The organism is Nocardia sp. NPDC005366 (assembly GCF_040606855.1).
In the GTDB taxonomy this organism is placed as follows: Bacteria; Actinomycetota; Actinomycetes; order Mycobacteriales; family Mycobacteriaceae; genus Nocardia.
In genome coordinates, this window is sequence record NZ_JBEXFQ010000010.1 from 57,672 (window position 1) to 232,359 (window position 174,688).

A 174,688-nucleotide genomic window follows, 5' to 3' on the forward strand; every position below is an offset into this window, starting at 1 on the left:
TGGTACTGGTCGGCGGTGATGCCGAGCGAGGCATGTTTGTGGCCGATGCGCGACAGCAGGGCCACCGGATGCGGCAGTTCGGGATCGACCAGGTAGGTGGCGAAATGCGCGATGGAGGCGGCCAGCGCCCGCGGCTGGGAACCTTCGGCCTGATTGCCGCGATTGAAGAGATCGCGGATCAACTCGGGGTGGTTGTGGAACAGGGTGCGATAGAACACCGTGGTGATCTCATCGATATGCGCTCCCACCAGCGGAAGGGTGGCGCGCACGATATCGGCGTGGTTCGCCTCGAGCTCGGGTTCGCTGCGGATCGCGGCGTTCATCGGAGTTCCTCTCTCTCCTCGGAATCGCGCACCGGGGAGGTGGCGATCAATCGCAGCAATCCGGCCGTTGGCGCGGTGACGAGATCGGCGACGGTGTACTTGTCGAGTTCGCGGTAGAACGCCTCCTCGGCGTCGGCCAGCGCCCGCCGCAACCGGCAACCGCTCACCAGCGGGCACGGATGCGCACCTTCACAGGCCACTACCTCGCGTCCGCCCTCCAGATCCCGGATGAGCCTGCCCACCGAGACCGCACGACCCGCCGGGGTGATGAACAGACCACCCGTACGCCCGCGTTGTGCCTCGACCAGGCCGAGATCGACCAGCCGGGACACCGCCTTCGCCACGTGATGTTCGGAGACGTCGACCTGCCGGGCGATCGTCCTGGTCGTCACACGCCCATCCGCCGCCTCGCTCACCGCCAACCGCATGATGGCCCGAAGGCCGATATCGGTAAACCGGGAGAGCTGCATAGACCAGACGCTACCGATAGCCACAGGGAATCGACGCATCGTATGCGGGTGGGCTAAATTACTCCGCGGCGTGCGGCTTTTTACGCTGCGGCGATGCGGATTCGCCGATATCCGATGCGATCCGCGCCACATTCGATGCAGCCGCCTCCGGAACACGGGTAATTGTGACCCGTAACACATTACGTGCGGCTTGCGACCGCGGCGAAAGATCCGGCGAGTGCGGGACTACGACCGCGGAGCGTATCGGGCGGCGAGGTGTCGGGCGGCGCGTTCTCCGGTGGCGACGCAGGCGGGTACGCCTACTCCGTGCAGGTAGGCGCCCGCGATCGCGAGATCATCGAATTCGGCGGTGGCCGATTCGATTTCTGCCACACGATCGAGGTGGCCGGGGGCGTATTGGGCCAGGCCACCCGGCCAGCGCTGGACGACGGCTTCGAGTGGGTCGATAGGGATGCCGGTGACGGTGGCCAGATCCTCGGAGGCGGCGGCTATCAGTTCGTCATCGGTCCAGGACAACGGCGCGTCGTCCCCGAATTTGGCGAAGGAGGCGCGGACCAGGGCGGTCTCGCGCGCGGCCAGATGCGGCCATTTGCGACTGGAGAGGGTGAATGCCTTGGCGCGCAGCGGTTCTCCCGTCGCCACGAGGATGCCGGAATTGTCGGGCAGCGCGGTATTCCTCGGCAGGGAGAGCGCGACGACGACCGAGGAGGACACTTCGATACCGGCGGCAGCCGCGGCGGCGGCGGGCGCGACGGTGCGCAGCAACCGGGCGGCGACGGGCGCGGGAGTGGCCAGCACGACGGCGTCCACCGCGCCGATCGGATCCACCACCCAGCCGCGCGTCGACCTGGCCAGCCTCGTCGCCGCGGTCGCGGTCAGCGAGCGGGCGCCGGAGCGCTCCGAAAGCGCTTGCAGCAGTACGCGGTATCCGTCACGAATACCGCCGAAGACGGGGGTGTCGGAGGGCGGCGGCAGGGCGGCGGCCACCGCGTGGGTCAGGCTGGTAGCGCCCGCGTCCAGTGCGGCGGCCAGGGTCGGCAGCGCCGCACGCACGCCGATGGACCGGGAACTGCCCGCGTAGACGCCGCCGAGCAGCGGATCGACGCTGCGTTCGGCCACCTGCGCGCCGAAACGGCTCGCGACCAGGCTGTACACGTCCATATCGGCGTCGGGGTACCAGGCGAGCGGGCGTCGCGGCTCGTCGGCGATCATCGCCACGGTCTCGTCGTCGACCAGACCGCGCATCGACTCGGCGGTCGACGGAATCCCCATCAGCGTGCCCTGCGGCATCGGATGCGCGACGCCGCCCGACCAGACCAGCGGCGTGCGTCCGGCCGGAAACACCAGTTGCTGTTCCAATCCGAGTTCCCGCAGCAGGGCTGGCATCTCGGGACGCCGCCCGACGAATGCCTCCGCCCCCAGATCAACGGGATGCTTCGCCAATTCACCGGTGTGCAGAATTCCGCCGAGCCGCTGCCTGCGTTCGATCACAACGATATCGGCGCCGTCGCCGAGTATCGTGCGCAGCCGATACGCCGCCATCAATCCGCTGACCCCGCCACCAATCACCGCGATCCTCATACGACGACCGTATCCCCCGACCCGATCTCCCGGCACGACCGGTCGCCGCAGCCGTCGCGGGCAGGGAGAACCCTCGTCGGTACGCACCACCCGGGCGGCGCGCCGTCCGGTCACCCGCGCGGCGAAGAGGGAACTCTCAGAGTTCGTGCACGAGTTGCACCAGCGCGGTGAGCACCCCCGGGTCGGTATCGGGCAGGACACCGTGGCCGAGATTGAAGATATGACCAGCCGCGCCGAGCGTGATCGCCTCGTCGGCTTCCGCCGCGATCCGCCTGGCCTCGGTTTCGACGGCGGCCGAACCGGCGAAGAGCACCGCGGGATCGAGGTTGCCCTGCAACGCCTTTCCCGGACCGACGCGACGCACGGCCTCGGTGAGCGGCACCCGCCAGTCGACGCCGACGACATCGGCGCCCGCCTCGCCCATGGCCCCGAGCAGTTCGCCGGTACCTACGCCGAAGTGGATCCTCGGCACGCCCGCGTCCGCGATCTCGGCGAAGACCCGCTCGGAATGCGGGAGCACGAAGGTGCGGTAATCGGCCAGCGAGAGGGCGCCCGCCCACGAGTCGAACAGTTGCACCGCGTCGACGCCCGCCGCGAGCTGTGCCTGCAGGAAGGCGATGGTGATGTCGGTGAGCGCGCCGAGCAGGGCATGCCAGGTCTGCGGGTCGGCGTACATCATCGCCTTGGTGCGCTCGTGATTCTTACTCGGCCCGCCCTCGACCAGGTACGACGCCAGGGTGAACGGCGCGCCCGCGAAGCCGATCAGCGGGGTGTCGCCCAACGCGTCGGTGAGCAGCCGCACCCCGTCGGTGACCGCCCCCACCTCCTCGGGGCGCAGGCGCGGCAATGCCCGCACATCCGCGACGGAACGAACCGGCGAGGCCACCACCGGTCCGACGCCGGGCACGATATCGAGGTCGATACCAGCGGCCTTGAGCGGAACGACGATATCGGAGAACAGAATCGCCGCGTCCACGCCGTGCCTGCGGATCGGCTGCATGGTGATCTCACACACCAGTTCCGGATCGAAGCACGACTCGAGCATGCCGACGCCCTTGCGCAATTCGCGATATTCGGGCAGCGACCGACCGGCTTGCCGCATGAACCAGACCGGCCGCCTGCTCGGCTCGCCACCGGTGGCGGCGGCCAGGAACGGGGCATCGGTCAACCGGCGGCGGGTATGAGTGCTCATCACCGCTCATCGTAGGCGGCGGCGCCGGACCCTCGGGCGCGAGCCCACCTCCGCGCGCACGGCCCGCGAGGGGTGCTGGAAGGACCGCGAGCTCCGGCGTGCGGCGCGCCTCCGACCCCGCCGGGTGCACAAGGTCTACCGTCGCTTTCGTGACACCGCTCGACATCCGCGACGGCGCCGCACCGACCGAGGGATCCGATGGCGAACCAGCTCCGTTTCGCGCTGCGGTCGAGGCGATGGGCTCCGCAACCGTGCACCCCCGGATCGAGCTTGCGCCCATCCGGCCCCCACAACGCCTTGCTCCGTACTCCTATGCCGTCGGCGCCGAGGTCAAACATCTCGAAACCCCCGTGGTTCCGATCGATTCCGAAGGCGACGCCTTCGGCCGACTGATCCTGTTACACGATCCCGACGGCGACGACGCCTGGCACGGGGTGTTCCGGCTGGTCGCCTATATCCAGGCCGATATCGACGCCTCGCTGGCCACCGACCCGCTGCTACCCGAGGTGGCGTGGAGTTGGCTGGTCGACGCGCTGGAGTCGCGGCCGGAGTTGTTCACCGCCCTCGGCGGCACCGTCACCTCGACCAGTTCGGTGCGCTACGGCGATATCGCCGGCCCGCCCCGCGCGCACCAATTGGAGCTACGAGCCTCCTGGACCGCGGTGACAACGGATATGCGTCCGCACGTCGAAGCCTTCTGCGAGGTGCTCGCCTATTCGGCGGGTTTGCCACCGGCCGGTATCACACATCTGCGGCCAGAGTCGTATACCAGCAACGACCTCAGTTGACAGCAACGTAAAGTTCAGGTCTATGCCGGTAGCAGATAAGCCCGAAAATGGGCACATCGTGGGAGACAGTACAGCAGAACCACTGCTCGCCCCCGCCGATGGAGTGCCACCGGTCCTGGTCACCGCCGCCGAGGTCGCCGATGCCGCCGCGCGGATCACCGCTGGTAGCGGGCCGCTGGCGGTGGACGCCGAACGCGCGTCCGGTTTCCGCTACTCGGCCCGCGCGTATCTGATCCAGTTACGCCGGGCAGGTGCAGGCACCTTCCTGGTCGACCCGATTCCGGTGACCGACGCGCTCGGCCCGCTGGCCGCGGCGATCAACGATCTGGAGTGGGTGCTGCATTCGGCGGACCAGGATCTGCCCGGCCTGGCCGAACTCGGGCTGCGCCCGGCGCGGCTGTTCGATACCGAACTCGGCGGCAGGCTCGCCGGGTTCGAACGAGTCGGATTGGCGGCGATGGTCGAACGTCTACTCGGGCGCGCGCTCCGCAAAGGCCACGGCGCGGCCGACTGGTCGACCCGGCCGCTACCCGACGAGTGGCTGAACTACGCCGCGCTCGATGTCGAACTCTTGCTCGAATTACGCGACGAAGTCGCCGCCGCCCTGGATGAACAGGGCAAATCCGATTGGGCCGCGCAGGAATTCGAGTATGTCAGGACCGCCGAGCCGTCCGCGCCGAAACCGGATCGCTGGCGACGCACCTCCGGCATCCACACGCTGCGCCGCGCCAGGCAGCTGGCCGTCGTGCGCGAGTTATGGACAGCGCGCGACACGCTCGCGCGGGCAAGGGATGTGGCGCCCGCCCGGATCCTGCCGGACGCGGCGATCGTGTCCGCCGCCACCACCGATCCTCGGACCATCGCGCAGTTGCGGGCGCTGCCGGTATTCGGCGGCCCACGTCAGCGCCGGTATTCGCGCGATTGGCTGGCCGCCGTCGACCGGGCCCGCGCCCTGCCCGACAGTGACCTGCCACCGCTCACCCAACCGTTCGACGGACCGCCCCCGGTGAACCGCTGGGAACGGCGCGACCCGACCGCGGCGGCCCGGCTTGCCCGCGCCCGCGCGGCGATGGGTGAACTGTCCACCACGCACGCGATTCCGGTGGAGAATCTTCTCTCCCCCGACCTCGTCCGGCGACTGTGCTGGGACGGACTGCCGGATTACGACAAGGTCGGCGACCCGGAGGAACTGTCGGCCACGATCGACGGATTCCTCAAATCGGGCGGCGCGAGACCGTGGCAGCGGGAACTGGCAGTACCGGTTCTGACCGAGGCGCTGACGCCACGGGAGCAGTGACGGCGGATCCGGGCGACCGACGACAAGGGCCACGACGACCTCGGGGCGCAGCCGTCCGGTCGGCGAATCTCAGCCGAGGGCCCCTCCCGGTTCCGCGGATGTCCGCACGTGCACCGAGCGCGCGTCCAGCCAGCCCGCGATGCGGCGGGAGATATCCGGCGCGGTGAGGCCGAGTTCGGCGTGCACATCACCGCGCGAGGCATGGTCGAGGAATTCCTGTGGCACACCGAGATCGCGGGTGGCGACATCGAGTCCGGCGGCACGCAGCCGCGCCGAGACTGTCGACCCGATACCGCCGTGCAGACCACCGTCTTCCAGGGTGACCACCAGGTGATAGTTCTCGGCGAGTTTGACGATGGTGTCGGAAACCGGCAGCACCCAGCGCGGATCGATGACGGTGACCGAAATACCCTGGGGTTCCAGTAGTTCCGCGACCTTCATGGCGGTGACGGCGAACGGGCCTACCGCGACGAGCAGGACGTCGCCGCGCCTGGTCCGCGCGGTGCCGCCGTCGGAGGCCGCCAGGCGCAGCACATCCACGCCGTCGAGTCGTTCGACCGCCGAGATGTCCTCGCCCACACTTCCCTTCGGGAAGCGGATAACGGTGGGGCCGTCGTTGACGGCGAGCGCTTCGCTCAATTCCTCGCGCAGGGTGGCCGCGTCGCGCGGGGCGGCGACCTTGATGCCGGGAACGATGCCGAGCAGCGAGAGATCCCACATGCCGTTGTGGCTGGCGCCGTCGGGTCCGGTGATGCCGGCGCGGTCGAGGACGACGGTCACCGGCTGCTTCAACAGCGCCACATCCATCAGCAGTTGATCGAAGGCGCGGTTGAGGAACGTGGAATAGATCGCGACCACCGGGTGCATCCCGCCGAGGGCGAGTCCGGCGGCCGAAGCCATCGCATGCTGTTCGGCGATGCCGACGTCGAACATCCGGTCCGGGAAACGTTCGCCGAACGGCGCGAGTCCGGTCGGCCCCGGCATGGCGGCGGTGATCGCGACGATATCGTCGCGACGCTCGGCGTGAGCGATGAGTTCCTCGGAGAAGACCGACGTCCAGCCGAGCGCTTTCTTCCCGGCCAGCGGGCGGCCGGTGAGCGGGTCGATCGGATCGCAGGCGTGCATCTGGTCGGCCACGTGATTCTCGGCGTGCTCGTAGCCGCGGCCCTTCTGGGTGACCGCGTGCACGACGACCGGGCCGCCGAAATCCTTGGCCCGGCGCAGCGCGGCCTCCAGCGCGACGATGTCGTGCCCGTCGACGGGTCCGACGTATTTGAGTCCGAGATCGCTGAACAGCTCCTGCGGGCTCACCGCGTCCTTGATACCCGCCTTCACCGCGTGCACCATCGAGTACGCCGATTCCCCGACGCGCGGAATGCTCTTCAGGATGCGCTTGCCCGCGTCGAGCGCGTGCTCGTAGGCGGGCTGGGTGCGCAGGGCGGTCAACCGGTCGGCGAGGCCGCCGATGGTCGGCGCGTAGGAACGGCCGTTGTCGTTGACCACGACGACGACGGGGCGGTCGGGCGCGGCGGCGATATTGTTCAGCGCCTCCCAGCACATTCCACCGGTCAGCGCGCCGTCGCCGACGACGGCGACCACGTGCCGATCCTGCCCGCTCAGCGCGAACGCCTTGGCCAGCCCGTCGGCGTAGGACAGCGAGGCCGACGCGTGGGAGGACTCCACCCAGTCGTGCGCGCTCTCGGCGCGGCTCGGGTAGCCCGACAGACCGCCCTGCTGACGCAGCGAGTCGAATCGGTCCTTGCGGCCGGTGAGGATCTTGTGCACGTAGGCCTGGTGCCCGGTGTCGAATATCAGCGGGTCGGCAGGCGAATCGAAGATCCGGTGCAGGGCGATGGTCAGCTCGACAACGCCGAGGTTGGGGCCGAGATGCCCACCTGAGGCGGCGACCTTCAGCACCAGGAACTCGCGGATCTCCTCCGCCAGCTCGCGCAGCTGCGGCACGGTCAGCCCACGTAGATCCTCGGGCGTATCGACCCGGGAAAGCACTCCCACCTGAACTCGCTCCCTCCGGATAATGCGTCTGATCCGATCAGTCTACGGAGCCGAAACAGTGCTCCCGCTCGACGTCGGCCTGCCACCAGGCGACTCGGCCGCCGAATGTGAGGCTGCACACGACGTGCCGACCGTGACGGCCGCCCGAACACACGTGCCGGGGCGACCGCGGCACCAACGTTACCCGCCCTACAGTGGTCGTGTGGCCGAGCCCGAGCAAGAGCTTCCGCACGCCGATGCCGCGGGTGTGCTCGCGCGCCTCGCCGCCGACCTCTCCGTGATGCGCCGCGGCGAACTATCCGGCGAATTGCCCGACTTTATTTCGGAACTCGCTGCGGCACAACCTGATTCGTTCGCGTCGCCACCGCCGACGGCCGGGTGTACGCCGCGGGCGATGCGGAGACCGGCTCCGTCGACCTGATGAGGAGAACCCCTGATGAGGAGAACCCTGAAGAGGAGAACGCAGTGAGCAAGAAGAAGTCCGGATCCCGCGCCACGGGCACGGTGACGACCTTCGGGCGGGGCAGTGTGCGCGCCACCCCCGACCTAATGCGGGTCACCGTCTCCATCGAGTCGCGGGCGGACAAGGTCGCCCTCGCCTACGGGCAGGCAGGCGAACACGTCGGCGCTGTCACCGAATCACTGCGCGCCCACGGGGTTTCCGACGCCGATATCGCCACCGGCGGATTGTCGGTACGGACCGAGACGGTGTGGACCGAAGGCGCGGGTAATCGGATCACCGGCTACGTCGCCACCACCGACCTCACCGTGATCCTGCGCGAGATCGGCGCGGACGCCGATCCCGGTCCCGCCGCCGTCATCGCCGACTGCGTGGAGGCGGGCGGGGACGACGTCCGCCTCGGCGGCCTCACCCTCACCGTCGCCGACCAGGCGGGACTCCTCGCCCAAGCCCGCGACGCCGCATGGGACGACGCCCTCGCCAAAGCCGCGCAATTCGCCACCCGCGCCGCCCGCTCCCTCGGCCCCGTCCTCGAGATCACCGAGAACACCGCCTCGGCGGCCCCGTACGCGCCCCGCCTCGCCGCCGTGTCGGCTCCCGCGGGCGGCGTGCCCCTCCCGGTCGAACTCGGCGAAAGCGAGATCTCGGCGAACGTGCGCGCCACCTGGCGACTGGACTGACCGACCCGGCTCGGCCGCCACTCCGGACGCCCCGTCATTCGCGCACCGCGCTCGGGGCCGAAGGGGCGTGCGGACGGGCCGCGACGATATCGCGCAACAGTGCGGTCAGCGCCTCCCGGTCGGCGGCCGACAGCCCGGCGAACCACAGGTGTTCGCGGGCCGCCTGCAATTCGAACGCCGCACGGACCGACTCCTCCCCCTTGGTCGTGAGGGCGACGGTGATGGCCCTGCCGTCGGTGTCGGACGGTCGGCGCTCGACGAACCCCGTCCGCTCCAGGGTGTTGACCGCGTTGGTGACGGCCGAGCGGCTCATCACCGACAATTCCGCCAAACGCGCGGGCATGGTCGGCCCGAGCAGCCACAGTTTGAACATCAGCCGGAAGCCGGGCAGGGTCAGTCCGCGCGGCCGGTGGATGGCCGCCTCGAGATCGTTGATCATCAGGTAGGCGGCGTGCAGCAGGTTGTAGGCGAGCGAGAACGTCGCCACATCGGCTCCGGGAACTCGTCGCGGGAGGATCCGCCGCGCCATCTCCTCGTATTTCTCCATTTCGCGCCCCCGGTCGTCCGCGTTTCATATTGTTATGGCCATAACTATCGACTGTTGGAGCAGAAGTGCGGATCATCATCGCAGGCGCGGGAATCGGTGGCCTCACGGCCGCGCTGAGCCTGCACGCGGCCGGGATCACCGATGTCGGCATCGACGAGGCAGTTCCCGAACTGCTGCCGCTGGGGGTCGGTATCAACCTGCTCCCCCATGCCGTGCGGGAACTGACCGAACTCGGGCTGGCCGACCGGATCGCCGAGATCGGCGTCCCGATCGAGGAACTCGTCTACGCCAATCCGCTCGGCCAGGTCATCTCCTCGGAGGAACGCGGTAGGGCCGCCGGGTATCGGTGGCCGCAATACGCGGTGCACCGGGGCGCACTCCAGATGCTGCTGCTCGACGCGGTCCGCGAGCGGCTCGGCTCCGGCGCGGTCCGCTGCGGATGTCCCGTCACCGGCCTCGAACACGACGCCGATCTGCTCATCGGCGCGGACGGCATCCGGTCCACGGTGCGCGGCGCGCTCTACCCCGAGGAGGGGCCGCCGATCTGGAACGGGCTGACCCTGTGGCGCGGCACCACCCTGGCCGAACCCTTCCTGACCGGCCGCAGCATGGTGATGTCGGGCGACGGGTCGCGCAAATTCGTCGCCTATCCGATCTCGGAACCCGACCGCGACGGACGGGTGCTGACCAACTGGATCGCTGAACGCCCCACCGAAGGGGCCGCCGCGACCGGCGACTGGAACCGTTCCGCCGATCCCGAGACGGTCGCCGCCGACTTCGCCGATTGGAAACTCGGCTGGCTCGACGCCCCAGCGCTGATCGCCGCCGCCGAATCGGTCTTCGAATACCCCATGGTCGATCGCGATCCCCTGCCCCGCTGGACGCACGGGCGGGTCACCCTGCTCGGCGACGCGGCCCACCCGATGTACCCGATCGGCTCGAACGGGGCGTCCCAGGCGATCATCGACGCCAGGGTGCTCGCCCACGCGCTGGCCACCAGGCGCGATCCCTCGTTCTACGAGGGGCAACGCCGCGAGGCCACGGCCGCGATCGTCCGGGCCAACCGCGGCCTCGGCCCGGAGCGTGTGCTCAGTCTCGCCCACGAGCGCGCCCCGCACGGGTTCGACGATATCGACGCGATCCTGCCGCCCGAGGAACTCGCGGAAATCTCGCTGCGCTACCAGCGACTCGCCGGATTCGACCCGGCCTCGCTCAACGAGCGGCCGTCCTGGACGGTGCGGGCCACACCCGCCCTCGAACGCCTGGCGACCTTCCACGTCACCCTCGACCCGATCCTGCCGATCGGCCGCACGCCCTGGGGCGAGCGCAGGGTCATCGGTATCACCGGCGGTTCGTTCGACGGCCCCCGGCTGTCCGGAACCGTGCTGCCCGGTGGCGCGGACTGGCAGATCGTCCACGACGACGGCACCGCCACCATCGACACCCGCTACACCCTGCGCACCGACGACGGCGCGCTGCTCTACCTCCAGACCCGAGGCCACCGGCACGGGCCCGCCGAGGTCATGCGACGCCTGGCCGACGGCGAGGAGGTCGACCCCGATTCCTACTACTTCCGGCTCATGCTGACCTTCGAGACCGCCCACCCCGACTACGCCTGGCTCGGCCGTACGGTGGCGGTCGCCACCGGCCGCCGCGAGGCATCGGCCGTCGTCTACGACGCCTACACCCTGTCCTGAGGAGAGTCAGCATGCCCCGCCGCGCCCTGCCCGTTTCGGTCGTTCACGGCCAGCCGATCGACATGCGCGACGGCACGATCCTGCGTGCCGACCTCTACCGGCCCGATGACGACGCGACCCATCGGACGGTCCTGATGCGCTCGCCCTACGGGGAGCGCACCGCCCGCATGATGCCGACCATGCCGTTGCTCGAGGCGGGCCTCGCGGTGGTGTTCCAGCATTGCCGTGGCCGCGGCGACAGCGATGGAACCTTCGCGCCCTGGGTGCACGAGGGGCCCGACGGCGTCGATACCGTCGAATGGATCACCGCGCAGTCCTGGTCGAACGGCGAAGTCGTGGCCACCGGCGTGTCGTATATCGCGGGCTGCGCTCTCCAACTCGCCGCCCAGCGGCCCGCCGCGCTGAAGGCGGTCGTCGCGACGATGACCCCGCACGATTTCTACGAAGGTCTCACCTACGTGGGAGGCGCGCTCGCGCTCGGCTCGGCCCATCATTGGAGCACCCTGCAGGGCCTGCTCAGCCTGATGCAGACGGCCGCGCTCGGCGATACGACCGCCTATGAACGGCTCGGCGCGCAATTCGCGTTGCTCGGAGCCCCGCCCTCGGAGCAGGGACCACTGCGCGAGGATCCGGTATCGCGGGAGTTCCCGTTCTGGACCGAGTGGGTGGACCACCCGGAGCGGGACGCGTACTGGGAGGAACTCGCGTCCTCGTTGCGGCACGACCGGATCGAGGCGCCCGTCCTGCACACCGCGGGCTGGTTCGACGTCTTCCTCGCGGGCACGCTGGAGAACCACCGACGCCTCGGCGGACCACTGGTGATCGGCCCGTGGACCCATCTCTCCCAGGACGCCGCCGCCGGTGAACTCGTCTTCGGAACGCCGGCGAGCGGGCAGATAGCGGGCCTGGAGGGCAGACAGATCGCCCATCTCGCCGGCCTCCCCGACTCCGGGCCGCCCGTGCGGATCTTCGTGATGGGCGCGAACGTGTGGCGCGACGAGCAGACCTGGCCGCCCGCCCGCGCGGTGGCGACACGGTTCCATCTGCACCCCGGCGGCCTGCTGTCACCCGACGCACCGACCGCCGACGCCGCGCCGACCCGGTTCCCGCACGATCCGGCCGCCCCCGTCCCTACCCACGGCGGCGGGCTGCTGCTGCCCGACCCACTGAATATCGGCCCCCGCGACCAGCGCGTCAACGCCGGGCACCCGGGGATCGTCCGGTTCACCACGCCGCCGCTGGACGCCGATCTGGAGGTCACCGGTCCGGTCACCGCGACCCTGCACGGCACGACCACCGCGCCGGGCGCCGACTGGACGGTCAAACTCGTCGACGTCTGGCCCGACGGGCGGGAGATGAACGTGGTGGACAGCGTCCGGCGGTCGACGTCGGACACTGTTCTGCACGAGATCGATCTCGTCGCCACCAGTCAGGTGTTCCAGGCGGGCCATCGCCTCCGTGTCGAGATCGCGGGCTCGAACTACCCCCGCTTCGATCTGCACCCGGCATTGCGGGAGGGCGAGCAGACCCTGTTCCACGATGCCGCCCGGCCGTCGTTCATCACCCTGCCGGTGATGCCGTAGGGGGTTCTCATGCCTCCAGCAGCGCGACGCATTCCACGTGATGGGTGCCGGGGAAGGCGTCGAACGCGCGCAACCGGGTCAGCCGGTATCCGGCGGCCAGGTACAGACCGAGATCTCGAGCGAAAGACGCCGGATCACAACCGATGTGGACGATGCGGGCGGGACCGACTTCGCTCAACGCCGCGATGACCTCCTTGCCCGCACCCGCGCGCGGCGGGTCGAGGACGACCACCTCGGGAACCTGCCCGCTCACATGGTCGGTGATCCAGCGCTCCACCCGGCCCGCCCGCAGATCCAGCCACGGCAGATCACGCAGGGCCGCCTGGCCGTCGGCGACCGAGGAACGCGACGATTCCACCGCCAGCACCGTCCCTTCGGGCCCGACCTGCTCTGCCAAACGCGCCGCGAAAACCCCGACGCCGCTGTACAGATCCCAGGCCACCTCCCCGTGGCGCAGCCCGGACCATTCCGCGATCAGATCCGAATAGCATTGCGCCGCACCGTAATGCGCCTGCCAGAAACCCGTGGCCGACAGTTCCCAGCGCCGCCCTGCCACATATTCGACCGCCCGGCCGCTCCCCCCGACCACCCACTCGTCACGGGGCGCGTGGGTGGCCGCCCGTCGCGCTGTCGCGCCGCGCCGTTGCTCCGAACCCGCGCGATCCGAGGCGGCGCGGCCCGCCGACACCGCGCCGTATTCGCCTGTCCGCCTGTCACTCTCGTGCCGCAGGTCATCCTCTGGCCCGGCCGCGGCGCGCCGCCCGCCCGCTCGGCGGACTCCTCGCTCGAAATCGCCCCTCGCGGACCGTCCACCCGGCCCGGTGCGCCTGCGGTCGTCGCGACGCCCCGCACCCGCTCGCCCGCTCTCGGCGACGACGGCGGGCGCGAGTTCGACGATATGACGCACCCCGTCCCCGTCCACCGCGACCACCAGGTCAGCGTCCGGTGTCCACAGCCGATCGGCGATCGCGTCCATCGCGCCCGCGACCGGTTGCGGGCAGCGCAGATCCGTGATGATCCTGCTTCCGCGATGCGCGTGCACCCCGGCCCTGCCCTGGTCGTCCACCGCCAGCCGGACCCTGGTACGCCAGCCGCCGGTCTCCTCTGGCGAGGACCCCGCGACAGGTTCCACCACCACGTCGCGCTCGATCCCCGTGATCCGGCGCAACTGCTCGGCGACCACCGACGCCTTCAACGCGCGTTGCGCCGCCGGGGTCGCGTAGGAGAAATCGCAGCATCCCGCGCCACCCGGCCCCGAAACCGGGCAGGTCGCGGGAATCCGATCGGGTGATGGCTCCAGGATCTCGATGGCATCTGCCCGGCAGAACGAGCCGCCGCGATCCTCGGTGACCCGCACCCGCGCCAATTCGCCGGGCAGGCCGTGCCGGACGAAGACGACGCGGCCGTCGTGCCTGCCGACACAGAAGCCGCCGTGTCCCGGCGGACCGAGCCTGACCTCGAATATCTCGCCACGCCGATCACTCATCGCCACCCACTCGTCTCGTCCGGTACGTGCCCGAATCGGTGACAACGCGCGCTCACACCCGGTCCTCGTAGCCGCGCCGCACCGCGCCCGGCGCGTTGATATCGCCCGCCTCCTGCGCCGCCCGCGTCGAGGAACTCAGCTGCCACGGCACACTGGTCACCATCACACCCGGCTCGAACAACAACTTGCCCTTGAGCCGCAGCGCGCTCTGGTTGTGCAGCACCTGCTCCCACCAGTGGCCGACCACGTATTCCGGGATGAAGACCGTCACCACGTCACGCGGCGCGTCCTTGCGCACCCGTTTGACGTAATCCAGTACCGGCTTGGTGATTTCGCGATACGGCGATTCGATCACCTTGAGCGGCACCGTGATATCGCTCTTCTCCCATTCGCGCACCAGCATGCGGGTATCGGCCTCGTCGACGTTCACCGTGATCGCCTCGAGGGTATCTGGCCTGGTAGCGCGGGCGTAGGCAAGGGCACGGCGCGTGGGCAGATGCAGTTTGGATACCAGCACGATGGAATGCGAACGGCTCGGCAGCACGCCGTCCCAGTCGTGTTCGTCGAGTTCGCGCGATACCGAGTCGTAGTGCTTCCGAATCATCTTCATCACCACGAAGATGGCAACCATGGTCAGGATCGCGATCCAGGCGCCCGCGAAGAATTTCGTGATCAGCACGATGACGAGCACCGCACCGGTGGCGGTCAGCCCCACCGCGTTGATCACCCGAGAACGTCGCATCCTGTTGCGATGCGACGGATCGGTCTCGGTGCGCAACAACCGGGTCCAGTGCCGCAGCATGCCGGTCTGGCTCAGCACGAAGGACACGAAAACCCCGACGATGTAGAGCTGGATCAGCTTGGTGACCTCGGCCCCGAAGAAGACGACGAAGGCGATGGCCGCACCGGAGAGGAACAGGATGCCGTTGCTGAAGGCCAGTCGATCGCCGCGAGTATGCAGTTGCCGGGGCAGGTAACGGTCCTGCGCCAGGATCGAACCGAGTACGGGGAAGCCGTTGAAGGCGGTATTCGCGGCGAGAACGAGGATCAGCGCGGTCACCGTGGTGATGAAGTAGAAGCCGATCGGGAATCCGTGGAAGACGGTCTCGGCGAGCTGGGCGATCAATGTCTTCTGGTGGTAGCCCGCGGGCGCGCCGACCAGATGCTCGGTGTCGTGCGCGTAGACGATGCCGATCTTCTGCGCCAGGATGATGATGCCCATCAGCAGCACGGTCGCGATCGTGCCGAGCATCAACAGCGTGGTGGCGGCGTTGCGGGACTTGGGTTTCCGGAACGCGGGCACACCGTTGCTGATCGCTTCGACACCGGTGAGCGCGGCACAGCCGGAGGAGAAGGACCGCGCGATCAGGAAGACGAAGGCGAGGCCGTACAGATGTTCGTCGTCGGCGTTCAACGAGAAACCCGACGATTCCGCGCGCAGATCGTCACCGAGCACGAAGATCCGGAACAGGCCCCAGCCCAGCATGACGAACATGCCCGCGATGAACGCGTAGGTCGGAATCGCGAACGCGGTGCCCGATTCCCGTACGCCACGCAGATTGATCGCGGAGAGCACCGCGATGGCCACCACGGCGAACAGCACCTTGTGGGTGGCGACGAACGGTATCGCCGACCCGATATTGGAGGCGGCCGAGGATATCGACACCGCGACGGTGAGCACGTAGTCGACGAGCAGCGCGCTGCCGACGGTGAGTCCGGCAGTCGGCCCGAGATTGGTGGTGGCGACCTCGTAGTCACCACCGCCGGACGGGTACGCGTGCACATTCTGGCGGTAGCTCGCGACCACGACGGCCATGACGAAGGCGACGGCCAAGCCGACCCACGGGGCGTACATGTAGGCGGAGATACCGGCTACGGAGAGTACGAGAAAGATCTCCTCCGGCGCGTACGCCACCGACGACATCGCGTCGGAGGCGAACACCGGAAGCGCGATTCGCTTCGGCAGCAGGGTATGGCCCAGCGAATCACTTCGAAAGGGCCTGCCCAGCAGCATTCGCTTGGCTGCCGTCGTCAACTTGGACACTGGAGCGAGCATAGATCCCCTCGGGGAGGATCGCTTGCGCGGTGTGGCAGCGGCGTGCCCCCGCCTGGTCCGGCGACGGGGGAAGTGGGCCGCGGCGAGCCCCGCCGGGTACGGTTCTGCGCAGAAGACAGCAGACCGAACGCCCAGGGGTCCAGGAACGAGGTTACGCCGTGTACGTAGTGATCATGGGGTGCGGACGCGTCGGCTCGTCGCTGGCCCGCGCCCTGGTCAGGATCGGGCACGACGTCACGGTTATCGATCGCGATCCCAGCGCCTTCCTGCGCCTCGGCGAGGAATTCCCCGGCGAACAGCTGGTCGGAGTCGGGTTCGACCGGGATGTGCTGACCCGCGCGGGAATAGAACGGGCCGACGCCTTCGCCGCGGTCTCCTCCGGCGACAACTCCAACATCATCTCCGCACGGGTCGCCCGCGAGAATTTCGGCGTAGAGCGCGTGGTCGCGCGGATCTACGACGCCAAACGCGCCGCCGTGTACGAACGCCTCGGCATTCCCACCATCGCCACCGTCCCGTGGACCACCGACCGGTTCCTGCGCTCGCTCATCGGCGATACCAGTACAACCACCTGGCGCGACCCCACGGGCACGGTCGCGGTGACCCAGCTGAATCTGCACGAGGAGTGGTACGGGCGCACCGTGCGCGATCTGGAGCAGACGATCGGGGCGCGGGTGGCGTTCATCATCCGCTTCGGTCAGGGCCTGCTGCCCGACAACAAAACCATCGTCCAGGCCGACGACGTCGTCTATGTGGCCGCGACCTCCGGACGCGTCGGCGAATCCGTCGCGCTGGCAGGTCAGCCCCCCGCGAGCGAGGACTGATCATGAAGGTTGCCATCGCCGGAGCCGGAGCCGTCGGCCGATCGATCGCCCGCGAACTACTGCGCGGCGGGCATCAGGTGATGTTGCTCGAACGTCAGCTCGACCATATCGACCACACCGCCATCCCCGACGCCGTCTGGGTCCACGCGGACGCCTGCGAGCTGGCGCTGCTCGAGGAGGCCGGTCTGGAGACCTACGAGGTGGTCATCGCCGCCACCGGCGACGACAAGGCGAATCTGGTGCACAGCCTGCTCGCCAAGACCGAATTCGGGATGCGCAGGGTCGTCGCGCGGGTGAACGATCCGCGCAACGAATGGCTTTTCGATAGTTCCTGGGGTGTCGACGTCGCCGTGTCGACCCCGCGACTGCTGGCCTCCCTCGTCGAGGAGGCCGTCTCGGTCGGCGATCTGGTGCGACTGATGACCCTGCGCCAGGGTCAGGCCAATCTGGTGGAGATCACCCTGCCCGCCGACACCGCGCTGGCGGGCAAACCCGTCCGCGCCCTCACCCTGCCGCGCGACACCGCCCTCGTGACGATCCTGCGCGGCGGCCGGGTGATCGTCCCGCAGCCCGACGACCCGTTCGAAGGCGACGACGAGCTGCTGTTCGTGACCTCCGCGGAGGCCGAGGACGATCTACGGGTGGCGCTGGCGCCCCACGGCATCAAACCCTGACTCCCCGACAGGACCGAGGCCGCGGTCGGCTCGCCCTCACGACGCGATCTGGAGTTCGCGGCGCAATTTGTTCAGCGCGCGATGCTGCATCACCCGGACCACGCCCGGGCTGGTGCCGATGGCCTCGGCGGTCTGGGCCGCGCTCCAGCCGAGCACGATGCGCATCACCAGTACCTCGCGGTGCGCGGGCGCCAGGATCTTCATCAGTTCCCGTGTGGCGGCGCGCCGCTCGGAGGCCAGCGCCCACTCTTCCGGTCCCGCCGCGACCGAAGGCTCGTCGGGGAGATCGGCCACGGGGTAGGTCGGGTGCATCTGCGAACGGCGGAACGCGTCGGCCACCTTGTTGGCCGCGATGCCGTAGACGAAGGCGAGGAACGATTTGCCCTGATCCCGGTAGCGCGGGATCGCGTTGACGGTGGCGATCAGGATTTCCTGCACCACATCGTCGGCGGTGACGTGCAGGTGAGCCGTATTGCCGAGACGCGCGCCGCAGTAGCGGCGCACCAGCGGATGCACGATCCGCACGATGTCGGAGACGGCGCGCTTGTCGCCCGCCGCGGCGGGGCCGATCAACTTCTCCAATTCGGCGGACACCCGCCTGCTCTCCGACAGCGCCGGATTGGAATGGGCGTGGGTCTTCGATGCCGCGATCTTGTGCTCGGTAGCCAACTGTCCGAGTCCTTTCCAGCCGTCGTTGCGTTTTTCGTGTCGACAACGATCGTCTGATGAACTCGGGCCACCGACCAGGTACCCCAGGGTGGGTAAGAACCCACCTCGGCGGTGAGCGCTACCCACCCTCGTGCTGCTGGGCGGGGGGTAGGTTGGGAGCGGACGGCACCGAAACCGCGCCGTACCGACTCAGACCGCGGCGGCCTTGCGCGTCGGCATATGTCCTGCCCGGCGCACCGACCATACGGTGACGGCCAAGGCCACGGCGGTCAGCGGCCACCCCATCGCGATGCGTGCGAAGGCCAGCCACCCGGTGTGGTCGGTCTCGTAGAGCGAGGACTGCACCAGGTAGCGCGCGCCGAAAACGAGCACCCAGGCAACGGTCGCGATGTCGTAGAGGCGGACGAGACGACTGTCCGCGCGCCAATCGGCACCGTGCCCGTTCAGATAGCCCCAGATCACGCCGACCAGCGGTCTGCGCGCCGCGATCGAGACCAGGAAGACGCCCGCGTACACCAGGCTGGTGTAGATGCCGAAGAGGAAGAACCCCTTGGCCTCTCCCATCCGGTAGGCGATGAACGCGCAGACGCCGACGCCGATGAATCCGGAGATCGCGGGCTGGATCGGATCGCGCCGTACCAGCCGCCACACCAGGATCGCCGCGGCGACGCCGAGGGCCGACCACACGGCCGCGGTGAGTCCGGCCAGGGTGTTCACCGGGACGAAGACCAGCACCGGCAGCGTGGAATAGATCAGGCCGCCCAGACCGCCGAGTTGTTCGAGCAGGGTTTTCTCGGCCGCCGCCTCACGTTCGTCCTCGGAGGCCCGGTCCTGCGACGCCCGGTCCTGCGATATCGCGGAGCCGCCGAGCCGGGCAGGGGGAAACGCACGGAAGGTGCCGGTGGGCTCGCGCAGTCCGGTCTCGGTCGGCGCGCCCGTATCGGCGCCGTTGTCGTTGCTCGATGGCATACGTGTCAGCTGTTCCCGCGCAATTCGTAGTAGGGGTTGTAGATCACCTTGTGGCCGTCGCGATCACCGACACGACCGCGGACCAGGATTCGCCTGCCCGGTTCGATACCGGGGATGCGGCGACGGCCGATCCACACGAGGGTGATGGCATCGGTGCCATCGAAGAATTCTGCTTGCACACTAGCGCCGACGGATTTGGGACACGCTTCGACACTGCGTAATCGGCCGAGCATGGTGGCTTCGTCCCCGCGACGGCACTCGGAGGCGCGACGCGCTCCCGAGGCCTCGGCGGTCTCGGCCAACTCCTTGGCGTCCAGCTGATCGATATCCTCGGTCAGTCTGCGGCCCAGTCGGCGAAAATATCCTGAGGCAGCGGATGGCATTGCACGCTCTCCTGCTAGAGCAGATGGCGTGGGTCACACACCATCGTTCTTTTCAATGGACGACCGGCGATCGGCCGTACACCGCCACTGTAGATGCAGCGGGACGCCCCCGCTACGCTCGGCCCGGTGTTCGACTCCCCACACTCGGCGGTGAATGATCGACGATCCATGGCGTTGAAATCCCCCGAAACCATCCGGCTGAAACCTCCCCGTCCCGCACGGGTTGCCGTGGCATTGCCGGGTACCGGATCCGATGCCGACTTCGCGCGGCGCGCCTTCGGCCCCGCCGCGGCGGCGTCGGGGCTGGAATTGATCGCGGTGGAACCGGATCCGCGCGGGTTGATCGCGGGATATCGCGCCGCTCTCGACGCGGCGGCCGAACGCGGTCAGGTACTCGCGACAGGAATCTCACTCGGCGCCGCGATCGCCGTGGAATGGGCCGCCGAGAATCCGGAAAAAGTGATGGGCGTCATCGCCGCGCTGCCCGCGTGGACCGGACCCGATATCGCCGAATGTCCTGCGGCACAGAGCGCCGCCTACACCGCGGAGCGACTCGGCTCCGACGGCCTGGAGCCGGTGGTCGAGCGGATGCGAACGAGTAGCCCGGCGTGGCTGGCCGACGCGCTGACCCAGTCGTGGCGGGCCCAGTGGCCGCTGCTGCCGCACGCGCTGCGCGAGGCAGCGAGCTACCGGTGGCCCGATGTGGAACAGCTCGCCACGGTGACCGTCCCCGTCGCGCTGGTAGCCGCGATCGATGATCCCGTGCACCCGCTCGCCGTCGCCGAGCAGTGGGCCTCGGCGATCCCCCGCGCGGCGTTGTACCGGATCACCCTCGACGAATTGGGGGCCGACCCGGCGATCCTGGGCCGGATCGGCTTCGCGGCTTTCGGCTGAGCTTTCCAGGGCGGCCTCGCCACCCGCTGTGGACGCGAAATCCCGTCCGGCCGCACGCCGGACGGGATTTCCCGATATCGCTCAGTTCAGGCCGAGCTGCTGCATCGCTGACCCGTCCGCACCACGGCGCGGTTCCTGGGGCATCCGCGGCGGGATGACGCTGCCCGCGCTCTGCTGCGCCGCCTGGGCCTGTGCGGCCAATTGCTGCTGCTGGGCATCGACCTGGGCCTGATGCGCCGCGGTCAACTGCTCGGCCAGCTGCGGCGGGAGTACCACCGGCAGCGGATCGCGCACCGGCAGCGGATCGGTGCCGCGCCGGACGACGGTCTCGCGCAGAATCGCCCGTGCCGCGGCGACAAGCGGGGTACCCGCGTCGGCCGCGCCGGACGGGCCGGCCGCGACGAGTCGCACCATCCAGCGGTAACCGTCGACACCGATGAAACGCAGATCCGCGCCCTCGGTGATGGCGAGCAGCTCACGGCCCCACGGCCCGGATTCGACCGCGACGCGGGCCCCGTCCTTGCGCAGGGATTCGGCGAGGTCGGCGGCGACGGTGCGCCACTGCCCCGCCGATTTGGGCGCCGCGTAGGCGGCGACGGTGAGCCTGCCGTGGTCGGTGGCCAGATGCACCGCCTGCGGGGTGCCGTCGGGGGTCATCTCCACTTGCAATTGCCCGCCCGGCGGCACCGGAATGATTACCGATCCGAGGTCGAGGCGCTGATCGGCGACCGAGGTGAGCAGTTCGGCCACCTCGTCGTAGTCGTACGGGCCCGCCTTCTTCGCGTCCTCCGGGTCGATCACCGGGATGTCCGCGGTGTCGGCATCGTCGTCGAAGGCGGCCTCGTCGTAGTCGTCCGCGTAATCGCCGTCGGCGTAATCGCCGTCCGCGTATTCCGCGTAATCGCCGTCGTACGCGCCGGATTCGTCGTAGCGGTCGTCGTCGTAGTCGTGCGACCGCGTCTTTCTCTTACCGAACATCGCGGATCAGCCCTCCTCGGCGGTGTCGGCCAGACTCGCGTGACCACCGCTGGAGCCGTACCCGTCCGCGCCGCGCGTCGTGTCGTCGAGGCGGTCGACCTCGAGGAAATCCACCAGTTCCACCCGCTGTACGAGCAGTTGCGCGATCCGGTCGCCCCTGCGCAATTCGATGGGCGTGCGCGGATCGTGATTGATCAGGCACACCTTGATCTCACCGCGATACCCCGCGTCGACGGTGCCCGGCGTATTCACCACCGACAGACCCGTCTTGGCCGCCAGCCCGGACCGCGGATGGATCAGCCCGACGGTGCCGACGGGGAGCGCGACGGCGACCCCGGTGCCGACGAGCACCCGCTCCCCCGGCTCCAGGATGACATCTTCCGTGGTGCACAGATCGACACCCGCGTCGCCGTGATGGGCGCGCGCGGGCATCGGGATGCCGGGATCCAGCCGCAGCAGGGGTATGGGTGAAAGTGCGCTCACGGTTGACGAGCCTACGCGTACGGCCGCGACCCCCGTGACTTAGTGTTGAGTCGTGTCGGACCAGCCCAACCACTCTGTGACGGACAACGAAAAGCAGACCCAACAGCCGCGGCAGACCTACCGTGAGCGCCTGTGGGTACCGCTGTGGTGGTGGCCGGTGGCCTTCGCCATCACCGGTCTGCTTGCCGCCGAAATCCACATGGGCGCGCCGGGCGTGCGCGCGTGGCTGCCCTACGTCCTGCTGCTCCCGGTGCCGGTGTGGGTGCTGCTGTGGCTGAGCCGCCATCGTGTCGAGGTGATGGCTGATGTCGCAGGAACGCCCGAATTGCATGCCGACCGAGCTCACCTACCGGTGAACTTCGTATCCCGCGCGGCAGTCGTCGCGCCGACGGCCAAGAGCGCGGCCCTCGGTCGGCAGCTCGACCCGGCCGCGTATGTCCAGCACCGCCCCTGGATCGGGACGATGGTGCTCCTCGTTCTCGACGACCCGGACGACCCGACACCCTACTGGCTGATCAGTACCCGTCGTCCGGAAGAGATTCTTGCCGCGCTCGGGCTGCCGAGCGCGGGCTGACAGAAGGCGTACGGCCGAATCGGGTTCGGAACCCGGCCGTCGCGGTATTCGTCGATCTCCGTGGAGATCAGGCCGCGCAATCCATGCAGATCAGCTGTCCGCCTGCCTCACTGGCCAGTCTGCTCCGGTGATGAACCAGGAAACAGCTGGAACAGGTGAACTCGTCGGCCTGCTTCGGGATGACCCGAACGCTCAGCACTTCCTCGGACAGGTCCGCGCCGGGAAGCTCGAACGACTCCGCGGTATCGGATTCGTCGATATCCACGACGGCGGACTGTGCCTCGTTACGACGAGCCTTCAGCTCCTCCAGCGAATCTTCCGACACATCGTCGGTTTCTGTGCGCCTCGGTGCGTCATAGTCGGTTGCCATGTCGTCTTCCCCTCGTCCTTGCTCCGTATATCCCGGACCGGCTCGCGCCACGCCCGATTCCTTCGAGGAATCGAGGTGCCCCGCACCGCCCCGCCGGTGGCGCACATCACACGTGCACCGATCACCTATCAGGTGGGATCACGTGAATCCACTCCGGATAGCGCTCGGTAAACGCAGGACATGCCCTACTTGTTCCCGCGACCGACCACCGAATTCGCCGCTGGTGATTCGATCTGGGCCGCCAGACAATAGCGGACCACGCGGCAAAAGTCGCAATCAAAACACAGACGAGTCGAAACTGACGGGTAATCGTCACCCGATGTCGAACTCACCGAGACCTCGCGCGCCGAAGCCGAGACCTTTTCGTAGAGTGTGCACGTGGTTTCACTGATCACCGAAGGCAGCACGACGGATCCGCAGGGGCGACCCCACATCCGTCGGCGCCCTCGGCCCTGGCTCATCATGCTCGGCGTCATGGCGCTGATCTGCACCGTTGTGTGGTTCAAGGCCTTGACGACCGAGGACACCGATACGGCCGCCATGGCCTGCAACTCACCGAGCCCCGCCACCGATCCCGGTGCGTCGCCACCGGTGGAGCTCGGACAGCGCGTCGGCGCCTCGAGATTGCAGGATCTGGAACCCGCTCCGCTGTCCGAAAGCAGGGTCAGGGTGCTGAACGCGAACAACCAGCGTGGACAGGCCGCCCACATCGCCTCCCAGCTCGGCGACCTCGGCTTCGCGAGTGCGCCGGGGACTCAATACGGCAACGATTCGATATACGTCAATGGTGACCTGGAATGCGCGGGTCAGATCCGGTTCGGTGTGAGCGGTCGCACAGCCGCGGCGTCGGTGCAACTGGTCGCGCCGTGCGCGGAGCTGATCGAGGACAAGCGCACCGATGATTCGGTCGATCTGGTGCTCGGTTCCCTGTTCCGGGAGATCCGGCCGAACAGCGACGCCGAGGAGGTATTGCGTTCGCTGAAGAATCCGGCTCCTGGGGGCGGATCCATCGATATCGACCTCTTGGACGCCGCCCGCACGGCGCGCTGCTGAGATCCGACATCGAACGCCGGAACCCCAGCGGGGTTCCGGCGTTCGCCGTCCGTCAGCGGTCCGGGATCGGCTCGGTCGCGCCGACACGCTCGAGCAGAGCCCCGAGTTCACCGGCGATACCGGGGGCGGCGGCGACCACCAGGTCGCCGTCGGTTCCGGGGGCGTCGGCGGGCGGCAGGCTCAGCATCGCGCCCGCCTCGGCGGCGATCAGCGCGCCCGCTCCCCAGTCCCAGGCATTGAGGCCGTGCTCGAAATAGGCGTCGACGCGGCCCGCCGCGACATGGCACAGATCGAGGGCGGCGGCGCCGAATCGGCGGATGTCGCGCACCTGCGGCAGTACTTCGGCGATCAGCGCCGCCTGCCTGGTCCGCCGATACTGGCCGTAGGCGAAACCGGTGGCGACCAACGACATCGATACCGAATCGACCGAGGCGCACCGCAGATGTTCGACGACGCCGTCGGCGTCGACGCTGATCGCGCCGAGACCGAACCCGGCGCTGTAGGTCACCGCGCGCTCGACATCGACCACCGCGCCCGCGATCGAGCGTCCACCGCGCATCGCCGCCACCGACACCGCGTAGCCGGGGATGCCGTAGAGGAAGTTGACGGTGCCGTCGATCGGGTCGAGTACCCAGTGCACCGCGTCATCGGTACCGACGAGACTCCCCCCGCCCTCCTCCCCGAGGATCGGATCGCCCGGCCGCTGATCGGCGAGGCGGGCCCGGATCAGCTCCTCGGCCTCGGTGTCGACCACGGTGACCGGATCTGTCGGGTGGGCCTTGGTCCGGACGGAATCATCGGATCGAGCGCCCATGGAGGGGCCTGCCCCGAATACCTCGGGGCGGCGGGCACGCACGTGGGCGGCGGCGGATTCGGCGAGATCGACGGCGATTCGGCGGAGTTCGGCCACCTCCTCCGGTGGCAGATCGATGGATGCGGCAGCGATTGACGAGGTGGATTCGGGCACGCTCCCATCGCATCACACATCCTCCGGCGTGCGCAGCACCGAACTCGCATTACTCTTGTCGTGCACGACACAGCGCCGTCGTCGGGCATCCGACGCATCCCGTCTCGCGGGCGTGTGGGAGCCGATGCGACGGCGCCGTCATCACACCGGCCAGCAGGGCGCTCGGACGGACGCAGGTCCGCACCACGCACACGGAACGAGGGGTTAGCCATGTCCGCTCGGGGGCACGCATTCGGAATCGATATCGGTGGCAGCGGCGTCAAGGGCGCCGCGGTCGATCTTGCCACCGGCGAACTGGTCCACGAGCGGATCAAGATTCCGACACCGCACCCGTCCACACCGCAGGCTGTCGCCGACGCGGTGGCGAAACTCGTCAGAGAGGCCGCGTGGGACGGTCCGGTCGGCATCACGCTGCCCTCGGTCGTCCTCGACGGTGTGGCGCGCACCGCGGCCAATATCGACAAGGCCTGGATCGGCACCGACGCCAGGGCGCTGTTCTCCGATGCACTCGACGGCCGCCCTGTCACCGTCCTCAACGACGCGGACGCGGCCGGACTCGCCGAGGACAGGTATGGCGCGGCAAAGAATTTCGCCGGCTTGGTCCTGCTGCTGACCTTCGGGACGGGGATCGGCTCGGCGCTGATCTACCACGGCACGCTGGTTCCCAACACCGAACTCGGTCATCTCGAGATCGGCGGAATGGAGATCGAACATCGCGCCGCCGCCTCGATCAAGGACAGGGACGAGCTCACCTATCCGCAGTGGGCGGCGCAGGTCAGCACCGTGCTGGTCGGACTGGAGAATCTGTTCTGGCCCAAGATCATCGTCGCGGGCGGCGGCATCAGCAGGGACGCGGATCAGTGGATCCCATTGCTCACCAACCGAACTCCGGTACTGCCCGCGCATCTGCGGAACACCGCGGGGATCGTCGGCGCGGCGATGGCGATCGAGGCCGGTCTCGTCACGTGAGCGGGCGAAACGGCGTCACGATCCGCGCGGAGCGCCCGACACCGCGACACACCGGGGACACACCAGGGCCCATAAGCACCGGATACGCGGGCCGCGCGGCACCGCTATACGCAAGGCGGCCATGAGTACGCTGGTTGGATCGTTACAATGGAACATGCCCGGCGGTGAGCCGGAGAAACCCGACCGGCCCTCCGCCGGTGAAACCCGACAGACCGCTCCGCCGGATCACCACTCTGGCGTGACGCCGCACGAGACCGTCACGAAAGGGCGTACGTGGTAGCCACGACCCGTCAGACCGCCGAATCGGCCGACGCCGACTCCGCAGATGTAACCGAAGCACGGCCGGTCCGCAAGGCTGCCGCCAAGAAGGCCCCCGCGAAGAAGGCCGCCGCCAAGAAGGCCGCCCCGGCGAAGAAGGCCGCCGCCAAGAAGGCCCCTGCCAAGAAGGCGGCTACCAAGAAGGCCGGTCCCGACGGCGCGCCGGCATCCGGCGAGGCGATCGAAGACGAGTCGATCGAGGAACTCGAGGATCTGGAAGATCTCGAGGTCTCCGAAGACGACCTCACCGAGGTGATCGTCGAGGACACCGCCGAGGCAGCCGACGAAGAGACCGAGGCCGACGAGCCCACCGCCGCCGACAAGGCGTCCGGCGATTTCGTCTGGGACGAAGAGGAATCCGAAGCGCTGCGTCAGGCGCGCAAGGATGCCGAACTGACCGCTTCGGCCGACTCGGTGCGCGCCTACCTCAAGCAGATCGGCAAGGTCGCCCTGCTGAACGCCGAGGAGGAGGTCGAACTCGCCAAGCGGATCGAGGCCGGTCTCTACGCGGCGGAGAAGGTCAGGGAATGGGCCGAGGCGGGCGAGAAGCTGCCCGTCGCGACACGCCGTGACTTCAACTGGATCGTGCGCGACGGCAATCGCGCCAAGAACCACCTGCTGGAAGCCAACCTGCGTCTGGTCGTCTCGCTGGCCAAGCGCTACACCGGCCGCGGCATGGCGTTCCTCGATCTGATCCAGGAGGGCAACCTGGGTCTGATCCGCGCCGTCGAGAAGTTCGACTACACCAAGGGCTACAAGTTCTCCACGTACGCCACCTGGTGGATCCGCCAGGCCATCACCCGCGCCATGGCCGACCAGGCCCGCACCATCCGTATTCCGGTGCACATGGTCGAGGTCATCAACAAGCTCGGTCGCATCCAGCGCGAGCTGCTCCAGGATCTGGGCCGCGAGCCCACCCCGGAAGAGCTGGCCAAGGAAATGGACATCACGCCGGAGAAGGTGCTGGAGATCCAGCAGTACGCGCGTGAACCCATCTCCCTCGACCAGACCATCGGCGACGAGGGCGACAGCCAGCTCGGCGATTTCATCGAGGATTCCGAAGCCGTCGTCGCGGTGGACGCGGTGAGCTTCACGCTGTTGCAGGACCAGTTGCAGTCGGTGCTGGAGACGCTGTCCGAACGCGAGGCGGGCGTGGTCCGGCTGCGTTTCGGTCTCACCGACGGTCAGCCGCGCACCCTGGACGAGATCGGCCAGGTGTACGGGGTGACCCGCGAACGCATCCGGCAGATCGAGTCCAAGACCATGAGCAAGCTGCGCCACCCGAGCCGCTCGCAGGTCCTGCGCGACTACCTGGACTGATATCGGCGAGATTTCGCGGGGCCCGCATTCGTGCGCTGTTCGATGTTTCGGCGTCGCTCGGCGAATGCGGGCGGGGTGGTCTCCGGCCGCCCCGCCCCTCGGACCTGACGGCCGCGATCGGCACTGCCGCGCCGATCCCCCTGGTCCGCTCAACTGTCGCTCGCACGGTTTCCACGGCCGGTGTCAGTGGCACGTAACACGCTCCGGAGGTACGGCTTTCGTGATCGCCCGAAACTAGCGGCGGACCCGAGCGCCGATGTAGCCGAATGTTATCCCGATCAAACCGGATAGTGACCGATGCCACTATCCGAGGCACCCGTTTCGTAACTCGGCAGCTTACGCCTTGCCGTATTGTCTGAGCCGCCACATTTCAGGTTCGCCGGGCGACGTCGACCGGCAGTAGGGTTCGCGGTGCTGCATATTTACCACTTCAGCTACGGCTGGTTGACGCCCATACTGTCCTACATCATGTCCTTCACCGGGTCGCTACTCGGACTACAGTGCGCCGCCCGCGCGCGGTCGGGCGAGAAGCGGTTGCTGTGGCTGGCGCTGGCCGCCGTGGCCATCGGGGGCACCGGTATCTGGGTCATGCATTTCATTGCGATGCTGGGCTTTTCGATTCAGGGCTCAGCGATCCGTTTCGATGTGCCGCTGACGCTGTTCAGCGCGGGCACCTCGATCGTGGTGGTCGGCATCGGGCTCCTGCTCGTCGTCACGCCACATCCCAGACTGTCGGCCCTGCTGGCCGGTGGCGCTATCACCGGCTTCGGCGTCGCCGGGATGCACTACACCGGCATGTACGCGATGAAATCGAACGCGACCATCACCTACAACACACCCCTCGTCGTGCTCTCGCTGGTGATCGCCGTCGTGGCGGCCACGGCAGCGCTGTGGTTCACCGTGAACGTCCGAGGTCTGCTCGCCGCCGCGGGCGCGGCGTTGATCATGGGGGTGGCGGTCTGCGGTATGCACTACACCGGCATGGCGGCGATGCAGGCCCACGGTGGTGAGCATCGCGGTACCCCCGAGGGAACCGATCCCCTGCAACTGCTGGCCCCGCTGATCGTCGGCATCAGTATCGTCACCATGCTGCTGCTCATCAGTGTCAGCCTCACCGCGATCGATCACGATCTCGACCTCCCGCCGCTGCGGCCCGTCACCGTGCGGCCCGCCGGCGACGACGTCGCTCCTCCGCCGGTGAAATTCGCTCCCGCGCAACCGCATACGGATGATCCGTGGGGGATGGCCCGGTCCGATGCCGCGCCGCTGACCGACGACGCGGGAACGCCCTACTGGCCGACCACCCGCCCGACTCCGTCGCGTAAACGCTGAGCCCCCACAGTGTTCGGTTCGACCGAGGTGGATTCCCGCTGGTCGAGCGCCATCATCGTGGCGGGGCCGGGAAGATCAGTGCCCGAGGTGTCCTTGAGGTCGACTCCCGACCGGCCGAGCCGACGTGCGCCGGATACCAGACCCGCCACCACCTTCGCGGCCCTGACGTAGTCGAGGCCTTCGGGCGGGTGGATATTGGAGACGCAATTGCGATCGGCGTCGGTGCGCCCGGGGCGCGGCAGATGGGTGAGGTAGATGCCGAGACTGTCGGCCACCGACAGGCCGGGACGTTCCCCGATCAGCACCACCGCGGTGCTCACCCCCATGGCCTCGGCGATGTGATCGCCGAGTGCGACCCTGGCCTGAGTGGCGATCACCGGCGCGGCGATCGAATAGTGCTGTGCCAGTTCGGCGACCAGGGCGCCGAGCATGGACGGTCCGTGATCGGTCAGTGCGCGGGGTGAGAGTCCGTCCGCGAGAACGAAGCCGATATCGGCTCCGCTGCGGGGGATCTCGGCCAGCGATCCGGGGGCGGGCAGTCGCCCGAGATCCGGTCTGCGCAGATAGTCCGCGCGGTGCCCGGCCCTGCTGGGCACCTCGATCGTCTCCCCCAGCCCGAGTTCGTCGACGCGGCGGCGCAGATCCGCGACATCGAGCGCGGTGTGCACGGCGTCGCGCGCCGCGGCATGGGCCGCACGCAATTCCAGCACCCGTGCCGTCGGCAGCGCGTCGCCGCTGCGGCCGAGTCCGATCCGCGCCTGTGTCGTCCGACGCAGCTCACGCCAGAAACCGTATTCGGCGAGATCTTCCGGCGCGGTGACCGTCGAATCGGGCGCGATATCCGAGGACGAGCCCATCACGCACCCGCCAAAGCGCGCAGCGGCGAGGCATGTGGTCGCACCGGCAGGATTCGGCCGGTGGAGTCGAGCATGCCCAATCCCGCCAGCCAGGACTCGAATTCGGGGGCGGGCCGCAACCCGAGCACGCGCCGGGCATAGAGCGCGTCGTGGAAACTCAGACTCTGGTAGCCGAGCATGACGTCGTCGGCTCCGGGCACGGCGATGACGAAGGCGACGCCCGCAGCCCCGAGCAACGTGAGCAGGGTGTCCATATCGTCCTGGTCGGCTTCGGCGTGATTGGTGTAGCAGACGTCGACACCCATCGGCAGGCCGAGCAGTTTGCCGCAGAAATGATCCTCGAGTCCGGCACGGATGATCTGCTTACCGTCGTAGAGGTATTCGGGTCCGATGAATCCGACGACGGTATTCACCAGCAGCGGGTCCAGCTCACGGCATACCGCGTAGGCGCGGGCCTCCAGCGTCTGCTGGTCGACCGGCCGACCGCCGGTGCCGAGATGCGCGCCCGCCGAGAGCGCCGAACCCTGTCCCGTCTCCAGATACATCACGTTCTCGCCGACGGTACCGCGCCGCAGCGACCGACCCGCCTCGTTCCCCTCGCGCAGCAGCGAAAGATCCACGCCGAATCCGGAATTCGCGCCCTCGGTGCCCGCGACGGACTGGAATACCAGATCCACCGGCGCGCCCGACTCGATCAACCCGATCGTGGTGGTGACGTGGGACAGCACGCAGGATTGGGTCGGGATGTCGAAGCGAACGCGCACCTCGTCGAGAAGTCGCAGCAGATCCGCGGTGGCGCGCGGCGAGTCGGTGGCCGGATTGATGCCTATCACCGCGTCACCGCAGCCGAGTAGCAGCCCGTCCAGCACCGCGGCGGCGATTCCACGCGGATCGTCGGTGGGGTGGTTCGGTTGCAGTCGGGTGCCCAATCTGCCCGGCAGCCCGATGGTGCTGCGGAAGGCCGCGCTCACCTCGGCCGCGCGTGCCACGGCGATCAGATCCTGATTACGCATGATCTTGCTGACCGCCGCGACCATCTCCGGTGTCAGGCCAGGCGCGATCGCGCGCAGCGTCCGCGCCGGGCTCACCCCGTGCTCGCCGGCCGCGACGGCGAGCAGCCAGTCGCGCAATCCGCCCACGGTGAGATGCGAGATCGGCTGGAACGCGACCCGATCGTGGGTATCGATGATGAGCCGGGTGATTTCGTCGGATTCGTAGGGCACCACCGGATCACGGAGGAATTCGGTCAGCGACACCTCAGCCAGCGCCCACTGGGCGGCGGCGCGTTCGGCGTCGGACCCGGCCGCGCACCCCGCGAGTTCGTCGCCGCTGCGCAGCGGGGTCGCCTTGGCCAGCAATTCCACCAGTCCGTCGAATGTGAAGGTGACACCGCCCAGGCGCTGGGTGTAGCGAGTCATCGGGCAACCTTCCCGGCGGGCCGCCTCATTCCAAATCCTCCTCGGCGCGCGCCAGCACCGCGAACTCCTCGTCCGGGGACGACGCGACCAGCCGGTGCCTGCTGTAGAGGGCGAAGTACAGCATGAAGGCGCAGAACGCGGCGAGCGTCCAGCCCGCCGCGACCGGTCCGCCTTCCGCGATACCGAAATTCCAGCCGGAGAAGTCACCGGAGATCACGTAGCTGATGCCGAGGCCTGCCAGCAGCAGCCAGCCCGCCGAACCCGAGCGCAGCGTGCGCTTGGCGAGATAGTCGTCCTCGGTCGTCGGGGGTGTCGCTGTCGCGTCGTCGATCGTCATGGTGATGCGCACTCCTGGCGGAATTGGGCAATGGACCAATTGTTGGGAGGCAATATTGCCCGGAGGTGAAACTCGGTTACGGTCGAAGGCCGGTTTCGGTGACGCGTCGCACGTGGTTCGAGCCGATGCCGCACGGCACACTCGTCACCGTGGGTACATCTGTGGCGCCGCGAATCCGTTCGCCCTGGACGGACACCGTCGACCTGGGCGCGCAAGTGCGTGCGGCGTCGACCGCGCTCCGCTCGCCACGCGCGATGCGGCGCGTCCTGCCCGCCGTGCGCGCTCACCTGGGGTCCGCGCCGGCCAGCACTGCCTACGCCTTCACCCTCTTCGTCACCTGGTGGACGCTGCGCGGGGTCGGCGCGGCGGTGGAGCGCAGGCTGATCCTGTCCGCGTCGACGAATCTGCACAACATGCGGCAGAACCCGGTTCAGGTGCTGGTCGCGTCGGCCTTCTGGACCGAGGGCGGGTTCCCGTGGATCACCATCGCCGGATTCCTGACCGTGATGGCCGCGGCCGAGCGCTGGCTCGGCACCGCCCGCTGGATCATGCTGTTCGCCACCGGCCATATCGGGGCGACGGTGCTCACCGTGACCGGTATCAGCCAGGCCATCGATCGCGGCATCATTCCGGTTCGGGTCGCGATGGCCGCCGACGTCGGCACCAGTTACGGATTCACCGCCGTGCTGGCCGCGATGGCATTCCGCTTCCTCGGCCCGGTGCGGTGGATGTGGGCGGTTGCCATCGTCGTGGCGGTGGTCGTGGCACTGTGGGTCGACCCCACCTTCACCGATTACGGCCATCTCTGCGCGGCGGTGATCGGACTTCTCGTCGGCGGGCTGGCCTCGGCATTCTGGCGGCGGGTCGAGCGGATGCGGGCGCCCGGCGAGGGGGAATCCGGCGGCGCCGAGACCTCGGGCGAGGAGGCGAACTGATTCGGTCGAGGGCGGATCAGACGCTGTGCGCGGATCCGGGACGTCGCTGAAACAGATCGATGATCGGTTCGACGACCCTGGCCGCGATCGGCCCGAGCACCGCCATCAGCAGCACGTAGGCGGAGGCGAGCGCCGCCAGCTCGCCCTCCACCGCTCCCGTCGCCACCGCCAGACCCGCGATGACGATGGAGAATTCGCCGCGCGCCACCAGTGCGGCGCCGGTGCGCGCCCGGCCCATCGATCCGACGCCCTGTCGGCGCGCCGCCCACCAGCCGGTGGCGACCTTGGTCAGCACGGTGACCGCCGCGAGAACGATCGCCCAGCCGAGCACGGGCGGGATCGCCCGCGGATCGGTGCCGAGGCCGAACGCGACGAAGAAGATGGCGGCGAAGAGATCGCGCAGCGGCTCCAGGAGTTTCACGGCTTCGTGCGCGGTGGAGCCGGAGATCGCGATGCCGAACAGGAACGCGCCCACCGCCGCCGAGACATTCAGCGCCGAGGCCGCGCCCGCGACCAGTAGTGCGGCGCCGAGGAGTTTGAGCAGGAACACCTCGTTATCGGAACTGTCGACGATCGCCGACACGTAATGCCCGTATCGCAACGCCGCCACCAGCACCACCGTGACGGTCACCAGCGCCAGCCCGACTGCTTCCATTCCGGCGAGCAGGCTCAGTCCGGCCAGCACCGTGGTGAGGATCGGCAGGTAGATCGCCATGGCGAGATCCTCGAACACCAGGATGGACAAGATCACCGGAGTCTCGCGGTTACCGAGCCGGCCGAGATCGTTCAGTACTTTCGCGATGATGCCCGACGACGAGATGTAGGTGACCCCGGCCATCGTGATCGCGCCGTCGAACCCCCAGCCGAGCAGCAGCGCCACCACCGCGCCCGGAGTCGCGTTGGCGACGATATCGATCAGGCCCGCCGCCCAGGAGCGCCGCAGCCCCGTCACGAGTTCGGCGGCGGTGTATTCCAGCCCGAGGAGGAGCAACAGCAGCACGACGCCGATTTCGCTTGCCAGATGGCCGAATTCATTGGCCGCGCCGAGTTCGACGAAACCACCCTGGCCGAAGGCGAGACCGCCGAGCAGGTAGAGCGGAATGGGTGACATTCCGAAGCGGCCAGCGACGCGGCCGAGCATCCCGAGGACGAACAGAACCGCCCCGAGCTCGAGTAACGCGAGCGCGGTGGCGGTCACGGCTCACCCGTGCGACAGGATCTTCCCGGCGGCGTCGAGGCCGTCGGGAGTTCCGACAACCACGAGCACATCGTCGGCGGTGAAGGTGAAATCGGGACCGGGCGAGGGATACAGCTGGCCCGAGCGCATCACCGCGACGATGGACGCCTTGGTGCGGGTGCGCATTCCGGTCTCCCCGAGGGTGCGCCCCTCGTACGGCGAGTCGGCGCCGATCGGTATCTGGCGGGTGGTGATGCCGGGCATATCCCGGTGATCCTCGTTGAGTTTGGCCACCAGTTGCGGCGCGCCGAGCAGATTGGCCAGGACGGCGGCTTCGTCGGTGCTGAGGGGGATCTGCGCGGCGCAGGCGTCGGGATCGTCGAGTTTGGAGACGATCAGATCTATGCCGCCGTCGCGGTGGTCGACCACACCGATGCGGCGGCCGGAGCGCGCCTGGAAATCCTTGCGTACCCCGATACCGGGCAGTGCGGTGACATCGACGTTCACCTCTCCACCCTAACTCTCACTATGCCCCTTGTGCCGCAGGCCCCTCCGGGTGCGTGGCAGCGGCGCTACCAGCCCCTCTGGATCGGCTGCCAGTCATCATTTCGGTGCGCGCCGACGCGTCGACAGTGACTGTCTCGGTGCGCAATCCGGTGACAACACCGGCGCGGACCGAACCGCCGCCGCGACCGCGCACACTCACCCGGCTGTGCGTCGGCCACGGATCGTCGGAGCAGCGATTCGACAGACTCACGGGGCCACCGCTCGAGCATTCCGGCCCGACCATTCCGGCCCGGCGGCTCAGCCCGGTTCGCCGTCGTTCGCGGCGGTCAGCGGCGCGAACGTGCCGTCCGGGTCCGGCCGGAATTCGACCACCTCGGTGACGGCTTGCACCGGCAGCGGGCCGTAGAGGTGCGGAAACAGCATCGATTCCGGATCGGTGGGCACCCCCGGCTCCCATTCGATCGGCGCACCGACGCGAGACGGTTCGATGCGCAACAGGACCAGGTCATCGCGTCCGGCGAAGAGCCGGTTGGCCGGTAGATGCGCCTGCGCAGGCGCCGAGAGGTGGATGAAACCGATCTCGTCGAACGACGATGGCCGATACTCGCCGGTCGGGCGGGCGGCGAGCCACTCGTCGCGAGTACAAATGTGAACGAGCGTGTGAGTGTCGTAGATCACGGGTAATCTCCCGGTAGACAACTGAATCGGCCGGATCGAGGCGTGAACGAGGCTGTGTGGTCGGAGTTGGCATGAGATGTTCGCCCGTAGCGAAATCGCAGGTCATGTTAGCGAAAACACATTGAATCATTCGCGGGAACAAAGCCCCCGTCCCGAACGTCTGACAGAGTAGTCATACCACTGCTGGGAAGTAGCGGTAGCGAGCCCCGCGGAGTGACCACGGGGCCCCACACCAGGTGAACGGACTGTAGTGCCGGGAGCCAGGACGGAGGAGTCATGCCAGGAACCCTGACAAGCACCCCACTGACCGCGGTCGATCGTTGCGACCGTTGCGGTGCGGCGGCACGCGTGCGCGCCACGCTGCCCGCCGGTGGAGAGTTGCTCTTCTGCCAGCACCACGCGAACGAACACATGGATCGATTGCGTGAGCTCGAGGCCGTGATCGATACGGAGTCTGCTCCCGCTCTCTGAACCAGTGGTATTCGCGTCCCGACACAACAGCATCGAAAAACAGAACATCGTATTCCCTGACAGCGGGCGACAATGTCGCCCGCTGTCGGTTTCTCCGGGCCGAGAGCGAGCGGCTATGACGGTCGATCACTTCGCGTCCAGCTCGGCGAAGATCCCGTCGAGTAAGCGGTCGAGGCCGTATTCGAACGCGTCGTCCGGATCGGCGGGGGCCTGATAGTGCTCGCCGACGGCGGCCCCCACCCGTGTGGACAGCGGGTATTCGGCCGCCGGCATGAGTCGATCCAGCAGCGGGCCGTGTTCCTCCCACCACCGCGCGTCGCTCAGCACAGCCGCGCTGCGTGACGCGGCGAGCGCCATCCTGGCGTTACCGGTCGCGAACTCCGACAGCACCGCGATCACCCGATCCATATCGAGATCCGACAGCCCGATGCCCTCGATCGCGGCCAACTGTCGCTCGTATCTGCGCATCCGGCCGGGACCGAGCACCAGTCGCCACGGCGAGACCTCGAGCAGCCAGGGGTGCGCGAGGAGTTCGGCGCGCACCTGCCGGGCGATCGCCCCCATCCGGCGTCGCGCCGGGGCGGCGGCCGGGATGGCGGCGTCCTGGTCGGCGACGGCGTCGACCATGAGCACGGCCAACGCGTCCTTGCTCGGCACGTAGGTGTAGAGGCTCATCGGCCGCAATCCCAGTTCGGCGGCGACGGCGCGGATGGAAACCCTGTCGTATCCGTCCCGGTCCGCGAGCGCGACGGCCGCCGCCACCACGGCGTCGACGCCGACCTTCTGCTTGGGCCCACGCCCGCCCGCGCGGGCAGGCACCGTATGTCGCCACAGCAGGCGCATCAGCTGTTCGGCTTCTCGCGCGTCTGTGCCTTCGGCCACGGAACCCCTCGGAATCAATTCGGTACGGTGTACGTTGTCACGATATTCCGTACACTATACGACGATCGAGGTTCAGCCCTGCGCAGCACACAGGCCACCTATCTGCCCGACCGCCACATGTTCGCCCTGTGGACGTGGACCGGCCACGCCACCGGTCGCCCGCCCGCGAGTGTCGAAGGCCGCCAAACCCTCGCGCTCGCGGTTCCGACCGGCCCGCACGGGGCGATCGAAATCTCCGACGTCGAATGCGCGCTGGTCGACCCGGCCGAACTCGCAGCGTCGGGGACTTCCGGGATCGTCGCACTCGACGAGCCGGGACGGTCCCTGCTCGCCTGGCGGCAGGTGGTCGAAGGGGACGAGCGGATCACCCGCCTGCCGATCGCGGCGCACGCGGTCCCCGACGCGACGAACACCTCCATCGTCACCGCCGAACGCGCGCTGCGGATCGTGCGCGAAAGCCGCGCGGTGGAGGCGGAATTGGCGACGACGCTGCGAGCCGAGCTACGGCCCTACCAGGTGCGGGGCGTGGGATGGCTACGGGAGACGACAGAGGCCTTCGGCGGCGCGGTGCTCGCCGACGAAATGGGCCTGGGTAAAACCGTGCAGACCATCGGATTCCTGCTCGGACGCGCCGAGCGGGGACCGCAGATCGTGATCTGCCCGACCTCGCTCGTGGGCAACTGGGCCCACGAGATCACCCGTTTCGCACCCGATCTGCGACCGGCGATCTGGCGTGGCGGGGTATCGGGGGCCCATACCGGGGGCACGGTGGTTATCGCGGGATATCCGACCCTGCGCCTGCACGGTCACCTGCTCACCGATCAGCACTGGGCCACCGCGGTTTTCGACGAGGCACAGGCACTGAAGAATCCGCGCACCCAGGTGTCCAAGGCCGCCAGGGCGCTCACCGCGATGTCGAAGGTCGCGCTGACGGGGACGCCGGTGGAGAACCACCTCGAAGAACTGTGGGCCTTGCTGAACCTGGTCACACCGCGACTGTTCGCCCACCGCACCCAATTCCGCCGCCGGTTCGTCCGGCCGATCGGCGAAGGTTCGGCCACCGCCGCGGCCCGCCTGCGCGACACCATCGAGCCGGTGCTGTTGGCACGCAAGAAATCCGAAGTCGCCGCCTCGCTTCCCGCGAAGATCCACAGCGATCTGCTCTGCGACCTCACCCCCGAGCAGGAGAAGCTCTACGACCGGCTACTCGATCGCGCCATCGAGGACGGCTTCGGCTCCGGCGCACGACGCCAGAGCCGGGTATTGGCCGCGCTGACCGCGCTCAAACAGGTCTGCAATCACCCCGGACTCGTCACCGACGACCTCGGGGAACTGTCCGGGAGGTCGGGAAAACTCGATCTGTGCGCCGATATCGTGGCCACCAACCTCGAAACCGGCTCCCCCACGCTCGTGTTCACCCAGTACCGGCAGACCGGAGAACTGCTGGTACGTCATCTGTACGAGCAGTTCGGCATCACCGCGCCGTTCTTCCACGGCGGACTGGACCAGGCGGCGCGCGCGGCGATCGTCACCGATTTCCAGGCACCCGAGGGACCGCCCGTCCTGGTCCTGAGCCTGCGCGCGGCCGGCACCGGCCTCACCCTCACCCGGGCGGCCGACGTCATCCACTTCGACCGCTGGTGGAATCCGGCGGTGGAAGCGCAGGCCTCGGATCGCGCGCACCGCATCGGGCAGACGCGCACCGTCACCATCACCACCCTGACCTGCGCCACGACGGTGGAGGAGCACATCGCGGGGATGCACGATCGCAAATCCGCGCTCACCGATCTCTCCGATTCCGCCGGTATCGCCGCTCTGGCCCGCCTCGATGACGGCCAACTCGTGGAAATCCTGCGCCGTAAGAGGGAGAACTGATGGCGGACAACGAATTCGGTTACACCGCGTGGGGCATGGATTGGGTCAGGCTGGCCGAGCCACTGCGCCAGAGCCGCCCTGATCCGCTGCTGCCGCGTGCCCGCAGCATCGCCCGCAACGGCGGTGTCCGGACCGGCATCGAGGGACGCGTCGTCCGCGCCGGGATACACCGCGGCGATCAGGCCTCGGTGACGCATCTGGAGGTCGCGCCGCTCTCGCGCGCGGCGATCACGGCGCTCGCCGCCGCCATTCCCGAGCCGACCGTCCTCACCGACGAGACGCACCGGGCACTGACCGCCGCGGGAATCTCCCCCGCCCCCGTGCTGGCCGCGACGGATTGTTCCTGTTCGGCGCGTACCCCACGGTGCGTCCACGTCCTGTCGGCGATCTACGACATGGCCCGCCGCGTCGACGAGAATCCCCGCCTCACCCTCGAAATCCAGGGGTACTTCGACGCGGCGACCGGCGCGCGATCCCCCGCCCGCGTCGAAGTCCCGCGCTGGACGGCTCTCAACGCCCTCGATCCGGCGGACTATTTCGACCTCGCCTGACTTCGGGTGGAATCATTACCAGCAGGCGCGTCGGCGCCCGCTGAAACGGGTCACGGCTGAGGCTCGTCACGCGTTCGTGCCGCCGTCGACGGTGAGGAACGCGCCGGTGATACTCCGCCCGGATTCACCCGCCAGGAAGGCGACGGCCGCCGCGATATCGTCGGTCGTACCGAAGCGGCCGAGGGCGCTCAGCCCCACCTGATGCTCGGCGTGCTCGCCGTCGGCGGGATTCATTTCGGTGTCGGTGGACCCCGGCTGCACCAGATTGACGGTGATACCACGCGAACCCAGCTCGCGGGCAAGGGCTTTGGTGAATCCGTTGAGGGCGGATTTGCGCCCGCGTCACCGCTGTCGGCACGAATGGCGACGGCGCGGCGGCCGAGCGATTCGATATCGGCGACGACGGATGCCACCCGCCCCTCGGCTTCGCGGTAGGTCACCGCCACGTCGGCGCCCTCCGCGGCGAGCCTGCGCGCGATGGCCGCGCCTATTCCCCGGCTGCCACCTGTCACCAGCGCCACCTTGCCCATCAGTTCGGGCATCTCGAACTCCCTAATTTTGTGTCGATCAGTACATAAATACCTAAGCCCCCGACCGCGGCACCGTCAAGGGGTATCTTTAACGATCGACACAGAAAGGAGTGGCATGGCGGCACGCGGACGCCCCAGGGCTTTCGATCGATCCGCAGCGCTGCGCCGCGCCATGGAAGTGTTCTGGGAGCACGGCTACGAGGGCTCATCGATGAGCGATCTGACGACCGCCATGGGGATCAATTCACCGAGCCTGTACGCCGCGTTCGGCGATAAAGAGGCACTGTTCCGCGCGGCCGTCGAGTTGTACGGACAGACCCACGGCGGCGACGCTGAAATCGCCCTGCGCGAGCAGCCGACCGCCCGCGCGAGTATCGAGGCCATGTTGCGCGACAGCGCGCTGGCATACACCGCCGAGGGCACACCGCACGGCTGCATGGTGGTACTCGCCGGGTCCACCTACACCGCCCGCAGCGCCCCCATCCGCGACTTCCTCGTAGACAAGCGCCGGGGTAGAAGCGGGGATATCCGCCGACGACTCGACCGCGGCGTCGCCGACGGCGACCTGCCAGCGGACACCGATACCGCCGCCCTCGCGACCTTCTACACGACCGTGCTGTACGGGCTGTCCATCCAGGCCCGCGACGGCGCTACCCTCGCCGAACTGACGCAGTCCATCGATACCGCGATGACGGCGTGGCCCACCGAATAGGCGAGGCCTACTTCCGGCGCAGCGCCGCGATCCGCTCGCCGAGCTGATCCGCGGTGGCCAGCGCGGTCGGCGGGCCGCCGCATTCCCGGCGCAGCTCACCGTGGATGACACCGTGCGGCTTGCCGGTTCGGTGATGGTGCATGGCGACGAGACTGTTCAACTCCCTGCGCAATTCACCCAGTTTGCCGGCGGTGGCGACCCGTTCCGCCGCGACGGCGACCTGACCGGATGGTTCGGGCGCGCGCATCTCGCCTCGGTCGGCGATCTGCTTGGTCTGGCGTTCGCGCAGCAGTGCGCGCATCTGGTCGGCGTCGAGCAGGCCGGGGATGCCGAGATAGTCGGCCTCTTCGTCACTGCCGGAGAAGGTCGCGGTGCCGAAGGACGATCCGTCGTAGATCACCTGATCCAGTTCGGCGTCGGCGGCCAGTGCGACGAAGGATTTCTCCTCCTCGCCCGGCTCGTCCTTCTGCTTGTTCGCCTCGATCAGCAGTTCGTCGTCGAGCCCGTCCTTCTCGCGGTGCGGTTTGCCGATGATGTGGTCGCGCTGCAATTCCAATTGCGCGGCCAGATCCAGCAGCACCGGCACCGAGGGCACGAAGACGCTCGCGGTCTCGCCCGGCCTGCGGGCGCGCACGAAACGCCCGATGGCCTGCGCGAAATACAGCGGGGTCGAGGCGCTGGTGGCGTAGACGCCGACCGCGAGGCGGGGCACGTCGACGCCCTCGGACACCATCCGCACCGCGACCATCCACGGCTGGGTGTTCTTGCTGAATTCGGCGATCCGGTTCGAGGAGGTCGGGTCGTCGGAGAGCACGACAGCGGGCCGCTCACCCGAAATATGTTCCAGCAGTTCGGCGTAGTCGCGGGCGCGCTCCTGGTCGGTCGCGATGACGAGGCCGCCCGCGTCAGGCATGCCCGAACCGCGCAACTGCCGCAGTCTCGTGTCCGCGGCGCGAAGGACCGCGGAGATCCAGTCGCCCGCCGGGTCGAGCGCGGTACGCCAGGCCCTTGCGGTCTGTTCGGCATTGAGCGGCTCGCCGAGGCGGGCGCTGTGCTCCTCGCCCGCGCTGTCGCGCCAATGCGCCTCCCCGGAGTAGGCGAGGAAGACCACGGGCCGCACGACGCCATCGGCCAGCGCCTCGGCGTAGCCGTAGGTGTGATCGGCGCGCGATTGCGGCAGACCGCCCTCACCCGGCTCGTAGGTGACGAAAGGGATCTGACTGTCGTCGCTGCGGAAAGGGGTTCCGGTCAGCGCGAGCCGCCTGGTCGCGTCGCCGAATGCCTCCGCGGTCGCGTCACCCCATGTCTTCGCGTCACCCGCGTGGTGGATCTCGTCGAGGATGACCAGCGTCCTGCGGTTCTCGGTGCGGACCCGATGCCGCGTCGGATGCGAGGCGACCTGGGCGTAGGTGACGACGACACCGTGGTAATCACCCGAGGTGCCGCCGGTGGCGTTGGAGAAGCGCGAGTCCAGCGCGATGCCGTTGCGGGCCGCGGCCTCGGCCCACTGGTGTTTGAGGTGTTCGGTCGGCGCGACGACGGTGATCTGATCGACCGTGCGGTCGGCGAGCAGTTCGGCGGCCACGCGCAGCGCGAACGTCGTCTTACCCGCGCCCGGGGTCGCCACCGCGAGAAAATCACGGGGTTTGGTCGCGAGATATTTCGTCAGCGCGCGCCGCTGCCAGGCACGCAGCGTGCCGAACCCGGCCACCGACGATCCCGAATCACCCGACGTCGCCTCATCTCCTGCCGCAACGCCACCCGACCCAGTCACGCAGACGACCCTACTTGCCGCGAGCGGCGTGTCGCCAAACCGACGCGACGGGCGCGACGGGCATCACACCCGGTCACGGTCCGCGACACCCTGTTCACGTGCCCACTACCGACACGACAGCGCGACAATCCGGTGCGTCGAGCACTCTTGCGACATGCTGTAGACACCATGACCGAGGAAAGTCCCCTACCGGATACCGCACCGTGGGACGGCGAAGAGCCGATCCACGGTGGTGGCGGTGGCACGCCGCCACCGTGGACGGACGCCGTGCGACGATGGGGCCGACGCGCGGGCAGGCATATCTGGCGGCTGGCCGCGCGGGTCGCGGTCAAGGCCTGGGACGACTCGATCTTCGCCAAATCGGCGGCGGCGGCGTTCTGGCAGACCTTGTCGTTGGCGCCGCTGCTGCTCGGCGTGCTCGGCAGCCTCGGCTATGTCGGCGGCTGGTTCGGTCCCGATACCGTGCAGATCGTTCAGTCCAAGATCATCACCTTCAGCCGGGATCTGTTCAGCCCGTCGGTGGTGTCCGATCTCATCGAACCCACGGTCGCCGATGTCCTCGGACGCGGGCGCGGCGCGGTCGTCTCGGTGGGCTTCGTGCTGTCGCTGTGGGCCGGTTCCTCGGCCATGGCGACCTTCGTCGACTCGATCGTGGAAGCCCACGATCAGCAGGACGCCCGACATCCGGTGTGGCAGCGCATCTTCGCGTTGCTGCTGTACGTATTGTTCCTGGTCGCGGCGGTTTTCATCCTGCCGCTCGTCGCGCTCGGACCCGCCATCATCGGCTGGATCCTGCCCAACTCCTGGCGTGAGCCGGGATTGCGACTGGTGGACTCCTTCTACTATCCCGGCGTCGGCCTGCTACTCATCATCGGCCTCACCACGCTGTACAAACTGGCACTGCATCGCTCGCTGCCGTGGCACCGGCTCTTCGGCGGAGCGCTGGTGGCAGGCGTGTTCTTCATGGCGGCCAGCGAGGGACTGCGGCGCTACCTGTCCTGGGTCACCAAAACCGGCGTCAGTTACGGCGCGCTCGCGACCCCGATCGCGTTCCTGCTGTTCACGTACTTCCTGGCGTTCGCGGTGATACTGGGCGCGGAATTCAACGCGGCCGTCCAGGAGTTCTGGCCCGCGCGCGCGACGCGCCTCGAGCAGATGAAGGAGTGGCTGTCCAACCAGGTGCGCGGCGACAGCGCCGACGACACCGAATCGGACGATTCGGCGGGGGAGAACAGCGGCGGCCAGGAGACAGGTGTCGACAACAAAGGCGGCGAGGAGACAGACACGGGGAAAGCCCGTCCGACTACACGGGAGAAGTCGACGGGCGAACCCGTGGCCTTCGAGAAGACCACGCAGCGGGGCTCCGCGGATCGGGAACCTCCGGCGACGCCGTCACCGCTACGCAGTTCGACGTAGTCGGCCGTGGTTCCCGGTCGGTCAGTCGCCCTTCTTCAGCCCGTCGTAGACCTTCTTGCATTCCGGGCAGACCGGCGAACCGGGCTTGGCCGAGCGCGTCACCGGAAAGACCTCGCCGCACAATGCCACCACGTGCGTTCCCATGACGGCACTCTCGGCGATCTTGTTCTTCTTCACGTAGTGGAAGAATTTCGGGGTGTCGTCGCCCGTCGTCTCGTCGGTGGTCGTATCCGGGCGAACCAGGGTTTCGGTACTCACGGATTCCATGATGCCGCATTACCCGTATCGACGCCTGCGCGGCTATCGATCATCCGCTGACCGGGGTGTGTGCGGTGGGTCCGACAGCGTGGAAGACTCGACGGTATGCAGCAACACGGCGACACCTCCGACGCCGACGACATCGGCCGCGGTGATCGCCCGGACGTCGACGAGCCCGATCGACGAAACCGTTCGCGAGGCTACTTCCCCGGTAGTGATGACGACCATCCCGTCCTCATCACCGAGGCCGCGCCCTCGCTGGAGGATCAGCACCGCGCCCGGGTCCGCCGCTACACCATCATCATGGCCTTCCGCATCCCCTGCCTTGTGCTCGCCGCCGTCGCCTACAGCCTGTGGGGCAATGCCCTGATCTCGCTGCTGATCATCGGCGTCTCGATTCCGCTGCCGTGGATCGCTGTCCTCATCGCCAACGATCGCCCGCCGCGGCGCAAGAACGAACCGAGCCGGTGGGACGGCCGCCGCGAACAGATCGCCCTCGAAGCCCGCAAGCACAATTCCATCGACGGCTGAGCTCCGTCAACGGCTGAGCTCCATCGACGGCTGAACTCCAGCGACGTGCGCGCGCTCAGGCCACGTGCGCGCGGGGCCTGCGAATACGGATAGACATCAGTGCCGCCGTGCCGCACAGCGCGCCCGCCACATACCAGGCGAGGTCGTAGCTGCCATGCAGGTCGCGGATGACACCCGCGCCGGTGGCCGCGATCGCGGACCCGACCTGATGCGAGGCGAAAACCCAGCCGAAGGCGACCGGACCGTCGTCACCGAACAGTTCCCGGCAGAGCATGACGGTGGGCGGCACGGTCGCGATCCAGTCCAGCCCGTAGAAGATGATGAACACCCACATACTCGGCTCGGTACCCGGCGCGAACAGCGAGGGCAGAATCAGCAGCGACAGACCGCGCAGCGTGTAGTAGGCCAGCAGCAGATAGCGCGGATCCACCCGGTCGGTCAACCAACCGGAGAAGATGGTGCCCGCGACGTCGAAGATGCCGACGACCGCGAGAAGTCCGGCCGCCGTGGTCGAGGGCATGCCGTGATCGTGCGCCGCGCTCACGAAATGGGTGCCGACCAGGCCATTGGTCGATGCGCCGCATACCGCGAATCCACCCGCGAGCAGCCAGAATCCGGGGGTGCGCGCCACCAGCGCCAATACGGTGACGGCCCGGCCCGCCCCACCGACAGGGACGGTGCGCACGCCGACCGCGCTCCCCGGTTCCGCGCCGTAGGCGGTGACGCCGACATCGCTGGGGTAATCGCGAATGAACAGCACGACCAGCGGCACCACGGCCAATGCCGCACCGGCCACGATGAGTGAGGGCAACCGCCAGCCGTGGTCGCGCGCCAGCGCCGAGACCAGGGGCAGGAAGATCAACTGGCCTGTCGCGCCCGCGGCGGTCAGCACCCCGGTGACCAGCCCGCGCTGACGCACGAACCAGCGTCCGGTGATGGTCGCGACGAACGGCATCGACATCGAGCCGACCCCGACGCCGACCAACAGCCCCCAGGCGAGCACCAACTGCCACGCCTGGGTCATGAACACGGTGAGTCCGCTGCCCGCCGCGACGAGCAGCAGCGCGCACGCCACTACCCTGCGGATGCCGAAACGCTCCATCAGCGCCGCGGCGAACGGCGAAATCAGTCCGTACAGCGGCAGATTCAGCGAGACGGCGGCGCCGATGGTGCCGTGCGACCAGCCGAATTCCTCGTGCAGCGGGTCCATCAGCACGCCGGGTACGGAGCGGAAGGCAGCCGCGCCGAGCAGCGCGACGAAACCGACAGCCGCGACCGCCCAGGCGGGATGCCATCCGGGTCGAGCGGGACGAATCTCGATGTCGGACACCTGTTCCGGCGCCTCGCGCGGAGTGTGCAGTTCGGTCACCTGCTGAGCGTGCCCGATGCGCGGTACGCGGACGAGTGGCCTGAATGCCACAATGCGTCAAGATCTAGCCAAACCGTTTGTCGAGTGAGTTCGGAGGACACCATGACCGCGACCATCGACCCGCCCGCACCGCACCGCGTCGCCGTCCTGGCGCTGGAGCCGGTGGTCGGCTTCGATATGACCATCCCGTCGATGGTGCTCGGCGCCGCCATCGGCGCGGACGGGGCAGCGCGATACCAGGTGGATATCTGCGGGCTGACTCCCTCCGGCATCCGGTCCACCGCGGGGTACACCATCGTCGCCGACCACGGCCAGGAACTGCTCGCCACCGCCGACACAGTGATCGTGCCCGGCACGCGCGCACCGGGACCGCGCGTCGATGGCATCGCGTCGCGGGACTTGGCCGCCGCCCTCGCGACGATCCGACCGCAGACCCGGATCATGTCCATCTGCACCGGCGCGTTCGTTCTCGGCGCCGCGGGGCTGCTCGACGGCAGGCGCGCGACGACGCATTGGGCGTTCGCCGACACCTTCCGCGCGCTCTACCCCGCGGTCCACCTCGACGAGAACCTGCTGTTCGTCGAGGACGGAAATATCTGTACCGCGGCGGGTCTCGCCGCCGGTATCGACGTCTGCCTGCATATCATCCGGTCCGATCACGGCAGCGAGATCGCCAACCGGGCGGCGCGTTACTGCGTGGTGCCGCCGTGGCGCGAGGGCGGTCAGTCGCAGTTCATCGAACGCCAGGTCCCCGAGCCCGGTTCCGACGGCACCGCGCCGACCCGCGCGTGGGCGCTGCGGCATCTCGATCGAGAACTCGACCTGAACACCCTGGCCGCGCACGCGCGCATGAGCGTGCGGACCTTCACCCGGCGGTTCAAGGCGGAGACGGGACTCGCGCCGGGTTCCTGGCTGCTACGTCAGCGACTGCGGCACGCGCGACGGCTGCTCGAGACCACGGATCTGCCGGTGGACGCGGTGGCGCGCGCCTCTGGAATGGGGACGGCGGCATCGCTGCGCCACCACATGCGCGCCGAACTCGGCGTCGCGCCGCTGGCCTACCGCAAGACATTCCGCACGGGGTAGGGCAGCACGGGATAGGGCGGCACTGGATAGGGGCAGCGCGGGATAGGGGCAGCGCGGGATAGGGGCAGCGCGGGATAGGGGCAGCGGTATTCGCTCGACAGCCGGGACGCTCGACACCTACTGTGTCCGGGGGCCAACAGTGGGTGTGTCCCACAGCACACAGGAGACACGATGATTCGGTGGGTTTGGGCGTTCCTCGACCGTCCCGCACAGCGTTTCGACGACTGCGTGAAATTCTGGTCGACGGTGACGGGAACCGCCCCCTCCGAACGCCGCGGCGCCGACAGCGAATTCCTCACGCTGCTGCCCGATCCCGCGCATTTCGCGGCGGCCTCGGTCAAGATGCAGTCGGTGACCGGCCTCGGAGGCGTCCATCTCGACCTCGATGTCGACGATATCGCCGCCACGGTCCGCATCGCCCTCGATCTCGGCGCCGATCTCGTCGCGAACCACCCCGACTACGCCGTACTGCGCTCGCCGTCGGGGCAGATCTTCTGTCTCACCCCGAGTGGCCGCGCCGCGGGCAGGCCCGCGCCCGCCTTCCGCGCCCCGGACGGCACTCTCAGCCGCGTCGACCAGATCTGCCTGGATATCGGCCCCGCCGATTACGACCGTGAAACCACATTCTGGCAGTCCCTCACCGCCTGGGAGCATCGCACGGGTCGGCTGCCCGAATTCGCCCGCCTGCGCGCGAAAGAGCCGCTGCCCATTCAGATCCTGCTGCAGCGTCTGGGCGAAAGCCGCCCGACCAGCGCGCATATCGATCTGTCCTGCTCCGATATCGAGGCCACGGTGGCCTGGCACGAATCCGTCGGCGCGACGATCGTGGAGCGTCACTCACACTGGATCGTCCTGAACGATCCCGCCGACGCGCCGTACTGCGTCACCGCCCGCGACCCGAACGGCATCTGAGACGCATCGGCGCGTATCGGCTGTGACACGGCGGACAGGTGCCCGAGGCCCGGTCTGTCGCGGTGGCAGAGTACCGGTGTGTCTTCGCAACGAACCACCACCGGATCCCTGCTCACCGCGCTGTGCCCGGACCTGCGCACCGCGCTGACCCGAGTCGGCTACGACGCCGACACCCTGCTCGAGGCCCTGGGGCCGGACGTGCACTCGGCACTCGGGCGGCAGGAACCGGTTCCGGTGCGGCGGGCCGCTCGAGCGGCGGGTGAGCTCGGCAGCCTGATCAGGCTGCTGCTCCTTGGTGACGCACTCGCCGAACGCGAGGTCGCCGCCGCCCTCGCGCCGCTCGATCTCGACCGCGCCGTCGCGGCGGGACTGCTGGAACGCGACGGCGACCGCCTGCGTGCCGCGCTGGATCTGCGACCGCTCGACCTGGGCGAGGGCAACCGGTGGATCCTGTCCGATCTGGACGATTCGATGCGCAGGCGCACGCTCACCGAGGAGCACGTCCTCGGCGTCGGCCACGCCTCGCTGTCGCTGTTGCGCGCCACCCCCACCCGGCCCGTCGGTTCGGTGCTGGATCTGGGCACCGGGTGCGGCGTGCAGGCGGTGCACGCCGCGTCCTACGCGCGCTCGGTCACCGCCACCGACGTGAATCCACGGGCGCTGTGGCTGGCCGAGGCCACCGCCGCACTCAACGAGCTGGATATCGACCTGGTGGAGGGCTCGTGGTTCGAACCGGTCGAGGGACGACGTTTCGACCAGGTGGTGGCGAATCCGCCGTTCGTGGTCGGTCCGGCGCGGATCGAGCACACCTACCGCGACTCCGGGCTGGCCATGGACGGCGCGAGCGAACTGGTGATCTCGCAGGCCGCGGATCTGCTCGCCCCCGGCGGTACCGCCGCGATGCTCGCCGCGTGGGTGCACGCGGACGGGCAGGACTGGCGACAGCGGGTCTCATTGTGGCTGCCCGACCACGGCGTGGATGCCTGGGTCGTCCAGCGTGACGTCGCCGATCCCGCCCTCTACGTCGGCACCTGGCTACGTGACGCCGGACTCGATCCGCGCGATCCGGCGGCGCAGGCGCGCGCCGAAGAGTGGCTCGACGCGTTCGCCACGGCACGGGTCGAGGGGATCGGCTTCGGATTCGTCTACCTGCGTGCCGTCGACGGCCCCACCGAACTGCTGGCCGAGGATCTCACGCACGGATTCGACGATCCGCTCGGCGAGGAGGCCTGCGGTTACTTCGAGCGCTCGGCCTGGTTGCGCGCGGTCGCGAGCGATAACGATCTGGCCTGGTCGTCACGTTTCTCGGTGGACAGGGCCACGGCGCTGGAACGCGTCTATCTGCCCAGCGACGAGGGGTGGCGACAGCAGGTGGCGCGGCTGCACCGCGGGGACGGTCCGCGCTGGCAGCACGAGGTGGACGAGTCGACCATCTCACTGGTCGCGGGAATGCGACCGGATGGTCTGTCGTTGGACGAGTTGATCGAACTACTGGCCCTGGCCAACGGCTCCGATGAGGTGAGCGCCGAATTCGCCGCCGACGCGCTGTCCGTAGTCGCGGGACTTGTTCGACACGGATTGATTCGTCCCGTGTAGCAGGGGTGCCGTGGCGCACGAAGGTCGTGCGCACGAGGGATACGAGCACACCGCGAGCACGGACGGCACCGGGACACAGCGTGTTCCGGACCGTGGGGGTTCTCAGGAACTTCTCAGCAGAAGGCCGTGAAACCCCCAGTTCAGAGCGGTTTATCACAGCCTCGAGCGGGAACTTTCTCTGAGTCGGGTCCGTTATTCGGAGTGAGACACCACCGACAGGAGGCAAGTCATGACAAGCCCCGCCACCACTCGTGTGCGACCCAGCGATTCGGACCTCGACGCCCAGAGCCCTGCCGCCGACCTTGTACGCGTATACCTCAATGGTATAGGTCGCACCGCACTGCTTACGGCCGCCGACGAGGTCGAGCTGGCCAAGCGCATCGAGGCGGGCCTGTACGCGCAGAATCTGCTGGAGACCGGCAAACGGCTGTCGGCCACCCGCAAGCGCGATCTGGCCATCATCGTGCGTGAAGGCCAGGCCGCCCGCGCGCATCTGCTCGAAGCCAACCTGCGCCTCGTCGTCTCCCTCGCCAAGCGGTACACCGGTCGCGGCATGCCGCTGCTCGACCTCATCCAGGAAGGCAACCTCGGACTGATCCGCGCGATGGAGAAGTTCGACTACGCCAAGGGCTTCAAGTTCTCCACCTATGCCACCTGGTGGATCCGCCAGGCCATCACTCGTGGCATGGCCGATCAGAGTCGCACCATCCGCCTGCCCGTCCATCTGGTGGAGCAGGTGAACAAACTGGCCAGAATCAAGCGTGAGCTGCACCAGCAACTCGGTCGCGAGGCCACCGACGAGGAATTGGCCAACGAATCGGGCATTCCGGTCGAAAAGATTTCCGATCTGCTCGACCACAGCCGCGATCCGGTAAGCCTGGATATGCCCGTCGGCAACGACGAAGAGGCCCCGCTCGGCGATTTCATCGAGGATTCCGAGGCCACCTCGGCCGAATCCGCTGTCATCGCGGGTCTGCTGCATCACGACGTACGCAGCGTGCTCGCCACCCTGGACGAGCGCGAACAGCAGGTCATCCGGTTGCGCTTCGGCCTGGACGACGGCCAGCCGCGCACCCTCGACCAGATCGGCAAACTGTTCGGGCTCTCGCGCGAACGAGTTCGTCAGATCGAGCGCGAGGTCATGTCCAAGCTGCGCAAGGGCGAGCGGGCCGACCGCCTGCGGGCCTACGCCAGTTGATCGCCGGGGACACCGAACGATTTCGAAGGGTCCCCTGACGACTCGGTGATCGGCAACGGTCACCGTCGAGCGCCGACCGGCGCCGCGCGTCCCGCCCCCTCCGGGCTCGCGCGAACCGGTCGGCGAACTCTGTCACTCCAGCGATGTCCACCCCCGCGCCATGCGGGAAGTGCGCCGGGGTCCGATCAGCTCTGATCAACCTCGACGTCGTACTTCACCGTATCGTTCTCGACACTGGTGACCGTGACCGTCAGACCGAGCTGATCCCCGCCCGCGGACAGGGTGCAGCGCATGGTGGTGCCGACGGTGCCCTTCAGATCTCCAGGGCAATCGATCCCGTCCGGCTCCTGGCCCACCTGCTCGGTCAACGTCTGCTTGACCGACTTCTCCAATTCGGCTTCGCCGATCTTGGGATCGGAACCGATGGAGACCGAACACGCCGCGAGCGCGCACGCGAGCAGGGGCAGCGCGATCGAACCGAGCTTCTTCATGGTGAACGCCTCTCTTGGGGGAACATCGATGGTCCCCCAAGATCGGAAAACCGTCACGGGGTGTTAACTACGCCCGCCCGGTTCGGCGTGTCAGGCGAGTCGACGTGGACCACTGTCGAATCGGCTCGGCTCCGGGCCTATTCGGACACGGGCGTACAGGATCGCGGCAGAGGTCGGGGATGCCAGCACCGGCTCGCAGGACAGTTCGCGGAGTTCGGGCAGATCGTCGAACAGTGCCGAAATACGCTGGGCGAGTTCGACGAGGGCCGCCTTGTCGACGCGTGGACTCGCGGGAGTACCCGAGAGCAGGGCTGCCGCGCGGGGCGCGTCGATGAGGGCGATCGATTCGTCCTCGGTGAGCGGCAGGGCGCGGTAGGCGCGGTCGCCGAGCAGTTCGATGATCATGCCGGACAAACCGAATTCGATCACCGAGCCGAAGGACGGATCGTCCTGGACCCGCAGAACGCAGCCGACGCCGGTCGGAGCCATCTGCTGGATGTGCAGCACCGGATCGCCGCAGATCTCGACCAGATCGCGGTAGGCCTGGCGCACGGCTTCGGGACGCCACAGATCCAATCGGACCCCGCTGAGATCGGGACGGCGCCGCCACACTTCGCCGGTGGCCTTGGCCGCGACCGGATATCCGAGTTCATCGGCGGCCTCGACCGCCTCCTCCGCGCTGCGTACCTCGCGGAATGCGACGACCTCGATGCCGTAGCACTCGAGTAGTCGCACCGCTTCCAGATCGGTCAGCCAGCGCCCGCCTCCCTCCTGCATCCAGCCGGTGACCAGCGCTCGGGCGCGTTCGGTATCCATCCCCTCCGGCCGCACGACCGCCGACACCGGTTTGGTGCGCCACTCGGCGTATCGACGGACCCGGGCCAGGGCCCGCGCGGCACGTTCGGGATCCGGATACGACGGGATGGAGCCGCGCACGACGCTGCCGCCCGGCCCGCGCACCGCCAAGAGATTCGGTATCCCCTGCTCGGCCACGAATGTGGTGAGAATGGGTTTACTCGCCTCGGGCATTCGAGCGGCGGCGGCACGTATCGCGTCGGCGAATCCGGCCATCGGCGTCGGCACCGGGGGTGCGAAAACCACGAGGACGGAATCGATCTCGTCGTCGGCCAGCGCGGCGACCGCGGCGTCGAGGTAGGACCCCGGCGTCGCCTGCGGACCGAGATTCACCGGCTCGCCGACCTCGAGTCCGTAGCCGCGCGCCGCGTCGACGGCAAGCCAGCTCAGCGCGGTGCTGTTGCTGATCACCGCGAGCCTGCCGCCCGCGGGCAATGGCTGATAGCCGAGAAGCGCGGCGCAGTCGAAGAGTTCGGAGATCGAATCGACCTGCACGATTCCCGCCTGCGCGAACAGATCCCGCACGATCGAGCGATCCATATCGCCGGCCGGCTGAGCGCGTGCGGCGAGGCGGCCACTGCTCACCGCCACAATCGGTTTGGTACGGGCGACCCGGCGCGCGATTCGCGAGAATTTGCGCGGATTGCCGAAACTCTCCAGGTAGAGCAGGATCACGTCGGTATCGGGCGCGGTGTCCCAGTACTGGAGCAGGTCGTTGCCGGAGACATCGGCGCGGTTACCCGCCGAGACGAAGGTCGACAGACCGAGGTTGCGCGCCGCGGCCTCGCCAAGAATGGCCGCGCCGAGCGGGCCCGACTGGCAGAAGAATCCGATGCGCCCGCGCGCGGGCAGGATCGTGGCGAGGGTAGCGTTCAACGACACCGCCGGATCGGTATTGGCGATACCGAGCGCGCTCGGACCTACGACCCGCATGCCGTGCCCGCGCGCCGCGGCCACCAGATCGCGTTCGGCGGCGAACCCCTCGGGCCCGGTCTCGCCGAACCCCGCGGTCAGCACCACCAGACCTTTGACGCCCTTGGCCATACAGTCGTCGAGTACCGAACCGATGGCGGCGGCGGGCACGGCGACCAGGGCCAGATCCACCTCGTCCGGGATATCGCGCACCGTCGGGTACGCGCGCACCCCGCGGACCGACCGCCGGTTGGGGTTCACCGGATACACCGGCCCCTGGAACCCGCCCGAGAGCAGATTGCCCAGCACCACCCCGCCGACGCGGCCCGGTGCGGGCGTCGCGCCGATGACCGCTACCGAACCCGGCGCGAGCAGATTGCCCACGCTGCGCGCCTCGGAGGCGCGCTCACGCGCATCCCGCACGGAAACAAGGGCTTCGGTGGGATCGATGGCGAATTCCAGGTGCAGCACCGAACCGTCGCGGCTGCGTTCCACCTGGTAGCCGGCCTCCCGGAAGACCGTCACCATGGTGGTGTTCTCCGCGAGCACCTCCGCGACGAAGGTCTCGATCTTGTTCTCGGCGGCAGAACCGGCCAGGTGCTCGAGCAGGATCGAACCCAGACCGCGCCCCTGATGTTCGTCGGCCACCACGAACGCGACCTCGGCGGCGCGCGGCCCGGGCCGGTCCAGCAATTCGTAGCGGCCCACCGCGATGATCTGCTCGCCGAGTTCGATGACCAGTCCGACCCGATCGTGGTAGTCGACATGGGTGGTCCGGTACAGATCCTTCACCGAAATCCGGGGATAGGGGCCGAAGTAACGCAGGTAGCGGGTGCGATCGGAGAGCGCGGCGTGGAATTCCTGGAGCGGATCCGCGTCGTCAGGGACGATCGGGCGCAACCGCACCACCCGGCCGTCGGAGGCGAGCACGTCGGCGAACCAGTGCACCGGCGGCGGTGGCGGCACCGCCGGGGTGTCCGGGGAATCCGGGACGGGTACCGAATCAGTCACGTGGGTCCTCCGGATCCAAACCGAGCAGCCCGAAGCTCGCTCTGCGCGTGGCCAGTACAGCCGTGTCGATGGCGCGCTGGGCGCGGTCGAACCGCGCGTCGCCGGTCTCGCCTGTGCCGCCGGGCCCGTCCCACGGCCGAAAGGCGATGTCGCCGCCGTCTCCCATGGTCCGCGGCGGGTCGAGGGCGGGCGCCTCGGTGCGAATCATATCGATCCAGTCCTGCGGCACCGCGGTTTCCGGGGCGATGTCACGATCCAGCGCGGCGGCCAGCAAGTGGGTCCATGCCCGCGGCACCACCCGGAACAGCCCGTATCCGCCGCCGCCGACCGCGAGCCAGCGCCCCTCGGCGTAACGGTCGGCCAGATCTCGCATGGCCAGGAATGCCGCGCGCTGACCGTCCACGGTCAGTTCGAGATCGGCGAGAGGATCCTCACGGTGGGTGTCGACTCCGCACTGGCTCACCACGATCTGCGGCCGGAAGGCGGCGAGCGCACCGGGTACGACGGCGTGGAATCCCCGTAACCACTGCGCGTCCCGGGTGCCTGGCAGCACCGCCAGATTGATCGCGGTGCCCTCGGCCGCGCCCATCCCGGTTTCCTCCGGCCAGCCGGTATTCGGCCACAGCGTCGCCGGATGCTGGTGGATCGACACGGTCAGCACCCGGGGATCGCCGTAGAACGCCCGCTGCACCCCGTCACCGTGATGGACGTCCACATCCAGGTAGGCGATGCGGTCGAAACCGTGATCGAGCAGCCAGGAGATCGCCACCGCCGCGTCGTTGTAGACGCAGAACCCCGATGCCGAATTCGCCATGGCGTGATGCATGCCACCGCCGATGCTGACCGCGCGCCGAGTGCGCCCCTCGGCGATCTCGCGGGCGGCGGCCAGGGTGCCTCCAACGATCACCGAGGCCGCGCTGTGCATCTGCGGAAAAATCGGATTATCCGGCGAACCGAGCCCGAACGGCGGCGCCTGCGGTTCGCCGAGCGGCTGCACGGCGTGCTTGACGGCCTCGATGTACTCGGCGGTGTGGACCCGCAATAGCTCGTTCATCCCCGCTGGTTCCGGCCCCAGCGGCTCGATTCCTTCCAGCAATCCGAGACTTTCGGCGAGCGCCATGGTGAACTTCAAGCGCGCCGGTTTCATCGGGTGCTGCGGAGTCCACGCGTACTCCAGGAAACGGTCTGTCCAGACCACTGTTCCTCGACCGGATGTCGCTGGGGGCGGTGCAGGCGCGGTCCGGAGCGGTATCGAGTGTTCACCGCGGGGTGTAGTGGCCATGATCGCAACGGTACGCGGGAAGCTGGCGACCCCGCGCGACGTTCCTATGCAGTAGAAATAGATCTATCACGTACACGCCCGGCATGCGGTGCCCCGACGGAATTCCCACGGCGGGCGCGTAGCGCGGTCGTCGTCGACGATGCGTGGCGACCGCGCGACGCACGATGATCGCGCGAGCGTAAGTGCTGTAGCGCGTAGGTAGAATTCGTGCCAACGAAGGGGTAACAGGTGAAGGATCTGGTCGACACTACGGAGATGTACCTCCGTACCATCTACGACCTCGAAGAGGAGGGCGTGGTGCCCCTGCGCGCCCGCATAGCCGAACGCCTCGAACAGAGTGGTCCGACGGTGAGCCAGACTGTCGCGCGAATGGAGCGCGACGGTTTGCTGCTGGTCGCCGGTGACCGTCACCTGGAGTTGACCGACAAGGGCCGCGGCATGGCTGTCGCGGTGATGCGTAAACACCGCTTGGCGGAACGACTGCTCGTCGACATCATCGGGCTGGATTGGCAGAACGTGCACGCCGAGGCCTGCCGCTGGGAACACGTCATGAGCGAGGACGTCGAGCGGCGCCTCGTCGAGGTGCTCAACCACCCCACCACCTCCCCCTACGGCAACCCCATCCCGGGCTTGGACGAACTCGGAATCGCCGCCTCCTCCGACTCTCAAGAGCGCCTGATGCGCCTGTCCGAGCTGCCGCAAGGCCCCGTGCACGCCGTGGTCGTACGCAGGCTCGCCGAACATATCCAGACCGACCCCGAGGTCATCGGTCGGCTGCGCGAGGCGGGCGTGGTGCCGGACGCGCGCGTCACGGTCGAGAACAGGCCTGGTTCGGTGGTCATCACCGTGCCGGGTCACAATGGGTTCGAATTGTCCGACGAAATGGCTCATGCCATCCAGGTGAAGCTGGTCTGAGAGTGAAACTTCTGGTCACGGGTGGTGCCGGCTACGTCGGTGGTGTCTGCGCGCAGGTCCTGCTGGAAGACGGTCACGAGGTCGTCGTCGTCGACGATCTGAGCACCGGTAACGCCGATGGCGTTCCCGTAGGCGCGCGATTGGTCGTCGGCGATATCGCCGATGCCGCGCCCGCACTGCTACGGGCTGAAACCTTCGATGGCGTCCTACATTTCGCGGCGCAGTCGCTGGTCGGCGAATCCGTGCAGCAACCGGAGAAGTACTGGCACGGCAACGTGGTGAAGACGCTGGAACTGCTGGAGGCGATGAGGCACGCGGGCACGCCCCGGCTCGTGTTCTCCTCCACCGCCGCCGTCTACGGCGAACCCGAACAGGTGCCCATCACCGAGGACGCGCCGCCGCGACCCACCAACCCGTACGGCGCGTCGAAACTCGCCATCGACCACGCCATCACCTCCTATGCGGTCGCGCACGGTCTCGCCGCGACCAGCCTGCGCTACTTCAACGTCGCGGGCGCCTATGGCGGCCTCGGCGAGAACCGAGTCGTGGAAACCCATCTCATCCCGCTGGTACTCCAGGTCGCCCTCGGTCACCGCAAGGCCATCTCGGTCTTCGGCACCGACTGGCCGACCGAGGACGGAACCGCGGTCCGCGACTACATCCACATCCGCGACCTCGCCCAGGCCCACCTGCTGGCACTGGCGACCGCCGAGCCCGGCCTGCATCGGATCTACAACCTCGGCAGCGGCACCGGGTTCTCGGTGCGCGAGGTGATCTCGGCGTGCGAACGGGTCACCGGCCTGCCCATCACCGCCCAGGACGCACCGCGCCGCCCCGGCGACCCGGCCGTGCTCATCGCCTCTAGCGCCCGCGCCGTCGCGGAACTGGGTTGGAAACCCGTGCACAACGACCTCGACGAGATCGTCGCTGACGCGTGGACCTTCCTACAGTCCCTCGGCTCCCGCGCGCACAGCGCGCGCTAGTTCAGCGGTGCGCCAGCCTGCCGAATACGACACTCGCACCGGCGAAGCCGAGCGCCCCGAGCACCAGGCACCACGCGACCGCTGGGATGACGTCACCTCCTGTCCCCGACGCGTCGAGCAGGCTGCGCACGGTGTCGATGACGGGGGTGGCGGGTTGATAGTCGGCGAAGCCGCGTAACCAGCCCGGCATCGTGGCGGTCTGGACGAAAGCACTGCTGATATACGGAATGAACATGATGGCGTAGGTCAGCCCGCCCGCCGCCTCCGGATTCTTGGCAACCAGCCCGAGCGCGACGGCGATCCACGAGATCGCCGTCACGAACAGCGTGATCACCGCGACCGCCGCCAGCCATTCCCACGGGGCCGCGCGCGGCCGGTAGCCGAGCGCGACCGCGACGCCCACCGCGATCGCGATGGCCGCCAGATTGCGCAGCACACCTTCGGCCACATGTCCGGCCAGCACCGCCTGGCGGAACATGGGCAGCGTGCGGAACCGGTCGACACTGCCCCGAGTCATATCGGCCGACACCGCGGTGGCGGTGATCGAGGATCCGAAACCGGTGCACAGCAACATGATTCCCGGCACCACATAGTCGAGATACGGTCCGCCCACGTCGATGGCGCCGCCGAAGACGTAGGTGAACAGCAGCATGACGAGGACCGGCATCAGCAAGGAGATGATCAGGGTGTCGCGGCTGCGCAGGGTGTGGCGGGCGCAGCGGCGCAGCATGACACAGGTGTCGGCGACGATATGGGCGGTCACCGGGCTCGCCCCTCGACGATGTCGGCGGTGTGGGCGCAGGCGCCCTCGGTGATGAGCGTCGTCGCGAACGCGGCGGCGGCGGCCTTGCGTTCGGGTGTCAGCAGTGACGCCACGGCGTGCGCGAGCCGAGGGGGGTTCAGTCGCGTGAACGGCAGATGCGCACCGACCCCGAGACGTTCGACCTGCCCGCCCCACATCGGCTGTTCGAACGATACCGAGCACACGAGCGTCGGCAATCCGGCCCGCAGACTCTCGAACAGCGTCCCGATCCCTCCGTGATGGACCGCGGCGGCGCATCGGGGGAAAACCACGTCGTGGGCGAACGGGCCGACCACCTTGACGTCGCGGCCCGCCTGCGCGTCGGCCAAGTCCAGATCACTCCAGCCCGCGCTCACCAGCGCCCGCACACCGAGCCGCGCCGACACCTCGCGAACCATCGCCAGCACCGCGGCGGTATCCCGGATCGGCATACTGCCGAATCCGAAGAACACCGGCGGTGCGCCTTCGTCGATCCAGGACAGGATGGTTCGGTGGTCGCCCGACAGATCGCCGACCGCTTCGCGCGCCGCGTGGTCGAGGGTCATGAATCCGGTGAACGGCCTGCGCGCACCCCACAGTTCGGGCAGGCCGGGCACCAGCGCCGGATCGTAGATCTGTACTTCGGGAACGTCGGCGCGGGCCAGCACCGCGGCGGTGCCGGCCCGTGACTTCGGCAGTCCCAACGTCGCGCGCAGGGCGTTGAGATACCGCATGAACACGATCCGGCGCACATTCTCGGCGAGCAGCCAGGTGGCTCGATTGACCGGCGCGGGCGGATTCCACTGCGGCGGCAGCGAACCGGGAAACGGGTACGCCGCGTTGTCACGGCACGGGAAGTAATGCAGACTCGCCAGCGGAATATCCAGCGCTTCGGCGACCGAACTCGCTCTGTCCTCGGTGACCGTCGTGGCGACGATCAGATCGGCTCCCGCGCAGACATCGATGACCTCGCGATTCATCTGCTCGGCGTATCCGGCCATCTGTCGCGCGACCAAATGCATCAGTCGCAGTGTGTTCCCCGCCGCGAGGGCCCGCTGTCCCTCGTCGGAGCTGTAGAGCTGCTGGATATCCGGTCCGCAGGCGCGCACCGCCAAACCCGTCGCGGCGACGAAATCGACCAGATTGGGCGGGGCGCCCAACAGTACGTCATGTCCGCGGCGCCGCAGCTCGAGCCCCAATGCCACAACCGGTTGCACGTCACCCCTGGTTCCGGTGAGCGGAATCGAAATTCTCACGGCGCCTTTCTCGATCCTGTCGTTCGCCACGGCACTGTCGCGCGACACTGCTGCCTGCGCCGAGGTCATGGCGTCGATCCCTGGCGCAATGCGCCCTCGCCGGACATCGGGTGTCAGTACAGTGCCTCATTGTGCACATAGCGATGTTCATGGACTACCACCCGGACACACTCGGTGGAGTCCAGACCGCCGTCGCCTCGCTGTGCCGCGGACTCGAACACGCCGGCCACCGTGTCACTCTCGTCGTCGCGCCGATGCCCGGCGCGCAGGATGGAGCACGGCAGGATCGGGCGCAGCGGGAAATCGTCGAGTTGTATCCCTTCGGCGGTATCGCGGTGAACGGTTTCGCGATGGTTGTCCCCACCGCGCGTAACGCCGCACTGATCGACGCGGTATTCGCCGCGCGCGGGCCGGTCGATCTGGTGCACACCCACACCACCTACGGCGTCGCCATCGCCGGGATGAAAGCGGCACGGCGACACCGGCTCCCGTTGGTGCACACCGCGCAGAGCCGAGACGACGCGTTCATCGAGCACACCTCCCCCGCGCCGTACGCCGCGGCGCTCGCGCTGCGCGCCCTGCACGGCCGATTCGTCCCGCACAACCATCACATGCCCCATCGCGCCGAAAGCCGGGCCGCGCGCCACGCGTGGTGGACCGTCGCGGGGCAGGCCCAAGCGGCGGACCGGGTGATCGCGCCGACCCGACATTTCGCGGACGCGTTGCTCGCGCACGGCCTGACGAAGCCGCTGCGAGTGGTGTCCAATGGCGTCGATGACGCACTCCTCGACGGTCCGCGCGCCACCGCACCTCCCACCCGGCAGGCGAACGACCCGCTGCGGCTGGTCTGGTGCGGCAGGCTCTCCCCGGAGAAGCGTCTGCTCGAAGCCATCGATGCCGTCCGGCGCGTCGAACGGTGCACCCTGGATATCTACGGTGCGGGCGGTCTGCGTGCCGACGCCGCCGCCGCGATCGCCGAATACGGGCTGGCGGACCGGATCACCCTGCACGGCAGCATCACCCAGGCCGAGTGGATCGCGGCCGCGAGCGCTGCCGACGCACTGCTGTTCACCTCGTGCGGTTTCGACACCCAGGGGATGGTGCTGTTGGAGGCGGTGGCAGTCGGTTTGCCGATCGTCTACTGCGATCCCGATCTCGCCGAATCGGTGCCGCAGGGTGGCGGCCGGCGCGCCGCGGATCCGTCGGCCGCCGCGATAGCGGAAATCCTCGCCGAGCTGGCATCCGATCCCGTGGCACTCGCGCGAATGCGCGAAGCGCTCAGCGGTCGCGACGAATCCGTGCGGCAGTCGCACCAGATCGGCGGCGTGCTCGCGGTCTACCGCGACGCCGTGGCGACGTCGGCCGCCCCGCCGCAACAGGTCATGCCGCGCACCTTGGCGGAGGTTCCGACCGCGCCGGGACCGCTGCCGCTGGTCGGCCACAGTCTGCGAGCGTTGCGCGACGCCCCGGTATTCGTGACATCGCTGTCCGAACTCGGCCCGATCGTGCGCATCTATTTCGGGAGCAAGACCGGATATCTGCTCACCACCCCGGATCTGGTCCGCGAGATCGGCCTCGGCGACGCGGAATTCAACCGCGACGATCTGCGCGAGGCGATCGAGGACGTCGCGGGCGGTTCGGTGAATGTGCTGCGCGGCGAGGAGCACAAACTGCGCAGGCGGATGATCGCGCCCGCGTTGCGCCAGAGTCGCCTCGCCGAGTACACCGCATCGGCGGCCGAGATCGCCGCAGTGTGGTCGGCGGGACTGCCCGCGGGCGTGCGGGTGAATCTGATGGACGAAGCCCACGGACTCATCCTCGACACGGTCTCCTCGACGCTGTTCACGGCCGATTTCAGCGACGAAGCCCGTCGCGCGATTCGCGACAATGTGCCGTGGCTGCTCAGTCAGGTCATCCTGCGCACGGCGCTGCCGCCGCAACTGCGCAGGCTGCGCGTGGTCGCCAATCTGCGCTGGCGAAGAAAGGCGCGCCACCTCCGCGGCGTCATCGGCGGCGTCATCGCCGAATACCGCCGTCGCGACGAGGATTTCAACGATGTGGTCTCCGCGCTGATTCGGCACACCGACGCCGAGACCGGCGCGAAACTGTCTGATGAGCACATCATCGACGAGGCGATTCTGATGCTCGCGGGCGGCGTCGGCTCCATGGCGTCGCTGGCGGGCTGGCTGTGGCACGAAGTCATGCTGCGACCCGCCATCGCCGAGCGACTCTATGCCGAACTCGACGCGGTCGTCGGATCCGGCCCGGTCCGCCCGGGGCATCTGCCCGCGCTGCCCTACCTCAAACAGGTGGTGGCGGAAACGCTTCGGTTCTGGGGCCCGTGGATCAGCGCGGGTAACGCGCACGGCGATGTCACCGTCGGCGGGCTCACCATCCCGAACGGCACGGCGGTCATGTTCAGCCCCTACATGATTCAGCACGATCGGCGCTACTTCCCCGCCCCCGAGACCTTCGATCCGGATCGCTGGTCGCCGGAACGAGCGGGCGAGATCGACAAGAAGGCCAGTCTTTCCTTCGGTGTGGGCCGTCGCCGCTGCCTCGGCGACCATTTCGCGACGCTCGAGATCGCCCTCGCCTCCGCGGCGCTGCTCGCCCGCTGGCGTCCGACGCCCGATCCCGGCTATGTGGTGCGCGCGTCCAACCGCGACTTCGTGCTGTCGCCGTCGGCTCTGCCGGTCACTCTGCATCCGCGTTAGCCGTCCCCGTACACCGCGCCGCGCCGATCGAGCCACGACGACATACGCCCGCACCATGCGGTCAACGCACCGTTGGGCCGAGTTCGATGCCGAGACGGGACGCGGTCGCGTACCCACTGCGTGCCAAGCGACGCAGGGATTCGGGACGCATACCGGCCCGCAACGACGTTTCCAGCAGCAGCGCCATCGGGTGGAACGGGTCGGCCAGCAGCGCCGCGTCCAGGGCGATGCCGGCGAACGGCCCGTCGCCGCGGATATAGGCGCTGTAGCCGAGGAGAGCGGCGGCTTCGGCGCGATCGGGACCGGACAGAGCGCGCACCAGGGTGAGCCAGAGACTTTCCGCCGCACCGGCGTGGTCGCCGACGGCGAGGGCGAACATCGTGTCACGTACCGCGCGATCCCGCAGCGCCGCAACGAGTTCCGCGATCTCGACGGCCGTGGGAACAGCGCCGGACTCGACGTCGGCGATCTGCCACAGCACATACTCGAGCGCGTTGCGGCGATAGCCGTCGAGATCTCCGTGGTCGACGGCCCCGGTGAAGCGCTCGCGTGCCGTGGCGAGCGCGCCGGGCAGGAGCGCGGCGACCTCGGCGCCGAGCTCTTCGTCGGCCGCGACGAGTGCGGTGAGTTCGGAGCGCGACCCGTGGATCGGCCGCCCGTCGAGTACGTGAGCCAGCGTCACCTCCGAGGCCGCCGGATCCGGGACCCGGCCATGGTGATCCCGATCGAACAGGCTCCACCAGCGCCGATCCGCCTCGATCGCCCGCACCGCCCAGGCCCCGCCGATGTCGATCCCGCGCCGGGTCAGCCGCTTGTCGATGGCGGTGATCAACGTGGCGATCTCGGCGTCGGACGGTGTGCCCATGCCGTCCCGCGCTGGTTCGGCCAGCCGATCGTCGACGACGACCGCCAGCACCTCCCGCGCCTGCTCCACCGCGCAGATCTGCGCGATACAGGCCGTGACCATCGCGGCCTTCCCGCGCCGCCCGTCGTCCGGATCGAGATCGAATCGCGCCACCGCCTCGATCATGGGACTCGCCGCGTCCGACACCCCCGACCGCAGCACCGCGACCACCAGCGATCGCTGCGGGGCGAAACCAACCAGCGCGGGTATCGCCGCGATCAGCCCTCCCGGATCGTCGACGCGCAACGACCGCGCGTGGTCGCTGTCCCGATACCGCGGCGTGGATTCACCGCAGACGCCCGACGAACGAATCTCCGTGCTCGCACTGTCGTCGAAAGCGTCTTCGGCATTCGGTATTCGGCTGATCCGCGCCCCGGAGGTCGGGGCGTGGACGGCCGGCCGCGCGGTGGGCCGCCCCGCCACCTGCCTGGCGACATCGCGGCAGGCGCGCGGCGATGTCACGGGGACGAGGTGGGGCGGCGCGGCGGAGTCGGCGGCGGGATCGTGGGGTTCTGTCGATGTGGTCACGGGCCGAGCCTGCACCGTCGCCCTCGGGGAGACCGCGCGTCGACCTGGGCTTTCACATCTCTGGGGATAACACCCCGGCTGGGGATAACTCCGGTGATTCGCCCTCTACCTCGGCGTTCGGTGTCGGCGGTACGCGCCGGTCGACCCGCCGCGCAGGCCTTGTTGCGGTGGATCGCCGCCTGTCACCCGGCGCTAGGCCGCGCGCACCTTCTCCACGGCGCTGGAGAATATTTCCTCCAGCGCCGCCGCATCGGGTTCCGCATCGCTGAATGTCATGTACGTCACGGTGATTCGCACATCCTCTACCTGCGCGGTGCGGGTCTGCATGGACTGCGTCAGTCCCGCGCGACCGGTGTCGGGTAGCACGGTGCGCCGCAGGGCCAGCGCGTCGTCGGCGTCGACACGCGGCCGATCCTGGAGTTCGGTCCGCACCGTTGTCGTCGTTCCCGACCCTGTCACCCGCATCTCCCCACAGCGCGCCAGTTGTTCGCGCAGCGCGGACAGCGGCTGTGTGGTGCGAGTCAACTCCACCGTCAAGGTGGCGCGGTTCTCGTTGTCGGTGCCGACCGTGACCGCCGTCTCATCCGGCCCGAAACCCTGCTGCGGCGGGGCGCACTCTCGAGGCCGCACCGTGGCGCCACGCGGGACTCCCGTCAGATCACCCGCCGCCTGCGCCGCCGCCTCCGGCGGTAGCACCACCGCGGGATATCGCGCGGGGAACTGCGACGGGTCGGGCAGCAGCGTCCCGAGTCCCGCGCTGACATATCTCGTGACCGCGGTCTGCTTCACGGCGACGGGCTGTCCGGGTACTTGCGAGCCACAGCCGGTCAGTAGCGAGGCGAGGACCGCGATCACGCCGGATACGGCGAGGGTGACCCCCTTGGTCGAAACCGGCCCTGTCACACGCCACACTGTGCCAAACTCGCCGAGGTCGTCCACGATGCCACGCCGACGTCGGTCCCCGAGGCTTGCGTGGTGCGAATTGCACAGCGCGGGAATGCTGACGACTATCCCGCTGTTGGCTGGGTATATGGGTCGGTGTAGCACCGTGCGCGGTGCTTGTCACCGCCATGGGGGACAATGGAGAAGGTTTCCCCCGCGCGCGGCGCACATCGGGTGCCGGGGCACTGAGGTCCCGGACCGCATCCGGCTCGCAGGTGCGGACCGCGCAGGAAGGAGTACGCGATGGACTACGAGTCGCGAATGTACGAACTGGAGTTTCCCGCTCCGCAGCTGTCATCCGCCGATGGCGCGGGTCCGGTCCTTGTGCACGGACTGGAAGGTTTCACCGACGCCGGTCACGCGGTCCGGTTGGCCACCACGCACCTGCGCGAAAGCCTCGAAAGCGAACTGGTCGCCTCGTTCGCCGTGGACGAGTTGCTCGACTACCGCTCGCGGCGCCCACTCATGACATTCAAGACCGATCACTTCTCCGACTACGCCGAGCCGGAGCTCAATCTCTGGGCGCTCCGCGATACCGCGGGAACCCCGTTCCTGCTGCTCGCCGGGATCGAACCGGACCTGCGCTGGGAGAAATTCACCACGGCGGTGCGATTGCTGGCCGAACAGCTCGGCGTACGCCGCAGCATCGGACTCAGCGCGATCCCGATGGCCATCCCGCATACCCGTCCGCTCGGCGTCACCGCGCATTCGTCGGATCGTGATCTGATCGCCGACCACCAGCGTTGGCCGGGCGAGCTGCAGGTGCCGGGCAGCGCGTCGTCGTTGCTGGAGTACCGCATGGCCCAGCACGGGCACGAATCGGTCGGGTTCTCGGTGCATGTGCCGCACTACCTGGCGCAGACCGCCTATCCCGAGGCCGCGCAAACACTGCTCGAAAATGTCGCCGACAACGCCGGATTGGAGATTCCGCTGGCCGCGTTGGGGGAATCCGCCGCCCGGGTACGCGAGCAGGTGAACGAGCACATCGCGGGCAACTCCGAGGTCGAAACCGTTGTCCACGCGCTGGAACGCCAGTACGACAGCTTCGTCACCGCCCAGGAGCAGCAGTCCAGCCTGCTGGCCAGCGACGGCGAACTGCCGAGCGGTGACGAACTCGGCGCCGAGTTCGAGCGTTTCCTCGCCGAACAGGGCGGCTGGGACGGCGATGCGGCCCAGCAGGGCTGATCGCGCGACGAACAGGTAACTCCCAGCTCGGATCACCATCGGCGAGCACGTAGGGTGGTCGGAGTGGATCTGACCGAACTGCTCGAGATACCGGGGACCGACGCCGACGCACTGTACGAAACCTTCGGCGCGTGGGCCGCCGAACGGGGCACCCCCCTATATCCCGCGCAGGACGAGGCGCTGCTCGAGCTCGCGTCCGGATCCAATGTCATTCTGGCGACCCCGACCGGGTCCGGAAAATCACTCGTCGCCGTGGGGGCCCACCTGTTCGCCCTCACCCGTGGGCAGCGCACCTACTACACCGCCCCGATCAAAGCCCTGGTCAGCGAGAAATTCTTCGCCCTGTGCGAGGTATTCGGCGCGGACCGGGTGGGGATGGTGACCGGTGACGCCGCGGTCAACGCGGACGCCCCCATCATCTGCGCCACCGCCGAGATCCTGGCGAATATGGCGCTGCGCGAGGGCTCGGCCGCCGATGTCGGCCAGGTCGTGATGGACGAATTCCACTTCTACGCCGATCCGGATCGCGGTTGGGCCTGGCAGGTTCCGCTGTTGGAGCTGCCGCGCGCGCAATTCCTGTTGATGTCGGCCACATTGGGCGAGGTCGACTTCTTCGCCTCCGACCTCGAGCGGCGCACCGGCAATCCGACGGCGATCGTCGCGGGTACCGAACGTCCTGTGCCACTGAGCTATTCCTACGCGCGCACGCCCATCACCGAAACGCTGGAGGAACTGGTCACCACCCACCAGGCTCCCGTCTACGTCGTGCATTTCACCCAGGCCGCCGCACTGGAGAGGGCGCAGGCGCTGACCAGCGTCAACTTCGCCAGCCGCGCCGAGAAGGACGCCATCGCCGCGGCCATCGGCGAATTCCGCTTCGCGGCGGGTTTCGGCAAAACCCTGTCCCGGCTGATCCGCCACGGCATCGGCGTACACCACGCGGGGATGCTGCCCAAATACCGGCGGCTGGTGGAGCGGCTGGCCCAGGAGGGGCTGCTGAAGGTGGTCTGCGGCACCGATACCCTCGGCGTCGGCATCAACGTGCCGATCCGCACGGTGCTGCTCACCGGACTCACCAAATACGACGGCGTGCGCACCCGCAGGCTCAAGGCCCGCGAATTCCACCAGATCGCCGGACGCGCGGGCCGGGCGGGCTTCGACACCATGGGCACCGTGGTGGTGCAGGCGCCAGAACACGAGGTGGAGAACACCCGCCTGCTCGCCAAGGCGGGCGACGATCCGAAGAAACAGCGCAAGGTGCAGCGCCGCAAACCGCCCGAGGGTTTCGTCTCCTGGAGCGAGGAGACCTTCGACCGTCTCGTCACCGCCCAGCCCGAGCCGATGGTGTCCAGATTCTCGGTGACCAACGCGCTGCTGCTCAACGTGATCGCCCGTCCCGGAAACTGTTTCGACGCGATGCGCCATCTGCTCGAGGACAATCACGAACCGCGACCGGCCCAGCGCCGGCATATCCTGCGCGCTATCCGTCTCTATCGGGCCCTGCGCGATGCCGGTGTGGTGCAACAACTTCCGGAACCGGACGCACAGGGCAGACGGGCGCGGCTCACGGTGGACCTACAGCGCGATTTCGCTCTCGACCAGCCGCTGTCACCCTTCGCCCTCGCGGCTTTCGATCTGCTCGACAAAGAGGCGACGGGCTATACCCTCGATGTGGTGTCGCTCATCGAATCCACCCTGGAGGATCCGCGCCAGTTGCTGATGGCCCAGCAGCACAAGGCGCGCGGCGCGGCGATCCAGGAGATGAAGGCCGACGGCATCGAATACGACGAGCGGATGGAACTGCTCGAAGAGGTCACCTGGCCCAAGCCGCTGGCCGAACTGATCGAACCCGCCTTCGAGACCTACCGCGGCGGACATCCGTGGGTGTCGGAATTCGCGCCGTCACCGAAATCGGTGGTGCGCGACATGATCGAACGCTCGATGACCTTCGCCGAGTTGATCTCGTTCTACGAATTGGCACGCTCGGAGGGCATCGTCCTGCGCTACCTGGCCGACGCCTACCGCGCGCTGCGCCGGACCGTCCCCGAATCGGCGCGCACCGAGGAGTTGGAGGACATCACCGAATGGCTCGGTGAGCTCATCCGGCAGGTGGATTCGAGTCTGCTCGACGAATGGGAGCAACTCACCAATCCCGGTGCGGAGACCGACACCGATCAGGTGGCCTTCGGCGCGGAGACCATTCGCCCGATCACCGCCAACGAGCGCGCCTTCCGGGTGATGGTCCGCAATGCCATGTTCCGCCGCGTCGAACTGGCTGCCCTGCGGCACTGGGACGCTCTCGACGATCTCGGTGCGGGCCCCGACTGGGAGGCCGCGCTGGCGCCCTATTTCGCCGAATACGAACGTATCGGCATCGGCCCCGACGCGCGCGGACCACAGCTGTTCCAGATCGAACGAAGACCCGGTTTCTGGCAGGTGCGCCAGGTACTCGACGACCCGGCGGGCGATCACGGGTGGTCGGTCGACGCCACCGTCGATCTGACCGAATCCGACGCGGCGGGCGAGGTCGTCTTCGACGAGATCACCGTCACCGCGGGCTGAGACCAGCCGACCCGTCGATTCCCGCCATCCTCGCTGGTCAGCAGCGTTCTGCCGTTGCGGGCCGCGCGGTGGCCCACCCTGTCGCGAATCGTGGTTTCGACTGATTCGTTTCTGGGTACCGGCCGCTGATACTCTCTCCCCCGCTGCCGACGCGAAAGATCAACTATGCCCGAATCGCCTTACCTTGTCATCGACCCTGGAAGAGTTCGCGAGAATTATCGCGCACTTTCCGCGGTCATGCCCGCGGCACGCATCCGCTACGCAGTCAAAGCAAGTCCGGTGGACGAGCTCATCACCCTGCTCGCCGCCGAAGGCGCCGAATTCGATGTCGCCAGTATCGGCGAAATCGTCCAGTGCCTGGATCTGGGCGTCGAGCCCGCCACCCTCTGCTACGGCAACCCCATCAAGAAGGCCGCCGACATCGCGCGCGCCTACGCCCTCGGCGTGCGTCGCTACGCCTTCGACACCGAGGACGATCTGCTGCGCGTCGCCGAATACGCGCCGGGCTCCGAGGTCGAATGCCGTTTCCTGTCCTGCGCGCCGCCCTCGCGCACCCCGTTCGGCACCAAATTCGGCTGCGCGCCCGCCGAGGCTCTCCGGCTGCTCGTGCGCGCCCGTGACCTCGGACTCGTCGTCGCCGGACCGTACTTCCACGTGGGATCGCAGCAACTGGACCCCGAAGCCTGGCGGATCGGTATCGCGCAGGCCGCCGAGATCGTCGACGCGCTGGCAGCCAAGGATATCGTCGTCCGAACCGTCAATATCGGTGGCGGCCTTCCGATCTCCTACGCCGACGCCGCGCCCGACCTCGGCGCGATCACGTCGGTGATCGATGCCGCCGCGGCCGAATTCCTGCCCACGACAACCGCGCTCGTGGTCGAACCCGGCCGCGCGCTGGTCGCGGACGCGGGCACCATCCACGCCGAGGTCGTCGGCGTGCGTATCGCGCCCGACGGACGGCGCTGGGTGTATCTGGACATCGGCCGCTACAACGGCATGGCCGAGACGGAGAACGAATACATCGCCTACCGATTCGTCACCGACCGCGACGGCGATCCCGTCGACGAGGCGGTGGTCGCCGGCCCGACCTGTGATGGCGACGATGTACTGTATCAACGCACGCGCGTCCTTCTACCGACCACGTTGCGAGCCGGTGATCCCATCAGGATCCTCCACACCGGCGCCTATACCGCGAGCTACTCGTCGGTGTCCTTCAATGGTTTTCCGCCCTTGACCGTTCATGTCTCGGGCGCTGAGCGAGAGTGAGTTTGCCCATGACGGCGGAATTCACCGGCTGGCACGTGCTGGCCGAGTTCGGTGGTGTCGATGCGACCCTGTGCAACGACCTCGAACGACTCGAATCGGCGTTGCGTGAATCTCTGATCGCGGCGGGCGTCACCATCTGCGATGTCGTGCACAAAAAGTTCGATCCGCAGGGGGTGACCGTCCTCGCGCTGTTGTCGGAGTCCCACGCCTCGATTCACACCTATCCGGAGTCCGGCGACATCTTCGTCGACGTCTTCACCTGCGGCAGCATCGGCGCGGGCGCGACGAAGGCGGTCGACGGGCTGCGAGACAAGTTGTCTCCCAAAGCTGTTCGCATGCAGGTCATCCAGCGCGGACACGGTGCGGAGAAGATCCAGGAACCGGTGGGCGCGGGGCTGACCCGTACCTGGGATCTGCGCGACGTCATCGTCGACACCCGTACCCCGTTCCAGCACATGGTGATCGCGCGGACCGAACAGGGCATCAGCCTGTTCTCCGACGACGACCGCCAGTCCACCGAATTCTCCCAGCTGACCTACCACGAGGCGATGATGGTCCCCGCCTTCGTGCTGGCCGAGAAGCTCGATCGGGTGCTGATCATCGGTTCGGGCGAGGGCGTGGCCAGTCAGATGTCGGTCGCGGCGGGCGCCGTCCACGTCGACCACGTCGATATCGATCAGCTCGAGGTCGAGCTCTGCGCCGAATATCTGCCCTACGGCTACACCAGCGGCGAGTTGGCCGACGCCGTCAAGGGCGAGGGCCCGATCACGGTGCATTACGCCGACGGCTGGGATTTCCTCGCGAATGCCCAGCGCTCGGGCACCCGCTACGACGTCATCGTGATCGATCTGCCCGACGAGCGGGTCGAGGACGCGCAGCACAATCGCCTCTACGAATCGGAATTCCTGTCCCGATGTCGAGCGCTGCTCGCCCCGGGCGGCGTGCTCAGCGCCCAGGCCGGGTGCGCGACCATGTGGCGCAACGAGACTCTCAAGCGATCCTGGCAGCGCTTCCACGAACAGTTCGGCACCGTGGTGCTCTACACCAGCGACGAACACGAATGGTCTTTCCTGTTCGGTCTCAACGAGCAGGTCGGCGATCCGGTGCCGGGTATGACCGATCGCCTGGTCACCCTGCCCTATCGGCCGGAGACCATCGATGCGCGGGCCCTGATCCGCGGCGCGATCGAGCCGTACGCCCTGCGCGCGCAGCGATAGCAGGAAATCGACGACAACGCCTCGGCGCCAAAGGTTTTCCCACCTCCGGCGCCGAAGCGTTTCGTATCGTGCCGGTCCGCAGGAGGCGGCGGCGCTCGCCGAGCGCGTCGACAGTTCACGAGCACTTCTCGCAGACGCTCGGCCTCGGCGCGGCTCATCCCCCGGCCGACCGCGCGATCAGGAGTCGCGGGCTCGCCACTGCTCGACATTCATGCCGCCGACACCCCAGTCGGTGAGGGCGACCTCATCGATCACCACGTAGGTGCTCTCGGGCGCTTTGCCGAGCACCTCGTGGAGCAGATCGGTGACACCCCTGATGAGCTGGGATTTCTGCTCGCGGGTTACGCCCTCGTCGGTGACTTTGATATTGACGTACGGCATTACGCTGCCCTTCCCGAGATGAACCCGCCGTCGACGGGGAGGATGTGACCGGTCGTGAATTCGGCGTCGGCCAGATACAGCACGGCGGCCGTGGTTTCGGAGACTTCGCCGATGCGGTCGAGCAAGGCGAGCCGCCCGGAGGCGGTCATATCGGCGTCGCCGAAGATCGGTGTCCGGATGAAACCAGGGGCGACGGCATTGACCCGGATGCCCTCGGCGGCGAGTTCCGCCGCGAGACTCGTGGTGAGCGCGTGGACGCCGCCCTTGGCGATGAGCGCCGCCGAAGCGGTGATCCCGGCGAGTGCGTGGTTGATCAGGACGGTGCCGATATTGACGATGCTGCCGCCCCCGCCTTGACGCAATAGCTGCCGCACCACCTCCTGGGTGGTGAAGTAGGTGCCCTTCAGGTTGCCCCCGATATAGCTGTCGAGATCCGCCGCTGTGACCTCGACGAACGGTTTCGTGCCGAATATGCCGGCGTTGTTGACCAGTACGTCGACCCGGCCGAATCGCTCGACCGCCGTGCGAACCAGCTCGGATCCCGTTGCGGGCGAGCCGATGTCACCCAGGACCGAGGCGACCCGGTCCGGCGCGCCGAGTTCGGCGGCCACCGCCTCGAGCTTGTCCGGATCGCGCCCGTTGAGCACCACGGCGTCGCCGCGCTCGACGAACGCCCTCGCGATATCGCGCCCGATCCCGCTGGAGGATCCGGTCACGATAACCGTCTTCACTGACATGCGAACTCCTTCTCTTCATTTTGATACGACCGGTCGTCTTTGAATGGACACAACTCGGCCACGCGGGCACCGCAGTCACGGATCAGGGCAGGAAATAGTCGTCCAGTAGTCGACGCAGACATTTGCGCAGCGGTTCGATCGAATGGTCGATCTTCATGCGTATCACCGCACCCTCCCACGCCTCGATGAGCAGATCGGCCAACTCCACGGCGGCGATATCGTCGCGAATCAAGCCCTGCCCCTGCGCATCTCGCAGCGCATCGGCGACACCGTCGCGCCAGGCCGTGAACGCGCTCGACAGCGACTCGCGCAGCGTCTCACTGCCCTCGAGTTCGCCGCCGAGATTGGCTATCAAGCAGCCGCCGGTGAATTCCGACGCCACGAAATCGCCCATCAGGCGCCCGAAGAAGGCGCGCAGTCCCACGATCGGATCGGAGGCCGGGCCGAGGGCGTCGGCCAGGTTCCGCTGGATACAGCGCGAATGATGGTCGATGACCGCCCGGCCGAAACTCTCCTTGCTGTCGAAATAGTTGTAGAAGGAGCCTTTCGGCACGCCGACCGCGTCCAGCACCTGCTTGATTCCGGTGCCGTGATATCCGTTGGCCAGGAATCCGGCCGCACCCTCCTCCACCAGCATCTGCCTGGTGTCGTCACTGCGTCGCGGTCTGGCCATACCGCAAATATACGACCGGTCGTCTACTAATGTCAATCGCAGTCGGATACGGACCCTACGACGCGGTGCGCCACTGCCAGCACCGGGTGATGAACGCCGCGAGGTGGGTGGCGGCGAATTCGGTCGCCACCCAGTCCTTAGCCGCCACCTCGGCGGTCCAGACGTAGGCCAATGCCGGTCCGCTCGCACAACGAATGCGGCGCAATTCGTATTCGTCGTCCTCGAAGGCGTCGAGAACTTCCCACTCCCTGGCATCGAGCCCGGACAAGATCACCCCGCGCGCCACCCCGGCCGGGTCGGGTACGAGTCCGGGGTACACCCGCCCCGGCAGTGCGGCCACCCGCCAGCCGGGGATCTCGGCGGGTACGGATTCGGGACTGCGCCCGATCAATTCGTTCAGCACCTCGGGGAATTGCAGTGTCCCGTACACGAACAGCGCATCATCGGACCCAGTCGGGCGCGCGGGCCGCGAGACCTCGACCGCCTCGCCCGCGCGGGCCGCCGCCGCACCCGCTTCCTGCCTGTTCCATTTGATCAGCAACCAGCCGCACCATCCGACCACCGCCGCACCGACCGCCATCGCCAGGAATTCGCCGTCGAGCACATGCCCGATCACCCCGATTCCCCCGAAGACGACGCCGAGCCACGCGGTGCGCTTGGGATGTCGCCGGATCAGATCGCGCACCGAGGTGATCGAATGCCGCACTTCCTCGGGGTGTTCGCAGCACCAGATGACGAAGTAGATCGGCCAGGCGATCGGGAACAAAAGGATCAGAATGATGCGCGCGAACATGTCCTGTGCCTCCGTGCCACCGCTCAGCAGTCGGTCCGGTGACACGGCCCCCGGACGCCCTCACCCAGTGTCCTCCACTCGAGCGAACGATGCGAGGTCAATCGACTATCGGTTTGCTGATCACTTGCCCACGATATTCCGGCCGCGATGATCGTCCGCCTCACCGTCAGCCGACCGGGACGATGTTCACATTATGGTGGAACACGTTATCCGGATCGTACGCGGCTTTGATCGCGGCGAGGCGATCGAGTTTGGTCCCGTATATCGCGCGCAATTTCGCGTCGTCGAAATCGGTGAGCCCGTTGACGTATCCGCCCGCGAGTCCGCTGTGCGGCTGCAGCGCCGCCCAGAACGCGCGCACCCAATCCCGTTCCGCGGCAAGCCCGGCCGGATCGGGACTGCCGCCGACGATGAACAATTGATAGTGCGGCGTGCGGGGGCCGCCGTACGCGGTGGCATCGTCGGCGATCTCGCTGAACGCCCCGTCGAGGCGATAGACCAGCGCCAGCGACATCGGGGATCGCTTGCGCGGGATGTGAGCGACGAAGGTTTCGATCACCTCGTCGGTGAATTCCGCTATGCGCGTGCCCTTTTCGTACGAGCTGATCCCGAAGGCGTTGGCCTCGTCCATCAATTGTTGCAAGGCGAGGTAGGGAATCGGGGTCACCATGTCGAAGACCGGTGTCAGCCGCGCCCGGAACAGCTCGACGATCCCGGCGTGCTCGTCGGCGTCGCCGAAGCCGACGACGATGACCGCGCATCCCGGTCGCAGCCGTACCGATTCCGGAACGAAGGGTTCCGGCGGCGCGTTGAGCGCGCCGAAGATGACCGACACGTCCCGAGGCAGGCCTGGCACGATGTCGCGGGCGGCCCGCAGTACTTCGGCGAGCTGATCCAGCCCGCAGAACAGCAGCGCGAACTCCACCACGGGCCCCGCTGGATCCAGTGCGAAGTCGAATTCGGTGACGACGCCGAAATTGCCGCCGCCCCCGCGCAGCGCCCACCACAACTCGGGATGTTCGTCGGCGGCGGCCCGCACGGTCCGCCCGTCCGCGAGCACGACCTGCGCGGCCACCAGGTGATCGATGCTCAGCCCGGACCGGCCCGTCAACCAGCCCATCCCGCCCCCGAGGGTGAGACCGCCGACGCCGGTGTGACTGATCAGCCCGGCCGGAACGGCCAGACCGTACTCCTGGGTCGCGCGATCCAGTTCGGAGAGCAGGGCACCGCCCCCGACTCGGGCGCGACGATTATCCGGATCGACCCGAACGGTATTCAGCTCGCGCAGATCGATCATGAGCGCACCGTCGGCGATCGCGGTGCCCGCCGGATTGTGCGCCCCGCCGCGCACCGTCACATCGACGCCGGCCGCACAGGCGAAAGCGATGGCCGCGGCGACATCGTCGGGATCTGTGCACCGGGCGATCGCCAGCGGCCTGCGGTCGATCGCACCGTTCGCCACCCTGCGCGCGTCGTCGTATCCGCCATCTCCGGGTGCTATGAGCGCACCGTCCAGCCGCGCCCGCAGCGGCTCCAGGTCGATCGAGGTCCGGGCCATGAGGCTTCCTTCCACGAATGAGTCGTCCCCCACTGATCGCGCCGTCCCGAGCATCGCTGCTCAGTATCGTCGCCCGAACCCGATCACCGGCTCCGAATCGCTGGAGGAAATCCCGCGAAGCGAAGGCGCTCGCCTGCTGAATACCCTGGTCAGTAGGTCGTGCCAGGCCGATCAGTGCGGCCGATTGGCCCGGACGATGGCGGCCAGATACTCGTAGTCCTCGGTGCGGGCGGTGGAGGCGCGGTAGACCAGTCCGATGGTCCGTCCCGGAGCGGGTGCGGCGAAATGCGCGGTGTCGAGGCTGGCGCGCGCGGTTTCGGCGGCGACGGCCATCCTCGGGATCAGCGTCACGCCCAGCCCGCCCGCGACGCATTGCACGACGGTCGACAGCGACGCGGCCCTGGTGTCACCGACTGCCCCTGGATGCGCGTCGACCGACCGGCACAGATCGAGGGCCTGGTCGCGTAGGCAGTGCCCTTCGTCGAGAAGTAACAGCGGGAGCGCGTCCAGCACGGCGGGGCTGATGTCGGCGCGCCCGGCCAGATCGTGGCCCGTCGGCGTCACCAGCACGAATTCCTCGTCGTACAGTGGTATTTCGACCAATCCGGGGGCTTGGGTCGGCAGCGCGAGCAGAGCGACGTCGAGCACTCCGGTGCGCAGGCCGTCCAGCAGACGCGCGGTCTGGTCCTCGATCACCTGCGGGTGCAGGGCGGGTAATCGTTTGCGCAGCTCGGGGAGCAGCGAAGGAAGAACGTACGGCGCGACGGTGGGGATGATGCCCATCCGCAGCGTGCCGCCGAGCCCGTCGCCCGCGGCCGACGCGACGAATCGATCGGCCGCCTCCAGTGTCGCCGTCGCCTTGGGCAGCAAGCGCATTCCGGCCGCGGTCACCAATACCCGCCGCGTGCTGCGCTCGATGAGTTGCAGCCCGAGACCGTTTTCGAGCGCGGCCAGTGCCTGCGATAACGTGGGCTGGCTCACGCTGAGCCGGGCAGCCGCGGTACCGAAATGGCGGTACTCCGCGATCGCCACGAACGCACGCAGCTGCGACAGTGTTGGCTGATAAGTATGATCAGTCACGCCTATCAGTGTAGTGCGAATGATCACCTTTACCTTTCACTGGGCTTTAGGCAAGATCACGTATAGATACTTCGCACGCCCCACCCCCACATGGACGAGGAGATAAGCAATGGCCCTGCTGACCATCGGCGACCAATTCCCGGCGTACAACCTCACCGCGGTTATCGGCGGTGACCTGTCCAAGGTCGACGCTCAGCAGCCCGACGACTACTTCACCCAGATCACCAGCGACGACCACGCGGGCAAGTGGCGGATCGTCTTCTTCTGGCCGAAGGACTTCACCTTCGTGTGCCCGACCGAGATCGCCGCGTTCGGCAAGCTGAACGACGAGTTCGCCGACCGCGACGCGCAGGTGCTCGGCGCCTCGGTGGACAACGAGTTCGTGCACTTCCAGTGGCGGGCCCAGCACGAGGATCTGAAAACCCTGCCCTTCCCGATCCTTTCGGACCTCAAGCGGGAACTGACCACCGCCACCGGCGTGCTCAACGCCGACGGCGTCGCCGACCGCGCCACCTTCATCGTCGACCCGAACAACGAGATCCAGTTCGTCTCGGTCACCGCGGGTTCGGTGGGTCGCAATGTCGACGAGGTGCTGCGCGTGCTGGACGCCCTGCAGTCCGATGAGCTGTGCGCCTGCAACTGGAAGAAGGGCGACCCGACCATCAACGCTGGCGAGCTGCTCGCCGCGAGCGTCTGAGTCGGACTCGTCCAGAATCCGCGAAATATCCAGCAAGTGAACGAAATCCGCCAGTTGCCCGCGTACGCGGGAATGATCCGAGGACACGTCGAATGAGCATCGAGAACCTGAAGAACTCCCTTCCCGAGTACGCCAAGGACCTCAAGCTCAACCTGTCATCGATCGCACGCACCACCGTGTTGAACGAGCAGCAGCTGTGGGGCGCCCTGCTCGCCTCGGCCGCCGCGACCCGGTCGGCCACGACACTGCGTGAGATCGCCGAGGAGGCTGCCGACACCCTGTCGGCGCAGGCCTACGACGCCGCGCTCGGCGCCGCCTCGATCATGGGCATGAACAATGTGTTCTACCGCGGCAAGGCTTTCCTGGACGGACGTTACGACGATCTGCGCGCCGGTCTGCGGATGAACATCATCGGCAATCCCGGCGTCGAAAAGGCCGATTTCGAGCTGTGGTCGTTCGCGGTCTCCTCGATCAACGGCTGCGCCCACTGCCTGGAAGCGCACGAGAAGACCCTGCGCGACGCCGGTGTGTCGCGCGAGGTGATCTTCGAGTCGCTGCGGGTGGCGGCGATCGTCGCCGGAGTCGGTCAGGCGGTGCAGTCCACCGAGACTCTCGCCGCCGCGCAGGTCTGACGGCCGGGTTTCCCGAATTCAGGCCCCGTCCCTTGCGGACGGGGCCTGAATTGCGCGCGACCCGCCCCGGCAATGCGGATTACATCGCCCGGTCTGGATTGCCCGGCATTCCGGACGAATACCTCTGGCAACCGTTCAGCTATCGAATAGATCACGGTGTCACCCCGGAGTGATCGACCGCGCACTGTGCCGTCGACCAGCGGCTTCGACGGCGGACATGGGCCGTTCCCCTTCCCGGGAGCCTACGCTCGGCCGGTAGGCTCACCGCTATGGGCACACAGGGTGAACCGGAGGCCATGGGGACGCGGCTCGAGGTAGTGCGCGTGTTCACGGATGCGGTCGGGCGACTCGGGAACGAACTGGGGATTGCCAGGGCGGGCGATGTCGTCGGCACCGACCCGCAGGAGTTGGCGGCGCGTGCCGGATACAGCGAAACCGTCGTGGTCGCCGATCCGGTCGACGAGGTCGCACGGGTGCGGATCTATACCCCGACGGTCGAACTTCCTTTCGCCGGGCACCCGTCGGTGGGCACCGCGTGGTGGTTCGCCGAGCAGGGCGTTCCGGTGCGAGTGCTGGATGTCCTGGCCGGACCCGTGTCGGTGGAATCGACCGACGGACTCACCTGGATCAAGGCCCGCGGCGAATGGGCCCCTGATTTCACGTTCCATCAACTCGAGAGCGTCGAGGAACTCCTCGCCCTGCGCCCGGACGATTTCACCGGCGGTCCGCACTATCTGTGGACCTGGACCGACGAGAACCGGGCCGCGCTGCGCGCGCGCATGTTCGCCCCGACCATGGGCATCGCCGAGGACGAGGCGACCGGCGCCGCCGCCGTGGCCCTCACCGCGCTGCTGCGGAAGGGACTGAACATCACGCAGGGCCGAGGCAGCCAGATCTTCACCCGGTGGGACTCCGATGGCTGGGTTCATCTCGGCGGCAGGGTGACGGCCGACTCGGTCATCGATCTGTAACCGGGGCCCTCACCCCTGCACCACCGCGACCAGCATGTACGCCGTCCCGAGATCCATCACCAGGTGCGGCACCGCCGCGGAGGGCAGCGCGGTATCCCCCGCGCCGAGGGGGTGGCCGAAATGACTACGTCCGGTGCCGTACGCGACGAGTACCGCCACCGCGTCCGCGCAGAAGAGCGCCGCGAGCACGAGCACCGGGATCGGCGCGGGCCCGGGGTGACCGGAGCCCGAATGCCCCGACATGGCGTACAGCATTGCCGCCGCGGCGATGACGTGATAGGCGAGAGCGAGTATCCGGTGTGTCGCGAGGCCGGGGCCGTCACTGCGCCATTGCGGGATACGGCTCACGAGCAGCACCGCGAAAACCACCGTGACGGCGGTCAATACCCCGTGGAGCGCGTGTGGATCCGCACCGAGCGGGAAGATGAGCATGGTGAGCATCACCAGGCACATGATCAGATGCGCGGCGTCGGATTCATGATGGGCGACACCGATCGCCCGGTGTACCGGAAGGTTGTGTCGCCCAAGGCCGTCCGTGTTGTCGGCAGGGTCCCACACCGGCGGTGGCGCCCCCGAACGCCCTCCGACGTAGGCCCCTGGCGACGCGGTGACACGCATGACCACCATCGCGGCGGCGACCAGGAAGGCCGCCACCACCGACCACCGCAACGCGGCGTACTCCTGCACGAACTGCGCCACACCCCACCACCTCTCGTCGCGGCGGTCGTGGGCGCTATTCGGTCGGCCGTGTGCCGAACCCGGACCGGCGAGCCCGCCGATCCGCCACCAGCCGCGACCCCGGCGGTGTCACCGCCGCCGCGACCAGCACGGCGGCCAGGAGATACGCCAGCACGACGGCGACCGATCCGACCAGCACTCGAACACCGGGACCGCGCCCGTTCACACCGATCACGACCATCCCCCTTCGTCGGCTCACCACGCAGCATAGCCATCCCACGGCATCGAGCGAGCCGAAACCGTTTCCAGCACTGATATTTCGGCCCGCGGCACGATATCCAGGAAACTCACCGGACCCGGAAGACGGGACCGCGTGGACGGAACGGCAGGGTGGCGCCCGCGGGCACGAGAAAAGCGTGTTCGCGGCGAATGCGCAGCGCGTCGCACTGCCCGTCGGTGATGACGAGAATCGGACCGTCGGCCGGGAAGTCCTCGGCACGTTCGAGCATTCGGATGCCCGGTTGCAGCACCGTCCCGCCACGGCCGCGCACCCGTACCCCGCGGGCGATCTCCTCGACCGGTAGATAGCCCGCGTCGTAGGCCGCGGCGTCGCAGTAGACGACGCGGGCCCGGGGCACCTCTCGGGCCATGGCGTAGGAGGCGATGGCGCCCAACGCCTTTCCGAGCAGCGTGACATCCATCGATCCGGACGTGTCCAGGACGACCCCGAAGGTCGGCAGTCGCACGTTCTCCTCCGGACGCACCCACGCCGGACGCGGGATATCGGGCGTCGACGCCTGCCGCCGTGACGCCCTGGCATAGCTGCGGCGTTTATCCAGCGTGGGAACGTGTTCGTCGAACCAGCGCGCGAGGTGGGCGTCCCAGGGCAGCGGCGGCTGATCCAGTGCCCTGATCGCCTGTTCCAGTGCGGCGGGCACGGTGCCGCGCCCGCTGTTGTGGTGATAGGCCAGGCCGGTGACCAGCGCGTCGCGGTAGTAATCGTCCAGGTCCACGTAGCGCCCCGGCCGCCCGGGACGCGGCAGGGGTTCGCCGAGTACGTCGCCGCGCCCGCGCCCGCGCAGGGTCGCGAGTTTGCGCAGCCGGCGCAGGTCCGTCGCGATCCGGTCGTAGACCTCCTCGGCCGAACACCCTTTCAGGTCCGGGTCGTACAGCAGCCCCTCCGGCATCTGCCCGACGTCCATCTCCACCAGCCAGCCGTTGACCACGTAGTCGCAGGCGATATTGAACAGGTACGGGTCGCGCGCGCCGGTGCGCTCGCCGTGCCGCAGCGCGGCATGCAGCATTTCGTGCGCGAGGACGAATCGCCACTGCTCATCCGGCAGACCGGCCAGCGGATTGATATAGATCTCCCCCGCCTCGGCGTTCACCGCGGCGATCGAGATATCCCAGCCGCGCGCGAGGTCGAGGTCGGCGACCACGGTCATCCCAGCGGCCAGCGCGCCCAACAGCGGATAGGACGAGACGAACCAGCCGAGCGCGGCCTCCCACGGCTTCTTCGGCCGCATTCCGTGCTCGGTGTGATCACCACCCGCGGCGGCCAGCGCGTCGCGGGCCGCCGCGGCGAGTCCGGCGGCGAAGTGGCCGGGATAGTCGGCGCGTTTCGCGCTGTCGGCATCGCCGAGGAGGAAGTCCGGCGGATCCGTGCGCCGGTAGGTGACGGGCACCGAGGTCTCCCGCCAGCGCGCACCGGTGTCGTGTTCATCGGAAATGTCTGGAGCGAGCGGGAATTCGAGAGGTCGGCGCCCGATCTTCATGGTCGTCAGATACTGGTCGACGACCGCACAGCAGGCCGCCCGATAGGCCGGATGCGGTTCCGGCCGGTCGTGATCCCAACTGGTCTCTTCGACGATATTGCCCGGCAGCGTAGTGCTCGGATCCAGATGGCCGAATCCGGCGTGCAGCAGGCAGTGCGCGAAAACCCACGTCCATTCCGCCGCCTCGGCCCTGCGCTTCGGGTGGTAATAGATCGCGCCGCCGCTGACGTAGGCCCAGATGTCCCGCGGCGCCCCGGGGTCGAGCCGGTTCAGCTGATGCGGCAGATGACGCAACGCCGGGTGCGAACGCGTCGCTTTCCAGCCGTCCTCGATCGCCTGCGACCACGGATCGAGCTTCCCGTTTCTCCGCACGTGCCGCCCCTATCGGCGGGCGGCCAGGCGCGGCAGATCCCGGCTGACCTCGATGAGGAACCAGGTGGGCAGCACCGGCGTGCCGTTGTCGTCCGAGGCGATCACCAATTGCGCGCATTCGACCGAGATCTCGGCGAGTTCGATGAGCATGGCCTTGGCCCGGATCACGAATCGGCCCACCGACGGTGAGATATGTTCGCGCGCACCGGGCAACTCCTTGACCAGCCGGGCGCGGAAGGTCTCCGACAGGAAGTACAGCAGGTCGCGATCGCCGGGTTCGCGCGGCCAGCTCACCTCACCCTTCAGCACGGCCTCGAGGTCGTAGGCGTGCCGGAGGGTTTTGACGTAGGCGCGGAAGGCGGACGCGTGCGCGGCCGTCAGCGTGCCCGCGGTCAGCACGTGCAACACCGTGTCGTCGATGTCGTCACCGCAGGAGTGCAGGGCGTCGGAGAGCATATGCCAGCCGCGCGGCGTGGAGAAGGGGGCCTCGGTCTTCGGCGGCGGCGACCACAGATGGTCGGGGCGCTGGGTCAGGTAGCGCACGATCCAGGGGTGGATATCGTTGAGCGCGGCCCATTTCAGCCAATCATCGACGTCCGCGCGCAGGTGCAGGTGCACCATGCGGTTGACCAGCGCCGAGGCCATCGGGCGGGCCAGCGCGTTATCCGTCGCGCGATTGCCCGCGCCGATCACCACCGAACCGGCGGGCAGTTCATAGGTGCCGATCCTGCGGTCGAGGATCAGCGAGTAGAACGACTTCTGCACCTCCGGCGCCGCCGCGTTCAACTCATCGAGGAACAGGCAGTAGGGTTCCGGCCGCGCGATCAATTCCGGCGGTGCGAAACGACTGCGGTCGCCGACGATCTGCGGCACCCCGATCAGATCCTCCGGTGCGAGCTGGGTGCCGAGCAGGGTGACGCATTCGAGGCCGAGCGATTCGGCGAAACCGCGTACCAGTGAGCTCTTACCGATTCCCGGTGCGCCCCAGAGGAATACCGGCCGCACGACGGCGACGTGCAGCAGCAGTTCCGGCAGCTGATCCGGGGTGACCGCGACGGTCGCCTCCATACCTTTGCCTCCCCCTTCCGACGCGACGAGTATCGAAGGTACCGGCGTCCGTCACGGCACGGCCATTCATTTTTCGCTCTCGACGAGCGACCTCGCGTGGCCGACGCGCGCACACCGGCCGGGGCACGGGCAGAAATCCCCACGGCGCGAGGTCACCGATCGCGCAGGATCCGCTTCAGCACCTTGCCGCTCGGATTGCGGGGCAGTTCATCGACGAAAACGACATCGCGCGGCACCTTGAAGCGGGCCAGCCGGTCCTTCACGTAATCGCGCACTTCGTCCTCGGTCAGCGCATATCCCTCGCGCACCACGACCACGACGCGCAGACGCTGCCCGTACCGATCGTCATCGACGCCGAAGGCGCTGACCTCCGCCACCGCGGGATGGGCGGCCAACAGCTCCTCGACCTCGCCGGGAAAGACATTCTCACCGCCGGAGACGATCATGTCGTCATCGCGTCCATCGATGAAAAGTCTTCCCGCACTGTCGAAATGACCGACGTCACCGGTGGACATCAGACCGCGGACGCGGGCCTTGTCACCGCCGCCGGTATATCCATCGAATTGATAGCCGTTGCCGACGAAAATGCGTCCGGTCCGGCCGGCGGGCAGCTCGCGATCGTCGTCGCCGAGGATTCTCACCGTCGCGCCGGGCACGACCGCGCCGACACAGCCCGGCTCGGCCGCGAGATCGGCCGGGGTGGCGATGGTCGCGTACGCCACTTCGGTGGAGCCGTACACGTTGTAGACCACCGGCCCGAACGCCTCTGTCACCTTGACGCACAGGTCGGCGCCCAGCTGCGAACCAGCCACGAAGATGACGCGCAGCCGCCGGAGATCCTGTGCCGCGAACGCCGACGGGCCGAGGTCGACCAGTCTGCGCAGCATCACCGGAACCGCGATGAGCGCGGTGGCCCTGTTTCGGCACAGGCTGTCCAGCACCGCCCGCGGATCGAATCGACGGCGGATCACCAGGGTGGAACCGAAGCCGAGCGCCAGCATCGCGTGCGCGAAACCGAGGGTATGGAACAGCGGCGCGGGGCATTCGGTGACTTCCCTCGCGCGCAGCGGCACCCGTGCCAGGATCGCGCCGAGGGGCGCCAGCGACGTCGGCTCCCTGCGTCGCGCGCCTTTCGGCGTTCCGGTAGTGCCGCTGGTGAGCAGGATGATCGTGGCATCGGTGGCGGGTCTGCGCGGCGGGTTCCCCGGACCCGCCGCGATCAGATTGTCGATGGTGTCGACGCCGGGAGTATCGACCCAGGCCCGATACCTGCCACGGACGGGCGCGTACCCGGCCAGCAGGTCGGTGTATTCGTCGTCGAAGACCAGCAGATCGGTCCCTTCGCGCGCCAGCACCTCGCGCAGCTGCGGTCCCGCGAAATCCGTATTCAACAGGATGATCCGAGCGCCGCATTTGGCGGCGGCGAATACCGCGTAGTGGAAACCCCGGTGATTGCGCGCCAGGACCGCCACCCCCTCACCGTCGCGCAATCCACGTGCCCGCCAGGCATTCGCGAGCGCGGTGGTGCGCTCGTCGAGTTCACGGAAGGTGACGGGGCCGCGCTCATCCAGGATCGCGACACGATCGCGGTACCTCAGCGCCGCTACGGTGGCGAGGCCGCCGAGCAAGCCCGAGCGCAGCACCGCGACACCCATCCGGGCGAGCCGATCGGGGCGCTCGGGGGTGACCAGCCCCGCACGGACCGCGAGTGCGGCGTAATGGGTTTCGTCGGCGGCGCGGCGCAACGCCCCGATCGCCGCGGCTCCGATGGTGTCGGTCAGTCGCATGTTCTCCGCCTCGCTGTCGATCTCCATGCTCTCACTGCCCGTGTTCGGCTCGCCCCCACAGCCCGCGCCGCGCCATCATGAGCTATGCCGAGGCACGCCGATCACCGACCGCCGACCGCCTTGTGCATCGCTGTCGATGATCTGACCGGTCCCGATATCGCCGCGCTACTCTCCGAGCACGTCGAGGAGATGCGGGCGAACTCCCCCGCGAACAGCATGCACGCCCTCGACCTCGCGGCCCTGCGCGATGCCGCGATCACGTTCTGGAGTGTGTGGGACGGGCCGACGCTCCTCGGATGCGGCGCACTCAAAGAACTCGGCCCCGCGCACGGGGAGATCAAATCCATGCGCACCGCGTCGGGCAATGCCGGACGCGGTATCGCGACCGCACTACTCGCCCACATCATCGAGGTCGCCCGCGCCCGTGGCTACCGCAGACTGAGCCTGGAAACCGGCGCGTCCGATTTCTACGAGCCCGCCGTCCGCCTCTACCGGCGACACGGTTTCGCGATATGCCCACCGTTCGGCGACTACACCGACGACCCACACAGCGTCTTCATGACGATCTCTCTCGAAAACGTGAGCGGCTAGCCGAGCGCCCGCGTGAAACCTTCGACCAGTTCGGCGATCTGGTCGTCGGTCATCACGAACGACGGCGAGATCTGCAATGCGCCCTGACCCGCCGCGCGACTGGAGATACCGTGGGCGCGAAGGGTCTTCACGAAGGGCAGTGCCTCGGCCGGATCCGCGAGCTGCACCGCGGCCACCGCCCCGATTCCGCTGCGCACCTCGGCGACCCGGGGATGTCCGGCCAGCGGCGCGAGCTTCTCGTGCAGTGTGGCCTCGATCCGCGTCGCCTCCGCGAGGAGGTTCTCCCGTTCCATGATGGCGAGAGTGGCAAGCGCCGCGGCAGCCGCGCCCGCGTGGCCGCCGTAGGTGTATCCGTGACGCCACCAGACACCGCCCGCGAAGAAGGGCTCGGCGATACGCGGGGCGATGAAGACCGCGCCCATCGGCATGTAGCCCGAGGTCAGCCCCTTGGCGGTGGTCATGATGTCGGGTTCGAGCCCGAATCGGGTCGAGGCGAACCACGATCCGCCGATCCGGCCGAACCCGGTCACCACTTCGTCGGCGACGAAGAGGATGTCGTGGTCGCGGCAGATGCGGCGCACCTCGGCCAGATACCCGTCCGGCGGCAGATACACTCCGCCCGCGCCGATGATCGGTTCGCAGAAGAATGCCGCGATCCGTCCGGGCCCGATCTCCTCGATCAATGCCAGCAGCGCCTTGGCGTCGTCCCAGGCGACGGTGCGCGCGTCGGCCATCAGTTCGCCGTAACCTTCACGGTTACCGGGAATGCCGGCGAGGGCCGTCCCCGCGACATGCATGCCGTGGTAGGCGCGCTGACGACCGACCACGATCTTCTTGTCCGGCTTCCCCATTTCGTGCCAGTACCGGCGGGCCAGTTTGGCCGCGGTGTCCACCGAATCCGAGCCGCCCGAGGTGAAGAAGATCTTGCTGCCCGGCACGGGCGCGATCGTCGACAGCTTCTGCGCCAACTGCTGGGTCGCCGGTTCGGCCAGGTCGCCGAAATTCGAATAGTGCGCGATCGTGCGCAGTTGGGCGGCCACCGCGTCGGCGACTTCGGCGCGGCCGTGCCCGATATTGGTGAACCAGAGACCGGCCGTCGCGTCCAGATAGCGGATGCCCGCCGCATCGTAGATATAGGCGCCTTCTCCGCGCGCCACCACGAACGCCCCGTCTCGTTCGACGGCGCCCATATCGGCGAATCCATGCCACAACGCGTTCATGCCAACCACCTATACCTGATCAGTGGTCCGGACCCGGCGTTGGCACGATCGTGGCGCCGGCATGTGGCGGATTCGAGGTCTCCGGGTGAGGATCCGACCTCCGGCGCGACGGGTGCCGCGGCGGAGTCCGGGCTCCGGGATGACCGCGTCCCGGCGCGCCCATTACCCTGGAGTCCGCAATGACCAGGACAGCTGACAACGGAACACGCGAGCTCCGCACCCGCCTGGCGAACCTCTCCCTCCGCGACGAATACCGGCTCCGCCGCCGGCTGGACCGGGCGCGCGGGAAGGAAATCGCCGATATCACCTCCGAGATCGCGGCGGCGGAGTTGCGCGTCGAGGCGCGACGCGCGGCGGTCCCGGCGATCCGCTACCCGGAGCAGTTGCCGGTCACCCAGCGTCGCGAGGACATCGCCGAGGCGATCGCCGCGCACCAGGTGGTGATCGTGGCGGGCGAGACGGGATCGGGGAAGACCACCCAGATCCCCAAGATCTGCCTGGAACTCGGTCGCGGCATTCGCGGCACCATCGGACACACCCAGCCGCGCAGGCTGGCGGCCCGCACCGTCGCCGAGCGCATAGCGGAAGAACTCGGCACCGAACTCGGCGATGTCGTCGGCTACACCGTCCGCTTCACCGATCAGGCCTCCGACCGCACCCTGGTCAAATTGATGACCGACGGCATCCTGCTCGCCGAGATCCAGCGTGATCGGCTGTTGCGCCGCTACGACACGATCATCATCGACGAGGCGCACGAACGCAGCCTCAATATCGACTTCCTGCTCGGCTACCTGGCCCAACTCCTGCCGCGCCGCCCGGATCTCAAGGTGATCATCACCTCCGCGACCATCGACCCGGAACTGTTCGCTCGCCACTTCGCCGACGAGAACGGCGTGCCCGCACCGATTGTCGAGGTGTCGGGACGTTCCTATCCGGTGGAGATCCGCTATCGGCCCCTGTCGTTGGAGCTACCCGCGCTCAGCGACGACGACGAGGACACCCGCGTCGTCGATCGCGATCCGGTGGACGCCATCGGCGACGCGGTGCGCGAACTCTTCGCCGAGGGCGGCGGCGACGTGCTCGTCTTCCTCTCCGGCGAACGCGAAATTCGCGACACCGCGGACGCGCTGCGCGATCTGAGGATCCCGCGCACCGAGATCGTTCCGCTGTACGCCCGCCTGTCCGCCGCCGAACAGCATCGGGTGTTCGAGCCGCATACCGGTCGTCGCGTGGTGCTGGCGACCAATGTGGCGGAGACTTCGCTGACCGTGCCCGGGATCCGCTACGTCGTCGACCCCGGCACCGCGCGGATATCCCGGTACTCGATGCGCACCAAGGTGCAGCGGCTGCCCATCGAGGAGGTCTCGCAGGCATCCGCGCGGCAGCGCTCGGGTCGCTGCGGTCGCGTCGCCGACGGCATCGCCATTCGGCTGTATTCCGAACAGGACTTCGAATCCCGTCCGGCTTTCACCGAACCGGAGATTCTGCGCACCAATCTGGCGGCGGTCATCCTGCAGATGACCGCGCTCGGACTCGGGGATATCGAGAAGTTCCCTTTCGTGGAAGCGCCGGACAAACGGGCGATCCGCGACGGAATCGCCCTGCTGGAAGAGTTGGGCGCCCTCGCCGAGCGATCCGGCCGGAAAGCTCAGCACGCCGCTGTACCCGGCAACGATTCGGCTGCCGAGCCCAAGGATTCGGACGCCACCGCGCGCGCCGATCGCGCACCGCGCACCCCGGACGCGGCGCTGACGCTCACGCCGATCGGGCGCGAGATGGCACAGATCCCCGTCGACCCCCGCATGGCGCGCATGCTGGTCGAGGCGCATCGCAACGGCTGTCTGGGCGAGGTCTTGATCATCGTCGCGGCACTCTCGATCCAGGACGTGCGCGAACGCCCGGCCGAACATCAGCAGGCCGCCGATGCCAAACACGCGCGCTTCGTCGTGGAAGGCTCGGACTTCCTGGCATACGCGCGCCTGTGGACGTATCTGACCGAGCAGCGGAAATCACTGTCGTCCAACCAATTCCGTCGGATGTGTCGCGACGAGTTCCTGCACTATCTGCGCATTCGGGAGTGGCAGGATCTACACGGGCAGCTGCGCACGATCACCCGCGGCCTGGGCTGGTCGACCGACGGCGCGGCGTCCGGGCGTCGCGATCGGTCCGCACCGCAGGCGGCCACCGACGACAAGCCGTGGGATTCCACCTCGATCCACCAGGCACTGCTCGCGGGGATGCTCTCCCACATAGGGGTGCGCGAAGCGGAATCGCGCGAATTCCTCGGGGCCCGCGGGGCCAAGTTCATGATCTTCCCCGGCTCGTCCCTGGCCAAGAAACCGCCCCGCTGGGTCATGGCCGCCGAACTGGTCGAGACATCGCGGCTGTGGGGCAGGATGGCCGCCAGGGTGGAACCGGAATGGGCCGAACGCCTGGCCGGAGATCTGGTGAAACGGACCTACTCCGAACCGCATTGGTCCAGCAAACGCGGCACCGCTCGCGCCTACGAACGCGTCACCCTCTACGGCGTCCCCCTGGTGACCGGCCGTCCGGTCGACTACGGCCGCATCGACGTGGAACTGTCGCGGGAACTGTTCATCCGACATGCCCTGGTCCAGGGCGAGTGGCAGACCCACCACGAGTTCTTCCATCGCAATCGGGAACTGCTCGATGATGTCGCCGATCTGGAGCATCGGGCCAGGCGGCGCGACATCCTGGTCGACGACGAGGTGCTCTTCGAATTCTATGATCGGCGAATTCCCGCGGATATCGTCTCGGTGCGCCATTTCGACAGCTGGTGGCGCGGCGCGAAACGCAAAGACGCCGCGCTGCTGGACTTCTCGAAATCCACCGTCGTCAACGACGCCGCGGCGAGACTGGACCCCACCGACTTCCCCGACGCATGGCGTCAGGGCGAGCTGAGTTTCCCGCTGACCTACCAGTTCGAACCGGGCCAGGACGACGACGGTGTCACCGTGCGCATCCCGGTCGAGCAACTGGCCCATGTGCGCGCCGTCGGTTTCGATTGGCTGGTGCCCGGCATGCGCGAGGAGCTCGCGACCGCGCTGATCAAGACGCTGCCGAAATCCCTGCGCCGCAGCGTTGTTCCCGCACCGGATTTCGCGGCTGCCGCGCTCGCCGCGCTCACCCCGCGTGCCGAACCGCTGCGCACCGGCCTGGCACGCGAGCTGTCGCGCCTCGGATCGATCACCATCGCACCCGCCGACCTCGACCCGGCCGCACTTCCCGACCACCTGCGGATGACCTTCGCCGCCCTCGACACCGGCGGCCGGGTACTCGGCAAGGGCAAGAGCCTGGCCGCACTCAAAACGCTCTTGGCCGAACAGGTTTCCGCGTCGGTCGCTCGTGCCACCGCGGGCGCGGAACGCGCCCCGGCCACCGTCTGGACCTCGGAATCGCTCGGCATTGTTGAGCCGACCGTGCGCCGTGAAGTGGCGGGCCAGACCGTCACCGGATATCCCGCGCTGGTCGCCGAGGGCGACGGCGTCGCGGTACGCGTGCTCAGCTCACCGGCCGAACAGGCGACTGCCATGCGCGCGGGAACCCGCGCCCTGGTGCTGGCCGCCCTGCCCACCTCCGTGCGCGCTGTCACCGCGAGTCTGCCGCCGCGAGATCGGCTCGCGCTCAGCCAGAATCCGTACGGCACTCTCGACGCGCTGATCGAGGATTGCCGCGCCACCGCCGCCGATGAACTCATCGCCGCCGCCGGTGGCCCGGTGCGCAGCCCGGATCGGTTCGACGCGCTCGTCGCGGCCATCCGTCCCGACTTCACCTCCGCCGTCGCCCGCGTCGTGCGCCTGGTCGTCCCGGTGCTGGCCGAAGCGCACAAAGTCGCCTCCGCGCTGGCCGAGACCGCCGAACGGGATATCGCCGATGATGTCCGCCACCAACTCGACGATCTGGTCTTCCCCGGCTTCGTCTCCGAATGGGGCAGCACCCGCCTGCGCGAACTGCCCCGTTACCTGCGTGCCGCCGTCACCCGACTAGAGGCGCTGCCCGCCTCGGCGACCCGTGACCGGCAGGGCATAGCCGACGTCGACCGGGTGCTGGCAGCCTACGATCGCCTGCTCACGACGTTGCCCGAGACGCGTCGCCATGCTCCCGATGTCGCCGAAATCTGGTGGATGATCGAGGAATTCCGGGTGAGCCTGTTCGCTCAGAAGCTCGGCACCCCGTATCCGATCTCCGCCAAGCGCATCGAGAAGGCCATCTCCGCCATCCGGCGCTAGCCTGTCGGCGCGCGCCGCCGGGGACGCGTGCCCCGGCGGCGTGCGCTCGGCTCAGTCGGCGCTCACCGTCGCCGCGGCGCGCGCCGCCCGCATGTCCTGTATCTCGCGTTCGAAGTCCTCCGCGGAGGTGAAGGAGCGGTAGACCGACGCGAAGCGCAGGTAGGCGACCTCGTCGAGATCACGCAGCGGACCGAGAATCGCCAGACCGACCTCGTGGCTCGGCACCTCGGGGGAACCCTTCGCCCGTACGGCGTCCTCGACCTGCTGCGCCAGCAGGTTCAGGGCATCGTCGTCGACTTCGCGGCCTTGACACGCGCGACGCACGCCGCGGATGACCTTCTCCCTGCTGAACGGTTCGGTGACGCCGCTGCGCTTGACCACGGACAGGATCGCGGTCTCGACCGTGGTGAAACGCCTCCCGCAGTTCGGGCATGATCGTCGACGACGGATGGCCGCGCCTTCCTCGGCCTCGCGCGAGTCGACCACCCGCGAGTCAGGGTGTCGGCAGTACGGGCAATGCATCCGAGAGATCCTTCGTCGATGCGCGTGCTCGCGTCCGGTCCGGCTTCCGATCGGCGTGACCGGTCCGGCGAGCACGTATACAGGGGCGTGAACCCGGTACGGGGTACATCCCCGTTGACGCCTGGTATACCTCCATAGCCATTCGAGAATACTCGGTGGCTACGGGGTCATCCGCGCGGAGGCGCGCACATTCACCCATCGACGGTCTCGGGGTCGCCGCCACGGTAGCAACGCGTTCTAGTTATCGCCCGGGAAATCAGCCGGTATCGCGACAACCGTCAACGCGGGAGCGGATCCCGCGCGTCGGTCTGGTGTACGACCACCCCCGGCACCGTCGCGGGCGCCTCCTCCTGGAATGTGCCCGCCCGCCAATGCGCGAGCCCGATGAGCGCCGTCACGACCAGCGCGCTCAGCAGCGCGGCCACCGCCAGCGCCGCGAAACCCAACTCGGCCTGCGCGACCCTGGCGTCCATGGGATGCACGCCGCGCGGATTCCGCGCCGACGCGGTGCGCACGGAACCCCGCCGATACAACTCGGCCACACCGCGTGGCCTGCTCCCGCGCGGACGCCGATCCGACGACGGCCGCGCCGCGGGGTCGAGTGACCGCACGCCGCCGTGGCGCGTGCGCCGCACCCGCGGCACGGATTCGGAGGCCGGGTCGACACCCGCGCCGACGGCGTCGGTGGGCGCGGGAACGGTGGTCGTTGCAGTGAGATCTCGGATCACGGTGCGCATCGGACAAACCTCCGTGTGGGGTGCTGTGCGGTCGTTCCAAGGAGTCGTTATTCGATCATGTGTTCGAAGAACCCGTGTTCGATTTCTACCACGGCCAACCGACAATGTCAGCGGTAACACCCGACATACGTCGAACAGATGTTTGAAACATCGGGCTGACCGGACTAAATTCAGTGAGCGACATCATCAACAGGAAGGCGGTTGCCGGTGAGCCACACAGACGACACGGGTGACGAGAGCGGAGCCGGGGCCGACCCGTCCCCGATCGGGGCGGATCTCACCGTGCGTCAGCGCAAGGTACTGGAGGTCATTCGCACTTCGGTGAGCGAGCGCGGCTACCCGCCGAGCATCCGGGAGATCGGCGATGCCGTCGGCCTCACCTCCACCTCCTCGGTCGCCCACCAATTGCGCGCCCTCGAACGCAAGGGCTATCTGCGGCGCGATCCGAATCGTCCACGCGCGGTGGACGTGCGCGGTCTCGACGAGGCCGTGCGCGCGGTGACCAGCCTGCCCGGCGCGGCGGTCGACGACCGTGACAACACCCCCGATCCGGGCCATCCGGTTCCCACCTACGTGCCGGTCCTCGGCCGGATCGCCGCCGGTGGTCCGATCCTGGCCGAGCAGGCGGTGGAGGACGTCTTCCCGCTACCGCGCGAATTGGTGGGCGAAGGCTCGCTGTTCCTGCTGAAGGTCGTCGGACAGTCGATGGTGGACGCCGCCATCTGCGACGGCGACTGGGTGGTGGTGCGCCAGCAGAACGTCGCCGACAACGGTGACATCGTGGCCGCCATGATCGATGGCGACGCCACCGTGAAGACCTTCAAGCGCACCGGCAAGGATGTGTGGCTGATGCCGCACAACCCGCTGTTCGAACCGATTCCGGGTAACGACGCACGTATCCTCGGCAAGGTCGTCACGGTCATCCGCAAAATCTGAGCGCGTAATTCGGCAGCGGGGCAGCGACAATGCATTGTGGCTGCCCCGCTTTCGTTTGACCCGACGCCGACGCGGCCCGAAGAGTTTTGCGGTGACCACCCCCACCTCGGCGGATCACAGACTCGCTGGTGATACGCGTTCCCGAAATGTGAGGGCGGGTGACGTCGCAAAATCACACAACAGCGCGCGGTAATCCTTGTGATCTTTCACGCATTCCAGAAGTGTTACACGCCAATGTGATTCAGCTAATCTCAGACTTCGGGTGATGCCTGCATCGCGGCATCCGGCGTCGGGGCCGGCGGTATCACCGCTGCCACGCAGCCGCCGCACTCCCTGGAACAAAGGAAACACACCCTTGTCTCGGACGCTGACCAGGATCCTGGCGGTCCTGATCACCCTGTTCTCAGCCGGTTCGCTGATGACGACCGCGGTCGCCGATCCGCTGTACCCCTCCCCCGACCCCGACCCCTTCTTCGCTCCGCCCAGCGATCTGGCCGCCAAGGCGCCCGGCGACGTCGTGCGCACCCGCCGCATCGACTCCGGACCCTATGTCGGCACCGAAGGCTGGCAGGTGGCGTTCCGCTCGACCAATTCCGGCGGAAATCCCATCATGGCCGTCACCACGGTGCTGATGCCGACCGGTGTGAAGAATCCCCCGTTGGTGTCCTACCAGGCGCTGATCAATTCGCTGGGCACCAAATGCAATCCGTCGCGCTCGCTGTTCAACGGCGAGCTCCAGGATTCGGTCGGTGCGATGCTGCCGATCGGGCGCGGCTGGGCGATTTCCCTGCCGGATTACCTCGGCCCCAATGTCGCCTACGGCGCGGCGAAGCTGAGCGGCATGGTGACGCTGGACGGCGTGCGGGCCGTGCAGCGCGCCACCGAGATCGGGCTCGCCGACTCGCCCGTCGTCATCGCGGGCTACTCCGGCGGCGGCATGGCCTCCGCGTGGGCGGGCGCGCTGCAACCAAGCTACGCGCCGGAACTGAAGCTGGCCGCGGTCGTGGCAGGCGGTATCCCGGCCGATCTCGAACAGATGGCGCTCGGTCTCGGCTTCGCACCGCACCCCGGCTTCGGTCTCGCCTTCGCCGCGGCGATGGGTTTGGAACGCGAATACCCGGACCGATTGCCGGTTTCGGAGCAGCTGAACAACACCGGTCTGTGGTTCCGCGATATCACCCATGACGAATGCCGCCGTTTCCTACTGTTCCACGGCGCCCTGCGCAGCGCCGATCAGCTCGCGGCGTCCAAGAGCCTGATGGACAGCCCCGCCGCGCGGGAAGTCCTGCACGAGAACAGCCTTCGCTTCTACTCCGGCACGCCGACCGCCCCGATGTACATCTGGCAGGGCATCTACGACGAACTGACGCCGTTCGACACGGTCAAAGAGGTCGTCGACCGGTATTGCCGCGCGGGTACCCCGCTGACCTTCGCTCCGTACGATATCGCCGAGCACATGACCACGGCGGTCGCCGGATTCGCCGACGCGTGGAATTACGTCGAATCCCGTTTCCGCAACGACCCGGTCCCCGTTCGCTGCTGACGGACGCACGGTAACCGACCGGGACACGGCTACCGCGAAAAGGGGCGAGCGCATGAGGTGCGCTCGCCCCTTTTCTGTTCGACGACGTACCGGGCGACACCGCGGCACCCGGCGAACTCGCGGGGCGCGCCACAATGGTGGGGTGAGCGATCTCGTGTGGTACGCCGCCTACGGATCCAACCTGCACCGCAGCCGGTTGGCGTGCTATCTCGAGGGCGGCACGCCGGTCGGCGGGGCGATCGATCTGCCCGGATGTCGCGATCACGCCGCGCCGCGCGGCTCGCTGCCGCTGATCCTGCCCGGTCTGCTCTACTTCGCCACCGAATCCGTGACCTGGACCGGCGGACGGGCCTTCTACACGCCGGACGCGCCCGGCGAAACGGCCGCCAACGCCTATCTGCTGACCGTCGGACAGTTCTCCGATATCGTCGCCCAGGAAATGTATCGCGCGCCGGGAACCGATCTCGACCTCACCGAGGTCATCGATACCGGCCGCACCGCCCTCGGACCGGGGCGCTACGAAACCCTCGTGCGCACCGGCGCTGTCGACGGTCACCCCGTCGTGACGTGTACCGCCCCGTGGCGTCACACCGAGATCTCCGGCAATCCGCCCGCGCCGGCGTATCTGCGTCATCTCGCCGCAGGACTGGCCGAATCCCACGGCTGGCCGCTCCCCCATATCGCCGCCTACCTGGCCGGGCGCCCCGGTGCGGATCTGAGGTGGACCACCGAATCCGTTACCGCCGTCATCGATTCCGATATCGCGGGCTGAGTCGGCCGTCACCGGTTCCGGCAGCCGCCACCCGGATGCCCGCTCGCCCGACACAGCACTCCGCCCGACACAGCACTCCGGCCGACACCTCACGGTACCGGCCGGAGTACGAAACCCCGTGCGATCAGGACAGTTTCAGTGATCTTCCGATAATTTCCTTCATGATCTCGGTCGTCCCGCCGTAGATCGTCTGGATGCGGGCGTCCATGTACGCCTTGGCGATCGGGTATTCCTTCATGTAGCCGTAGCCACCGTGCAGTTGCAGGCAGCGGTTGATGAGGTCGAGTTGTTCCTCGGTGCTCCACCATTTCGCCTTGGCGGCGTCTTCGGCGGAGAGCTTCTCCGCGTTGAGGTCTTCGATGAAGCGATCGACCATGATGCGCACGGCGGTGGTCTTGGTGGCGAGTTCGGCGAGGACGAAGCGGGTGTTCTGCAGCGCGCCGATGGGTTTGCCGAAGGCCTTGCGGTCACGGACGTACTGGATGGTCATATCCAGGCAGGCCTCCATCGCTCCCGCGGCCATGACCGCGATGGACAGGCGTTCCTGCGGCAGGTTCTGCATGAGGTGGATGAAGCCCATGCCTTCGGTGCCGAGCAGGTTCTTACCGGGGACGCGGACGTCGGTGAAGCTGAGTTCAGCGGTGTCCTGCGCCTTGAGGCCCAGTTTGTCGAGGTTGCGACCGCGTTCGAAGCCGGGCATACCGCGTTCGACGACGAGCAGGCTGAAACCCATCGCGCCCTTTTCCGGATCGGTCTGGGCGACCACGATGACGATATCGGCGTTGATGCCATTGGTGATGAAGGTTTTGGCGCCGTTGAGGATCCAGTCGTCACCGTCGCGGACCGCGCGGGTTTTGATGCCCTGCAGATCGGAGCCGGTGCCGGGTTCGGTCATGGCGATGGCGGTGATGATCTCGCCGGAACAGAAACCGGGCAGCCAGCGCTGCTTCTGCTCCTCATTGGACAGGTCGAGCAGGTAAGGCGCGATGACGTCGTTGTGCAGAGTGAAACCGAGTCCGGAGTACTGCCCTTTGGTGACCTCTTCGGTGAGGACCGCGTTGTAGCGGAAATCCTTGACTCCGCCACCGCCGAACTCCTCCGGCACGGCCATGCCGAGGAAGCCCTGTTTACCCGCCTCGAGCCACACGTCGCGATCGACTATGCCCGCTTCTTCCCACTTCGCGTGGTTCGCCGCGACGTGCTGATCGAGAAACTTGCGGAACGACTCCCGGAACAGCTCGTGCTCGGGTTCGAACAGTGTGCGCTCCACACCAACCTCCTAGTGACAACACCGGCCGGACCAGACCGACCCGTCGTTGTCACACACGGTACCCGGAACGAGAACCGTTGTTCACTTCTGGTGGCAGAATCGTTGCCTCACCAGGAGCTGTCATACACAGTTCCTTGTAATTCCCCGCAAACCGAACGACTCGAGGAGCCGATCCGAGCCCCGGCCGGGAACTTGTCACGAGGCGCGCGTGAGCCTGCGCGCCTGTTGCTGGGTGGAGATCATCGCGAGTGTGGCTTCGGCACCCTGGTTGTCGTTGCGGCCGGTGTGCTCGAGGCCGTCGCAGCAACCGCCGCTGATCGGGTCGACCAACGGAGTCGCCATATCGTTGGCGCCGTAGAACCACGCCTGGCACATCAGCACCGAATTCTTCCAGCGCTCGTCGCCGGTGTCGTCGTATGCGCGCGCACAGGCGTCGGCCAGGGTCGCGACCTCGATGGGCTGCTGGTCGAAGCCGGGCCGGGCTTCTCCGGTCGTCCACCCGTCGACCGGGGTGACCGACAGGTGGTCGCCGGAGGTTTCGATATCGAGCAGCCAGCGCAGCATCGCCAGGCCGTCGGCCTGCGTGCGGCCCTGCCCGGGGAGCTGGGCGCCGACCGCGAGCAGCGCCTCGGCCAAGACGGCGTTGGCGTAGTGCAACCGTGGTTCGGGCCAGCGCCAGTCGAGTCGGCGAGTAGGCGGTCCGATCGACTCGGCGGCGTCGACCAGCAGTTCGCGGGCCTGGGCGTTTCCCGGATACACACGCAGCACCTCGGACGCGCCGAGCGCGGCGAACGCCATCGCACGGGGGAATTCGGAACGTCGGCGAGCCGCGGTGCCGAAATGCGTCAGCGCGGTCTCCGCCAGATCGGGTCTGCGGGCGACCACGGAACCGAGCGCCCAGAGGGCGCGCCCCCAGTGGTCTTCGACACTCGGTTCGTCCTGCCAATTATGGTCCGCGCCCCGGCGATTGTGGCAGCGTCCGTCCTCGCTCAGCGCCGCGATGAGGAAGTCCAGATATACCCGGATGAGTTCGAGTAATTGTTCGGTGGGCTCGGGCTCGCGGACCGCGACAACGAGGGCACGGGCGACGTCATCGACGCAGTAGCCGTTCTCGACGCGCGGTACGGTCAACTTCGCGTGTTCGAAGATGCCGCATTCGTCGCTGAGCCGGAATAGATGTTCGTAGGAAATAGTCATGGTATTCATACCGACACCGACCTATTCGATCTGTGGTCAGGAACGAACGCGCGATATCGCGCATCCGCGAACGTCCGGTACAATTCCCGAATCACTTCGGCCTTCGGACTGCGATAGAACCAAACCGACACTGGGTCAGCCCTTCTGCTTCGAGGCAGCGCCGCCGGTGCCGCTGTCTGCAACCACTCAATTGGCTGAACGTGTTACGCCGAAGCGCTTGAGAATCCGCGAGAAAAAAGGACACGGCGGATCGACCACTAGACCTCCCAGCATATCACTCCGGCTCGGAGGCCCCGGTGCGACGAAATCGGTGAAATATTTGTCGAAAAAGCCACGGATTATCGGCATCTCGCGGACATCACCCACCGCACGGCATATCGCCGACGCCATTCGATCACCGAATCCGACTGGCAGAGTTGATATTCCGGTGCGGTGCGGGCAAGCATCGCCATGAGGTCGGCTTCACACCCGAGGCGACGCTATTCGCCGGACAGGTCGCTGGAGGCGTCCCCCGACGCCCGTCGCATCCTGTCGTATGCCTCGTCGGGCGGGGTATGCGCCGGAATCACCAGCAGCGTCAGGTGGGACGCGTCCGCGCCGAACAACTGCATGGTGTCGGGCGCTTGCCCGAGGCCGGGGCCGACGATCTCGATGCCGTCGGCGCGATCGATATGGCGCTGCGAGACGCTGACCGCGTTCCAGTCGAAGCCGATGCGCGCGACGGGGCCCAGACGCGGAACGAGGGCGCTGACCAGGTCGTGCAGTTCCGCGGTGAGGTTATCGGTCCACGGCCACCATGCGCCGTCGACACCATCCGAACCGGTGTCCGCTCCGCACAGCAGCAGGCGGGGTGTGCGGGTGGGCGTGCGGAACGGCTGCTCGGGCGACCGGGGCGCGCCGGCACTCTCGCCCATTTCGCGATGGTTGGTGATCGGGCGGCGCGGGTGGATGTCAATCATCATCTTCTTCTCCGTTCAACCGGCGGCCAATGCCGTCGGATCGGGAACGACCGTGGCCATCAGGGCAGCGTGCGCGGTGTTCTCGTCGGTGGCCGACGGGATCACGCGCAATACGATCAGACCGCTGTCACGGCCGAAGACATACATCGTGTTCCAACGCTCGAAGCGGTAGGCGTCGAGGCGGACGGCGCGTCCGTCGACGGTCATTCGCGCGGGCGCCTGTGTCCAGCACGCCGGGTCGTAGACCACTCGCCAGACCGGGCCGAGCCCGACCGACAACACCGCGAGCAGATCCGGCAATTCGGTGGTGAGGTCCTCGGATCTCGGCCACCACGCGCCGTCGATATAGCCATTGCGCTCGGCCTTGGGCTTGAGCCGCAATCGGGGTGTGAACTCCGGCGGTACGCGATGACGAGCGGACGGTCGGTGGATCTGACTCGTTGCCATGATGGCGCTCCTGTTCAGCGGCGGGCGTGCCACGGCCATGAGATGTGCGCGCCACGGCGTCTCGTGCCGCGATGAGAACGGTGTGCCCGCCGATGCTCGCGAGCGGATCACCGACAGCGGCCGACCAGATCGGCGGATGTGTCGATTCCTCCAGTAAACGCCGGTTCGCCCCCAATGTCAACGTTGTAGGTCTACACTCATGACCTACAACGAAGATACCCCTGCGGAAGTGGAGACAGTTTCCGATATGACCGAGCCGCCAGCCAACCGCTCGAATTCTCGATCGCGGAACCAGCGCACCGATCCCGTCGCCACCGGCCGCGGCGACAACCCTGTCACCAGGGCGACGGTACTGAAAGCGGCACTGGAGATCATCGACCTGGACGGGGTCGACGCTTTGTCGATGCGCCGACTCGCCGAGGCGGTGGGGCGGGATCCGATGGTCATCTATCGCCACGTCGCGAATAAGGCCGCGGTTCTGGACGGAGTCGCCGAGATCGTGTTCGAACAGTTGACGGTGGACTCGTCCGACCCGGACTGGGCCGCCCAATTGCGAACGGTCGCGCGCGACTTCCGCCGACTGGCGCTCACCCATCCGCGCGTGGTGCCACTACTGGTGACCAGGCCCTTGGCGACCCCGTTGGGCCTGCGCCCGCAGGCGGTGGTCCGCCCGCTGGAGGATATTCTCGCGCTGCTCACCGGCGCCGGATTCTCCGGAGCCGACGCGCTGCACATCTACCGCATGGTCTTCGGATTCCTCTACGGCCACGTCCTCAACGAACTACAGGAAATGGTGGAGCGCCCCGAGGAAACCGACGAGGTGCTCCGGCTCGGATTGCACAGGTTACCCATCGGCGAATACCCGCTGCTGCGGGGATTGGCTCCGGTGCTCGCCGCCTACGACGGCGCCGCCGAACTCGAGCGGGGCCTGGACGTTCTGCTGACCGGACTCGCCGCGACGATACCGAACGCCGACTGATCTGCGATACCACTCGACGGCACCGCCGTCTACAGCGTCATTCTACACTGTAGACATACGCTGTAACTGGGGCGTACGCTGTGGTTATACCGGTTCATGCGACGACCGGCCAGCGCTATTCGGCGGCTATCGACCGGTAGGCGGGCCGTAGGCAGGAACAGTCCGATGACGATCGACGGCAGGATCGCGCAGCACATTCGAGCGTTCGCGGCGAGAGTACGATCTTCACTTGCCGGAACGGATGAGGCCAGCCGTCGTCGTACCGATATCGGTGGCAAACCCCCACACAGCGTGGTCGGCCGGGTGGCGAAACTGCTCGGGCACGCATTCGAACGCTGAGCATGTCGGCCGGTTTCCTCACAGCACATCGTGTTCACCCGCCCACCGTGGCAACAACCAAGAACTCGGGGATAACAATGGCAATTGCACAGGTCGCCGCCTATGCGCATCTGAGCGCGTCCGATATCGAGGCACTCGGCGATGAACTCGACGCGATACGCCGCGACATCATCGATCAGCGCGGTGCACGAGATGCGGCATATATCCGGCGCACCATCGCATTCCAACGGATACTCGATCTGGCCGCGCGGCTGACGATCGGTCTCACCAAGAACAGGCCCGGCTGGTTCCTCGGAACCGTGGGACTGGCGGTGGCGAAAAGTATCGAGAATATGGAGATCGGCCACAATGTCGGCCACGGCCAGTGGGATTGGATGAACGATCCGGAAATACATTCCGGCACTTGGGAATGGGACATGGCAGGCGTCTCCGCGCACTGGCGTTATTCACACAACTATCGCCATCACGTCTTCACGAATGTGCTCGGCATGGACGAAGACATCGGCTTCGGCGTCATGCGGGTGACGCGCGACGAGCCGTGGCGGCCCGGCCATATGCTGCAACCACTGCGGAATCTCTTGCTGGCGGCCACCTTCGAGTGGGGTATCGCCCTGCACAGCCTCTATTCCGAGCGTGAACGCGCGAAGGACCCCGCGCAGAAGTCGATCCATACCAGGGCGTTCCTCGGCAAGATCGCCCGGCAGATCGGCAAGGACTATCTCCTCTTCCCGGCTTTCAGCGGTCGGCGCTGGCGGCGGACACTCTCCGCGGTCGCGAGCGCCAATGTGCTGCGAAATCTGTGGGCATACCTGGTGATCTTCTGCGGGCATTTCCCTGATGGCGCCGAGAAGTTCGCACCGAACGTGCTGGAGCGCGAAACCAAGCCCGAATGGTATCTGCGTCAGATGCTCGGTAGCGCGAATTTCAACGCGGGGCCGGTCCTCGCGTTCCTCAGCGGCAACCTCTGCTATCAGATCGAGCATCACCTCTTTCCGGATCTGCCGAGCAATCGCTACGCCGAGATCGCCCAGCGGGTACGCGAACTCTGCGACAAATACGATCTGCCGTATACGACCGGCCCGCTGCCGCGCCAATATCTGCTGACACTGCGCACCATCCACAAATTGGCGCTGCCGGACAGTCTGCTGATCGCGACATCCGACGATGCGCCCGAGACGGCATCCGAACGAAAATTCACCGTTCTCGAGACATTTCCCGGCGTGCAGGATCAGCTGCCACACAGCCACAGCGGGCTGCGCACGGCATTGCGGCGGGTGTCGCGGACCCGGTGACCGGAGCCCTCCGCGAACGACCCGGTCGGATCAGCTCGCGGCCAGCCGAAGGATCCGGTGATCGACGCCCCGCCGGTGAGCAGATGGGCGGCCGGATCGGCATAGCGGCGCGCCCCCGTCCCGGCGCGACGGGTCTCAGATCGGCAGCATCGAACGGAGGCGACCCGCGAGGGTTCGCCCCGCATCGCGCTCCCGGGTACTGAACAGGTATTTCAGCTCCTCTTCCAGCCCCTTGCGCACCACGGCGCACAGATCCGCCGCGGCGACGTCGAGGTCGGCGGCATCGCGCCACGGCGCCGGGTCGATCGGCGTGCCCACCGAGAAATAGAAGCGCTCCGGGCGCGGCAGCACCGTCGCCGCGACACCGCGCAGCAGTGGCGGGGTCAGATTCGACTTGAGTCCGAGCGCCTCGACGGCCCAGCGCACCGGGCGCATCACCGGGTGCTCGCCGTCGAAGACGATGTCGTAGGCGTCGTCGGCGCCGATCATCGCCACCGGCACGATCGGCGCGCCCGCCTCGATCGCCATCCGCGCGAATCCGGTACGGCCTTCCCACTTCAGCATGTATTTCTCGTTCTTACGGCGGATCGCCTCCCTGCCGCCGCCGGGGAAGACGATCACCGCGTCACCGCGTCGCAGCAGTGCCAGGCAGTTGTCGCGAGTTCCTCGGACCGTGCCGTAGTAGTGCAGGAAATGCCGCAGCCCCGGCACCGCGATCAACACGTTCTCGGCCAGCCCGCGAATCACCCGGCCGCGTTTGCGCAGCACCTCGGGAAAGAGCAGTGGCGCATCGATGACGCCCATCAGATTGTGATTGCCGACCAGGAGCACCGGCCCCTCGGCCGGAATGTTCTCCAGACCGAAGTAGCGCGGACTCGTCCAGGCGCGCAGCGGCGCCAGCAGCGTCTCCAGCAGTCGGAGATCGGTGTCGTCCAATGTCACGTCGAGCTTCGCGCCGTCGGACAGATATGCCTTTGCAGGCGAGGATTCAAGCATCGGTGTTCCCATCGAATGTCGGATCCCAGCACTTCGTCGTAATGGAATGTCGTACAACCCCTGCGCCGTGTACAGATACGGCTTCCCCAGACACGGTACCGCACGGGATTGGAACAGGTTACATCGCCGGGCGACCGTACCGGCTCACCGGGACGGACCCCGAGGGTCCTGTGCCGGTGGGCCGTCGCGACGTCCATGCGATGATGACGCAGGTGACGGGCGATTCTGAGTCTGAGACGGTGGCGAGCGTGCGGCGACAGGCCAGACCGACCAAGGCCGATGTGGCTCGGCTTGCCAAGGTGTCGACGGCGACGGTCAGCTATGTACTGAACAACGTCGCCGGTCAGACGATCTCGGCGCAGACGCAATCGGTGGTGCGCGAAGCCGCGCGACAACTCGGGTATCGACCCAATCTCGCCGCCCGCAATCTGGCCATCGGCGGCAGTGGCATCGTGCTCTACATCGTGCCGCAGATGGCGATGGGCGAACTCGCGATGGAGGTCGGCAGCCGCCTGACCACCGCCCTCGCGCAGCACGGCATCGTGCTGTCATTACAGTTCGAGACCGACGACGCCGAGAACGTGGTCGACGCGATCTCGAATCTGAATCCGATGGCGGTCGCGGGCACCTTCCCGCTCAGCGGTGCGGCGCTGGAGGCGGTCAAGGCCGCGGACATACCTCAGATCCACCTCGGAAGCCAGAATCTGCGCACCCTCGCGTCCTTGGATCAGACCGTCGGTGAGTTGCGGGTGGCGCATCTGGCATCGCGCGGACACCGACGGTTGGCCTTCGCGTATTCCGACGACCGGAAATTGCGACCGCTCGGCGAGTACTGGCTGCGCGGCATACGCACCGCCGCACGGACGCGGGATCTGCCCGAGGTGGAGGTAGGGACGCTGGCCGCGAACGGTTCGAACGCTGCCGAGGTGGTGTCCCGATGGTTCGAGCAGGGGGTGACGGCCGTCTGCGCGCAGAGCGACGAGGTGGCTTTCGTCCTCCTGCACGGGATTCGGCACGCGGGTTTGCGCTGCCCGGGAGATCTCGCGGTCATGGGTGTCGACACCATCGCGCTCTCGGCGGTGAGTGATCCGCCGTTGACCTCGGTGGCATTTCACGCCGAGGAAATCGTCGAGGTGGCGGTGTCCGCCATGATGAGGACGTTGGGCTATCCCACCCGGTCGGTCAAGGCCGACGGCGATTTCGCCCGACTGGTCGAACGCGAATCGACCTGATCCGCACGCTGATTCCCGATCTCGGATAACGCTGCGGTACTTTGGTTTACGCGTGTGGATCAGCCGTGCCGTAGCGCCGACCGACCACGAGCACAGGGTGGGGTGACGGCGAAGACCCGATGTCATGCGGGCGTCGCACAGGAGGAATACGTTGAGACCGAACAGAATCGCCATCGCTGTCGTGGCGATCTCCCTCATCGCGGCGGGATGCGGCGGCGGGGGCGGGGCGCGGGGGAATTCGGAACTCACCGCGTCGGGTACGTTCGGCAATCTGACCGGCATCTGCCGCCCCGGTGACGCGGAAAGCGCCTCGGCACAGGGGGTTACGGCGAACGAGATCGAAATCGGGACATTCACCGATGTCGGTTTCACTCGGAACCCGGATTTCCTCGATGCCGCGAAGGTATTCACCTCCTGGTGCAATGCCGCCGGCGGTATCAACGGCCGCAAGATCGTCACCAATGTGCGCGACACCAACCTGACGGAGGTGCGTCAGCGGATGGCCGAGGCCTGTCGCGAGGATTTCTTCCTCGTCGGCGGCAGCGCCGCGCTGGACGGACTCGGCGTGAAAGACCGGCTCTCCTGCCTGCTCCCGGAATTCCCCGCGCAGGCGACGACGGCCGAGAACGCCGGGTCGGACCTGCAACTCGGCAGCGGCGCCACGATCGCCGAGGGCGTCGATCCCTATTCCGGCTTCCACGACTGGCTGATCACCGAGGCCCATCCCGCATCGGCCGACGCGGTCGGTCTACTCGTCGGCGATTCGCCGATCACCGAAGTCATGAGCGAGAAGTTGACCGAGTCGCTGACCGCGTCGGGTGCGAAGGTCGTCTACAACGAAAAGTATCCGCCCACAGGGATTTCGGACTGGACGCCCTACGCGCGCGAGATCAGGGCCGAGCGAGTACGCGGACTGATCTTCCTCGGCGAATTCCGCTATCTCGCCGAACTCCAGGACACGCTCACCGAGATGAACTACGAGTTGGACTGGATCGATGCGAACGCGAACTCCTATAGCTCCGAATACCTGGGCAGGACGCGGGGTTCGCTGGATTCGCGCAACAACTATGTCGACCTGAGTGGCATCGCCCCGCTGGACGCGGCCGCGAAAGTGCCCGCCGTGCGCCAGTTGAAGGATCTGTTCGATCAGTACGCGCCGAGCAGGGACATCACCTTCCAGGTGCTGCGGGCCTTCCAGGCGTGGCTGTTGTTCGCGAAATCCGCCGCGAGCTGCGGTGACCAGCTGACGCGGACCTGCGTCTTCACCGCCGCGCGCAGAGAGACGGCGTGGACCGCGGGCGGCTTGCAGGCGCCGGTGGATCTGTCACGGCCGCTGGCCGAGCAGACGCGGTGTTTCAACGTTCAGCAGGCGACGCCCGAGGGCTGGAAAGCCGCCGATTTCGCGCCGAATACCGGCGTGTTCCGGTGCGGATTCACCCCGTACAAGTACACGCAGGATTTCGGTAGGCCGACAACGCTGGCCGACGTGGGCAAATCCATGAGCGATCTGAAATAACCCGGACCGAACGGCGGAATCGGGCGCCGTACCCGCGCTGTAGGCGGCGCCCCCGACGAGTCGGCCGGTCAACTCGACGATGTCGCGTTGCGCGCGGTGCTGTCACCGCCCGCGTGCGCGTACTCCGACAGCGCCGCCGCCAACGCGTGCGGGACGCGCGCGTGCACCCGGGTGCCGCCTTCCTCGTGGGTGGAAGCGATGATGCGGCCGTCGGCGTGGATCCGCGCCAGGAGATCACCCCGCGTGTAGGGCAGCAGCACACTGATCTCCACGTCGAGTCCGCCGAGAACCTCGGCCAGCCGGGCGCGGAGTTCATCGATGCCGACTCCGGTGTGCGCCGAGACGAATGTCGCATCCGGCAGCAGTCCGCGCAGCCGGGTGAGTTCGTTCGGGTCGACGGCGTCGATCTTGTTGACCACCAGCAGTTCAGGAGGCGCTGAGGCGCCCTGCTCCTTGATCACGTCGGTGATCACCTCGCGGACCGCCTTGATCTGACCGGCCGGCATCGGATCGGAACCGTCGACGACATGCAGCAGCAGGTCCGCGCCGGTGACCTCCTCGAGGGTGGAACGGAACGCCTCGATCAATTGGGTCGGCAGGTGACGGACGAATCCGACGGTATCGGTGAAGACGACCTCGCGACCGTCATCGAGGGCGGCCCTGCGGGTGGTCGGATCGAGGGTGGCGAACAGCGCGTCCTGCACCAGCAATCCGGCGCCGGTCAGCGTATTCATCAGACTCGACTTACCCGCGTTGGTGTACCCGACGATGGCTACCGAAGGAACGCCACTGGAATCGCGACGCGCCCGCTTCGTATCCCGCGCGGTCTTCATTTCGCGAATCTCGCGACGCAGCTTGGCCATCCGCTCACGAATGCGCCTGCGGTCGGTCTCGATCTTGGTCTCACCTGGACCGCGCAGACCGACGCCGCCATTGCTGCCCGCGCGGCCACCGGCCTGCCGGGACATGGATTCACCCCAGCCGCGCAGCCGCGGCAGCATGTACTCCATCTGGGCGAGCGCGACCTGCGCCTTACCCTCGCTGGAAGTGGCGTGCTGGGCGAAGATATCCAGGATCAGCGCCGTCCGATCGATCACCTTGACCTTGACGACCTTCTCCAACGCGGTCAGCTGCGCCGGGGTGAGTTCACCGTCGCAGATGACCGTATCGGCGCCGGTCTCGAGCACGACAGCGCGCAGTTCGTCGGCCTTGCCGGAACCGATGTAGGTGGCCGGATCGGGTTTGTCGCGACGCTGGATCAGCGCCTCCAACACCTCGGAACCGGCGGTCTCGGCCAGTAGCGCCAACTCGGCCATACTCGCATCGGCCTGCGCCGCCGAACCGGTGGTCCAGACGCCGACCAGCACCACGCGCTCCAGGCGCAGCTGCCGGTACTCGACCTCGGTGATGTCGGTGAGTTCGGTGGACAGACCGGCGACGCGGCGCAGCGAACTGCGGTCCTCCAGCTGAAGTTCACCGGTGGTCGGTTCGGCCGCCCAGCCCGCATGGCGGGTGCCACGCAGTTGCTCGTCGCGAGCGCGCATACGGGCGGCATGTTCGGCCACCACGTCACCGGTGTCCACGGTGTCATCGGCCGTGTCGGCGAGATTGTCGTCGTCGGCCGGATTGATATCGAAAGTCTCTGAATTCCTCATACGCCATCCATGCTGCCACGTTTACGCGGGTCAGCGCACTCCGATATTCGTGAGCGCTGCCTCAGAGCCCGGTCCACCACTGCTCGGCGATGCGTCCGGTGGCGACGAGAACGGACGGACCGCGCAGCCACGCCGCGCCGCCGTCGAGCCCGACGCGGACCGCGCCACCGGGAACCCGGATCGTCACCTCGCCGGTGTCGGCGGCGATATCGAAGCCGTCCGCGGTCAGTACCGCGGCGGCCGCGGCGACGGTTCCCGTTCCGCAGGAACGGGTTTCGCCGACGCCGCGTTCGTAGACGCGCATATCGGCGGCCCCGTCGGGGCCGAGCGGAGTGAGGATTTCGATATTGACCCCGAGCGGGAACAGGTCGGGGTCGTAACCCGGCGAGACCGTCAGATCCAGTTTCGCCAGGGCCTCGGCGGACAGATTGGGGTCGACGCAGGCCAGATGCGGATTTCCGACATCGATGCCGATTCCGTGGTAGCCCCACCCGCCGATGGTCGCGGTCGACGCGCCGAGTTCGCGGACCCGGCCCATCGCGACGGTGACATCCCCGTGCGCCTCGGTGGCGGTGTGTACCGTGACGGGCCGCGCTCCCGCGCGACTGCCGACGACGTAGCTCTCGGCGGATTCCAGACCCGAGACCGCGAGGTAGTGCGCGAAAACCCGAACCCCATTGCCGCACATTTCCGCGACGGAGCCGTCGGCATTGCGGTAATCCATGAACCAGTCGGTGTCGGCGATACCCTCCGGAATCGTCTCCAGCACGCCCGCGTCACGCAAGGCCCCGGCCCGCGCCACGCGCAGCACGCCGTCGGCGCCCAGTCCGCGCTGACGGTCGCAGAGGGCGGCGACGCGCTGCGCGGTCAACTCCAGTCGAACGTCGAGATCGGGCAGCACGACGAAATCGTTCTCGGTGCCGTGTCCCTTGCTGAACTCGATATCCGCCACGTCTGTGTTCTCCCTGATCCTCGGGTGCCGTTATTCGATTATCCGGGTGGCCGGGAGACGACGACACCACTACCTGGCAAACGTCCGGCGCTGCCGGGAAATTTCGTACAGCGCCACCGCCCCCGCCGAAGGGGCCCCGAGCGAACTCGCGGTTCCTCCCATCGGAATGGAGACCAGATCGTCGCACGCCTGCTGCCACGCCGCGCTCATACCGCTCGTCTCGTTGCCGACGACCAGGATCGTCGCCGCGCTGAAATCGTGGTCGAAGACCGCGTGGGTGCCGTTCTCGTCGGTGCCGACGACGCGGGTGGGAATGCCGCGTCGAATCTGGCGATCCCGGAATGCCAGCACCTGGGCCGCGCCCGCCGCCCGCAGAACCGGCACCGCGAACAGTGATCCGGTGGAGGCGCGCACCGCCTGCGGATCGTAGTGGTCGGCCCCGTGTCCGGTGACGATGACCGCGTCCGCGCCGAAGGCGTCCGCCGAGCGGATGAGGGTACCGAGATTGCCAGGGGAATTGGGGCGATCGAAAACCACGACGACGGGCGCGTCCTCGCCGGGCTCCCCCGGTTCGAAGGTGTCGAGCTCGGTCGATCGCGCTACCGCGACGGCCACGACTTCCGGTATGCCTGCGGACTTTTCGCCGAGTTCGGCCATCAGCTCGGGGACCAGACCGATACACGGCACCTCGACGGCATCGAGCAATTCCCTTGCCCACCCGGATAAATCGGGGGTGCCGAGCCGGTAGAGCAGCGTCTCCAGAGGCCAGTCGTTGTCCACGGCCTGGGTGATGGGGCGCACACCCTGCACCAGGAAACGTCCGTCGCGATTGCGGGTGGCGCGATTGTTCAGATACGCCTGCCAGACCTGCATCGAGGCATTGCGGGTACTGACCCGACGGTTGGCGACATCGCCCGCGGTGCGGCCGGCTCCGCCGCGCGCCTGCCGGGAGCGCGGAGATTCCTTGGTCATCGCCGCGCACCTGCCTGCCGGGGAGCCGTTCCCCGATCCCACTGTTCGCTCACCTGCTGGTCCGTTCCGTCGAGTCGATCAGAGACAACGCCGTGGCGGCGAGGTCGGGGGCGGCGCCGTTCACCCAGCGCACCCGCGGATCCCGGCGAAACCACGAGCGCTGCCGTCGCACGTAGCGCCTGGTGCCGATCAGGGTGCGTTCCCGCGCGTCGTTCAGGTCGTATTCGTTGTCGAGATAGGCGAGGACTTGCGCGTAACCGATCGCACGGCGCGCGGTGACACCATCGCGCAGGCCCACCTCGATCAGAGCGCGCACCTCATCGACGAGGCCGCTGTCGAACATGCGCGCGGTGCGACGCTCGATACGGCCGTCGAGTTCCGCGGTATCCCGGTCCACACCGATAATTATTGTCCCCCAACGTGGTTCACCGATGGTGGGGGCCGAGGCCGCGAAGGGACGACCGGTCAGTTCGACCACCTCGAGCGCGCGCACCATGCGACGGCCGTCGGTGGGCAGAATGGTCGCCGCCGCGGCCGGATCGACCTTTTCCAGCGCCTCGTGCACCGCGACGACACCGCGTTCGGCCAGCACCTGCTCCCAGCGGGCGCGCACGACGGGATCGGTGGCCGGGAAATCCCACTGATCCAGCAGCGCTTGGACATACATCATCGAGCCGCCGACGATGATCGGGGTACGGCCGCGCGCCATGATGGCCTCGACATCCGCGCCCGCCGCACTCTGATACTCGGCGACCGTCGCGTATTCGGTCACGTCGAGAACGTCGAGCTGGTGGTGGGCGATACCGCGACGTTCGGACGGCGGCAGTTTGGCCGTGCCGATATCCATGCCTCGATACAGCTGCATGGCGTCGATATTCACGATTTCGCCGCCGAGGCGTTCGGCCAGATCGAGCCCGAGATCGGATTTACCGGAGGCGGTCGGCCCGACCACCGCCACCGGTGTGACCGGCATGTCCGTCACGCCGACTCCCGAACGGTTCGGCGCCGCGCGGAACGCGTGCGGGGGCTCATCCCGTACCGCCGGGACGCCACACGCTGACGTGGTAGCCGACGCCGTACGGCGCGTCCCGGTAGAGCGTGTCGACGCTCGGGTCGGCGGCGTCGGAGGCGAACAATCCGGCCAGCGCCTGATAGGCGGCGCGACCGGAGACGGACAACTCGGCGCACAGCGCCGGATCGAGGGCGAGCAGGGCGGCGCGGTCGCCCGCACCGAGCGCCCGCTCCAGATCCTCCTGCTCCCCCGCCGCGCGCTCATCGAGATATCCGGGCGCTTTCAGCGACAGGGTCGCCGCGCCGTCGGCGACGACGAGTACGCCGTGCGGCTCGTCGGACGCGTCGAGTTCAGCGCGGAGTTCAGCGCCGAGTTCGGCACAGTGGCGCACCGTGCTGTCCGCGGCGATGACGCGCGCCCGCGCGGTGACCTCGGGTGCGAACTGTCCGCGCAACCACCCGGCGATCAGGACCGGCAGCGGAAGCTCGCGATCCGGCCCGGCCGTGGAATCAGCCGGAGAATCGGCCGGATAATCGGCCGAGACGTCGAGCGTGGGGTCACCGGACAGCGCCACCCGCACATCCACCCCGAACCCGAGGAAGGTGCCCACCGCATCGGGACCGAAGACGCGGTCGGCGTCACCGGATCCGAGCACCGTCCAGTGCCTGGCCGCGCCGGCGAGCGTTGCGGCGGCGGCGGATACGGCCGCGCGGAGCACGGTCGGCGGGTCGTCCGGATCGGCTCCGACCGTGCGCGAGGTGGCGCCGACGAGTTCGGGAACCAGGATCGGCGGCGACGGGACCAGGGCCGCTATGGAGAACACCACGTAACGGTAGCCGTTCGCCCCGACAGCGCCGCGCACCCACCGGCACCGGCCGCGACGGTGACCCGCTTCGAGTGTCTCTGCGTCAATCCTTGCCTGGATTGATAGTGTCGAGATGCGACAACCCAGGTCATCACGGGTTCGTATCCCTGGGAATAACCCGTGAGAGGCGTGGATCGATGGTCTCGATGGCTCGGACCGGGTTGAATGGGATGAGCTAGGGCGTAACCAGGCAGCCGTGACGCGCGGCAGGGACGGAGAGCAATGAGCGACAGCAACGGAACCGCGAAAGCCACCCCAGGCAGTGCACCGCGACCGTCCGGCGCGCCGAAACCCGGCGGCTCGACCCCCCATCCGAAGCCGCACGCGATCAAGCCCGCGCCCGGCCAGGCCGCTCAGCAGCATCCGCACCCGGTCGTCGTGCCGACTGTCACCGATCCCAGCGTCTGGGGCCGGGTCGACGAGGACGGAACCGCCTGGGTGAAGACCTCGGAGGGCGAACGTGTCGTCGGTTCGTGGCAGGCAGGCGACGCGACCGAGGGCCTGGCGCATTTCGGCCGCCGTTTCGATGATCTGGCCACCGAGGTGGCACTGCTCGAGGCCAGACTCGCCGCGGGTGCCGACGCCCGCAAGACCAAGGCCGCGGCACTGGCCCTGGCCGAATCACTGCCGACCGCGGCCGTGATCGGCGATATCGACGGATTGGCTCGCCGTTTGCAGGCGATCACCGAACACTCCGAAGAGGCGGCGGCGCACGCCAAGGAGGAGAAGGAACGCGCGCGGCACGAGCACACCGAGCGCAAGGAAACGCTGTGCGCCGAGGCCGAGAAGATCGCCGCCGAATCCACCCAGTGGAAGGCCGCGGGCGACCGGCTGCGCGAAATCCTGGACGAATGGAAATCCATCCGCGGCGTGGATCGCAAGGTGGACGACGCGCTGTGGAAGCGGTATTCGAAGGCGCGTGAGGCCTTCAACCGCCGCCGTGGCGCGCATTTCGCCGAACTGGATCGGGAGCGCGCCGCCGCGAAATCGCGGAAGGAAGAGCTCTGCGAGCGGGCCGAGGAACTGTCCGCCTCCACCGACTGGGTGGGCACCGCATCGGTCTTCCGCGATCTGCTCGCCGATTGGAAGGCCGCGGGTCGTGCGCCGCGCGAGGCGGACGAGACGCTGTGGCGGCGGTTCAAGAGCGCGCAGGACGTCTTCTTCTCGGCGCGCAACGCAGCGGTCTCCGAACGCGACGCCGAATTCGAGCACAACGCGAACGCCAAGGAAGAACTGCTGCGCGCCTACGAGAACATCGACCCCGCCAACGGGCTGGAGTCCGCGCGCTCCGCGCTGCGCGAATTGCAGGACCGGTGGGATGCCATCGGCAAGGTGCCGCGCGAACGCATCCAGGAACTGGAAGGCAAATTGCGCACGATCGAGAAGCGGGTGCGCGACGCGGTGGACGCGCAGTGGCGGCGCTCCGATCCCGAGGCCATGGCCCGCGCGGCGCAGTTCCGCGAGAAGGTCGCCCAATACGAGGAACAGGCCGCCAAGGCCACGGCCGCGGGTAAGGCTCGTGACGCCGAGAAAGCGCTCGAGCAGGCCAAACAGTGGCGTGAGTGGGCCGAGGCCGCGGAGGGCGCCGTCAGCAACCGCTGACCCGCGCTCGATCGCACGGTGCGATCAGCGCGGGAGCCCGCCGCTGCGCCTACTCGCCACTGTGCCTACTCGCCACTGTGCTTACTCGCCACTGCGCCTACTCCCCGCTGTACCAACTCGCCACTGCGCCTACTCGCCACTGTGCCTACTCCCCGGTCAGACGGCGGCGGTCATCGTCCTCGGCCTGTGCCGCGGCGATGCGCCGCTGCTCCTCGGCCTCCAATTGCAGGGCGGTGCGACTCCAGACGACGCGAATCCAGTGGAAGGTGAGCACCACGATGGCCACGGTGCCGATGATGAGTCCGAGGCCGGGGCCCGCGCCCACGTAGTTGCCGAGTCCAGGTGTCTGGCGATGCCAGATCGACAGCACGCCGAACACGCTGGCGACGGCCGACCCCGCGACCGCGATCCAGGCCAGCACCCAGCGGCGGGTCATCAGCGCGAGCAGTGAGAATCCGACGCCGAAGATCACGACGAGCCAGACGAACAGGCGCGACGGCAGACCGATGTGCTCGACCCGGCCCGCCTCGGTGCCGAGCAGCACGTCGAAACCCCTGGCGTCGCCCGCGTGCGGCAATACCAGCGACAGCAGCAGCACGAAGACCGCACCCGCCACCACCAACGCGCGCGCACCCGGATCGATCTCCCCGGCGATGCGGCGTTCGACGGCGTCGAGTTCGTCGCGGAACTGCTCGAAGTCCTTGCCGTTCTCGACCGAGTTCACTGCGTCCTCGTCTCCTTCGCCTGGTTCGTCGACTGCGCCGGACCGGTCCACTGTGCCATTCTCGGGGCCGGTCACGGCATCCGACCCGCTGCGTCCGGCAACCGCCGGGCGGTCCTGCGAACTGTTACTCGGTGTGGCGCCCGACGGGTCCGGTTCCTCGCCATCGGGATCGCGGTTCACGCTGTTCACGGCACCTCCTGCACGGGTGTCACCGGGTTCAGACTCCGCATCCGGTGGCGCAGCCCGAGGCGGCTACCGGTTCCGGGGCGGGCGCGCCGATCCTCGGCAGACCGAGACCGATCCCGATCGGCTCGGTTTTCGGGGTGATACCGCGCTCGTGAGCGTCACCCGCGCGGGTGCGGCGGTGAGAGGTGATCGGGGAATCGGCGATCAGGTGGTGCGGAGCGGCCTCGGTGATATGAACGGTGATGATATCGCCGGGGCGGATCGGTTCGGCGGTGTCGACGGGCCGGAAATGCACCAGCCTGCCGTCTCGGGCGCGCCCACTCATGCGGGCGGTCGCCGCGTTCTTCTTGCCCGCGCCCTCGGCGACGAGCAACTCGACCTCGGCGCCGATCAGCGCGCGGTTGGCGTCGAGGGAGATGTGCTCCTGCAACGCGATGAGCCGGTCGTAGCGCTCCTGCACCACCGCTTTCGGCAGCTGGTCGGCCATCTCGGCGGCCGGCGTTCCCGGTCGCTTCGAATACTGGAAGGTGTAGGCGCTGGTGAAACGGGCCCGGCGCACGACGTCGAGGGTCTCCTGGAAATCTTCCTCGGTTTCGCCAGGGAAGCCGACGATGATGTCGGTGGTGATGGCCGCGTGCGGCATCGCGGCACGGACTTTCTCGATGATGCCCAGATAGCGCTCCTTGCGGTAGGAGCGGCGCATGGCCTTGAGCACCCGGTCCGAGCCGGATTGCAGCGGCATATGCAATTGCGGGCAGATATTCGGGGTCGAGGCCATGGCCTCGATCACGTCGTCGGTGAATTCCGCCGGATGCGGGGAGGTGAAGCGCACCCGCTCCAGCCCCTCGATATCACCGCAGGCGCGCAGCAGTTTCGCGAAGGCGCTGCGATCGCGCGACTCGTCGGGGTCGACGAAGTTCACGCCGTAGGAATTCACGTTCTGGCCGAGCAGCGTGACCTCGAGCACGCCCTGATCGACCAGGGCCTGTACCTCGGCGAGGACGTCGCCCGGCCGCCGGTCCACCTCCTTGCCGCGCAGCGCGGGCACGATACAGAAGGTGCAGGTGTTGTTGCAGCCCACCGAGATCGAGACCCAGCCCGCGTAGGCCGACTCGCGCTTGGCGGGCAGCGTGGACGGGAAAGCCTCGAGTGATTCGAGGATTTCGACCTGCGCTACCGCGTTGTGCCGGGCCCGCTCCAGCAGCACCGGCAGCGAGCCGATGTTGTGGGTGCCGAACACCACATCCACCCAGGGCGCCTTGCGCACGACGACGTCGCGATCCTTCTGCGCCAGACAGCCACCGACGGCGATCTGCATCCCCGGGTGCACCGCCTTGATCGATGCGAGATGCCCCAACGTGCCGTAGAGCTTGTTATCGGCGTTCTCACGTACCGCGCAGGTATTGAAGACGACGAGATCGGCCGTCGCGCCGGGCGCGGCCTTCACATAACCCGCATCCTCCAGCAGGCCGGACAAGCGTTCGGAATCGTGCACGTTCATCTGGCAACCGAAGGTGCGGACCTCGTATGACCTGACCTGCTGTGATGTAGTTTCATCCGCCAACAATGACACGCTGCATCGTAGCCCATCAGGTCTCAGACGCAGCCACAGGCCCTACATTTTGCCTGTTCAGAGCAGCATCTACGTGATCATGAAATGGGCAGAGCCCCGGCCGATTGGTCGGGGCTCTGCTACCACAAGGAATTACTTCTTACGGGGCTTACCCGCGTCGTCGCGCTTCTCGCGCCAGCGACCGTCGTTGTTACGGTCACGATCACGCTTCCCACCACCGGGGGCGGGCACCTGCGGAACCTTGCCGCTAGCCATCCCGATCACCTCACCGGGTAAACGGTGATCCGGACCCGACGAACGATCCGGATGGGACGGATGGTGCGGGTAACGCGCCGCACACGCATACGAGACGAAGCCATTCGACTTCCCTCCCTATTAGGTGTCAGACACCTAGCAGAACGCCCCGACATGCTACGGAACGAACCTTGAGGTAAAGTGCGGACTGCATGCCTGCAAGTGTGCAATCCAAACCCAACCCCGCCAGGTGCCCCGCATCGGCGGGGTTTGGTGTTTCAAGACCATTTCTGACTTGCCGATGACACTACCCCTGGTATCCCCCACCCTGTCCAACCACTACAGGTAGTAATTACACGTTTGGGATTTGTCAGCCACTGCCAAAGATCATAAATCCGCTGGTCAAACAGATGTTCTACTTAGCTGAAATTGGCATTGTGATCTACGACACATCACCTTCCACTCCTGGGAAAACGCACGTAAACCGTGCCATATGGCCCACCAAGCGGTGGTTTGCCATCTTCAGCAAACTTCCCAAATGGGCACCTAGTCGCTTAGCGTCGCAAATACATGCCCGTACTGCATTTTCGGCGCATCGGCACTAACATTCGCCAGATAATTGCCGGAAGTCGACAAGATCACCAGATTTGACAAGTCAAACGAGTTGAGATAAGAAACGCCCCCGGTTGAACTTCAACCGGGGGCGTCGTTGATACCGCAAGGCTCAGGCCAGGTCGTTGAACTCTCCAGCCTGAGCACCCTTGAGGAACGCACTCCACTCCGCGCGGGTGAACGCGACGGTTCCCGCATCACGGGCGTTGGAGTTGCGGACATAGACAGCGTCAGCGGTACCGGCAACCTCGACGCACGTTCCGTTGTCCGTGAAGCTCGACACTCGCCAATCGAGGTTATCCATCGTTCTTACGCTCCCACTCTGCCGCTAGTCCAAGGATGAACTTGCGCGACTCCACCGGACTCAGAGCTACCTTCGCGCCGTGGTCGTACGCACTACCGAAGTATCCCACTTCCTCAGCGTCGGTTATGAATCGACCGCCGCCGTAGGACTCGATGTGCACTCGTGGCGATCCCCACGGATGACTCATGATCGAGAACGCGTGCAATCGCCTTGCTTCGTACTGGCCTGCGTCATAGGTAGTCACCCGCACCGTCACGTTCTGAAGTTCTGACAGTTCCGCAAGAGTGCGCAACTGCTCAGCCATGACGCTAGGAGTACCAACCCGTAGCCTCAACGCCGATTCCGGCATGATCACGTCTAGTTCAAGCTCACCCGAACGAACTCGCTTCTGTCGGTGCAACCGCTGGTCTACGGCCTGTTGAACGTAGGTATCAGAGACTCCCGAGATTCCAACCTTGCTCACGAGCGCTTCGACATAGGCCGGAACTTGAAGTAGCCCGTATACAGCTCGCGGTTCGTGCGTACGGATGGACGTAGCGGATTGCTCCATACCGAGATACGTCGATAGCCACTCCGGTACTTCGCCCTCCACCGTGGGAACACTGCTGAGCATCGCCGATAGCTCATCCATCGTAATACCAAGTGACTCAGCATATTTCGAACGTTGAGCCGGATGCGGGGTTCCCTCGTTGCGTTCCCATCGGCCTAGCGTGGTCCGGTCTACCTCGACCTCTGCGGCAATTTGTTCCTGAGTCTTGCCTGTCGCCTTGCGAGCGTCGATCAGTCGCTGTCTGCGCATAAACGCATCGTAGATGCCTCTTGTGTGCCGTGGTCCGGTTCACACCAGACGCGCAGCATTGGATCTCAACAGGGGAAACTCAACCAGGGGAACAATGATGCATGCTCTACCACAACGTATTTCAGGCTCACATGAGCACCCGAACCGCACGATAGAGCGACCACCCGTAGAGCTATTGATGCGCACGGTTGATGCACTCACCAAGTGGGCAGCGAAGGACTCGCAACAGTCCGGGGGTGCCGATGGTTGCGATAGATGAACGCTGGCTTGATTGCTCACACGATCCCGATCAACTCACCGATCAATCGGCAAAGCTGATTCTGAGCTTCCACAAGCATCCCACTTGGCAGCCATGCCTACCGCAACTTGCCGCACTGGCATACCTGACAAATCCAGATGCATTCGATTACGAATAGGTGGGCGCGACATGTCTTCCGGAATGATTCTGATTGCGCTGGTAGTAGGTCTTATTTTGTTCAGTCTGGCTTGCGTCTATTTGTGACAGATGCTCGGCGACATAAAGCCACCGAGCATCATCTTCTATCCTTTGGTAGAACATAATTCACATAGTTACCACTGTCGACAGCCCTTGGTTGCCGACATGGCATGTTCAATGATTCCACTCACTGAACTATTTAATTATATCAAAAATCCCCCGTCTACTCTTATGAATATGGGTTACCAGCCCAGTAGACGGGGGATCGAAAGGAAATCGGATTGTGAGTAAGATTTCACTATTAGTATATCAAATTTAAAGCTCAAGCGTTCGATAGTATTCAAGATATGCTGCATACCCTGTAGCGTTGCCCAGTTGATCTACCTGAGCACTGATGCCACTCACATTGAACACCATCGGTCGCAACGAACTGCCGTAGTAGTGAACTCCATTATCCTTACGCCGTAGCCTACCTACCTGATCGGACAATCTGATCACATCAGACGGATACTCAATCTTCAAGAATATTTTCTTATTGTAGAACTCCCCGAACTGTTCCAGAGAGTCTTGAGGATTGATCGCATAGACGTTGCATTTAATGGTCATAGGGTTGTCGTAGTCCCATATATTTATGGTCTCCCCCGTTTCCTCGTTGACTTCGGTTACCTGCGCATAGACATCAGCCAGCGACGGATAGACCTTAGTAATAAGGTTCACCACAGATACCACCACGGCATAGAGCCTCGCTCGCGGTCGAAATTCCATCCCTTTGTCTTGACGCTTCTAGTCCTACGCCATGACAGACTTTTTAGCGCCTCGACCACCAGAGGGCTTACAGCATAGATCCTGTCGCCTATCTCTATGGTGCTGTCATCCTGAGCAGCTTTGTCGACGTTGGCCTGTTGAAATACATCACCGTGTTCCATATAGGCGGCCTGCCACGCGGTGGCATATTTCAACCATTGCTTGTCGACTATTTTTACTACCGCCGATTCCGGTCTACCGCTCATCAGCTCAACGATTGCTTGGGCTCGCAATACTGCACCATCATCAACCATGCACTTGGTCAGTTCCAGTACTTCACTTGCTGTCACATACATTCATTCATCCAACCCTTTCCGTACTTCTATCTCACCTATGTCCGTCCAGTCCCATCGGTCCCCGGCAATCAACTTGACCTGAAATCTATATTTGCCCTGATTGACAAAGACTGTCTCCCCCATGAAGGTGAACGTCACTTTGCCGTTGTCGGCATCGGTGATCACTGCCGTACCGCCGATTTCATCGAAATCGAAATTGTTGGTACCGGTTATATAAACCTGGGCACTGTCGTACAAGCTTAGGTCTCTCGCCTTACCTCGCTCATCCCGCACTACGAACACCAACGGTTCGACCGGCTTCTGATTCATGTAATACGTTTTCATAGTTGCTTTCTCTCCATAATTAGATCAATAGCCGAAGTAGTCATAACTAATTCCACAACCGACCTATTCATCGTGACGCCTATTTCCGCCGAACTATCCGAGCACATCAGGCAATCAAAATCTGTCGTCATTCCACTTCCCCACTTCTTAGATTCGAGCACAGGGCAACGGCATCGTTGCCCTGTTCCCGTTTACCCGCAAGTCCTTTCGTTTAGCTTGCGGTGATCTCGACTACCGAGAATGCTTCTTTGCGACCCACGGCAAATGCCTTACGGGTACGCACCTTCACATGTGGTTCATCGGTACCGAAACCAGCGTCGAAGCTGATCAATGATTCGACAGGAGTACGGTCACCAACGATCAGATGGCGACGATTGCCGACGATCAACAACGGATTACCCGTCGGGGTGTGTTTGGCTGTCGTACTGGTCTTGGCACCGTCACTGAATCGGATTTCCACGCCGAACAACGTCGCTGGCTGCTTACCAGGAACACTATCTAGGAACAATGGGCGGCCATTTCCGTCTACCAATGTACGTAGCTGTCCCTTGAATGAAGTGTGTGCAATCACGATTGCATCTGGCTCATTCCAGTATCGACCGTTCTCCGCAGTGGACAGGATGTCGGATAGATCCTGATACGTCAATGCACCGGCAGTTTTGAGAACTCCGGTACCTACTTCCTTGTACACACTGGTGAACGGAACGGTTGTGCCGTTCGCTACCGCCGTAGTACCCAACGCCGCATTATCGAACATGCGGGCATAGTTGGTTGCCCAACCCTTTTGATACTCGGTGATCACGTCTACGCGAGCATCCTGCAAGTCTTCTTCGGCAATGATGATTCGGTCACCGAACTTAACGGCATCCAATAGAACATTGTCCAACGCTGGCTGATCTTCCGGGTAGGCAGAACCCTTCGGAATGATCTGCACGTCTACGTCACCCATTCGGGGTGTCTTCTGAGTATCGGAAGTCATATTCACATGTCGGCCTACCGCCTCGACTGCCGAATACTGCTCTACAGTCTGAATTACCTCACTGCCGTATTCTTCGGGCACCCAGGCATCTGCATTTACTCTAGCTATTTTAGTTCATCTTCTTACTTTCATTATTTACGTGTTTCTAGCCTCCGCATCGGCTGTAGACCGGCATCCCATCTCGGGACACGTGGCTAAGGGCATCTCGCCCTACATATCTGCAATTGTATCAATTATTGATTGGTTTTGCTCGGTCGCATGCATGCCTTGCATTGCGCCCGATATTTGTATCCGATCCTATCGGTCATTTGAACCTAGCTACCAAGCGTTCCGCACTGCTCTGCGTCTTCTTCGATTGTGGCTTGTCGGAGGCGTCGATACTCGCGACCGAACGTTTGGCATCGAACAGTTCTGGAAACTCGGTCTTGGCTTCGGTCAATTGCTCATCGAATCCAACCAACTCCCCCGCGTCGTCAAGGTCGATCTTGCTGGTATCGAGAACTTTGACGATCTTCGGATTGGTCGCGCCATGATCCTTGAGTGCAGCATTGAGCTTGGTCTGTAGGTATCCGGCCTTGTACTTCTCAGCGTTGGCCGTAGCCGTAGTCAGCTGTGATTCCAGTTCAGTTGCCTTGTGGCGATAGCTCGCAGCCTCACTATTGGCGTTCTTCAACGCTTCTCGCACTTTGGTCAGATCCTCGGCGTTGTCATCGGTTGTTGTTGTTTCAGTCATTGTTTACCCTTTCTATTTCTGTAGTGTTGAATTCCGGCAACAGTCCCGCCTGTTCCCATTTGTCTATCAATGTGGTGTCGTAGCCGTCTTCTATGAGCATCTGTCGTACCGGTAGACCTGCCTCTACCTTCTTCTTGTTGATGCTCCATCGCTCGGACGTGTCGATTGATTCGATCTGTCTCCATTGAATCTGTACGTCTTCGGTAATGCCGTTGAGCTTCAACACGAATATGAACATCTTGCGCAATACGTGACCTATCGACAGTTGGCGTACACGTACCTTCTTGACCAACGGAGCTTCGGCTCCGCGTACGGCTTCACCCGACACGTTCGTAGCTACTGCCTCGAAGACATGGAAAGGTGTATCGGTGACAGATGCCATTGCGCGTACATATTCCTTGTACGGGTCTATGTAGGTACCCGGCTTGGCTGCCTCGAACTGCCCAACCTTGCTGACATTGCTGAAGTGCTGGAACATGCCCGGTGCCGTACTCAGCGATCCCGCGTCGGTGCCGTCGTCGTCATCGGAGAAGTCCGACTGTGTTCCACCCTCACCGTTGATGGCGTATCGAGTGGGGAACCCGTAGTACTCCACACTCGCTAACTGGCTGATCAGAAGCTTGTTGATCGCGTTCTGTGCCGCATAGGCGTTGGTATGCTCGGGTCTGCCGTATTGATCTTGACCAGTGGTGAAATGGAATACCGGAATCTCACCAAATGGGTTGGGAGACAACCAGTCTTCGCCGTAAGGCTCAAAATCGACATCTCGCACCCGGAACGGCAGACGTTCGGCCTTGCTCAGATACCGCTCTGTGCGATCCGGGTAGTACAGATTGAGCCTGTGACGCTCCGTGCCGTCGGCCAGCTCCGCAGACCACAGCTTTGCCCCGACGATCGCTCTACGTGGATTCTCGGGGTCATAGAGCACCGTCGTGCTCAGCGGACTGTTGTAGTAGACCTGGGTCTCACCGGAAGCATCCGGCCACACGGTGAGATAGGCGCTGCCGTACACGAGCGTCTTGACGAACAGCTGCGTCAGCTCAAGTTCTAGGTTGTTCGTCTCCCACGTGCGATCTATGACCGCCCCGGCCTGGTCACTCAGTGTCGTTACGCCAGTGACCTCTAGACGGTTGGCTACGGCGTTGACCGGCGTCGCCGCGTAGTTGATTCGGTCGCTGTCTCCCGATGCCTCAAGGGCCTTGCGAATCTTGGGACTCGCGAAGATCTCTTCTACTGTTCCGTTGTAGTAGCTTTCAGCCTTTAGATATTCATCTCTGCTGTCCAATATAATTTGGACGGCTTGTGTTAATAGTGACAATACATTGCATGCCAGAGCATGCTAGTTCCTTTCGTAATATTTGTAACAATTATAACAATTTACAAGTAAGATTGTTGCGTGACTTTCGGCCTACTGGACATAGTCAGGAAATAATGCGTACCCGCTGATAGCGCATCAACCAAGTCATCATGCACAACTTTGGGAAAGCTATACATCTGCTCTTCCAGATCACCAAAATGTCTTGTATGCCTTACCTTATTCTTTCGATAATAATCCAATGCCCTACCAGCACGAACCGCCTTGGGCTCAGTCTGATGTATAGGCTTGTATCGACATTTGATGCCGTCGAAAACCGACTTCCACAACATACCGCCCTGGTTGGTCTCACACAGCAACAGACCTACGTCGTATCTATCTATCAGTTCATTGACTTTATCGCGTAACTGTGTCGATACATATCTGACCTGTTCGGCATGACGTACATACGCCATTCCATCGAAACCGAGAGACACGATTACCAATGCCGTGTAATCGTTGGTCGTCTTGGTAGATACCGCAGGATCAACCGACAACAACGTGTATTTATAGTCTTGCGCTTCGCCTATCTCGATGTCTTGATCCGACCAATAGGCGGCATCTATATTGACCGGCTTGTTCTGATAGTTCATCTGGAACGCGCGGGTATGGCGAATACGGTTCAATTCATCAAGAGATTTGAACTCAGGCCACCAAGAAGACTCGTCTCCATGCTGGCCTATCACTATCGCCGGGTAGTAGTGAACACTGATCTTCTCATCCGCTATCCAACGTAGATCATCATCCAGAGAATCATAGAAGTCTATTGGTTCTATTGATGTCTCCGCTTGATCTTCCCCCCGGTTGACACGTTTCGGACCTGTCAACCTGGATAGCTCAGCATCATGTATAGCCTTGAAATCCGCTGGCTGTTCTATATGTGATGTAGGTATAGATGTATCCGAAAACAAACCAAAAGATTTAAATCCATTTTCTTCACCAGTTGTCACGCACTCATCGGAACTGTTGTCAAGTCGAGGCATTTGCGAACTTGCGAATGATAACGATTGGATTGCATTTGCCATACTCTTACCCGATTGGTCAGAGCTTGACAATTCGTCGTCTACATCATCGAACGTCGAACTATCAGAATACGCTCCAGATTCAACGCTAGCGGACTTTATTTCATAGCCTGCTACCGGATGGCTGATCGCATATCTATTTGCCCTACGTGGTGAATAGATACCGCTATCGCTATCTTGTTCGCTTTGCTCACTAGTTCTGACCCCCGATAACAAACACTTATCAGCGGTTAGAGGTTCAGGATCAAGATCATTCGGTATGTCCACATGTTGAGACAGCGAATCGAACTCAGCTCGCAGATCTCCGACCTTGCGCAACTGGTCGATAATGCTGCCACTCATGACAGTTGTACCGACCAATACGATATGTGCTCGGTCATTCAGATAGAACACTGAATCCAATACTGTGCGCAGTCTTTTACGCGCTTCATGCGCTGAATAGTTGGATTCATTGGGTTCGATATCGTCCAACAGCAATAGATCGGGTCTGGTATTGCCTATCTTCAATCCAAGGGACTTGCTATCAATACCTTTGGCAACGAATGAGAACCCGTTGTCTTGTTGTATCTCTTGATTTGATTGAGAGATGTACCTCTTGACCGCCCCCGACATCAACGGCTTGCATAGCTTCGGATAGTCCTTACGTAGCAAGTCGTTGGTATCCAGCTCATTCTTGAAGGTCTGCAAGTGCTTGGTTGCTTGATCTGCCGAATCACTGAATGCCGCAATGAACTTCAAGTGACCGTGCGCTGCTGCCCAGAGTGGCAAGATTGTGAACAGCCATGTCGACTTACCCGATTGTCTCGGTGCAATCCAACAGTCTCGACCTTGACCCTTGCTCATCCATCCCTTGCCGTATTCGGCTAAATCTAGATGGAACTGAGACAAGCTCGGTTGTTCACCTTCGAATGCCAAGTGATGTGAGCAATACAGGATTGCGAATAACAACGGATCGTTACGCGTCAGCAGTTGCCTACCGACCGAACTTGATACCAGATCACGCGGGAACTGTTCTAGGTACTCGCCGATCTTCACTCATGATCAGCCCCGTTCTTCCAGGAGTCATAGAGCTTCAAGGCTTCCGCATCGGTCGTATCTTCTTGCGACGGACGATAGTTTGTAGCCTTACCTCTGAGCATCTGAATGCTATTGGTAGCCTTGACTATTCCATTGACCAGCTTGTCATGCTCACCGGGGGTCAAGTCTTGGGATTCCATCAACTCACGGGCACGTTGAATAGACTCTTGCAGTACTATCAACAGCTCCGTTTCTTGATAGAAACTATTGTATTCGGCTGCCTTTTGCTTCAATTCATCCAAGACAATTTCAACCCCGGCGTCATCACACCACTTCTTAGCGGTCACCCAATGATTCGGATAACCTAATGTGCGTTTAGCTGCGGTCAATCCTGTTTCCCCCGCCAATTCTACAAATGCCCGCTTTTGTTCTTCGTTATATTTCATTCCATATATCAATTCCTTTCGATAATGATACTCGTTTTCTTTGATGCTTATTCAGGCTCAGCAATGCTGAGCAGTTGTTTAGCAATTTGACTGCACTCGTTAAGTCATAGGCGCAAATTGCTGGTATCCATATTTGACCATCAAATATGCTCTAATTAGGATATTTCACCCTTCACCTATCCAGCACACTCACTGTTGATATGTCTTTCCTTGTACAGTTCTTCTATCAATGCATCCATTCTCGCAGCATCCAACAGCGGAACCAAGACGTACGGTTCTTCATCTATATACGTAACGTCATATGATGCATATTCTAGTTGTTCATAGTCTGGTATTTCTATTGTCACCCCCCTCCCCCCGCGCGACATGCTTTACATATACGCTTGTTGTTCCATACAAAGCTGTTGATCGCATCCAGCTGATGCAATCCGGCATCGCAGTACACTCGACTATGCTCTTTGATGTCCGCCATGTTCTGAGCATGTGTGCCCAATTTCAAATGGTCCACGTTGACACAATGCCTATTGCCGCTGTGGGTATGACAGACTTCTATACCGGGTTGTTCTATGACTCCCCGGCGCTTCTGCCATTGATACCTGTGCGCCAATGTGGTGCTGTTTCCCAGTCGCACCACACCGTATCCGGCCTTATTCTTGGCTCCAATGAATAGATGGCATTGCGTATCTTCTTCTATCTCGTATTCCAAATCTTTGTTGAACATAGTATTTATTCCTTTTGAGCCAACTAGTTCGTGAGTCGACTCATATTCATTATATGTCATTGATTCAATAGATGTTTCCAACGACGCACTGCCAAATCAATGCGCATTGGATGTACGTTCAGTTCCATTGCTTGTTGTATCAATACTTCTATTTGATCCATGATGGAATCTATCTGCGTTTTTTCTGATGTCATGGCTCTATTGCCCTCCTATCGAATAGACCGGGAAAGATCACAAAAAGACCTATGCAGTCAATTATCATTCTCGGTACCCATGTTGGAGGACTGATATTGTTTGGGTTTAGTTGTTGGTTAATCTGCTTCGCCTCCCCCCGGCTCTGTATGCCTCTCTGCCTTAATTTCATTGCTCGGGGGTAGTCCGATGCCGCCTGTAGCTTGTTCGGGCTCTACGGGCCAATCTGGAGCCTGTGCGCACTTCTTACGCCAATAGAGCGTGTGTGTCTGGTATGTCATTGCTTGACCTCCCGCTACGCTTAGATCTATCTCTCATATTCGTTATCCTTTCGTTACTAAGTTTTTGTCTTTTTTTGTCTTCTTTTCACGTTATATAGTTTGTGAGGCGAAGCCGAACTAGGTACTTCTCTATTGATTGATAATAGGTAGATACTTTTCTATTAATCTATCAAGTGAACGTAGAGAGGTAGGGTTAGGATTGACAGCGCTCTGCAAGAGCGCCTTGTGCTCCCCCTTGCTCATCGTCTTGTAGATTGAATACAAGCTATCCTTCGTTAGAAGACTTAGAGTGTATGGAGCTACAATAAATAGCAATAACCCGGCTTTGAGGGTCTTGGCCGTGAATACCAAGTCTTCATCCACCCCCGGAACATCGAATCGGGTATGTGTAATGACTTCATCTGTAATCTTGTTCACTTTCTCATATCCGATTTCCTGCCGAGCGTAGTCATGAACCCTGTTTTGTAGTGATGTCATGATGTATGCGGGTTGGTCCCATTCTCCTTTGTAATCTAGGTGGTCTTCCAGTTCCCAAGCCTTGATCTCTATCTCTTGGCTTAGGTCGTCTCTTTCTAGTTGCGGATACTTCTTATATGCCCATGCCTTGGCGTTCTTGATTAGTTGCTCTCGCTGGCCCATAGGCTCGTATTCAACTATTGTGAACTCTTGGGCTTCTACTTCATCGGCCCAGTAGGTTTCATAGAGGGTGTCAGTCCGTACTACGCGTTTCTTGCCCCACTCGGCGTTGTAGCGTCCTGTTCGTTGACGCTGGTCATCGGGATTGGTCCCGATGATTTCGTACATATATTTAGGTGTTCTAATTGTAAACACTTGCTTTCTATTGGAATTTGGATATAGAAATAGCGCCCCGGCTGGCAATCCAAGGCGCTATTTCCTCTTTCTCTTTTCCAATAGAAATCTAGGTTGTAGTTAGTCCTTTCGTTGCCAGGCGACTCGTATTCTCTACAGGTCTATTATGTCACATCCGGCACAATCGTGCTATTAGCGCCCAATCGCATGAGTCATGTCTGATAGATATACAGATCCATCTACTTACATATGATATGACAATCAGAGCGATGCTATCTGCACCTGTTTCAAACAATGACATTTGCGTTGATATACATGAATCTATCTAGAAATAGATCAGGGTGGAGTCACACTGTGTCACACTGTCGGCATGATCAATCTTGGTGAGACACTTACATTTTCGTGGCGACCGGGGTACACAGTCACGGTTGATCAGAGGCTATTGGACGCTCTGGTCAAAGCGCGGGCCGCACTCATCGCCGTAGCCACCACACGCCAGCTCATCACCTACCAGGGTCTAGAGCTGGTCATAGAAGACAGCCGGTACAACTATCGCAACTTCCGGGGTTTGCTCGATACCGTGTCGTTGGATTGCCAGCGACGGGGAGAAAGCTCTCTAGCGGCCCTCGTGGTCAAGAAGGGCACCACCCAGCCAAGTTGGGGCTTCATCCCTAGTGATCAGCGGGAAGGCTCCATAATGCACGATCAGCGGGCGGTACAGGACTACTGGCAGCCATAGCGCTCCCTGCGTGCTCTGCTGCGTGCCGTTCTCTGCATGGGGTACACATGAAGTAGGGACCGTGACGATTCGCCCGTCACGGTCCCTCTAGTGGCTGTGTCGACTCAGATCATTCGGGAAGCGCTTCCCCCAGGTGCAGACGAGCCACCTTCACCACACCAGCGTTGATGAAGCGTTTGCCACTGCGCAGCACATCAAGCAACTGATCCTTGTCGGCCCGGTCGGTGGCGTTGATCAGCTCACCAAGTTCCTTCTTGTCGTCCGCCCAATCCTTGGCGTCCAACCACGCTTGTTCACGGTTGCGGACAGCCTGATCGGTGAGGTCAAGCTCTTTGAGCAGATCGGCCTTGTACTGGTCAAGCTCGCTGGCAGGCTTAGTGTTGGTACTGGCCCGGCCACGTGTCACGGGCGCTGCGCTCGGACGGCTCGGCGGGATGATCGACTTGGCTGGATCGCTCAGAGAGTCAATGAACTGCTCCAGATCAGCGGCATTGAGGTACAGCTCAAAGCTCTCAGCTTCTTTGGCAGTCTGCCCCGGCCGCTGGATAGTCAACTTGGTCGGCTTGGTCTCGGACTCGATGCGCCTACCGTCATAGTCGCTGGTCACGATCTGTTGGATGCCCATTGCTCTATCCTTTGGTCGATTGGCTTGAAGGAAGGCTACCTAACCTTCACTATGAAGACAACTATGGCAATCAATAAGAAGGCCAATGCATACCAAGGGAACATAGCTATCAGCATGATCAATGCCGCCAATGAGCACAGGAACACCGGTATGCCGATCAAAACTGCGGCAATCACCCACAAGTTATCTGCCATCTGATGTGAAACCCCCTGCTAGTTGCTGACATGCTCGGCTGAGCCACGCAGTTATAGCAGAGGGTCACGAACTTGTAACAGACAGTTACCTAGCGGTCGGTATCGAACATCTTGTGTATGTCCTCATTGTTGTGCTCTGAATATGCACGCAGAGTTACAGCTATGTCCGAATGTCTCATCTGAGCTTGGACCAAGGTCAACGGCGCACCCCGCTCAAGCATCGTTGTGGCATACCAATGCCGAAGTAGATGAGGATTCAACGATATGCCGACCTTCTTACCTGCCCTACGTAACGACTCACGCACCCGGCTAGGTACGGCAGTATCGTCCAGCGTGGCAATCAGCGGGGACAACCAATGAGGTATGACTATCTCAGCTTCACTACCTTTGACCGGAGCAAGTACGCATACCTTTTCGACCTTGCCCCCGGTCTCTGCCTCACTGGCATAGAGTTCGAGTATCTGCCTATCAACTAGAAGCTTGTCGCCATTGACTTGCTTCCTGGTGACCGCACATGCCTCACCGATACGTAAACCGGCATACATCATCATCAATCCCCTGATCTCATGGGGTGTAATCATCAGAGCAAGCCTTAGAGTCGACTCCTCTGGAAGCACATAGCTTCGTTTCGGCGCTTTGGGAATCTTGATTTTGAATCCCAGCACACTACGGACTGCGATCACCGTAGCTCGCCGGGTGGAAGGATTGTCTATATCGAATAGAAGTGCTTCTACTTCCGCTCTGGTTATAGAGTCATCCTCTACACCGAGCATGAGAAGCAATCTTCTATAGCTGAATACGGTGGATTGTCTCAGGTTCTTCTCTTCGCCCACTTTTTGGCAAAGTTTCCTGATCTCCATGCTTCTCCCATGATCTGGAAGAAACTACATGCATCTACAGGCCGGACAAGCGTTCGGAATCGTGCACGTTCATCTGGCAACCGAAGGTGCGGACCTCGTAACTGCGGGCATCACCGTCGGCCTGGAGCTGGATGGGATGCAGCGCGGTTTGTCCGATCGAATCCACCCGTCCAGGGTACGGGTGCCGGTGTCCGGCCCGACGCGCGCATCGGCGCAGGCTCTGGGCATCGGCGGGATTATTCCGGGCAGGAACGCGAAGGTTACAGCCACGTGACTATTCGGCGCGGCGTCACGGCGTGTCACAGAAAGCAGGGCAAAATCCGTTTTTCCCCTTAAGGTCAAGGACCATGACCGACGCCGATGCCGCGCCCGACACCGCCGGGGACGCAACGACCGGGGACGAAGGCGCGACCAGCGTCCCACAGTCACTGAGCACAGACGCCGCCACCACCGCGAACGTCGCTCCCGCCGGGCCGCCCATGATCGCGATGAGCAAGGTGGACAAGCATTTCGGCGAACTCCACGTGCTGCGCGACATCAACCTCGAGGTGCCGAAGGGTCAGGTCGTCATCGTGCTCGGCCCGTCCGGGTCGGGTAAATCGACGTTGTGCCGCACCATCAACCGGCTCGAGCCGATCGATTCCGGCGATATCGCCATCGATGGGGTGCCGTTGCCCGCCGAAGGAAAAGCGTTGGCCGCGTTGCGCGCCGACGTCGGCATGGTGTTCCAGTCCTTCAACCTGTTCGCGCACAAGACCATTCTCGAGAACGTGATGCTCGCGCCGATGAAGGTTCGCAAGACCAAGAAGGACGCCGCACGCACGCGCGCCATGGAACTACTGGAGCGCGTCGGCATCGCGAACCAGGCCGACAAATATCCGGCGCAACTCTCCGGCGGCCAGCAGCAGCGCGTGGCGATCGCCCGCGCCTTGGCGATGAATCCGAAGGTGATGCTGTTCGACGAGCCGACTTCGGCCCTCGACCCGGAAATGGTCAACGAGGTGCTCGAGGTCATGGTCTCGCTGGCGAAGGAAGGGATGACCATGCTGGTGGTCACCCACGAGATGGGATTCGCGCGCCGCGCGGGCCACCGCGTGCTGTTCATGGCAGACGGCCAGATCGTGGAGGACACCGAACCCGAATCCTTCTTCACGGCACCGAAATCCGAGCGCGCCAAGGATTTCCTGGGCAAGATCCTGAGCCACTGACCGCACTGGAACACGGCAACGAAAACCACAAGAGGAGTTGGGAACTCGATGAGGATCAACCGTGCACTGCGCTTCGGTGTCGGGGCGATCGCCCTGGCGCTCGCCGTTACCGCCTGTGGCGGCGGCGATGACAAATCCGCCCTCGACAATGCCAAGGACGGGGAGCTGACGGTCGGGATCAAATTCGACCAGCCCGGACTCGGCCTGCGGAACAAGGACGGCTCGTTCAGCGGTTTCGACGTCGAGGTCGCCAAATACGTCGGCGACAAACTCGGCGTGAAACCCGACAAGATCACCTTCAAGGAAGCGCCGTCGGCACAGCGTGAGACGCTGATCGAGAACGGCCAGGTGGACTTCATCGTCGCCACCTACTCGATCAACGACAAGCGCAAGGAGAAGGTCGATTTCGCGGGCCCGTACTTCGTGGCGGGCCAGTCGCTGCTGGTGAAGGCGGATAACACCGATATCACCGGCGCCGAATCGCTGACCGGCAACAAGAAGCTGTGCTCGGTGAAGGGCTCGACCCCCGCGCAGAACGTCAAGGAGAAGTACGCCAAGGACGTCCAGTTGCAGGAGTTCGACACCTACTCGCTGTGTGTCGAAGCGCTGCGCAACGGCTCGGTCGACGCCGTGACCACCGACGACATCATCCTCGCCGGTTTCGCCGCGCAGTCCCCCGGCCAGCTCAAGGTCGTCGGCAAGCCGTTCACCACGGAGAATTACGGCATCGGTCTGAAGAAGGGCGATTCCGAGCTCCGCGGCAAGGTCAACGACGCGATCGAGGCCATGATCGCGGACGGTAGCTGGTCCAAGGCCTTCGCCGCGACGGTCGGCAGCTCGGGCTACCCCGCGCCGCAGCCTCCGACGGTGAACCGCTACTGATTCCCCCGCGGGTGGTCCGCGATCCCCGGACCACCCGCCTCACCGATTAACCGAACCCATACCGATCGGAGGGATGCGCCCACCGTGTTCGACCTGATCTCGGACTACCACGCCAGGATTCTGGAAGCCTTCTGGGTGACCATCACGCTGACCGCCTTCTCCGCCGTCGGCGCGCTGATCCTGGGAACCCTGGTCGCCGCGATGCGCGTTTCCCCCGTGCCGATCGCCCGTGCACTCGGCACCGCCTACGTCACGATCCTGCGCAACACCCCGCTGACGCTCATCATCCTGTTCTGCTCGCTCGGCCTGTACCTGACCCTCGGCTGGAAACTCGCCGGTGACTCGATCACCGATAACAACTACCGGTGGGCAGTCGTCGGTCTGAGCGTCTACACCGGCGCATTCGTCTGCGAATCGCTGCGCTCGGGTATCAACACCGTGGCGCTCGGTCAGTCCGAGGCGGGTCGCTCGCTCGGCTTCAGCTTCAGCCAGAATCTGCGCTATGTGGTACTGCCGCAGGCCTTCCGGTCGGTGATCGCGCCGCTCGGCAGCGTGCTCATCGCGCTCACCAAGAACTCGACGATCGCCTCGGCCATCGGTGTCACCGAGGCCGCCTATCTCATGGCGGAGATGAACGATATCGAAGCCGCCGTCATCGCTATCGGCGCGATCTTCGCACTCGGCTTCGTCTGCCTGACTCTTCCGACCGGCCTGCTGTTCGGCTGGCTCGCCAAGCGATTCGAGGTGGCCCGATGAGTTCCGGCGCATCCGTCCTTTTCGACGCACCCGGACCACGCGCGCGGGTGCGCAACCACATCTTCTCGGCGTTGGTGGCCGTCGCGATACTCGCGGTGGGGTTCGTGCTGTACCGGGCCTTCGACAAGCAGGGCCAGTTCGCCGCGGACAAATGGAAGCCGTTCCTCGACGGCGATGTCTGGCAGACCTACCTGCTGCCCGGCCTGAAGGGCACCATCGTCGCCGCGGTGCTGTCCATCTTCTTCGCGCTGGTGCTCGGCATGATCTTCGGCATTCTGCGGCTCTCGGAACACCGGTGGGTGCGCGTCGTCGCAGGCGTGATCGTCGAATTCTCCCGCGCCATCCCGGTGCTGATCCTGATGATCTTCCTGTTCGCGCTGTTCTCCGAATACAAGGTCTTCAAACCCGACGATCTCGCGCTCGCCGCGGTGGTCGTCGCGCTGACCCTCTACAACGGGTCGGTCATCGCCGAAATCGTCCGGGCGGGCATCCGCTCGCTGCCCAAGGGCCAAAGCGAGGCCGCCGTCGCACTCGGTCTGCGCAAGAATCAGCTGATGCGGTTGATCCTGCTGCCGCAGGCGATCACCGCGATGCTCCCCGCGCTCATCTCGCAAATGGTTGTCGCACTGAAGGATACGGCGCTCGGTTACCAGATCACCTACGGCGAGATCGTCCGCGAGGGTAAACAACTCGGCGCCGCGGAGCAGAACATCATCCCGGCGCTGATCGTCGTCGCGATCATCATGATCGTGCTCAACAGTTCGCTCTCCTACGCGGCCACCACGGTGGAACAGCGACTGCGGGTCCGGCGGCGCACCAAGGGTGGCACCGTGCTCGCGGCCGATTCGGTGATCACCGACGCCGCGCCGGGCGTGGATCTCACAACGAAGAGATGAGCCTTATTCCGGCCGATCTCGCGGGGTGAGAGGCGCTACGGCGAGTCCGGCTGAGGGCGGGGCCTTCCGGCGATCCCGGAACCGTCAGTGGTTACGCGGGCGTCGGCGGGCCCGGGGATCCGGGGACCGCCGTGGAACCGACCTCACGGCCGTATTCATCGAGCAATCGTCGAACCTCTCCCTCCGCGGCCGGATTCAGCAGATCTTTGTCGCGCATCCATTCGTCGTTGAAGATCGTGTCCAGATATCTTTCGCCCCCATCGCAGGCGATGGTCACCACCGTGCTCCCGGAAGGGATTTCACGGAGCAGCCGCATCGCCACGAAGACCGCGCCGCCCACCGAACCGCCGAGCATCAGTCCGTGACGCCGCGCCACCACGCGCGCCGTGGCGAACGCGTCGATATCCGATACTTTGACACCCTCGTCGAGGAGTTCGTAATCGATCGTAGTGCCGATCACGCCCCCGGGCGGGGTGCCGGTTCCCGATTGCCAGTAGGGGCCGCCGGGGCCGCCGAATGCGATGGAGCCGATGGGTTCGACACCGATGACGGTGACGCCGGAGCCGTGGCGGCGGAGTTCGCGGGCGGTGCCGAACAGTGATCCGCCGGTACCTACGGAGCTGACGAGGTAGTCGATATCGGTGTGGAGGTCGGTGCGGAGCTCATGGGCGAGGGCGTGGTATCCGCGGGCATTGCTGGGGTTGTTGTGTTGGTCGAAGAAGTAGGCGCCGTCTTCGGCGGCGGCGAGGGCGGCGGCGTGTTCTTCGCGTGCGGTGGCGCTTGGGCCGTCGTCGGTGGTGTCGGCGATATAGATCAGGCGTGCGCCCATGGCTGCCATGGCGCGGAGTTTGTCTTTCGCGGCGTGGTTGTCGACGACGGCGGTGAAGCGGTAGCCGCGTTCGGCGGCGACGACGGCGAGGCCGAGTCCGGTGTTACCCGAGGTGGATTCGATGATGTGGCCGCCGGGAGGTAGACGGCCGTCGAGTTCGGCCTCGATGACCATCTGTCGGGCCATGCGGATCTTGGCGGAGCCGGTGGGGTTGAACTGTTCGAGTTTGAGTAGTAGTCGTGATCCCGAACCGGTGCGGCACAATTCGATGAGGGGGGTGCGGCCGACCAGGTCGGAGACCCGGCCGACGACATTCTCGGGCCGCGCACCAGCGGCGGGACCGGTCGTTCGCGCCACGCCGTCGGTCGCGCGTGCTACGTCGTCCACGGTCATGATCACCTCCACGGTCGTAACTCCTGTCCACGGCCTTCTTCGATGGCGCGGGTAGCCAAAGCGTGTCCGACCGCGATATCGGTGACGACCAACCCGCTGTTGTACGCGAAAACGCGATCCTGGGGGCCTCGTCGTCCCGCCGCCCGACCCGCGAGTATTTCCGGGAGTTCGGCGTCGACCGGTCGCAGCGATCCGTCCGAATCCGCCAGATACTTTCCGGTGACGGCCAACTGGCTCGCGCTGGTGGCGATGGCGTAGTCGGAATCCAGCAGGGCCGAATCGGCGACGCCGTATCCGACGTCGACCAGTACCGCGCCGGGTTTGAGCGAGTTCGTCCGAATCTTGACCGCGGTGGCCGGTCCCGACGCGGCCAGCACGATATCGGCCTCCTGCGCGGCGCCGAGCGGATCACTGACGACTTCGATCGTCCGGTCCGGGTGGTGCTGGTGGAATACGTCCAGTACCGCGGCGATTCCGGCGTCATGGGTTCCGTACAGCATCAGGCGATTCACACCGGGCAGTACCGCCAGCAGGTATGGCAGCGCCTGTCGGCCCTGGGTACCCGTCCCGATCAACAGTGCCGTCTCGGCGGTCGGCGCGGCGCTGGCCTCGGCGAGCAGCGCACTCGCGGCCGGTGTGCGCAGCGCCCCGATCCGCGCGCAGTCCATCAAAGCGATCGGAGCGCCGGTGTCGTCGTCGTAGAGGGTGATGGTGGTGTAGTACTGCTTGTCGCCGCGTCCCCTCTCCTGTTTGTACGACGTCTTGAAGGCGACGATCCGACGGGACCCGTCGTAGCCGAGCATCGAGTACGAGACCGAATCCCGCTCCGGCAACGGCAGCGCGATCTTGGCCGGATTACGCGATTGCCCCTGCGCCAGAGTCACATAGACCTCGCGCACCGACGCGATCACTTCTGCGGGTGTTATGGCGATGTCCGCCAGATCATTACGCGAAAGCACGCGCAGTGGCATGTCGGTCATTTCGACTCCAGGCAGAGATATTCGACCTTTTGACCGTATCCGTTCTCGGCCAGCTCCGTGACCGGTCGCGGCCTATCCGGCATGGCGATATTCACCCGTTTGAGCCATCGGTCGGTGCCGTCGAAACGCGCCGTGAACGGGACGCGGCCGTGCACGACCACATCGTTGTCGATGATCGCGACATCGCCCGGCTCGAGCACGACGCGCCGGGCGACGCGCTCGAGTTCGGCGCCCAATCGCCGGTACGCCGCTCGAAATTCCGGATCGGCGTCGCCCCACGGCGTGAAGTCCGGGTCGTAGCGCAGGCACAACCCGTCCGACCGCTCCCACAGGATCGGAATCGGCTCCGCGGGCCCGTGCCGTTCCAGGTCCCCATAGGTGAGGTCGGGGAGGATCGGGACGGTGGGGCGCAAGAGCAGTTCGCGGTCGGACGCGGAGAGGTCCACATCGCGGACCGAGGAGATGGTGGTCGCGACCGCCTCCATATTGCGAATACAACTGAGCAGGAATATGTGCGAGCGATGCGGATGGAAGGCGTCTTCGGTATGCGGGCTCAGCAGCAGTGAGCTGCTCGCCCCGATCTGCACGTTCTCATAACCCCGCGCGGGCATGACATTGTTCACCAGTCGCCCCTCCTGCTGGCCGCGCCACCCGAAAGGCAGACCGATCATGCTGGCGAGCAACAGCATCTGAAGATCCAGGGACAGGCTCGCGTCGTCGTCGACGGCCGCCCAGATGGGGGGTGTTGGCCCCAACGACCGCTCGTCGAGGAGGATTGCGCGCACCACACAGATACCCCCGTCGCTCGCCGGTGGACGGATCCGCTCGCGCAACTCGCCATCGATATTCGCCGCGAACACCGAGATCGCCTGCCTGCAACGGGGATTGGACACCGATCCGTACGCCGCGGCGAGCGTCGTCCCGAGCTCGTGCAGAAGGACCTGCGCATTCCTGCCCAGGGTCCGGATTTCGAGTGGGCGTATGGCATTGTCCGCCGCGGACGACATCATGAACTCTCCCTTCGCAAGGCGCGCTGCCGATCGCAAGGTCGCACGGTCGGTCGGCTCGGCGCGGGAACATGGTGGTGAGGTGCGGTGTTCGACTCCACCCGCAAGTCCGGGGACGATTTCGAGAGTATCGGAGAATTCCGCGCCACGATCCCGATCAGGACAGTGAGCGGGGCCGCCCGCCCGATCCCGAGCGGGTGGTGAGATCAGTCGAACTCGTCGTTCACCGATTCGACCTGTGCGAGTTCGGCTTTCACGACGTTGAAGGCGGTGGCGCTGCTGTAGCCGCGGCGGGCAAGCATGCCGACGAGGCGGCGGATCGTCTTGTCGGCGTCCAGATCTCGGGGGATGGTGCGAAGTTTGCGTCGGACCAGGTCGGTGGCACGGGTGATCTCGTCGTCGGAGGAGATGGCTTCGAGGGCGGGGGCCGCGTCGGAGGCGGCGACACCCTTGCGTCGCAGCTCCTGGGCTAAAGCCTGTTTGCCCTTACCCGAGAAGGTGTGACGGGACTGCACCCATTGTTCGGCGAAGGCCACGTCATCGATGAGGCCGACTTGGGCGAGACGTCCCAACGCCAGATCGGTGACATGCTCGGTATAGCCCTTGGCGGCCAAACGTTGAGCGAGTTCGGCGCGGCTACGAGCGCGGACAGCGAGCAGGCGAAGACATACTTCCTTCGCCTGCTCGACCGTCCCGCCCTGCGGGGTGCGCTCGGCACCGCGCTGGGATCCGGCCGCCACCGGATCCACCCATCGGCCGTCTGATCCTCCGTCGTCGGCCGTCTGGGAGTTATCAGCCCCGAATCGCGCTCGGCGACCGCGCGACCGACCGGTTCGAGGCGTGGCCCCGGTCGAGCGTCCCCGCTGCGGATCGGGTTCGCTCGACCGGGCGCCCGCGGTGTCCGGGTCGGCCGAACCACCTTCGGCCGACCGGACTGGTCGTGGTTGCCGCCCGCCCGACCGGGACATCTCCGGAGTCATCGACGGCCCTGTCTCCGAGGACGCTGTGCTCATGATCGGCGTCGAATCAGAATTCGGCGGGAACCTCGGCACCGGCCTCCGCCGTCACCACTGCGCCGATACCGAGCTTCTCCTTGATCTTCTTCTCGACCTCGTCGCGGATATCGATATTCTCGAGCAGGAACTTTCGGGCGTTCTCCTTGCCCTGACCGAGCTGATCGCCCTCGTAGGTGTACCAGGAGCCGGACTTGCGGATGAAGCCGTGCTCGACGCCCATATCGATGAGCGACCCCTCCTTGGAGATGCCATGGCCGTAGAGGATGTCGAATTCGGCCTGCTTGAACGGCGGCGAGACCTTGTTCTTCACGACCTTGACGCGGGTGCGGTTACCGACCGCGTCGGTGCCGTCCTTGAGGGTTTCGATGCGACGCACATCCAGGCGCACCGAGGCGTAGAACTTCAGCGCCTTACCGCCGGTCGTGGTCTCCGGCGAACCGAACATGACGCCGATCTTCTCCCGCAGCTGGTTGATGAAGATGGCGGTGGTGCCGGAGTTGTTGATCGCGCTGGTCATCTTGCGCAGCGCCTGGCTCATCAGGCGGGCCTGCAGGCCGACGTGGCTGTCGCCCATCTCGCCCTCGATCTCGGCGCGCGGAACCAGGGCGGCGACGGAGTCGATGACGATGATGTCGATCGCGCCGGACCGGATGAGCATGTCCGCGATTTCGAGGGCTTGCTCACCGGTATCGGGCTGGGAGACCAGCAGCGCGTCGGTATCGACACCGAGTTTGCGGGCGTAATCGGGATCGAGCGCGTGCTCGGCGTCGATGAAGGCGGCGACACCGCCCGCGGCCTGGGCATTGGCGACCGCGTGCAGGGCGACGGTGGTCTTACCCGAGGATTCCGGACCGTAGATCTCCACGATGCGGCCACGGGGCAGGCCGCCGATGCCGAGGGCGACGTCGAGGGCGATGGAACCGGTCGGGATCACCGAGATGGGCTGGTGCGCTTCCTCGCCGAGGCGCATCACCGCACCCTTGCCGAAGCTCTTCTCGACCTGGGCCAGCGCCAGTTCGAGCGCCTTGTCGCGGTCGTACGCCTGTGGTGCCATGTCCTGATCCCCTTTTCGCCGGGTGAAGTCTCGTTCTTTGGTTGGCGCCCACACTAGAGGGCGGCACCGACAAGTCCGGAGCCCAGCTTAAACGAACAGATGTTCGAGTCAAGCGACGCGGCCGGGACACGCGCGCGCATCACCTCGCCCCCTGGATCACCTCCCGCACCCGACCCCGGCAGGGCCATTGCTGCGCCGAGGCCAGCGGCAAGGCTATTGGCGCGGCAGAACGGCCCCCTCCTCTTCCCGCGTGCGCGCACCGAAGATGCGGCGGTCGGATTCGAGGATGCCGACGTCGTTGATACTCGCCTCGCGACGTGACATCAGACCGTCGGGGGCGAATTCCCACTGCTCGTTGCCGTAACTGCGCCACCATCGGCCGGTGTGGTCGTGCCATTCGTATTGGAAGCGGACGGCGATGCGGTTGCCATCGAAAGCCCACAGATCCTTACGCAGGGCGTATCCGTTCTCGACGGACCACTTGCGGGTCAGGAAGTCGACGATGGCGGCACGACCGGTGAAGAATTCGTCGCGATTGCGCCACACCGAATCTTCGGTGTACGCGGCGGCGACGCGCTCGGGATCGCGGGTATTCCAGGCATTCTCGGCGGCGAGGACCTTGGCGGCGGCGCCGTCTCGATCGAACGGCGGCAACGGTGGTCTCATCGAATTCCTTTCTCGGAGACCGATTTCGACGTAAACGTCTCGGCATCGTGTAGGCGCCGGATATATCCGGCGCCTAGTTCATGGATTGACGGGCGAGAGTTCGGCAGGACCCCAGCGCAGCGGACCGGAGCCCCTGGAGTCGATCACCTCCTCGATGGTGAAATCGACCGAACCCTGCGATCCCGTGGCGAAAACCCCTGGTTCCCGGGTGAATTCGGCCCGGCCGGTGAGCTGGAGCGCGCCGCCGCCCGACCAATCCGGGATCAGCAGCCCACAGCGCGGGTTGACCTCGATATTGCCCAGCGTCATGAACATGGAGTTGCCCCGATAGTCCGGCCAGCGCAGCAGATTCGGCGAAAGTACCCGTAGGAAACCGGGATTGCCCCCGCGGTGGGAGGCATCGGCGTTGCCGTCGGCATCCGCGGTCGCGACGAAGAAGGTGTCCGCCGCGGCGATCGCGGCGCGCTGTCCCAGGTCCGGTTCCGCACTCCGCCGGGGCGGCGGCGACACACTGTCGGTCGCGTACCCGCGCACGTCGCGGCGGGAGATGTACTTGGGGCAGTTCGAATACACCTGGTCGACGGTGATCCGGATACCGGCGTCGCTCGGCCGCGCCAGCCCATTGACCCGCATACGCCTGCGACGCTGCGGTTGCAGGGCGATCATGCCGATGCGGGCCGGATCTCGCAGCACCTCGGAGAGGGGATCGCCCGCGGCGGCATGCGCGTCGACGGCGATGGTCTCGGCGTCGACGACATGAACGAAACCCGGCGTTCCAACGATCTGACCGGCCCACAACCGCCCGCGCGCATCGGCGGCGGCGAGGACGACCATCGGCTGAGCGGCGAGAAAGGAGGCGGCGACGGCCGGGATGTCGGCCCGGATCATCCTGCCGACGCGTTCGGCGATATCGGCCTGGCCCATCCGCCGCTGGACGGCCAGTTCACCGGAATGAAAGACGGACACGCGCCCCTCCTCGACTATCGAATCGTCATCGCGGCATCAGGATCGGAACACCGGGATCAGAAGAAGCCACAGGTCGGCGCGGCGCCGGCGGGAGCGGGCGCGGACTCGGCGCCGGTCGGCGCGTATACCTCGAGCCGGATGCCGTCGGGGTCGGTGAAGAAGATGCCGCCCGAGGCCACGCCCTCACCGTGCGCGACAACGCCGTCGTGGGCGAAGGTGACGTCGAGTTCGCGCAGCACCGATTCCACCGCGCGGACCTGCTCGATGGAATCGACCTGGAACGAGAGGTGGTGCAGACCGGGGGTATGCGCCGAGAACGCACCGGCGGACTGCTGCCACAACGTCACCATCAGGGTGCCGTCGGTTCCGAGGAACGCCCAGCGGCGATCGTCCTCCGCACCGGCGGCGAGCTGCTCGAAACCCAGTGCACGCCGATAGAAATCGACCGATCGGGTCAGATCGGTGACATTCAGTCCGATATGACCGGTGCCGAGCCTGGTTGCAGTCGTCATCACGTAACTCCCTCGAACTAACTGTTGATAGTCGGTTGACTGGTTAAAACCTAGAGCGCCCACACCGATCGTGTCAACCCTTCATTTCAGTTTAGACGGTTAGTATTGCGGGTGGACGTCATACCGACCACAGGGAGGTCGTTAATCTCAGTCATGCTCGATCCCCGCCCCCACCTCGGTGAACCGCTGGCGTTGGACCTGCTCGACACCCGGTGGATGCAGAACGGACCGCAGGATCTGCTCAGCGACGTGGCAGGCCTGCAGATCTGGCTGCGTACAGCCGGAATCGACGCCCCCGCCGACGAGCGCACCCTCGACGCGCTGATCGCCGCGCGTGCCGCGATCTACACCACCGTTCGAGACGCCGACCACATCGCGCTGAACGAGGTGCTCGGACACGGACGTATCCGCCGCAGCCTCACCGATAACGGCCCCACCGACACTCCCGACGTGCCCGACCCCGCGTGGTTACCCGGCTGGCTGGCCGCCGACAATCTGCTCCACCTGCTGGCCAAGGCCCCCGACCGGATCAGGCAGTGCGCTCACCCCGACTGTGTGCTGTTCTTCTTCGACACCTCGAAGAACGGAACTCGCCGCTGGCATTCGATGGCAACCTGCGGGAATCGCACCAAAGCCGCGCGACACTACAGGAAACAGGGATAGGGCCGACCGGCGGACGCGGGATTCAGAACAGTTCGTCCACCAGGCGGTAGTAGGCCGATCGCCGGCGATCCGGCTCGGCGAGGCCGTAGGCGGTGAAGAAGGCATCCGCCGCGAGATCACCGAAATTCCCGCGCAGATCACGCTCGGCCAATGCCAGATCCCGATATCTGTCGGCAACGCCAAGGGCCGCCGTATCGATCAGAATTCCGCCCTCCAGCACATTCGCGGGGGTGAAATCGCCGTGTGTGACAACAAGATCCGACTCGTCGGGGCGTTCGTCCTCCAGACGACGCAGCAATTCCTCGGGGTCGACCCCCGCATTGTCCTCGTCGAAATCGTCGGGATCGACCAGACCCTCGAGCACATTTCGGCGCGCCTGCGCGAGCGTCACGTCCAACCCGCCGTCGAACGGACACCCGGCGATCGGAAGCGAGTGCAGATCACGCAGCAGCGCACCGAGGGTCGCGCCGACGAATTCGGCCGTGACCGCCTCGGCCCGACCCGTCGCCGATTCCGGGGCCGCCGATTCCGGGGCCGCCGACTCCGGGGCCGCCGACTCCGCGGACTCCACGGACGCGGACTCCACGGACGCGGACTCCACGGACGCGGGCTTCACCCGTTCGCCGGAGACGCCGAGCGGCGCGGCACTCGCGCGAGCCGCGAGGCTCGGGACTCCCGCGTCGGCGAGAACCAGCACGTCGGACTCGAAGGCCGCGATATCGGGCACCCGAATCCCACTGTCGCGCAACCAGTTCAGGCGTGCGTACTCCGCGACCGCGCGTGGCCCCCGCTTCATCCAGAACCTACCGCCGACGGAGACGACCTCGTCGCTCATCCCGCCGTGGTCACCGGAGAAGACCGGTGCCTCACCGAGGAGTGCGGCAACCATCGGTGGTAGCGGGAGCCGCACCCGCTCGACGGTTTCCAGTGCGATCCGAGTGGATTCGATCAACTCCGGATCGCCCTCGGCGACCCGCAGGTGCAGCGCTTCGCGCAGCAGTGCGCGCGCGGCGACGATTTCGCCCTGTTCGGCCAGCGCCTTGCCCAGATGCTGCACCGCGAACGAGAGCACCTCGGGCGCGCTCACCCTGGCCGCGTCCACGGCGCGGCGGTACAGCACAATCGCGGTGGCGGCGTCGCCCCGGTAGCGGTAGACATCGGCGAGGTTGATCCACACCGTGATCCTGCGGCTCTCGGTGTCGACCGTTTCCAGCGCGCGATCGAGGTGGTCGAGCGCCTCCTCGTACCTGCCGAGCAGCATCAACTCGATCCCGGTCTGGCGGTAACCCGCGAAATCTACGGGCCTGGCCGCCGCCACCCGCGCCGCCAGCCCCTCGGGGTCGACGGGGATCATCCGCTGTCGCTCGTCGAAGGAGTAGGACTGCCCCGTCACCATCGCTTCGTCACCATCGCTTCGTCACCACCGCATCCTCGGCACGTCGAATTCGCCGCACAGCGCCCGCCACACATCCCGTGGGTCTACGCCGGCTTCGATCGCATCCGCCCCGGTACGACCCCCGAGGGACGGAATCACATGATCACTCAGCAGGGCATCGCCGCGCGCCACCCCGAACTCGGTATGCAACAGTTCCTGGAACTCGGTCAACCGCACCGTGTTCAAGATACTCGCGTCCGCGCCCGCCGGACGATCCAACTCGCTATCGCGCTGCTACCGCGGCGACGCCGCCGCAGAGAGTCGCCATCGCGGGCGCGCGAATCGACGACTGTCAGCGGCGGGCCGCCGTGGTCACGACACCGTGGCAGAGAGCGATCGGATCGGAGACCTCGGCCACGCTGAGCGACGCTTCTTCCGCCGCGGCGGTGTAGCGCGGATTGTCGAGCACGGCCAGCACGGCTTCGCGCACGGCCTCGGCGGTCAATGGCCGGATGAGGATCGAACTTCCCTGGCGGGCCGCTCTATTGGCGAGTTCCCACTGGTCGCCGCCACCGGGAACGGTGACGACCGGGACAGCGGCGAGCAGGGATTTCGCGAGAAGGCCGTGACCACCGCCGCCGATGGTGACCGCGGCGTGGGACAGCAGTTCGTCCTGGCGACCGAGGCCAGCGGTGGCCCACGACGGGAGGTCGGCGGGCGGGGTGTCGAGCATGGAGATCGCGACGCGGACGCCGGTGCCGTCGAGGGCGGCGAGCACTGTCTCCGCCATACCGGCGACACCGGTGTGCGCGGTGGAGGGGGCGACCATGACCACCGGACCGTCACCCGGCGGCAGGTCGAGGATCTCCTCGGTGGGCTCCCACAGCAGCGGACCGATCAGATGGGTATCGGCGGGCCAGTCCGGACGGGGCATCTCCAGGGCGGGCAGGGTGGCGATCAGTCGTGCGGCGGGCCCGGGATCGGTCGCGGGCAGACTCACACTTTGCCTGGCCGTCTCACGCTGACGCAGCCCGTTGCGGATGGCGCGGGAGGTCATGGCGCGCAGCACACCGTCTCGCATCCGGCCGCGCACCCCCTCACCCGGCGCGAGCCCGCTTCCGATGGGCGGCAGCGCTTTCGACGGCAGATACAGCGGATGCGGGGACAGTTCCACCCACGGCACCCCCAGCCGTTCCGCGGCGAGGCCACCGCCTGCGGTGAGTACGTCGGATACCACCAGTTCGGGCAGCATCGCACTCAGATCGGGCAGGATCTCCGTCGAAATATGCGCGGCGCGTTCGTGAATACGCTGGCCGGCGTCGGCGTCGTCATCGGTCGCGCGCGGCGCGAGACCTCTGAGTCTGCGTACCGCGATACCCGCGTTCTTCGCGGCGTCGAACCATCGCGGTCCGGTGAACAGCACCGGGTCGTCCCCGGCCGCCAGGAACCGTTCACACAGCGCCAACGCCGGAAACGCATGCCCGGGATCCGGCCCGGCGACAACGGCTACACGCATTCGCCCAGCCTGCCACACCGTCCGGCCGTCATGACGACACCCGCCCTCGGACACGAGACCCGCGCCTTCCGGTGTATCCGCGCCCCGACCCGCCGCGCAGCGAACCCGGCGGACCGGACCGCGCGGCCGGGCAGCAACCCCGCCGAATCCGATAGCCGGGTTCTCGCCCGGCGACGAATGGGCGTCCGCACCGGGAAAGCACTACCAGGCCGCGGCCCGTTCACCTACAGCTTCGTGACGCTCGAGTTGTCCGACCCCGAGATCGCCTTGTACAGCAGGTACAGGCCGAACACCACCGCGCTGATCACCAGAATCGGGAACAGTCCCTTGATCAGCGCACCGATGAGGGCGAGTGCGATCCAGACGACCGCGACTACACCGATGATCTTCCACAGCATTTCCAGCCTCCTGAAGTCTCCGGCGAACCACCGTCCGGCGATCCGTCACCTCCGATGCTGGCACCGGCGCACCGATAAATCACCAGCTCACCACCGATCTCCGGGTGCAAATCAGGGTTCACCCCGACCCGGGGCGGCCCGCGCCAACGGCGTCAAAGGGCCTTGACTGCCAGCCCAGCGGGTTACCGAACGGTAGCGGGGCACCCACCAGGCCGGGCACAGCTACCATCCGGTCTGATTCGTATATCCAGACGAGCGAATTCCCGGAAACCGTTGCTGCAAAACTCCGAGGCTGTCAGGATGTTTCCCGACGGCCGAGATCCAAGGCCCTCAGGGTGTGAATCATCGCTTAATCGACTACTCAGGAACCCTTTTGACATATCCGCACCACACCGGAACGGAGTGTGGCGGGCGGTACCACGAAATGCGGTCGAGTCATCGACCGACCGACCCGTGGGTACGAATTGCCGCCGCGACCATACTGCCGTTGATCTACGGACACCTATTACCCTGCGCCGGTAGGGATACCGGCGGCCCCGATCCCAGCGGTTCGCCGACCGCGTCTGTTACGGTTTCCGCAGCGTAACGACAGCTATTCGGCCGAATCGCCCCGCGTGATCCGGCGCGCGACGCGCGAATTCCGATAGCGGCGAGACACCGCTTCGTTTACGGATCCGCCATTCGACAATTCTGTCGAATCCATCGCACAGTTCGGCCGTTGCACTCTCGCACGATATCCGCGAGCCGCCCTGGCCGCCGCGATGCGTATAACCGTTCACATAATTTCGGGTTGTCCCACCCGGTCGACCGTATGCCGTGCGCAGGAAATCCTCGGAGAGTACGACGACGCTGCGATGTCTTCCCGTCGCACGGCATACGGCGGTAGCTGCGCGCTCACCTCGACAGCGCTGATTATGCGCGAATATCCACAATTCCCACCGGCGTGCGTCGCCGCCGCGTAGCCGGGATCAGTGCGGCTATCGCGAAAACCCCCGGGGCGGTTCGGCGGTCGCGATGACAGGGTGGTCGGCGACTTCGGCCAGCGCCTGCGCCCAGCCGTCCAGACGGTCGGCCGCGTGACGCAGATCCGCCACGATGCCGTCGAATCGGTACGCGACGACCGTGCTTTCGGGGACCGCGAGAATTCGGCCCGCGGCCGTCACGATCTCTTCGTACTCGACGACGCCCGTGTCCAGCCGCGTCATCGCGAACCGCACGTTCGCGGTCAGCGCGTCGGCGGCATGCGGATTGTTCCGCCCGACCACGCCGAGGGCGCTTTCCATCTGAACGATATCGGCGGCCAGGGCGTGCAGTGCTGCCGCGCCGGAATTCGCGGTCTCGATCATGTCGACGAGTTCTTCGCGGGGAAGGCGATTCGAGGTGCCGAGATGCGCGATCAGACCGTGCAACGCTCGTTCCGAGCGAACCAGGCGGGCGATCGGAGCGCGCGCCGCCGAACGCAGCGGCGGCTGCTTGCGCGGCATGAAAGCCGGATACGGCAACGGCGTACCGCGCAACCGCAGATAACGCTTGGCGCTCAGCGCCGTTCCGGTGACCAGCGCTACGGCACCGCCGCCCAACACCACCACGGCCCAGGCGGGCGCCGAAATAACAACGAGCCCAACGGCTCCCGCGGTGGTAAGGCCCGAGACGGTACCCAGTTGGAAGCTACGGCGGCGGGCCCGGCGGCGCTTGCGCAATTCGCGTTCCCGCGGATCTGCCCAGCGGCGCACCGCGACCAGCGCATGCTCCCCCACCTCGCGCAATGTCTCGGGTAGTCCGGACGACGCCGCCGAGTGCGCGCCCGGATACGCCACCACGGGCGATTGCTGCGATTTTCTCCGACTCATCCCTGCACCTCGCTGACACCCGGTTCCATCATGACCGATTCTCCGGTGCCGCGGTGGGAGACCTCGTCAGGCCGGGCGGGCGGCCCGACGAGGGCGTCGACGATCCGGGTGACCAACTCGCGCCGTGTCGCACACCGAACCGTCCTCTACCGCCGTACCGGCCACTACTGTTGGGCGGCCTGGCCCTTGTTCATCTGCGGTTGCGCCGGGTTGGCCTGCGCCTGCGCGGGGTTGATGGCGCTCTGACCGTCGCCGGCGGGCAGCGACTCGCCGCGCATCGAGGCGCGGATCTGCTCCAGCTTGCTGTGTCCCGCCATCTGGATGCTGGCCTGCTGCACTTCGACCATGCGGCCCTGCACCGAATTCTGGGCCAGCTCGGCGGCGCCGAGAGCGTTCGCGTAGCGTCGCTCGATCTTCTCGCGGACCGCGTCCAGGCTCGGGGTGGTGCCGGGAGCGGACAGCGTGGAATCCATCTGCTGCAGCGAGGCGGACACCTGCTCCTGCATCTTCGCCTGCTCCAGCTGGCTGAGCAGTTTGGTGCGCTCGGCGACCTTCTGTTGCAGGAGCATGGCGTTCTGCTCGACCGCCTTCTTCGCCTGGGCCGCGGCCTGCAACGACTGATCGTGCAGCACCTTCAGATCCTCGACGGACTGTTCGGCGGTGACCAGTTGCGCGGCGAACGCCTCGGCCGCGTTGGTGTACTGGATCGCCTTCTCGGTATCACCCGCCGCGGTGGCCTGATCGGCGAGCAGGACCGCCTGACGCGCGTTGGCGTTCAGCTTCTCGACCTCGTCGAGCTGCCGGTTCAGTTTCATCTCCAGCTGACGCTGGTTGCCGATGACCGACGCGGCCTGCTGCGAAAGGGCCTGATGCTGGCGCTGAGCTTCCTCGATAGCCTGCTGAATCTGAACCTTCGGATCCGCGTGCTCCTCGATCTTCGAGTCGAAGAGGGCCATCAGGTATTTCCAGGCCTTGACGAACGGATTAGCCATCGATTGATCCCGCCTCCATCTGATGCACCGCTTCTAGCGGCTCCGGTGCGCGACCGTCACGCACCAGTTGTGCCTATCCTCCACCATGCGGTCCGCGGACCGGACGAACCGGCCCGGCGGACGCCTATTAGAGAATCTATCCGTTTTTCGCATCGGACCGCAGCGTTGCCCGCGCGGGCAAGGCGTCAGTTGGTCTTCACCAGGATCAGCATGTCCGACTTCGGGGCCGGAATGACGATTCTGGTCTTCTCGGCGATACGCGACGGCCGCGCACCCGGCTCCGCCGACATATTCGCGCCCGCGGGTGCGAGCCCCGGTTCCGACGCCGCGGCGGCGGGCGCCTCCACCGGTTCGACCGCGGTGGAGGGCTCGGTCTCCTGGACGGGCGTCGCGGCGGGCTCGCTCGCGGCGGGTACGGCGTCGGCGCCCGCCATGATCGTGCTCACATCCCAGAGCACCCGCGACAGCGGCACATCCAGGGCGGCGCAGATCGCGGCGAGTAGTTCGCTGGACGCTTCCTTGCGGCCCCGCTCGACCTCCGACAGATAGCCGAGGCTCACGCGCGCCGAAGTGGACACCTCGCGCAGGGTCCGATGCTGGGCGAGACGCGCACGCCGCAGACTGTCCCCGATTGCCTCTCGCAGCAGCGTCATCTCGTTCTCCTTTTGCTCGGCAGTGACCGCTCGGCAGTCACTGCTCGGCGTTCACCGGGCCGACGCGCGGCGGCCGAACGCCGAGCGCGAACCGTTCTTTCTGGCACAACGTCGGACGGCGGCCCGTTGGTTCCCGTCCTGGCGAAACTCGATGGCGGCGAGTCAGCCCTGGACGCACCGAAGCAGTTCCCGCACCGCGATCTGCGTCGCGTCGAGTCTGATCGTCCACCGGTCACCCGACAGGCGCAACCGCATCACTTCGGCATGCCGCGGACCGGACAGGCCGAGGAAGACGGTGCCGACCGGATGCCCGTCCTGGGAATCGGGTCCGGCGACCCCCGTCAGGCCGATGCCCCAGTCCGATTCGCATCGGGTTCTCGCCCCGACCGCCAGCTGTTCCGCGGTGCCCGCCGACACCGGCCCCTCGGATCCGAGCTGTTCGTCGCTGACGCCCGCGAGGCTGTGTTTGAGATCGGTCGCGTAGACCACGAGTCCGCCGCGCAGCACCGCGCTCGCGCCGGGAACCCCGGCGATGGTCGCCGCCACCAGTCCCGCGGTCAACGACTCCGCGGTGGCGACGGTCTGCCCGGCGATGGTGAGGGCGCGCACCAATTCGGCGGCGGGCGCCGCGGCGGTGAGCGGATCGGTCATCGCCCGCGTGCCCGTGTCCCGCCCGCGAACCACACCCTGGCCGCCTGGCCGATGTAATCCAGCCCGGTCACCACGGTCAGCACGAGCGCGATATACATCAAGACCATTCCGGCGGTGGCGAGACCGCCCGACAGGGGCAACAGCAACGCCGCGATCGCGAACGACTGCACCAGCGTCTTCACTTTGCCGCCGCGCCCGGCCGGAATGACACCCCGACGCACCACGGCCAGCCGCAGCAGCGTGATACCGATCTCACGCCCGCAGATCACCAGGGTGATCCACCACGCCAGGTCACCGAGCGCCGAGAGCCCGATCAGCGCCGAGCCGATGAGTGCCTTGTCCGCGATGGGATCGGCGAGTTTGCCGAAATCGGTGACGAGGCCGTATTTGCGCGCCAGTTGCCCGTCGAAGCGATCGGTGATGGCGGCGATGCCGAACAGCGCCGCCGCGATGACGCGCCAGCCCGTATCGTGGCCGTCGCCGGCGAACAGGGCGAGTACGAACAGCGGAACGATCGCGATCCGCGCCATCGTGAGCACGTTCGCGATATTCATCAGCGGGACCGCCGCCGGTTCCGCCTGCCCCGGCGCGAGCCCCGGACGCACCGGGACAGCCTCCCAGTGACGGTCGATCTCTTCCGGCTGCACGCTCATGCCCTCGCCTCGCCGAAACTCGGCTCCGGCGCGACCGCGCCCGCTGTCGCGCCGCTCGGCCGCCCTTCGGCCGCGTATCCCGCCCCGATTCGCGCCCGGTCGTGGTGCCCGGCGCGATGCGGTGAGCGGAACGACAGGATGTGCGGCACACGATCAGACTATCGGTAACCGGGCCGACTACTGTGCACCCCATGACCTCTCGGGGACCACAGGGTGGTTCGACCAGCGACGCATATCCGGGCGCGGCACCCGCCGCGCAGCCTGTCACCCCGGTAGTGCGACGCGCGCGAACCTCCGACATCCCCGATATCAAACGCCTCGTCGATGTCTACGCCGGACGGATCCTGCTGGAGAAGAGCCTGGTCACACTGTACGAGGCGGTCCAGGAATTCTGGGTGGCCGAGGCGGAGGGCCGGGTCGTCGGCTGCGGCGCGCTGCACGTGCTGTGGGCCGATCTCGGCGAGGTCCGCACGGTCGCGGTGCATCCCGATGTCAAGGGCCAGGGTGTGGGCAGACTCATCGTGCACCGCCTGGTCGAAGTGGCCAGGGAATTGGAGCTGAGCAGGCTTTTCGTGCTCACCTTCGAGGTGGATTTCTTCAGCAGGCACGGCTTCGCGGAAATCGACGGCACCCCGGTCACCGCGGAGGTGTACGCCGAGATGTGCCGGTCCTACGACACCGGCGTCGCCGAATTCCTCGATCTCAGCTATGTGAAGCCCAACACTCTCGGCAATACTCGAATGCTGCTCAACCTCTGAGACAGGAAGCGATCCACCGTGCCGATCTTCGCCGTTCACTACACCTACTCCGAAGCCGCCCTCCCGGGGCGGGATACCCATCGTCCGGAACATCGCGGCTGGCTGTTCGGCCTGGTAGACGCGGGCACACTGCTCAGCAGCGGTCCGTACCCGGACGGTTCGGGCGCGCTGCTGATCTTCCGGGCCGAGGACGAGGCCGCGCTGAAGGAGTTGCTGACCCAGGACCCGTTCGCCCGCGAGGGCCTCATCGAGGCGGTACGGGCGGTCGAGTGGCAGCCCGTCATGGGCGCGTTCGCCTCCTGATCCGACCCGCACTTCGGCGAACAACCCCCGATCACGACGATCGAGGGCTGTTCGTTTCCGGTCGACCGGTCAGGCGGCGGGATTCGGATTCGCGGAGCCGCGCGTCTTGATCAGGCTGGCGACAGTGGCGACGACCAGGATGCCGAGGATCACGCCGAGCGATACCGGGGTCGAGATCTCCGGCACCGCGACGTGCTCACCGCCGTTGACGAACGGCAAGGTGTTCTCGTGCAGGGCGTGCAACACCAGCTTCACGCCGATGAACGCGAGGATGGCGGCGAGTCCGTAGGACAGGTAGACGAGCCGATCCAGCAGCCCCCCGATCAGGAAGAACAGCTGGCGCAGGCCCATCAGCGCGAAGGCGTTCGCGGTGAACACCAGGTACGGCTGCTCGGTGAGGCCGTAGATCGCCGGGATGGAATCCAGCGCGAACAGCAGGTCGGCGAATCCGATGGCGAGTAGCGCCAGCAACAGCGGCGTGACCGCGCGACGGCCGTCGATGCGGGTGACCAGCTTGTCGCCGTCGTATTCGTCGGTGGTGGGCAGCACGCGTTTGGCCAGGGCGACGATCCGGCTGTCGCGTTTCTCCTCGACCTCGACCTCGTGGCCGCTCTCCCTGAGCAGTTTGATCGCGGTGACGATCAGGAACAGCCCGAACAGGTAGAAGACCCAACTGAACGCGCTGATGGCGGCGGCGCCGACGGCGATGAAGACGCCGCGCATGACCAGGGCGAGCACGATGCCGATGAGCAGCACTTTCTGCTGGTAGATCCGCGGCACCGCGAAGGTGGTCATGATGATCAGGAAAATGAACAGGTTGTCCACCGAGAGCGCCTTCTCGGTGACGAAACCCGCGTAGTACTCGCCCGCGTAGGTGCTGCCCCACTTCCAGGCGACCACCCCGCCGAATACCAGCGCGATGCCGATATAGACGGCCGACCAGAACCCGGATTCCCGGAAGGTCGGTTCGTGCGGGGTACGCACGTGGGCGAAGAAATCGAAGACGAAAAGGCCGAGGATCACCGCGATGGTGATCGTCCAGATCAATGCGGTTACCTGCATGCGGTGGTCCGATCGAAGCTCATGACCGCCATCATGCCCGATTTGTCCGTTCTGGCAAGGTAGCGGATGGGTTGCCGACCATGATTTCATACCCTGCGGACCGAGTCCCCGACGGGCGTCCTCGGCCTCCGGTAGCGCACAAACGTCGCGACACCGCACGAAAATGGGTTCCGCGTACCGAATTCGGATGTTAGCGTCGAGCCTACGGAATCGATACCGCACAGGCGGAAACCGAAGGGATCAGGCGAATGATCGGGCAGACCATGCGAGAGCGACTGTCGTCGCCGCGTGGCGTCCGGCGTAGCCGTGTCGCGCTATCGGCAATGCGTGTCCACCGCTTCGCGCGCTCCGGGAGCGGCCCCTGAGGTCTCGATAACGAGCAGACCTGAGAGAGGGGTCACTCCACGGCTGGTGCCGGGAGTGACCCTTTTCCTGTCTATCGGGCGCCCTGGCACGCGAATGTGACTCGCTCACAGCAATCCCTCGTGGCCCAACTGGCAGAGGCGCCGGCCCTAGGCACCGGTAGATGCGAGTTCGAATCTCGCCGAGGGAACAATCCGCGTCGCGGCGCGGGCAAGCGTCCGTAGCTCAACGGAGAGAGCGACTGCTTACGGAGCGGTGGGGTGGGGGTTCGAATCCTCCCGAGCGCGCCACTGGAGCGTGGTGTCGGGGATGATTCCGCTTACGCCTCGTCCGCGTCGTCCTGCGGCGCGTCCCCGCCGCGGATACTCCACAGCAGTCCGTCCAGCTCGTCGGGTTTGACGAGCACATCACGCGCCTTCGAGCCCTCGCTCGGACCGACGACACCTCGGGTCTCCATCAGATCCATGAGGCGTCCCGCCTTGGCGAATCCGACGCGGAGTTTGCGCTGCAACATCGAGGTCGACCCGAATTGCGACGTCACCACCAGTTCCACGGCCTGCAGGAAGACGTCGAGATCGTCGCCGATATCCGGGTCGACGTCCTTCTTCTCGCTCGCCTTCGCGGCGGTCACGCCCTCCTGGTATTCGGGCTCGGCCTGGTTCTTGGTGAATTCGACGACGCCGTGGATCTCTTCGTCGCTGATGAACGCGCCCTGCAGGCGGGTGGGTTTACCCGCGCCCATCGGCAGGAACAGCGCGTCGCCCATGCCGATCAACTTCTCCGCGCCCGGCTGGTCCAGGATGACGCGCGAGTCGGTCAGCGACGACGTGGCGAAGGCGAGACGGGACGGGACGTTGGTCTTGATCAGGCCGGTCACCACGTCGACGGAGGGGCGCTGCGTGGCGAGCACGAGGTGGATACCCGCGGCGCGCGCCTTCTGGGTGATGCGGACGATGGCTTCCTCGACGTCACGGGGAGCCGTCATCATGAGGTCGGCGAGTTCGTCGACGATGGCCAGGATGTAGGGGTAGGGGCGGTACACCCGTTCACTGCCAAGCGGCGCGGTGATCGCACCGGACTTGACCTTCTTGTTGAAGTCATCGATGTGGCGAACCTTGTTGGCCTGCATGTCCTGATAGCGCTGTTCCATCTCCTCCACCAGCCAGGTCAGTGCGGCCGCGGCCTTCTTCGGCTGGGTGATGATGGGCGTGATCAGGTGCGGAATACCCTCGTACGGGGTGAGTTCCACCATTTTGGGGTCGATCAGGATCATCCTGACCTCTTCCGGGGTGGCCCGCTGCAGCAGTGAGACCAGCATCGAGTTGACGAAGCTGGATTTACCGGAGCCGGTGGAACCCGCGACAAGCAGATGCGGCATCTTGGCGAGGTTCGCCGAGACGAATTCGCCCTCGATATTCTTGCCGAGGCCGATCACCAACGGATGGTGATCGTTGCGGGTGGACGGCGCCTTGAGCACGTCGGCCAGACGCACCAGTTCGCGATCGGAATTCGGCACCTCGATGCCGACGGCGGATTTGCCCGGGATGGGCGCGAGCAGCCTGACGTTCTCGGTGGCGACGGCGTAGGCGATATTGCGGGCGAGCGCGGTGATCTTCTCGACCTTCACGCCGGGACCGAGTTCCACCTCGTACCGGGTGACGGTCGGGCCGCGGACGAACCCGGTGACCGCCGCGTCGATCTTGAACTGCACCAGCACCTCGGTGATCGCCTCGATCATCGATTCGTTGGCGGCGCTGCGCTTCTTCGGCGGGTCGCCGTCGGTGAGCAGGCTTACCGGCGGCAGCGTGTAATCGCCCTCGATCACCCGGTCGGTGACGAATTCGGGTTCCTTCGGCGGTGGCGGCGTCTGGTCGGCGACCTTGGGCGCCGCACGTTTCCTCGGTGCGGGCGCGGGCTTGGCCGCATCGATCTCCGCACCGAATTCGGCGGCGGTGGCGATGGTCTTGGCGTCGCGCAGCGGCGGTTCGCCGAATGCTTCGGTGACGGCGTTCGGATCACCGAATTCATCGGGCGGATAGTTCTCGGCGGGGGTTCTACCGCGTCGGCGCGCACGGCTTCGGCTGACGGGGAATCCGTCGGCGTCGTAGTTCGACGGCTCGAATTCGAGTTGTTCACCCTCGTATTCGCTGTATTCGTCGCCGCCGCCCGCGGTGCCGAAGTACTCGCGCAGCCGCTGCGGCACCTCGCGGACGGTGGTGCCGGTGAGCAGCAGTACGCCGAAGACGATGGCCAGCAGCAGAATCGGCACGGCCAGCCAGGCGGTGAGGCCACCGGCCAGCGGCCCTCCCATGACGAAGCCGACGAAACCGGCGGCGCGGGAACGTCCGTGCGCGTCGGTGGGCGCACCGGCCGCGAGATGCCAGATGCCGAGCATCGGAAGTCCGACGAGCAGCCCGCCGAGTACCAGGCGCGGCCTGATCTCCACGCGCGCCTCGGTGCGCATCAGGATGACGGCGATTCCGGTCGCCACGAACGGCAGTGCGGCCGAGGCGGACCCGGAGACGGCGCGAATGGCTTCGTCCACCCAGTGCCCGATGGGGCCGCCCGCCGACAGCCAGACCGCGGCCGCGATGACACCGCTGAGCGCGATCAGGGCGAGGGCGATACCGTCGCGCCGGTGGCCGTGCTCGATATCACCGGCCTTGCTCAATGTTCGCGTCGCCGCTCCGACACCGCGAGCGATCACGGTCCAGCCGCTGCTGATGCCGCGGCTGATGACGGCGAGCGGTGCGGTGTTGGACGCGCGGTTCGCGGCGCGCGGAGCCGGGCGTCGCACCGGGGTGGCACGCCCGCGCGGCGCGGTCCCGCGGCGCGGGGTGGCCGAGCGAGACCGAGCCGTGGTGGTCCTCCCCCGGGCCGATCCCGCCCGCGCACTGGACGTCGGTGTGCTGCGGGACTTACCTGCCATGGACTCAGGCTAGCCGCACACGCACCGATCAGACCATCCGCAACACAGGTATCACACGTCTCGAGCCCGGGAAAAGGGGCGGATCAGCGGCTAAATGGACCGATCGAGCTCTTGCACCGCGCGGACCGCTTCGGCATCGCCCCTGGTCTCGATTCGGACCCGGTCGCGACCGAAGGCGTGCAGCAGCAGTTCGGACGGCCTGCCGATCAGGGTGACGATGGGGCCCTGTTTCTGCTTCACCACCGCGCGCTGACCGTCCGGGGTTTCGAGCGTGACCGCCACCGGCGATTTCCGGTAGGCCGCGCGGCCCATGCGGCGCACCATCGACCACAGAAGGGCCTCGTCCTCGTCGCCGAGCTGACGTGGTTCCCACTCCGGGGCGGCACGGCGCACATCCTCGTGGTGGACGAACATCTCGCCCAGGTTGGCGACGGCGTCGATCGGCCGCAGCGGTGACCACCACGGCGGACCGGTGCGCACCAGTTCGAGCAGTTCGGGAAACGGTTTCGCCGCGGCTTTGTTCTGCACCGATTCCAGATATCCGGCGAACGGTTTCAGCATGATGCCGGGGGACGCGTCGGGGCGACGTTCGCGAACAATCAAGTGCGCGGCCAGATCTCGTACCGTCCACGCCCCGCACAACGTCGGCGCGTCGGGTCCCGCCGCGGACATCGCCTCGACCAATTCGCGCCGTTCTCGCTGTGCCATGTTCACCAGCCGAACATATCGGACGACGTGCCGTAGCGGCAGTCCCGGCTCCGCCGACCCGCCCGAATCCTCGGTTGTCAGCGCAGACGCGGGAACTGTACGTTGTCACGTGGTCCATCGGGGGCATGGACATTCGATGAGAAGGGGCATCCGATTCCGTGAAGAAATTCCTCACCGCTGCCGTCGCGGTCGCGGCGACCGCGGTCGCGCTGGCTACCTCAGCGCCCGCCGCGCAGGCTCAAGCCGGCTTCTACGGAGCTATCGCGGTCGGCAGCAATGGGCGTTACAGCATCAGCAACAACTACGGCAGTTACAACGCGGCCGAGATCAATGCCGTGAACTCCTGCGGCCCCGGCTGCGCGGTGAGCATCTCCTGGCGCAACGGGTGCGGCGTGCTCGCCAGATCGCGGACCCACTGGAGCAGCGCGTCCCGAGCCAGCTACCCCGCGGCTCGCGACGCCGCCCTGTCCCGCGTATACGGCGGCTACGTCGTGAATTGGCGCTGCACAGAGGGCTACGAGAGCTGATACCGGCCTGTCACCGCCCATGCCGGTGCGGTGAACCACTTCATTTCAGGGGAATTTCGTGAAACTTCGCTCAGTGCGCGCTGCCGTGGCCCTGCTCACCGTCGTCGCGGGCTTCGGTCTCGGCGCGTGCTCCTCCGACGACGCGGCCACCACCTCCGCGTCCGCAACCACTTCCACCGCCGGCAATTTCGAATCGGGCAAGAGTCAGGACGGTCTGATCGAGGGCGAGGCGCCGCCGTCCACCACGCCGCCGAATCTACCGAAACCCACGGCCGAGGAACTCAATACCCGCATTACCCGCGCCTTCGATCCCACGGTCGGCTCCGAGGAGAAGACCGCGTGGGTGCAGGACGCCGAACGGGATCCGCAACTGGTCGACAAACTCGTCAAGGCGGCGGAACTCAATAACGTCAAGGTCGCGATCACCGGTGTCCAGGAGCCCAAGGACGGGAAGCTGAAGGCCGACGCCGACGTCACGATCGACGGTAAACCGGTGCAGGACGCCTTCATCGAATTCGTCGCGCAGGACGATCAGTGGAAGGTGTCCAACCAGTTCACCTGCAATATCGTCCGGACAGCCAAACTCGATTCGGCCGCCTGCCAGGCCAGATGAGCTGAAAACGGAAGTGCCCGAAGCCATCCTCGAAACGAGGTCGGCTTCGGGCGCTTTTCGTCTATCCGGGTGTCAGACCCCGATGACGGTCGGCACGATCATCGGACGGCGACGGTAGGTGTCGGCGACCCAGCGGCCGACCACCCGGCGCACGGCCTGGGCGATGCGGTGGGTTTCGGTGACGCCCTCCCCCGCCAGACGGAGCAGTTCGGCTTCGACGAGTTCGGCGGCGGCGGTGAGCGCCGACGGATCGTCGGAGAAACCCCGACCGCTCACCTCCGGGGTGCTGACCGCCTTGCCGGTGGTCGAGTCGATCGCGACGGTGATCGAGATGAACCCACCCTCGCCGAGCACGAGGCGATCCGAGAGGGTCGATTCGCCCACATCACCGACCGACAGGCCGTCGACGTAGACGTGCCCGACCGGGACGCGGCCGACGATCGAGGCGATACCGTCGATGAGGTCGACCACGACGCCGTCCTCGGCCAATACGACCCGTTCCTCGGGAACACCGGTCGCGACAGCGAGCGCGGCGTTGGCGCGCAGATGCCGCCATTCCCCGTGCACCGGCATGGCATTGGTCGGGCGCACCGCGTTGTACAGGTACAGCAGTTCGCCCGCGGACGCGTGACCGGAGACGTGCACCTTCGCGTTCTGCTGGGTGATGACGGTCGCCCCGAGCCGGGACAGACCGTTGACCACGGCGAATACCGAATTCTCGTTGCCGGGGATGAGCGAGGAGGCCAGTACCACCAGATCGTCCGGGCGGATGTGGATCTGACGGTGGTCGCCGCGCGCCATCCGCGACAGCGCCGACAGTGGTTCGCCCTGCGAGCCGGTGGAGATCAGCACCAGCCGGTCACCGGGCAGCGTGGCCGCGACATCGAGGTCGACCTCGATGCCGTCGGGCACCGTCAGATAGCCCAGATCCTGGGCGATCTGCATATTGCGGACCATCGAGCGGCCGATGAAACACACCCGGCGCCCGTGTCTCTGGGCTACGTCGACGACCTGCTGGATGCGGTGCACGTGGCTCGCGAAGGAGGCGACGATGACCCGGTGGCGGGCCTTGCCGATCACGGTGTCGAGCACGCCGCCGATTTCGCGCTCCGGGGTGACGAAACCGGGCACCTCGGCATTGGTGGAGTCCACCAGGAACAGGTCGACGCCCTCGTCACCGAGGCGGGAGAATCCGGCCAGGTCGGTGAGGCGGCCGTCGAGGGGCAGCTGGTCGAGTTTGATGTCGCCGGTGTGCAGCACCACGCCCGCGGGGGTGCGGATGGCGACGGCGAGTGCGTCCGGGATCGAATGGTTGACGGCGAAGTACTCGCATTCGAACGGACCGTGGATGGTGGTCTCACCTTCCACGACCTCGGTCAGCTTCGGATGCAACCGATGTTCGCGGCATTTGGCGGCGACGAGGGCGAGGGTGAATTTGGCGCCGAGGACCGGGATGTCGGAGCGCATGCGCAGCAGGAACGGCACCGCGCCGATGTGATCCTCGTGGCCGTGGGTGAGCACGATGGCGACGATGTCGTCCATCCGGTCCTCGATGGGCCGGAAGTCGGGCAGGATCAGATCGACGCCAGGCTGCTGGTCCTCAGGGAACAGCACGCCGCAGTCGACGATGAGCAATTTGCCGCCGTATTCGAAGACGGTCATATTGCGGCCGATTTCGCCGATGCCGCCGAGCGCGAAGACCCGTAGCCCGTTCTTGGTCAGCTTCGGCGGGGTCCCGAGCCGATCCTGTGCGGCGACCGGCGGCGGGGCCGGTTGTTCTGCCCTGCCGCGACCCGATTGCTGACGGCCACGGGACGGGCGGCGGGACGGCTGGGCGCTCTGCGCGGGGGCGGTCTCCTGACCGGACTTCTTCGCGCCCTTCGATTCTGCCTGCTTCTTGCGGCCGGATTTCTCCACCGGGGCACTATCCGACTGTGCCTCGGCCGCCACCGCGACGGGCTCGGATCGCTCGCGCACCTGCTCGGCGGGCGCGGGCCGCTCCTGCGCTTTCTCGACGGGGGCGGATCGCTCCCGCACCGTTTCGGCGGGCACCGGGGCTGGCGCGCCCGCGGCACGGCTCGCGGTGCGACGGGGACGACGTTCCGTGGGCTCGCTCATGCGCGCACCTCCATGGCGCTCGGGATCTCGAGCGCTCTCGTTGTGTCGGTGGCCGGTTCGCTCACGAGAGCACCCCCGCCAGCCGCAGATCGGCGGCGAGCAATTCGAGTTGCTCGGCGTTCGGCATCAACTGTGGCAGCCGCGGTTCGCCCACATCGACTCCGAGCAGGCGCAGGCCGCCCTTGCTCATCGCGACGCCGCCGAGTCCCGCCATCGCGGCATTGAGCGGAATCAGGCTCGCGTTGATTCGACGGGCGCGTTCCACGTCACCGGACTGGTAGGCCTCGAGGAGTTCACGCAGCCGCTCGGGAACCAGATGTCCGATGACACTGATGAATCCGACCGCGCCGACCGAAAGCCAGGGCAGATTCAGGCAGTCGTCACCGGAGTAGAAGGCCAGGCCGGTGCTCGCGATCAGATCGGCGCCCTGGTTCAGATCGCCCTTGGCGTCCTTGACCGCGACGATGCGCGGATGCTCGGCGAGCACACGGATGGTGTCCGGCGCGATGGGCACCATCGATCTCGGTGGAATGTCGTAGAGCGTGACCGGCAGGTCGGTGGCGTCGGCGACCGCGGTGAAATGCGCGATCAACCCTGCCTGGGTTGGCCGCGAGTAGTACGGGGTGACCACGAGCAGGCCGTGGGCGCCCGCCCGCTGCGCGCTGCGCGCGAGTTCGATGGAATGGGCCGTGTCATAGGTGCCCGCGCCCGCGATGACGGTGGCGCGGTCACCGACGGCGTCGACGACGGCGCGCAGCAGGTCGGCCTTCTCCGATTCGGTGGTCGTCGGCGATTCCCCCGTGGTTCCGGAAATCGCGAGCAGGTCGACACCGCGATCGACCAGGCGGGCGGCCAGGGCCACCCCGGCATCGACGTCGAGCTTGCCGTCGGCGCTGAAGGGGGTCACCATCGCGACACCTACCGTGCCGGACGCACGCAGCTCCGTTGGCGTCGATTCACCGTTCGTCATGGTCAGAAAGGCTACCCGCTCTGATGAGCGCCCTCGACACCCAAGTCCGCCGATCGGTCGGCGAGCGCACGTGATCCGTCTCCCACCCGGCGCGCGCTGACATCAATCCGCACCTTGCGTGACATCATCATTGACATCACTATGGTGTCATGGACTTGAACAAGTACACCACCCGCCTCCGCGAGGATCTCATCGCCGCCGCCGCGCTCGGCGATGAGAAAACCCAGGCCACAGCCGCGGCACTGGCGGCGGCGACGGAAAGTTCGGCGCGACTGGCCCTGCTCGCGGCCCTGTCCGACCTCGCCGCGGAGGTCAGCGCCGCACTCGGTGACCGCACCGTGCACGTCTCGGTGGACGGCACCGACGCGACCGTCGACGTGCGCAAGAACCCGCCGCGCGCGGGAGAGGAGCACATGTCCTTCGAGGAGATGACCGGCGATATCAGCCGCGTCACCCTGCGCATGGTCGAACAACTGAAGGCCAAGGCGGAGGAGGCGGCGGCGCAGAGCGGGATGTCGCTGAACTCCTGGCTGTCCACCGCCGCCTCCGCCGCGCTCAAGGACCAGATGCGCGGGTACGGACCCAAGCGCGACATCTGAGCGGTCACCTGCCCGGCGCCGGTCGGAGTAGTGGCGCGAGGTCACCCTTCTCGCCGATGACGACTTCGTCCAATTCGAGCCAGTCCGCCATCTCCCGCAGCGAATTCTTCAGCGCGGCAGCGGTTTCCAACGTGTCGCGGCCCGGCTCCGCGAAGGCCGCCGGCACCAGCAGACGGCCGGTCGCGCGTTCGGCGCGCAGGTCGACGCGACCGACGAGTTCGCCGTCGAGCAGGAAGGGGAAGACGTAGTACCCGTGCACCCGTTTGTGTTCCGGGGTGTAGATCTCGATGCGGTAGTGGAAGTCGAAGATCCGTTCGATGCGGGGGCGGTAGAAGACCAGCGGGTCGAAGGGGCACAGCAGGGCCGCGCCCTCGACCTTGCGCGGGGTCGCGGCGCCGACGCGCAGATACGCGGGTTTGTCCCACCCCGCGACCTCGACCTGTTCCAGTTCACCCTCGGCGACCAGTTCCGCGATCGCCGGTGTGCTCTGGGAGCGATGCAGGCGGTAGTAGTCGCGCAGATCGGATTCGGTGCCGATGCCGTGGGCGGTGGCGGCGCGCCGGATGAGTTCGCGCACAGCGTCCGGTTCGGCGATCTCGCGCGCCGCGATATCCGGGGGGATAACACGTTCGGTCAGGTCGTAGTGCCGCGCGAAGCCGACCCGTTTGGGCACCGAGAGCTCCCCCGCGGCGAAAAGTTGTTCGCAGATCAGCTTGGTATCGCTGAGATTCCACCAGGAGCCTTTGGCGCGCGGCTTGTCCAGTTCGAGGTGGCGCTCCACCTCGCTCGCCGTCGACGGGCCCACCTCGGCGATGACCTCGAGAATATCCTTGCCGAGGGTGGGATTTCGGTCGACCACACTGCGCGCCGAGGCCCAGCGTCCGCTGCGGTACCGTTCCATCCGCCAGCGCAGCAGCGGCCAATCCGCCACCGGAAGCAGCGCCGCCTCGTGTGCCCAGTATTCGACGAGCCGCCGTGGCCGCGAACCCTGCGGCCAGGCGGCCTCGTCCAGCAACGTGCGATCGTAGGCGCCGATCCGGGCGAAGACCGGCGCGTAATGCGCGCGCACCACCGCCGATACCGAATCCAGTTGCAGCACCTGGGTTCTGGCGAGGACATCGAGTACCGACCTGCGACTGGCGACCGACGGCTTGCGCCTGCCGAAACCCTGGGCCGCCACCGCTGTCCGGCGCGCGGCCGCCGCAGTCATCTTCCGCATCCCCGAAGGATGCCACGGGGGTCCGACACGAACCGATCCGTCAGCCGTCGGAGGCGATCGGGTCAGGTTGTGACGGATACCTCACCCGCGGCGTCGATTTCGGTCCTTCGATCCGCCTCGGGGGCGTTCGCCAGCACGGTCGCGAGAATACGGCGGCCCATCGGCAGCACTCGCACCGTCACCGAGCCGGTATTCGCCGCGTCCAATTCCCGCGTCGCCGCCTCGATCACCCGCTGCCGCACCCAGCGCGGAACCCCGGCGAAACCGCCGTCGTCTAGCAGCACCACCTCGACCCCGCGCGAACGAGCGCCGCGGGCCGCACCGCTCAGTTCATCGGTGACCAGTTGCGGAGCGCGCAATCCGTCGCGCAATTCGGCCTCGAGCAGCCGGCACTGTTCGCGCTCGGACGCGGTCAGCTCGACGCCGTCGGCGATACGCTCCAGAATCGGCCGCGCGAGCTTGTCCAGTCGGGCCAGTTGGCGGTCCCGCTCCCCGTTCTCCGCGGCCATGGTCGCCTCGGCAGCCGCCCGCAGGGTCGCCTCCTCGCGCAACAGCCGCAGCGAACGCTGGGTGGGTCGCATGATGGCCGCGCACACCGAAACCCCCGCGACGGTCGCCACGGGAACGACCGATCCGGCGATAACACCGACCCGCAATCCGGCGGCGAGCCCGACCGCGCCGACCACCACCGCGATTCCCGCGACACCCAGCCAAGCCGCCCCCAGCCGCCCCCGCAACACGAGTACGGCGAGCACGTAGGAGGAGGCGAAGGCGGTCCACACCGGTTCGGCCCACCCCGTCTCGATGTCGAGGGTGGTCAGAATCGTCGCCACCGGACCCGACGCCGCGACGAAAACCGTCGCGGGCAGCGGCAGCGGATCGACCGGAATCACCAGGACGAGCACCCCGGCCGCGGTCAACAGCACGAGCGCGGTCGCGGCGGCGGGAAACGGCGCGACCTCGAAGTTGCGGATCATGTACAGCACGATCGTCACCTCGAGCACGATCAGGAACAACCATGCCGCCCGATCCCGCAGCCCGAGCAGATCCCGCAGCCCGAAATCGGTATCGGTATCAGCCATCGCCACCCCACACCAGGGTCACCGTCGTGCCCTCCCCCGGACTCGACTCGACGAAACCCGCACCGCCCGCCAATTGCCGCATCCGGCCGAGAATGCTCACCGAGATGCCGAGCCGATCGGCGGGCACCCGGCTCAGATCGAAACCCGCGCCGTCGTCACGGAACGCCACGCGGATACCGCCCGCGCTGACGGTCACCGTGACGCCGCGCTGCACCGCCCGGCCCGGGACAGTGGCGTGGCGCAGACTGTTGCGCACCGTCTCGGCCAGCGCGGCGGCGATACTGCCCGCCGCGTGCACCGGCAGTCGCAGATCGTCGAAACCCGCCCAGCGTCGCGCGGTGAATCCGATACCGGGATTCACCTCGTGCACCGCGGCGCGCAGGAAGTGAATGGCCGACTGGGCATTGAGCAGATCCGGTTCGATATCGGTGCCGCGCGCCGCGTCGAGTTGGGTCAGCGTGCGCTCGGCCTGTCTGCGCAATACCGGCGATTCGGTGCCCGCGCGGGAGGCGTCGAGCAGCGTCGACAGCACCGCGTCGTGGATGAGTGCGGCGAAACGCGCGCGTTCCCGATCCCTGGCCGCCGCGCCCGCCGCGGTCGCCGCTCTACTGCCGGCGATCGCGGACTCCCTGTCCACGCGCGCCGCCGCCGCCCTGGCGTAGATCGCGCACCACAGGAACAACGCGCACAGACCCGCCGCCCTGGCGAAATCGCCGAACAGCGACCAGTAGTCACCCTGCGGGAGAACAACCCGGTTGGCCACGGCGGCGACCACCGAACCCACGACCACGTAACCGATGGCGGGCGGCGGACGCCACGCCAGTGCGGCGGCGAGCACACCGAGCGCGAAAACCCGGTACAGCCACAACGACGTGGTGTGGGTCGGCATTTCTCGATAGACGAGGGGCGCGAGCGCCACGGCGAGCAGGTAACTCACCGCCGCGCCCGCGGCGACGGCCTGGATCGCGGCTCTGCTCATCCCGATCGAGACCACGGCGAGCACCGGGAAAAGGCCGAACGCCAGCGCCGCGATCACGATCGTCCATCCGATCGGCGTGTACAGGCTCTGATCGATGATCTCGGGAATCTCGACCACCCCGGCGATCACACCCGCCAGCCCGAACGTCGATCCGAGCCTGCGCAGAATCCGGTCCGCGGCGGCCTCGTTCTTGGTGCGGTCCAACACCGCGACGTAACGCCGCCACCGTGCGACCGGCACCGGATCGGCCGAGGCCGCACTCGGCGCGACCGCGGTGTCCAGCGTGCCGATCACCGTCATCCGCGCGGGTGCCGCTCGGGAACCGGTAGCCACCCGTCCTCGACGGCCCGCTTGTAGAGGTCGGTTTTGGTGGGTGCGGGCCGACCGGCGTCAGCGTATTTCTGCCGGATGCGTCCGAGGTAGTCGTTGACCGTCTGCTCCGACAATCCGGTCAGTCGCGCCACCCTCGAGGCCTTCTCGCCGGAGGCGTACAGGGTCAGCACCTCCTCCTGACGCGGGCTCAGGCCCACGTCGGACAGCTGCGGATCGCCATCGATGGCGGCGGCCCAATCGGTGGTGACCACCTGTTCGCCGGAAGCGGCGCGGCGCACGGCCTCGACCACCGTCACGACATCCTCGGATTTGCGCACCACGCCGAGCACCCCGGCGCGGGCGGCGGCGCGGACCAGGAAGGCATTGTCCGCGCCGGTGAAAACCAGCACCTCGACACCGCGCGCCCGCAGCGCCCGCACGTTGTCCTCCGGCGATGACCCGTCGGCCAGCCGCAGATCCAGCACCACCAGATCCGGTGTGGCCACACCGGATTCGACCGCGGCCAGCAACTCCGGCACGGTTCCCGCGGTCAGCACCAGATCCAGATCCGGTTCCGGCGACAGCATCGCGGCCAGTCCGATCGCGACGGATTCGTGGTCTTCGACCAGCCCGATCCGTCGCGGTGCGCGCTCGCCCCCTTCGGCCAACATCACCTCGGCACTCCCATCCAGAGCAACTCGATCCACAGCCCACCGCTCCAACGTCATCTCGCAGTATGACGGGCAGGCGCGGTCGATGGTCAGACACCAGAAATCGGGGGTGTTCGCCGGAGTATCGCCGCCGAGCGCTCTCACGGCATAAGCGACACGGCGACGATCGCAACTGGCGGGTTGTTCTGGAGGATCTTCGCTTCGGTGTGCCTCCGCTGCTGCCGAGGTGCAACATCCACTACCGGCTGCTGACCGCCGAACGCGCCTGGCGGCCCTCGGCGATATCCGCTGGGGGCCGCGCTGTCGTTGTAGGGCCTCGCGGTCCAGATGCGCGGCCGGTGGTCAATGCTGTGGTCCGGCGGTGGGTTCGGTGATGTCCATCCGGAGGCGGGTCAGCGCCGAGGACTTGATACGCCAAGTGCCGTCGGCCTTTTCGTATGTTTCGTGGTAGTGACCGAAGCCGGTCAATTCTCGGCCGTCGGCAAATCGAACCCGGTCTTCCATAGCCCAGATTCCGGTGGCCGTGGTGGCCGCGTCGAGGGTGATCTCCGGGGTATGGCAGTGGTGCACGGTGAGGTAATCGGCGAGTTGGGTGCTCAGATAGTCGATGAAGGTGTCCCCGCCGGTGATGCGGCTACCGCCGGATCCGGTGGCGTCGATCACGACATCGTCGGCGAATACGTGACGCATGCCCGACCAATCCTTGGTATCCAGCAAACGACAGTAACGGGCCTTCAGCTGTTTGATCGCTTCGATGTCGTCCATATCGGATACTCGCTTCCTGGTGTCGGCCGCGAGGCCGGTACCCGGCCGCGGCAGTAGGTGGTACCGCACGAGCCCGATCGGCGGCCACACCGACGAAGCTAAGTCATTAGTTATACACGCGTCAACAACTAACCAAGCCGGATGATGCTTGGTAAAGCACTGTTACAGTTCATCTATGACCAAGCCTGCGAAGGTATCCGGTACTGACAAACGTCAGCGCCGAGTGTCATACCAGCGGGCAGGGTCACGCGAAACCAAAGCAGCACTCGCCCAGGCCGCCCTGGCGCTGTGGCGCACGAACGGATACGCCTCGACCACGGTCGCCGACATCTGCAAAGCCGCAGGCGTCTCCCGTGCGTTGTTCTACTTCTATTTCCCCGGCAAGGAAGATCTGCTGTTCGAAGTCGGAGTGTTGTCCACCCACACGACTCGCCAGCACGTTCGAGCACTGGTCGAGGTTCCCTACGAGCTGGAATCGGTCATCTTCGAGGCACTCGACTCCCTGGGCCGATCGATGTCGCGCAATCCGCCCGAGCTGATCGTCGAGACCGTCCTGGAAGGATATCGGCGCCAGCGCCCGGACACGATCAGTCCCGAGGACGGACTGCTCCACAATCTGTTCACCAAGGCCAAGGAAGACGGCAAAATCGCAGGTCACGTCGAAATCGGCCACCTGTCACGCTTAGCGCAGATCCTGATCACCGAAGGCGCGCGGCACTGGGCGACGGGCGCGTACGGGAGCCGGTCCTTCGCCGATGCCGTCACTGCGGACATTTGTGTGCTCGTCGCGGGCTTCAACCATCCACCGCCGGACAACGGAAGTTCCGCTGTATCGACCTCGAACTGATCCACCGACCGAGCCGCGATGCCAGTGCTATACGGATGCGGCTTCGCGACGTCGCCAACGACTCACCCCTCCATCAATTGAGCAGCGACCGTCGCGCCGAGTTCCCAGCAGGCATCGAGGTCGCTCTTGGTCGGCTTGCCCGACACCACCACGTAGTCAGCGGCTTTCACCCACCCCAGCCCGGTCGTGATGGAGGTGACGCCCCGCTCGGCCCCCTCGGTGCCTTCGTTGCCGTGTAGGTAGAGGCCGAACGGTCGCCCGCGCGTCGAATCGAGGCACGGATAGTAGATGACATCGAATGCGTGCTTGAGGCCGCCGCTCATGTATCCGAGGTTGGCCGGGGTGCCGAGCAGGAATCCGTCGGCTTCCAGCACGTCGGTCGGCGACACCGCGAGCGCGGCCCGGCGCATGACCTCGACGCCCTCGATCTCCGGGTCCGTCGCCCCGGAAACCACGGCCTCGAACATCGCCTGCATGAACGGCGAGGGCGTGTGGTGGATGATCAGCAGCCGGGCCATCGCCTAGCCTTCACGCTCGAGGCGTTCCAGGGCGACCGCGCGGCGCATGGTGTCGCGGGCGCGCCTGCGATCACCGGCGTAGTCGTAGGCGCGGGCCAGCCGGTAGGAGACGCGCCAGTTGTCGGGATCGGCCTCCCACTCCCGCTTGATCCGATCGAACAGCTCGTCGGCCGCCGCCCGTTCGATCCGCCCGGAAGGACGGACCGGCAGCTGCGAGACGTCGACCTCCATACCTTCCTCGTGTGCCCGGCGAGCCAATCGCTGATGGTCGAGGGCGGCGCGGACCGAGGCCGAGACGATCCACACCCCGACCAGGGGCAGGATCAGCACGCCGATACCGATGCCGATCGCGGCGATACCGCCGGAACCGATCAGGCTCACCGCGATCCGGCCGAGCAGCAGGAAGTAGAAGCCGAGGACCAGCACCATGGCAGCGATCATCCCGACGACGACGCGGACTCCCTTGCCGCCGGAATCGTTCGGCCCCGAATCCGCGGCGTCAGCGCCCCGCTGATCAGCCACGACCGCACCCCGCCGAGGAGGTGCGCGCGGTGCGGTCCACCGTGCCGATTCGCCGGATCACAGGTCCAGGAAGGGGTCGAGACCGACGGTCAGCCCTGGACGTTTCGCGATCTCGCGCACACCGAGCAGGACGCCGGGGGCGAAGGAGGCGCGATCGATGGAATCGTGGCGAATGGTCAACGTCTCGCCCTGGGTGCCGAACAGCACCTCCTGGTGCGCGACCAGTCCGGCAAGACGCACCGAATGCACCCGCACACCGTCCACGTCGGCGCCCCTCGCCCCGTCGAGTTCGGTACTGGTCGCATCGGGACCGAGGCCGACACCGGCACGCTTGCGCGCCTCGGCGACCAGTCCCGCGGTGCGGTACGCGGTGCCGGAGGGCGCATCGGCCTTGTTCGGGTGGTGCAATTCGATGATCTCGACCGATTCGAAGAATCGGGCCGCCTGCTCGGCGAAACGCATGGACAACACCGCCCCGATGGCGAAATTCGGCGCGATGAGCACACCGGTCTCCGGGCGGTCGGCCAGCCAACCACGCACCTCGTCCAGCCGATCGGCGTCGAATCCGGTGGTGCCGACCACCGCGTGAATGCCATGTTCGACCAGGTATCGCAGGTTCCCCATGACGACGTCGGGGTGGGTGAAGTCGACGACCACCTCGGCCTCGGATTCGGCGAACGTCTCCAGCGCGTCGTCCTTGTCGACGGTGGCGACCAGTTCCAGATCGGCCGCGGCCCGCACCGCAGCGCAGATCGCCTGACCGACTTTCCCTTGTGCTCCCAGCACTCCGACCCGAATGGTCACCGCACCTCCTCTTTCGCTGACGTGACCTCAGCCTAATTGGGCACGGTGCGTCTTCGGCTGCCGCCCTTCGGTGATTCGCCACGCGGTGATTCGCCACGCGGTGATTCGCCACGCGGTGATCCACCGCGCGCACACGAACACGGCGGATCCCGATCCGAGCGGTCCGGCTCAGTCGAAGACGATCACCTGGCGCAACGCGTGACCCGCGGCGAGTTCGTCCATGGCGTGATTGATCTGCTCGAGCCCGATATGCGAGGACACCAGGCGCTCGACCGGCAGTCTGCCCTCGCGCCACATGCGGACGTATTCGGGGATATCCCGCGACGGCACCGCCGACCCCAGGTAGCTGCCGACGATCGAACGTCCCTGAGCGACCAGGGCCAACGGGGAAATACTCGCCATCGCGTCGGGTGCGGGCAGGCCGACGGTGACGGTGGTGCCGCCGGGTGCGGTCGCGGCGACCGCGGTCTCGAAGGCCCGGATATTGCCCGCGGCCTCGACGACGATCTCCGCCTGCACGCCGCGCTCGGCGAGTTCCGCCGGGGTGTAGGCGGCGGTCGCGCCGAGTTCCTTTGCCAGCGCGAGCTTTTCGGGCACGGTGTCGACGGCGATCACCTCACCGCCGAGTGAGACGCCGACCAGCACCGCCGCCATCCCGACTCCGCCGAGCCCGACCACCATCACCCGGTCACCGGGGCCGGGCGACGCCGAATTCAGCAGGGCCCCACCTCCGGTGAGCACCGCGCAGCCGAGGACCGCCGCCACCTCCGGCGGCACATCGTCATCGACGGGAACCACCGAGCGCCGGTCGACCACCGCGTGCGTCGCGAACGCGGATACGCCGAGGTGGTGATGGACCGGTGTGCCGTCGCGGCGTAACCTTCTCCCGCCGTTCAACAGCTCACCGGCATTGTTCGACACACTGCCAGTACCGCACGGTGTACGTCCGTTACTCGCACAGCCCGCGCATTCGCCGCAGCGCGGCAGGAACGTCATCACGACCCGCTGACCGACGGCGATATCGCTGTCGCCCGGCCCGACCGCCTCGACCCGACCGGCCGCCTCGTGCCCGAGCAGCATCGGCACCGGGCGTACCCGATTACCGTCCACCACGGACAGATCCGAATGGCACAGCCCGGCCGCCTCGATACGAATCAACAACTCACCGGGCCCCGGATCACCGAGCTCCAGATCGCATATCCGGATCGGCGTCGAATCGGCGAACGGCGCGGGCGCCGCGATCCGCTCCAGAACCGCACCACGAATCCTCATTCCCGCGACGCTACCGCGCGAGGGTGACGCGCGAGCCGACACCGTCGAAGTGACGATCTCGGACCGCTGATCAGACGCCGGCTCGCGGGTCGTCCGCCGGTGCGACCCGCCGATCGCGTCGCAGCCCGAGTCCGGCCGCGATCAGGCAGGCGAGTGCCACCACGCCGACGAACCAGGGGAATACCGTCCGCAGCCCCCAGGTGGTCGCCGCCCAGCCAGCGAGAATCGTCGGCAACGCCATGGCCGTGTACGCCAGCAGGTAGTAGGCCGACATCGTCTCGCCCCGCTTGTGGTGTGGAACCACATCCGACAGGTGGCGCAGTGAGCCGCCGAACCCCAGGCCGAAGGTCGCGCCGAGGACGACACCCGCGGCCAGCACCACGAAGCCGTTGTGGGTGCCGAGCGCCGGAATCGTGAGCAGCAATGCGACAGCCATGCCGGTATCGCCCACGATCGCGGCCAAGCGAGCCGGCACCCGCGTAGCGACGATCTGCACCGCCGCGCCCGCGATCGCGGTGGAGGCGACGACCGCTGCGCCGAAGACGAGATTGTGGATGCCGGTCTGTTGCGCGGCCAACGAGGGGTACAGCGACAGCAGCACGCCCAGTACCGACCAGGCCGCCATGACCCCGATCGCGGAGAACCAGAAATCAGCCCGAATCTCCTGCGGAACAGCGGGTCTGGCGAACCGGATCGGCCCCGACACCCGGGCCGCGTGCGGTTCGCGCAGCGCCAGCACACCGACTCCGATGACCAGGCAGAGCACCGTGACCACCACATACGGCGTTCGCAGCGGATAGGGCGCGTACTGCGCGAGCAGCGCGGAGCCCAGAATAGCCACGGCCATACCGATATTGAACGCGACCCCGCTGAGCTGTCCCGACCGCGCGCCCCGGTGCGGGCGCAGATCCAGCAGCGCCGCCGCGCCCGAGACCACGGTCGCGCCGACCGCGATCCCGTGTAGGGCCCTGGCCAGCAACAACATCGGCACCGAATCGGCGAGCACGAAGACGACCAGTCCGGCGATCATGGTGGCGAACGCGCCGAGCAGTACCGGTTTGCGCCCGACCACGTCGGAGATACGGCCGGATACCAGCACCGCGCCGAGCGCTGCGAACGCGTAGACCGCGAACACGATGGTGGTGGTGAGCGGCGAGAGGCGCCATTGGGTCTCGTAGATGCCGTAGAGCGGCGCGGGTACCCCGGAGACGCCGAGGGCGACGCCGGTCGCGGCGAGCACCAGTGCGTAGGCCCATCGCTGCGTGGTCTGCCCTTCGGCGGGTACCACCGCAGTTGCTGTCATGGACAACTCCGATCAGGTAGGTTTGATGACGATCGAACCAGACTCGACCATACAGCCGGTTCGAAGGTCATCAAACTCCCGAGTGAGGTAGATCATGAGCGATGCTAATGAAAAAGCTCCTCCGGTCGCGCCGCTACCCACCGTCCTGGCCGCTCTACAGGATCCTGTCCGGCTGGAGATGGTGCGTCGACTGAGCAATGCGGGCACCGCCGTGCGTTGTGCCGCGCTCTACGAAGTCATCAACAAATCCACCGCGACCCATCACTTCAAGATCCTGCGCGAGGCCGGGGTCGTCGAGCGGCTGCTCATCGACGGTCAGACCTGTCAGCGGCTGCGCACCGACGACCTCGACCGGGCGCTTCCCGGTGTGCTGCCCGCGATCATCGACGCCGCGAACCGGGCTGATATCCACCGAACCGACACCGACCGAACCAACGCCGAGCGAACCAACGCCCGGTCGAACGGCTGTCCGGCGGGCAGCTCTCGGCGCTGACGATCGAACGTCGCGAAATTCCGTGGTCCCGGTGCGCGCCGTCCGTCCTCAGCGATCGCCCGGAGGTGGCGGCGGCGTAGTGGGCACCGTGACTCGGAACGACGGCATCGTGGGCAGCGGCTTCGGGGTGAATCGCGGGACGCTCGGACGCGGCAGACGTTCCGCACTGCGGAACGGTTCCGACATCACCTCGTGCGCGCCCCACCACAACCCGCCACATACGACCGCGATCGGCACGGCGGCGACGAGCACCGGAATCCATCGCACCCGCCGAGGCAGATCGGCGCACAGCGCGATCAGCGTTTCCAGTAGCAACGTGAGCGCGATGACGCACAGCACGGTGACCAGCACCCAGAACGCCGCGGGCTGTCGCGACCAGTGCCACAGCACGACGATCACGCCGAGCCCGAGCGCCGCGCCGACCGTCACGATCACGAAGGCGAGCGCGAGCAGCGCGTCCAGGTCGTGCGGTTCGAGCCGGACCGCCAGGCGCGCGTGCCGTAGCGCGTCGTCGTGGCGGTAGAACACGTCGTAGGTCAGGGCCGCGGTGACGTGCGGACCCGCCAGGTGCGGCGCCACCGCGATCGCCTGACCGGCGTAGCGCAGCGCATCGTCGAAACGCCGCGGCGAGTAGCTGACATCGGCGATCTCCGCCAGCAGGGTCGGATCCTGCGGCGCTCGCACGAGCGCCGCTCCGAGCAACTCGCGCGCCTGCTCCGGCCGCCCCACATCCCTGGCCACGCGCGCCCGCGCGACTACGGCGTCGACCTGCTGCACAACTCCCCCGGTGACATTCCTCGGATACGCGCGCGGCACGGTGACCAGCACCGCGCGAACACGGCCCACCGCGTGCGCCCCGCCGTATCCCCTTCAGCGAACGGGTATTACGGGAACGCCGCGGGAGAACGCCCGGGGGATCAGTGCTCGACCAACCGCCGAACCGCGGCGGGCAGTTCCCGCGTCCGCCGGTACGGTCCCGCGACCGAGGCCGCGAAGGGCCGGGAGAGCAGGGTTTTCGCGATCGCCGTCACCTCGTGGGTGGTCACCGCGTCGATACGTGCCAGGGTGTCGGAGACACTGCGGTGGTTACCGTAGCTCAGTTCGCTGCGGCCGATGCGATTCATCCTGGACGCGGAATCCTCGAGGCCAAGTACCAATCCCCCGCGCAGCGAACCCTTGGCGCGGGCGCATTCGGCGTCGGTGATGCCGTCGGCCGCGACCTCCTCCAGCACGCCGCGGGCGAGTGCCGCCACCCGGCCCAGATTCTCGGGCTGGCAACCGATGTAGACCGAGAACGCGCCGGTGTCGGCGAAGGTGTCGACGCTGGAGTACACCGAGTACGCCAACCCTCGTTCCTCCCGGATCCGTTGGAACAGGCGAGAACTCAGCCCGCCGCCGATCACGGTGTTGAGCACCGACAGCGGCCAGCGCCGCTCGCCCTCGTGCCTGCCGAACGCCCGTACGCCGAAGGCGAGATGCGCCTGTTCGCTGTCGCGATGAGTCCACTGCAATTCGGGCGCGCCCTGCGGCCGGAACCGGCCCTCACGCCGACGAGCGGGTTCGGCCGACAGGTCGAGCCGATTCTCGAATGCCCGGTGCACCAACTCGACGGTGTGATCGTGTTCGACATTGCCCGCCACCGCGACGACCATCCGATCCGGCCGGTAACGCCGCAGATGGAACGAGCGCAATTGCCCGGCGTGCATGGATTCGATGGATTCGACCGAACCGATCACCGGCCGGCCGATCGGATGATCGCCGAACAGCGCCGACAGGAACGCGTCGCCGACCAGATCCTCGGGATCGTCGTCACGCATGGCGATCTCTTCGAGCACCACCTGGCGTTCGACATCCACATCCGCCGAACGGCACAGTCCGTTGAGCACCACATCGGAGACCAGATCGACGGCCAGCGGCAGATCCTCGTCGAGGACATGGGCGTAGTAGCAGGTCTGTTCCTTCGCGGTGAACGCGTTGAGCTCCCCGCCGACCGCATCCATCGACTCGGCGATATCGAGCGCCGAACGCGTCGGAGTCGCCTTGAACAGCAGATGTTCCAGGAAATGCGCCGCACCCGCGACGGTGGGGCCCTCATCGCGCGAACCGACACCGACCCACACTCCGATGGAGGCGGAACGGACGCCGGGCACATGCTCGGTGACCACCCGCAGGCCGCCGGGAAGCACGGTGCGCCGCACCCCGGTGTCCTCGCCGACGGAACGCACCGAATCATCGGATCGCAGCTGTAGTGACGAACCCCCCTGCTCGTCGTGGAGCAGAGGGGTTGCCGTTTTCTTCTTCGTCACAGAGACAAGTACTACTCGGTCCCGCCGACGCCCGCATCAACGGTTTCCGCGGCGGCAGGCTCGTCCGCGGTCTCGTCGACAGGCACCAGGGAAATCTTGCCGCGATTGTCGATATCGGCGATCTCGACGCGCAGCTTGTCTCCGACGTTCACCACGTCCTCGACCTTGGCGACACGCTTGCCGTTGCCGAGTTTCGAGATGTGGACCAGACCGTCGCGACCGGGCAGCAGCGAGACGAACGCGCCGAAGGCAGTGGTCTTGACGACCGTGCCGAGGAAACGCTCGCCGACCTTCGGCAACTGCGGGTTGGCGATGGCGTTGATCGCGTCGATCGCGGCCTGCGCCGACGGGCCGTCGGTCGCGCCGACGAAAACCGTGCCGTCGTCCTCGATGGAGATGTTGGCGCCGGTCTCCTCGGTGATCTGGTTGATCACCTTGCCCTTGGGGCCGATGACCTCGCCGATCTTGTCGACCGGGATCTTGATCGCGGTGACGCGCGGCGCGTACGGGCTCATCTCGTCCGGGGTGGCGATGGCCTCGGCCATCACGTCCAGGATGGTGGTGCGCGCGTCGTGCGCCTGGCTCAGCGCACCGGCCAGCACCTGCGAGGGGATGCCGTCCAGCTTGGTGTCCAACTGCAGCGCGGTGACGAAATCACGGGTGCCGGCGACCTTGAAGTCCATATCGCCGAAAGCGTCCTCGGCGCCGAGGATGTCGGTCAGCGCGACGTAGCGGATCTCGTCTTCGCCCTTGTCGTTGGTCACGGTGTCGGAGACCAGACCCATCGCGATACCGGCGACCGGCGCCTTGAGCGGCACACCGGCGTTCAGCAGCGACAGGGTGGAGGCGCAGACCGAACCCATCGAGGTGGAACCGTTGGAGCTCAACGCCTCCGAGACCTGACGGATGGCGTACGGGAACTCCTCCTGGCTCGGCAGCACCGGCATCAGCGCCCGCTCGGCCAGCGCGCCGTGACCGATCTCGCGACGCTTGGGCGAACCGACGCGACCGGTCTCACCGGTGGAGTACGGCGGGAAGTTGTAGTGGTGCATGTAGCGCTTGGAGGTCTCCGGGCCGAGCGAATCGACCTGCTGCGCCATCTTCACCATGTCGAGGGTGGTGACGCCGAGGATCTGGGTCTCGCCACGCTCGAACAGCGCCGAACCGTGGGCGCGCGGAACCACCGCGACCTCGGCGGACAGCGCGCGGATATCGGCCAGACCGCGACCGTCGATGCGGAAGCCGTCGGTCAGGATGCGCTGGCGCACAAGCTTCTTGGTGACCGAGCGGAACGCGGCGCCCAGTTCCTTCTCGCGGCCTGTGAAATCGTCGCCGAGGCGCGAGAGCACCTCGAGTTTGATCTCATCGATCTTCGCCTCGCGCGTCTGCTTGTCGGCGATGCTCAGCGCTTCGTTCAGCTCACGCTTGGCCGTACCCTCCACAGCCTCGAACACGTCGGGGCCGTACGGCGGAAACAGCGGGAATTCTCCGGTCGGCTTGGCGGCCAGCTCGGCGAGGTCGGCCTGCGCGCGGCAGAGCCTGGCGATGAACGGCTTGGCGGCCTCGAGGCCCTCGGCCACCACGGCCTCGGTCGGCGCCTGCGCGCCGCCCTCGATCAGCGCGATGACCTTGTCGGTGGCCTCCGCCTCGACCATCATGATCGCGACATCGCCGGATTCGACGACGCGGCCCGCGACGACCATGTCGAACACGGCGCCCTCGAGCTGCTCGACGGTCGGGAACGCGACCCACTGGCCGCCGCGCGCGGAGCCTGCGGAGTGCGCATCATGGTCGGGAATCAGCGCGACACGGACGCCACCGACCGGACCGGAGAACGGCAGACCCGCGAACTGGGTGGACGCGGACGCGGCGTTGATCGCGACCACGTCGTACAGGTCGTTGGGATCGAGGCTCATGACCGTGACCACGACCTGGATCTCGTTGCGCAGGCCGTCGACGAAGGACGGACGCAGCGGACGGTCGATCAGGCGGCAGGTGAGGATCGCGTCGGTGGAGGGGCGGCCCTCGCGACGGAAGAACGAGCCGGGTATGCGGCCCGCGGCGTACATGCGCTCTTCGACGTCCACCGTCAGCGGGAAGAAGTCGAACTGTTCTTTCGGATGCTTGCCCGCCGTGGTGGCCGACAGCAGCATGGTCTCGTCGTCCAGGTAGGCGACGACGGATCCGGCGGCCTGGCGAGCCAGACGGCCGGTCTCGAAGCGAACGGTGCGGGTGCCGTAGCTGCCGTTGTCGATCAGGGCGACGGATTCGAATACACCGGGTTCGACCTCGATGGCCGTGGACTTGCGTTCAGTTGTTTCGGACATTCTCTTCTCTCAACCTCTCGTCTCGCCGGGTCCAGCGCACCCTCGTGAATGCGACCCGGCTGTCGTCAGCCGTACCGGATACGGACGCGCGGCAACCACCTGGTCGCGACGCGCACACCCGGCCGTTTCCCCTTGGAAGCGGCGACGCGGAGGCGGTCATCGATCGAAGCCCGTCGGGACAACCGAGGAGCCACTACCGAAGACCGACGCCACGCGACGGGTGCCTACGGCTGTGTTGTCGATGTACGGGGGCGTGCCGTTGCGACGACCGTTTACGCGAACGCCACGGCGAGCCAACCCCACATACACAAATAGCCAACGGGGTGATTGTACGTCTCCCCGTCGGCCGTGTTACCAACGCCTCGGCGGCAGCGTGGCGCAGCCCCATCGACACAAGTCAGGAAAAGCGCCGACCTGCGAGTCTTCAGTCCGCCCGCACCACACCCGACCCCGCCCGGAGCGGGTCTTACGAGCGACCCGTTCGCGGCCCGTCTCGCGTGCGAGTGGTCGAAGCGCATGCGCCGAAGGCGCGAGTCTCGACCACTCGCACGCGAGACAAAGGGGGGCCGCGAACCCGCGGCCCCGGCCGCCGAGATTACCGCCTGAGGCCGAGGCGCTCGATCAGCGTGCGGTAGCGCTCGATGTCGTTGGCCTGCAGGTACTTCGAGAGCCGACGGCGACGGCCGATCAGGGCCAGCAGACCGTGGCGGGTGTGGTGGTCGTGCTTGTGAACCTTGAGGTGCTCGGTCAGGTCCGAGATGCGCTTGGAAAGCAGCGCGATCTGCGCCTCGGGCGAACCGGTGTCCGTTTCGTGCAGGCCGTATTCCTTGAGAATGGCCGACTTCTGCTCGGTGGTCAACGCCATGCGGCATCCACTCCTATTTTCAGTTCCGCGCTCGATTTTCCGGAATTCCGGGAGGGCGCCACCGCGGACCGCAGCAAACCCGAGGAGCCAGCCTACCCGACCCCCGTAGACGCACCGCATCGGGTGCTCACCCGCCCCGCGCGCATCGCGTTCCGGCAATCCCACGGACGACCCAAGCCCACCGGCCCCCGAGATAACCGAACAAGCGCGAGTCTTTCTTACAAGCGCCCGGCTCGAGGCTATCGAAACAGGCGAGCTGACGGACCTGCGGGCCCACCCACGGCGCGAGTCTTACGAGCGCCCGTTCGCGGCCCGTCTCGCGTCCGAGTGGTCGAAGCGCATGCGCCGAAGGCGCAAGTCTCGACCACTCGGACGCGAGACAAACGG

At 66.3% G+C, this 174,688-nt stretch carries 166 protein-coding genes, 2 tRNA genes and 2 pseudogenes (1 of these 170 running past the window's edge); 59 read left to right on the forward strand and 111 right to left on the reverse strand.

Annotation, left to right across the window (positions count from 1 at the left end):
- From ABZS43_RS14010 to hemE, 4 genes are all read right to left on the reverse strand, one after another.
- A protein-coding gene (locus ABZS43_RS14010) for a globin domain-containing protein (RefSeq protein ID WP_355036251.1) crosses the window boundary here: on the reverse strand, positions 1-323 show its 5' portion. It extends 913 nt beyond the left edge of the window; 323 of the gene's 1,236 nt are visible here — the first part of the coding sequence; its start codon is at positions 321-323; the stop codon falls past the left edge of the window.
- Complete coding sequence (locus ABZS43_RS14015; RefSeq protein WP_355036252.1) at positions 320-793, reverse strand: Rrf2 family transcriptional regulator; 474 nt, start codon at positions 791-793, stop codon at positions 320-322. The genes ABZS43_RS14010 and ABZS43_RS14015 overlap by 4 nt, the downstream gene beginning before the upstream one ends.
- Positions 794-1,018: 225 nt before the next feature.
- The gene (locus ABZS43_RS14020; protein WP_355036253.1) at positions 1,019-2,374 is read right to left on the reverse strand and encodes a protoporphyrinogen oxidase; all 1,356 of its coding nucleotides are present in this window, start codon (positions 2,372-2,374) and stop codon (positions 1,019-1,021) included.
- A gap of 136 nt (positions 2,375-2,510) precedes the next feature.
- Complete coding sequence (hemE, locus tag ABZS43_RS14025; protein WP_355036254.1) at positions 2,511-3,566, reverse strand: uroporphyrinogen decarboxylase; 1,056 nt, start codon at positions 3,564-3,566, stop codon at positions 2,511-2,513.
- A gap of 149 nt (positions 3,567-3,715) precedes the next feature.
- Here hemE and ABZS43_RS14030 point away from each other — a divergent pair, with 149 nt between their 5' ends.
- Positions 3,716-4,354, forward strand: a complete 639-nt coding sequence (locus ABZS43_RS14030) for a DUF3000 domain-containing protein (protein ID WP_355036255.1) — start codon at positions 3,716-3,718, stop codon at positions 4,352-4,354.
- Positions 4,355-4,376: 22 nt separating this feature from the next.
- Complete coding sequence (locus tag ABZS43_RS14035) at positions 4,377-5,651, forward strand: ribonuclease D (RefSeq protein WP_355036256.1); 1,275 nt, start codon at positions 4,377-4,379, stop codon at positions 5,649-5,651.
- Between the two features lie 69 nt (positions 5,652-5,720).
- On the opposite strand, the gene dxs is transcribed toward ABZS43_RS14035, so the two are convergent.
- Positions 5,721-7,664 (reverse strand): 1-deoxy-D-xylulose-5-phosphate synthase, encoded by a 1,944-nt coding sequence (gene dxs, locus ABZS43_RS14040; RefSeq protein ID WP_355036257.1) that lies wholly within the window; start codon positions 7,662-7,664, stop codon positions 5,721-5,723.
- Positions 7,665-8,129: 465 nt separating this feature from the next.
- Between dxs and ABZS43_RS14045 the strand changes: the two genes are divergently transcribed.
- The gene (locus tag ABZS43_RS14045; RefSeq protein WP_355036258.1) at positions 8,130-8,804 is read left to right on the forward strand and encodes an SIMPL domain-containing protein; all 675 of its coding nucleotides are present in this window, start codon (positions 8,130-8,132) and stop codon (positions 8,802-8,804) included.
- 34 nt (positions 8,805-8,838) lie between these two features.
- Here the strand turns inward: ABZS43_RS14045 and ABZS43_RS14050 are convergent, their stop codons facing one another.
- Positions 8,839-9,351 (reverse strand): MarR family transcriptional regulator, encoded by a 513-nt coding sequence (locus tag ABZS43_RS14050; RefSeq protein ID WP_355036259.1) that lies wholly within the window; start codon positions 9,349-9,351, stop codon positions 8,839-8,841.
- A 65-nt stretch (positions 9,352-9,416) separates the two neighbouring features.
- Here ABZS43_RS14050 and ABZS43_RS14055 point away from each other — a divergent pair, with 65 nt between their 5' ends.
- Entirely contained in the window at positions 9,417-11,048 is a 1,632-nt protein-coding gene (locus ABZS43_RS14055; RefSeq protein WP_355036260.1) for a DUF3237 family protein, read from the forward strand.
- Between the two features lie 11 nt (positions 11,049-11,059).
- Entirely contained in the window at positions 11,060-12,631 is a 1,572-nt protein-coding gene (locus ABZS43_RS14060; protein ID WP_355036261.1) for a CocE/NonD family hydrolase, read from the forward strand.
- A 7-nt stretch (positions 12,632-12,638) separates the two neighbouring features.
- Here the strand turns inward: ABZS43_RS14060 and ABZS43_RS14065 are convergent, their stop codons facing one another.
- Together ABZS43_RS14065 and ABZS43_RS14070 are read right to left on the reverse strand one after the other, a co-directional pair.
- Entirely contained in the window at positions 12,639-14,117 is a 1,479-nt protein-coding gene (locus ABZS43_RS14065; RefSeq protein ID WP_355036262.1) for a TRAM domain-containing protein, read from the reverse strand.
- A 52-nt stretch (positions 14,118-14,169) separates the two neighbouring features.
- On the reverse strand, positions 14,170-16,161 hold the full coding sequence (locus ABZS43_RS14070; protein WP_355036263.1) for an APC family permease: 1,992 nt from the start codon (positions 16,159-16,161) through the stop codon (positions 14,170-14,172).
- Positions 16,162-16,331: 170 nt separating this feature from the next.
- On the opposite strand from ABZS43_RS14070, the gene ABZS43_RS14075 reads away from it, so the two are divergent.
- Together ABZS43_RS14075 and ABZS43_RS14080 are read left to right on the forward strand one after the other, a co-directional pair.
- Positions 16,332-16,997 (forward strand): TrkA family potassium uptake protein, encoded by a 666-nt coding sequence (locus ABZS43_RS14075; protein WP_355036264.1) that lies wholly within the window; start codon positions 16,332-16,334, stop codon positions 16,995-16,997.
- Positions 16,998-16,999: 2 nt separating this feature from the next.
- Positions 17,000-17,671 (forward strand): TrkA family potassium uptake protein, encoded by a 672-nt coding sequence (locus ABZS43_RS14080; protein ID WP_355036265.1) that lies wholly within the window; start codon positions 17,000-17,002, stop codon positions 17,669-17,671.
- Between the two features lie 36 nt (positions 17,672-17,707).
- On the opposite strand, the gene ABZS43_RS14085 is transcribed toward ABZS43_RS14080, so the two are convergent.
- From ABZS43_RS14085 to ABZS43_RS14095, 3 genes are all read right to left on the reverse strand, one after another.
- Positions 17,708-18,340, reverse strand: coding sequence for a sigma-70 family RNA polymerase sigma factor (locus ABZS43_RS14085; protein ID WP_355036266.1), 633 nt, complete (start codon positions 18,338-18,340; stop codon positions 17,708-17,710).
- 189 nt (positions 18,341-18,529) lie between these two features.
- Entirely contained in the window at positions 18,530-19,309 is a 780-nt protein-coding gene (locus ABZS43_RS14090) for a DUF3159 domain-containing protein (RefSeq protein WP_355036267.1), read from the reverse strand.
- Positions 19,310-19,314: 5 nt separating this feature from the next.
- Positions 19,315-19,692: an OB-fold nucleic acid binding domain-containing protein gene (locus tag ABZS43_RS14095; protein WP_355036268.1), complete on the reverse strand. Its 378-nt coding sequence runs from the start codon at positions 19,690-19,692 to the stop codon at positions 19,315-19,317.
- A gap of 168 nt (positions 19,693-19,860) precedes the next feature.
- On the opposite strand from ABZS43_RS14095, the gene ABZS43_RS14100 reads away from it, so the two are divergent.
- Positions 19,861-20,586: an alpha/beta hydrolase gene (locus tag ABZS43_RS14100; protein WP_355036269.1), complete on the forward strand. Its 726-nt coding sequence runs from the start codon at positions 19,861-19,863 to the stop codon at positions 20,584-20,586.
- 81 nt (positions 20,587-20,667) lie between these two features.
- Here the strand turns inward: ABZS43_RS14100 and ABZS43_RS14105 are convergent, their stop codons facing one another.
- Both ABZS43_RS14105 and dut read right to left on the reverse strand, forming a co-directional pair.
- On the reverse strand, positions 20,668-21,564 hold the full coding sequence (locus ABZS43_RS14105) for a DUF3710 domain-containing protein (RefSeq protein ID WP_355036270.1): 897 nt from the start codon (positions 21,562-21,564) through the stop codon (positions 20,668-20,670).
- A 6-nt stretch (positions 21,565-21,570) separates the two neighbouring features.
- The gene (dut, locus tag ABZS43_RS14110; RefSeq protein WP_355036271.1) at positions 21,571-22,047 is read right to left on the reverse strand and encodes a dUTP diphosphatase; all 477 of its coding nucleotides are present in this window, start codon (positions 22,045-22,047) and stop codon (positions 21,571-21,573) included.
- A gap of 76 nt (positions 22,048-22,123) precedes the next feature.
- Here dut and ABZS43_RS14115 point away from each other — a divergent pair, with 76 nt between their 5' ends.
- Positions 22,124-22,621 (forward strand): DUF3093 domain-containing protein, encoded by a 498-nt coding sequence (locus tag ABZS43_RS14115; protein ID WP_355036272.1) that lies wholly within the window; start codon positions 22,124-22,126, stop codon positions 22,619-22,621.
- Positions 22,622-22,688: 67 nt separating this feature from the next.
- Here the strand turns inward: ABZS43_RS14115 and ABZS43_RS14120 are convergent, their stop codons facing one another.
- A complete protein-coding gene (locus ABZS43_RS14120; protein WP_355036273.1) occupies positions 22,689-22,991 on the reverse strand; it encodes a DUF4193 domain-containing protein in 303 nt (100 codons plus the stop codon).
- A gap of 378 nt (positions 22,992-23,369) precedes the next feature.
- Here ABZS43_RS14120 and cei point away from each other — a divergent pair, with 378 nt between their 5' ends.
- The gene (gene cei / locus ABZS43_RS14125) at positions 23,370-24,044 is read left to right on the forward strand and encodes an envelope integrity protein Cei (RefSeq protein WP_355036274.1); all 675 of its coding nucleotides are present in this window, start codon (positions 23,370-23,372) and stop codon (positions 24,042-24,044) included.
- Between the two features lie 52 nt (positions 24,045-24,096).
- Here the strand turns inward: cei and ABZS43_RS14130 are convergent, their stop codons facing one another.
- Positions 24,097-25,011: an inositol monophosphatase family protein gene (locus ABZS43_RS14130; protein ID WP_355036275.1), complete on the reverse strand. Its 915-nt coding sequence runs from the start codon at positions 25,009-25,011 to the stop codon at positions 24,097-24,099.
- A 210-nt stretch (positions 25,012-25,221) separates the two neighbouring features.
- On the opposite strand from ABZS43_RS14130, the gene ppgK reads away from it, so the two are divergent.
- The 3 genes from ppgK to ABZS43_RS14145 all read left to right on the forward strand — a co-directional run bounded on the left by ppgK (position 25,222) and on the right by ABZS43_RS14145 (position 28,950).
- A complete protein-coding gene (ppgK, locus tag ABZS43_RS14135; protein ID WP_355036276.1) occupies positions 25,222-25,980 on the forward strand; it encodes a polyphosphate--glucose phosphotransferase in 759 nt (252 codons plus the stop codon).
- Positions 25,981-26,253: 273 nt separating this feature from the next.
- Positions 26,254-27,618 (forward strand): RNA polymerase sigma factor, encoded by a 1,365-nt coding sequence (locus ABZS43_RS14140; protein ID WP_355036277.1) that lies wholly within the window; start codon positions 26,254-26,256, stop codon positions 27,616-27,618.
- A gap of 411 nt (positions 27,619-28,029) precedes the next feature.
- Positions 28,030-28,950 carry an MHYT domain-containing protein gene (locus ABZS43_RS14145; protein WP_355036278.1) on the forward strand — a complete coding sequence of 307 codons (921 nt, stop codon included), beginning with the start codon at positions 28,030-28,032 and terminating at the stop codon, positions 28,948-28,950.
- On the opposite strand, the gene eutC is transcribed toward ABZS43_RS14145, so the two are convergent.
- The 3 genes and pseudogenes from eutC to ABZS43_RS14160 all read right to left on the reverse strand — a co-directional run.
- Complete coding sequence (gene eutC / locus ABZS43_RS14150) at positions 28,908-29,807, reverse strand: ethanolamine ammonia-lyase subunit EutC (protein ID WP_355036279.1); 900 nt, start codon at positions 29,805-29,807, stop codon at positions 28,908-28,910. The two genes, ABZS43_RS14145 and eutC, sit on opposite strands and share 43 nt — an antisense overlap.
- Entirely contained in the window at positions 29,807-31,225 is a 1,419-nt protein-coding gene (locus tag ABZS43_RS14155; protein WP_355036280.1) for an ethanolamine ammonia-lyase subunit EutB, read from the reverse strand. Before ABZS43_RS14155 ends, eutC begins: the two co-directional genes overlap by 1 nt.
- Before the next feature lie 166 nt (positions 31,226-31,391).
- Positions 31,392-31,562, reverse strand: a pseudogene (locus tag ABZS43_RS14160) (ethanolamine permease); the annotation flags it as partial.
- Between the two features lie 98 nt (positions 31,563-31,660).
- Between ABZS43_RS14160 and ABZS43_RS14165 the strand changes: the two are divergent.
- Complete coding sequence (locus tag ABZS43_RS14165) at positions 31,661-32,497, forward strand: rhomboid-like protein (protein ID WP_355036281.1); 837 nt, start codon at positions 31,661-31,663, stop codon at positions 32,495-32,497.
- A gap of 16 nt (positions 32,498-32,513) precedes the next feature.
- On the opposite strand, the gene ABZS43_RS14170 is transcribed toward ABZS43_RS14165, so the two are convergent.
- From ABZS43_RS14170 to ABZS43_RS14180, 3 genes are all read right to left on the reverse strand, one after another.
- The gene (locus tag ABZS43_RS14170) at positions 32,514-33,695 is read right to left on the reverse strand and encodes a cation:proton antiporter (protein WP_355036282.1); all 1,182 of its coding nucleotides are present in this window, start codon (positions 33,693-33,695) and stop codon (positions 32,514-32,516) included.
- Positions 33,696-33,698: 3 nt separating this feature from the next.
- Positions 33,699-34,181: a cation:proton antiporter regulatory subunit gene (locus ABZS43_RS14175; RefSeq protein WP_355036283.1), complete on the reverse strand. Its 483-nt coding sequence runs from the start codon at positions 34,179-34,181 to the stop codon at positions 33,699-33,701.
- A 297-nt stretch (positions 34,182-34,478) separates the two neighbouring features.
- Complete coding sequence (locus ABZS43_RS14180; protein ID WP_355036284.1) at positions 34,479-34,859, reverse strand: DUF952 domain-containing protein; 381 nt, start codon at positions 34,857-34,859, stop codon at positions 34,479-34,481.
- 276 nt (positions 34,860-35,135) lie between these two features.
- Here ABZS43_RS14180 and ABZS43_RS14185 point away from each other — a divergent pair, with 276 nt between their 5' ends.
- Positions 35,136-35,330: a hypothetical protein gene (locus ABZS43_RS14185; RefSeq protein WP_033087939.1), complete on the forward strand. Its 195-nt coding sequence runs from the start codon at positions 35,136-35,138 to the stop codon at positions 35,328-35,330.
- Positions 35,331-35,456: 126 nt separating this feature from the next.
- On the opposite strand, the gene ABZS43_RS14190 is transcribed toward ABZS43_RS14185, so the two are convergent.
- The gene (locus tag ABZS43_RS14190) at positions 35,457-36,173 is read right to left on the reverse strand and encodes a TetR/AcrR family transcriptional regulator C-terminal domain-containing protein (RefSeq protein ID WP_355036399.1); all 717 of its coding nucleotides are present in this window, start codon (positions 36,171-36,173) and stop codon (positions 35,457-35,459) included.
- A 156-nt stretch (positions 36,174-36,329) separates the two neighbouring features.
- Between ABZS43_RS14190 and ABZS43_RS14195 the strand changes: the two genes are divergently transcribed.
- Positions 36,330-38,087 carry a DEAD/DEAH box helicase gene (locus ABZS43_RS14195; protein WP_355036285.1) on the forward strand — a complete coding sequence of 586 codons (1,758 nt, stop codon included), beginning with the start codon at positions 36,330-36,332 and terminating at the stop codon, positions 38,085-38,087.
- Positions 38,087-38,638, forward strand: a complete 552-nt coding sequence (locus tag ABZS43_RS14200) for a hypothetical protein (protein WP_355036286.1) — start codon at positions 38,087-38,089, stop codon at positions 38,636-38,638. Before ABZS43_RS14195 ends, ABZS43_RS14200 begins: the two co-directional genes overlap by 1 nt.
- A 66-nt stretch (positions 38,639-38,704) precedes the next feature.
- On the opposite strand, the pseudogene ABZS43_RS14205 reads toward ABZS43_RS14200, so the two are convergent.
- Positions 38,705-39,180: pseudogene (locus ABZS43_RS14205) on the reverse strand (SDR family oxidoreductase).
- Between the two features lie 103 nt (positions 39,181-39,283).
- On the opposite strand from ABZS43_RS14205, the gene ABZS43_RS14210 reads away from it, so the two are divergent.
- Positions 39,284-39,880 carry a TetR/AcrR family transcriptional regulator gene (locus tag ABZS43_RS14210; protein ID WP_355036287.1) on the forward strand — a complete coding sequence of 199 codons (597 nt, stop codon included), beginning with the start codon at positions 39,284-39,286 and terminating at the stop codon, positions 39,878-39,880.
- A 7-nt stretch (positions 39,881-39,887) separates the two neighbouring features.
- Here the strand turns inward: ABZS43_RS14210 and ABZS43_RS14215 are convergent, their stop codons facing one another.
- Positions 39,888-41,591, reverse strand: a complete 1,704-nt coding sequence (locus ABZS43_RS14215) for a DEAD/DEAH box helicase (protein ID WP_355036400.1) — start codon at positions 41,589-41,591, stop codon at positions 39,888-39,890.
- Between the two features lie 231 nt (positions 41,592-41,822).
- Here ABZS43_RS14215 and ABZS43_RS14220 point away from each other — a divergent pair, with 231 nt between their 5' ends.
- The gene (locus tag ABZS43_RS14220) at positions 41,823-43,070 is read left to right on the forward strand and encodes a YihY/virulence factor BrkB family protein (protein WP_355036288.1); all 1,248 of its coding nucleotides are present in this window, start codon (positions 41,823-41,825) and stop codon (positions 43,068-43,070) included.
- 21 nt (positions 43,071-43,091) lie between these two features.
- Here the strand turns inward: ABZS43_RS14220 and ABZS43_RS14225 are convergent, their stop codons facing one another.
- Entirely contained in the window at positions 43,092-43,328 is a 237-nt protein-coding gene (locus ABZS43_RS14225) for a DUF3039 domain-containing protein (protein ID WP_355036401.1), read from the reverse strand.
- A gap of 105 nt (positions 43,329-43,433) precedes the next feature.
- On the opposite strand from ABZS43_RS14225, the gene ABZS43_RS14230 reads away from it, so the two are divergent.
- A complete protein-coding gene (locus ABZS43_RS14230) occupies positions 43,434-43,859 on the forward strand; it encodes a DUF3099 domain-containing protein (RefSeq protein WP_355036289.1) in 426 nt (141 codons plus the stop codon).
- Between the two features lie 55 nt (positions 43,860-43,914).
- Here ABZS43_RS14230 and ABZS43_RS14235 read toward each other — a convergent pair whose 3' ends face one another.
- Entirely contained in the window at positions 43,915-45,189 is a 1,275-nt protein-coding gene (locus ABZS43_RS14235; protein WP_355036402.1) for an MFS transporter, read from the reverse strand.
- A gap of 141 nt (positions 45,190-45,330) precedes the next feature.
- Here ABZS43_RS14235 and ABZS43_RS14240 point away from each other — a divergent pair, with 141 nt between their 5' ends.
- The 4 genes from ABZS43_RS14240 (at position 45,331) to ABZS43_RS14255 (ending at position 50,020) form a co-directional block, all read left to right on the forward strand.
- Positions 45,331-46,314: a helix-turn-helix domain-containing protein gene (locus ABZS43_RS14240; protein WP_355036290.1), complete on the forward strand. Its 984-nt coding sequence runs from the start codon at positions 45,331-45,333 to the stop codon at positions 46,312-46,314.
- A 171-nt stretch (positions 46,315-46,485) separates the two neighbouring features.
- Positions 46,486-47,226, forward strand: a complete 741-nt coding sequence (locus tag ABZS43_RS14245) for a VOC family protein (protein ID WP_355036291.1) — start codon at positions 46,486-46,488, stop codon at positions 47,224-47,226.
- 78 nt (positions 47,227-47,304) lie between these two features.
- On the forward strand, positions 47,305-48,822 hold the full coding sequence (locus ABZS43_RS14250) for a methyltransferase (RefSeq protein ID WP_355036292.1): 1,518 nt from the start codon (positions 47,305-47,307) through the stop codon (positions 48,820-48,822).
- A 229-nt stretch (positions 48,823-49,051) separates the two neighbouring features.
- The gene (locus tag ABZS43_RS14255) at positions 49,052-50,020 is read left to right on the forward strand and encodes a sigma-70 family RNA polymerase sigma factor (RefSeq protein WP_355036293.1); all 969 of its coding nucleotides are present in this window, start codon (positions 49,052-49,054) and stop codon (positions 50,018-50,020) included.
- A 185-nt stretch (positions 50,021-50,205) separates the two neighbouring features.
- On the opposite strand, the gene ABZS43_RS14260 is transcribed toward ABZS43_RS14255, so the two are convergent.
- The 3 genes from ABZS43_RS14260 to ABZS43_RS14270 form a co-directional block, all read right to left on the reverse strand.
- On the reverse strand, positions 50,206-50,511 hold the full coding sequence (locus tag ABZS43_RS14260) for a DUF4333 domain-containing protein (protein ID WP_355036294.1): 306 nt from the start codon (positions 50,509-50,511) through the stop codon (positions 50,206-50,208).
- A 90-nt stretch (positions 50,512-50,601) separates the two neighbouring features.
- A complete protein-coding gene (locus ABZS43_RS14265; protein WP_355036295.1) occupies positions 50,602-53,289 on the reverse strand; it encodes a GNAT family N-acetyltransferase in 2,688 nt (895 codons plus the stop codon).
- Entirely contained in the window at positions 53,282-54,436 is a 1,155-nt protein-coding gene (locus ABZS43_RS14270) for an acetoin utilization protein AcuC (RefSeq protein WP_355036403.1), read from the reverse strand. The genes ABZS43_RS14265 and ABZS43_RS14270 overlap by 8 nt, the downstream gene beginning before the upstream one ends.
- Positions 54,437-54,799: 363 nt before the next feature.
- Between ABZS43_RS14270 and ABZS43_RS14275 the strand changes: the two genes are divergently transcribed.
- Together ABZS43_RS14275 and galE are read left to right on the forward strand one after the other, a co-directional pair.
- Entirely contained in the window at positions 54,800-55,486 is a 687-nt protein-coding gene (locus ABZS43_RS14275) for a metal-dependent transcriptional regulator (protein WP_355036296.1), read from the forward strand.
- Positions 55,487-55,488: 2 nt separating this feature from the next.
- Positions 55,489-56,469, forward strand: a complete 981-nt coding sequence (galE, locus tag ABZS43_RS14280; protein ID WP_355036297.1) for a UDP-glucose 4-epimerase GalE — start codon at positions 55,489-55,491, stop codon at positions 56,467-56,469.
- Between the two features lies 1 nt (position 56,470).
- Here the strand turns inward: galE and ABZS43_RS14285 are convergent, their stop codons facing one another.
- Together ABZS43_RS14285 and ABZS43_RS14290 are read right to left on the reverse strand one after the other, a co-directional pair.
- Positions 56,471-57,232 (reverse strand): ABC transporter permease, encoded by a 762-nt coding sequence (locus tag ABZS43_RS14285; protein ID WP_355036298.1) that lies wholly within the window; start codon positions 57,230-57,232, stop codon positions 56,471-56,473.
- A complete protein-coding gene (locus tag ABZS43_RS14290; protein WP_355036299.1) occupies positions 57,229-58,506 on the reverse strand; it encodes a glycosyltransferase in 1,278 nt (425 codons plus the stop codon). Before ABZS43_RS14290 ends, ABZS43_RS14285 begins: the two co-directional genes overlap by 4 nt.
- Positions 58,507-58,655: 149 nt before the next feature.
- Between ABZS43_RS14290 and ABZS43_RS14295 the strand changes: the two genes are divergently transcribed.
- Entirely contained in the window at positions 58,656-61,223 is a 2,568-nt protein-coding gene (locus ABZS43_RS14295) for a cytochrome P450 (RefSeq protein ID WP_355036300.1), read from the forward strand.
- 61 nt (positions 61,224-61,284) lie between these two features.
- Here ABZS43_RS14295 and ABZS43_RS14300 read toward each other — a convergent pair whose 3' ends face one another.
- Both ABZS43_RS14300 and ABZS43_RS14305 read right to left on the reverse strand, forming a co-directional pair.
- A complete protein-coding gene (locus ABZS43_RS14300; protein ID WP_355036301.1) occupies positions 61,285-62,655 on the reverse strand; it encodes a DUF4192 domain-containing protein in 1,371 nt (456 codons plus the stop codon).
- A gap of 192 nt (positions 62,656-62,847) precedes the next feature.
- On the reverse strand, positions 62,848-63,558 hold the full coding sequence (locus ABZS43_RS14305; protein WP_355036302.1) for a sensor domain-containing protein: 711 nt from the start codon (positions 63,556-63,558) through the stop codon (positions 62,848-62,850).
- Positions 63,559-63,840: 282 nt separating this feature from the next.
- Here ABZS43_RS14305 and ABZS43_RS14310 point away from each other — a divergent pair, with 282 nt between their 5' ends.
- The 4 genes from ABZS43_RS14310 to speD all read left to right on the forward strand — a co-directional run bounded on the left by ABZS43_RS14310 (position 63,841) and on the right by speD (position 69,827).
- Positions 63,841-64,782: a PAC2 family protein gene (locus ABZS43_RS14310; RefSeq protein ID WP_355036303.1), complete on the forward strand. Its 942-nt coding sequence runs from the start codon at positions 63,841-63,843 to the stop codon at positions 64,780-64,782.
- A 63-nt stretch (positions 64,783-64,845) separates the two neighbouring features.
- Entirely contained in the window at positions 64,846-67,344 is a 2,499-nt protein-coding gene (locus tag ABZS43_RS14315) for a DUF3516 domain-containing protein (RefSeq protein WP_355036304.1), read from the forward strand.
- A gap of 165 nt (positions 67,345-67,509) precedes the next feature.
- Complete coding sequence (locus ABZS43_RS14320) at positions 67,510-68,610, forward strand: type III PLP-dependent enzyme (protein ID WP_355036305.1); 1,101 nt, start codon at positions 67,510-67,512, stop codon at positions 68,608-68,610.
- Between the two features lie 8 nt (positions 68,611-68,618).
- Complete coding sequence (gene speD, locus ABZS43_RS14325; RefSeq protein WP_355036306.1) at positions 68,619-69,827, forward strand: adenosylmethionine decarboxylase; 1,209 nt, start codon at positions 68,619-68,621, stop codon at positions 69,825-69,827.
- Positions 69,828-70,004: 177 nt separating this feature from the next.
- Here the strand turns inward: speD and ABZS43_RS14330 are convergent, their stop codons facing one another.
- The 6 genes from ABZS43_RS14330 to ABZS43_RS14355 form a co-directional block, all read right to left on the reverse strand.
- Positions 70,005-70,208: a 4-oxalocrotonate tautomerase family protein gene (locus tag ABZS43_RS14330; RefSeq protein ID WP_355036307.1), complete on the reverse strand. Its 204-nt coding sequence runs from the start codon at positions 70,206-70,208 to the stop codon at positions 70,005-70,007.
- The gene (locus ABZS43_RS14335; protein ID WP_355036308.1) at positions 70,208-70,945 is read right to left on the reverse strand and encodes an SDR family NAD(P)-dependent oxidoreductase; all 738 of its coding nucleotides are present in this window, start codon (positions 70,943-70,945) and stop codon (positions 70,208-70,210) included. The genes ABZS43_RS14330 and ABZS43_RS14335 overlap by 1 nt, the downstream gene beginning before the upstream one ends.
- Before the next feature lie 82 nt (positions 70,946-71,027).
- On the reverse strand, positions 71,028-71,618 hold the full coding sequence (locus tag ABZS43_RS14340) for a TetR family transcriptional regulator C-terminal domain-containing protein (RefSeq protein WP_355036309.1): 591 nt from the start codon (positions 71,616-71,618) through the stop codon (positions 71,028-71,030).
- Between the two features lie 55 nt (positions 71,619-71,673).
- Positions 71,674-72,411, reverse strand: coding sequence for a gamma-glutamylcyclotransferase family protein (locus tag ABZS43_RS14345; protein WP_355036310.1), 738 nt, complete (start codon positions 72,409-72,411; stop codon positions 71,674-71,676).
- Between the two features lie 166 nt (positions 72,412-72,577).
- Positions 72,578-73,969 carry an FAD-binding oxidoreductase gene (locus tag ABZS43_RS14350; protein WP_355036311.1) on the reverse strand — a complete coding sequence of 464 codons (1,392 nt, stop codon included), beginning with the start codon at positions 73,967-73,969 and terminating at the stop codon, positions 72,578-72,580.
- A 171-nt stretch (positions 73,970-74,140) separates the two neighbouring features.
- Positions 74,141-75,049 (reverse strand): hydrogen peroxide-inducible genes activator, encoded by a 909-nt coding sequence (locus ABZS43_RS14355; RefSeq protein ID WP_355036312.1) that lies wholly within the window; start codon positions 75,047-75,049, stop codon positions 74,141-74,143.
- 109 nt (positions 75,050-75,158) lie between these two features.
- On the opposite strand from ABZS43_RS14355, the gene ABZS43_RS14360 reads away from it, so the two are divergent.
- The 3 genes from ABZS43_RS14360 (at position 75,159) to ABZS43_RS14370 (ending at position 77,349) form a co-directional block, all read left to right on the forward strand.
- Complete coding sequence (locus ABZS43_RS14360) at positions 75,159-75,746, forward strand: peroxiredoxin (RefSeq protein ID WP_355036313.1); 588 nt, start codon at positions 75,159-75,161, stop codon at positions 75,744-75,746.
- A gap of 92 nt (positions 75,747-75,838) precedes the next feature.
- Positions 75,839-76,378, forward strand: coding sequence for a carboxymuconolactone decarboxylase family protein (locus tag ABZS43_RS14365; RefSeq protein WP_355036314.1), 540 nt, complete (start codon positions 75,839-75,841; stop codon positions 76,376-76,378).
- A gap of 296 nt (positions 76,379-76,674) precedes the next feature.
- Positions 76,675-77,349: a PhzF family phenazine biosynthesis protein gene (locus tag ABZS43_RS14370; RefSeq protein ID WP_355036404.1), complete on the forward strand. Its 675-nt coding sequence runs from the start codon at positions 76,675-76,677 to the stop codon at positions 77,347-77,349.
- Between the two features lie 9 nt (positions 77,350-77,358).
- Here the strand turns inward: ABZS43_RS14370 and ABZS43_RS14375 are convergent, their stop codons facing one another.
- The 5 genes from ABZS43_RS14375 to ABZS43_RS14395 form a co-directional block, all read right to left on the reverse strand.
- A complete protein-coding gene (locus ABZS43_RS14375; protein WP_355036315.1) occupies positions 77,359-78,048 on the reverse strand; it encodes a DUF5134 domain-containing protein in 690 nt (229 codons plus the stop codon).
- Between the two features lie 34 nt (positions 78,049-78,082).
- Entirely contained in the window at positions 78,083-78,262 is a 180-nt protein-coding gene (locus ABZS43_RS14380) for a hypothetical protein (protein WP_355036316.1), read from the reverse strand.
- Between the two features lie 112 nt (positions 78,263-78,374).
- Positions 78,375-80,174: a hypothetical protein gene (locus ABZS43_RS14385; RefSeq protein WP_355036317.1), complete on the reverse strand. Its 1,800-nt coding sequence runs from the start codon at positions 80,172-80,174 to the stop codon at positions 78,375-78,377.
- Positions 80,175-80,183: 9 nt separating this feature from the next.
- Positions 80,184-81,242 (reverse strand): MoxR family ATPase, encoded by a 1,059-nt coding sequence (locus ABZS43_RS14390; protein ID WP_355036318.1) that lies wholly within the window; start codon positions 81,240-81,242, stop codon positions 80,184-80,186.
- 152 nt (positions 81,243-81,394) lie between these two features.
- Positions 81,395-83,056: an acyl-CoA synthetase gene (locus ABZS43_RS14395; protein WP_355036319.1), complete on the reverse strand. Its 1,662-nt coding sequence runs from the start codon at positions 83,054-83,056 to the stop codon at positions 81,395-81,397.
- Between the two features lie 57 nt (positions 83,057-83,113).
- On the opposite strand from ABZS43_RS14395, the gene ABZS43_RS14400 reads away from it, so the two are divergent.
- On the forward strand, positions 83,114-83,620 hold the full coding sequence (locus ABZS43_RS14400; RefSeq protein WP_355036320.1) for a GNAT family N-acetyltransferase: 507 nt from the start codon (positions 83,114-83,116) through the stop codon (positions 83,618-83,620).
- Here the strand turns inward: ABZS43_RS14400 and ABZS43_RS14405 are convergent.
- Positions 83,617-84,840, reverse strand: a complete 1,224-nt coding sequence (locus ABZS43_RS14405) for an aminotransferase class III-fold pyridoxal phosphate-dependent enzyme (protein ID WP_355036321.1) — start codon at positions 84,838-84,840, stop codon at positions 83,617-83,619. The genes ABZS43_RS14400 and ABZS43_RS14405 overlap by 4 nt on opposite strands.
- A gap of 179 nt (positions 84,841-85,019) precedes the next feature.
- On the opposite strand from ABZS43_RS14405, the gene hrpA reads away from it, so the two are divergent.
- Positions 85,020-89,090 carry an ATP-dependent RNA helicase HrpA gene (hrpA, locus tag ABZS43_RS14410; RefSeq protein WP_355036322.1) on the forward strand — a complete coding sequence of 1,357 codons (4,071 nt, stop codon included), beginning with the start codon at positions 85,020-85,022 and terminating at the stop codon, positions 89,088-89,090.
- Between the two features lie 51 nt (positions 89,091-89,141).
- Here hrpA and nrdR read toward each other — a convergent pair whose 3' ends face one another.
- On the reverse strand, positions 89,142-89,612 hold the full coding sequence (gene nrdR, locus ABZS43_RS14415; protein WP_355036323.1) for a transcriptional regulator NrdR: 471 nt from the start codon (positions 89,610-89,612) through the stop codon (positions 89,142-89,144).
- Between the two features lie 278 nt (positions 89,613-89,890).
- Positions 89,891-90,349, reverse strand: a complete 459-nt coding sequence (locus tag ABZS43_RS14420; RefSeq protein WP_355036324.1) for a hypothetical protein — start codon at positions 90,347-90,349, stop codon at positions 89,891-89,893.
- A 264-nt stretch (positions 90,350-90,613) separates the two neighbouring features.
- Here ABZS43_RS14420 and lexA point away from each other — a divergent pair, with 264 nt between their 5' ends.
- The 3 genes from lexA (at position 90,614) to ABZS43_RS14435 (ending at position 93,600) form a co-directional block, all read left to right on the forward strand.
- Positions 90,614-91,285 (forward strand): transcriptional repressor LexA, encoded by a 672-nt coding sequence (gene lexA, locus ABZS43_RS14425; RefSeq protein WP_355036405.1) that lies wholly within the window; start codon positions 90,614-90,616, stop codon positions 91,283-91,285.
- 418 nt (positions 91,286-91,703) lie between these two features.
- Positions 91,704-92,828, forward strand: a complete 1,125-nt coding sequence (locus ABZS43_RS14430; protein ID WP_355036406.1) for a lipase family protein — start codon at positions 91,704-91,706, stop codon at positions 92,826-92,828.
- A gap of 142 nt (positions 92,829-92,970) precedes the next feature.
- On the forward strand, positions 92,971-93,600 hold the full coding sequence (locus ABZS43_RS14435; protein ID WP_355036325.1) for a histone deacetylase: 630 nt from the start codon (positions 92,971-92,973) through the stop codon (positions 93,598-93,600).
- Between the two features lie 124 nt (positions 93,601-93,724).
- Here the strand turns inward: ABZS43_RS14435 and ABZS43_RS14440 are convergent, their stop codons facing one another.
- The 4 genes from ABZS43_RS14440 to ABZS43_RS14455 all read right to left on the reverse strand — a co-directional run bounded on the left by ABZS43_RS14440 (position 93,725) and on the right by ABZS43_RS14455 (position 97,473).
- Positions 93,725-94,870 carry an acyl-CoA dehydrogenase family protein gene (locus ABZS43_RS14440; RefSeq protein WP_355036326.1) on the reverse strand — a complete coding sequence of 382 codons (1,146 nt, stop codon included), beginning with the start codon at positions 94,868-94,870 and terminating at the stop codon, positions 93,725-93,727.
- A gap of 195 nt (positions 94,871-95,065) precedes the next feature.
- Entirely contained in the window at positions 95,066-96,067 is a 1,002-nt protein-coding gene (locus tag ABZS43_RS14445; RefSeq protein ID WP_355036327.1) for a glycosyltransferase, read from the reverse strand.
- A 479-nt stretch (positions 96,068-96,546) separates the two neighbouring features.
- Positions 96,547-97,026, reverse strand: coding sequence for a DUF5994 family protein (locus ABZS43_RS14450; protein WP_355036328.1), 480 nt, complete (start codon positions 97,024-97,026; stop codon positions 96,547-96,549).
- A 15-nt stretch (positions 97,027-97,041) separates the two neighbouring features.
- A complete protein-coding gene (locus ABZS43_RS14455; protein WP_355036329.1) occupies positions 97,042-97,473 on the reverse strand; it encodes a DUF5994 family protein in 432 nt (143 codons plus the stop codon).
- A gap of 247 nt (positions 97,474-97,720) precedes the next feature.
- On the opposite strand from ABZS43_RS14455, the gene ABZS43_RS14460 reads away from it, so the two are divergent.
- Both ABZS43_RS14460 and ABZS43_RS14465 read left to right on the forward strand, forming a co-directional pair.
- Positions 97,721-98,452: a TetR/AcrR family transcriptional regulator C-terminal domain-containing protein gene (locus ABZS43_RS14460; protein WP_355036407.1), complete on the forward strand. Its 732-nt coding sequence runs from the start codon at positions 97,721-97,723 to the stop codon at positions 98,450-98,452.
- 416 nt (positions 98,453-98,868) lie between these two features.
- Positions 98,869-100,083: a fatty acid desaturase gene (locus ABZS43_RS14465; RefSeq protein ID WP_355036330.1), complete on the forward strand. Its 1,215-nt coding sequence runs from the start codon at positions 98,869-98,871 to the stop codon at positions 100,081-100,083.
- A 135-nt stretch (positions 100,084-100,218) separates the two neighbouring features.
- Here ABZS43_RS14465 and ABZS43_RS14470 read toward each other — a convergent pair whose 3' ends face one another.
- The gene (locus tag ABZS43_RS14470; RefSeq protein ID WP_355036331.1) at positions 100,219-101,079 is read right to left on the reverse strand and encodes a lysophospholipid acyltransferase family protein; all 861 of its coding nucleotides are present in this window, start codon (positions 101,077-101,079) and stop codon (positions 100,219-100,221) included.
- 212 nt (positions 101,080-101,291) lie between these two features.
- Between ABZS43_RS14470 and ABZS43_RS14475 the strand changes: the two genes are divergently transcribed.
- Together ABZS43_RS14475 and ABZS43_RS14480 are read left to right on the forward strand one after the other, a co-directional pair.
- Positions 101,292-102,311: a LacI family DNA-binding transcriptional regulator gene (locus ABZS43_RS14475; RefSeq protein WP_355036332.1), complete on the forward strand. Its 1,020-nt coding sequence runs from the start codon at positions 101,292-101,294 to the stop codon at positions 102,309-102,311.
- A gap of 151 nt (positions 102,312-102,462) precedes the next feature.
- Positions 102,463-103,827, forward strand: a complete 1,365-nt coding sequence (locus tag ABZS43_RS14480) for an ABC transporter substrate-binding protein (protein ID WP_355036333.1) — start codon at positions 102,463-102,465, stop codon at positions 103,825-103,827.
- 68 nt (positions 103,828-103,895) lie between these two features.
- Here ABZS43_RS14480 and hflX read toward each other — a convergent pair whose 3' ends face one another.
- The 5 genes from hflX to ABZS43_RS14505 all read right to left on the reverse strand — a co-directional run bounded on the left by hflX (position 103,896) and on the right by ABZS43_RS14505 (position 109,280).
- A complete protein-coding gene (gene hflX, locus ABZS43_RS14485) occupies positions 103,896-105,371 on the reverse strand; it encodes a GTPase HflX (RefSeq protein WP_355036408.1) in 1,476 nt (491 codons plus the stop codon).
- A 172-nt stretch (positions 105,372-105,543) separates the two neighbouring features.
- Positions 105,544-106,425 (reverse strand): diaminopimelate epimerase, encoded by an 882-nt coding sequence (gene dapF, locus ABZS43_RS14490; protein ID WP_355036409.1) that lies wholly within the window; start codon positions 106,423-106,425, stop codon positions 105,544-105,546.
- 78 nt (positions 106,426-106,503) lie between these two features.
- Positions 106,504-107,307 carry a TrmH family RNA methyltransferase gene (locus ABZS43_RS14495; RefSeq protein ID WP_355036410.1) on the reverse strand — a complete coding sequence of 268 codons (804 nt, stop codon included), beginning with the start codon at positions 107,305-107,307 and terminating at the stop codon, positions 106,504-106,506.
- Between the two features lie 148 nt (positions 107,308-107,455).
- The gene (miaA, locus tag ABZS43_RS14500) at positions 107,456-108,379 is read right to left on the reverse strand and encodes a tRNA (adenosine(37)-N6)-dimethylallyltransferase MiaA (protein WP_355036411.1); all 924 of its coding nucleotides are present in this window, start codon (positions 108,377-108,379) and stop codon (positions 107,456-107,458) included.
- Positions 108,380-108,434: 55 nt separating this feature from the next.
- Positions 108,435-109,280: a hypothetical protein gene (locus ABZS43_RS14505; protein WP_355036334.1), complete on the reverse strand. Its 846-nt coding sequence runs from the start codon at positions 109,278-109,280 to the stop codon at positions 108,435-108,437.
- Positions 109,281-109,505: 225 nt separating this feature from the next.
- On the opposite strand from ABZS43_RS14505, the gene ABZS43_RS14510 reads away from it, so the two are divergent.
- Positions 109,506-110,885 (forward strand): DUF349 domain-containing protein, encoded by a 1,380-nt coding sequence (locus ABZS43_RS14510; RefSeq protein WP_355036335.1) that lies wholly within the window; start codon positions 109,506-109,508, stop codon positions 110,883-110,885.
- 145 nt (positions 110,886-111,030) lie between these two features.
- Here ABZS43_RS14510 and ABZS43_RS14515 read toward each other — a convergent pair whose 3' ends face one another.
- The 16 genes from ABZS43_RS14515 to ABZS43_RS14590 form a co-directional block, all read right to left on the reverse strand.
- Complete coding sequence (locus tag ABZS43_RS14515; RefSeq protein WP_355036412.1) at positions 111,031-111,609, reverse strand: hypothetical protein; 579 nt, start codon at positions 111,607-111,609, stop codon at positions 111,031-111,033.
- Positions 111,610-111,826: 217 nt separating this feature from the next.
- Positions 111,827-113,362 carry a tRNA (N6-isopentenyl adenosine(37)-C2)-methylthiotransferase MiaB gene (gene miaB / locus ABZS43_RS14520; RefSeq protein ID WP_355036413.1) on the reverse strand — a complete coding sequence of 512 codons (1,536 nt, stop codon included), beginning with the start codon at positions 113,360-113,362 and terminating at the stop codon, positions 111,827-111,829.
- 138 nt (positions 113,363-113,500) lie between these two features.
- On the reverse strand, positions 113,501-113,623 hold the full coding sequence (locus ABZS43_RS14525) for a hypothetical protein (protein ID WP_355036336.1): 123 nt from the start codon (positions 113,621-113,623) through the stop codon (positions 113,501-113,503).
- 703 nt (positions 113,624-114,326) lie between these two features.
- Complete coding sequence (locus ABZS43_RS14530; protein ID WP_355036337.1) at positions 114,327-114,518, reverse strand: DUF397 domain-containing protein; 192 nt, start codon at positions 114,516-114,518, stop codon at positions 114,327-114,329.
- Positions 114,511-115,317 carry a helix-turn-helix transcriptional regulator gene (locus tag ABZS43_RS14535; protein ID WP_355036338.1) on the reverse strand — a complete coding sequence of 269 codons (807 nt, stop codon included), beginning with the start codon at positions 115,315-115,317 and terminating at the stop codon, positions 114,511-114,513. Before ABZS43_RS14535 ends, ABZS43_RS14530 begins: the two co-directional genes overlap by 8 nt.
- Positions 115,318-116,068: 751 nt before the next feature.
- Positions 116,069-116,485: a hypothetical protein gene (locus ABZS43_RS14540; RefSeq protein ID WP_355036339.1), complete on the reverse strand. Its 417-nt coding sequence runs from the start codon at positions 116,483-116,485 to the stop codon at positions 116,069-116,071.
- Positions 116,467-116,853, reverse strand: coding sequence for a hypothetical protein (locus ABZS43_RS14545; RefSeq protein WP_355036340.1), 387 nt, complete (start codon positions 116,851-116,853; stop codon positions 116,467-116,469). Before ABZS43_RS14545 ends, ABZS43_RS14540 begins: the two co-directional genes overlap by 19 nt.
- Entirely contained in the window at positions 116,854-117,177 is a 324-nt protein-coding gene (locus ABZS43_RS14550; protein ID WP_355036341.1) for a hypothetical protein, read from the reverse strand.
- Positions 117,178-117,388: 211 nt separating this feature from the next.
- Positions 117,389-118,237, reverse strand: a complete 849-nt coding sequence (locus ABZS43_RS14555) for a phage major capsid protein (RefSeq protein ID WP_355036342.1) — start codon at positions 118,235-118,237, stop codon at positions 117,389-117,391.
- 223 nt (positions 118,238-118,460) lie between these two features.
- Positions 118,461-118,889, reverse strand: a complete 429-nt coding sequence (locus tag ABZS43_RS14560; protein ID WP_355036343.1) for a phage scaffolding protein — start codon at positions 118,887-118,889, stop codon at positions 118,461-118,463.
- Positions 118,882-120,174, reverse strand: coding sequence for a phage portal protein (locus ABZS43_RS14565; protein WP_355036344.1), 1,293 nt, complete (start codon positions 120,172-120,174; stop codon positions 118,882-118,884). The genes ABZS43_RS14560 and ABZS43_RS14565 overlap by 8 nt, the downstream gene beginning before the upstream one ends.
- 92 nt (positions 120,175-120,266) lie before the next feature.
- Positions 120,267-122,300 (reverse strand): hypothetical protein, encoded by a 2,034-nt coding sequence (locus ABZS43_RS14570; protein ID WP_355036345.1) that lies wholly within the window; start codon positions 122,298-122,300, stop codon positions 120,267-120,269.
- The gene (locus tag ABZS43_RS14575) at positions 122,297-122,728 is read right to left on the reverse strand and encodes a hypothetical protein (RefSeq protein WP_355036346.1); all 432 of its coding nucleotides are present in this window, start codon (positions 122,726-122,728) and stop codon (positions 122,297-122,299) included. The genes ABZS43_RS14570 and ABZS43_RS14575 overlap by 4 nt, the downstream gene beginning before the upstream one ends.
- Positions 122,729-123,071: 343 nt before the next feature.
- Positions 123,072-123,449, reverse strand: a complete 378-nt coding sequence (locus ABZS43_RS14580; protein WP_355036347.1) for an HNH endonuclease — start codon at positions 123,447-123,449, stop codon at positions 123,072-123,074.
- Between the two features lie 602 nt (positions 123,450-124,051).
- Positions 124,052-124,726 (reverse strand): hypothetical protein, encoded by a 675-nt coding sequence (locus tag ABZS43_RS14585; RefSeq protein ID WP_355036348.1) that lies wholly within the window; start codon positions 124,724-124,726, stop codon positions 124,052-124,054.
- A gap of 854 nt (positions 124,727-125,580) precedes the next feature.
- A complete protein-coding gene (locus ABZS43_RS14590) occupies positions 125,581-126,096 on the reverse strand; it encodes a hypothetical protein (RefSeq protein WP_355036349.1) in 516 nt (171 codons plus the stop codon).
- 63 nt (positions 126,097-126,159) lie between these two features.
- On the opposite strand from ABZS43_RS14590, the gene ABZS43_RS14595 reads away from it, so the two are divergent.
- Positions 126,160-126,294, forward strand: coding sequence for a hypothetical protein (locus ABZS43_RS14595; protein ID WP_355036350.1), 135 nt, complete (start codon positions 126,160-126,162; stop codon positions 126,292-126,294).
- A gap of 85 nt (positions 126,295-126,379) precedes the next feature.
- On the opposite strand, the gene ABZS43_RS14600 is transcribed toward ABZS43_RS14595, so the two are convergent.
- Together ABZS43_RS14600 and ABZS43_RS14605 are read right to left on the reverse strand one after the other, a co-directional pair.
- Complete coding sequence (locus ABZS43_RS14600; protein ID WP_355036351.1) at positions 126,380-127,150, reverse strand: site-specific integrase; 771 nt, start codon at positions 127,148-127,150, stop codon at positions 126,380-126,382.
- 34 nt (positions 127,151-127,184) lie between these two features.
- Positions 127,185-127,316 (reverse strand): hypothetical protein, encoded by a 132-nt coding sequence (locus ABZS43_RS14605; RefSeq protein WP_355036420.1) that lies wholly within the window; start codon positions 127,314-127,316, stop codon positions 127,185-127,187.
- A 313-nt stretch (positions 127,317-127,629) separates the two neighbouring features.
- Here ABZS43_RS14605 and ABZS43_RS14610 point away from each other — a divergent pair, with 313 nt between their 5' ends.
- The 4 genes from ABZS43_RS14610 (at position 127,630) to ABZS43_RS14625 (ending at position 130,892) form a co-directional block, all read left to right on the forward strand.
- Complete coding sequence (locus ABZS43_RS14610) at positions 127,630-128,358, forward strand: amino acid ABC transporter ATP-binding protein (protein WP_355036414.1); 729 nt, start codon at positions 127,630-127,632, stop codon at positions 128,356-128,358.
- Positions 128,359-128,406: 48 nt separating this feature from the next.
- Positions 128,407-129,240 carry a glutamate ABC transporter substrate-binding protein gene (locus ABZS43_RS14615; RefSeq protein ID WP_355036352.1) on the forward strand — a complete coding sequence of 278 codons (834 nt, stop codon included), beginning with the start codon at positions 128,407-128,409 and terminating at the stop codon, positions 129,238-129,240.
- A gap of 84 nt (positions 129,241-129,324) precedes the next feature.
- Positions 129,325-129,996 (forward strand): amino acid ABC transporter permease, encoded by a 672-nt coding sequence (locus ABZS43_RS14620; protein WP_355036353.1) that lies wholly within the window; start codon positions 129,325-129,327, stop codon positions 129,994-129,996.
- A complete protein-coding gene (locus ABZS43_RS14625; protein WP_355036354.1) occupies positions 129,993-130,892 on the forward strand; it encodes an amino acid ABC transporter permease in 900 nt (299 codons plus the stop codon). The genes ABZS43_RS14620 and ABZS43_RS14625 overlap by 4 nt, the downstream gene beginning before the upstream one ends.
- Positions 130,893-130,983: 91 nt before the next feature.
- Here the strand turns inward: ABZS43_RS14625 and ABZS43_RS14630 are convergent, their stop codons facing one another.
- The 8 genes from ABZS43_RS14630 to ABZS43_RS14665 form a co-directional block, all read right to left on the reverse strand.
- A complete protein-coding gene (locus tag ABZS43_RS14630) occupies positions 130,984-132,114 on the reverse strand; it encodes a cysteine synthase family protein (protein WP_355036355.1) in 1,131 nt (376 codons plus the stop codon).
- 2 nt (positions 132,115-132,116) lie between these two features.
- On the reverse strand, positions 132,117-133,094 hold the full coding sequence (locus tag ABZS43_RS14635) for an ornithine cyclodeaminase family protein (RefSeq protein WP_355036356.1): 978 nt from the start codon (positions 133,092-133,094) through the stop codon (positions 132,117-132,119).
- Positions 133,091-134,104 carry a TauD/TfdA family dioxygenase gene (locus tag ABZS43_RS14640; protein WP_355036357.1) on the reverse strand — a complete coding sequence of 338 codons (1,014 nt, stop codon included), beginning with the start codon at positions 134,102-134,104 and terminating at the stop codon, positions 133,091-133,093. Before ABZS43_RS14640 ends, ABZS43_RS14635 begins: the two co-directional genes overlap by 4 nt.
- A gap of 203 nt (positions 134,105-134,307) precedes the next feature.
- Positions 134,308-134,841, reverse strand: a complete 534-nt coding sequence (recX, locus tag ABZS43_RS14645) for a recombination regulator RecX (protein ID WP_355036358.1) — start codon at positions 134,839-134,841, stop codon at positions 134,308-134,310.
- A 286-nt stretch (positions 134,842-135,127) separates the two neighbouring features.
- Positions 135,128-136,171, reverse strand: a complete 1,044-nt coding sequence (recA, locus tag ABZS43_RS14650) for a recombinase RecA (RefSeq protein ID WP_109527570.1) — start codon at positions 136,169-136,171, stop codon at positions 135,128-135,130.
- A 213-nt stretch (positions 136,172-136,384) separates the two neighbouring features.
- Complete coding sequence (locus ABZS43_RS14655; protein WP_355036359.1) at positions 136,385-136,837, reverse strand: nuclear transport factor 2 family protein; 453 nt, start codon at positions 136,835-136,837, stop codon at positions 136,385-136,387.
- A 78-nt stretch (positions 136,838-136,915) separates the two neighbouring features.
- Positions 136,916-137,761: a pyridoxamine 5'-phosphate oxidase family protein gene (locus ABZS43_RS14660; RefSeq protein WP_355036415.1), complete on the reverse strand. Its 846-nt coding sequence runs from the start codon at positions 137,759-137,761 to the stop codon at positions 136,916-136,918.
- Between the two features lie 98 nt (positions 137,762-137,859).
- Positions 137,860-138,315, reverse strand: a complete 456-nt coding sequence (locus tag ABZS43_RS14665) for a VOC family protein (RefSeq protein ID WP_355036360.1) — start codon at positions 138,313-138,315, stop codon at positions 137,860-137,862.
- 153 nt (positions 138,316-138,468) lie between these two features.
- On the opposite strand from ABZS43_RS14665, the gene ABZS43_RS14670 reads away from it, so the two are divergent.
- Positions 138,469-138,978, forward strand: coding sequence for a CGNR zinc finger domain-containing protein (locus ABZS43_RS14670; protein ID WP_355036361.1), 510 nt, complete (start codon positions 138,469-138,471; stop codon positions 138,976-138,978).
- A gap of 22 nt (positions 138,979-139,000) precedes the next feature.
- Here ABZS43_RS14670 and ABZS43_RS14675 read toward each other — a convergent pair whose 3' ends face one another.
- The 9 genes from ABZS43_RS14675 to pgsA all read right to left on the reverse strand — a co-directional run bounded on the left by ABZS43_RS14675 (position 139,001) and on the right by pgsA (position 147,066).
- Positions 139,001-140,371 carry a phosphotransferase gene (locus ABZS43_RS14675; RefSeq protein WP_355036362.1) on the reverse strand — a complete coding sequence of 457 codons (1,371 nt, stop codon included), beginning with the start codon at positions 140,369-140,371 and terminating at the stop codon, positions 139,001-139,003.
- A 24-nt stretch (positions 140,372-140,395) separates the two neighbouring features.
- Positions 140,396-140,590: a DUF3046 domain-containing protein gene (locus ABZS43_RS14680; RefSeq protein WP_355036416.1), complete on the reverse strand. Its 195-nt coding sequence runs from the start codon at positions 140,588-140,590 to the stop codon at positions 140,396-140,398.
- A gap of 115 nt (positions 140,591-140,705) precedes the next feature.
- A complete protein-coding gene (locus tag ABZS43_RS14685; protein ID WP_355036363.1) occupies positions 140,706-141,869 on the reverse strand; it encodes a glycosyl transferase in 1,164 nt (387 codons plus the stop codon).
- A gap of 224 nt (positions 141,870-142,093) precedes the next feature.
- Positions 142,094-142,267: a hypothetical protein gene (locus ABZS43_RS14690; protein WP_355036364.1), complete on the reverse strand. Its 174-nt coding sequence runs from the start codon at positions 142,265-142,267 to the stop codon at positions 142,094-142,096.
- 977 nt (positions 142,268-143,244) lie between these two features.
- Positions 143,245-144,117, reverse strand: coding sequence for a hypothetical protein (locus ABZS43_RS14695; RefSeq protein ID WP_355036365.1), 873 nt, complete (start codon positions 144,115-144,117; stop codon positions 143,245-143,247).
- Positions 144,118-144,281: 164 nt separating this feature from the next.
- Entirely contained in the window at positions 144,282-145,109 is an 828-nt protein-coding gene (locus ABZS43_RS14700) for a PspA/IM30 family protein (protein WP_355036366.1), read from the reverse strand.
- Positions 145,110-145,294: 185 nt separating this feature from the next.
- Positions 145,295-145,762: a helix-turn-helix transcriptional regulator gene (locus ABZS43_RS14705; protein ID WP_355036367.1), complete on the reverse strand. Its 468-nt coding sequence runs from the start codon at positions 145,760-145,762 to the stop codon at positions 145,295-145,297.
- 162 nt (positions 145,763-145,924) lie between these two features.
- Positions 145,925-146,413 carry a CinA family protein gene (locus ABZS43_RS14710; RefSeq protein WP_355036368.1) on the reverse strand — a complete coding sequence of 163 codons (489 nt, stop codon included), beginning with the start codon at positions 146,411-146,413 and terminating at the stop codon, positions 145,925-145,927.
- Positions 146,410-147,066, reverse strand: coding sequence for a CDP-diacylglycerol--glycerol-3-phosphate 3-phosphatidyltransferase (pgsA, locus tag ABZS43_RS14715; RefSeq protein WP_355036369.1), 657 nt, complete (start codon positions 147,064-147,066; stop codon positions 146,410-146,412). The genes ABZS43_RS14710 and pgsA overlap by 4 nt, the downstream gene beginning before the upstream one ends.
- 191 nt (positions 147,067-147,257) lie before the next feature.
- On the opposite strand from pgsA, the gene ABZS43_RS14720 reads away from it, so the two are divergent.
- Positions 147,258-147,824, forward strand: coding sequence for an amino-acid N-acetyltransferase (locus ABZS43_RS14720; RefSeq protein WP_355036370.1), 567 nt, complete (start codon positions 147,258-147,260; stop codon positions 147,822-147,824).
- A gap of 18 nt (positions 147,825-147,842) precedes the next feature.
- Positions 147,843-148,127 (forward strand): YciI family protein, encoded by a 285-nt coding sequence (locus tag ABZS43_RS14725; protein ID WP_355036371.1) that lies wholly within the window; start codon positions 147,843-147,845, stop codon positions 148,125-148,127.
- Between the two features lie 69 nt (positions 148,128-148,196).
- Here the strand turns inward: ABZS43_RS14725 and ABZS43_RS14730 are convergent, their stop codons facing one another.
- Positions 148,197-149,189, reverse strand: coding sequence for a TerC family protein (locus tag ABZS43_RS14730; protein ID WP_355036372.1), 993 nt, complete (start codon positions 149,187-149,189; stop codon positions 148,197-148,199).
- Between the two features lie 479 nt (positions 149,190-149,668).
- Between ABZS43_RS14730 and ABZS43_RS14735 the strand changes: the two genes are divergently transcribed.
- Positions 149,669-149,742 (forward strand) — tRNA-Leu (locus ABZS43_RS14735).
- Positions 149,743-149,766: 24 nt separating this feature from the next.
- A tRNA-Arg gene (locus ABZS43_RS14740) sits at positions 149,767-149,842 on the forward strand.
- 29 nt (positions 149,843-149,871) lie between these two features.
- Here ABZS43_RS14740 and ABZS43_RS14745 read toward each other — a convergent pair.
- Entirely contained in the window at positions 149,872-152,481 is a 2,610-nt protein-coding gene (locus tag ABZS43_RS14745; protein ID WP_355036373.1) for a DNA translocase FtsK, read from the reverse strand.
- Between the two features lie 90 nt (positions 152,482-152,571).
- Positions 152,572-153,195, reverse strand: a complete 624-nt coding sequence (locus ABZS43_RS14750; RefSeq protein WP_355036374.1) for a TIGR03085 family metal-binding protein — start codon at positions 153,193-153,195, stop codon at positions 152,572-152,574.
- A gap of 152 nt (positions 153,196-153,347) precedes the next feature.
- Here ABZS43_RS14750 and ABZS43_RS14755 point away from each other — a divergent pair, with 152 nt between their 5' ends.
- Together ABZS43_RS14755 and ABZS43_RS14760 are read left to right on the forward strand one after the other, a co-directional pair.
- Complete coding sequence (locus ABZS43_RS14755) at positions 153,348-153,716, forward strand: DUF4189 domain-containing protein (protein WP_355036375.1); 369 nt, start codon at positions 153,348-153,350, stop codon at positions 153,714-153,716.
- A 58-nt stretch (positions 153,717-153,774) separates the two neighbouring features.
- The gene (locus ABZS43_RS14760; RefSeq protein WP_355036376.1) at positions 153,775-154,329 is read left to right on the forward strand and encodes a hypothetical protein; all 555 of its coding nucleotides are present in this window, start codon (positions 153,775-153,777) and stop codon (positions 154,327-154,329) included.
- 72 nt (positions 154,330-154,401) lie between these two features.
- Here ABZS43_RS14760 and ABZS43_RS14765 read toward each other — a convergent pair whose 3' ends face one another.
- Both ABZS43_RS14765 and dapA read right to left on the reverse strand, forming a co-directional pair.
- The gene (locus tag ABZS43_RS14765) at positions 154,402-156,447 is read right to left on the reverse strand and encodes an RNase J family beta-CASP ribonuclease (protein WP_355036377.1); all 2,046 of its coding nucleotides are present in this window, start codon (positions 156,445-156,447) and stop codon (positions 154,402-154,404) included.
- 61 nt (positions 156,448-156,508) lie between these two features.
- Positions 156,509-157,417 carry a 4-hydroxy-tetrahydrodipicolinate synthase gene (gene dapA, locus ABZS43_RS14770; RefSeq protein WP_355036378.1) on the reverse strand — a complete coding sequence of 303 codons (909 nt, stop codon included), beginning with the start codon at positions 157,415-157,417 and terminating at the stop codon, positions 156,509-156,511.
- Between the two features lie 149 nt (positions 157,418-157,566).
- Between dapA and ABZS43_RS14775 the strand changes: the two genes are divergently transcribed.
- Positions 157,567-158,016, forward strand: coding sequence for a hypothetical protein (locus ABZS43_RS14775; protein ID WP_355036379.1), 450 nt, complete (start codon positions 157,567-157,569; stop codon positions 158,014-158,016).
- 4 nt (positions 158,017-158,020) lie between these two features.
- On the opposite strand, the gene ABZS43_RS14780 is transcribed toward ABZS43_RS14775, so the two are convergent.
- The 5 genes from ABZS43_RS14780 to ABZS43_RS14800 all read right to left on the reverse strand — a co-directional run bounded on the left by ABZS43_RS14780 (position 158,021) and on the right by ABZS43_RS14800 (position 163,044).
- Complete coding sequence (locus tag ABZS43_RS14780) at positions 158,021-159,235, reverse strand: crosslink repair DNA glycosylase YcaQ family protein (RefSeq protein ID WP_355036380.1); 1,215 nt, start codon at positions 159,233-159,235, stop codon at positions 158,021-158,023.
- A 62-nt stretch (positions 159,236-159,297) separates the two neighbouring features.
- On the reverse strand, positions 159,298-160,317 hold the full coding sequence (locus ABZS43_RS14785; protein WP_355036381.1) for a hypothetical protein: 1,020 nt from the start codon (positions 160,315-160,317) through the stop codon (positions 159,298-159,300).
- A complete protein-coding gene (locus ABZS43_RS14790) occupies positions 160,310-161,629 on the reverse strand; it encodes an ATP-binding protein (protein ID WP_355036382.1) in 1,320 nt (439 codons plus the stop codon). The genes ABZS43_RS14785 and ABZS43_RS14790 overlap by 8 nt, the downstream gene beginning before the upstream one ends.
- Positions 161,593-162,279, reverse strand: a complete 687-nt coding sequence (locus tag ABZS43_RS14795) for a response regulator transcription factor (RefSeq protein ID WP_355036417.1) — start codon at positions 162,277-162,279, stop codon at positions 161,593-161,595. The genes ABZS43_RS14790 and ABZS43_RS14795 overlap by 37 nt, the downstream gene beginning before the upstream one ends.
- 342 nt (positions 162,280-162,621) lie before the next feature.
- The gene (locus tag ABZS43_RS14800) at positions 162,622-163,044 is read right to left on the reverse strand and encodes a nuclear transport factor 2 family protein (protein ID WP_355036383.1); all 423 of its coding nucleotides are present in this window, start codon (positions 163,042-163,044) and stop codon (positions 162,622-162,624) included.
- A 175-nt stretch (positions 163,045-163,219) separates the two neighbouring features.
- Between ABZS43_RS14800 and ABZS43_RS14805 the strand changes: the two genes are divergently transcribed.
- On the forward strand, positions 163,220-163,891 hold the full coding sequence (locus ABZS43_RS14805) for a TetR/AcrR family transcriptional regulator (RefSeq protein WP_355036384.1): 672 nt from the start codon (positions 163,220-163,222) through the stop codon (positions 163,889-163,891).
- A gap of 62 nt (positions 163,892-163,953) precedes the next feature.
- Here ABZS43_RS14805 and ABZS43_RS14810 read toward each other — a convergent pair whose 3' ends face one another.
- The 5 genes from ABZS43_RS14810 to ABZS43_RS14830 all read right to left on the reverse strand — a co-directional run bounded on the left by ABZS43_RS14810 (position 163,954) and on the right by ABZS43_RS14830 (position 168,310).
- The gene (locus ABZS43_RS14810) at positions 163,954-164,409 is read right to left on the reverse strand and encodes a flavodoxin family protein (protein ID WP_355036385.1); all 456 of its coding nucleotides are present in this window, start codon (positions 164,407-164,409) and stop codon (positions 163,954-163,956) included.
- 3 nt (positions 164,410-164,412) lie between these two features.
- Complete coding sequence (locus tag ABZS43_RS14815; RefSeq protein ID WP_355036418.1) at positions 164,413-164,850, reverse strand: hypothetical protein; 438 nt, start codon at positions 164,848-164,850, stop codon at positions 164,413-164,415.
- A 138-nt stretch (positions 164,851-164,988) separates the two neighbouring features.
- Positions 164,989-165,735: a 4-hydroxy-tetrahydrodipicolinate reductase gene (dapB, locus tag ABZS43_RS14820; RefSeq protein WP_355036386.1), complete on the reverse strand. Its 747-nt coding sequence runs from the start codon at positions 165,733-165,735 to the stop codon at positions 164,989-164,991.
- Positions 165,736-165,903: 168 nt separating this feature from the next.
- Positions 165,904-167,007 carry an alcohol dehydrogenase catalytic domain-containing protein gene (locus tag ABZS43_RS14825; protein WP_355036387.1) on the reverse strand — a complete coding sequence of 368 codons (1,104 nt, stop codon included), beginning with the start codon at positions 167,005-167,007 and terminating at the stop codon, positions 165,904-165,906.
- A gap of 70 nt (positions 167,008-167,077) precedes the next feature.
- Entirely contained in the window at positions 167,078-168,310 is a 1,233-nt protein-coding gene (locus tag ABZS43_RS14830) for an MFS transporter (protein ID WP_355036388.1), read from the reverse strand.
- A gap of 94 nt (positions 168,311-168,404) precedes the next feature.
- Between ABZS43_RS14830 and ABZS43_RS14835 the strand changes: the two genes are divergently transcribed.
- A complete protein-coding gene (locus ABZS43_RS14835; protein ID WP_355036389.1) occupies positions 168,405-168,803 on the forward strand; it encodes a helix-turn-helix domain-containing protein in 399 nt (132 codons plus the stop codon).
- 48 nt (positions 168,804-168,851) lie between these two features.
- Here the strand turns inward: ABZS43_RS14835 and ABZS43_RS14840 are convergent, their stop codons facing one another.
- The 4 genes from ABZS43_RS14840 to rpsO form a co-directional block, all read right to left on the reverse strand.
- Positions 168,852-169,649, reverse strand: a complete 798-nt coding sequence (locus ABZS43_RS14840; RefSeq protein WP_355036390.1) for a hypothetical protein — start codon at positions 169,647-169,649, stop codon at positions 168,852-168,854.
- A 71-nt stretch (positions 169,650-169,720) separates the two neighbouring features.
- Positions 169,721-171,046, reverse strand: a complete 1,326-nt coding sequence (locus ABZS43_RS14845; protein WP_355036419.1) for a pitrilysin family protein — start codon at positions 171,044-171,046, stop codon at positions 169,721-169,723.
- A gap of 74 nt (positions 171,047-171,120) precedes the next feature.
- Positions 171,121-173,436, reverse strand: a complete 2,316-nt coding sequence (locus ABZS43_RS14850; protein WP_355036391.1) for a polyribonucleotide nucleotidyltransferase — start codon at positions 173,434-173,436, stop codon at positions 171,121-171,123.
- A 595-nt stretch (positions 173,437-174,031) separates the two neighbouring features.
- Positions 174,032-174,301, reverse strand: a complete 270-nt coding sequence (gene rpsO / locus ABZS43_RS14855; RefSeq protein WP_355036392.1) for a 30S ribosomal protein S15 — start codon at positions 174,299-174,301, stop codon at positions 174,032-174,034.
- Positions 174,302-174,688 lie beyond the last annotated feature (387 nt).

Excerpts from the sequence above, each read along its gene's own strand:
- ABZS43_RS14015 (WP_355036252.1), bottom strand. The coding sequence starts at position 793 with ATGCAGCTCTCCCGGTTTACCGATATCGGCCTTCGGGCCATCATGCGG.
- ABZS43_RS14020 (WP_355036253.1), bottom strand. The coding sequence starts at position 2,374 with ATGAGGATCGCGGTGATTGGTGGCGGGGTCAGCGGATTGATGGCGGCG.
- hemE (WP_355036254.1), bottom strand. The coding sequence starts at position 3,566 with ATGAGCACTCATACCCGCCGCCGGTTGACCGATGCCCCGTTCCTGGCC.
- ABZS43_RS14035 (WP_355036256.1), top strand. The coding sequence starts at position 4,377 with ATGCCGGTAGCAGATAAGCCCGAAAATGGGCACATCGTGGGAGACAGT.
- ABZS43_RS14050 (WP_355036259.1), bottom strand. The coding sequence starts at position 9,351 with ATGGAGAAATACGAGGAGATGGCGCGGCGGATCCTCCCGCGACGAGTT.
- ABZS43_RS14060 (WP_355036261.1), top strand. The coding sequence starts at position 11,060 with ATGCCCCGCCGCGCCCTGCCCGTTTCGGTCGTTCACGGCCAGCCGATC.
- ABZS43_RS14065 (WP_355036262.1), bottom strand. The coding sequence starts at position 14,117 with ATGAGTGATCGGCGTGGCGAGATATTCGAGGTCAGGCTCGGTCCGCCG.
- ABZS43_RS14080 (WP_355036265.1), top strand. The coding sequence starts at position 17,000 with ATGAAGGTTGCCATCGCCGGAGCCGGAGCCGTCGGCCGATCGATCGCC.
- ABZS43_RS14090 (WP_355036267.1), bottom strand. The coding sequence starts at position 19,309 with ATGCCATCGAGCAACGACAACGGCGCCGATACGGGCGCGCCGACCGAG.
- ABZS43_RS14095 (WP_355036268.1), bottom strand. The coding sequence starts at position 19,692 with ATGCCATCCGCTGCCTCAGGATATTTTCGCCGACTGGGCCGCAGACTG.
- ABZS43_RS14100 (WP_355036269.1), top strand. The coding sequence starts at position 19,861 with ATGGCGTTGAAATCCCCCGAAACCATCCGGCTGAAACCTCCCCGTCCC.
- ABZS43_RS14105 (WP_355036270.1), bottom strand. The coding sequence starts at position 21,564 with ATGTTCGGTAAGAGAAAGACGCGGTCGCACGACTACGACGACGACCGC.
- ABZS43_RS14120 (WP_355036273.1), bottom strand. The coding sequence starts at position 22,991 with ATGGCAACCGACTATGACGCACCGAGGCGCACAGAAACCGACGATGTG.
- ppgK (WP_355036276.1), top strand. The coding sequence starts at position 25,222 with ATGTCCGCTCGGGGGCACGCATTCGGAATCGATATCGGTGGCAGCGGC.
- eutC (WP_355036279.1), bottom strand. The coding sequence starts at position 29,807 with ATGGGCTCGTCCTCGGATATCGCGCCCGATTCGACGGTCACCGCGCCG.
- ABZS43_RS14155 (WP_355036280.1), bottom strand. The coding sequence starts at position 31,225 with ATGACTCGCTACACCCAGCGCCTGGGCGGTGTCACCTTCACATTCGAC.
- ABZS43_RS14185 (WP_033087939.1), top strand. The coding sequence starts at position 35,136 with ATGCCAGGAACCCTGACAAGCACCCCACTGACCGCGGTCGATCGTTGC.
- ABZS43_RS14190 (WP_355036399.1), bottom strand. The coding sequence starts at position 36,173 with ATGCGCCTGCTGTGGCGACATACGGTGCCTGCCCGCGCGGGCGGGCGT.
- ABZS43_RS14195 (WP_355036285.1), top strand. The coding sequence starts at position 36,330 with ATGTTCGCCCTGTGGACGTGGACCGGCCACGCCACCGGTCGCCCGCCC.
- ABZS43_RS14200 (WP_355036286.1), top strand. The coding sequence starts at position 38,087 with ATGGCGGACAACGAATTCGGTTACACCGCGTGGGGCATGGATTGGGTC.
- ABZS43_RS14210 (WP_355036287.1), top strand. The coding sequence starts at position 39,284 with ATGGCGGCACGCGGACGCCCCAGGGCTTTCGATCGATCCGCAGCGCTG.
- ABZS43_RS14220 (WP_355036288.1), top strand. The coding sequence starts at position 41,823 with ATGACCGAGGAAAGTCCCCTACCGGATACCGCACCGTGGGACGGCGAA.
- ABZS43_RS14230 (WP_355036289.1), top strand. The coding sequence starts at position 43,434 with ATGCAGCAACACGGCGACACCTCCGACGCCGACGACATCGGCCGCGGT.
- ABZS43_RS14240 (WP_355036290.1), top strand. The coding sequence starts at position 45,331 with ATGACCGCGACCATCGACCCGCCCGCACCGCACCGCGTCGCCGTCCTG.
- ABZS43_RS14245 (WP_355036291.1), top strand. The coding sequence starts at position 46,486 with ATGATTCGGTGGGTTTGGGCGTTCCTCGACCGTCCCGCACAGCGTTTC.
- ABZS43_RS14255 (WP_355036293.1), top strand. The coding sequence starts at position 49,052 with ATGACAAGCCCCGCCACCACTCGTGTGCGACCCAGCGATTCGGACCTC.
- ABZS43_RS14260 (WP_355036294.1), bottom strand. The coding sequence starts at position 50,511 with ATGAAGAAGCTCGGTTCGATCGCGCTGCCCCTGCTCGCGTGCGCGCTC.
- ABZS43_RS14270 (WP_355036403.1), bottom strand. The coding sequence starts at position 54,436 with ATGAAACCGGCGCGCTTGAAGTTCACCATGGCGCTCGCCGAAAGTCTC.
- ABZS43_RS14295 (WP_355036300.1), top strand. The coding sequence starts at position 58,656 with ATGGACTACCACCCGGACACACTCGGTGGAGTCCAGACCGCCGTCGCC.
- ABZS43_RS14310 (WP_355036303.1), top strand. The coding sequence starts at position 63,841 with ATGGACTACGAGTCGCGAATGTACGAACTGGAGTTTCCCGCTCCGCAG.
- ABZS43_RS14320 (WP_355036305.1), top strand. The coding sequence starts at position 67,510 with ATGCCCGAATCGCCTTACCTTGTCATCGACCCTGGAAGAGTTCGCGAG.
- speD (WP_355036306.1), top strand. The coding sequence starts at position 68,619 with ATGACGGCGGAATTCACCGGCTGGCACGTGCTGGCCGAGTTCGGTGGT.
- ABZS43_RS14330 (WP_355036307.1), bottom strand. The coding sequence starts at position 70,208 with ATGCCGTACGTCAATATCAAAGTCACCGACGAGGGCGTAACCCGCGAG.
- ABZS43_RS14335 (WP_355036308.1), bottom strand. The coding sequence starts at position 70,945 with ATGTCAGTGAAGACGGTTATCGTGACCGGATCCTCCAGCGGGATCGGG.
- ABZS43_RS14340 (WP_355036309.1), bottom strand. The coding sequence starts at position 71,618 with ATGGCCAGACCGCGACGCAGTGACGACACCAGGCAGATGCTGGTGGAG.
- ABZS43_RS14345 (WP_355036310.1), bottom strand. The coding sequence starts at position 72,411 with ATGTTCGCGCGCATCATTCTGATCCTTTTGTTCCCGATCGCCTGGCCG.
- ABZS43_RS14350 (WP_355036311.1), bottom strand. The coding sequence starts at position 73,969 with ATGGCCCGGACCTCGATCGACCTGGAGCCGCTGCGGGCGCGGCTGGAC.
- ABZS43_RS14360 (WP_355036313.1), top strand. The coding sequence starts at position 75,159 with ATGGCCCTGCTGACCATCGGCGACCAATTCCCGGCGTACAACCTCACC.
- ABZS43_RS14365 (WP_355036314.1), top strand. The coding sequence starts at position 75,839 with ATGAGCATCGAGAACCTGAAGAACTCCCTTCCCGAGTACGCCAAGGAC.
- ABZS43_RS14370 (WP_355036404.1), top strand. The coding sequence starts at position 76,675 with ATGGGGACGCGGCTCGAGGTAGTGCGCGTGTTCACGGATGCGGTCGGG.
- ABZS43_RS14390 (WP_355036318.1), bottom strand. The coding sequence starts at position 81,242 with ATGGAGGCGACCGTCGCGGTCACCCCGGATCAGCTGCCGGAACTGCTG.
- ABZS43_RS14395 (WP_355036319.1), bottom strand. The coding sequence starts at position 83,056 with ATGGAGATCGACAGCGAGGCGGAGAACATGCGACTGACCGACACCATC.
- ABZS43_RS14400 (WP_355036320.1), top strand. The coding sequence starts at position 83,114 with ATGCCGAGGCACGCCGATCACCGACCGCCGACCGCCTTGTGCATCGCT.
- ABZS43_RS14405 (WP_355036321.1), bottom strand. The coding sequence starts at position 84,840 with ATGAACGCGTTGTGGCATGGATTCGCCGATATGGGCGCCGTCGAACGA.
- hrpA (WP_355036322.1), top strand. The coding sequence starts at position 85,020 with ATGACCAGGACAGCTGACAACGGAACACGCGAGCTCCGCACCCGCCTG.
- nrdR (WP_355036323.1), bottom strand. The coding sequence starts at position 89,612 with ATGCATTGCCCGTACTGCCGACACCCTGACTCGCGGGTGGTCGACTCG.
- ABZS43_RS14420 (WP_355036324.1), bottom strand. The coding sequence starts at position 90,349 with ATGCGCACCGTGATCCGAGATCTCACTGCAACGACCACCGTTCCCGCG.
- ABZS43_RS14430 (WP_355036406.1), top strand. The coding sequence starts at position 91,704 with ATGACGACCGCGGTCGCCGATCCGCTGTACCCCTCCCCCGACCCCGAC.
- ABZS43_RS14445 (WP_355036327.1), bottom strand. The coding sequence starts at position 96,067 with ATGACTATTTCCTACGAACATCTATTCCGGCTCAGCGACGAATGCGGC.
- ABZS43_RS14450 (WP_355036328.1), bottom strand. The coding sequence starts at position 97,026 with ATGATTGACATCCACCCGCGCCGCCCGATCACCAACCATCGCGAAATG.
- ABZS43_RS14455 (WP_355036329.1), bottom strand. The coding sequence starts at position 97,473 with ATGGCAACGAGTCAGATCCACCGACCGTCCGCTCGTCATCGCGTACCG.
- ABZS43_RS14460 (WP_355036407.1), top strand. The coding sequence starts at position 97,721 with ATGACCGAGCCGCCAGCCAACCGCTCGAATTCTCGATCGCGGAACCAG.
- ABZS43_RS14465 (WP_355036330.1), top strand. The coding sequence starts at position 98,869 with ATGGCAATTGCACAGGTCGCCGCCTATGCGCATCTGAGCGCGTCCGAT.
- ABZS43_RS14470 (WP_355036331.1), bottom strand. The coding sequence starts at position 101,079 with ATGCTTGAATCCTCGCCTGCAAAGGCATATCTGTCCGACGGCGCGAAG.
- hflX (WP_355036408.1), bottom strand. The coding sequence starts at position 105,371 with ATGCGCGCTCGCGACGAGCAACTGCGTGGCACCCGCCATGCGGGCTGG.
- ABZS43_RS14495 (WP_355036410.1), bottom strand. The coding sequence starts at position 107,307 with ATGCAGGTCTGGCAGGCGTATCTGAACAATCGCGCCACCCGCAATCGC.
- miaA (WP_355036411.1), bottom strand. The coding sequence starts at position 108,379 with ATGCCGGTCACACCGGTGGCGGTGGTCGGGCCGACCGCCTCCGGTAAA.
- ABZS43_RS14510 (WP_355036335.1), top strand. The coding sequence starts at position 109,506 with ATGAGCGACAGCAACGGAACCGCGAAAGCCACCCCAGGCAGTGCACCG.
- ABZS43_RS14525 (WP_355036336.1), bottom strand. The coding sequence starts at position 113,623 with ATGGCTAGCGGCAAGGTTCCGCAGGTGCCCGCCCCCGGTGGTGGGAAG.
- ABZS43_RS14530 (WP_355036337.1), bottom strand. The coding sequence starts at position 114,518 with ATGGATAACCTCGATTGGCGAGTGTCGAGCTTCACGGACAACGGAACG.
- ABZS43_RS14535 (WP_355036338.1), bottom strand. The coding sequence starts at position 115,317 with ATGCGCAGACAGCGACTGATCGACGCTCGCAAGGCGACAGGCAAGACT.
- ABZS43_RS14545 (WP_355036340.1), bottom strand. The coding sequence starts at position 116,853 with ATGTATGTGACAGCAAGTGAAGTACTGGAACTGACCAAGTGCATGGTT.
- ABZS43_RS14550 (WP_355036341.1), bottom strand. The coding sequence starts at position 117,177 with ATGAAAACGTATTACATGAATCAGAAGCCGGTCGAACCGTTGGTGTTC.
- ABZS43_RS14560 (WP_355036343.1), bottom strand. The coding sequence starts at position 118,889 with ATGACTGAAACAACAACAACCGATGACAACGCCGAGGATCTGACCAAA.
- ABZS43_RS14575 (WP_355036346.1), bottom strand. The coding sequence starts at position 122,728 with ATGAAATATAACGAAGAACAAAAGCGGGCATTTGTAGAATTGGCGGGG.
- ABZS43_RS14580 (WP_355036347.1), bottom strand. The coding sequence starts at position 123,449 with ATGTTCAACAAAGATTTGGAATACGAGATAGAAGAAGATACGCAATGC.
- ABZS43_RS14585 (WP_355036348.1), bottom strand. The coding sequence starts at position 124,726 with ATGTACGAAATCATCGGGACCAATCCCGATGACCAGCGTCAACGAACA.
- ABZS43_RS14590 (WP_355036349.1), bottom strand. The coding sequence starts at position 126,096 with ATGGGCATCCAACAGATCGTGACCAGCGACTATGACGGTAGGCGCATC.
- ABZS43_RS14595 (WP_355036350.1), top strand. The coding sequence starts at position 126,160 with ATGGCAATCAATAAGAAGGCCAATGCATACCAAGGGAACATAGCTATC.
- ABZS43_RS14600 (WP_355036351.1), bottom strand. The coding sequence starts at position 127,150 with ATGGAGATCAGGAAACTTTGCCAAAAAGTGGGCGAAGAGAAGAACCTG.
- ABZS43_RS14610 (WP_355036414.1), top strand. The coding sequence starts at position 127,630 with ATGATCGCGATGAGCAAGGTGGACAAGCATTTCGGCGAACTCCACGTG.
- ABZS43_RS14615 (WP_355036352.1), top strand. The coding sequence starts at position 128,407 with ATGAGGATCAACCGTGCACTGCGCTTCGGTGTCGGGGCGATCGCCCTG.
- ABZS43_RS14625 (WP_355036354.1), top strand. The coding sequence starts at position 129,993 with ATGAGTTCCGGCGCATCCGTCCTTTTCGACGCACCCGGACCACGCGCG.
- ABZS43_RS14630 (WP_355036355.1), bottom strand. The coding sequence starts at position 132,114 with ATGACCGTGGACGACGTAGCACGCGCGACCGACGGCGTGGCGCGAACG.
- ABZS43_RS14635 (WP_355036356.1), bottom strand. The coding sequence starts at position 133,094 with ATGACCGACATGCCACTGCGCGTGCTTTCGCGTAATGATCTGGCGGAC.
- ABZS43_RS14640 (WP_355036357.1), bottom strand. The coding sequence starts at position 134,104 with ATGATGTCGTCCGCGGCGGACAATGCCATACGCCCACTCGAAATCCGG.
- recA (WP_109527570.1), bottom strand. The coding sequence starts at position 136,171 with ATGGCACCACAGGCGTACGACCGCGACAAGGCGCTCGAACTGGCGCTG.
- ABZS43_RS14655 (WP_355036359.1), bottom strand. The coding sequence starts at position 136,837 with ATGAGACCACCGTTGCCGCCGTTCGATCGAGACGGCGCCGCCGCCAAG.
- ABZS43_RS14660 (WP_355036415.1), bottom strand. The coding sequence starts at position 137,761 with ATGGGCCAGGCCGATATCGCCGAACGCGTCGGCAGGATGATCCGGGCC.
- ABZS43_RS14665 (WP_355036360.1), bottom strand. The coding sequence starts at position 138,315 with ATGACGACTGCAACCAGGCTCGGCACCGGTCATATCGGACTGAATGTC.
- ABZS43_RS14670 (WP_355036361.1), top strand. The coding sequence starts at position 138,469 with ATGCTCGATCCCCGCCCCCACCTCGGTGAACCGCTGGCGTTGGACCTG.
- ABZS43_RS14685 (WP_355036363.1), bottom strand. The coding sequence starts at position 141,869 with ATGCGTGTAGCCGTTGTCGCCGGGCCGGATCCCGGGCATGCGTTTCCG.
- ABZS43_RS14690 (WP_355036364.1), bottom strand. The coding sequence starts at position 142,267 with ATGCTGTGGAAGATCATCGGTGTAGTCGCGGTCGTCTGGATCGCACTC.
- ABZS43_RS14695 (WP_355036365.1), bottom strand. The coding sequence starts at position 144,117 with ATGAGTCGGAGAAAATCGCAGCAATCGCCCGTGGTGGCGTATCCGGGC.
- ABZS43_RS14700 (WP_355036366.1), bottom strand. The coding sequence starts at position 145,109 with ATGGCTAATCCGTTCGTCAAGGCCTGGAAATACCTGATGGCCCTCTTC.
- ABZS43_RS14705 (WP_355036367.1), bottom strand. The coding sequence starts at position 145,762 with ATGACGCTGCTGCGAGAGGCAATCGGGGACAGTCTGCGGCGTGCGCGT.
- ABZS43_RS14710 (WP_355036368.1), bottom strand. The coding sequence starts at position 146,413 with ATGACCGATCCGCTCACCGCCGCGGCGCCCGCCGCCGAATTGGTGCGC.
- pgsA (WP_355036369.1), bottom strand. The coding sequence starts at position 147,066 with ATGAGCGTGCAGCCGGAAGAGATCGACCGTCACTGGGAGGCTGTCCCG.
- ABZS43_RS14720 (WP_355036370.1), top strand. The coding sequence starts at position 147,258 with ATGACCTCTCGGGGACCACAGGGTGGTTCGACCAGCGACGCATATCCG.
- ABZS43_RS14730 (WP_355036372.1), bottom strand. The coding sequence starts at position 149,189 with ATGCAGGTAACCGCATTGATCTGGACGATCACCATCGCGGTGATCCTC.
- ABZS43_RS14745 (WP_355036373.1), bottom strand. The coding sequence starts at position 152,481 with ATGGCAGGTAAGTCCCGCAGCACACCGACGTCCAGTGCGCGGGCGGGA.
- ABZS43_RS14765 (WP_355036377.1), bottom strand. The coding sequence starts at position 156,447 with ATGAGCGAGCCCACGGAACGTCGTCCCCGTCGCACCGCGAGCCGTGCC.
- dapA (WP_355036378.1), bottom strand. The coding sequence starts at position 157,417 with ATGACGAACGGTGAATCGACGCCAACGGAGCTGCGTGCGTCCGGCACG.
- ABZS43_RS14775 (WP_355036379.1), top strand. The coding sequence starts at position 157,567 with ATGGACTTGAACAAGTACACCACCCGCCTCCGCGAGGATCTCATCGCC.
- ABZS43_RS14780 (WP_355036380.1), bottom strand. The coding sequence starts at position 159,235 with ATGCGGAAGATGACTGCGGCGGCCGCGCGCCGGACAGCGGTGGCGGCC.
- ABZS43_RS14785 (WP_355036381.1), bottom strand. The coding sequence starts at position 160,317 with ATGGCTGATACCGATACCGATTTCGGGCTGCGGGATCTGCTCGGGCTG.
- ABZS43_RS14795 (WP_355036417.1), bottom strand. The coding sequence starts at position 162,279 with ATGTTGGCCGAAGGGGGCGAGCGCGCACCGCGACGGATCGGGCTGGTC.
- ABZS43_RS14800 (WP_355036383.1), bottom strand. The coding sequence starts at position 163,044 with ATGGACGACATCGAAGCGATCAAACAGCTGAAGGCCCGTTACTGTCGT.
- ABZS43_RS14805 (WP_355036384.1), top strand. The coding sequence starts at position 163,220 with ATGACCAAGCCTGCGAAGGTATCCGGTACTGACAAACGTCAGCGCCGA.
- ABZS43_RS14810 (WP_355036385.1), bottom strand. The coding sequence starts at position 164,409 with ATGGCCCGGCTGCTGATCATCCACCACACGCCCTCGCCGTTCATGCAG.
- ABZS43_RS14815 (WP_355036418.1), bottom strand. The coding sequence starts at position 164,850 with ATGATCGCTGCCATGGTGCTGGTCCTCGGCTTCTACTTCCTGCTGCTC.
- ABZS43_RS14825 (WP_355036387.1), bottom strand. The coding sequence starts at position 167,007 with ATGAGGATTCGTGGTGCGGTTCTGGAGCGGATCGCGGCGCCCGCGCCG.
- ABZS43_RS14830 (WP_355036388.1), bottom strand. The coding sequence starts at position 168,310 with ATGACAGCAACTGCGGTGGTACCCGCCGAAGGGCAGACCACGCAGCGA.
- ABZS43_RS14835 (WP_355036389.1), top strand. The coding sequence starts at position 168,405 with ATGAGCGATGCTAATGAAAAAGCTCCTCCGGTCGCGCCGCTACCCACC.
- ABZS43_RS14850 (WP_355036391.1), bottom strand. The coding sequence starts at position 173,436 with ATGTCCGAAACAACTGAACGCAAGTCCACGGCCATCGAGGTCGAACCC.
- rpsO (WP_355036392.1), bottom strand. The coding sequence starts at position 174,301 with ATGGCGTTGACCACCGAGCAGAAGTCGGCCATTCTCAAGGAATACGGC.